Genomic DNA, 230686 nt, shown 5'->3' with positions numbered 1-230686 from the left:
GCCTCCAAGGCCTTGATCTCGGCGAACCGGCTGGCAGCCATCTCGATCGCCGGCAGCAGGTCGCGCTTGTGGAACGGCTTGACCAGGTAGGCCATCGCGCCGGCGTCGCGGGCCCGCTCGATCAGGTCACGCTGGCTGAAGGCGGTCAGGATGACCACGGGCGCGATCCGGGCGGCCGCGATCTGACCGGCCGCGGTGATCCCGTCCATCTTCGGCATCTTGACGTCGCAGATCACCACGTCCGGGCGCAGCTCGGTGGCCAGCTGCACCGCTTTCTCACCGTCGGCCGCCTCGCCGACGACCTCGAAGCCCTCTTCCTGCAGCATCTCGCGCAGGTCGAGCCGGATCAACGCCTCGTCCTCGGCGATCAGCACGCGCCGGGCGCCGGGCTGTTCGCGGGGTGCTGCCTGCTCGCTCACGCCAGAGACTTCCAACCTTGAGTCGGTTCGGTGCCGCTCAGCCGAGAACCGCCGCGGCTGCGCGGTGCTGAGCCTATCGGGCTAGACTTCCGTCCGGCTCAAGCCCCTGTGATGGAATGGCAGACATGGTGGACTCAAAATCCATTGCCGCAAGGCGTGTGGGTTCAAATCCCACCGGGGGCACCACGACGGCCGGCCGGTCCTAGGCCGGCGCGGTCGGTTCAACGCCGCAGCCCTGGCGGCTGGCGCCGCCAGGGCTGACAGCCAGGCGGCTGAGGCCACTAGCTCTGACAGCCAGGCGGCTGACGCCGCGGGTTACGGGCTCACGTGCCCAGTCGACTGAGCACGCCCGGAGTCTCCGCCGTGCGGCCCGCCTCGCTTACGATGGACACGCACCATTTAGTCCGATTAGGCCGCATATGCTGGTTGGAATCGCGCAGCTCATTCGGATTCAGATCGCTGTCAGCGCTGCCCGCCGCCGCCGGTCCAGAAGGGGATGACCGGATGACGGTTCGTGTCGTGGTCTGCGCCAAGCAGGCGATCACCCGCGAGGGCCTGCGCACCATGCTCGGCGAGGCGCCGGACGTCTCGGTCGTGAGCCTGGCAAGCGACGGCCGCGGCAGCCTCGCCGCCTGGCGTGCCACTCGGTCAGACCTGGTGGTCCTGGACCTTCCCGAGGCCAGGGACGAGCTCAGCGACGCGATCCGGTTGTTCCGCGCCGACGGGGCGGCCCGGTCGCCGGTCATCGCCGTCTGCCATGACCGGCGCCCAGCCACGACCAGCGCCCTGCTGGACTCCGGCGCCTGCGGGGTGCTCGCCGATGACGTCGAGGCCACGGAGATGGCGCTGGCCGTGCGGACCGCCGCCCAGGGCGAGCTCTACCTGACCCCGCGCCTGGTGAGCGGCCTGATCGACTGGCTGCGGGCCGGCGCCGCCAGCGTGGAGCACGACCTCAAGCCGCGGACGGCGAGCCTGACCCCGCGAGAGCGTGAGGTGCTGGTGACCCTGGCCGGCGGCAAGTCGCTGGAGGACACCGCCAAGGCGCTGTTCATCAGCAACGCCACCGTGCGCACCCACGTCTACCGGATCCGGCACAAGCTGCGCGCGCGCGATCGCGCCGAACTGGTCTCACTGGCCTTCCGGGCCGGCATGGTGCGCTCGGCTGAGCTCGTCTGAACCGGCCCGCAGGCCGAGCAGCGCGGCCAGCAGGGCGCCCAGCCCCCCGGCCAGCGTGACGGTGTAGCCGGCGTTGCCGCCCAGCCAGTCCACCACGTGGCCGGTCAGCAGCTGCCCGGCCGCGGTTCCGGTCACCAGCGCCGAGCCGGTCCAGGCCAGCGCCTCGGTCAACCGCTGCGGCTCCGCCCGCGCCTCGGCCAGGCTGATGGCCAGGATGATCGTCGGCGCCACGCCGAGGCCGGCGGTGAAGCCGAGCGCCAGCAACGGCGCCGGGCTGTGCGCGAACAGCATCGGCCACACGGCCGCCGACAACAGCCCGAGCACCAGGTAGAGCTGGCGGAGCATGGACCCCGAGGTGGCCCGGCCGATCAGCGCGCCGCCGATGGTCGAGCCCAAGGCGTAAGCCGCCAGCACCCACCCGCCGAGCTGGGTGCGGCCGGACTCCAGCGCGACCGCGATGGTGGCCACGTCGAAGGCGCCCAGGTAGACCCCGACGAAGACCAGCACGGCCAGGACCGCCGGCACTCCCGGCGGAACCAGGCTGACGCCGGGCGCCCGGCCGCCCGTCCGCGGCGCCACCGGCGGCTCGGTCCGGCGCTGCAGGGCAAGCACCACCGCGGCCACCGCGCCGGCCGCCGAGGCGACCAGCAGCGGCGCGGCGGGAACCAGCCACACCGCCAGGAAGGTGGCCAGTGGCGCGCCCACGGCGATGACGGCGGCGTCGATCATGGACTCCATCGCGAACGCGGTGCGCAGGGTCGGGCTGCCGCGATAGATCGCCGACCACCGCGCCCGGACCATCGAGGACACCAGCGGATTCGACGCTCCGGCCAGCACGGCGAGGCTGACCTGCAGCTCGACCGGGGCCTCGGCCAGCACCGACGCGACCAGGCCGAGCACGGCGGGCAGGTAGACCAGGGCCTGGGCGAGCAGCATCAGATGCTGGCCCCGCCGGTCGGTCTGCCTGGACAGCAGCGGCGCGAAGACCGCGGTGGCAAGGGCGTTGGCGCCGGTCAGCACGGTGGCCAAGGTGTAAGAGCCGCCCTGCCCCACGACCAGCAAGATCACGCCGAGTGAGCTCATCGCCAGGTCGAAGCGGGCGAGCACTCCGGTCGCGGCGAACCTCGCCGCACCCGGATGACGCAGGATGGTGGAGTAGGGGCCTAGCAAGACGCCTCCTCTCCGCGAACCGGTCGAATACCGGGCAACCCTAGAAGCTCGTTCCCGAATAAGGCAGGCGGCTGACGCCGAAGAGCTCATCGGCGTCGGCCAGCGAGCCCGGCAGCAGCTCGACGGCCCGGCCGGCGCGAGCGAGCTGCCACCACTTGGTCCCACCCAGGTAGGCAGCGGCCAGCGCCGCCACCCCGACCGCGATCCCGGCCGGCTCGGCGGTGCGCGCCGCGCCCGAACCGCTGATCCGGTACCGGCCGGTGTTGGCGGGAAGGACCGGGTCCTCGACCTCGATCACCACCGACCCGCCGGGGCGGTAGCCGCGCGCGCCCAGGGCCGCGGCCACGTCCACCAGCCGCAGCCAGGCCTCGTCCCGCAACTGGACCTCGCGCAGCGCCCGGGCGTCGGTGAGCAGCATCGGCAACGGGTCGTCGGCCGGCAACGTCGCGAACTCCAGGACGTCCACCAGGTCCAGGCTGAGCAGATGCCGCATCAGCCCCAGGTAGGCCGCGGCCGAGTGCGCGACGAAGTCCTCCACGACCACGGTCCGCTGATGACTGCCCAGCCACCGCTCGGGCTCGGTCGGCCGGTACAGGACGAAGCCGTCCTCGTGGCCGGGATCACCGTGCACCGCCCGGTAGGGCTTGATCGGCTCGGCCTGCTGGGCGAGGTGATGCAGCAACCACCAGCCCTCCGGCCGGCAGATCGAGCCGTTCCAGGCGGCGGGCTCGTAGATGCCGGCCAGCAGCCGGCTGGCATCGGGCTGATCGGCCAGCCGGATCAGCCCGCTGGGCGCCGCGCCCTCCCGCAGCCGGGCCTGGTCGCGGATCAGCCGGCCGCTGGCGGCGGTGGTGGCGATGGCGTAGCCGAACCGCTCGTAGATCCCCGCCTCGGACGCGCAGAGCGAGGCTGTGATCTCACCCCGGCGTCGGCAGTCGGTCAACTGGCCCACCAGGAGCTCGGTCATGATCCCGCGCCGGGTGTGGGTGGGAAGCACTCCCACGTGGGTGACCGCCGCGTGCGGCACCCGCGCTCCGCCCGGAACGGTCAGCCAGCTGGTGTAGGAGTCCGCGCAGCCGACCAGCTCGCCGCCGTCGAAGGCCCCGAGGAAACGCCCGGGCTCCAGTCCGGGCACGGGGTCGATACTCCCCAGCGGCGGCAGGCCGACCATCGAGCGCCAGAACACCCGGCAGGCGGCGGTGAGCTCGTCCCGCTCGGTGAGCGTCCGGAACTCGACGCTCACGAGCGGTGTCCCCCGGCGCCGGCGGCCCAGCTCACCTGAGCTGACCGGTCTCGGCGGGGACGAGGCGGATCATCGTCCAGGACACCGGTGGCAACTGGGCGCTCAGCTGCCGGTCGGCCAGCTGGTGGGCGGTGCTGACCTGCGGGACGACCCGGTCCGGGCAGCTCTCGGTGTTGGTCTCACCCAGCGCGCCGCCGCCCAGCTCGACGTGCTCCACCACCCGCATGGGCGGCAGCGCCGCCAGCGCGACCTGCAGCGTCATCGGCTCGTCGCTGTGCCGGTTCACCGCGAAGAGGCAGATGCTGCCGTCCTCAGGGTCACGGGTGGCCAGCACGTCGGCTGCCGGCACGCCGCCGTAGGTGCTCGAGTCCAGGGTCTCGGTGCGCGGCTCCACCCGTAGCACCTCGCCGCGGGCATGCCGGGCGATGAGCGCGAACGGATGAAAGATGGTCTGGCGCCAGGCCGCCGAGCCGGGCTCGGCGCGGATCGGCGCCACGACGTTGACCAGTTCGGACAGGCACGCCATGCTCACCCGGTCGCTGTGGCGCAGCAGGCTCATCAGCAGGCTGGCCAGCACCACGGCGTCCTCGACGGTGTAGGTGTCCTCGAGCAGCCGTGGCGCGATCGCCCAGTCCAGGTCCTTCTCGACGAACCGGCTCTCGTACCAGAGGTTCCACTCGTCGAAGGACACGTTCAACTTCTTCTTCGACCGCTGCTTGGCGCCGACGTAGTCAGAGGTGGCCACCGCCGCGTCGATCAGCTGCTCGAGCACCAGCCCGGAGGCGAGGTAACCGGTGCGGTCGTTCTCGATCGGCTCGAAGTAGGCGTGCAGCGAGACGTGATCGACGTACTCATAGGCGTGTTCGAGAACGGTGGCCTGCCAGCTGCCCATCGTCGGCAGGTGCCGCCAAGCGCTCGCGCAGGAGACCAGCTCGATGCTCGGGTCGATCTTGCGCATCGCCTTGGCGGTCTCGGCAGCGGCCAGGCCGTACTCGACGGCGGACTTCTGCGCGATCTGCCAGGGGCCGTCCTGCTCGTTGCCCAGGCCCCAGAGCTTGACGCCGTACGGCTGGCGGACACCGTGGGAGATGCGTAGGTCGGAGTACTTCGTGCCCGAGTCGAAGTTGGTGTACTCCAGCAGGTTGCAGGCGTCGGCTACCCCCCGGGTGCCCAGGTTGACCACCATCATCGGCTCGACGTCGGCGACGCGCGTCCAGCTCATAAACTCGTTGAGGCCGAAGGTGTTGGGCTCCAGCTGCCGCCAGGCCAGCTCCAGCCGGGTGGGCCGCTGCGACACCGGGCCGACGCTGTCCTCCCACTCGAAGCTGGAGACGAAGTTTCCGCCCGGATAGCGCGCCAGCGTGACACCGAGCTCGCGGACGAGCTCGGTGACGTCTTGGCGCAGGCCGGCGTCGTCGGCCTTGGGATGACCCGGCTCGTAGATCCCGCCGTAGACGCAGCGGCCCATGTGCTCCACCAGCACGCCGAACATCCGTGCCGGCACCGGCGCGATGGTGAAGTGCGGGTCCAGGGTGACGTCGCAGATCGTCATACTTCCTCAATTCCTTGTCGATGTGCCGTGCTGGCGCTGACTGCCCAGCCCGGAGAACGCGCTTCGGCCTGATCGGCGACCCACCGCTTGGCAAGGTCGCGGCCGATCTCGCAGACGACCTCGACCAGCTTCACCAGGTCGGCGGAGCCGGTGTCGTAATGCAGGACGCAGGCGCGTAGCACCACGCCCTCACGCAGCCGGGTGCTGGTGAGAAAAACCCGGCCGTCGGTTTGCACCGCGGCCTCGATCGCGCGGTTGAGGCGGCTCATCCCGTCCTGCTCGCCGACGCCCGGCGCGAGGAAGCGGAAGGTGACGACCGACAGGCTGAGCGGCGCCATCAGCTCCAGCTCCGGCGAGTCCTCGATGAGCTGGGCCAGTTCGCGGGCGAGCTCGAGATGCCTGCCGATCAGCTCGCGCAGGCCGCGGCGTCCCAGCTGCCGCAGCACCATCCAGAGCTTGAGCGCCCGGAAGCCACGGGTCTGCTGGAATCCGAACTGGGCGAAGTCCAGCCCACCGACCCCCACGCCCGGCTCCGTGTGCAGGTAGGCCGGCACGTAGGCGAACGTCCGGCGCAACAGCTCGCCGTCGCGGACCAGCGCGCAACCGCACTCGATCGGAACCGAGAGCCACTTGTGCGGGTCGATGGTCAGCGAGTCCGCCCGCGACAGGCCGTCAAAGGCCGCAGCGACCTGCGGATGCACGCTGGCCAGCGCGCCGTAGGCGCCGTCGACGTGCAGCCAGAGCCCATAGCGCTGGCAGACATCGGCGATCTGCGCCAACGGGTCGATCGCGCCGGAGTTCACCGTTCCGGCGCTGGCCACCACGCAGAACGGCCTCGCGCCCCGGCTCAGGTCCTGCTCGATGGCCCGGGTCAACGCGCCGACATCCAAACGGTAATCGTGATCGACCTCGACCTTGCGCAGCGACGAGCTGCCCAGTCCCAGCAGCTCGACGGCCTTGCGGACCGAGCTGTGCGCCTGGTCACTGGCGTAGGTCATCAGTCGCCGGCCGTCGGGCGGGCGCGTTCCGTCGCGGCGGACGTCCCAGCCGTCGCGCTCGGCGACCCACTGGCGCGCCGCGGCCAACCCGGTCAGGGTCGCCATGCTGCCGCCGCTGACCAGGACGCCGGCCGCCGCGGCCGGATAGCCCATCAGCTGTTTGAGCCACTCCAGCACGGCGGTCTCCACGTGCAGGGCGGCGATGTCTCCGACGTCGCAGCTGGGATCCTGAGCCGCGGCCAGCAGCTCGGCGAGGATGCCGGCCGGCGCGGGTGCGGAGTTCACCCAGCCGAAGAACCTCGGGTGCCCGTTTCCCATCGGATAAGGCAACACGCTCTCGCGGACTTCGGCGAGCAGCCGCTCGACGGGCACCGGCTCCTCACCGAGTGGCTGGCCGCTTAGTTTCGCGCGCACCGCGTCAGGCATCACCCGGAACACCGGGTCCTCGCGGATGCCGGCCAGGTAGTCGGCCACCACGTCGACCGTCTGATGCGCCAACAGCCGGAACTGCGCGTCGGGCATGGCCGGGCCGATGCCGCCGGTCATGACGCCGGCCTCAGCCGCAGGGCATGCAACCGTTGAAAGGCAGGCAGGTGGTGCTCGAGGTAGCCGGCCAGGGTTTCATCGGCCCTCACATCGACAGCGTCCTCAGCCGGCGGCGCCTGAAACCCGGTCGTCGAGCTGGTCGCGGCATGCCACTCAGAGGTCTGTCGCCAGTCCGCGCGCATGCCTGCTGACCAGCGCAGCGCCTCAGGTCGGAACTCGATGCCCACCTGCTCGCAGTAAGACCGCACGAGCGCCTCGGGCGCCACCAGCAACTCGTTGGCGTCGATCACCGCCGGCGGCCGGTCGCTCAGGCCGGCCACCGCGTCGAACAGCTCAGCCAGCCTGGTGAATCCGACGTCGTCACAACGCAGATCGGGATTGAGCCGAAAGTGCGAGGCGATCGCCTCGGCCGGCTCGCGGATGATGAACGAGTGCCGGACCTCGGCCAGAAAGTCCCGGTCGGCCAGCACCTGCGGATAACGGAAGTCCGTCGTGTCCTTGAAGAACACCGGTTGCCGGCTGGCGACATCGCGCAGCGCGGCGATCACGCCCGCCTCGCTGCGTACCTCCCGCTCACCGATCCGGACCTGGCCGAAGTCGGCCAGCCGCGAGAAGGGCTCGTGGATCACGAGGTAGTCGCCACGCTCGGCGACCATTCTGGAGAACGCCGTCGAGCGGCATCTCGGCGCGCTCCACAGCGCGAGGATGCGCGGAGGTTGCTGCATAGGTGCTCCTGGTGGTCGGTGTGCTCAGCGATCTCAGGTGGCTCGATGGCCTGATGTCGATCCTGACCGGCGCCGGCTCCCCGGTCGTCCCCCCTGCCGCTTAGCTGCCGGCCGTCGCGGTAGCTCCTGCGTTTCACCGGCCGCGAACCGAGCGCTGCGCGGCTGTCGCAGCCGTCAGCGAACAGGCCGACGCCAGTTGGCCGGACCCGGCTCTAGGTTCGAGTTCTCCCCGTGTTCGACAACAGATCGGAACCGCCTGTGACGCTCTCGCCGCAGCCCAGGACCCAGTCGGAACTGGCCGCTTTCGGCGGCAAGGCCGCCGTCACGCAACCGCCGGAAGCCGTGCAGTGGCCGGTGGTGACCGATGCCGATCGGGCCGCCGTGACGCAGGCGCTGGACGGCCGGATGGTCTCGGACTCGGCCGGCCACACGCCGGTCAGCCGGCTGGAGCAGGAGTGGGCGCTGCGCTGCGACAGCGCTGCCTGCGTCGCGACCTCCAACGGCACCACCGCGCTCAGCCTGATCCTGGCCGGCCTGGGGGTAGGCCCCGGCGACGAGGTCATCGTGCCCGCGTTGAGCTTCATCGCCAGCGCCCTGGCCCCGTTGCACCAGCTGGCGGTGCCGGTGTTCGCCGACGTCGACCCGGTGACCTTCTGCCTGGACCCGCAGGCGGTGCGGGCCGCGCTGTCACCACGCACCGCCGCGATCCTGCCCGTCCACCTGCACGGTCAGCCCGCGGACATGACCGCTCTCGGTGAGATCGCGCGACAGCACCAGCTGGCCGTCGTGGAGGACGCGGCACAGGCGCACGGGGCCAGGTATCAGGGCCGGCCGGTGGGCAGCCTAGCAACGGCGGCCGCGTTCAGCCTGCAGGTCACCAAGAACCTGCCGACCTGCGGGGAAGGCGGGCTGATCACCACCGACGACCGGCAGCTGGCGGACCGGATCCGGATGGCCCGCCAGTTCGGCGAGGTGATCGACCCCGCCCAACAGCGCGAGTACGTGTCTCACATTCTGGGCTGGAACAGCAAGATGAGCTCGGTGCAGGCGGCCTTCACGCTCTCCCAGCTCGACCGGTTCGACGACTACGAGCGGGCTCGCCAGCACAACGTGCAGGCCTTTTTGGGCCGGCTGGAGAAGTTGCCCGGGATCGTGGTCCCCCGGGCGGCGCCCGGAACCACCCACGCCTGGCACATCCTCCGGCTCCGCTTCGACCCGGAGGCAGCCGGCTTGGACGGGGTCCGGCCGGCGTCGTTCCGAAGCGTGCTCAGGCGCCTGCTGCGCGCCGAGGGCGTGCCGGTCTCGCGCTACCAATTGATGCCCTTGCCCGAACAGCAGGTGTTCGTCGATCGAATCGGCTTCGGCAAGGGTTATCCCTGGCGGCTGGGATCGCCGCCGCCCAGCGGCGACTATCCGGTCACCCGGGCCGTGATCGAGGACTCGCTGACCATCCAGAAACGGCATCTGAACCCTTCGGCCGGGCCCTCGTTGAGCCAGTACGCCGACGCCTTCGACAAGATCTGGGCCAATCTGGGCGCCGTCGCGGCGATGGCGAGCGGAACGCGCTCATGACCAGCACCGCCCAGCATGCCGACAACATCCGCAGAGCGGTCGTGGAGATGTGCTCCGGGCCGGACGGCGGGCACCTCGGCGGCTCCCTGTCACTGGTCGACATCCTGAGCTGCCTGTACTTCGACGTGCTCGACATCGATCCGCAGCGCCCGGCCGAAGCCACCCGCGACATCTTCCTGCTCAGCAAGGGACACGGCGCGATAGCGCTCTACGCCACCCTCGCCGAGCGCGGCTACTTTCCGGCCGCCGAGCTCGAGGAGTACTGCCGCTCCGGCGGGCGTCTGATGAGCCATCCGGTGGCGGCGGTGCCTGGTGTGGAGCTGCCGACCGGATCACTGGGTCACGGCCTGGCGCTGGGTCTTGGCTTCGCCCTGGCAGCGCGGCTGTTCGGCCCACCACGACGGGTCTTCGTGGTGCTCGGCGACGGCGAGCTGCAAGAAGGCTCCTGCTGGGAGGCCGCCGGCGTGGCCGCCGCGCACGGCGCCGACCAGCTGACAGCGGTGATCGATCGCAATGGCCTGCAACTGGGCGGCAACACCGAGAGCATCGTGACTCTCGAGCCGCTGGCCGAGCGCTGGCGCAGCTTCGGCTGGTCAGTGCGCGAGGTCGACGGCCACGACCAGCAGGCGCTGAGCGCCCACCTCGGCGCCGCGCCGTGGACCCCCGGCCGCCCCAGCGTGCTGATCGCCCACACCGACAAGGGCCATGGGGTGCCCCAGCTGTCAGGCCTGAGGCAGAGCCACTACGTCGTGCTCTCGGCCACCCAGCAGGCCCGAGTCCGGTCCTCGCTGGAATCCTTCCTCAGTGAGGGCGGTGCGTTGCTGTGAGCCCGCGACTGGCCTATCGCGACGCCCTGCTGGCGCTGCTGGCCAGCGACGCCCGCACCGTGTGCCTGGACTCTGACACCGGGCTGTTCACCGGCGCCGACTTCGGCGCCGCCGCCGGGCGCTACCTCGACCTGGGCATCGCCGAGCAGTGCCTGATGGGCGCCGCCGCCGGTCTGGCGGCCGGCGGCGCCAGGCCGTTCGTGCACACCATGGCCACCTTCGCGGCCAGCCGGGCGCTGGAGTTCGTCAAGATCGACATCGCCTACAACGGCCTGCCGGTGCGGATCGCCGCGACCCATGCCGGGGTGTCGGCCGGCCGGCTCGGGCCGACCCATCACGCCCTGGAGGACCTGGCCGTGATGCGGGCGCTGCCGAACATGACGGTGGTGGTGCCCGGCGACGCCGAGCAGGTCGTGGCGCTGCTGGAGCAGGTCGTCGACCTGCCCGGCCCGGTGTACCTGCGGCTGGACCGGGGCGCGGCCGAGCCGCTGCCGCACCCGATGCCCGCGCCGGTGCTCGGCCGGATCCAGGTTCTGTCGCCAGGTGGCGAGGTGGTGCTGGCGGCCATCGGCCCGCAGCCGCTGGCCGCCACGCTGGCCGCGGCCGCGCTGCTGCGCGAGGACGGCGTGGGAGTCACCGTGCTGCACGTCCACACGCTGGCGCCCTTTGACACCGAGGCCTTTCTGCACGCCGTCGCCCCGGCCTCGCTGGTGGTCAGCGTCGAAGCGCACTGGATCATCGGCGGCCTCGGCTCGACGCTGGCTGAGGCGCTGTGCGCCGCCGCTCCGCGCCGCCTGCTGCGCGTGGGCATCCCCCGCGCCTTCGTGTCGCTGGTCGGCAGCGAGCGCGAGATCCTCGCCCATTACGGCGTCAGCGGCGAGGCGATCCACCAGCAGGTGCTGGGCGAGCTCGGGCTGGGCCCGCCAGTCATCACGCCATCCGGACCCCCTCACCGCCAACCCCACCCCACCTTCTGAGGAGCACTTCGTGACCACGCCCTGCCCTGAATGCCAGAGCCCGTTGACGTTGCCGGCCGAGCCGACGCTCAACGAGATCGTCGAATGCCTGGACTGCCGCGCCGAACTCGAAGTGGTCGCCACCAGCCCCCTGCTGCTCGCGCTCGCCCCGGAGATCGAGGAGGACTGGGGCGAATGAGGACTGCCTCGGCGCAAGCGCCGGTAGCCGTCCTGGCCTCGCGGGTCCGCTCCGATGAGAAACGCCTCTTCGCGGCCCTGACACGCCGCGGCGTGCCCTACGTCCAGCTCGACACCCGCGAGCTGCGGATGCCCGACACCCCGGTGGGCGCCCCTGTCTATCGGGCGGTGCTCAACCGCGAGATCAGCCTGAGCCGCGCGGTGTACGCGGCCCGCTCGCTGGAGATTCAGGAGCTACCCATGGTCAATTCGGCACACGCGATCGAGATCTGCGGCGACAAGTGGCGGACCAGCCTCCAACTGCGCCGGCACGGCGTCGCCACGCCGGACAGCTGCCTGGCGCTCAGCCCGCAGGCGGCGCTTGCGGCGATGCTGGAGCTGGGCTTTCCGTTGGTCGTCAAGCCGCTCACCGGCTCATGGGGGCGGCTCGTCACGCCGGTTCGGGACCTGGCGACTGCCGAGATCGTGCTCGACTACATCGCCGCGCTGCCGGGGCCCCAAGCGCACCTGGTCTACCTGCAACGCCTGGTGGCCAAGCCCGACCGGGACCTGCGGGTGATAGTCATCGGCGATCAGGCCGTCGGAGCGATCTACCGGCGCAGCGATCAGTGGCGCACCAACGTCGCGCTCGGCGGCCAGCCGATGGCCTGCCCGTTGACCGAGGAGATGGCGCAGCTGGCCCGCGCGGCAGCCCGCGCGGTGGGCGCGGCGGTCGCGGGGGTCGACCTGATCGAAGGCGCCGACGGCCAGCTCACCGTGCTGGAGGTCAACGCCGGCGTGGAGTTCGGCGGCTTCCAACAGGCGCACGGGGACTCCCTGGAGCTGGCCGAGCTGATCGTCGACCACCTGCTGGCGATCTCGGACGAACCCGTCCTCGCCGGAGCCCGGTCATGATCAGGGCGGCGATCGTCGGAGGCTCTGGCTACATCGGCGGCGAGCTGCTGCGGCTGCTGTCGTCTCATCCGCACGTGGAGGTCGTGGCCTGCACCTCGCGACGGCTGGCCGGGCGCCGGGTGGACGGGGCGCATCCGAACCTGCGCGGCAGCACCGAGCTGAGCTTTGTCGACGACCGTGAGCTGGACAGCTACGACGTCGTGCTGCTGGCCACGCCGCATGGCGTGAGCGTCGAGCGGCGAGCGGAGTTCGAGGCGCTGGCGCCGGTGACCGTGAACCTCTCGGCGGACTTCCGGCTGGCCGACCCAGCCGCCTACCGGCGGCATTACGGCAAAGCCCATGCCGATCCGGACGCGCTGGGCAGCTACGTCGTCGGGCTCGCCGAGCTGCACCGGGACGCCCTCGCCGGCGCCGACCGGATCAGCATCCCCGGCTGCATGGCGACCGCGGCCATCCTGGCGCTGCACCCGCTGGTCCAGGCGGGGCTGATAACCGGGTCCGTCCAGGTGGATGCCCGCACCGGTTCCAGCGGTTCCGGCGCCTCGACCGCCGCCGGCAACAGCCATCCCGAACGCAGCGGCTCGATGCGGGTGTTCGCCCCGACCGAGCACCGCCACCAGGCCGAGGTCGAACAGGCCATCGGCCTGCCGGTGCGGATGAGCGCGACCGGCGTCAACGCGGTGCGCGGCGTACAGGTGCTGTGCCACTGCGTTCTGGCCGACGGCGTCACCGAGGCCCAGGTCCGCCAGGCCTACCGCGCCAGCTACGCCGCAGAGCCGTTCATCCGGCTCGTCGCTCACCGCCGCGGCTGGTACCGCTATCCCGAACCCAAGCTGCTGAGCGGCTCCAACTACTGCGACGTCGGCTTCGCCCTCGACCGCGAGGGAGGCCGGCTGGTCGCCATCGCCGCGCTGGACAACCTCGTCAAGGGCGGCGCCGGCAACGCCGTCCAGTCACTCAATGTCCGCTACGGCTGGCCCGAGCAGGCCGGTCTCGGCTTCACCGGGCTGCACCCGAGCTAAGGAGAGCTGTCATCGACATCTTGGTCGCCAAATGCGGAGGCGCGGTAGCCCTTGAGCCGGACGCCCTCTGCCGTGACGTCGCGGCGCTGATCAGCGCCGGCGTCCCGGTGGTGCTCGTGCACGGCGGTTCGGCCGACATCGACCGGCTGGCCGAGCGGCTGGGGCAGCCCCACCGCAGGCTGGTCGCTCCGGACGGCCTCAGCACCCGCCACACCGATTCAGAGGCGTTGCAGACGCTGATCCTGGGCCTGTGCGGGATCACCAAACCCCGCCTGCTGAGCGCCTTGCAGGCCGCCGGCGTGCCGGCCGTCGGGCTGACCGGCATCGACGCCGGGCTGGTGCGGGCTCGGCGCAAGAGCGCCCACCGCGTGGTGCGCGACGGCCGGGTGGTGATCGTGCGGGACAACCACAGCGGCCGGATCGAGCGGGTCGACGCGCGAGTGCTGCGCAGCCTGCTCGCGGCCGGGCTGGTTCCGGTGATCTCACCGCCGGCCCTGGCCGAGGACGGCGCGGCGGTCAACGTCGACGCCGACCGGGTCGCCGCGGCGGTGGCCGCCGCGCTGGACGGCGCCACCTTGCTCCTGCTGACCGACACCCCCGGCGTGCTCGCCGATCCGGGCGACAGCGGCTCGACGATCAGCGAGCTGACCCTGGACCCAGACGCGCTGCCCGACTGCGCCGGTGGCGGCATGCGGATGAAGTTGAACGCCGCGGGCGAAGCGCTGCGCGCTGGCGTCGGCCGGGTGGTGATCGGCGACGGCAGGCCCGAGCGGCCGATCCGCCAGGCGCTGGACAACCAGGGCAGCACCAGGGTCACCCTGGCGCCGGCCGGCGGTCACGGGGGTCTGCGATGACCGAGCCCGCAGCGATGACCCAGTCCACAGCGATGACCCCGTCCGCAGCGATGACCGAGCCCACAGCGGCGCCTGACGATGCCACGGCGATCGAGCTGGTGCGGCAGATGGTGCAGATCGCCTCACCGTCCGGGCACGAAGGCGAGCTTGCCGCGTTCGTGTGCCAGGCGATGACCGATCTCGGATTCCGCGCCGGCGTCGATGCCACTGGCAACGTCTGCGGCAGCATCGAGCGCGGACCGGGGCCCACGGTGATGCTGCTCGGCCACCTCGACACCGCCGGTGACCCGCTGCCGACGAGCATTCGCGACGGGCGCCTGCACGGCCGGGGCTCAGTCGACGCGAAAGGACCGCTGGCGGCGATGATCTGCGCCGCTGCCAGGGCGGTGAAGGCCGCCGGCACGATCACCGTGGTCGGCGTCGTGGAAGAGGAGACCCCCGGCTCTCGAGGCGCGGTGGCCGTGCGGCAGAACTATCCGACGCCTGCGGCGCTCATCATCGGCGAGCCGAGCGGCTGGTCCTCGGTAGTGCTGGGGTACAAGGGGAAACTCGATCTCACCTACCGGGTTCAGCGACCGTCGACGCACCCCACCAACCCAGCCGCCAAGGCCTCTGAGCTGGCCGTCGAATGCTGGCACGCCGTGCTGGACCTGCTGGGCCCTGAGGCTTCCCACGCCCGCTTCGACCAGCCGGGGGCGACGCTGGTCTCGGTCAGCGGCGGGATGACCGAGGCTGAGATCGCGGTCAGCGTCCGGACGCCGCTCGGCTTCGACTCGGCCGGCCTGCTGGCTCAGCTGCGCGAGCGCTGCCCGCACGGCGAGCTCAGCGTCGTCAACGACGTCGCCGCCTGCCGGGCCGACCGGCGCAATCCCGTGGTGCTCAGCCTCTGCGGGCCGATCCGGGCCGCGCAGGCCGTGCCGGGACTCAAGCTGCGCTCCGGCACCTCGGACATGAACACCCTCGCACAGGATTGGAACATTCCGATGGCCACTTACGGGCCCGGTCACAACGTGCTGGACCACAGCGACGACGAGCACCTGGTTCTGGCCGACTACCTACGCTCCATCGAGGTGTTGAGCTCAGCTCTCACCCTGCTAAGCCCGGCCCTGGACCAGGCGGTGAGACCCCGATGAGCGCCGGCTCGGCTCGCGCCGGCGCCGGCCGGCCGGTCGCGCTGGCCACGGCGCTCAACAATGTGGCCAGCACGCCCGCCGGCGCCACCGGTCAGGGTGCCTTCAACGTCTGGGGAAACTCCTTCGCAGCCGAAGAGCTGCCGAGCGGGCCGACGGTGCTGGTGGACGGCATCGTCTTCGAGGTCCATCACCTCGGCGACGCCCACCCGGACAACGTGCGCTGCGACGGCCAGCTGCTGGACGTGCCCGCGGGACGTTACGACTGGCTCTACCTGATCGCCGCCGCCGAGCGCCGGGTCGAGGACGAGCTGTGCCTGTTCTTCCTTGACCAGACGGCTGATTTCGAGCCGGTGCGGGTCTCGGACTTCTGGGCGGCGCCCGCGGTGTTCGGTGAGACGGTCGCGCTCGGCAGCCAGGCCATGCACTACCCCCACCATGTGCAGTTCGGCGTCCGGGCCACGATGTGGTGCCAGCGGGTGCCGGTGACCCGCCGGGCCGACCTGGTAGGCCTGCGCCTGCCGCGCAACCCGGCGCTGCACATCTTCGCTATGACGCTGCTGCCCGCCGCGTCCGGGGCGTCCTCGTGAGCGCGGCCGGCGCCCGCGCCGGTGCGACCCGCTCGGCTCAGGCAGTCCGCCGGCCACCCAGCTGGTACCGCGACACGGCCGGGTGCCTGCAGGCGAGCCTGGGAAGCGCGCTGCTGGCCGGGGGCTGGGACCCCCTGGAGGTGCTCGGCGCGGGCTGGAGCTTCGCCCACCTTCCGGCCGACGACCCCCACGAGGAGTTCTACCTTCCGTTGCCGCCCGGCCTCGGACTGGGTCAGGCGCTCGCGCCCCACCACCGGTTGGAGCTTGGCTGGAGCAAGGCCCGGCACGCCGGCCGGGTGGCGCTGGACGAGCTGGTCGAGGTGCTGGCCCACGGCGGACTGCCCATCGCCGCGGTGGACAACTACCACCTGCCGTTCCGCCCCGCCTACTCCGACGTGCACGCGGCGCACCTGGTGATCGTCTACGCGGTCGACGGCTACCGGCGACTGGTCTGGGTGGCCGACCCGACGCCACCGGCTTTCAGCGGATCAATCCGGATCGATGACTTCCTCGCCGCCTGGCAGTCGAGCAACCCGGCCGACGAGCAGGACGCGTTCTTCAGCCAGACCGCGATCAACGGCCGCTACCTGACGCTCGGGCCGCTCGGGGCCGCTCAGCCGCTGTCACCGCGCCGGCTCGCCGACGCGATGCGGGCCGACCACCTGCGGTTCCAGCACCCGGGCGGGCCGGCTGACGGACCTGCCTGGCTCGGACTGGCCGGTGTGCGGCGCTACCTGAGTGCCCTCGACGACGCCGCGGCGGCCGGGGACCGGGAGGCCCTGCGCCGGGTCTACCCGGGCACCTGGAGCGTCCAGTCGTCGGCGAGCCTGCACGGTGAGCTGCTGCGAGCCCGCGGTGCGAGGTGGCGGCTGCCGGAGCTGATCGAGTTCGGGCGCGCGGTCGAGCAGGTCGCCCACGCGTGGACGCCGGTGCGGGTGACCGCGGCTCATCACTGGCAGGACGCCAAGCCGGTCGCCGAACTCCTGCACGCCCAGGGCCGCCGGCTCCAGGCGCGCTACCAGAGCGCCCTGGCACTGGCGCCCGCGGCCTGGCGCCGGCTGGCGGAGTTCGCCGAGGCGGCCGGTGAGCCGGCGTCACCGGAGTGCCCAGCCGAGGCCGCCGCCGGAACGGATGGCGCGCGGCATGGACGCTGACCTGATCGTCGTCGGCGCCGGCCTGTTCGGCCTGACGCTGGCCGAACGGTGCAGCACGCAGCTGGGAATGCGGGTGCTGATCGTCGATTCCCGATCACACCTGGGCGGCAACGCCTACAGCGAGATCGAGCCCGTCACCGGCATCGAGATCCACCGCTATGGCGCGCACCTGTTCCACACGTCCAACGAGACGGTCTGGGCTTACGCCAACAGGTTCACCGCGTTCACCGACTACGTCCACCGCGTCTATGCCAACTACCGCGGCGAGGTGTACCCCCTGCCGATCAACCTCGGCACCATCAACCAGTTCTTCCGGGCCTCGATGTCACCTGCGCAGGCGCAGGCCCGGGTGGCGGCGCAGGCAGCCGAGGCCGGCGTCGGTCAGCCTGACAATCTCGAGCAGAAGGCGATCTCGCTGATCGGCCGGGAGCTGTACGAAGCCTTCATCCGGGGCTACACCCGCAAGCAGTGGGCCACCGACCCGACCACGCTGCCGGCGGCGGTGATCTCGCGGCTGCCGATCCGCTACACCTATGACAATCGATATTTCAGCGACACCCATGAGGGATTGCCGGTTCACGGCTACACCGCGTGGTTCGAGCGGATGATCGACGACAGCCGGATAGAGGTGCTGCTCGACAACGACTTCCTGGACCCGCGATCACAGGTCAACCGGCACAACACCGCGGGTCGGGTCACTGTCGTCTACACCGGCCCCTTGGACCGGTACTTCGACCACAGCGAGGGAAGGCTCGGCTGGCGCACGGTCGACTTCGAGCGCCAGCTGCTCGACGTCGGCGACTTCCAGGGCACCTCGGTGATGAACTACTCCGACGAGACGGTGCCCTTCACCCGCATCATCGAGTTCCGCCACTTCCATCCCGAACGCGATTACCCCGACGACCGCACGGTCATCTTCCGCGAGTACTCACGTTTCGCCGAGGCGGCCGACGAGCCGTTCTACCCGGTGAACTCGATCGCGGACCGCGCCAAGCTGCTCAGCTACCGCGAGCTGGCCCGGCAGGAGCCGGGCGTGCTCTTCGGAGGGCGGCTGGGCACCTACCAGTACCTGGACATGCACATGGCGATCTCCTCGGCGCTGTCGATGTATCGGCGCCTGGCCGACTCGCGCCGGCAGGCGCGCACCGGCCGATTCCCACCCAGCGACTCGCGTTGATCCGCACGCCGCCAACCCGACTTCCCCACCCCGGTAACGCTCTTAAGGAGAACCCCATGACCGTGGCCGCTCTTGTCGTGTCCTACAACCGGCGCGAACTGCTCCGGCAATGCCTGTCGGCGCTCCTGCAGCAGACCCATCCACTCGATGAGATCCTGGTGCTCGACAACGGCTCCACCGACGGCAGCGTCGAGATGGTCCGGGGCGAGTTTCCCTCGGTGTCGCTGGCGCAAAGCCCTTCCAACATCGGCGGCGCGGGCGGCTTCTCGGCCGGCCTGGACATCCTGCTCAGTCGCGGCCACGACTTCGCCTGGCTGATGGATGACGACGCGGTGCCCCGGCACGACGCGCTGGCTCCGCTGCTGGCCGCGATGGAGGCGGCCGGCGACACCAAGCCGGGCTTCGTCGCCTCCACCGTGCTGTCACCGGAGGGAAAGAAGCTGCCGAGCCACGTCCCGATGCCGATCCCGGAGGGTGAGAACCGGTTGAGCCGCACGCCGCCGGACACCTACCCGGCCGCTCACGCGACTTTCGTCGGAGTGCTCATCAATCTTCAGACCGCCCGGCAGACCTTTCTGCCGATCGCCGACTTTTTCATCTGGTGGGACGACAGCGAGTACACGTCCCGGCTGCAGGTGATGGCCGGTGGCCTGGCCAGCACCACGAGCATCGTCGTCCACCCCGACAAGCCGGAGTGGAAGGACCTCGGGCCGCGGCTGCGCTACGACGTCAGGAACCGGCTGTGGATCCTGAGGCGCCGGGACCTGGCCTCCAGCCGGGGCCGCGAGCGCGCCGCGCACCGGTTCTGGCGGGGAACCTGGGAACAGGCCCGCAACGCCAAGCGCAAGGACCGCTTCGCCTGGCACCTGGCGCGGGGCCTGACCGAAGGCATGCTGCGCCGGCCACGGCTCACCCGACCGGGAACCGCGCCCCAACTGGCGGTGCTGCCGCGCAGCGAGCCCAAGCTGGGGGCATGAGGCCTGACCCCCGACCGGCGCCGGCAAGGACTTACCAGGGCGAGCCAGGGCCGACCATGTCGTCGGCCGTCGGTCGTCGGTCGTCGGTCGGCACTGAGCTAGATTCAGTCAGATGAGCGCTCACATGAGCCCGGAGGAGTTCCGCCGGCATGGCCGCGAGGTCATCGACTGGATCGCTGATTACTACGAGCGGCTGGAGTCCCTGCCGGTGCTCTCGCAGGTGACGCCGGGCCAGGTGCGGGCCGGCCTGCCCGCCGAGCCGCCAGCGACCGGTCAGGGCTTTGACGGGGTGCTGGCCGACCTGGACCAGGTGATCCTGCCTGGTCTGACCCACTGGCAGCACCCGTCCTTCTTCGCGTTCTTCCCAGCCAGCGCCACCGGCCCCTCGATCCTGGGCGACCTGCTGGCCTCGGGCCTGGGCGTGCAGGGCATGTTGTGGGCGACCTCGCCGGCCGCCACCGAGCTCGAGACCCAGATGCTGGACTGGCTGGCCCAGTTGCTGGAGCTGCCGGCCTGCTTCCGTTCCGGCTCCGCCGGCGGCGGGGTGATCCAGCACTCCGCCTCAGACGCCACCCTGGTCGCGCTGGTGGCCGCCCTGCACCGGGCCAGCGGCGGCGCCACCGAGACCGCCGGCGTGGCGGCCGGGCGGTTCAGCGTCTACACCTCCGGTCAGAGCCACTCCTCGGTCGAGAAGGCCTGCCGGATCGCCGGCATCGGCACCGCGGCCCTGCGCAAGCTCGACGTCGACCCGGTCACGCTGGCGGCCCGGCCTGAGCACTTGGCCGAGTTGCTGGCCGCCGACGTCGCAGCCGGCTGGACGCCGGCCCTGGTGGTGGCCTCGGTGGGCGCCACCGGCACCGGGGCGCTGGACCCGGTGGCCGAGCTGGCCGAACTCGCCCACCGCCACGGCGCCTGGCTGCACGTCGACGCCGCCTGGGCCGGGGTGGCAGCGGTCTGCGACGAGCTGCGCTGGATCAACGCCGGCGTCGAACAGGCCGATTCGTACTGCACGAACCCGCACAAGTGGCTGCTGACCAACTTCGACTGCAGCGCGTTCTGGATCGCCGACCGGGCCGCGCTGACCGCGGCGCTGTCGATCCTGCCGGAGTACCTGCGCAACTCCGCCAGCGAGTCCGGCGAGGTGTTCGACTACCGCGACTGGCAGGTTCCGCTGGGCCGGCGGTTCCGGGCGCTCAAGCTCTGGACGGTGCTGCGCTGGTACGGCGCCGACGGCCTGCGCGCGCACATCCGCGGCCACGTCGGCCTGGCTCAGGAGTTCGCCTCCTGGGTCGCGGCCGATCCGCGCTTCGAGCTGCTGGCGCCGCACCCGCTGGCTCTGGTGACGTTCGCGCTCCGGGCCGGCGACGACGCCGGCCGCCGGCTGCTGGCTGCGGTGAACGACTCCGGCCAGGCCTACCTGACGCACACCGAGGTCAACGGCCGGTTCGCGATCCGGATGGCGATCGGCTCGGTGCTGACCGAGCGCCGGCATGTCCAGGCCGCCTGGCAGGCGATCTGCGACCAGCTGCCCGACAGCTGAGACGCCTCGGATTCGGAAGAGGCGTGCCGTCGATGAGTGGTCGAGCTGGCGTCACCGCGCGGCGTGGCGCGGCGGTGCTTGTGGTCCTGGTCCTGGCCCTGGGCCTGAGCGCTGCCGCATGCGGCAGCCCCGCTCAGAACGCCCGGCAGGAAGCGGTCAGCGCCGTGCGCGCCAAGGCGTTCTCGCTTCGCGAGGACCTCGCGGCAGCGGCTCGTGGAAGTTCGGGGAAGGCCCAGCTCGAGGCCGTTGCCAAGGCGCTGCCCGACCTTGCGCTGGTAGCGAGGGCCGAGGGTGAGGCGGTGATCGTCTCAGGCGCCATCACGGCCGGTGGGGAGTCGGGAGGCGGGCTGAGCTATGAGCAGTTCGTGGCCCGCCTGTGCCTGACTTACCGCATCCAAGCGATGTCCGGGCACACCGAGGTCAGCGACGCGGCATGCCCATCAGGGGTCGGCGCCCTGGCGCCAGCGGACCGCGACGTCCGGCTGGGCGATTGATGTCCCTGACAAGGGATTCGCGCGCCGGGGCGCATCCGCTCGGTCGACCCGGCGCCGACTCTCTGGGGCGTCGGTGCAACTGCTGATCGCGTATGCGCTCACTGTCGGCGCGGTCACGCTCGCCGTCGTGATCGCGACCTGGCCACCCCGACCGTGGCCGGCCCTCCTGCTCAGCGCCGGTCCCGTGGTCAGTGTCCTCGCCGTAGCCGAGGTGTGGCCGTTCGACCTCATCGGATGGATCGCCGTGCTGGGCGTGGCGTACCTGTACCTCGTGGCGCCCCCGCTGATCCCCTGGCGTCGCAGGTGGGCGCGCTATCTCGTCCCGGCCACCTGCCTGTTCGTCTGCGCCGGACTCGTGATCTTCGGCGGGGGCCTGGTGATGGCCGTCTACTTGGCCCTTCCCATCCTGTGCGCGGCTGGAGCCATCATCGTCGCCGTCCTCGACAGACCTCAGCGCGTCTGACTCGACTCCCGCGGCCTCAGGCGTTCGGCAACCGGATCATGCCCTCTTGCGTCACGCTGGCCACCAACCGGCCGTCCCGGGAGTAGAACTGGCCGGTGGCCAGCCCGCGCCCGCCGGAGGCCGAGGACGAGGACGAGACGTAGAGCAGCCAGTCATCGGCGCGGAACTGGCGGTGGAACCACATCGCGTGATCCAGCGACGCCATGCTGATCGGGTCCAGCCGGGCGGCCAGGCCATGGTGGATGAGCACCGAGTCCAGCAGGTTCATGTCCGAGGCGAAGGTGATGACGCAGACGTGCAGCAGCGGGTTGTCGGGCAGCGTCCCGTCGGCCTTGAGCCAGATCCGGTGCGGCTGGTTCTCCCGTGGCCCCTGGCCCCGCTGGACCCACGGCGGGTCGTCGACGTAGCGGACGTCGAAGGGCTGCGGGATCTGGCGCATCACCGACCACAGCTCGTCGAAGCCCTCATAGCGCTCGGCCAGCGTCGGCAATGACTCCGGCGCGGGCGCCGGCGGCATCTGGGCCTGGTGGTCGATGCCGCCCTGGGGCAGCTGGAAGGAGGCCGACAGGGTGAAGATCGGCTCGCCGTGCTGGATGGCCACCACCCGGCGCACCGAGAACGACCGGCCGTCGCGGACCCGGTCGACGGTGTAGATGATCGGGATCGACGGGTCGCCGGGCCGGATGAAGTAGGAGTGCAACGAGTGCACCAGCCGCTCGGGCGCCACGGTGCGCCCGGCGGCCACCAGCGCCTGGCCGGCGACCTGGCCGCCGAAGACCCGCTGCATCGCGACCTGCGGGCTGAGGCCTCGGAAGATGTCGGTCTCGATGGCCTCGAGGTCGAGCAGGCTGACCAGCGCGTCCACGATGGGCTGGCCGCCCGGGTGGTCGGCGCCGTCGGCGGCGAGCTTGAGATCGGGCTCAGCGGTCACGTTGCAGGATGCCTCCGATGTGATGGACCCGGATGGTGTTGGTGGTGCCCGGCGTCGAGGGCGGCGTGCCGGCCACGATCACGACCAGGTCGTCGGGACGGCAGACCCGCTGCGCCAGCAGGGCCGAGTCCACCTGGCGGACCATCTCATCGGTGGTCTGCACCGTCCAGACCCGGTGCGCCGACACTCCCCAGGACAGCGCCAGCTGACGCTGCACGTTCTCTTCGGGGGTGAAGGCCAGCACCGCGCACCGCGCGTGCAGCCGGGCCAGCCGGCGGGCGGTGTCACCGCTCTGGGTGAAGGCCACCAGGGCGGTGGCGCCGAGCGACTCGCCGATCTCCTTGGCGGCCTTGGCGATCACGCCGCCGGGAGTGCGCGGATCGTGCAGCAGCGCGGCGACGTCGACGGTGGACTGCTCGACGGAGGTGATGATGCGCGACATGGTGGCCACCGCCTGCACCGGGTAGCTGCCGACGCTGGTCTCCCCCGACAGCATCACCGCGTCGGCGCCGTCGAGCACGGCGTTGGCCACGTCCGAGGCCTCGGCCCGGGTGGGACGTGAGTGGCTGATCATCGACTCCAGCATCTGGGTCGCCACGATCACCGGCTTGGCGTTGTCGCGGCAGATCGCGATGGCGCGCTTCTGCACCATCGGCACCTGCTCCAGCGGCATCTCGACCCCGAGGTCGCCGCGAGCCACCATCACGCCGTCGAAGGCCAGCGCGATCTCGACCAGCCGCTCGACGCCCTCGGGCTTCTCGATCTTGGCGATCACCGGACGGCGCACGCCCACCCGGTCCATCACCTCGTGCACCAGCTTGATGTCATCGGGGGACCGGACGAAGGACAGCGCGACCCAGTCCACCCCCAGCTCCAGCGCGAACTCCAGGTCGTCGATGTCCTTCTCGCTCAGCGCCGGCACGCTGACCAGCACCCCCGGCAACGACAGGCCCTTGTTGTTGCTGACCATGCCGCCTTCGGTGACGTCGCACACCACGTCAGTGCCGTTCTCGACGGCGACCGCGACCAGCGCGACGTTGCCGTCGTCGACCAGCAGCCGGTCACCGGGCCGGACGTCTTCGGCCAGCTGCTTGTACGTGGTCGACACCCGGTCGTGGTCGCCCTCGACGTCCTCGACGGTGATCCGGACCCGCTCTCCGGTGGCCCACATCACCGGGCCGTCGACGAACTTGCCGAGCCGGATCTTGGGGCCCTGCAGGTCGGCCAGGGTGGCGACGTTGCGCCCGGCGGCCTTGGCCGCCTCGCGGACGCCGCGGAACCTGCCGGCGTGCTCGCGGTGCTCGCCGTGGCTGAAGTTCAACCGGGCCACGTCCATGCCGGCCTCGACCAGCGCTCGCAGCCGTTCCGGCGGGTCGGTGGCGGGACCAAGGGTGCAGACGATTTTCGCGCGGCGGATCACTCCTACCACCTTAACCGGTGTCAGCCGGTCGCGATAAGGCAGCGTTGCCCGGCGATCGGCTCATCCGCGGGCGGCGGCCATCACGGCCTCGTCGACATCGGCTCCGGTCGCCTGGGCACGGCGGGTGGCCAGCAGCACCCGCTTGTAGTCACGCGGCATGATCACCGAGAACCTGCCCAGGCCGGCGCCGGCGCCGGAGTCGGCCAGCAGCTCACCGGCCACCGCCGACCCGGTCAGCCGCAGGTGGTCGGCCAGGATCGCGCGCAGCGCCCGGGAGTGCTCGGCCGTCATCGGCTCGACGTCCACCAGCTCGGAGTTCACCCTGGTCGGGTCCAGGTCGAGCACGTAGCCGACGCCGCCGGACATCCCCGCGCCGAGGTTGCGCCCGGTCGGGCCGAGGATCACCGCGATGCCGCCGGTCATGTACTCCAGCGCGTGATCGCCGACTCCCTCGGCCACCGCGGTGGCGCCGGAGTTGCGGACGCAGAACCGCTCGCCGACCACCCCGCGCAGCAGTAGCTGACCCGAGGTGGCCCCATAGCCGATGACGTTGCCGGCGATCACGTTGCGCTCGGCGACCAGCGGCGCCCGCTGGTCCGGGCGCACGGCGATCACACCGCCGGACAGGCCCTTGCCGACGTAGTCGTTGGCGTCGCCGTGCAGCGTGATCTGCACCCCGGCAGGCAGGAACGCCCCCAGTGACTGCCCGGCCGAGCCGTGCAGGGTGATGTCGATGGTGCCCGCAGGCAGGCCCTCGGCGCCGTAGCGGCGGGTCACCAGCGAGCCGAGCATGGTGCCGACCGTCCGGTTGACGTTGCGCACCGGCAGCTCCAGCCGGACCGGGCGGCCGTCGAGCAGCGCGCCCTCGCAGAGCTGGATCAGGGTGTTGTCCAGGGCGGCGTCCAGCCCGTGCTCCTGCTCGACCCGCTTGGTCAACGCGGTTCCGGCGAACGGCGCGGGCGTGGCCAGCAGCGGCGACAGGTCCAGGCCGTCGGCCTTCCAGTGCTCGATCGCCGCGCGGGTGTCCAGCAGCTCGGCGTGGCCGATGACCTCCTGCAGTGTCCGGAAGCCCAGTTCGGCCAGCAGCTCGCGGACCTGCTCGGCGATGTACTCGAAGAACGTGACCACGAACTCAGGTCTCCCAGTGAACCGGGCACGCAGCTCCGGGTTCTGGGTGGCGACCCCCACCGGGCAGGTGTCCAGGTGGCAGACCCGCATCATGACGCAGCCCGAGACGACCAGCGGCGCGGTCGCGAAACCGTACTCCTCCGCGCCCAGCAGCGCCGCGATCAGCACGTCGCGCCCGGTCTTCATCGCCCCGTCCACCTGCACGGTGATCCGGTCCCGCAGGCCGTTGAGCAGCAGGGTCTGCTGGGTCTCGGCCAGCCCGAGCTCCCAGGGCATGCCGGCGTGCTTGAGCGAGGTGAGCGGGGCCGCGCCGGTGCCGCCGTCGTGACCGGAGATCAGCACCACGTCGGCGTGCGCCTTGGCGACCCCGGCCGCCACCGTGCCCACCCCGGCCTCGGCCACCAGCTTGACGTGCACCCGGGCCGAGGAGTTGGCGTTCTTCAGGTCGTGGATCAGCTGCGCGAGGTCCTCGATGGAGTAGATGTCATGGTGTGGGGGCGGCGAGATCAGCCCCACGCCCGGGGTGGAGTGCCGGGTCCGGGCGATCCACGGATAGACCTTGTACCCGGGCAGCTGACCGCCCTCGCCGGGCTTGGCGCCCTGGGCGATCTTGATCTGCAGGTCGTCGGCGTTGACCAGGTAGTGCGAGGTCACCCCGAACCGGCCGGAGGCCACCTGCTTGACCGCCGAGCGGCGCAGGTCGCCGTTGGCGTCGGGCAGGTAGCGGTCGGCGTCCTCGCCCCCCTCGCCGGAGTTGGACCGGCCGCCGATCCGGTTCATCGCGATCGCCAGCGTCTGGTGCGCCTCGGCCGAGATCGAGCCGTAGGACATCGCCCCGGTGGCGAACCGCTTGACTATCTGCCAGACCGGCTCGACCTCATCCAGGGGCACCGGCGGGCGCTGGCCGGTGCGCAGCTCGAACAGCCCGCGCAGGGTGGCGCCCTGCCGGCTCAGCCGGTCGACCTCGTCGGTGTACTCGGCGAAGCGGTCATAGCGCCGGGCCCGGGTGGCGTGCTGCAGCTTGAACACCGTCTCGGGGTTGAACAGGTGGATCTCGCCCTCGCGCCGCCAGGCGTACTCCCCGCCGACCTCCAGCCGTCGGTGCGCCCGGGTGACCGGGTTCTGGCCGAACGCCTGGGCGTGCCGGGCGGCGACCTCGTCTGCCAGGACGTCCAGGCCGATCCCGCCGAGGCTGCTGCGGGTGCCGGTGAAGTAACTGTCGATCAGCTCATCCGACAGCCCGAACGCCTGGAAGACCTGGGCGCCGGTGTAGGAGGCGACGGTCGAGATGCCCATCTTCGACATCACCTTGAGCACGCCCTTGGACAGCGACTTGATGTAGCGGCCGATCGCGGTCTTGGAGTCGACCCCGGTGAGCGCTCCGGCGCCGATCAGGTCATCGATCGTCTCGAATGCCAGGTAGGGGTTCACCGCGGCGGCGCCGTAGCCGATCAGCAGCGCCACGTGATGCACCTCGCGGGCCTCGCCGGTCTCGACCACCAGGCCGACCTTGGTGCGCTGGCCGGTGCGCACCAGGTGCCCGTGCACGGCCGAGGTCAGCAGCAGGGACGGGATCGGCGCGTGGTCGGGGCCGCAGTCCCGGTCGGACAGGATGAGGATCCGGGCGCCGGCCTCGATCGCCGCCGAGCACTCATCGCGCACCCGCAGCAGCGCGGCGTTCAGCGCCGGGCCGCCGCCGTGCACCCGGTACCGGCCGTCGATCAGGGCGCACTGGAAGCCCGGCAGGTCGCCGTCGGCGTTGACGTGCCAGATCTTGGCCAGGTCGTCGTTGTCGATCACCGGCCGGGGCAGCACGATCTGGCGGCACGAGGCCGCGCTCGGGTCGAGCAGGTTCTGCTCGGGGCCGATGGTGGCCGACAGCGAGGTCACCATCTCCTCGCGGATCGCGTCCAGGGGCGGGTTGGTGACCTGGGCGAACAGCTCGGAGAAGTAGTCGAACAGCAGCCGAGGCCGCTGGCTCAGCACCGCCAGCGGGGTGTCGGTGCCCATCGAGCCCAGCGGCTCGCCGCCGGTGCCGGCCATCGGCGCCAGGATGACCCGCAGCTCCTCCTCGGTGTAGCCGAACAGCTGCTGGCGCAGGGTCACCGACTCGTGGGTGTGGGTGACATGCTCGCGCTCGGGCAGGGTGTCCAGGTGCAGCAGCCCGGTGTGCAACCAGTCGCCGTAGGGGTGCTCGGCGGCCAGTGCGGACTTGATCTCGTCGTCGTCGCGGATCTCGCCGGCCGCGGTGTCGACCAGGAACATCCGGCCCGGCTGCAACCGGCCCTTGGCGACCACCGTGGCCGGGTCCAGGTCGATCACGCCCGCCTCGCTGGCCAGGATCACCAGGTCCTCGCTGGTGCGCCACCAGCGCCCGGGACGCAGGCCGTTGCGGTCGAGCACCGCGCCGATCACCGTGCCGTCGGTGAAGCTCACGCAGGCCGGGCCGTCCCAGGGCTCCATCAGCGTCGAGTGGAAGGCGTAGAAGTCGCGGCGGGCCGGGTCCATGTAGGCGCCGGCGTTCTCCCACGCCTCCGGGATCATCATCAGCACCGCGTGCGGCAGGCTGCGCCCGCCCAGGTGCAGCAGCTCCAGCACCTCGTCGAAGGAGGCGGAGTCCGAGCCGTCCGGGGTGCAGATCGGAAACAGCCGCGACAGGCCGCGGTCGGGGTCGCTCGGATCAGCCAGCAGCTCCGAGGCCAGCAGCGCCTGCCGGGCCGCCATCCAGTTGCGGTTGCCGCCGACGGTGTTGATCTCGCCGTTGTGGGCGATCAGCCGGAACGGCTGGGCCAGCGGCCAGGACGGGAAGGTGTTGGTCGAGAAGCGGCTGTGCACCAGCGCGATGGCGGAGCTGAACCGCTCGTCCCGCAGGTCGGGGTAGAAGGTAGCCAGCTGCGCGGTGGTCAGCATCCCCTTGTAGATCAGGGTCCGTCCCGACAGCGAGGGAAAGTACAGCTGGTCACCGGACTCCGCGACCCTGCGCTCGGCGACCTTGCGCAGGCCGAAGGCCATCCGCTCCAGCTCCAGGCCGTCGGCCGTCGCCTCGGCGGCGCAGACGAACAGCTGCTCGAAGGCCGGCATCACCTCGAGCGCGCTCGGGCCCAGGCCCTCGGCGGAGATCGGCACCGGCCGCCAGCCGAGCACTCGCAGGCCCTCGGCGGCGGCGGTCCGGGCCACCACGGCCTTCACCCGCTCGCGGGCGGGCAGCTCGGTCGGCAGGAAGGCGATGCCGGTGGCGTAGCTGCCTGCCGCCGGCAGCTCGACGTCGAGTTCGGCGCCGGCCACCGCCCGCAGGAAGGCGTCCGGGATGGCGACGGTGATGCCCGAGCCGTCGCCGCTCTCGGGCTCGGCGCCGGCGGCGCCGCGGTGGTCCATGTTGTGCAGCGCGGTCAGGGCGGTGCGGATCAGCGAGTGGCTCGGCCGCCCGCGCAGATCGGCCAGGCAGGCCACCCCGCAGGAGTCGGTCTCGTTACGCGGGTCGTACAGGCCCTGCGCGGCGGGCACTGCGGAGAATTGCACGCCTGCTCCCCTCGATCGGGGCGCCCGGCACGCCGGGGCCCTCAGCTGTCCGGTTCGGCGAAATCGCATCCGATCCGTTGGTCACTCGCGGGACAGCGTCGGCCCAGGTGGCTCTTGTGGTGCGTTGGAGAGATTACCGGCAGACCGGCTGGGAACGCGAATGGCGCGGAGGGTGAGCTTCTCGCGGCCCGGCCGCGGTGGCACAGTGGTGTCATGGCGCCCCTCAGCGAGTTCTTCGCCGCGATCGCGGTCGGTGACGTCGACCAGGTGCGCCGGCAGCTCGACGACGATCCGTCGCTGCTGGCCACCCTCGGCCCGGACGGCGCGTCGCCCTCGCTGACCGCTCTGTACAACGGGCACGGCCCGCTGGCCGACGAGCTGGCCGCCCGCACCGGTGAGCTGTCGGTGTTCGAGGCGGCCGCCTTCGACGACACCGCCCGGCTGGGCGAGCTGATCGCCGCCGACCGGTCGGTGATCGACTCCTGGAGCGCCGACGGCTGGCAGGCCCTGCACCTGGCCGCCTACTTCGGCCGCGCCGAGGCGGCCAGGATGCTGCTCGACGCCGACGCCGAGGTGGCCGAGCCGTCACGCAACGAGCTGGCGGTGCAGCCGCTGCACGCCGCCGCCGCCGGCCGGCACTCGGAGCTGGTGTGGATCCTGATCGCCTCCGACGCCCCGGTGCACGCCCGCCAGCGCGGCGGCTGGACCCCGCTGCACTCGGCGGCTGCCAACGGCGACCTGGACTCGGTGTTGGCGCTGCTGTCGGCGGGCGCAGACTCCGCGGCAGCCAACGACGACGGCCGGACGCCGATCGAGTTGGCCTCCGAGGACACGGTGCGCGCGGCGTTGCTGGGCGGCACCGTTGGCTGAGGCCGCCCGATCCTCCCGCCTGATCGACCGGGCCCGCCGGCAACCATCGGCGATCCTGCTGGCGACCCAGCTGCTCGGGGTGCTGATCTACCCCTACCTCGGCGAGTCCCGCGCCGGCACGAGCGCGGTGTCGCTGTTCGGCCTGCTGGTGCTGGCGCTGGCTGTCTGGTCGGTCGAGAAGACCTCCTGGACGGTCTGGGTGTCGATCGCGCTGGGGGCGCCCTCGGTGGTCTTCACCCTCTGCCAGCTGATGTCAGAAGCCGCGGTGTGGCGCGCCTGGGGGTCCGGCTTCGAGGCGGTGTTCTACTTCTACGCCGCCTTCAGCCTGATCGCCTACATGCTCGCCGACCGCGACATCACCCGTGACGAGTTGTTCGCCGTCGGCACGACCTTCACCCTGCTGGCCTGGGCCTTCGCCCACCTGTACGTGGTCACCCAGGTGATCTGGCCGGGCTCGTTCACCGCAGCGGTCAACGCCGACGAGCCGCGGACCTGGATGGAGCTGCTGTTCCTGAGCTTCACCACCCTGTCCAGCACCGGCCTGTCCGACGTGGTGCCGGTGCTGCCGCATGCCCGCAGCTTCGTGATGATCGAGCAGGTGGCGGGGCTGGCCTACGTGGCCATGATCGTGTCGTGGATGGTCGGGCTGACCGTGGCGCGCGCCCGGGCGCGTGAGGGATCGGTCGACAAGCTGAACTGAGCCGTTCTCCGGCGCGCGCCTTCTCCGACCAGGCACCTTCTCCGGCGCGCGCCTTCTCCGGCGCGTCATGCCGACAGGTGGCTAGCACGACCGCAGAGCATGACGCGCGGGTGGAATCAGGTGACGTTGGCGCCGATCAGGTGCCCGATCCCATAGGTCACCGCGAAGGTGACCGCGCCCAGCAGCAGCTGCCGCCCGCCGGCGTAGTACCAGAGCCGGGTGGTGAACCGGGCGGTGATGGCGCCGGTCACGAACAGCCCGGTCAGCGTCAGGAAGGCGGCCAACCACAGCACGTCAGCGCCGAACAGGAACGGCAGCAGCGGCAGCAGCGCGCCGAGGGAGAAGGACAGGAACGACGAGCCCGAGGCCAGCCACGGGTTGGGCAGGTCGTGGATGTCGACCCCCAGCTCCTCCTGGGCGTGGATCTGCAGGGCCTGCCCCGGATCGACCGACAGCTGCTCGGCCACCAGTTGGGCAAGCTCGGGGTCGACCCCCTTGTCGATGTAGATCTGGGTCAGCTCGGCCAGCTCGGCCTCCGGGTTGTCCTCAAGCTCGCGGCGCTCGACCTCGACCTCGGCCCGCATCGACTCGTTCTGGCTGCGCACCGAGACGTACTCGCCGCTGCCCATCGAGAACGCCCCGGCCAGCAGCCCCGCCACGCCGGCGACCATCACCGGGCGGGCGCCGGCGCTGGCCGCTGCCACGCCGGCTACCAGGCCGAAGTTCGACACCAGCCCGTCGACCATGCCGAACACGGTCGGGCGCAGCCAGCCGCCGGAGACCTCCCGGTGCTCGTGGCCGACCGTCAGCTCGGGGTCATCGATCCGGTGGTGCGTCGCCGTCAGCGGCGCCGGGCGCTGGGGATCGACTCTGGGCATGCTGCTGGACATGGTTCGAGTCTAGGTCGGCGCCGGTCGGGCGGTTGGAGCCCGCTCCGGCCGGCCTGTCTCCCGCTGCCATGGCCTGGCCCGCCGGCCCGGCTGGCTTGGCCAGGTCGACGGCAGGCACCAGGTCCTCGGCGGGCCGGGACGGGGCATCGGAGGACTGCGCCGGGCCCTCTCCGGCGGACCGGCTGGGGTCCTTTCCGGCGGACCGGCTGGGGTCCTCTCCGGCGGACCGGCCCAGGCCCGCCACGCTGCGCGGACCGCCCCGCAGTCGCAGGAACCACGCCAACGCGAGGAGGAAGACCAGCATGGACACCCAGCTGTTCACCCGCAGGCCCAGGATCCGGTTGGCCGCGTCGTCGCGCAGCAGCTCCACCCAGAACCGGCCGAAGGTGTAGCCCACCAGGTAGAGCGCCAGGACCTGGCCGCGGGCCAGCAACCGGCGGTGGTCGGCCCACAGCAGCACGGCCACCACGGCCAGGCTCCACAACATCTCGTACAGGAAGGTCGGGTGGAAGTAACCCAGCACGACGGCGTTGCCCTCGGCGTCCCGGCTGACCTTGCCCGCCCCGACCTCCAGCTCGTGGATCTGCAGCTTCCACGGCAGTGTCGTGGCCCGGCCGTACAGCTCGTTGTTGAACCAGTTGCCCCACCTGCCGATCGCCTGGGCGAGCAGGATGGCGGGCGCGGCGCAGTCGGCGAAGGCCGGAAAGTTCATCTTGTGGCGACGGCAGCCTATCCAGGCGCCCAGCGCCCCCAGCGCGATCGCGCCCCAGATCCCGAGGCCGCCGTCCCAGATCCTGAGGGCGTCCACCGGGTTCTTGCCGCTGCCGAAATACAGCTGCGGGTCGGTGATCACGTGGTACAGCCGGCCGCCGAGGATGCCGAACAGCACCGCCCAACCGGCCACGTCGCCCACTTGGTGCTCGGCGCCGCCGCGAGCGCGCCAGCGGCGGTCGGTGAGCCAGATGGCCACCAGGATGCCGGCCACGATGCACAGCGCGTACAGGTGCACCGTGAACGGGCCCAGCCGGATGGCGCTCACCGTTGGACTGGGAATCGCCGCTTGGATCGTCTGCACGTGCCCACGGTAGATGAGGGGGCGAACACCGCCCGTTATTGGCTACCTTGAAGCCATGTCCACACAGACGGCCGACGCCTTGGTAGTGACCGAGCACGGCGGCAACGAGGTCCTGCAGATCCAGTCCCGCGAGATCGAGCGGCCCGGCCCGGGCCAGCTGCTGGTGCAGGTCGCCGCCGCCGGGGTGAACTTCATCGACACCTACCAGCGGGCAGGGGTCTACCCGGTGCCGACCCCGTTCGTGCTCGGCAGTGAGGGCGCGGGGATCGTGCTGGCCGCCGGCGAGGGCGTCAGGGTCGCCGGGGAAGGCGACCGGGTCGCCTGGTGCCAGACTCTGGGCAGCGCGGCCGGCCTGGTGTTGGTGCCCGAGAGCGACGCCGTGCCGGTGCCCGAGCCGGTGGAGCTGGAGCAGGCCGCCGCGGTGATGTTGCAGGGCATGACCGCCCACTACCTGCTCAACTCCACCTACGCGGTGCAGGCCGGTGACACCATCCTGGTGCATGCCGCGGCCGGCGGGGTCGGCCAGTTGCTGGTGCAGCTGGCCAAAGCCAAGGGCGCCACCGTGATCGGCACCGTCTCCACCGAGGCCAAGGCGGACAAGGCGCGCGCGCTGGGCGCCGATCACATCGTGAACTACACCGAGGTGAGCGACGTCGCCGCCGCGGTCCGGGAGCTGACCGGCGGGGTCGGGGTCGAGGTGGTCTACGACGGCGTCGGCAAGGCCACCTTCGACGCCTCCCTGGGATCACTGCGCCGGCGCGGCACGCTGGCGGTGTTCGGCGCGGCCAGCGGCCAGGTGCCGCCGTTCGACCTGCAGCGGCTGAACTCCGGCGGCTCGCTGTTCCTGACCCGGCCGACTCTGGCGCACTACGTCCAGACCCGGGAGGAGCTGCTGACGCGGGCCGGCGCGGTGCTCAACGGCCTGGCCTTCGGTGGCCTGCAGGTCGAGATCGGCGGGCGGTACCCGCTGGCCGAGGCGACGCGGGCCTACGCCGACCTGGAAAGCCGCCGCAGCACCGGAAAGCTGCTGCTCATCCCCTGACCTGTCCCCGACCGCCGGTCAACGTCACCGCGTGGTGCGCGGCGTCGCCGGATGCGCGCCGGCGGTCACCAGGTCCGCGACCGCCTGGCGCGGGTTGCCCGACGTCACCAGGCCCTCACCGACCAGCACCGCGTCCGCCCCGGCCGAGGCGTAGGTGATCAGGTCGTGAGCATCGCGCACGCCGGACTCGGCGACCTTGACGATCTCGCTGGGCAGTCCCGGCGCGATCCGCTCGAACACCGACCGGTCCACCTCCAGCGTCTTGAGGTTGCGGGCGTTCACGCCGATCACCCGGGCGCCGGCGTCCAGGGCGCGCGAGGCCTCTTGCTCGTCGTGCACCTCGACCAGCGCCGTCATACCCAGTGACTCGATCCGCTCACGCAGCCCGATCAGGGCGTTCTGCTCCAGCGCCGCGACGACCAGCAGCACCAGGTCAGCGCCGTGCGCCCTGGCCTCGTGCACCTGGTAGGAGCTGACCACGAAGTCCTTGCGCAGCACCGGGATGGAGACCGCGGCCCGCACCTGGTCCAGGTCGGCGAGCGAGCCGCCGAACCGGCGTTCCTCGGTCAACACGCTGATCACCCGGGCGCCGCCGGCCTGGTACTGCCCGGCCAGCTCCGCCGGCGAGGCGATCTCGGCCAGCATGCCCCTGGACGGGCTGCGGCGCTTGACCTCGGCGATCACCGCCACGCCGGGCGCGCGCAGCGCGCGGTAGCCGTCCAACGGCGCCTGGGCGGCCTTGGCGGCCGCTCGGACCTCGTCCATGCTGATCTTGGCCTGGCGGGCCGCTACATCTGCCCGGACACCGCAGAGGATGTCCTCGAGGGCGTTCACAGCTGCCTCCTGGTCTCAACCTGCCGCCAAGCGCCTGCGCCACGCTGACTCGTCACCATTGACTGGCCTTTCTCCGATGTTAGCGATCGGGCAGCGTCGGATCTTCACCGCGGTCCAGGCGGCGCCACGGATCGGCCGATTCGGCGACCGCGGCCGGGGCCGCGTACTTGGCCGACATGCCCAGTCGCCACCGGCCGGCCCGGATCACCTGTAGCAGGCCGCAGAGCACCAGCAGCACCGCCGCCGCCAGTGTCACGCCGGCCCAGACGGGATGCCAGTGCAGCTGCTGCAGCCCGCCGTCCCCGATGAACCGGGCGCCATCCGGCTGCGACGACTGCCCCGGGATGGTGTTGGCCAATCCGTTGACGGCATACCAGCACGCCCAGCCGCCGAGCAGCGCCAGCAGCCCGCCCAGCAGCCGGCGCACCACGCCGCCGGTCACCAGCGTCAACGCCACGCTCAGCACAGCCACCACCGCCAGCCCGGTCAGCGCCGGATGCAGCTCACGCCCCGTCAGCTCAGCCTGCAGCGGCCCGAAGGGCGGGCGACGCTGGGACGTCGTCGACACCCAGGACTGGCCGGCGGCGAACAGGATGACCGCGCCGGCCAGCGCTGCCAGCCCCAGGACGCAGGCCATCTCACGGCGCTGAGCGGACCGGCTGAGGCCTTCTCCGGCCGCCGGAGAAGGCGTCATGCTCTCAGTGTCTCGGCCGTGGCGATCGCCTGGAGCACCGCTCGTGCCTTGTTGCGGGTCTCGGCCTCCTCGTTGGCCGGGATCGAGTCGGCCACCACGCCTGCGCCGGCCTGGACGTAGGCGGTGCCCTTGACCATCACCGCGGTGCGGATCGCGATCGCCAGGTCCATGTCACCGGCGGAGTCGAAGTAGCCGACCGCGCCGGCGTAGATGCCGCGCCGGACCGGCTCGATCGCTTCCAGCAACTGCATCGCGCGCACCTTCGGCGCTCCGGAGACGGTGCCGTGCGGAAACACCGCCGTGAACACGTCGAAGGCGTCCTTGCCCGGCGCGACCGTCCCGTTCACCGTCGAGACGATGTGCCAGACGTGGCTGTAGCGCTCGACCACCCCGAACTCGACCACCTGCACCGAGCCGGGCCGGCAGATCCGGCCCAGGTCGTTGCGGGCCAGGTCCACCAGCATCACGTGCTCGGCGCGCTCCTTGGGATCGGCCAGCAGCTCGGCCACCAGCGCGGCGTCGGCCACCGCGTCGGCGCCCCGCGGCCGGGTGCCGGCGATCGGGTGGATGGTGGCGCGGTCCTCGGACACCGTGACCAGCGCCTCGGGGCTGGAGCCGACGATGTCGAAGTCCTCAAAGTGCAGGTAGTACATGTAGGGCGAGGGGTTCAGGGTGCGCAACGCCCGGTAGACGTCGAAGGCGTCGGCGTCGGTCTCGGTGATGAAGCGCTGGCCCGGCAGGATCTGAAAGACCTCACCGGCGCGGATGGCCTCCAGGCACTGCTCCACCGCCGCCTCGAACTCTCCGGGCGCGGTGCGCGAGCGGGCCTGCTTCGGTGGCACCGTCACCATCGGGACCACCGTCGACTTGGTGGGCGCGGCCAGGTCGTGGGTCATCGCGTCCAGCCGGCGCTGGGCGTCGGCGTAGGCGGCGTCGAGCTCGTCGGCGGCCATCTCCGGATGCAGGACGGCGTTGGCGATCAGCGTCACGGTGCAGCTGTGGTGATCGACCGCCGCCAGGTCGGTGACCAGCAGCATCACCAGCTCGGGCAGGCCGAGCTCGTCGGGCGCGATCTCGGGCAACGTCTCGATCCGGCGCACCACGTCATAGCCGAGGTAGCCCACGAAGCCGCCGGTCAGCGGTGGCAGGCCGGGCAGCCGGGGCCCCCGGACGGCTCGCCAGGCGTCGGCCAGCAGCTCCAGCGGATCGCCCTCGACCGGCAGCCCCCGCGGCGCCTCGCCCTGCCAGCGCGCCTGACCGCCGTCGGCGCTCAGGGTCGCTATCGCGTTGACTCCCACGAAGGACCAACGAGAGAAGGAGGCGCCAGGCTCGGCTGATTCCAGCAGGAAGGTGCCGGGACGCCCGCCGCTGAGCTTGCGGTACACCCCGACCGGGGTCTCGGCGTCGGCGAACAGGGTGCGGGTCAGCGGGACCAGCCGATGGGTCTTGGCCAGCTCGGCGAGCTGCTCCCGTCCGATCTCGGTCATCGGGGGCCCCCTTCGGTCACTGCCAGCGGCGACCCGACGTCGAAGCAGCTGCGCTTGCCGGTGTGGCAGGCCGGGCCGAGCTGGTCCACCCGAACCAGCAGCGCGTCGCCGTCACAGTCCAGCGCGATCGACCGAACGTACTGCACATTGCCCGATGTGTCGCCCTTGACCCAGTACTGCTGCCGGGACCGGGACCAGTAGGTGGCCCGGCCGGTGGTCAGTGACCGGTGCAGCGCCTCGTCATCCATCCAGCCCAGCATCAGCACCTCGCCGGTGTCGTGCTGCTGCACCACCGCGGCCACCAGGCCGGCGGCGTCCCGCTTGAGCCGGTCCGCAATCTGTGGGTCCAGGCCGGAGGCAGGTGTGGCAGGCATCCTCTGATTCTGCCCGTGCGCCTTCCTCCGGCTAGCCGCGGGGCGAGGCGCGCTCGACGCTCAGAGCGGCGGTCGGTCGCCCGGGTACGGCGGGGGGCGCAGCGGCAGGGTGATCGTGACGGTGGTGCCGCCCTCGACGGAGGAGTCGAACTGGATGTGGCCACTGTGCGCCGCCACGATCTGGGCCACGATCGCCATTCCCAGGCCGCTGCCGCCCTTGGCCCGGCTGCGCGCCTTGTCAGCCCGCCAGAACCGCTCGAAGACGTGCGCCGCGTCCTCGGCCGCAAGCCCCGGGCCGGTGTCGATCACCCGCAAGGCCACCGCCTCGCCGGACGGCGTGCGGCCCGGGATCGCCTCCAGCCGGATCGGGCCTGCCGGGGTGTGGATCGCGGCGTTGGTGGCCAGGTTGATCAGCAGCCGCAGCAGCTGGTCGCGGTCACCGGTCACCACCGTGCCGCCGGACCCCAGGATGCTCAGCGGGCGCTCGGGATAGGTTGAGGCGACCGCGGAGGCAGCCTCGGCGAGCAGCTTGTCGATGTCCACCGGCTCATGCCGGATCGCCGTCGCCTGATCACCGCGTGCCAGCACCAGCAGGTCCTCGACCAGCCGCGACATCCGGGTGCCCTCGACCTCTATCCGGCGCATCGAGTCATCCGGGGAGTCGGTGGAGCGGCCCTGCAGCCGGGACAGCTCGGCGTAGCCGCGGATCGAGGTCAACGGGGTGCGCAGCTCGTGCGAGGCGTCGGCCAGGAACTGGCGCATCCGCTCCTCGCTGCGCAGCCGGGCCGCGAACTCGGTCTCGACTGCCTCCAGCAGGGTGTTCACCGACGCGGCCACCTGACCGACCTCGGTGCTCGGGTCGGCGTCGGGCACCCGGCGGTCCAGGCCCGAGCCGTCCGGCGCCAGCTCCGCGGTGACCTCCTGCGCCGTCCGGGTGACCCGCTTGAGCGGGCGCAGCCCCACCCGCACCCCCCAGCTGGTCAGCCCCGCGGCCAGCAGCACCGCCGTCGCTCCCACGACCAGCTCCAGGAGCAGCAGCCGCTGCAGGGTGTGGTCTACCTCTTCCATCGACAGCCCGGTGACCACCGTGATGGTGTCGCGGCCGATCTGGATCTGCCGGGCAGTCACCCGCAGCCGCAGGCCGTCGGGAGTGGCGATGGTGCGGATCTTGCCCGGGTCCCTCATCGTCTGCCCGCGCTGCCGGTCGGACAGGATCAGCTGCGACAGCGAGTCGATGTTGGCGGTGACGTTGATGACGACGCGGCCGGCTGAGTCATAGCCGACGATCCACTCCCGCTGGGTGGTGGCCAGCTGGGCGGCCCGGCCGCCACTGGGCACCCCGACCGAGCAGGCGCTGCCACCGGACAGGATGCACTGCCGGACGCTGCTGGCGTTGCCGGACGCCACGCTGCCCAGCTGCTGGTCCAGGCGCTGCAGCAGAAACGGCCGGAGCAGGAAGTAGGTCGTCGCGCCGGTGATCGTCACGACCACCAGCAGCAGCCCGACCACGCCGATCACCATCCGGGCGCCGAGCGTGCGCGGCAGCCACCGCGAGCGGTGACCGGCACGAGCCGGGGTCGGGGCGGGCGCCGGCGTCAGGACGGACGGCCCGGCCGGCGTCAGGACGGACGGCCCGCCCGGTGTCAGGACGGACGGCCCGCCCCAACCGGCCTGCTGACCCGGCGCCGCACCGGCCTGCTGACCAGCCGCTGGACCGGCCTGCTGACCAGCCGCCTGGCCGGTCTCTTGCCCGGGCTGCGCCCCGAGGCTGCCCAGACTCACCCTCGCGGCGCCTTGACCACGTAGCCGGCGCCCCGGACGGTGTGGATCAGCTTGGGCTCGACGTGGTCGATCTTCTTGCGCAGGTAGCCGATGTAGAGCTCGACGATGTTGGACTGGCCCTGGAAGTCGTACTTCCACACCCGGTCCAGGATCTGGGCCTTGGACAGCACCACCCGCTCGTTGCGCATCAGGTAGCGCAGCAGCTCGAACTCGGTGGCGGTCAGGTGCACCTCTTCGCCGGCCCTGGTCACCTCGTGGCTGTTCTCATCGAGTTCCAGGTCAGCGACCCGGAGCACCCCGTCGCGGTCCTGCTCGGCCTGGGTGCGGCGCAGCACGGCGTTGACCCGGGCCAGCAGCTCCTCGACGCTGAACGGCTTCACCACGTAGTCATCAGCGCCCGAGCGCAGTCCGGCCACCCGGTCGTTGGCGGCGTCGCGGGCGGTCAAGAAGATCACCGGGACGACCGATCCGGCTGACCTCAGGTGTTGCAGGACGGCGTGCCCGTCCAAGCCGGGCATCATCACATCCAGCACCACCAGGTCCGGGTCGTGCTCGGCCACCGCGGCCAGCGCGGAATGGCCGTTGTCGGCGGTCACCGCCTCGTAGCCGTCGAAGCGCAGTGCCGAGGCGACCAGGTGGACCACGTTCTCTTCGTCATCGACGACCAGCACCCGGCGCTTGAGGCGCCCAGCGGGCTGGCTTGCGGACTGACCTGCGACTGTGGAGACAGAACTGGACATCCGTTGAGGGTCCCGCGTCCGGGTAGGCACACCCTTAGCTTTCACTGTGAGGGGGCTGTGCGCTACCCCCGGCCGGCACCTCGCCGAGTGAGCCGGGCGCCTCGCCGGGTGACTAGCCGCTTGGCTGGCCGCTGACAGGCCCGCCCAACGCGGGCCCGCCCAACGTAGGCCCGCCCAACGCGGGCCCGCCCAACGCAGGCCCGCCCAACGCAGGCCCGCCCAGCGCCTGGGGGCCTTCAGGCGCCGCCGGATGCGCCGGCGTCCCCGCCACGGCGACCCGGTGGCCGCCTTCGGTGGCGACCCAGCGCCAGGACGGCGGCAGGCAGGCCAGTGTCAGCGCCAGGACCGCGGCGATCAGGACCACCGCGGGAACCTGCGGCTCGCCCGAGGCCGAGTCGAGCAGCAGGCTCAGCGCCACGCCGGCGGTCAGCAGCTGACCGGCCAGGAACACCCAGCGGTCCCAGCCGTTGATCAGCCGGCCCATCCCCCACAGGACGAAGATCAAGAAGGCGAACGCGACCAGGCCGGCGATCAGCTCGCCAGAACGGCTGCTGGTGATGTCGGGCTGGTCGACCTCGACGAAGCCGCCCCGGACGATGAACAGGAACGAGTACACGATCAGGAAGGGCACCACGGCGGTGCCGGCCGCCACCGCGGCGATCACGGTGGCCGGCGTGCGGGTCGGGTCCGGCTCGTTCATCGTCTGCTCACTCCTGTCCGCCTGCCGGGCCGGCGCCGGCCGGTGTGAACCTAGCGTGGGGCCAACCCTGTTCCGCCGCAACCGCGGCGCGCCGCGCGGCGACGGCGTCCAGCCGGCCCGAGAACAGCGCGATGGCCAGCCCGGCCAGCGCCAGCACGCCGCCGACCCGGCTGGGCCACTCGTAGCCCAAGCCCTGATCGAGCACCAGGCCGCCGATCCAGGCGCCCAGGGCGTTGGCCAGGTTCAACGTCGAGTGGTTCAACGCCGCCGCCAGGGACTGGCCCTCGCGTGCCACGTCCATCAACCGGGTCTGCAGGATCGGCACCAGCACCGAGCCGGCGACACCGAAGACGAACACGGCCAGCACGGCGCCGGGCTTGGTGCGCACCGCGTAGCCGAAGCCGAACAGCACCACGGCGGTGCCGATCAGCCCGCCGTACAGGCTGGGCATCAGCGACCGGTCGGCCAGCCGGCCGCCGAGCACCACCCCCACCGTCATGCCCAGGCCGTAGACGGCCAGCAGGCCGGTCACGGCGGTCGGGCTGACCTTGGCCAGGCTGGTCATGGTCGGCGTGATGTAGGAGTACGTGGCGAACATGCCGCCGAACCCGACGGTGCCGGTCAGCAGCGCCAGCCACACCTGGCGGTGCCGCAGCGCGCTGAGCTCGGTGCGCATCGTCAGGCCTTGCTCGGCCGGCCGCGACGGGATCCAGAGCAGCACCGCGGCCAGCGTGAGCATGCCCAGCACTCCGACCAGCCCATAGGGCCAGCGCCAACCCCATCGCTGGCCGACCAGGGTCGTCAGCGGAACGCCGACGACGTTGGCCACGGTCAGGCCGGTGAGCATCATCGACACCGCCCAGGCGCGCCGGTTGGGGGGCACCAGGGACGCCCCGACAAGCGCGCCGATCCCGAAGAACGCCCCGTGCGGCAGGCCGGAGAGGAACCGGGCGATCAGCAGGCTGGAGTAGCCCGGCGCCAGCGCCGAGGCCAGGTTGCCCAGGACGAACGCCGCCATCAGCCACCAGAGCAGCCGCTTGCGGGGCAGCCGGGCGCCGAAAGCCGCGATCAGCGGCGCGCCGATCATCACGCCGAGGGCGTAGGCGGAGATGACGTGGCCGCCCTGCGGAATCGAGATTCCCACGCCGTCGGCGATGTTGGGCAGCAGCCCCATCGAGACGAACTCGCCGGTGCCGATCGCGAAGCCGCCGATGGCCAGGGCGAAGATCGCCAGCGTGGCACGCCTGCTGGCGCCGGAGGTGGCTGCCGGTGAATCGGTTGACGCTTCAATCACCCTTCGTCCAGCACCTGAGCGCCACGAGTTGTTCCCCTGCCCGGCCACGGGGAGTCCGGCGCAGCCGTGAGGCCGCGGCTCAGCAGTCGGACAGCCCGCCGAAGTAGCCCTGGGTGAAGCGCTGGATGCGCTGCAGCGCGGTGGTCTCGTGCGCGCCGTAGGCCTTCGGCGAGGGCACCAGCTTGATCACCGCCGAGGTGGCCTCGTCCATGTCCGGCGGTGAGAGCTGAAAGCCCTGCTCTCCGTCGTTGACCGAGGCGGTGAAGGCGCCGCTGTAGCAGCTGGCGTCCAGCAGGGCGTCCCGGTCCTCGATCGGCTCGCCGAACAGCTGATCGCGCACCCCCATGCTCCAGCCGTAGACGAACAGCATGCCCAGCGAGTAGTCCGCCGGCGCGTCGTCGATCAGCGTCAGCTCGCCGGTGGAGCGGTCCACCCGCTTGTCCGGCAGGCTGTTGTAGGCCTGCCTGGCGAACTCGTCGGTGAAGTAGACGTAGTCCCCGGACGGGCAGTAGTCGAACTCGCTGGCCTGCTCGACACCCGGGCAGTCCGGATCACCGCTCTGGCGTATCGCCACGTCCTTCCAGGGCTTGTCCACCGATTCCGCCGCCTGGGCCCAGAAGGCGTTCAGCTCGTTCTGCAGGGTCGACTCCTCGGCAGAGTCCGGCGTCGGGTCGATGATGTCGGCGTAGGGCAGGTTGCCGCGCTGGGCGTAGTCGATGTCGGAGGTGAACGGGCGCTCGGTGAACTCCCGCTGCTGGAACTCCTCGCCGAAGCAGTACCTCACCCCGTTGGCGATCCCGTCGGCCATCGCCGAGAGCCGGTCGAAGCCGTTGCCGTGCGAGATCTGCCGGTAGCTCACCGGGGGCGGGTCACGCACCTGCAGGTAGCCCAGCAGGGTCTCCTCCAGCTCCTGCTCGGTGACCGAGACGTGCTCGGTCTGACCGTCCCGGGCGGCGCGGATGAACGCCCCGGCGGCGCAGTCGGCCTGGGTCTCGGTGAAGATGGTGGGCGGGCGCTCGCCGGTGGCCGAGGCGTCGAAGATCCCCAGCCGCTGCTGCATGGCGTGCCCCCACTCGTGCGCGACCACCGCGGTGATCATGAACCGGCCGTACTTCTCAGCCAGCTGGCCCACCAGGTGCTCGGGGTCGCGGTCATAGACCACCGAGTCGTCAGCGGTGCAGTAGAAGGCGTTGTTCTCGGCGCCTTTCGGGTCCTGGCGCAGGCAGGCGTTGCGCCTGGCCGCGGCGGGGACTTCAGTCCCGTTGACCGAGTAGATCCCGCCGCGCAGCTCCGGGTAGGGCCGGCCGCCGGAGACCTTGGAGTAATTGGCGCGCCAGAACTCCTGCAGGTCTGCGATGGCGTTCTTGACCTGCTGGTCGAACTCGGTGCGCCCGTCGTTGACGACCCGGACGGAGGCGTCGGCCTGCGAGTCCGACCGCGAGCCGCTGGAGGTCGAGCCGGTGTTGTCGGGCCTGGGCAGCGACGGTTCGCAGGCCGGCAACAGCATGGCCAGCGGTGATAGCGCCGCTACGAGCGCCAGGCGGGCTGTGATCCTCACGGGCGGTTCCCGGCTCGACGACCGCTGGGCTGGGCTGGCCGGCGGCGCCCGACGACGCGGGCAAGAAGCCACGTTACCGCCGCCGACCAGCTCAGGGGGCGACTGGGGGCAGCCGGACCGGGACGCCGGCCGCGGCCAGGCAGCTCTTGACCTCGCCGATGCTGACCTGCTGGTAGTGGAACACGCTGGCCGCCAGCACCGCGTCGGCGCCGGCCGCCACCGCCGGGGGGAAGTGCCGCGCCGCGCCGGCGCCGCCGCTGGCGATCACCGGCACCGACACCACCGCCCGGACCGCTGCGATCAGCTCCAGGTCGAAGCCGTTCTGGGTGCCGTCGGCGTCCATCGAGTTCAGCAGGATCTCCCCCGCGCCGAGCTCAGCGGCTCGGGCCGCCCACCACAGCGCGTCGACGCCGGCGCCGCGCCGGCCGCCGTGAGTGGTCACCTCGAAGCCGGACTCGGTCGCCGCCGCGCCGGCCGGCGTCCGGCGCGCGTCCACCGACAGCACCAGCACCTGCCGGCCGAACCGGTCGGCGATCTCGGCAAGCAGCTCGGGGCGGGCGATCGCGGCGGTGTTGACCCCGACCTTGTCCGCGCCCGCGCGCAGCAGCGCGTCCACGTCGGCTACCGAGCGCACCCCGCCGCCCACGGTGAGGGGGATGAAGACCTGCTCGGCGGTCCGCGACACCACCTCCAGGGTGGTCTGCCTGCCCGCGGAGGACGCCGTGATGTCGAGAAAGGTCAGCTCGTCGGCGCCCTCGGCGTCATAGCGGCGGGCCAGCTCCACCGGATCGCCGGCGTCGCGCAGGCCGGTGAAGTTGACGCCCTTGACCACCCGGCCGTCCGCGACGTCCAGGCAGGGGATCACCCGCACCGCGACAGCCATGCTCAGCCCTCGGCCGCCGCGGCCACCGCGGCCAGCGCCTCGCGCAGGGTGAAGGCGCCGGCGTAGAGCGCCTTGCCGATGATCGCGCCCTCGACGCCGATCTCGCGCAACCCGGCCAGGCTGCGCAGGTCCGCCAGCGAGGACACCCCGCCGGAGGCCACCACCGGCCGGTCGGTGACGGCGCACACCGAGCGCAGCAGCTCCAGGTTCGGCCCGGTCAGGGTGCCGTCGCGGTGCACGTCGGTCAGCACGTAACGGGCGCAGCCGTCGCGGTCCAGCCGCTCGATCGTCTCGTAGAGGTCACCGCCCTCCGAGGTCCAGCCCCGGGCCGCCAGGGTCGTGCCGCGGACGTCGAGGCCGACGGCGATCCGGTCGCCGTGCCGGGCGATCGCCGAGCGCACCCAGTCCGGGGACTCCAGGGCCGCGGTGCCCAGGTTAACCCGCGCGCAGCCGGTGGCCAGCGCCGCGGCGAGTGAGTCGTCATCGCGGATCCCGCCGGACAGCTCCACGGCGATGTCGAGCCGCCCGGTCACCTCGGCCAGCAGCTCGCGGTTGTCGCCGCGGCCGAACGCGGCGTCCAGGTCCACCAGGTGCACCCACTGGGCGCCGTCGGCCTGCCAGTCCAGCGCGGCCTGCAGCGGGCTGCCGTAGGAGGTCTCGGTGCCGGCCGCGCCCTGCACCAGCCGGACCGCGACGCCGTCGGCGACGTCGACGGCCGGCAGCAGCGTCAGCGGCCGATGCTGGGCGGTCATCTCCTGCTCCGATCTCCGAAGGCCAGGGCCAGCGCCGGCACGGCGATCGCCGCGACCAGCAGCACGCCGATCACCATGACGACCGATCGGCTCATCAGGTAGGTCAGCACCACCACGACCAGCAGCGCCGAGGCGATGACGGCGCGCTGCTCCTTGCGGCGGACGCTGAGCCTGCCGGCCTGCGGCTGGCGGCGCCGGCCGGCCAGGGCGCGCCAGGATGCCTGCCAGCGAGCTCGCCGGCGGCGGCGCTCGGCCTCGGCGGCCTGCCGCTGGCGGTGCAGCTCCTGCCGTTGCGCGGTGGCGGCCAGGCGTTCGGCGCGCAGGCGGGCCCGTTGCTTGCTCATGCTCGTCCGGCCGCTGCGGGGACGGTGAGAGCAGCCGCCGTCACAGGCTGCCCAGCCAGTTGGCCAGCAGTCGCGCCCCGGCGTCTCCGGACTTCTCCGGGTGGAACTGGGTAGCTGACACCGGTCCGGCCTCCACCGCCGCGACGAACTCCTCGCCGTGCTCGGCCAGGGTGACCGCGAAGCCGATGTGGTCAGAGCTGGTCTGCGCAGCGCCGGCCTGCTCGGCCTGCTCAGCGCCCGAGCCGGCCTGCTCGGCCTGATCAGCGCTCGGGTGCACCGCGTAGGAGTGCACGAAGTAGAACCGGGCGTCCTCGACGCCGTCGAACAGCGTGGAGCCGGCCGGTGGGCGCACCGTGTTCCATCCCATGTGCGGGATCACCGGGGCGTTGAGCCGCTCGACCCGGCCTGGCAGCAGGCCCAGGCCCGGCGTTTCGACGCCGTGCTCGATGCCGGCCGAGAACAGCACCTGCATGCCCACGCAGATGCCGAGCACCGGCCGGCCGGCTTGCGCCCGCTCGGTCAAAATCTGCTGCGCCTGCACCCGGCGCAGGCCCGCCATGCACGCGGCGAACGCTCCGACGCCCGGCACCACCAGTCCATCGGCCTCCACCGCGGCCCGCGGGTCGGCGCTCAGCTCGACGTCGGCGCCGACCCGTTCCAGCGCCCGCACCGCCGAGCGGATGTTGCCCGAGCCGTAATCGAGCACGACCACCCTGCTCATCTGCCACCGCGCTTCATCTGCCACCGCTTCATCTGCCACCGCGCTTCAACTGGGGCCGGCCCACCGCTACAGCACGCCCTTGGTCGAGGGCACGCCGGACTGCCGCGGATCCAGCTCCACCGCCGCCCGCAGCGCCCGGGCCACCGCCTTGTACTGCGCCTCGGTGATGTGGTGCCAGTCCCGGCCGCCGTGCACGGTGACGTGCATCGCCACCCGGGCGTGGTAGGTGAAGGACTCGAAGACGTGCCGGGTCAGGGTGGTGGCGTAGGCGGTGTCGCGGCCGATCAGGTACGGCGGCGCGCCCTCTGGCTCGTTGTGCACCAGGTAGGGCCGGCCGGACAGGTCGACCGCCGCCGACACCAGCGCCTCGTCCATCGGGATCATCGCGTCGCCGAACCGCCGGGTGCCGGCCTTGTCGCCGGCCGCCTCGGCGAAGGCCTGGCCGAGCGCGATGGCGGCGTCCTCGACGCTGTGATGGGAGTCGATGTGCAGGTCGCCCTCGACGTGGGCGGTCAGGTCGAACAGGCCGTGCTTGGCGAACGAGCCCAGCATGTGGTCGAAGAACCCGACCCCGGTGCTGATGTCAGCGCTGCCCGCGCCGTCGAGGTCGATCTCGACCAGCACCTTGGTCTCGGCGGTGGTGCGCTCGATGCGTCCCATGCGTCCCATGCGGCTCACGCGCGGTCCTCCTCTGTAGATCCGGTTCCGGTGGACCCGGTCACCTGCCGCGCCGCCGGGTCGCCGCTCAGCTGCCCCATCGCGGCCAACTCTGACAGGGCGCCCCTGAAGGCCCGCATCTCTTCGGCGGCGCCGATCGAGACCCGCAGCCAGCCGTCCGGGCCGGTCTTGCGGATCAGCACGCCCCGATCGAGCAGACCCTGCCACACCGCGTGCCGATCGGCGAAGGCGCCGAACAGCACGAAGTTGGCGTCGGAGTCGGCCGCGCGCAGGCCCAGGCCGCGCAGCCAGCTCACGGTCGCGTCCCGTTCGGCCCGCAGCTCGCTGACCCGGCCCAGCAGCTCGTCGCTGTTGGCCAGCGCGGCCAGCGCGGTCGCCTGGCTCACCGCGGACAGGTGGTAGGGCAGCCGGACGATCCGGACGGCGTCCACCACCTCCGACGAGGCGGCCAGGTAGCCCAACCGGCCGCCGGCCAGCGCGAACGCCTTGCTCATCGTCCGGGTGACGATCAACTGCGGGTAGTCGGCGAGCAGGCTCATCGCGCTGGGCACCCCGGCCCGGCGGAACTCGGCGTAGGCCTCGTCGACGATCACCACCCCGGGCGCGGTGTCCAGGACGGCCCGCAGCTGCTCCTGCGGCAGGGCCGTCCCGGTCGGGTTGTTCGGCGAGGCCAGCAGCACCACCGACGGCTGCAGCTTGCTGATCATGCCGATCGCGGAGTCCAGGTCCAGGCCGAAGTCGGCGGCCCGCCGCCCGGTCGCCCACTCCGTGGAGGTGTTGCGGGCGTACTCGGGGTACATCGCGTACGTCGGGGCGAAGGACAGCGCGGTGCGGCCCGGCCCGCCGAAGGCCTGCAGCAGCTGCTGCATGACCTCGTTCGAGCCGTTGGCCGGCCAGAGCTGCTCCGGGCCCAGCCGCACACCGGCCTCGCCGACGAGGTAGCCGGCCAGCGCGGCGCGCAGCTCGGCGCACTCCCGGTCGGGGTAGCGGTTGAGCCCGGCCGCGGCGGCGCTCACCGCGGCGGCGATGTCGGCCACCACCTTGGCCGAGGGCGGGTAGGGGTTCTCGTTGGTGTTCAGCCGCACCGCCACGTCCAGCTGCGGGGCGCCGTAGGGCGCCTGACCGCGCAGCTCCGGACGCAGCGGCAACTCCCACGCGGGGCTTCTCGGAACCGCAGGGCTTCTCGGAACCCCGGAGCTTGTCGGAACAGCGGAGCTTGTCGGAACAGCAGGGCTTGTCGGAACCCCGGGGCTCGCCGGAACAGCGGAGCTTGTCGGAACAGCGGGGTTCGCCGGAACGCTGGAGGGGGCGCCGGTCATGGACGCGGCATCCGGGCGCTGACCGCCGCGCCGTGCGCCGGCAGGTCCTCTGCCTCGGCCAGGGCCAGGACGTGCGGGGCCACCTCGAGCAGCGCCTCGCGGGTGTACTCGACCAGGTGGACGCCGCGCAGGAAGGACTGCACGCTCAGCCCGGAGGCGTGCCGGGCGGTGCAGCCAGTGGGCAGCACGTGGTTGGAGCCGGCGCAGTAGTCGCCGAGCGAGACCGGCGAGTGGGCGCCGACGAACACGCACCCGGCGTGCCGGACCCGCTCGGCCCACATGCGCGCCTCGACGGTGATCACCTCCAGGTGCTCGGCGGCGTAGGCGTTGACCACCTCCAGGCCCTGCTCCAGATCGGCCACCAGCACGATCGCCGACTGCGGCCCGGACAGCGCGGTGCGGACCCGCTCGACATGGCGGGTGCGGGCCACCTGCTCATGCAGCTGCGCCGTCACGGCGTCGGCGAGCTCGCCGGAGTCGGTCACCAGCACCGAGGCGGCCGCCGGGTCGTGCTCGGCCTGGCTGATCAGGTCCGCGGCGACGTGGGCCGGATCGGCGGTGCGGTCGGCCAGGATGGCGATCTCGGTCGGGCCCGCCTCGGCGTCGATCCCGATCACCCCGCGCAGCAGGCGCTTGGCCGCCGCGACGTAGACGTTGCCCGGCCCGGTCACCAGGTCCACCGGCTCGATGCCGAACTCAGGGTCGCCGTAGGCCATCAGCGCGATCGCCTGCGCGCCGCCGACGGCGTAGACCTCCTCCACCCCGAGCAGCGCGCAGGCCGCCAGGATCGTCGGGTGCGGCAGCCCGCCGAACTCCTTCTGCGGCGGTGAGCAGACCGCCAGCGACGGCACCCCGGCCACCTGGGCCGGAACCACGTTCATCACCACCGAGGACGGGTAGACCGCGATGCCGCCCGGGACGTAGAGCCCGACCCGGTCCACCGGGACCCACTTCTCGGTCACCATGGCGCCCGGCGCCACCTCGACGTCGGTGACGCCTCGGCGCTGCTCGGCGTGCGTGATCTGGACCCGCCGGATGGATTCCTCCAGGGCGGCCCGCACCGAGCCGTCCAGGCCGGCCAGCGCCTTGGCCAACGCCTCGGCCGGCACCCGGGGCTCGGGCACGTCCACCCCGTCGAAGCGGGCGGTGGCCGCCCGGGCGCCGGCGTAGCCCTGCTCGCGGACCGCCCGGACCAGCGGGGTGACCGCGTCGAGGGCCGAGCTGACGTCCATCGCGGCCCGCGGCAGCATCCGGCGGAGCTGCCCGGGGCTGGCGGCGGTGGCGGACAGGTCGACACGGCGAAGCACAAAGCCAGTCTAGTTAGCTCCAGCGCCTGCCACTCCGGTCGCTGTCGCTGCCGCCAGGCGAACCGTGGCTTTTGCCATAGTTCTGCAGTGGCTCTGCGGTGGCTCTGCGGGACCTCTGCGCCGGCTCTGCAATGGCTCTAGGGTGGCTGCGCGGGCCTGAAGCGGCGCGCGGCCGGGCCCTAACCGTCGTACGGTGAGCGGGTGCCTCATCCGACGTCCGGCAAGACCGAGGTGCTGCCGCTGTTCCCGCTGGGAACGGTGCTGACGCCTGGTATGCGGCTGTCGTTGCACGTCTTCGAACCCCGTTACCGCCAGCTCGTCGCCGACCTGCTCAACGCCAAAGGCGCCGGCGCCCCGGAGTTCGGAGTGGTCGCGCTGCGCCAGGGCTGGGAGGTCGGTGACCTCGGCGACGTCTACGACGTCGGCACGTCGGCCCGGGTGACCGATGTGGTGCCGCACGCCGACGGCCGCTGCGATCTGGCCGCGATCGGCGAGCGCCGGTTCGTCATCGAGTCACTGGACACCGGCGCCAAGCCCTACCTGATCGCCTCCGTCCACTGGCTGGCCGAGCCGCCGGGCGCGGTCGGCGCCGGCCTGACCACCTCGGTGCGGCGCGCGCTGGCGCTCCACCTGCGCACCCTGGCAGCGCTCAACCCCGACCTCGGGGACTCCCTCGGCCCGCCGGCGCCCACGATCGACTCCTGGGCGTTGTCCTACGCGGTGGCCCAGCTGCCCTCGCTGCCGCTGCTGGACCGCCAGACGCTGCTGGGCATCGCTGACACCGCGGCCCGGCTGCGGGCCGGCCGGTCGGTGCTGCGCCGGGAGACCGAGCTGATGCGCCAGCTCCGCGCCGTGCCGGTCACCGCGGCGACCTTCCGGCGCGACGCTGGGAACAGTTGAGGGCGGCTTTCGGGGACCAGCTGAGGGCGGCTTTCAGGACCGGCTGAGGGCGGCTCCCGGGACCGACTAAGGGCGGCTCCGGCTGACTTCAGCCACTCTGTAAGTCGGGGTCTCCACTGAGCCCGGCCAGCGCGGTGTAGACCAGCACTGCGAAGAAGGCCTGGACCGCCAGCGCCGGCCAGGAGTGCAGGCTCAGCTCTGGGGCGAACGCGGCATTGAGCTTGCGGGCGGGGCCGGACCCGGACAGCGCCTCGCCGACAGCACAGGCCAGCACCGAGCTCAGCACCCCGGCTCCGGCCAGGGCTGCGAGCACTGCTGGCCCCCGGTGGGCCCGCAGCCGCCAGGCCAACAGCCCGAACACCAGGCCGAGCAGCACCGACAGCAGCACGAACCGGCCGTCGCCGGCGATCTGGGACTCGCTCTCCTGCGGCACCACGAAGGCCGGCTTGCCGTCGGCGCCGGCCACGAGATAGGAGAGGGTCGGCGGCGCCCAGGCGTGCCAGACCAGGCCTACCAGGGCGCCGGCCAGCAGTTGCCCGGCCACCAGCAACGCCAACGGCCGCCAGGACCGGCGGGCGCGGCGGGCGTTGCTGGCGTCGGGCGCGGGCAGGTCGGTGTCGGTGACGGCGTCGGTCATCGGCTCCCCTGATCAGCGGCGGCGCCGCGCTGGCCAGCAGCGGGCAGGTTGGGCGGTCGGCCGGTCAGCGGTGCTTCCGCCGGCCGGACGGCCCGGTGGCCGGGCGCGTCAGGGTTAACGGTAAGCCGACCGTCGGCGAACACCGCACCCGGCGTCGCCAGACCGCCCGCGCGCTGTTGGCTGCGGCCCTCCAAGGCAGTCATGCGAGCGCTGGACGAGCCCGGTCAAGCCAGTCACCGAGAAGCGGGGCGAGCAGCTCCGGCCGCTCGTGGATGAGCGCGTGACCGGCGCCTTCGATCACTGCGAGGGTGGCGTGCGGATAGCGCTCCAGCAGTCCGGTCGCGTCGGCGTACCCGACGGTCGAATCGTGTCGTCCTGCCGCGATCAGCGCCGGCGCAGAGAAGGCGCCTGCGCCGACGTCGACCGTCCATCCCGTGAAGATGCGCCCCAGCGCAGCCTCGTCAACCAGCCCCATGCCCGGCAGGACGTGGTCACGGTAGCGGCGGGCGGTGGTCGGCGTGCGTATGACGAAGTACTCATCGAAGCTCTGGCGTTGCCCAGGTTCGAGTTCGTCGTAGGCGCGGGGCTCGCAACGGACGACCTGGTGGTCGGGAACCGGTCCTGTGCGGTCGGCGACGGGGCATAGCAACGCCAGGCCCAGCACGACGTCCGGCCGCTGGGCCGCCACTCCACGCGCCAGGTAGGCGCCGTAGGAATGCCCAAGCAGCAGCACCGGTCCTGCGCCGAGGTCATCGATGAACGCACCGAGCAGAGTCACGACATCGTCGTTGCAGGTCAGGCCGCTGGCGGTCGAGCGACCCATCCCGGGCAGATCCGGGTAGATCCGCCGGTGTCCCTCGCAGGCAGGGATGGCCTCGATCGCCGCCTCGATCTCGCGGTGATCGACACCGGCGCCGTGGAGTGCGACAAGCGGCACGCCGTCGCCGTGCTCGATGTAATTGATCAGGACCTCGCCGATCCGTCGTTCCATGTCGACACCGTAATGATTGGCCCGACCGCTGGGCTGCGGCGAAGATGCGGGCAACGCCGAAGGAGAACGCCATGCAGACCTATGACATCAAGAAGGAGCGTAAGGACCTCTACGCGCCGAAGCGGGTCGACTTCGAGATTGTCGACGTGCCCGAAATGTGGTTCCTCATGATCGACGGGCACGGCGACCCGAACACCTCAGTGGCCTACCGCGAAGCGGTGGAGGCGCTGTACACGGCCTCCTACGCAGTGCGAGCCGCCGCAAAGACAAGGTGGGGAAGGGTCCACACGGTGGCGCCCCTGGAAGGACTGTGGTCAGCGAAGGATTGGACCGCCTTCCGTGCCCGCGACAAGGACGCCTGGGACTGGACGATGATGATCGCCCAACCCGACTGGATCACCCACGAGCTGTGCGACAAGGCCATCAGCGCCGCCGCGCAGAGGAGACAGTTGCCAGCGCTCGGCTTGATCCGCTTCGAGCGCTGGGCCGAAGGCCGCAGCGCGCAGATCTTGCACGTCGGCTCCTACGACGATGAGGGCGCGACACTAGAGCGCCTGCATGCCGAGTTTCTCCCCGCCCACGGACTAGCGCCACGAGGCCGCCACCACGAGATTTACCTCTCGGATGCCCGCAAAACCGAACCTGCCAAGCTGAAGACGATCCTGCGCCAACCGGTCGTAGAAGGCGGGGCTTGATAGAGGCCTGGACACCTCTCTGACTTGATTGAGCCACTCAGAAAATCGGGGCCTCGCGCATGGGTAAGCAGCGTCAGGCTGGCCTTTCGTCTCAGAACCGTCCGGGCGGCATCTGGCGCAGCAGGATCTGCAGCTCGTCCACCTGGCTGGGCGGCACCACCTTGGTCAGGTCGATCCGGCTCAGCGCGGCCATGGTTCGCACCCGACGCACCGGGCGCAGCAGCCGCCAGGCGATCAGCAGCGGCCCCCAAGGCACGCCGGGCAGGCCGACCCGGCGCAGCTCGCGGCGCAGCCCCTTGCGCGTCCTGGTGACCAGCGCGGCCACCCGGGGCTCCAGCGGCCCTAGCCTGCTCGCGCCGGACAGCCGTCGCGCGAGGGCGTTGAGCAGGCCCCGCACCGCGAAGATCAGCAGGGCGGCCAGGCCCACCAGCACCGCCAGCAACCTCAGATGCCCGAGCCAGCACAGCACGGCGACCAGCAGCACCAGCACGCCGGTCCACTGCACGGCGTTGACGACCGAGCTGCCCAGCGCCCGGGTCAGCAGGTAGCGACGCAGCACCGCCTGGCTGGCCGCCGAGCCAGGCCCGATGTTGCCCACCTCGATGACCGGCCGCTCATCGAACACCGGCCTCTCTTTGGTGACCGGACGCTTCACGAACACCGGACGCTCAGGGTTGCCGCCGGAGGGCGCTAACGGCCGCCCGGGCCGGATCTGCTCGCTCATACCTACTCCAACGATCTCCGGCCCCGGGGAGTTTCCACATGAACCACCCCGCCACGTCCTGCCTCAGCGGCCCGGCGAGCTGCTCACCTGCTGGTCGCTGATCGCGTTGGGCCCCAGCAGCGCCTTGATGTCGCCCATCAAACCCTGCGACGGCGTCACCCGGTAGTCGGGCAATTCGGTCCGCAACCGCTGACCGAACGTCAGCTGGATCTCGACCGGGGTCATGCCCGGGTGCGAGCGCAGGATCTCCTTGAGGTTCTCCACGACCGCCTGCCTGCACTGCTGCTGGTTCATCACCAGCCGCAGCGGGCCGTCCATCCCCTTGGTCAGGTCGGGCAACGTCAGGTTCGAGCCGATGATCCGGATGGTGTCCTCGCGGGCGTCCACCCGGCCGTTGATCACCACGATCGCGTCCTCGGCGATCTGCAGACCGACCTGGGCGTAGGACGCCGGGAAGAACAGCACCTCGACCGAGCCTTCGAGGTCTTCGAGCACCACCTGGGCCCACGCCTTGCCGTCCTTGGTCATCCGCCGGGTGACGCTGGACAGGATGCCGGCCACCGTGACCTTCTCGCCGTCCTTGACGGCCTCGGTCTGCAGCTCGGCGATGCTGACCTCCGCCTCAGACTTGAGGATGTGCTCCACCCCCAGCAGCGGGTGGTCGCTGACGTAGAGGCCGAGCATCTCGCGCTCGAAGTTGAGCAGCACCGACTTGTCCCACTCGCCCTCGGGCACCCGGACTGCGAACATGTCCCCCAGGCCACCGGAGTCGGAGTCGTCGCCGAAGCCGAACAGGTCGAACTGGCCGATCGCCTCGGCGCGCTTGGTGCTCAGCACCGCGTCGATCGAGGCCTCGTACACCTGGATCAGGCCCTTGCGGTGGTGGCCGAGGGAGTCGAAGGCGCCGGCCTTGATCAGCGCCTCGATGGTGCGCTTGTTGCAGGCCACCGCGTCGACCTTGCGCAGGTAGTCGGCGAAGTCGGTGAAGGCGGAGTTGGACTTGCGGCAGGCGGTGATCGAGGTGACCACGTTGCCGCCGACGTTGCGCACCGCCGTCAGGCCGAAGCGGATGTCGGTGCCGGTGGGGGTGAAGTTGGCGTCGGAGGAGTTCACGCACGGCGGCAGCACCTTGATGCCCATCCGGCGGCACTCGGCCAGGTAGACGGCCATCTTGTCCTTGTCGTCCTTGACCGAGGTCAACAGCGCGGCCATGTACTCGGCCGGGTAGTTGGCCTTGAGGTAGGCGGTCCAGTACGACAGCATCCCGTAGGCGGCCGAGTGCGCCTTGTTGAAGGCGTAGTCGGAGAACGGCACCAGGATGTCCCACAGCGTCTTGACCGCGGCCGCGGAGTAGCCGTTGGCCGCCATGCCGGCCGAGAACTTCTCGTACTGGGCGTCCAGCTCGGACTTCTTCTTCTTGCCCATCGCCCGGCGCAGCAGGTCAGCGCCGCCGAGGGTGTAGCCGGCCAGCGACTGGGCGATCGAGATGACCTGCTCCTGGTAGACGATCAGGCCGTAGGTGTCGCTCAGGACCTCGGCCAGCGGCGCCTCCAGCTCGGGGTGGATCGGCACCACCGGCTCACGGCCGTTCTTGCGGTTGGCGTACTTGTTGTGCGAGTCCGCGCCCATCGGCCCCGGCCGGTACAGCGCGATGACCGCCGAGATGTCCTCGAAGTTGTCCGGGCGCATCGAGCGCAGCAGGGCCCGCAGCGGCCCGCCGTCGAGCTGGAAGACCCCCAGCGTGTCGCCCCGGCTGAGCAGCTCGTAGGTCGGCCGGTCATCCAGCGGCAGGTCCTCCAGGACGAAGTCGATGCCCCGGTTGGCCTTGATGTTGTCGACCGCGTCATCGAGGATCGTCAGGTTTCGCAACCCGAGGAAGTCCATCTTGATCAGGCCGAGGCTCTCGCACGACGGGTAGTCGAACTGGGTGATGATGGCGCCGTCGGCCTCGCGGCGCATGATCGGGATGACGTCGATCAGCGGGTCGCTGGACATGATGACGCCGGCGGCGTGCACCCCCCACTGCCGCTTGAGGCCCTCCAGGCCCTTGGCGGTGTCGACCACCCGCTTGACCTCGGGGTCGGCCTCGTACAGCGCTCGGAACTCCCCGCCCTCGCCGTAGCGGTTGTGCGTGGTGTCGAAGATCTTGCCGAGCGGGACGTCCTTGCCCATCACCGGCGGCGGCATCACCTTGGTGATCCGGTCGCCCATGGCGAACGGGTAGCCCAGCACCCGGGCGGCGTCCTTGACTGCCTGCTTGGCCTTGATGGTGCCGTAGGTGACGATCTGGGCGACCCGCTCGTCGCCGTACTTGTCGCTGACGTAGCGGATCACCTCACCGCGCCGGCGCTCGTCGAAGTCCACGTCGAAGTCGGGCATCGAGACCCGGTCGGGGTTGAGGAACCGCTCGAAGATCAGCCCGTGCTGCAGCGGGTCGAGGTCGGTGATGCGCATCGCGTAGGCGACCATGCTGCCGGCGCCCGAGCCGCGGCCGGGGCCCACCCGGATGCCGTTCTCCTTGGCCCAGTTGATGAAGTCGGCGACGACCAGGAAGTAACCCGGAAAACCCATCTGGGTGATGACGCCGACCTCGAAGTCGGCCCGGGCCCGGACGTCGGCCGGGATGCCGTTCGGGTAGCGGACGTGCAGGCCCCGCTCGGTCTCCTTGACGAACCAGGACGTCTCGTCCTCGCCCTCGGGGACCGGGAACCGGGGCATGTAGCTCTTGGACTCGTCGAAGGCGACCTCGCACCGCTCGGCGATCAGCAGGGTGTTGTCGCAGGCCTCGCGCAGCTCGTACTTGTCGGCCCACAGCGAGCGCATCTCGGCCGGCGACTTGAGGTAGAAGTCCTTGGCGTCGAACTTGAACCGGTTCTGGTCCTGCATGGTCTTGCCGGACTGCACGCACAGCAGCACCTCGTGCGCGTCGGCGTCCTCGGCGCGGGTGTAGTGCAGGTCGTTGGTCGCCACCATCGGCAGGCCCAGGTCCTTGCCGAGCCGGAGCAGGCCGTCGCGCACCCGGGTCTCGATGCCCAGGCCGTGGTCCATCAGCTCCAGGAAGAAGTTGTCCTTGCCGAAGATGTCTCTGAACTCGGCGGCGCTGCGCCTGGCGTTGTCGTAGTTGCCGATCCGCAGCCAGGTCTGGATCTCACCCGACGGGCAGCCGGTGGTGGCGATCAGGCCCTGGGCGTAGTCGTTGAGCAGCTCGCGGTCTGCCCGCGGCTTGTAGAAGAAGCCCTCCAGGCTCGACCGGCTGGAGAGCCGGAACAGGTTGTGCATGCCGGTGGTGTTCTCGGCCAGCAGCGTCATGTGGGTGAACGCGCCGGCGCCGGAGACGTCGTCCTCGCCGCCGGCGTTCCAGCGCACCCGGGTGCGGTCGCCGCGATGGGTGTTCGGGGTGAGGTAGGCCTCCATGCCGATGATCGGCTTGACGCCGTGCGCCTTGGCCTTCTTGTAGAAGTCATAGGCGCCGAAGACGTTGCCGTGATCGGTCATGGCCAGCGCCGGCATGCCCATCCGGGCGGTCTCGGCGAACAGGTCGTCGAGCCGGGCGGCGCCGTCGAGCATCGAGTACTCGGTGTGCACGTGCAGGTGGACGAAGGAGTCGGGCTCTCGGGTAACGGTCACAGCGGTGCCCACGTCCTTCGTTCGGGTGGCGCCCATCGATCAGGCTGGCCAGCGGATTCCGATTCTGCACCTCCCGTCCGACAACCCGAAGAACCAGCCACCTGATCGGCGCGCCTTTCAACCTGTTATTGAGAGTCGCTACCGCCAGCCGTCGGAGGCCCGGAAAGTGAGTGGGCGTCAGACGGCTGTGACAGCATGAGGCCCATGTCCATCATCAAGATCAACGCCATCACGGTCGCCGCCGACAGCGGCGACGAACTGGCCAAGCGGTTCGCGGCCCGGGCCGGTGCGGTCGACAATCAGGACGGCTTCGAGGGCTTCGAGCTGCTGCAGCCGACCGACGGCCGGACCACCTGGCTGGTGGTCACCCGCTGGCGCGACGAGGAGGCCTTCAACGCCTGGGCCAGCTCGCCGGCCTTCGGCCAGGGCCACCGCTCCGAGGGCCCGCACGCCCAAGGCGGCGGCGAGTCGGCTGCGGGCGGCGAGTCGGCCGAGCAGCCCAAGAAGCCGGTCGGGGTCAGCAGCGAGCTGTGGTCCTACCAGGTCGCCGGCGGCTCCGCGGGCGGCTCGGACGCCTGACGCGGCCCCCAGCTAAAGCCCGGCAGGCGCGCGGGGCAGCCGATCCGGCCGCCCCGCCGCTTAGGGCGCTCAGCCGCTTTAGGCACTCAGCCGCTTTAGGCGCTCAGCCGCTCAGCCGCTCAGCCGCTTTAGGCGCTCAGCCGCTTTGGGCGCTCAAGCCGCTCAGGGCCGAGCTCAGGACTCGGCGTCCAGGACGTCCAGGGCGTGCTGCAGGTCTGCCGGAAACGGCGACACGACGGTCAGCCGCTCTCCGGTGCCCGGATGCTCGAAGGACAGCGAGCGGGCGTGCAGCCACTGCCTGCTCAGGCCGAGGCGCCGGCTCAGCACCGGGTCGGCGCCGTAGACCATGTCGCCGCAGCACGGGTGGCGCAGCGCGGCCATGTGCACCCGGATCTGGTGGGTGCGCCCGGTCTCCAGGCGCACGTCGAGCAGCGAGGCGGCCCGGTAGGCCTGCACCGTCTCGTAGTGGGTGACGCTGGGCCGGCCGCTGGCCACCACCGCGAACTTCCAGTCCGAGGACGGGTGCCGATCGATCGGGGCGTCCACCGTGCCGCTGCTCGGGTCGGGATGGCCCTGCACCAGAGCGGCGTACAGCTTCTCCACGGTGCGCTCCTTGAACGCCCGCTTGAGCCCGGTGTAGGCCCGCTCGCTCTTGGCGACCGCCATCACCCCGGTGGTGCCGGCGTCCAACCGGTGCACGACGCCCTGCCGCTCGGCCGCGCCCGAGGTCGACAACCGGACCCCCATGGCCGCCAGCCCCTGAGTGACCGTCGGGCCGTCCCAGCCGATGCTCGGATGCGCCGCGACGCCGACCGGCTTGTCGATCACCACCAGGTCGTCGTCGTCATACAGGATGCTCAACCCGTCCACCGCCCGCGGCGGCGCGGCGGCCAGGTCCACCGGCTCGGGAATGCTGATCTCCAGCAAGGACCCGCCGCGGACCTTCTCCGAGCGGGCCGGGCTGCCGCCGTCCAGGGTGACCGCCCCGTCGTCGATCAGGCCGGCAGCCGCCGACCGGGACAACCCGAACAGCCGGGACAGCGCGACGTCCAGGCGCAGGCCGTCCAGGCCGTCGGGGACCGCCAGCATCCGGACGTCAGTCATGCGGCCGGCTCTCGGCGGCCCGGTCCTGCGGCGCCGCCACAGGCTCGTCGGCGGGCTTGTCCACCGGTCGCGCCCGCGGCAGCGTCACCGGCTCGTCGGCGGGCTCGTCCTGCGGTGGCGTCACCGGCTCGTCCTCAGCTCGCCGGCCCCGGCCGGAGCTGAACTCCACACCTCGCAGCGACAGCAGCACGGCCAGCGCGCCACCGGTCATGATCGCCGAGTCGGCCAGGTTGAAGATGGGCCAGACATGACCGTCGTTGGCCAGCACCGAGATCCAGTCCACCACGTGGCCCTTGCCCGGTGACGGCGCCCGGAACAGCCGGTCCGCCAGGTTGCCCATCGCGCCACCCAGCACCAGCCCGAGCGCCAGCGCCCAGCCGGTCGAGGTGAGCCGGCGAGCCGCCCGGATCACCACCGCGATGACGATGAGCGAGATCGCGGTCAGCACCACGGTGGCTCCGGCGGCCAGCGAGAAGGCGGCTCCGCTGTTGCGGGCGTGCACCAGGTAGACCGCGCCCCCGAGCAGCCGCACCCCCGGATCGGTCGGCTCGATAGTGGCCACCACCACGATCTTGCTCACCAGGTCAGCGGACAGCGCGACCAGCGCGGTGAGGAAGAACAGCCAGGTCTTGCGCACCGGGGACCGGCCGGCGAGGTGCGCCGAATCAGCCGATCGAGGGTTGCTCACCTGGCCATTCTCGCGCATCGGGCAGGCAGCGGCGCACCTGGCAGGCTGGCCGGCGCCGCAGCGCCGGGCCGGCAGCCGCTCGCGCAGGTCAGCGCCGCTCGGCCCGCGCCTTGCACTGGGCGTCCAAGGTCGCCATCGGAAGCGCCTTGAGCCGAGCTTTGGGGATGGGCCGGCCGCAGTCCTCGCAGAGGCCGTAGACGCCGGAGTCGATCCGCTCGATGGCGTGCTCGATCTGGGTCAGCAGCAGGCGCCGGTTGGCCGCGATCGACTCCTCCTGCTCGCGTTCGAAGGTCTTGTTGCCGGCGTCTGCCTGGTCGTCTCCGGACCCGTCGGCCTGGTGCTGGCGCAGCTCGTTGAGTTGGATGAGCGACCGGTCGTACTCCAGCCGCAGCTCGGTCAGCTCGTCCTGTAGCCGAGCCCGGATCTCGGCCAGATCCGCGGCGGTCAAGCCCGCGACATCCAGATCGGAGGCCTCCGACGCCGCCTCGCCGCCAGAGTGGGGGACGGCAGGCTCAGCGGCAGCCTTCTTGACCGCCTTCTGGGCGGGCGCCTTCTTGACCGGCGCCTTCTTGACCGGCGACTTCTTGGCGGCAGCCTTCTTGACCGGCGCCTTCTCGGCGGCAGCCGGAATCTCAGCGGCTCGCCGCGGCGCAGCTTTGGCCTCTCCTCGCACGCCTGCCATAGCGGAGCTCCTCTCGCGCGGCGCCGCAGCCGGCGACCGCACCGGTTCCAGCCCGCCAGAATAGGAGCAAGCCGTCAGAGGCGGTAGCGGGCACGCGTGGCATTGCCGACTGAATCCGCGAAACGCCAGCTAGGGCACTGCGGCGCTGCGGCGAGCGGCCGCCATGGCCGCGAGCGCCGGGGAGAATCCGGTTACCCACACCACGTAGACTCAGGTGCAGGCGTTGACGAGGACAAGTAGCGCCGGTGGCAAAGCATGAGCGAGCTGGGGACGGTGCGAGCCCAGTGCCGAGCGCCGGTTGAGTGAAATCACCTCTGAGCTTCGGAAGAGAGCGGGTTCGCCCGCAGGTAGAACCGAGCGGCAGTGCAAGAGCGGGCGTTCCGGCCGGCACCGGGCGTCAAGAGGGGTGGTACCGCGGCAGCCTGCTGTCGTCCCTTCACCGAGTGGCCGGCCTGATCCCAGACCGGCCGGCGTACGGCGAAGGAGAGTTCCGCGATGGTCTATCAGGCCCTGCCCGCTCATGTGGATCTGGCGGCGAACGACCACGAGATGATCGCGCTCTGGCGTGAGCGCAAGACCTTTCAGGCCAGCCTGGAGCAGACCGCCGGCGGGCCGTCCTACGTCTTCTACGAGGGCCCGCCGACCGCCAACGGCACCCCGGGCACCCACCACATCGAGGCTCGCGCCTTCAAAGACCTGTTTCCGCGGTTCAAGACCATGAAGGGCTACTCCGTCCCCCGGATGGGCGGCTGGGACTGTCACGGCCTGCCGGTCGAGCTGGCGGTGGAGAAGGAGCTCGGCTTCACCGGCAAGCCCGACATCGAGCGGTACGGAATCGCCGAGTTCAACGCCCGCTGCCGGGAGTCGGTGCAGCGCAACGTCGACCAGTTCACCGCCATGAGCGAGCGGATGGGCTTCTGGAGCGACTACGACAACGCCTACTGGACGATGAACGCCGACTACATCGAGTCGGTCTGGTGGGCGCTGAAGCGGATCTTCGACCAGGGACTGCTCGTCGAGGATCACCGGGTGGCGCCCTACTGCCCGCGGTGCGGAACCGGCCTGTCCGACCATGAGGTGGCTCAGGGGTATGAGACCGTCACCGACCCGTCGGTCTACGTCCGGTTCCCGCTGACCTCCGGGCCGCTGGCCGGCCAGGCCGACCTGCTGGTCTGGACGACCACGCCCTGGACGCTGGTCTCCAACACCGCCGTGGCGGTCAACCCCGAGGTCACCTACTCCGTCGTGCGCACGCCGGAGGGTCAGACGCTGGTCACCTTCCTCGGCGGCGCGGCCAGCGCGCAGCTGCCGCCGGGCGTCGAGACGATCGCCAGCTACCAGGGCCGGGAGCTGGAGCGCTGGACCTACCGCCGCCCCTTTGACTACGTCCCGATCGGCGAACCGGACAACCCGGCGCACTACGTGGTGCTGGCCGACTACGTCACCACCGACGACGGCTCGGGCCTGGTGCACCAGTCGCCAGCCTTCGGCGCCGAGGACCTCGCGGTCAGCCGCGCGTACGGGCTGCCGGTGGTCAACCCGATCGGCAAGGACGGGCACTTCCTGGCCGAGGTGCCCGAGGTCGGCGGGTTGTTCTTCAAGGACGCCGACGACCAACTGGTCAGGGACCTGGCCCGGCGCGGGCTGCTGTTCAAGCACCTGGCCTTCGAGCACGCCTACCCGCACTGCTGGCGATGCCACACCCCGTTGATGTATTACGCGCTGCCCTCGTTCTACATCCGGACCACCGAGCGCAAGGCCGAGCTGATCGCGCAGAACGAGGCCACCAACTGGTACCCCGACACCATCAAGCACGGCCGCTACGGCGACTGGCTGGAGAACAACATCGACTGGGCGCTCTCGCGCGACCGGTACTGGGGCACTCCGCTGCCGATCTGGCGCAACGACGTCGACCCCGCCCGGCTGGTCTGCGTCGGCTCGCTGGCCGAGCTGTCAGAGCTCACCGGCCAGGATCTGAGCGGGCTGGACCCGCACCGGCCCTTCGTCGACGCCCCGACCTTCACCCTGCCCGGCGTGCCGGGCGTGTTCTCCCGGGTGCCGCAGGTGATCGACGGCTGGTTCGACTCGGGCTCGATGCCGTTCGCGCAGTTCGGCGCGCCGCACCGCAACGCCGAGCTGGCCAAGCGCAATTACCCGGCTGACTTCATCTCCGAGGCGATCGACCAGACCCGGGGCTGGTTCTACACGCTGATGGTGATCGGCACCCTGGTCTTCAACGAGTCCAGCTACCGCAACGTGGTGTGCCTGGGCCACATCCTGGCCGAGGACGGCCGCAAGATGAGCAAGCACCTGGGCAACATCCTCGAGCCCATCCCGCTGATGGACCGGCACGGCGCCGATGCGGTGCGCTGGTTCATGCTGGCTGGCGGCTCACCCTGGGCTGCGCGCCGGGTCGGGCACAAGAACCTGGAGGAGATCGCCTCCAAGGTGCTGCGCACCTACTGGTCGATCGCCTCGTTCCAGTCGCTCTACGCCCGCGCCAACGGGTGGACGCCGGGCCAAGACCTGCCCGCCGGCTCCAGCGAGTCGAATCTGCTGGACAGCTGGGCCCGCAACGAGACCAACCGGGTCGCCGCCGAGGTGGACGCCGCCCTGGAGGCCTATGACCCGGCCCGGGCCGGGCGGGCGTTGGCCGGTCTGATCGACGACCTGTCCAACTGGTACGTCCGGCGCTCGCGCCGGCGGTTCTGGGACGGTGACCCGGCGGCGCTGCAGACCCTGCACGACTGCCTGAACGTGCTGACCCGGCTGCTGGCGCCGTTCGTGCCGTTCGTCACCGAGCGGGTCTGGCAGGCCTTGTTCGCCGAGGTCACCGGCGTCGACTCGGTGCACCTGGCAACCTGGCCGGACACCGACGCCGCGACCGACCCGGCGCTGTCGGCCCAGGTGGCGCTGGTGCGCCGGGTGGTCGAACTCGGCCGCGCCGCGCGGGCCGGGTCGGGGGTCAAGACCCGGCAACCGCTGGCCCGGGCGCTGATCTCGGCCCCCGGCTGGGCCAGCCTGCCCGAGCAGCTGCGCCGAGAGGTCGCAGACGAGCTGAACGTGGTCGAGCTCGCCGAGCTGGCCAGCGCCGAGGACCTGGTCCATGTCACGGTCAAGCCGAACTTCCGCGCGCTGGGCAAGCGGTTCGGCTCGCGGACGAAGGAAGTGGCCGCGGCGATCACCTCGATGGACCCGGCCGAGCTGGTCGGCGCGATCAGGTCGACGGGGTCGGCGCGGCTGCCCTCACTGGACTCCGACGTCACCGCCGAAGAGGTGCTGATCAGCGAGGCGCCGGTCTCGGGCTGGGCGGTGGAGAGCTCGGGCCCGGAGACGGTCGCCCTGGACCTGGAACTCACCGGCGAGCTGCGGCGGCTCGGGCTGCTGCGTGAGGTGATCCGGATCGTGCAGGACGCGCGCAAGAACGCCGGCTTCGACGTCACCGACCGGATCGCGCTGCACTGGACGGTCGGGGGCTCACCTGAGCCGGCCCAGGCCATCCGAGAGCATCTGAGCGAGCTGTCTGGCGAGGTGCTGGCCAGCACAGTGACCGAGGGCGCCCCGGCGCAGCCGGACGGCTCCTTCCAGGCCCGCGACGATGAGCTCGGCCTGCGGCTCTGGCTCCTCAGGGCGTGAGGAGCTTCTGAGGGGGTGAGGGCTCTGGCGCTTGGGAGCGGACCCCGGTCCGCGCCCTGGCGATCAGCCTCAGCCGGCGGCCAGCCCGGAGTCGGGGTCGCACAGCGCGCAGGGACTGAAGCCGTCCTCGAAGGCCTGGCGCAGCGGCACCGGCTCTGACTGGCGGCCGAGCAGGAAGCCGCAGTGAGGCAGGTGGTAACGCGGCCGGCCGTCGATCACCCAGACCGGCTCATCGCCTCGGCTGCGCAGCGGCGGGTCGGTCTCGGCCGCCGCTGGATCGGGTATGGCCAGGTCATCGGCATCACCGGCCTCGGTCGGCGCGGTCGGGATCGCCTCGGCCGGCGCGGTGACAACGGTCGGCGCGGTCGGGATCGCCGCGGTCGGCGCGGTGACAACGGTCGGCGCGGTCGGGATCGCCTCGGTCGGCGCGGTTGGCTTAGTGACAACGGTCGGATCAGCTTTGGCGGGCTCAGCCTCGGCGGGCTCGACCCTGGCCGGCTCGGCCCGAATCGGCTCATCCGCGGCCGGCTCGGGTGCGACCGGCTCGACCCTGGCCGGCTCGGGTGCGGCCGGCTCGAGTGCGACTCGCTCATCCGCGACCGACTCGGGTGCGACTCGCTCAGCTGTGGCCGGCACGCGTGCGGCGTGGGCCGGCTTTTCAGGCGCCGAGGCTGACCCCGAGGGCGTCGCGACCGCAGGCGCGGCGGCGCCGACCCGCGCGTTCTCGAGGGTTTTGCGCTGTCCGCCGGCTGCCGCGGCCGCTCCAGCCGCTCCAGCCGCTTTGGACGCTCCGGACGCTTTGGCCGCTCCAGCCGCTCCAGCCGCTCCGGCCTGTTGCTCGCGGCGCACCCGGACTATCACGTAGACCGCCAGCAGGCTGGCCCCGGTCGAGGCCAGCACCAGCGGTGTGCTGCCGGTGGTCAACCCCAGCACCAGAAAGGCCAGTCCGGCGACGAGCAGCGACAACACCCCTACCTGCACGTCGCGGCCTCCCGCCTTCTAGGCCGCGGCGCCCGGCGGCCGGCCCTGTCGGGCCGTCGCCAAGCGCCGCTCCTCGATCCGATCGCGCCGGCTGGGTCAGCCGGACTGCTTGTCCGAGCCGGCCGGCTGAGTGGCCGGCTCCGCGCGGGTGCTGGTGTCCAAATCCCGCAGCTGGGACTCCAGGTAGCTCTTGAGCCGCGAGCGGTACTCGTGCTCGAAGGTGCGCAACTCCTCCAGCCGCTTCTCCAGCGCCGCCTTGCGCTGCTCGAGCTGGCTGGTGATCTGGTTGGCCCGCTGCTCGGCCTCCTGCACGGTGCCCGAGGCCTTCGCGCGCGAGTCCCGCTCCAGCTGCTCGGCGCGCGACTGGGCCTCGGCGACGGTCTTCTCGTGGAAGGCGCGGGCCTCTGCCTGCACCCGCTCCTGGTGCGCCTTGGCCTCGGCGAAGGTCTTGTCCGAGTGCGCCTTGGCGGCTGCGGTCTGCTCGTCGGCAGCCTGCTGCGCCAGGGCCAGCACCCGCTCGGCCATGCCGAGCTGATTGCCGCCGGTCGTGCCGCTGGCCGCCGGGCTGGCAGCCTTGGCGGCGGCAGCTTCCTGCTGGGCCTGCAGGACGGCCTGGCGCGCCTGGTTGACGGCTGCTTCGAGCTCGCCGATCCGGGTCGTCAGCTTGCGGTTCTCCTCGTGCGCGGCGGCGATCGCGGCCGGCTCGTTTTGGTCTCCGGCCGCGGGCTTGCGGGCCTGGGTCAGCGCCGCTTCCAGCTCGCCGATCCGGGCGGTGAGCTTGCGGTTCTCCTCACGCGCCGCGGCCAGCGCTGAACCGTCCGGCGAGGCCGCGCCGGCCGGCGAGCGGTCCTTGAGGTCTGCGTTCTCCTCGATCAGACGGGCGAGTTCGACTTCGATGATGTCGAGAAAGGCGTCGACCTCTTCTTCGTCGTACCCGCGCTTGCCAATCGGGGGCTTCTTGAAGACCACGTTGTGGACTTCAGCGGGCGTCAAAGGCATCGAGTCACCTCATGTGGAGTGGTGGAAAGCCCGGGAACGGGCTGTCCTGGCGTGCGACGGACAGGCTTGATGCATACGGCAGCCACGAAGTCGCGGCGCCGCTCGCCCCGACTGCATAAATCGGTGCAGTAGGCAGGATAGCGACCCGGGGCGCAGGCGTAGCGCGCGAGTGCCGAAAAAGAGGGCTGAAGTCAGCCTGAGCCGGCCTGGCGGGCAGGCTGAGCGAGGTCAGCCGGTAGCCAGTGACGTGACGATCGCGCGCAATATCCAGATGACGAGCAACAGCACGATCACGCTCATGTCGAAATTGATCCCACCGAGCCGCAACGGCGGAATCAGCCGTCGCAGCAGCTTCATCGGCGGGTCGGTGACGGTGTACACCGCCTCCAGGCCGATAGCCGCTGCGCCGGCCGGACGCCATCCTCTGGCGAAGCTGCGCGTCGTCTCCACGATCAACCGGGCGATCACCAGCAGATAGAACACCAGCAGCGCGAGGCCGATCGCGGCCCAGAACGTCGTCATGGACCCATTCTCTCACCCGCACGGTGAGACCGCCGACGCCTCAACTCTGGTTGTAGAAACCGCCCTCGACGATCCGCTGCTTGTCCGCCGCGGTCACCGAGACGTTGTGCGGGCTGAGCAGGAACACCTTGGGGGTGACCCGCTCGATGCTGCCGTGCAGGCCGAAGGTCAACCCGGCCGCGAAGTCGACCAGCCGCTTGGCGTCGGAGTCGTCCATCTCGGAGAGGTTCATGATCACCGGCGTTCCGGCGCGGAACTGCAGGCCGATCGTCTTGGCCTCGTTGTAGGTCCGCGGGTGCAGGGTGGTGATGCGCTGCGGGGGCTGCTCGTAGGTGACGTCGTAGTCGTCATAGATCTCGGTCTCGGCGCTGGGGGCCTCGTAGCCGCCACGTGCCGGCGCCGGCTCGACTTCGCGGCGCTGGTACTGCGGATCACGCGCGAGCGAGCCGTAGGACTCCGTGCCGCCGCCGTCGGCGTAGTCGTCATCCTCGACTAGGCCGAGGTAGACGCCCATCTTCCGAAAGGCTGTAGCCATTTCGTCCTCCTGTGTAGGTACTTCCCGCTGCTGCGGGCCGACGCTATCTGAATTGTTGGGGGCGGCGGCCGAGCAACGCCGTACCGATCCGCACGTGTGTCGCGCCATGTCGCAGCGCTGCTTCCAGGTCATCGCTCATGCCGGCCGAGACGACATCGGCCGCCGGGTGGTTCTCGCGCAACCGCTGGAGGACCTCGGCCAACCGGCTGAACGCCTGATCGGGATCACCCTTGAGCGGAGCGATCGCCATCACGCCGGCCAGCCGCAATACCTCCGAGCCGGCGACCCGATCAGCCAGCCGCATCAGCTCGTCCGCCGCGCCACCGCCCCGGCCGGTCGGGGCCTTGGCGTCGGCGTCGTCGTCCAGGCTCAGCTGGACGAGGACGTCCAGCGCGGGCCGTTCGGCTCGCCGAGCGCCGTCTTCAAGCGCCTCGGCCAGCGATTGCCGGTCGACGCTGTGCACCAGGTCGGCGTACCGGGCCACCGACCGGGCCTTGTTCCTTTGCAGCCGCCCGATGAAATGCCACCGGACCGCGACGCTGGTGTGCTCGGCCAACTCGGCCGCCTTGACCGAAGCGTCCTGGTCCCGGCTCTCCCCCAGGTCGGTCACGCCCAACTCGGCCAGCAGCGCGGCGTCGGTCACCGGAAAGAATTTGGTGACCGCGATCAGGGTGATCTCCTGGCTGGACCGGCCGGCGGCGAGGCACCCCTGGTCGATCCGGGACCGGACCGCGGCCAGGTTGTCGCGCAACTCGGCCAGCCGGTCCTCCGGCGGGGAGCTCATCGAAGCTGTCCGGCCTACTTCAGGAAGTCAGGGACGTCCAGTTCCTCGTCGGGCTCGACCGGCTTGCGCGTGGTGGTCGGCGACCAGCTGTTGCCCGCGGCCGGCGCGCTGGAGTTGAAGGCGCTGGAACTGGGCTGGAACGTCTGCGCCGGCCGGGCTGTCCCGGCGGAGGCTCCGTTCATCACCGGCGCGGCCGAGACGGTGGCCAGGTGGGCTTCAGGCTCACGCCGCGCGGGGATCTCGACCTTCTTGTAGGGCAGCTGGCCCGAGTCGAAGCCGGCGGCGATGACGGTCACCTTGACCTCGTCGCCGAGGGTGTCGTCGATCACCGCGCCGAAGATGATGTTGGCGTCCGGGTGCGCGGACTCGGCGACTAGGGTGGCGGCGTCGTTGATCTCGAACAGGCCCAGGTCAGAGCCGCCGTAGATCGACAGCAGCACGCCGTGGGCGCCGTCCATGCTCGCCTCCAGCAGCGGGCTCGCGATCGCCATCTCGGCAGCCGCCCGGGCCCGGCCTTCGCCACGCGCCGAGCCGATGCCCATCAGGGCCGAGCCGGCGCCGCTCATGACGCTCTTGACGTCGGCGAAGTCCAGGTTGATCAGGCCCGGGGTGGTGATCAGGTCGGTGATGCCCTGCACGCCGGACAGCAACACCTGGTCGGCGCTGCGGAAGGCGTCCATCACCGAGACGTTGGGGTCAGAGATCTGCAGCAACCGGTCGTTGGGAATGACGATCAGCGTGTCGCACTCGGCGCGCAGCTGCTCGATGCCGATCTCGGCCTGGGTGGCGCGCTTCTTCCCCTCGAAGGAGAACGGCCGGGTGACCACGCCGATGGTCAACGCGCCAAGCTTGCGGGCCATGCTGGCGATCACCGGAGCGCCGCCGGTGCCGGTGCCGCCGCCCTCACCGGCCGTGACGAAGACCATGTCGGCGCCCTTGAGCACCTCTTCGATCTCGTCGCGGTGGTCTTCGGCGGCCTTTCGGCCGACCTCAGGCTGCGCGCCGGCGCCGAGGCCGCGGGTCAGCTCGCGGCCGACGTCGAGCTTGACGTCAGCGTCAGACATCAGCAGGGCCTGCGCATCGGTGTTCACCGCGATGAACTCGACGCCCTTGAGGCCCTGCTCGATCATCCGGTTGACCGCGTTCACGCCGCCGCCGCCGACACCGACGACCTTGATCACAGCGAGGTAGTTGTGGGGTGAGGTCATGAGGCCTGTCCTTCGCTAGCTTTCGATCTTCGGTGGTGGTGGTCGATCTTCGGTAGTGCTCGGGTACCTGGTTTGAACCCTCACCCTCAAGTAGACCGTTAATGTTATGTCAACCTGAGCGATATCAGGAAAAGTAGTTCGCCGAGCCGCCGGCGCGTGAAGGCGCGCCGCGACACACCGAAAGTCACGGATCATTGACGCTCGGCGGAGGCGCGCGAGCAGGCAGCCGGACTTGTGGCCGGGCTAGGCGATCGGAGGCGCGAGCAGGCAGTGAGCTAGTTGCCGGGGCCGGCGCGGCTGATCACCGTGCTGGGATCGCTCAGGTCGAAGTAGCGCCCCGGCTGGCCCAGCAGCACCGACAGCAGCCGCGCCTTCTCCACGCTGCGGTCCACCCCACCCCACAGCACCGTGCGGCCGTCTCGCAGGGTCAGCGTGACCGACTCCTCGCTCGGCGCCGAGATCGAGCCGAGGGACTTGCTGATCTTGGGCGGCAGCGTTCCGGCGACCAGCGCCGCGGCGGCCGAGGGCGCGCCCGAGCTCGAGGCCAGCAGCCGCGGCAAGCCGGCCGGGGTGCTCTTGACGGAGCGGAAGACCACGTTGTCGCGGTCGACGAGCAGCACCTGTCCCCCGTCGACCGGGCGGTAGCCGACCGCGGTCCGCTCGGTGACCCGGATGGTGACGGTGCCCGGGTAGGACCTGCTCACCGTGACGGCGCGGATGGGCGCCACCGCGCTCAGCCGGGAGCTGACGGCGTCGAGGTCGAGCCTGGCCAGCGGCGCGCCGGTCCGGATGCCGGCGGCGGCGCGCACCTGCTCGGCGGTCAGCGTCCGGGCGCCGACCACCTTCACCGAGCGCACCCCCAGCACACTGGAGAAGGCGATCAGCCAGAGCAGCAGGGCCAGCACCAGGGCGGCCGCGCACCAGGGCTGCCAGCGGGCCGTCCGCAACCACCCCAGCCGGCCGGCAGTCGGGATGCCGGTCATCGGGTTGCCGCCCGTCGGGCCAGCTCGGCGAGGATGTCGGCGCACAGCAGGTGGACGTCGCCGATCCCCATGGTCAGCAGCACGTCGCCGGGCTCGGCCAGGGCGGCCACCCGGGCGGCGACCGCGTGCCAGTCCGGTTCGTAGAGCACCTGGGCGGGAGGCGACGGGACCCGCCCGGCGATCAGCTCGCCGGTCACTCCCGGAATCGGCTTCTCCCGAGCCGGGAAGATGTCCATCACCACGGCGACGTCGGCCAGCGCCAGGGCCTGGCCGAACTCCGAGGCGAACGTCTGGGTCCGGCTGTAGGTGCCCGGCTGGAAGATCGCGATGAGCCTGCCGGGCCCGCTCAGCACGCCGCGAGCGGCGCCGAGCTGCGCGCGCACCTCGGTCGGGTGGTGGGCGTAGTCGTCATACACCCGGACGCCGCCGGCCTCGCCGCGGAACTCGAAGCGGCGCTGCACGCCGGGGAAGTCTCGCCAGCTGCCGGCGACCAGCCCGGCCGGCATGCCCAGCTCCACCGCGACCGCCAGCGCGGCCGTGGCGTTGAGTGCCATGTGCCGGCCGATCAGCGACCCGAGCCGGACGTCGATGGCGGCTTCGCCCACGCCGTGCACGGTGAACTCCACCGCGTCGGGCAGCTCGACGATGTCGCCGACCCGGACCTCAGCCCCCGCGCCGGCGCCGTAGCCGCGCACCCGGATGTCGCGCTCGCGGGCGTAGCCGGCCAGCCGGCTGGCGCCGGCGTCATCGGCGCAGTACAGCAGCAGGCCACCGGGTGCGATCCGGTCCACGAACTGCTCGAAGGCCCTGAAGATCCCTTCGAGGTCACCGTGGTTCTCCAGATGGTCGGCCTCGACGTTGGTCACCACCGCGATCTCCGGCCACAGCAGCAGGAACGAGCCGTCGCTCTCGTCGGCCTCGACGATGAACAGCTCACCGGCGCCGGCCTGCCCGTTCACCCCGACGCCAGCCAGGTTCGCCCCGATCGCGAAAGAGGGATCCAGGCCGGCTGCCAGCGCGGCGGTGGCCAGCAGCGAGGTGGTGGTGGTCTTTCCGTGGGTGCCGGCGATGGCGACGCAGCGGCTGCCGGTGACCATCGAGGCCAGCGCGGTCGCCCGGCGCAGCACCCGCAGCCCGCGTTCGCGACCGGCGGTCAGCTCGAAGTTCGCGGGATCGATAGCGGTCGTGTAGACCAGGGTGTCGCAGCCGTCCAGGTGCTCCAACGCATGCCCGATCCAGATCTCGGCGCCGAGCTCGCGCAGTTGCCGCACGGTCTCGGACTCGCGGCTCTCGCAGCCGGTCACCGCAACGCCCCGGGCCAGCATGATCCGAGCCAGGCTGCTCATCCCCGAACCGGCGATGCCCATGATGTGCACCCGGCCGAGCTCGCCGGCCGGCGGAACCACCTCGGTGGCCGCTGTCGACACCAGCGCCGCGCCGGGCGCGGTCCAGCCGGCCGGCCGGTCATAGCCGGCCTGCGAGCGCGCCGCCGGGCCCGGCTCAGCCCCGAAGACCGGCTCAGGCGTCGTGGTCACGGGCCACCTCCAGAATGCGGCGGGCCAGCACCGCGCCCGCGTCCCGGGCGCCGGCGCGGCGGGCGGCCGCTGACATCGCCGCCAGCCGAGTCTGATCGCTGAGCACCGCGGTCACATTCTCGGCCACCCACGCCGAGTCACACTCGGAGTCGGCCACCAGCAGGCCCCCGCCCGCGGAGACGATGGGCTCGGCGTTCAGGCGCTGCTCGCCACCGCGCAGCGGCAGCGGCACGTAACCGGCCGGCAGGCCCACCGCGGTCAGCTCGGCGCAGGTCATCGCTCCGGAGCGGCACAGCACGAAATCGGCGGCGGCGTACCCGTCGGCCATCGCGTCGAGGTAGGGCAGCACCAGGTACGGCGGTTCGTCAGCGGTTCTGTCCGGGGCGACCAGCGGGTTCTTCGCCCCGGCGATGTGCAGCACCTGGATGCCCGCCGCCGCCAGCGACCGCTGCGCTCCGAGCACCGCCTCGTTCAGCCGCCGAGCGCCCTGGGACCCGCCGGTGACCAGCAGCGTGGGCCGGTCGGCGGCCAGCCCCAGCCTGGCCCGGGCGCCCGGCCGGTCGCGGTCGCGGTCCAGTTCGAGGATGGCCGGGCGCAGCGGAATGCCGATCGGGCGGCCGTGGGCCAGGCCGGCCGAGGCCTGCGCGGTGTAGACGTGCCTGGTCAGCCGGGCCGCCAGCCGGTTGGCCACCCCGGGCCGGGCGTTGGCCTCGTGCACCACGATGGGGATTCCCCGCCGCCGAGCGGCCAGGTAGGCGGGCGCGGCCACGTAGCCGCCGAAGCCGACCACCACGTCGGCCTGCACCCGGTCCAGCACCGCTCCGGCCGCCCGGACCGCCGCGGCCACCCGGCCGGGAGTCTTGAGCAGCGCCAGGTTCAGCTGCCTGGGCAACGGCACCGGCGGAATCAGCTCCAGGGGATACCCGCGCGCCGGGATCAGCGTGGTGTCCAGGCCGCGGACGGTGCCCAGCGCGGTGATCAGCACGGTCGGATCGAGGTCTCTGATCGCGTCCGCGACGTTCATCGCGGGCTCGATATGCCCGGCGGAGTGGCCGCCGGCGATCACGACGCTCAGTGTCTTGGGCGCCTTGGGCGCCCCAGCCAGCTCGGCCACCTCAGGCGCCCTTGCGGCGAGCCGTCGGCTGGCCCGCCGTCCGGTGCGGGCCAGGCTGCTGCCGGCTCGCCGGCGCCGGCCGGGTGGCAGCGGCCGCCTTGACGCCGGTCGACGCCGTCCGGTCGCCACGGCGCCCCGTCGAGGCGCCCCGCCCTCCAGCGGCACTGGCAGGGGTGGCGGCGGCCCGCTCCCCCGCCGGCGTCCGCGAGGTCGAGGACGCTCGCGGGGTCGAAGCCGAGGACGCTCGCGGGGTCGAGGCCGACGCCGAGGACGAGCGCGACGCCGAGGACGCACGCGCAGTCGAGGACGCACGGGCCGTCCGGGGCGCCGCCGGCGCGGGCAGCCGCAGCATCCGAACCCACCGGGCGGTGCTGCCGCTCTCCGCCGCCAGCTGAGCGGCCCGGGCCGCGGCCGGCTCGTGCCGGGCGAAGGACACCAGCATGCCCAGCACGGCGCAGGTCAGCACCAGTGAGGTGCCGCCGTTGGAGATGAAGGGCAGCGGAATGCCGGTGACCGGCAACAACGCGGTCACGTATCCGATGTTGATCAATGCCTGGCCGGCGATCCAGATGGCGGCGCCGCTGCCGGCCAGCCGGACGAACGGGTCCTGGCTGCGATGGGCGATCCGCATCGCGGCGTAGGTGAACAGCGCGAACAGCCCCAGCACCACGACGCAGCCCAGCAGGCCGAGCTCCTCACCGACGACGGCGAAGACGTAGTCGGTGTTGGCGTTGGGCACCCAGCCGTACTTCGAGGTTCCCTGGCCGAGGCCGACGCCGAAGATGCCACCGCTGGACAGCGCGTACAGGCCCTGGATGGTGTGATAGCCGGCGCCTCCCGGGTCGAGGTCGGGATGCATGAAGGTGGTCAGTCGCTCCAGCCGGTAGGCCTCGGTGACCGCCAGGGCCGTCACCGCGCCGGCCACCACCACCACCAGGCTGGCGAAGTAGCGGTAGGGCAGGCCGACCATCCACAGCAAACCCAGCAGCAGCAGCATGAAGCACAACGAGGTGCCCAGGTCCGGCTCCAGCATCACCAGGCCGATCACCACCACGAAGCCCGGCAGCAGTGGGATCAGCACATGCCTGGTCGTGGTCAGCGTCTTCAAGGACTCCTTGCGGGCAAGCAGGTCGGCCCCCCACACCAAGATGGCGAACTTGGCGAACTCCGAGGGCTGCACGGTCAGCGGGCCCAGCTGCAGCCAGCGGTGCGCTCCGTTGACCGTGACGCCGATGCCGGGAACCAGCACGCCGACCAGGGCGATCAGCGCCAGGCCGAGCGCCGGATAGGCCAGCCGGCGATAGGCGGCCGGTGGCATCCGGACCGCCAGCCAGAACACCGGCACGCTCAGCAGGATGAACTGCACCTCGCGGATCAGCTGCGCCCACGGCGCGTCGCCGGTGGTGTGCACCGAAGCCGCCAGGGTGGTCGAGGCCGACATCAACAGGCCGAAGAACAGCAACCCGCCACCGGCGGCCAGCATCAGTTGGGTCGAGGCGTACGGGCCGTCCAGGTACTGGCCCGAGGCCTTGACCACCCGGGCGCCGCTGACCCGGGTGCGCAACCGGCTGATCATGACCACGCCCACGCGCCGTCGGGCAGTGCCACGGCACCGGCGCCGGCCAGTGACGTCGCGGCGGCGGCGACCTCGTGCATGGCCCTATCGTCGGTCCTGGGCAGGGTGTTCCCCGGGAGGCGTGTCGCGTGTCGTGCCACCGTGCTCTCGATCTCACCCGGTCGGCCCGGCCGTGACCGCGACGCCCGGGCTTGGCTCACCGCCGGACTACCCGTGCGAGATGAACTCTGCATAGAACAGGCCCATTCCGAAGGCGACCGCCAAGCCGCTGACGATCCAGAAGCGGACGATGGTGGTCGTCTCCTCCCAGCCTCCGAGCTCGAAATGGTGATGGAACGGCGCCATCCGAAAGACCCGCTTGCCGGTGCCGGTCCTGAGCCGGGTGTACTTGAACCAACCGGTTTGGATGACGCTGGACAGGGTCACCACGGCGAACAGGCCACCCAGCACCACCAGCAGCAGCTCGGTGCGCGACAGGATCGCCAGGCCGGCCATCAGGCCGCCGAGCGCCATCGAGCCGGTGTCGCCCATGAAGATCTGGGCGGGTTTGGCGTTCCACCAGAGGAATCCGAAGCACGCGCCCATCGCCGCGGCGGCGATCAACGCCAGGTCCTGCGGGTCCCGGATCGCGTAGCAGCCCGACAGCGCCGGGGGCGGATGGCAACTGCTGCGAAACTGGATGAAGGTCAGCAGGGTGTAGGCGCCCATCACCATGGCGGCGCTGCCGGCCACCAGCCCGTCCAGGCCGTCGGTCAGGTTCACCGCGTTGGTGGTGGCGGTGATGATCAGATAGGCCAGCAGCAGAAAGCCGACCACCCCGATCGACAGGGCCCCGATGTCACGGACGTAGGAGATGCGCTTGGACGCCGGCGTCAGCCCCTGCTCGTCCTTGAACATCATCGCCCCGATGCCGAACAACAGCGCGACCAGCAGCTGACCGCCGAATTTCGCCCGAGCGCGCAGGCCCAAACTGCGCCGGTGCCGCAACTTGATGAAGTCGTCGAGAAAGCCGACTCCGCCCGCGCCCAGCATCAGGAACAGCAGCAGCATGCCCGAGGCGGTCGGACCCGAGTCGTGGCGCAACGAGCCGATCAGGTGCGCCATCAGGTAACCGACGATCGTGGAGACCATGATGGCCACGCCGCCCATGGTCGGGGTGCCTCGCTTGACCAGATGGCTCTTGGGACCGTCGTCGCGGATCTCCTGCCCGAATCCCTTCCTGCGGAAGTACTTCACCACCAGGGGGGTGAACAGGATCGAGGTCATCAGCCCGAACAGCGCTGAGATCAGGATGGTCTTCATGCCGGGCCGGCTTGGGCCGAAGGAGTGTCGGGAAGGCTGCCGAACCGTTCGATGAGCGCCTGCGCCACAACCTCCATCGCCGCCGACCGGGATCCTTTCACCAGAACCACATCACCTGGCCGCAACAGGTCACCGAGTCTGGCGACAGCCGCCGTCGCGTCCGGCACCCACTCTGACTCACCGTCGTAGGAGCCTTCGAGCGCCGCGCCGGTGGCGATGGCACGGGCCTGCTCGCCCACCGCGATCAGCGCCGCGATGTCCAGGCGCACGGCGTGCCGGCCCAGCGCGTCGTGTTGGGCGATCGCGTCGGGCCCCAGCTCGGCCATGTGGCCCAGCACCGCGACCGACCGGCGCCCTTCGGACATGATCGCCAGCGCCTTCAACGCTGCCCGCATCGACTCCGGATTGGCGTTGTAGGCGTCATTGATCACCGTTATGCCTGCCGCGGTCTCGCTGACCTGCATGCGCCAGGCCGAGAGCGCGCTCGCCTGGGAGAGCGCGTGAGCGACCATCGGCAGCTCCAGCCCGCACGCCAGGGCCAGCGCCGCCACGATCACGGCGTTGGAGACCTGGTGTTCGCCGCGCACCTTCAAGCTGACCGCGGCGCTGCCGGCGGCTGTGATCAGCTCGAAGCGGGCCCGGCCCGAGGAGTCCACCACGACGCCGGCGGCCCGCACGTCGGCGTCCGGGTGCTCACCGGCGGTCACGATCCGGGCAGTGGTGCGCGCGGCCATCTCCATGACCAGCCGGTCATCGGCGTTGAGCACCGCGACCCCGCCGTCGGCGGCGCCGGGTAGCGCCTCGACCAGCTCGCCCTTGGCCAGGGCGATCGTCTGGACGCTGCCGAACTCGGACAGGTGGGCGCTGCCGACGTTGAGCACCGCGGCCAGCCGCGGCGCCGCGATACCGGTCAGGTGCCGGATGTGGCCCACCCCGCGGGAGGACGTCTCGAGCACCAGGTACTGGGTTCTCTCATCCGCCAGCAGCACCGTGTAGGGGTAGCCCAGCTCGTTGTTGAACGATGCTGGAGTGGCGACGGTGGGCCCGGCGGCGGCCAGCACCTGCCCGAGCAGGTCCTTCGTCGAGGTCTTGCCGGAGGAGCCTGTGATGCCGATGACGGTTGCGTTGAGCCGCGGCGCCACCGCCCGCGCCAACGAGGTGATCGCCTCGATGGGGTCCGCCACCAGAATCGTCGGAGCAGCCACCTCGCGGCTGGCCAGCACAGCAACCGCTCCCGCCCTGACGGCTGCCTCGGCGTAGTCGTGACCGTCCACCCGTTCGCCGGCGATCGCCAGGAACAGGTCGCCGGCGACGACCTTTCGGCTGTCGAACTCGACCTTGCCCGACACCGTCTGCTCAGGGTCGGCGGCTACCAGCCGGCCGCCGACGATTGCGGCGATCTCGGCCAGACTCAGCTTGATCACAGCCGGCTCACGCCGCATTCCGCCTGCCGGCCGTCGCGTTCGTCCTTGTGGTAGCCCTGCCCGGCCAGGGCCTCAGAGGCCACCGTGACGTCGTCGAAGGCGAGCAGGACGCCCTCGACCTCCTGCCCGGTCTCGTGACCCTTGCCCGCTATTAGGACGGTGTCACCGGCCTGGGCCAGTCCGATGGCCCGCTTGATGGCACTGCGCCGGTCGCCTTCTTCGATGACCTGGGCGCGCTGCCCGGCCGGCACGCTGTGGGCGCCGGAGATCATCGCGGCACGGATCTGAGCCGGTGGCTCGGAGCGGGGGTTGTCATCGGTCACGATCAGCACGTCGGCCTCGGAGGCGGCGACCTCGCCCATCACCGCGCGCTTGCCGCGGTCGCGGTCACCGCCGCAGCCCAGCACGATGATCAGCCGACCGGCCGTCAGCGGCCGCAGCGCCTGCAACGCCCCCGACACCCCGGCCGGCTTGTGGCTGTAGTCGACCACCACCAGAAACGGCTGGTCGCCGTCCACCCGCTCCATCCGCCCACGCACCTGCGCGGCGGCCACCGCGGGCGCCACCTCGGCGACCTCGACACCGGCCTCGGCGAGGATCGCCAACGCCAGCAGGGTATTGGCGATGTTGTACTCCCCCGGGATGCGGCAGCCGGCCGGAAAGCTCCCGCCCGGTCCGTGGGCGGTGAACCGGGTGCTTCCATCGGCCAGCACCCGCACGTCAGCGGCGTGCCAGTCCGCCGCGTCGTGCACGGCGCTGACCGTGACCGTCGACGGCTTCACCAGCTGCCGTCCCCAGTCGTCGTCGACCACCACGATCTCGCGCCGGGCCCGGCCGTCGAACAGCAGGGACTTGGCGGCGAAGTAGTCCTGCATGTCGGCGTGAAAATCGAGATGGTCCTGGGAGAGGTTGGTGAAAGCCGCTATCGCGAACTCGGCGCCGTCCACCCGTCCCAGCCGCAGCGCGTGCGATGACACCTCCATCGAGGCGCTGTCCAGCCCGCGCTCGCGCATCACCGCCAGCAGCGCCTGCAACTGCGGCGCCTCAGGCGTGGTGAACGGCGTCTTCACGGTCTCGGAGTCGAGGAACACACCGACGGTTCCGATCAGCCCCGACCGGCGTCCGGCCGCGGCCAGTCCGGCCCGCATCAGAAAGGTGGTGGTGGTCTTGCCGCTGGTTCCGGTGACGCCGAACACCGGCAGCGCGCGGGACGGATTCCCGTACACCTCAGCAGACAACGGGCCCAGCGCCGCCCTCGGGTCCACAGTGACCAGCGCCGGCGACTCCGGGCTCAGCCTGGCCGCTTCTGCGGCGCCGGTCGGGTCGGTGAACACCGCCACCGCACCCGCCGCCAGCGCCTGGTCGAGATAGGCGATCCCGTGCCGGCTCGCGCCGGGCAGCGCGGCGAACAGGTCACCCGGGCGCACCTGGGCCGAGCTGACGCTCACCCCGGAGACCGCCAGCTCCCACACGCGCCGGTCCTGGCCGGCCACCGTGGCGCCCGTCAGCGTCGCCAGCTCGCCGAGCCGCCGGGGCACTACCTTGCTCGGGCGGAGCCCGGCCCCGTCCGGCTGCTGACCCTGCTGCAGTGGCGCCACGCCTGCCCACGTTACCGATGCGCTCACGGGCTCCCTCCGGCGCTCACCTTGCCTGTCATCGCGCTGGCTGACCACGGTCAGTTCAGGGTCAGCGGAACGAGCACGGACTGCGATCCGCTGGGCGCGATCTTGGCCGCGGACAGCTGGTAGGAGGCGATCTGGCGGAACAGCGGCGCCGCGACGTCCCCGCCCTCCAGGCCCGCCCTCGGGTCATCGACCATGATGGCGATCGTGAACCGCGGGTTGTCCGCCGGCGCCATGCCTGCGAAGGTCAGCCAGTAGTTGGAGTCGGAGTACCGGCCGGTCGCCGGATCGGGCTGCTGGGCCGTGCCGGTCTTGCCTGCCACCCGATACCCGGGAATGGCCGCCTTCACGCCGGTGCCGCCCTTGAGCGTCACCGACTCCAGCATCGTGCGCAGCGTCCGGGCGTTCGGCGCCGACATCACCCGGATGCCGGCCGGTCGCGCGGTCGCAGTCACCGAGCCGTCGGCGTCGGTCACCGAGCTGACGATCCGCGGTGGGATCCGGACGCCGTCGTTGGCCACCGTCTGGTACATCGAGGCCAGCTGCAGCGAGGTCAGGGCCACCCCCTGCCCGATCGGCAGGTTGGCGAAGGTCGAGTCAGACCAGCTGCCGATGTCGGGCAGCAACCCGGCGCTCTCACCGGGCAGCTCCACGCCGGTCTTCTGGCCCAGGCCGAACCGTTGCAGGTACTCGTAGAAGCTCTGCTTGCCGACCCGGTCGGCGATCGCCAGGGTGCCGACATTGGAGGACTCGGCCAGCACACCGGTGGCGGTGAACTTCTGCTCCGGGTGCCACCAGGCGTCATGCACGGTGATCCCGCCGGTCTGGACGGTCTGCGGAACGGTGAGCACCGTGCGGGGGGTGATCAGCCCCTTCTCCAGCGCTGCGGCCATGGTGACGATCTTGTTCACCGAGCCCGGCTCGAAGACCTGCTGGACATTGGGGTTGAGCGACTGGCCGGCCTTGATGCTGGCCGGGTTCTGCGGATCGAAGGAGCCGTTGGAGGCCAGCGCCAGGATCTGCCCGGTCCGGGAGTCCAGGACCGTCACCTGACCGCCCTTGGCCTTGGTCCGCTTGATGGCGTGCTCGAGGTAGGACTGGCTGATGTACTGCAGGTCCTGGTCGATCGTGAGCCGGACGGTGCCGCCGTCGATCGCGGCCTTGCGCTTGATCGGGCCGGCGGGATTGACGTTGCCGACCGAGTCCTTCTGGTAGCTGACCGAGCCGTCGGCGCCCTTGAGCAGCGAGTCGTGGCTGTACTCCACGCCGGCCGCCCCGACGCCGTCGGACTTGACCAGGCCGATCACGTTCGCGCCGGTGCTCTTGCCGGGATAGAGCCGCTGCGAGGTGGCCTGGGCGAAGATGCCCGGCAACGGCTTGCCGTCCAGCCGCAGGTCCTCGATCTGCTTGGCCGCCGCCGGTGAGAGGGCGGTGGCCAGCAGCGCGTAGTGCGAGGTGGAGGTGAGCTGGTCGGCGATCGCTATCACCGACTTGCCCACCAGCGGCGAAAGCAGCGTCGCGTACTCCAGCCGGTCGCCCACCGGCACCATCGTCGGATCGGCGACGATGTCCTTGGCGTCGGCGGTGTAGGCCAGCGGCACGCCGTTGCGGTCCACGATCGAGCCGCGGGCCGCGTGCAGGGTCATGGACCCGTGCTTCTCGTCAGAGGAGGCCAGCGCGTAACCGGCGGTGTCCATGCCCTGCAACCACACCAGCCGGACGAACACCACCGACAGCAGCAGGGTCACCGCCGCCACGCTGGCCCAGAGCCGCCGCAGGGATCCGCCCAGGCGCAGCGCGCGGGACCGCGGCGCCGAGCGGACGCCGGCGGGCCGGCGCGACGTGGCCGGACGCCGTGCCGGGCGTTGCCGCTGAGCCGGCGGCTGCCTGCGGCTCGCGTCCCGCTGTGAGGCCGGCGCCGGACGCGGGCCCGGCGCGTGAGCGGAGCCGGGCGCCTGGCGGAAACCAGCGTGACCGGAGCCGGGCGCATGGCGGGAACCGGGCGCCTGCGGCTGGTGAGGAGTCGGACGCGGCCGCGGCGCCTGGCCGGACACCTGGCGGGAGCCCGGCGCCTGCGGCTGACGAGGCGTCGGGCGCTGCCCTGGCGCCTGGCCCGGGCCGGGCGCCTGACGGGAGGGGGGCGTCTGACGCGCCGTCTCTGGCGGGCCGGACGCCTTACGCGCCGCCTGGCGCTGCCCCGGCGCTGCGGTGGCGCCGGCTCGGTGCGGCTCCCGCGCGCCGGCGGACTGCCGACCCGGCGATCGGGGCCGATCGGAGACCGGTTGGACCGGCTGCCGGCCGAGACGAGGGGCGCCGGGCCGCGGTGGTGTGACCGGCGGCTGCTGTGGTGGTCGGGTCATCACGGCCCTCCGGGCGCGGTCGAGTTCGTCGTGCGGGCAGTGGCAGAGGGGGTCGGCGCCGCGGCGGGCCGGGTCACCGTCACAGTCACCACCGGCGCCGAAGTCCGGCTGCTGCTGCCGGCCGGCCGGCTGGCGGGCCTGCTGGAGGCCGGCGCCGGTCCGGTGGACGTGCTGGGCGCCGTCCTGGCCGGCGTCGCGCCGGCAGCGGCGGAGGTGGCGGAGGTGGCGGGGGCTGGCGGCGCGGGCTGCGGTGGCGGTGGCGCCGCCGGCGGGGTGGTGGTGGCAGCTGCCGGTGAGCCCAGCACCGTGACCGAGCCGTCGGCGTTGAGCCGGAGGAAGGCCGGGTTCGGATTGGGCACCAGACCCTGCGCGGCCGCGGCCGCGGCCAGGGAGGCGGGCGCCTGCTTGGCCGCCAGGTCGCGCATCAGCTGCTGCTCCAGGTCTGACAGCGCGGTGTTGCTGTCGTTCAGCGAGCGCTGCTTGAGTTCCTGGGCGGCCGAAGCGGTGTTCAACGCCAGCAACGCGCACAGGCCCGCGACCAGCATGATCGTCAGCAGCACCGGCAGCGGCAGCCGGCTCAGCCGGACGTGCAGCGCGACGCCGGGCTGAGCGGGTGGACGGGCGGTCATGCTGCCTCCCGGATGCGCTCGGCGGCTCTGAGCCGCACCGAGGCGGCTCGCGGGTTGGCCGCGATCTCGGCCTCGGTGGCAGGCTCGGATCCCCTGCTCAGCAACCTGATCTGCGGGCCGGCCGCCGCGAGAGCCACCGGAAGGTCCGGCGGAGTCTGGTCAAGGGCGAGTTCGGCGAAGCTGCGCTTGACGATCCGGTCCTCCAGGGAGTGATAGGCCAGCACGACGATGCGCCCCCCTACGGTCAGCGCCTGCAACGCGGCGGGAATCGCGGCCTGGACCGCGGCGAGTTCTGAGTTGACCTCGATCCGCAGCGCCTGGAAGGTGCGCTTGGCGGGATGGCCACCGGTGCGGCGGGTCGCGGCGGGGATCGCCTGACGCACCAGCTCGGCCAGCTCGGCGGTGGAGGTGAGCCGGTGCTCGGCGCGGCGGCGCCCGATCGCCTGGGCGATCCGCAGCGCGAACCGCTCCTCGCCGAATTCGCGCAGCACCCGCGCCAATCGCGGCACCGGGTAGCTGTTGACGATCTCCTCGGCGGTCAACGGGTCCTGCTCGTCCATCCGCATGTCCAGCGGCGCGTCCTGGGCGTAGGAGAAGCCACGCTCGACCAGGTCCAGTTGCATGGAGGAGACCCCCAGGTCGAACAGCGCCCCGTCGATCCCGGTGAGCTCGAGGTCATCGAGCACCTCGGGAAGCTGGTCGTAGACGGCGTGCACCAGGTGGGTGCGCCCGGCGAAGGGGGCCAGCCGTTGGGCGGCCAGCCGCAGCGCCTGCCGGTCGCGGTCCAGGCCGACGAGCCTCAGCTCGGGATGAGCCCGCAGCAGAGCCTCGCTGTGGCCGCCGAGGCCCAGGGTGGCGTCGACGAGCACCGCGCCAGGCCGGGTCAGGGCCGGGGCAAGCAGCTCCAGCACCCGGTCCAGCAGCACCGGGACGTGCCCAGCCGGGGCCGGTGGCTCCGGTTCGCCCATGCGGTGACTCCTGAACATCTCGGTGGTGCGCTGTAGCTGTCGAGCCGGCGGTGTCTGTCGCGGCTGGTCCGGGTCATCCCCTTCTGTGCTGCCGGTGTTGCCGGGGCTGGCGCCCGTCTCATGCCGACTGGTCCCCGCCCGCCTGCCGGGGCCGATCCGCCTGGCGCCGGGGAAGTGCGTCAGGTGGGCTCGGAGGTGGCGGGAGGAGGCCGATCCGCATGCGCCGGGGGCCGGCGCGCCGCAACGATGTCGATGGAGCTGGCCCTAGAGCAGGCCGGGCAGCACCTCCTCGGCGTCGGCGAAGGACTGCTCGGTGTCGGCGAGGTAGCTCTGCCACGCCGCCGAGTCCCAGACCTCGACCCGGCTGTTCGCGCCGATCACGACGCAGTCCTTGGACAACCCGGCGTACTCGCGCAGTTGACTGGGGACGGTGATCCTGCCCTGGCCGTCGGGCACCTCGTGCGAGGCGCTGGCGAAGAACACCCGGCTGTAGTCCCGGACGCTGCGCTGGGTGACCGGCGCCGAGCGCAGCAGTTCGGTGATCCGGCTGAACTCGGCCATCGGAAACACGAAGAGGCAGCGCTCCTGGCCCTTGGTGATCACCAGTCCTCCTTCCAGCTCGGTGCGGAACTTCGCGGGCAGAGCGAGCCGGCCCTTGTCGTCGAGCCGAGGGGTGTGCGTGCCGAGAAACATCGCCCACCTCCATGACTCGAACTTAACACTACCCCCACTATGACCCACCCTACCCCACTGTTCACCACTGTTCTGGAAAAACATCGGCCATATCGCCGACAACGTGCCCCTGAAGGGAATGAAGAGGACAAACACCGGACGCCGCCCGCGAGCGGATTCCCCACTCGACGGTTCCGGGGTTGACCGCCGCACCGCCAGTCGCGCCCTCTTACCTGGCCGCTGGCTGTGGTTTTGATGAGGAGGGAGCCGGATGAGCCGAGAGGCTCACCGCTCGTCGCGCGAGCAACTACCCTGGAACGAACGGGCCAACGGCTGACGTCGGCTCTCGACTTGTACCCGCTTCTCGACAACCCTGAGGGTGTCGCCAGGCAGTTGACGCTGTGCGGCGGTCTTTCAGAGCAACAGAACGGATTCGCAGTGACACATGCAGCAGCTCAGGCCGCTCAGCCGGCGGCCGGTCCCGCGCGGCAGAACGGTCACGGCTCGCCCTCGGGCGCCAACGGCGCGGTGGACCCCTCGGCCTCCGCGCCCGCGCCCTCGATCGCCGACGTGGGCCCGGCAGCCCAGCGCATCATCGCCAACATCGAGAAGGTCATCGCCGGCAAGTACGAGGTGATCCGGCTCGGCGTCACAGTCTTGCTGGCCGAAGGCCACCTGTTGATCGAGGACGTGCCCGGCGTGGGCAAGACCACCTTCGCCAAGGCGCTGGCCCGCTCCATCGACTGCTCGGTGCGGCGGATCCAGTTCACCCCCGACCTGCTGCCCAGCGACGTCACGGGTGTTTCCATCTTCAACGCCGAGACCAGCGACTTCGAGTTCAAGCCCGGCCCGGTCTTCGCCAACATCCTGCTGGGCGACGAGATCAACCGCGCCTCTCCCAAGACCCAGGCGGCGCTGCTGGAGTGCATGGCCGAGCGGCAGGTGACCGTCGACGGCATGCGCTACGAGCTGCAGGCGCCGTTCCTGGTGCTGGCCACCCAGAACCCGGTGGAGATGGAGGGCACCTACGCCCTGCCCGAAGCCCAGCGTGACCGGTTCACCGCCAAGATCTCACTGGGCTACCCCGACCGCACCGCCGAGATCGCCATGCTCAGCGACCAGACCACCGTCGACCCGCTGTCCACGCTGCGGTCGGTCTCTGACGCCGCCCACATCCGCGGCCTGATCGAGACCGTCCGGACCGTGCACGTCGTGGAGTCGGTGAAGGACTACGTCGTCACGCTGGCCGAGACCACCCGCAACCATCCCGAGATCCGGCTCGGCGCCTCGCCGCGCGCCTCGCTGCACCTGCTGCGCACCGCCAAGGCCGCGGCCGCGCTGGCCGGCCGGGACTACGTGCTGCCCGACGACGTGCAGAGACTGGCCGTGCCGGTGCTGGCCCACCGGTTGATTCCGGCGGCCACCGCCACTGTGGCCGGCCGCTCACCTGAAGATCTGCTGGCAGAGATCGTGGCCAAGGTCCCGATTCCGGTAGCCAGCCCTCGCGGATAGGGCAGCACTCGTGGCGACGAACCGAACCCGTGGTGGTTCCTCGGCGGCACCGCCGGTGATCGACACCACCACCTCGATCGGAACCCAGCGGGTGGCGCTGTCCAGCCGCGGCCGCACCTTCATCACGGTGGGGCTGATCTCGCTGGCGACCGGGATGATGCTCGGCGTGCTGGACCTGCAGCGCCTGGGCGTGCTGCTGCTGGTGCTGCCCGTGCCGGCCTGGCTCGCCGTCCGGCAAGCCCGCTCGGGCCTGCGAATCGGGCACGCCGTGACGCCGGCGCGGATCGTGGTCGGCGAGCAGGCGCGGGTCCGGCTGGTGCTCAGCAACCCGCACAGCTTCGGCACCGGGCCGCTGCGCGTCACCGAGACGGTGCCGGGCGGGCGTCCACTGCGATTCAGCGTGGCCGGAGTCCGCGGCCGACAGCGCCGCACGGTGGCTTACCCGTTGCCGGCGCTGCGTCGTGGCCGGTACACCGTCGGACCGACCACCGTGATGGCCAGCGATCCCTTCGGCCTGGTCACCGCCGACACCCGATCCACCGACGTCGGCGAGCTGATCGTGCGACCGGCGACCACCCCGCTGGCACGCCTGAGCCTGCCGATCGCCTGGCGAGACGGCGCGGCCACCCTCAGCCACTCGGTCGGCGTCGGAGGCTCGGATGACGCCTCGGTGCGCGAGTACCGCCACGGCGATGACCTGCGCAAGATCCACTGGCGCAGCACCGCCCGCTCGGGAGCGTTCATGGTCCGGCAGGAGGAACGGCCCTGGCACGGTGAGTCCCTGGTGCTGCTGGACCACCGGGCGATGGCCTACCCGACGTCACCGGCTCAGCCGGACTCCGAGGCGCTGGAATGGGCAGTCTCGGCAGCCGCCAGCATCGGCTGCCACCTGGCCGAGCAGGGCCGGCGGGTCGCGTTGGTGACCGGCGACGGGCAGGTCGCGCATGACACCCCCTCGGCGATCCTGGACCTGCTCGCCGAGGTGAAGCCCGCTCTGCGCGCCGACCTCGATCCGCTGGCGGCCGCGCTGAGCGGGTTGGGCCGTGACGCCGCGGTGTTCGCCGTGCTGGCGGCCACCCCCAAGAGCTCCATCGGCGGGCTGCTGAGCCGGCCCCAGTCCCCCGGTTCGGCGGTGGCGCTGCTGCTGCGGCCCTGGACCTGGAACGGCGCTGCCAATGACCAGCTCGCCGAGGCAGCCTGGCAGTCCAGCGCAGACGCCCTGCGCGCCGCCGGGTGGCGGGTGGTGCCGGCCGAGGCCGGCGACGACGTCGGCGACCTCTGGCCCAGCCTGCTCTCGGCACGCGTTGCGAGCCTCCGATGAACGCCGCTGCCAAGTCCAAGGCCACTGCCCGGCACGGCGCCGGGCCCGACCCGGTCGTCGCGGCCGCCACCGGCACTGTGGCGGCCGGCGTCCTGCTGACCACCCTGCCGCTGCGCTCGGTCTTCACCGACTGGTCCTGGCTGATAGTCAGCGTGGGTTGCGTGCTGCCCTATCTGGCGGTCGTCACCCTGTTCCGGTTGCGCTCGGCGCCACGCTGGTGGCACAGCCTGGTGGGTCTGGCGGCCTCGGTGCTGATGCTGCTGTGGGTATTCGTTCCGCAGCACCTGCTGCTGGGTGTGTTGCCGACGCCGTCGTCGCTGTCAGACATCGGCGACCTGGTCGCCGCGGCGAACACCCTGATCAAGCAGGAGCAAGCCCCGCTGGCCTCCACCGGCGCGCTGCGGCTGCTGGTCGCCGCGGCTCTGGTGGGGCTGGTGGCCCTGACCGACGTCCTCGGTGTGCTGCTGCGCCGGCCGCTGCTGGCAGCGGCTCCCCTGCTGGAGGTGCTGGCGATCGCGTCGGCGACCTCGTCGAACGCCGCTCACCCGGTGTGGTTCGCCGCTGCCGCCGGCGGCTTCCTGCTGATCCTGTTGTCGGGGACCAGGCTGCAGGACCGAGCCTGGGGGCCCTCGGTGGACGGCTCGGCAGGCCGGCTCGGTGGTGCCCGGCGGATGGCCGTGACCGGGGTGGTGGCGGCCCTGCTGGTTCCGCTACTGCTGCCGTCGGTGTCGGTGAACGTGCTCGCCCGGGCAACCCACCACGGCGGCGACGGCCCTGGCACGGGTAACGGCCAGATCGTGCTGAGCAGCCTGGCCTCGCTGCGCGGTCAACTGCAGCGGTCCAAGCAGATCCCGCTGTTCCAGGTGAAGGTCGATAGCGGGCGCCCGTTCTACGTCCGTCAGGAGGTCCTGGACCGGTTCTCCGACGACGGCTGGAAGCGCTGGGAAGGACCATCCAGGCTGAGTGGGCTGAGGGGCCCGTTCACCATCAGCCCCGACGATGACAGCAGCGACGACGACCTGTCGAGCCCGTTCGAGTTCGAGGCCACCTTCACGCTCCTGGCGCTCGGCGGCTCGACACTGCCGATCCTGTCGAACCCGCGGAGCCTGCGGACTCCTGGCGGCGGCTCCTGGAACGCGGCCACCGCCAGCGTGGTGAACGCCAAGCTGACCCGCGGCATGACCTACACCCAACGGGTCGCCCAGCCGAACCCGTCGACGGACGTCCTGAAAAAGGCGTCGGCGTGGACGCCTCCGGACGAGCCCACGCGCGCGCGGCTGCTCGACGTCCCGGAATTCCCCTCCTCGGTCAAAGCGCTCAGCGACCAGTTGACCGCCGGCAAGGACAGCCCCTATGAGAAGGCGAAGGCGATCTCGGAGTACTTCACCACCCCCGCGAACAACTTCGTCTACACCTTGAGCACCGGCGCCGATGACGGCCGCGACGCGCTGGTGTCCTTCCTGGCGAACAGGAAGGGCTTCTGCCAGCAGTACGCCGCCGCCGCCGCGGTGCTGATGCGCCAGGCCGGCTTGCCCAGTCGCGTCGTGATCGGCTACACCCATCGCGACCCGAACACCGACGGCGTCTTCACCGTCATGACCTCTGACGCGCACTCCTGGGTAGAGGTGTTCTTCCCGCAGGTCGGTTGGGTTCCGTTCGACCCCACCCCGCTGGTCGGCGCCGAAGCGAGCCGGGCGGTGGCGCTGCCGTGGGCGCCTCATCCCGAGGACGCCGCCGCCGAGGAGACCGCGGAGCCGACCGCGAGACGGACCCAGCTCTCCTCCAGCGCCCCGGCGGATGGGCAGGCGAGCCAGAACGCCGCGTCCGAGGACGGTTTCGGGCCTTCCAGCGCTGCGCTGGGGATCGCGCTGCTGGTGCTGCTGGTGCTGCTGGTGCTCGCCGCGGTGGTCTTCGGCCCGCAGTGGCTACGGCAACGGCAACGCCGGCGACGGCTGGAGCGCGCCCGGACGACCGGCAACCCCGAACCGCTCTGGTTGGAGCTGGCGGCGACGGCCACCGACCGGGACGCCTTGTGGCCCAGCACCGTCACCGTTGGCCAGGTCGCCGGCTGGTTGTCACGGCACGGCGTCGATGAGCGCGGCCGCGCCGCGGTCTCCGCGGTGGCCGACCGGGTCGAGCGTGACCGGTTCAGCGCGCAGCTGGTCGATGAGGTGCCCGCCGAGTCCATTGCCGCCCTTGACCAGGCGTTGACCCGATGGGCGCGACGGACCGACCGGCGGCTCAGCCTGATGCACCGGTGGATCCCCCGGTCGCTGATGGGCCAGCCACGCTGGCGGCGCTGAGCCTGCGGCGCCTCTCACCATCCTTGCTAGCCCCCGGACGGGTAGCCCCCTGAGGCGGAGCTGGCGGGTTTGCCGCCCCTGGGGTGCGGCCTGCCTGGCTGAAGAGCGGGCGAACCCCCGCCTCTGTGACTGCCAAGCCCTGGCGTCCAGAAACTGGTTGACTGCCTGGCTGGGCGTCCAGCGCCCTTGGTTGACTGCCGGCTGGGCGGCCAGGGCCTGCGATCGCGCTGCTTGGCTGGGCGTCCAGCGCCCTTGGTTGACTGCCGGCTGGGCGCCTGCCTGGGTCGGGCCTGGCCTGCTGTGACTACCGGCCCTGCTGTGGCTACCGAACCTGTGACTACCGGACCTGCGGCTTGCCGGCCCTGCTGGGGCTCACCGGCCCTGCTGGGGGCTTACCGGCACAGACAGCGACCCCGGTCCACTGGCTGGGTTGTAGGCGCAGTCAGCGAGCCGGGGCCGTTGAGCGGTGAATCAGCTTTCGTCGAACCGCTTGCGCATCCGGTCTTCCATCTTGGTGCGCAAAGTGTTCGACTTCGCGTTGCGTGGCTGACTGGCCTGAGCGGCCAGCGATGTCGTTCCGTTCTGCCGCGGACCTCGCAGGGCACTGGCGGCAGCCACACACGATCCGACTATCAACACAAAACCGAGCACACCCAGCAGAATCAGGTTGGCTGTCAGACCGACCAACACCACCGCAAGCCCGAGTAGGACACCGACCACGGACAACGCGAGCATTGTGCGCGCACGGTTCCTAGGACGGGCCGACCTGACAGAGGACGCGAACTTCGGGTCCTCCGCGTACAGGGCCTGTTCAATCTCATCGAGCAGTCTCTGCTCATGCTCGGAGAGCGGCATGATGCCCTCCAATCCCTGTCGCTATGTAGTGAACCATTACCAGAGCTTGTCCATCAACGCCAGAAGTGCAGTGCGGCGGGTGAAGGGACACACCACCGAGCATACGAGCCGAAATGTGAGTGCGAAAGTTGTCTGCGGTGATTGCTGGCCTGCCGGGGATCATTCGTTATCTCCACCGGGGTCCAACCGCCCCGATCGGTCCGCAGAGCGGTTGAAACCGGCCGCCGACCGGTCTGCTGACTGCCGGCCGAGCAAGGACGCCGGCCCCACGACAGGCTTGCCGAAACGAGCTGCCAGCGCGTCGATCACCCGATCCGTAGGCGTGGCGGCCGACTGCTGATCGCCGAACAGGTCCAGCGCGAGCTGGGTCGCCTCACCGACCGGGCGCAGGTTCTCGGCCTTGACGCCGACCAATCTGATCCGCGGCTGATCCAACTTCAGCGACCGGTACAGCTTCACCGTCTGCGTGTACACCACCGTCGCCACGTCAGTCGGCTCGGCCAGAGTGTGCACGCGGGTGACGGTGGTGAAGTCTGCGAACCGGATCTTGATCCCGACGGTGCGGGCCACCCAGCCGCCCCGGCGCAACCGCTCCGCCACCTCGCCCGAGGCGCGCAGCAACTCACGGCAGACCTCGGCCTCGGTGAGCAGGTCGGCAGCCAGCGTCCGGTCAGTGGAGATCGACTTCTCCACCTGAGCCGGGTTGACCGCACGCTCGTCGTGCCCGTTTGCCAGCGCGTGCAGGTGATCAGCCGAGGCGGCCCCCACCGTTCGCCGCAGGGTGTCCAGCGGGGTCACCGCCAGGTCTTCGACGGTGCGGATGCCCAGCCTGCGCAGCAGCTCGGCGGTGCGCTGCCCCACCCCCCACAGGGCGGTCACCGGCAGCGGGTGCAGAAAGTCCAACACGCCGGCCTTGCTGACCACCCGCAAGCCGTCCGGCTTGCAACTGCCCGAGGCCAGCTTTGCCACCGACTTGATCGGGGCGATCCCGACCGAGCAGGTCAGCTGATGCTCGGAAAAAACCCGGCGCCGGATCTGGCGGGCGATGTCAGCCGGCCGGCCGAACAGCCCGACCGCCCCCGACACGTCGAGGAATGCCTCGTCCAGCGACAACGGCTCGACCAGCGGCGTGACGTCGGCGAGGATTCGCATGACCGCGCTCGACGCCTCGGTGTAGGCGGTGCGGTTGGGCGTGACCACGACCAGCTGCGGGCATAGCCGCAACGCCTGTGCCATGGACATCGCGCTGCGGACTCCGAACACCCGGGCCGGGTAGGAAGCCGCCATCACCACTCCTCGGCCTTCGGCGCCTCCGACCGCCACCGGAAGGCCGCGCAGCTCCGGCCGTGCCCTGATCTCGACACTGGCGAAGAAGGCGTCCATGTCGACATGCAGCACATGACAGCCGGTGTCGTCGCCGTCGATCTCTCCCGATGATCGGGGCAGGTCCGCGCTTCGCCCCATGCAGCCCGGTGCCCCGTCCTAGCCGGCGCTCGGGCGGCTGGCCTGCACGTGCAGTCGGGAGGCGATGTCGCGGTAGGGCGGTTGACCGGCCACCGCCGACTCCAGCTCCGACAGCGCGGCGATCGCACCCGGACGGTCGAGCTCGATGCCGGGAACCAGGTCGGTGAACACACCCAGCCCCTCGACCGACTGGACCTGGAGGCCAGCCGCCAGGCACAGGCCGGCCAGTGACTGGCCGTCATAGGCCTGAGCGACCGGCTGGCGGTAGACGGCCAGGGCGCCGGCCACGTCCCCTGCCAGCACCCGGGCGAGCACGCCGGCCACCGGATTGGCGACCACCACGCTCAGCACTCCACCGGGGCGGAGCACGCCGGCGATCTGGCCCAGCACCAGAGCGGGATCCTGCACGTCCTCGAGCACGTCATGGGCGAGCACCAGATCAAAGGTGTCGGCCGTCGCGAGTTGGGCGAGGGACTCGGCCTCGCCCTGGACAGCAGTCACCCGGTCAGAGACGCCGGCCTCAGCGGCCCGGCGCGTCAGCGTTGCCAGCGCGTCGATGCTGACGTCGACCACGGTCACCACCGCGCCAAGGACCGCCAGCGGCACGGCCAAGCTGCCCGAGCCGCCACCGCAGTCGAGCACTCGCGGCGCGGCGACGCTCTGGTCGTCCTGCCTGTCTTGCAGGATGTGCCGCAAGCTGGCCCACAGCAGCGGTGAGCGGCCGCCCGGTGACTGGTCGCCGGCGAGCGAGGCGGGCAGGCGGACACCCTCGGCTGTCTGGTCGGGCGCATCACTAGCCACGAGAACAGACATTAGCGCTGCGCACCGTTCAACTGGCGACCTCGAGCATCAACTGGCGACCTCGAGCACGAGCCCTCCGACCATCCGCTCGACTATTGCGATGAACTCGCCGGCCGCCCGCAGCAGGTCATCAGCGTCTCGCTCGGAAACGACTGTCATCACACCCGCCTCAATAGCCGCCCGGCGGTGTGCGCTGTCGGCGAAGTAGACCGCCCAATCGGCCAGTTCGGGCGTCACCGTCTCAAGCAACACCCACGCGCTGGTCGGCCGACGGCGACTGGCCGCGACTGGCCGCGCCCGCAACGCCAGCACTGCGGCAGCAGCCCGCAGGGCGGCGACGTGAGCCGAGCGGTACTTCTCGGTCGCCCGGGGTTCCAGGACCGCTTCGGCCCAGGTGGTCTTGGCCTGGGACAGTAACGACCCGACACTGAACGGCAGCGGACTCGTCATGAGGTTCTCCTCGCCGGTGCACTGAATCGAAAGTGTGTTCGAACACTAGCACGATCTGACTGCATGTCCAGCAAGAATTGCTTGCGCAGCAAGGCTTGAGGTGGGCGGCGGCGCTGATCTGCGGGCATGGACTGAAGGCTAAACACACCCTCTGACAAAACCGCTCAGTCGAAGCCGAGGGCTGCCACCGCCCCGATCACCACCACCGACGGAGCCCCCACCTCCGCGCGCTGGACCTCGGCTGCCAGGCCCGCCAGCGTTGAGCGCACCACCCGCTGGTCGGGCAGGGTGGCCCGGTGAATGGCGGCCGCCGGGGTGTCAGCAGGCCGGCCGTGCTCGATCAGCTCCGCGGTGATGCTGCCCAGGCTCTCCATACCCATCAGCACCACCAGGGTCGCCGGCCCTACCGCAAGCTCGGGCCAATTCCAGCCGGCCTCGGCCCGGCCGGGGTCGCGGTGGCCCGAGACCACGGCGAAGTCGGCGGCCAAGCCGCGGTGCGTCACCGGTATGCCGGCCGCGGCAGGCGCGGCGATCGCCGAGGTGACGCCGGGCACCACCTGAACGGCGATGGACGAGGCCACGCAGGCCGCCACCTCCTCGCCGCCCCGGCCGAAGACGAACGGGTCCCCGCCTTTGAGCCGGACGACCCGCTTGCCCTGCTGGGCCCGTTCGACGATCACGGCGTTGATCTCGTCCTGGGTGAGGTTGTGACGGTGCGCGGACTTGCCGCAGTCGATGATCTCGACGTCGGGATCGAGGGCCTCCAGCAGCGATCGGGGCGCCAACCGGTCGGTCACCACCACGTCGGCTTCCAGCAGCAGCCGCCGGCCGCGGACGGTGATCAGCTCAGGGTCACCCGGCCCGCCGCCGACCAGGGCGACGCTGCCGGCGCTAGCCGGGCGCACCGGGCGGCTCACCAGCTGCCCCGTCTGCAGCGCCGCGGCGATCAGGTTGCGCAGCTCGGCTGCCCGGCGCGGGTCGTCACCGGCGTTCACCGACACGGTCAGCTCTCCGCTGTGCAGGATCGCCGGGACCCGGGCGCTGCCGGCCGCGGCGGTGTCGGCCCGGACGCAGAAGATCTGGCTGGCGGCAGCCTCGTCGGCGACCGCGGAGTTGATCGACTGGTCATCGGTGGCCGTGACCGCCAGCCACGCCTGAGACAGGTCACCGGACTGATAGCGCCGCAGCAGCAGCCGCGCCCCGGAGTCGGCCAACTCGGGCGCCACTGTGGGGGCGATCACCACCACCTCGGCGCCGGCCTCGATGAAGGTCTTGGCCCGCCGGGCCGCCACCGTGCCGCCGCCGACGATCACCACCCGGCGCCCGAGCAGGTCTAGGAGAATCGGCACACCGGTCACCGGAGCAGTCTCCCCTGTCGCCCGGCAGACGCGAAACCGCGTCGGTCAGGCGACCATTCCGGCGGCGACGGTCGCGCCGCTGACCTCGTCCACCAGCAGGAACGCCCCGGTGGAGCGGTTCACCGAGTAAGGGTCAGCAGCCACCGGCTCGGCCAGCCGGATCCGCACCGCGCCGATGTCATTGAGGCAGAGCTCGGTGGCCGGCATTTCCAGGACGCTTCCGATGTCGAGCTTGGAGCGGACCTCCTCCACGACGGCGCGGACGTCCCTGGTGGTGTGGCGCACCTGATACCGGTCCCCGGGGCGCAGCGGCTGGTCGGTCAACCAGCACACGGTGGCCAGCAGCTCCCGGGTGATGATCGACTGCGGGTCGCCCTCGGCGACGATCAGGTCCCCGCGCGAGACGTCCAGGTCATCACGCAACCGGAGTGTCACCGAGCGCCCGCAGGTCGCCTCCTCCAACTCGCCGTCGGGGGTGTCGATGGCCTCGACGGAGGAGGTCAGCCCCGAGGGCAGCACCCGGACCCGATCGCCCCGCCGCAGGACGCCGGCCTCCACCCGTCCGGCGTAGCCGCGGTAGTCCGGATGATCGGCCGACCGCGGCCGGATCACCACCTGCACCGGGAACCGGGCCGGCAGCGCCACCGGGATCTCGGGCTCGACCTGCTCCAGAAACCCCAGCAGCGGCAGGCCGCCGTACCAGGGCATGTTCACCGAGCTCCGCACCACGTTGTCACCGCTCAGGGCGGTCATCGGAATGGGCGTGAAGTGATCCACGCCCAGCTTGCCGGCGGCTCCGGCGAAGTCGGCGACGATGGCGTCGAACGCCGACTCGTCATAGCCGACCAGATCCATCTTGTTGACCGCCAGAACCACCTCGCGCACCCGCAGCAACGAGGTGACCGCCAGATGACGCTTGGTCTGGGAGACCACCCCGGACCGGGCGTCGACCAGGATGACCGCCACGTCAGCGGTCGAAGCGCCTGTCACGGTGTTACGGGTGTACTGCACGTGCCCGGGGGTGTCGGCCAGGATGAAGGTGCGCCGCGCGGTCGCGAAATAGCGGTAAGCGACGTCAATCGTGATGCCCTGCTCACGTTCGGCCCGCAGGCCGTCCACCAGCAGCGCCAGGTCCGCGACCTCGTAACCACGACGCTGGGAGGCAAGCTCCACGGCGCTCAGCTGATCGGCCAGCACCGCCTTGGCGTCATGCAGCAATCTGCCCACCAGCGTGGACTTGCCGTCGTCGACGGAGCCCGCCGTGACCACCCGCAGGAGTCCACCCGGCATCAGAAATACCCCTGTCGCTTGCGGTCTTCCATGGCCGCCTCACTGGCCCGGTCATCGGCCCGGGTCGCGCCCCGTTCGGAGACCGTGCTTGCCGCGGTCTCGGCGACCACCGCCGCCACGTCGTAGGCCTGGGACGCGACTGCTCCGGTGCAGGTGGCGTCACCGACGGTGCGGTAGCGCACCGACTCGACCCTGACGATCTCGCCCTCGGCCGGCTGGGTGAACTCGGTGACGGCCAGCAGCATCCCGTCCCGGCGGAACACCTGACGCTCATGCGCGAAGTAGATGCCGGGCACCTCGATGCCCTCACGTTGGATATAGGACCAGATGTCGAGCTCGGTCCAGTTCGACAGCGGAAACACCCGGACGTGCTCACCGGCGCGGTGCCGGCCGTTGTACAGGTCCCACAACTCCGGGCGCTGGTTGCGCGGGTCCCATTGACCGAAGTCGTCGCGGACCGAGAACACCCTCTCCTTGGCGCGGGCCTTCTCCTCGTCCCGGCGGGCGCCGCCGAGCACCGCGTCGAACTTGTTCGCGGTGATGGCGTCGAGCAACGGAACCGTCTGCAACGGGTTCCGGATGCCGCCAGGGGTCTCGGTGACCCGGCCGGAGTCGATGGCCTGCTGGACGCTGGCAACGATCAACTGGGCGCCGGTCTCAGCCACCATGCGGTCGCGATAGGCGATCACTTCGTCGAAGTTGTGCCCGGTGTCGACGTGCATCAGCGGAAAGGGCAGCCGGGACGGCCAGAACGCCTTCATCGCCAGGTGCGTCATGACGATCGAGTCCTTGCCGCCCGAGAACAGCAGCACCGGGCGCTCGAACTGGCCGAACACCTCGCGGATGATGTGGATCGACTCATCTTCCAAGTCGGTCAGCCACGCCCGCTCCAACGAGTCGACTGGCATCGCGGTCATAACAGGCTCTCTTTCTGCATAAGGGAGATCAGCTCGTCCACCGAGTCCTCCACCGACCGGTCGGTGGTGTCGATCCGCAGGTGTGGATCGCGCGGCGGCTCGTACTCGCCGTCGATTCCGGTGAGGCCGTCCAGCGCCCCGGACCGCTGCTTGGCGTACAAACCCTTGACGTCACGATCGGCGCAGACCTCGACCGGGGTGGCGACATGGATCTCCAGAAAGGCAGTGGTGTCAGCCTGATGCCGGTCGCGGACGCTGTCACGCGCCTCGGCGAACGGTGACACCACCGAGGCGAGGACCAACACGCCGTGCCGGGCGAGTAACCCGGCCACCCAACCAATCCTCCTCACGTTGGCGTCCCGATCGGCTCGGGAGTAGCCGAGTTCGGTTGAGAGCACCGGGCGGACAGCGTCGCCGTCGAGGATCTCGACCGGGTGTCCGGCAGCGCGCAGCCGGCTCGCCAGGGCGGTGGCCAAGGTGGTCTTTCCGGCGCTGGGCAGGCCGGTGAACCACAGAGTAGCGCCGGTGCGAAGGCGGATGTCAGCTGTCATCGGGTGGCCTTTGAGAAGTCGCGGGCAAGGCTGAGCAGACGAGGGCCGTGCCGCGCGCTCAACGCCTTGGAGAGGCGGCTGCGCCGGCAGGGATCGGTGTTCGAAGCAGTCGCTCGGGCGACTACGGCGAAACGGCGTCGATCCTAAGACACGCCGCGCTGGTGACACGTTGAAGATCAACGTGCAGGCGGACTACCAGCGCGACTGCGGGCATGCACAAAGTGTGGCACAGCTCGGCAGTCAAACCCAACGAGTGCGCCGACCTTCCTCCAGAAGTGGCCGATGAGACACCGCAGCCGCCCGACGCCCCCGCGAGAGGGTTCCTCCCCTGGCGTCGTGGTTGAAGGCAGCGCCGTTCTGCTTAGGCAGCGAGCGATACGTTCAAGATTTTTTCGCGGTGCGAGGAGAAATGTGGAACCATGTACTGGTGCGCCCAGCCCTGCTCCTGCTGACCTCGCGCCGTCACATCGATCTGCTTCGGGTGGCCGGCGCGACCTGTTGAGCACCCTTTCACCGACTTTCCGCCCGCGAGGGGCAATCGTGAAGGGATGCGGCTGTAATGGCAGCTGGCAAGGGACAAGGGCAGTGGGCGCTGGGCTACCGGGAGCCACTGAACCCCAATGAGCGCAGCAAGCGCGACAACGACGGCCTGCTGGTCAAGCAGCGGATCATCGACGTCTACCAACACACCGGATTCGACGGCATCGACCCTGGTGACCTGCGCGGCCGGTTCCGCTGGTACGGCCTCTACACCCAGCGCGCCCAGGGCATTCCGGGCGGGCGGACGGCGATCCTGGAGCCTGAAGAGCTTGAGGACAAGTACTTCATGCTCCGGATCCGCATCGACGGCGGTCGGCTGAGCTCTGAGCAACTGCGGGTCATCGGCGAGATCTCCACCCGCTACGGCCGCGACCTCGCCGACATCACCGACCGGCAGAACATCCAACTGCACTGGATCCGGATCGAGGACGTGCCGACGATCTGGGAGCGGCTGGAGGCAGTCGGCCTCAGCACCACCGAAGCCTGCGGGGACACCCCGCGGGTGATGCTCAGTTGCCCGCTGGAAGGCGTCGCCGCCGACGCGCTGGCCGACGCTTCGACCGCGCTGGCCGAGACCATCGAGCGGTATCTGGGTGACCCGGCGTTCTCCAACCTGCCCCGCAAGTTCAAGACCTCGATCTCAGGCTGTGCCCAGCACTGCGTCAACCACGAGATCAACGACGTCGCCTTCGTGGGGGTGCGTGACGCCGACGGCGAGCCCGGCTTCGACGTGTGGGTCGGTGGCGGGCTGTCCACCAATCCGATGTTCGCGCAGCGGCTCGGCGTCTTCGTCCGCTCCGACGAGGTGGCCGAGGTGTGGGCCGGCGTGTGCGGCATCTTCCGCGACTACGGCTACCGGCGCTCACGCAACCACGCGCGGTTGAAGTTCCTGCTGGCTGATTGGGGCACGGAGAAGTTTCGCGAGGTTCTTCAAGAGGAATACCTGAAGCGAAAGTTACCCGACGGCCCGGAGCCGGATAGCTCGCCGGCGCACCGTGACCACATCGGCGTGATAGCCCAGCGCGACGGCGCCTTCGCCGTCGGAGCCACCACCGCCTCCGGGCGCACCAGCGGCACCGCGCTGAGCAAGCTCGCGGCGCTGGCCGACTCGCTCGCCGACGGGCGCATCCGCACCACCGCCCAGCAGGGCCTGGTGCTGCTGGATGTGCCCGCCGAAGCCACCGAGACGGCAGTGCGACAGCTGCAGGCGCTGGGCTTGTCGGCCCGGCCCAGCACGTTTCACCGAGGCACCATCGCCTGCACCGGTATCGAGTTCTGCAAGCTGGCCCTGGTCGAGACCAAGGGCCGGGCCGAGACCATCCGGCAGGAACTCGACCGTAGATTGCCTGACTTTGACACGGCAATCACGGTTAACGTCAACGGCTGCCCCAACTCCTGCGCCCGGTTCCAGGTCGCCGACATCGGGTTCAAGGGAATCGTGCAGAAGGTCAAGGCCGAGGACGGCTCCTTCGTCGACGCCGAGGCCTTCCAGGTCCATCTCGGTGGGCAGCTTGGCAGCCAAGCCTCATTCGGCCGGAAGTTCCGGGGCCTGAAGGTGACTGCCGAGCAAGCTCCTGATTACGCCGAACGAGTGCTGACCGGTTACCTCGCCCGGCGAACAGCCGGTGAGTCCTTCGCCAGCTATGTCAGTCGGGCCGAAGAAGATTGGTTGTTGTGAGAGCGGCCGGGCTGTGTCGGAGTGCTTGGAATGACTGAACGCGCCGCGCCGTTGCACTGTCCGTACTGCGCAGATGAGGATCTCAGACCGTTCGGTGAGACTCACGGCCAGTGGCGTTGCGGCGCGTGCCAACGGGTTTTTGCCCTTAAATACATTGGGATTGCCGCTGACTGGACGACGCAGCCTAGTAGAGCAGAGCATCCGCAAGGAGAGTGACCATGAGCCAAGCTTCGCCGCGCTCGCACGATGAGTCAGCAATCATAAGCATTTCCTCAAGCACGGCCAGCCTCAGGGCGCTGGCTGAGCGCGCCGGCGACGAGCTCGACGCAGCGCCGGCGACCGAGATCCTGAACTGGGCCGTCCGGCATTTCGGCGCCGACTGGTGCGTCACGTCGTCCATGGCCGACGCGGTGCTCGCCCACTTGGCATCCCAGGTGCTACCCGGAGTCGACGTGGTCTTTCTCGACACCGGTTACCACTTCGCCGAGACCATCGGCATGCGCGACGCCGTCGGCGCAGTCTTGCCGATCTCAGTGCGCACCGCCGTGCCGCTGCGCACCGTCAGGGAGCAGGACGCCGAATTCGGCCCACGGCTGCACGAGCGCGATCCCAGCGCCTGCTGCGCGATGCGCAAGGTCGAACCGCTGCGCCGGGCGCTGGCCCCGTACCGGGCCTGGGCGTCCGGGCTCCGCCGGGCCGACACAGCCGGCCGCGCCGGCGTCCGGGCCGTCGAGTGGGACGCCAAGCACGACATGGTGAAGCTGAACCCGATCGCGGCGTGGTCGGACGAGGACGTCGATGCCTATGTCGCCGACAACGGCCTGCTGGTCAACCCCCTCCTGAGCGAAGGCTACGGCTCGATCGGCTGCGCGCCGTGCACCCGCCGGCTGCTGCCCGGCGAGGATCTCCGGGCCGGTCGATGGGCGGGCACCCTCAAGACCGAGTGCGGCCTGCACACCTGAGCCCAGCGGCTGGTCCAGGCGAGGAACAAGCCGCTGAGCGGGCCACGGACCAGCCGGCTCTCCCGCTGGGTCGCGACACGGGCGTTGACGTGCTCGCCTGTGCGATCCACCCACACCACGCCCACGTAATGTCCAGGGGGTGGCCGACCTGCACCCCAACTGCGTCCTGATCAACTCGATCCTGCAGTCGGCCGGCCTGCCCGGCCGCGTCCGGATCCTGGCCGAAGCGGCCCCCACTGCCGTCGCGGCCGCCGAGCAGCTCGGCGTCGAGGTGGCGGCGATCGTGAACTCCTTGGTCTTCACGACCGCTGAGCGCTCCCCGCTGCTAGTGCTGACCAGCGGCGCGCACCGGGTCGACACTGCCAGGGTGGCAACGCTGGTAGGCACCGCGAAGCTGTCACGGGCCACCGCCGAGTTCGTCCGCGAGGTCACCGGACAGCCCATCGGAGGCGTCGCGCCGATCGGCCATCCGGCGCCGATCCGCACGCTGCTGGACACCGCGTTGTTGGAATTTCCCGAGATCTGGGCGGCCGGCGGCATCCCGCACGCTGTCTTCGGGATCAGTTATCCCGATCTTCTGGCCCTGACGTCGGCCCAGCCGGCCATTGTCGCCTAATCTGCTGGTCATGGCAGAGCCAACCCGCGCCGGCGGCGGCGCGTCGACGATCGCGATCGTCGACGTGCCCCGCTCGGACCTGCCGGCCCGGCTGAGCGAGGCGATGGCGATCTACGTCGCCGCGATGGGATACCCCTCCTCCAGCGGGCCACAGCGCGGCACCCACCTGATGCGGCACGCCAGCTTCGACTCGTTCCGCTTCCGGGCGGCGCTGAACGCCGAGGGAAAGATGCTCGGCTTCGGTTACGGCTACACCAGCCTGCCCGGCCAGTGGTGGCATGACCTGGTCACGCGCGCCATCTCCGGCGACACCGAGCACTGGTTGGGCCACGCCTTCGAGCTCTCGGAGCTGCACGTCACACCGCCCGCGCAGGGGACCGGCCTCGGCGAGCGGCTGCTGCGATCGCTGGCCGACGGCCTGCCGCACCGGACGATGGTGCTCTCGACACCCGAGGGCGAGAACCGGGCCTGGCGGCTGTACCGCCGGATGGGCTTCTACGACCTGGCCCGCAACCACCTGTTTCCCGGCGACCACCGCCCCTTCGGCGTGCTCGGCGCCCTGCTGCCGTTCCCACCGCCGACCGGCGCCGGGTCCGAGGAACCCACCGCGCTCAGTCGCTGACCGCCCCGGACATCAGGTTGGCCCACACCTCCCGAGTCGCCCGCGACCGGTTCAGGGTGTAGAAGTGAATTCCCGGAACGCCCTCCTCGATCAACCGCTGCGCCAGCTTGGAGGTCTCGGAGATGCCCAGCTCGCGCACCGCCTTCGGATCATCGGCGATCTTGGCGAACCGGGCGCCCAGGTCCGCCGGAAACGGCGCGCCGGTGAACTGCTCGGAGCGGTCGATGGTGCCCATGTTCGTGACCGGCATCAGCCCGGCGATGATCGGCACATCGCAGCCGGCGGCCGCCACCCGGTCGCGCAGCCGCAGGTAGGGCTCGGGCTCGAAGAACATCTGGGTGATCGCGTAGTCGGCGCCGCGACGGCACTTCTCCACGAAGCGCAGGGTGTCCTGCTCGATCGACTCCGACCGCGGGTGCTTGTAGGGAAAGGCAGCCACCCCGACGGTGAAGTCGCCGTGCGAGCGCAGCAAGCCCACCAGGTCACCGGCGTAGCTGAGGCCCTCAGGGTGTGAGACCCACTCGCCCAGCGGGTTGCCCGGCGGATCACCGCGCAGTGCCAGGACATTGGAGATGCCGGCGTCAGCCAGCCGCCCCACGATGGCGCGGATCTCGGCTACGGAATGGCCTACCGCGGTCAGGTGCGCCACCGGCAGCAGGGTGGTGTCGCTGGCGATCCGCTCGGTGATCTCGATGGTGCGGTCACGAGTGGCGCCGCCGGCCCCATAAGTGACCGAGACGAAGTCCGGGCGCAATGACTCCAGCTCGCGGATCGTGGTCCACAGCAGCCGGTGATCCTCCGGGGTCTTGGGCGGGAAGAACTCGAAGGAGAACGTCGGCCTGCCGGTGTTGAAGCAGTCCCGAACCGTGCGTGTCATGCCATGAGGGTAATGTCCGCGGCTGTGGCTGAGCGTGTGGACCCGAGCCCCACCGGCACGCTGACCGAACGGATCACTGCCGAGCTGTCCTCTTTTCTCACCGAGCGGATCGGGCTGCTGACCCAGGTCTCGGCCGACCTCGACGTGCTGGCCCAGGCCGTCCGAGCCGCGGTGCTGACCGGCGGCAAGCGGATACGTCCGACTTTCGCCTATTGGGGGTGGCGCTGCGTCCAGCCGGAGGCGGCAGCCGGTGAGCCCGAGCTGGTGCGGGCCGCTGCCAGCCTGGAGCTCCTGCACGCCTGCGCGCTGGTGCACGACGACGTGATGGACAGCTCCGACACCCGCCGCGGTCAGCCGGCGGCCCACATCCGGTTCGGCCAGTTCCATCGCGAGCAAGGCTGGTCCGGCTCAGGGCAGGCCTTCGGCGCGGCCAGCGCGATCCTGCTGGGAGACCTGCTGCTGTCCTGGTCGGAGGAGTTGTTCACCGCCGCCATCGGCGGCCTGCCCCACGACCGCGCCAGGGTCGCCACCGACCAGTTCGACCTGATGCGCACCGAGGTCGTCGCCGGGCAGTTCCTGGACATGCTGGCCCAGGCTCGTGGCGCCTTCGACCCGGACGAGGCGTTGCGGGTGGTCGAGTTCAAGACCAGCAAGTACACCGTGCAACGGCCGTTGCTGCTCGGCGCCGGCGCGGCCGGCGGGTCAGCCGAGCTGGTCGGCGTGCTGTCGGCCTACGGGCTGTTGATCGGCGAGGCCTTCCAGCTGCGCGATGACCTGCTCGGGGTGTTCGGCGACCCGTCCCAGACCGGCAAGCCCGCCGGCGATGACCTGCGGGAGGGTAAGCGGACCCTGCTGATGGCGCTGGCCTTCCAGGCGGCGGACCGGTTCCAACGGGCGCTGCTGCAGGCCGGTGTCGGTGATCCGGGGCTGACCCCGGCCGGCGTGGCGCAGTTGCGCGAGGTGCTGCGGCAGACCGGCGCCCAGCAGCAGGTGGAGCAGCGGATCAGCGAACGGGCCGGTGAGGCGGCTCGCTGCCTGGCCGCCGGTCCACTGCAGCCGGCCGCGGCGCAAGCGCTGCTGCGACTCGCCCAAGCCGCCGCGCACCGAACGTCGTAGCGTCCTGGCCTGATCTGCCACGATGTGAGGGTGACTGCCAGCGCCCAGCGAGAGCTACCGGCGCCGCCGCCAGCGCCGGTGAGCCTGCGCTGGTTCTCCCGGGCAGTCGAGGGCTGGGGTCTGCGCGAGATCGGGCGGGCCGGCCTGCTGGGCACCGTGATGATCGCGTTGGGCAGCTTCGGCGCCGGCGCGCTGCCCGCCAACGACCCCACCCGCTTGATACCGGTGCTGGGCCTGCTGCGGCACGGCCAGCCCGGCCTGCACGCCGCTCTTGCCCTGCACTACCTCGGCCTGGTCCTGGTGGTGATCGCCTGGCTGCTGCTGGGCCGGTTACTGTTGACCGGCTCGACCCGCGGCGAGCGGGCCAGCACCGCTCAGCTGGTTCCGACGTCTGCACTGCGCCGCATGCTGATCGGCTGGAGCGTGCCGCTGGTGTGCGGGATGCCGCTGGCCAGTTCCGATCTCTACAGCTACGCCGCCCAGGCCCAGCTGGCCCAGGCCGGATTGGACCCCTACACCACCACCCCGGCCGACCTGCCGGCCGTGGATCTGGGCAAGTTCCTGGACAACGTCGCCTGGAAGTGGGTCGACACGCCCTCGCCATACGGCCCGCTGTGGGTGGCGGTCTCCAAGTGGGTCGCCGCGCTGACCGGTGACCACGCGCTGATCAGCGTGTTGCTGCTGCGGTTGCTGCCCTTCGCCGCGATCGTGCTCACCGCCCGGTTGCTGCCGGTGCTGGCCAACCGCTACGGCAAGCGCGCCGACCTGGCCTTGTGGCTGGCGATCGGCAACCCGCTGATCCTGGTGCACGCGGTCGGCGGCGGGCACAACGACGCCGTGATGGTGGCGCTGATCGTGGCCGGGCTGGTGCTGGTGTCGCGGTCTGAAGCCGGCTTGCGTGACCTGGTCGCCGGGGTGGCGCTGATGACGTTGGCGGCGGCGGTGAAGTCACCCGGACTGGTGGCGGTGGCCTTCGCGGTGCCGATCTACCTCAGCGGCCGCACGGGCGCGGGCCGGTCCGCGCTGCGCCCACGGGACTGGGTCAGGCACTGCCTTATCGCCGCGGCGGTCGCGGTGCCGGTGTTCGCGGCGGTGTCGCTGGTCGCCGGTGTCGGCCTGGGCTGGGCACGGCAGGTCAGCTCCGGGGTGCCGGTGATCAACTTCATGTCGATCCCGACGATGCTGGCCGTGGGCTACCGGGCCACGATCGGCGCCGCGCACGCCGGCACGCTGGTGGACGGCACGGTGCGCGACTTCCGCAATGTCGGCCTGATCGTCAGCGGGCTGTTGCTGGTGGCGCTGTGGTGCCGGGCGGTGCGCGGGCCGGCCCTCAAGCTGCTGGCGCTCGCCCTGGCCAGCGTGGTGGTGCTGGGTCCGGCCGTCCAGCCCTGGTACTTCAGCTGGTCGCTGACCATCGCGGCGGTGTTCCTGCTCGCTCCCCGGCAGCTGGGCTGGATCGCCACCGCCTCGATCGCGCTGACCCTGCTCACCCGTCCGATGGGCTCGAGCCTGGAGATGGCGGTCTACGTCCTGGCCGTGCTGGCCACCGTGCTGGCGACCCGGGCCCTGCTCGGCCCGGTCGTGCGGCGCTTGCCCGAGCGCCCATCCTCGCCGCACGCCGTCCCAGCGCCACCCAGCACGACAGGGTGAGCAGGATCAGCGCGAAACCGAAGCCGAGATCCTCCACCGGGGCGTAGGCCAGCCTCGGGCCGAGGATGGTGTCCGGGTCGTACTGGACGATGCGCAGGCCGGTCAGCAGCCCGTTCACCAGCAGCTGGAAGCTCACCATGATGGCGTAGGCGACCCAGAACGACTTGCGGCCCAGCAGCCTCGTCCTGAGCAGGACGAGGTCGCAGGCAGCCGCTGCGAGCAGGGCTAAGCCGACCAGCCAGGTGTAGGTCATCGCGCTGGGTCGTCCGGGAGGACCGGCTCAGCCGGCTCGTCGCCGATCAGCCAGCCGGGCCGGCGGCGGGCGACCGCCTCCAGGGTGAGGATCGCGCAGGTCGGGATCACCAGGAAGAACAGCACCTCTTCCACCGGCAGGCCCGCCAGGTTCACGCCGATCACCGAGCGCGGGTCGAAGTGCCAGTGCCCGTTGCGGACCGCGTACTGATCCCAGGTCACCCCCAGCACCAGGCCTGGGATGAGGGCTGCCAGCAGCCTGCGCCACCGGGCGTAGACCCGGACCCGCAGCACCAGTTCCAGCGGCAGGGTGCCGAGCAGACAGCCTGCCAGCACCGCCAGGTAGCTCAGCTGGCGCACGGCGTCGCCAGGCAGCTCAGCTGGCGCACCGCCAGCTCTTTCATCAGAACGCCGCCGCCTGGGCCCGCCGCTTGATCTCGGTGCCCCGGTTCTCGGCCAGCGCCTGCGCCGGCGTGCCGGGCAGCGAGTCGTCGGGCCGCAGCATCCAGTCGATGATCTCGGCGTCGGAGTACCCGCCGTCGCGCAGCAGGGTGATCACCGACGGCAGGCTCTTGAGGACGGCGCCGCCGGCCACGAACACCCGGGGCAGCACCCGGCGGCCCTGGTCGTCGGTCGTCACCACCAGCTGGCCGTCCTTGATCAGCTGGTGCACTTTCAGGATCGGGATCCCGAGCAGCTCGGCAACGTCGGGCAGCGGTATGAGTTCGGTCGCCTCTGGCATGTCACCAAGCCTGCCATGCCGCCGTCAGCGAATCCGCCAGCCGTCCCGGGCGGGCTCCGGCGACACCGAGGAGTCCGCGTCGGTCCAGGGCCGGGCGGCGCCGTGGCGAACGGCCAGCTGCGCGTCGTCGCGGACGCCGGCCGGAAACGGCTGCCGGGCGATCTGGCGGCGCAGCTCGTCCACGTCCAGCGGCGTGGACGAGGCGGCCAGCACCACGTTGCCGAACCGCCGGCCCTTGAGGACGTCGTTGGAGCTGACCAGGGCAAGCTCGCCGAACACCGCGCGCAGGCCGGCCAGCACCCGCCCCAGGTAGCGCAGGCCCGGCTCGTCGACCAGGTTCGCCAGGAACAGCCCGTCGGCCTTGAGCACCCGGGAGACGTCTGTGAAGAACTCCAGCGTGGTGAGGGCAGCCGGCACCCGGCCGTCGGCGTAGGCGTCGAGCACCACCACGTCGGCGCTGGCGTCGGCCAGCGCGCTGACGCCGGCGCGGCCGTCCTGCGGCCTGATCCGGATCCGGTGATCACGCGGCAACGGCAGCCTGCGGCGGACCAGCTCGGTCAGCTCGGTGTCGGGCTCCAGAACGATCTGCGGCGAGCCGGGCCGGCAGGCCTGCAGGTAGCGCGCCATGGTCAGGGCGCCGCCGCCGATGTGGGTGACCGCCAGCGGGCCGTCCGGCAGGGTCGCCAGCACGCTGGCGAAGTACTGGATGTACTCGAAGTCCAGATAGGTGGGGTCGTCGATGTCGACGTAGGACTGCCGGACGTCGTCCATCACCAGCATGGCGCCGCCGGGATGGTCGGTGTCGGCGATCAGCTCGATCCGCGGCCGGGACGGCGGCGCGACGGGATCGGAATCGCCGCCCCGGGCGCTGTCGCGTCGCCGCGATCGGCCCTGCGCTGGCATGCCCCCAACCCTACTGCCGCCATCGCGGGCGCCGCCCGCCGCGCGGCGATGCCCTGCCGCTATCGGCCGCCACCTAGAATCGCGGTGTGCAGACGGCTGGAGATCGGATCGTCGGCCGGGTGCTGGAAGGTCGCTACCGGATACTCCACCAGCTCGCCCGGGGCGGCATGTCGACCGTGTACAGCGCACTGGACGAGCGCCTTGACCGCCCGGTGGCGGTCAAGGTGATGTCGGCTGCCCTGTCCACCGACCCGGCGTTCGCCGACCGGTTCGCCCGTGAGGCACGCGTGGCGGCCAGGCTGTCGCACCTCAACGCCGTCGCCGTCTATGACCAGGGTTCTGACGACGGGCATGTCTTCCTGGTGATGGAGCTGGTGCGCGGGCGGACCTTGCGCGACCTGCTGCGCGAACGTGGCGCGCTGCCGCCGGCGCTGGCGGTGTCGATCATGGAGCCGGTGCTGGGCGCGCTGGCCGCGGCGCACCGGGCCGGCCTGGTGCACCGCGACGTCAAGCCCGAGAACATCCTGCTGTCCGACGACGGCGCGGTGAAGGTCGCGGACTTCGGCCTGGCCCGGGCGATCGAGGCCGACCCCAGCAGCACCCGAACCGGGTTGATGATGGGCACCGTCGCCTACTGCCCGCCGGAGCAGATCTCGCGCGGGTCAGCCGATGCCCGCTCCGACGTCTACTCGGCCGGGGTGGTGCTGTTCGAACTGCTGACCGGCGCGCCGCCCTACACCGGCGACAGCGCGATGGCGGTGGCCTACCAGCACGTGAACTCCGACGTGCCCGCGCCGTCCACCCGCCGGCCGGGCATCCCCCCGCAGCTGGACGAGATCGTGCTGCGGGCCGCCAACCGCGAACCGGGCGGTCGACCGCTGGACGCAGGCGCCCTGCTCGCCGAACTGCACGACGCCCGGATCGACCTGGGCCTGCCGGTGCTCGGCGTGCCGCCCCGGCCGGACACCGCAGGCGCGGCCGCTGTCAGCACCGACACCCAGCGGATCACTCGGCTGCCCGAAGGCGGTGCGGCCACCGCGAGCTCGGCCACCGCTCCGACCCCGGCCCGGCCTGGCGCCACCGATCTGCAGCACACCACCGTGCACCAGCTCGACCGGTCCCAGCGTGCCGGCGGCGCCACCGCAGGCGCCGACCGGCCGCCCGGGGCCGGCCCCGCGTCGAGCCGGCGCCGGCGCAACCGGCGGCGGACCGCCGTCGTGGTCACGATCGTGCTGCTGCTGGGGCTGCTCACCGGCTACGGCGCGTGGTACCTGGCGGTCGGGCGGTATCACGAGGTGCCCACGGTGGCGGGCGCCAGCCGGGCGACGGCGGTGCAACAGCTGCGCGACGCCGGCTTCACCGTCGACCCGACGGTCGACCAGGCGTTCTCCGAGACCGCCGCCGCGGGCGCTGTGCTGGGCACCCACCCCGACGCGGGCACCCACCTGCTGGGTGGACGCAGCGTGCGACTGGTGATCTCTTCCGGCGCCGAGCGGTTCACCGTCCCGCAGGTCGCAGGCCGCGACTACGCCGAGGCCCAGCAGTCCTTCGCCGAGATACCGGTGCGGCTGGTCCGCCGCAACGCCGCCGACGGCACTGGCAAGCTCGCCCCCGGCAAGGTGATCCGGACCGAGCCCCAGCCGACCAGCAAGGTCAAGCGGGACTCGGTGGTCACCGTCTACGTCTCGACCGGGCCGCCGATCGTGCCAGTGCCCGACGTCCGCGACCAGAGCCAGGACCAGGCCAGCGCGACGCTCACCAAGGCCGGCTTCAAGCTCGCTCTCGGGCAGGAGCACTCCGACACTGTCCCGGCCGGCTCGGTGATCCGCCAGGACCCCTCGGCCAAGTCCTCGGTGGCGAAGTTCAGCACCGTCAACCTGGTCATCTCCCAGGGCCCGCGACTGGTCACGCTCCCCCAGATCCGCAACGGCACGCCGATCGCCGAGGCCCGCGGCCGGCTTGAGGCGCTGGGCCTGAAAGTGCGGGTCAAGCGGGCCTTCGGCGGGTTCCTCGGCACCGTGGTGGGCATGGACCCAGGCGCTGGAACCCAGGTGCGGCCCGGCGCCGAAGTGCTGCTGACGGTGGTCTGACCGCGATCTGACGAGCTCGGCAGGTGGCGAGGGCGCCGGCTCCCGCTGGCTGCGATTAGCCTCGAACGCATGGTGATAGTGATGACTGCTGCCGCGACGCAGGCCGACATCGAGGCCGTGGTCGCCCATATCGAGGTCCACGGCGGCCAGGCCTTCGTCAGCCGGGGGGTCACTCGCACGATCATCGGGGTGATCGGCGCCGAGGCGGTGCTGGAGACCATCGACGCGATGGGCCTGCCCGGGGTGGTCGACACCAAGCGGATCACCGCGCCCTACAAGCTGGTGGCGGCTGAGAACCACACCAAACGCAGCACCGTCCGGGTCGGCGGGGTGCCGATCGGGCCGGACACCTTCACCCTGATCGCCGGGCCCTGCGCGGTGGAGTCGGCCGAGCAGGCGATGGAGTCGGCTCTGCTGGCCAAGCGCGCCGGCGCCAGCCTGCTGCGCGGCGGCGCCTACAAACCGCGCAGCTCTCCCTACGCCTTCCAGGGCCTGGCCGGCGCCGGGCTCAAGATCCTGGCCGAAGTGCGGCAGGAGACCGGCCTGCCGTTCGTGACCGAAGTGCTGGACGTCAAGGATGTCGACCTGGTCGCCGAGTACGCCGACATGCTGCAGATCGGCACCCGCAACATGCAGAACTTCGGGCTGTTGCAGGCGGTGGGCAGCGTGGGCAAGCCGATCATGATCAAGCGCGGGCTGTCGGCCACCTATGAGGAGTGGCTGATGGCCGCCGAGTACGTCGCCCAGCGCGGCAACCTCGACATCGTGCTCTGCGAGCGGGGCATCCGATCCTTCGAGCCGACCATCCGCAACCTGCTCGACGTCTCCGCGGTGCCGATGATGCAACAGCTGTCGCACCTGCCGATCATCGTCGACCCCTCGCATGCAGCCGGCCGGCGAGACCTGGTGGTGCCGCTGGCCCGGGCCGGCATCGCGGCCGGCGCCGACGGCGTGATGGTCGACGTCCACCCGCACCCGGAGGTGGCGCTGGTGGACGGGCCGCAGGCGTTGCAGGGCGCGTCGCTGGACGAGCTGGCCCAGATCGTGCTGACCCTGCCCGCGCTGCTCGGCCGGACCTCGGCGGCCTACCAGGCCGGTTAGCCACCCGCGCTAGAGTCGAACCAGGCCCGAGCCAGCGGCCAGCTGCCGATCGCGAGGATCGGCCCTGCGTCTGGAGGCACCATGACCAACCCGCTCGAAGACCAGGTGTACGGCGACCCGCGCGTCGACGACGAGAACGCCGCGAAGAACGGCAACCCCGGCAAACCGCAGTCGGACTACCAGTTCGACGACGCCGAGCCGGAGATCGACCCGAGCGACTTCGAGGGCTCTGACCAGCCGGTCGTCCCCGGCACTGTGGTGTCGACCGACTCCGAGGGCAAGTCCGACTAAGCCCGCCGGACCGGGCTCAGCTGCTCGGGGTTCGGCTGCGCCGGATCGAGCCGGGCGCCGGCAGGCTGCCAGCCGGGCGGGCCGAACATGTGGCCGAGCTTGGCCTTCACCCCATGCGCGCGCCGGACGTCGCGGCCCATGTTCACGAACTCGCCGAACGCGACCTTGATCGGGTTGTAGGTGTCGATGTTCTTGGTCAGGCCGTAGGTCGGGCGGTGGGTCTCGGGCACGAAGCTGCCGAACATCCGGTCCCAGATGATCAGGATGCCGGCGTAGTTGACGTCGAGGTAGTCGGCGTCGCTGCCGTGGTGCACCCGGTGGTGCGACGGGGTGTTGAACACCGCCTCGAACCAGGCCGGCATCTTGCCGATCTTCTCGGTGTGCAGGAAGAACTGATAGGTCAGGCTCCAGGCCATCGCGGTGAAGATCATCCACGGCGCAAAGCCGAGCAGCGCCAGCGGCATCCAGAACGGCAGCAGGAGCATCGGCGTCCACTTCTGCCGCAGCGCGGTCGAGAAGTTGTAGTGCGTCGAGGAGTGGTGCACGATGTGGCCGGCCCAGAAGAACCGGATTCGGTGCGAGGCCCGGTGGAAGCCGTAGTAGACCAGGTCGTCGGCGAAGAACAGCAGCACCCAGGTCCACCAGTAGTGCGGGCTCAGCCGCAGCGGGGTCCACTCGTACAGGGCGGCGTAGACGACCAGCGCCACCAGCCGCCAGAACATGTTGACCACCGCGTAGCCGACGCCCATCGTCAGGCTGGTGCGGGTGTCGGCCGGGTCATAGCCGCGCACGACCTCGCCCGCTGCGCTCCGGCCGACGTCGAACTGGTCGTGGTGCAGGACGTGGATGGCGACGATCTCCAGGGCCAGGAACACCAGGAAAACCGGGATCGCGAACATCACCGGGTCGTGAATCTCCGTCAACGACATCGCGCCACTCCCCTCGCTCTCCGGTGCCGGCCCGCAGATCACGCTGGCCGCAGATCATCATGGCCTGCGAGTAAGCCGGCCTGAAACATCCCTGGCCTGAAAATAACCTAGAACGGCGGTTTATGCCCCGCCGAGGGTCTGCTTGAGCCTCAGGAGGCCGGCTTCGGTCAACTGGTCGTCGTGGATGCTGAGCGCCCAGTCCCAGCCATCGGCGGACCACCGGTGCTGAACCTCGGACCAGCCCAGGGGCCAGTCGTCCTCCGAACTGGGCCGGCGAGCCAGCGAACCTAGGTGGCTCTCGCCGATGCTGGCCTCGAACGAGCCGTCGGACTCGTGGACGTGGACGTGCACGCCCAGGTCCAGCTCCAGCCGGAGCGGCAGCGGCGCGACGTTGGCGCGGAACCACTCGGCCCGCTCGGCCTGCTCGGCCTGCCACTCCTGCTCCAGTTCGGCACGCTCGTCGGCCTCCGGGCGGACCGGCCCGTCCCAGGAGAACAACCGGTCATCGGCCTGCTCGCCGACGACGATCTCGGTCCACTCGTCCACCGCGCCGAACCCGTCGTTGCGCTGCTGCAGCACCAGGCCGGTCTCGGCGTCGACGACCAGCTGGATCGGGTACGGCTTGTGGGCCGGCGGCGCCAGCTCGACGGTGTAGGCCGGACGTCCCAGGAAGGTGGTCTCACCGATCGGCCCGGTCGGCCGGGTGAAGTCCTCGCCGGTGAACCCGTCGGCCTCCCGCCGGTGCAGCAAACCGGTGCCGTTGCCCTGGTAGACCACGACGCGGCTGGGCGACTCCACCGGCACCGGATCGTCACCGCGGAACCGCCAGCACAGCTCGTCGCCGACGATCAGGGTGGGCCGGCCGTCCGGATGCTCCAGCCGCACTCGTCGGCCCGAACGCCAGACTCGGGTCAGCACGGGCTCCTCGGGGATGTGCTCCTCCGGCGGTTCGACGCCGGCCTCGACGTCCACAGCCGCGGCGAACCCGGCGAACACCGGCACCGGATCGCCGGCGAACGCCGTCCATCCGAAGTAGTGCTGGGACTCATCGTCACCTTCCCGGCTGCTGATCATCCCGCGCACCGGAAGGTCGGGCCCGTCGACCATCAGCGTGAGCAGTCCCACCCATGAGATGGCGCCTGGTGTCGTCATGCCGGTGACCTTAACCGGCGAGCGGCCTCAGCTCGGCTCAGCTCAGCTCAGCAGGGTCAGATAACCCGCCGGGACGTGGCCGGTGAGCCACACGCCGTTGTCCGAGACGCTGAACAGGTGGCCGTCGCGATGCATGGCGCCGGCGGCGACCACCAGCACAGCGCACCGGCCGCGGCGGGCGCCGACCCGGCGGGCGGTCTCGACGTCGGGTGAGAGGTGCACGTCGTGCCTGCCACCGCGGTTGATCCCCTCAGCCAGGATCGACTCGACGTTGCGGCACGGCGTGCCGTGATAGAGCCGGTCCGGGGGCACCGCCGGCGGCAGGCCGAGATCCACGGCGACGGAATGACCCTGGTTGGCTCTGATCCGATCGGTGGCCGGATCCAGTGCGAAGCGCTGCTTGTCGCTTGCGGCCACCAACTGCCGCAATTGCTCGCGCGACAACCGGTAGCCGTGCTCCCGCAATGCCGTGAGCAGCGTGTCGACCTCGACCCAGCCGGCGGGATCGAGGGTGATGCCTACCGATGCGGGATCGTGCCGCAAGACGCGCGAGAGCAGCTTGGACGCCCGTACCGGATGCACCGTTACAGTCTGCTCCGGTCCGGTGCGACCGGAACCGTCACGCCGACGCCTCGGCCCGCTTGCCCTCCTGCACCGTCCAGGTGTTGCCGTCGGGGTCGCTGAAGAAGACGAACGAGCCGAACTCCCGACGCTCGGGGTCCAAGCCCGGCTTGAGGCCGCCCTCGTCGAAATGCGAGATCTCGCTGGCCTCGACGCCCCGAGCCGTCAGCTGCGCGTGCGCGGCCTCGATGTCAGAGACGACCAGTTGCAGGCCGCGCACCGAGCCCGGCGCCGCGTCACCGAGGCCGGTGCCGATCGTGACCGAGCAGGCTGATCCGGGCGGGGTCATCTGCACGACCCGGAAGTTCTCACCTGCCCGGTGGTCGACATCGAGGTTGAAGCCCAGCTTCTCGGTGTAGAACTCCTTGGCGCGGTCCACGTCTGACACCGGCACCACCACCACTTCAAGCTTCCAGTCCATCGTGCTGCTTCCCTTCTGTCGCGGGTCGGGGCTCATAGAAGCCGCCGTCCCCGTTCTCCTGCGCCTACCACCGGGGTGAACGCCGAAGGACGCGCAGCCTCATCGGCGCGGCGATGAACCCGTCCAGTCGTCTGGATGAGAACCCGGGATCAGCCTGCCAGCAGCGGGCCCAGCACCTCGATCGCCCGGTCGAGGCCGTCGTCGTCGATGTCAAGGTGGGTCACCAGGCGCAGCAAGCTCGGCCCGATCACCGAGACCACCACCCCCTGCTCCAGCGCGGCCCGTCCCACCGCCGGGGCGTCGGGCACCCGCAGGACCACGATGTTGGTCTCGGTCAGCTCCGGCTTCTGGCCCAGCGCCGCGGCCAACCGGGCCGCCCGGTCGTGATCCTCAGCAAGCCGTTCGATGTTGTGCCGCAGGGCGAAGAGGCCTCCGGCGGCCAGGATGCCGACCTGCCGCATGCCGCCGCCGTAACGCTTGCGCCAGGTGCGAGCCTCGGCGATCCGTTCGGCCGAAGCGACCAACACCGATCCCACCGGGGCGCCGAGCCCCTTGGACAGGCAGACCGACACGGTGTCGAAGCCGGCCGCCAGTTCCAGCAGCGGCACGCCCGAGGCGACGTGGGCGTTCCAGAGCCTGGCGCCGTCGAGGTGCAGACCCAGGCCGTGCGCCCGGCCGAGCTCCTGCACCGCCCGGACGGCCTCGATCGGCTGCACCGTGCCGCCGCCGAAGTTATGGGTGTTCTCCACCGCGATCGCAGTGGTCGAGACCTGGTGCCAGCCGGCGTTCGGGGTGATCACCGCGGCCACCGTGTCCGGGTCCAGCCGGCCGGCGGCAGCCTCCCAGGTGCGGGTGGTGATGCCGGAGAAGGCCGCCGCCGCCCCCATCTCGGCCCGGACCACGTGCGCGATCCGGTCACAGACCAGCTCTTCGCCCGGCTTGACGAGCAACCGCAGGGCCAGCTGATTGGCCAGCGAGCCGGTCGCCGTGAACAGGCCGGCCTCGTAGCCCAGCATGCGGGCCACCTCGGCCTCCAGGGCGTTGACCGTCGGGTCATCGCCGTAGACGTCGTCTCCGACCTCGGCCTCAGCCATCGCCCGCCGCATTCCCGCCGACGGCTTGGTGACCGTGTCACTGCGCAGATCCACCACGGCCGGCAGCGCGTTCACGCCGTTCCTCCTTCGGCGCCCTGGCGCTGCTGGCGATTGCGCCGGTCTGCGACCAGCCGCTCGGCGACCCGGAAGGCCAACTCCAGCGACTGCTCGATGTTGAGCCGGGGGTCACACGCCGTCTCATAGCGCCGGCCCAGATCCGCGGCGGTCAGCTCGGCGGTGCCGCCTATGCATTCGGTCACGTCATCGCCGGTCAGCTCGACGTGCAGGCCGCCGGGATGGGTCCCCAGCTGCTCGTGCACGTCGAAGAAGCCGTCGACCTCGTCGATGATCCGGTCCAGGTGCCGGGTCTTGACCCCTTCGGCGGTCTCCTCGGTGTTGCCGTGCATCGGGTCGCACTGCCAGACCACCAGGTGGCCGGTGGACTGGACCTTCTCGATGATCGGGGGCAGCGTGTCGCGCACGCGCTGGTTTCCCATCCGGCTGATCAGGGTCAACCGGCCGGGGACTCCATGGGGATCCAGCCGCTCCACCAGCTCCACGGCTGACTCGGGCGTCGTGCTCGGGCCCAACTTGACGCCGATCGGATTGGCGATCCGGGAGACGAAGTCCAGGTGCGCGCCGTCCATCTGGCGGGTGCGCTCGCCGACCCAGACGAAGTGGGCCGACAGGTCATAGGCGCGGTGGTTCTCGACCTTGGTCAGCGCGCGCTCGTACTCCAGGATCAGCGCCTCGTGGCTGGCGTAGAGCTCCACGCCCTCGAGCACCGCGTCGTGCACCCCGCAGGCCCGCATGAACCGGACGGCCCGGTCGATCTCGGCGGCCAGCTGCTCGTACCGGATGCCGGTCTCGGTGTTGCGGGCGAAGGCGGTGTTCCAGGCGTGCACCTTCTCCAGCGAGGCCAGCCCGCCGCCGGCGTAGGCCCGCAGCAGGTTCAGCGTCGAGGCGGCCGTCGAGTAGGCCCGCAGGATCCGGCGCGGATCGGGCGTACGGGCTGCCAGGTCGCCGCTCATCTCATTCACCATGTCGCCGCGGTAGGACGGCAGCCCGAAGGCGTCCAGGTCGGTCGAGCGCGGCTTGGCGTACTGGCCGGCCATCCGGCCCACCTTCACCACCGGCATCGAGGCGCCGTAGGTGAGCACCACCGCCATCTGCAGCAGCACCCGGACCTTGCCGGCGATGTCGGCCTGCGACGAGGTCGCAAACGTCTCGGCGCAGTCACCGCCCTGCAGCAGGAACGCCTCACCTCGCGCGACCTGCGCCAGCCGGGAGGTCAGCGCGTCGATCTCGTCTGCCACCACCAGCGGCGGCAGTTGGGACAGGTGGTCGGCCACCTCGCGAAGCGCTGCCTGATCGGGCCAGTTCGGCTGCTGCGCGGCGGTCAGCTCGCGCCAGGCGTCTAATCCCAGGTCGGCGTCGGCGGACTCGACGGTTGAGGTCACGGTCAAACACTACCTAGTTCGCAGGGGTGGCAAGACGCCTCGGTTGGTGAGGCCGGCCTCGACCGGGTCAGCCGAAGAACACTTCTGCTTCGGAGTAAAACTCATTCGGGACCGTTTTCAGGGTCTTCGTGGCCTCTGCCAAGGGCACCCGGACGATCTCGGTGCCGCTGAGCGCCACCATCTTGCCCCAGTCACCGGCGTGCGCCGCGTCGATGGCGTGCAGGCCGAACCGGGTGGCCAGCACCCGGTCGAAGGCGGTCGGGGTGCCGCCGCGCTGGATGTGGCCCAGCACCGTGGTCCGGGCCTCCTTGCCGGTGCGGCGCTCGATCTCCGAGGCCAGCCAGTCGCCGATGCCGCCGAGCCGGGCGTGGCCGAAGGCGTCGACCTCCTTCTCCAGGGTGCGCATCTCACCCTCCAAGGGCATCGCGCCCTCGGCGATCACGACGATCGGGGCGTAGTGAGACTCGAATCGGCTTTCCACATAAGCGCACACCCGCTCGATCGAGAAGCGCTGCTCGGGGATCAGGATCACGTTGGCGCCCCCGGCAATGCCTGCGTGCAGGGCGATCCAGCCGGCGTGCCGGCCCATCACCTCCACGATGAGTGCCCGGTGATGTGACTCAGCGGTGGTGTGCAGCCGGTCGATGGCCTCCATCGCGATGTTCACCGCGGTGTCGAAGCCGAAGGTGTAGTCGGTGGCGTTGAGGTCGTTGTCGATGGTCTTGGGCACGCCGATGACGTTCACGCCGTGCTCGTGCAGCTGGGTGGCCACTCCCAAGGTGTCCTCGCCGCCGATCGCGATCAGGGCGTCGACGCCGAAGCTGTGCAGGTTCTCGCGGATCTTCTCCACCCCGCCGTCGATCTTGAACGGGTTGGTCCGCGAGGACCCCAGGATGGTGCCGCCACGCGGCAGGATGCCGCGGACCTCAGTGATGCCCAACGGCATGGTCAGGCCCTCCAGCGGGCCCTTCCAGCCGTCGCGGAACCCGACGAACTCGTAGCCGAACACCCCGGCCCCTTTGCGCACCACGGCCCGGATCACGGCGTTCAGGCCGGGGCAGTCTCCCCCGCCGGTCAATACACCGATGCGCATCTGTGCGGTCCTTTCCTGGCGGCTGACAAGCGACTGCGGAGCGACTTCGTGGAGTCGGCTGGCGGGCGGGCGGATCGACGGCGCTGTCGGGATTTCGAGCTTAGCGACCGCCGGCGGCGCCCGGCGCGACGGCGCCGGTGATCAGCTTCCAGCGGGCCAGGTTGTGCCGGGCGTCAGCCAGCGCGTCGTGGACGTCGGCGCCGGCGCCGGGCAACGGCGGTGACCCCGCCGCCTCCCAGAGCTGGCGCAGCTCGTGGGTGAACCGGGGGATCTGGCGGGGCAGCGCGCGCATGTCGCCCCATAGCTGGGCAAGCGCGACGTGGTCGTAGCTGGCCATCCACGCCCACAGCTCGATCGGCTCGCCCGGCTCGGTCAGGTAGGCCAGCAGGTCATCGCGGATGCGCGTCCGGGACCGCCAGGCCGGGTCAGCGGGCGAGGGCAGCTGGTTGAGCACGTGCTTGCGCACCCAGTCGATCGCCCGGTCGGGGTCGAACTCGGTCGAGACGGCGTAGAACTCCCGGCCATTCTCGTCGACGAATCCGATCGACACCAGCGAGATCGTCCGGCCGTCCTCGATGAACTCGCAGTCGTAGAAGTAGCGCACGTGGTCGCCGGCTCGCCTCAGCCGGCTCGCTCGACCGGCAACCGGTCATCGGAGGTGCTGCCGACCGCGTCGGGGTGGGCTAGGCCCTTCTTGGCGCCGAATCCGAGGTTGGCGCCTGTCTGCAGCTTCACCTTGCTCGCGTAGGTGTCGACGTACTCCTGGCCCGACAGCTGCATCAGCTCATAGAGGATCTCGTCGGTCATCGACCGTTCGACGAACCGGTCACCGGCCAGCCCCTCATAACGTGAGAAGTCCAGCGGCTTGCCGAACCGGACCCCGGGCCGCGGGCGCAGGTGCGGCAGCTTGCGTCCGGTCGGCATCATCTTCTCGGTGTCGATCATGGCCACCGGGATCACCGGCACGCCCGCTTCCAGGGCCATCCGGGCGACCCCGGTCTTGCCCTTGTACAGCCGGCCGTCCGGTGACCGGGTGCCCTCGGGGTAGATGCCGAGCAGCTCGCCTCTGCGCAGGATCCGGACGCCGGCGGTCAGCGCCCCCCTGGCGGCGTCGGCGTCGTCCCGGTCGATGGGCACCTGGCCGGCGGCGGCGAAGAACATCGCGGTCAGCCGGCCCTTGAGCCCGGGGGTGGTGAAGTACTCCGCCTTGGCCAGAAAGGTGACCCGCCGCTTGACTACCAGCGGCATGAAGAACGAGTCGCAGAACGACAGGTGGTTGCTGGCCAGGATCGCGCCGCCGGTCTCCGGCACGTTCTCAGCGCCCTCGACGTAGGGTCGCCAGATCGTCCGCAGCCATGGACCGAGCGCGACGTTCTTCAGAAACCAGTACAGCACTCAGCACCTCCAGCGCAGATCACCGAACCGATCGGGTGTTCTGACCTTAGTCCGGCCGACAGGCGGGCGACAATCAAGCGCCAGCGCGTCGGGAGGAGCAGGCGAGGACTCGCCAGGACGGACCCGTCACGGCATGATGAGAGCCAGCTATCGCGCAGAAGGAGATCACGCGTGCCGATCCTCGCAGGAGCCGAGCCGTTCGCAGTCGACGGCGACGGCGCCGCCGGCCGGACCGGAGTGCTGATCAGCCACGGTTTCACGGGCACGCCCCAGAGCATGCGGCCCTGGGCCGAGCATCTGGCAGCGCAGGGCTATTCGGTGCGTTTGCCGCGCCTGCCGGGGCACGGCACCACCTGGCAGGAGCTGAACGCCACCCCCTGGACCGACTGGTACGCCGAGATCCGACGCGGCTACGACGAGCTCGCCGCCCGCTGCGACACCGTGTTCGCCTGCGGGCTGTCGATGGGCGGCAGCCTGGTCACCCGGCTCGCCGAGGACCTCGCCGGCCAGCCGTCGAGCAAGCTGGGCGGGCTGGTGCTGGTCAACGTGGCCTACGGCACCATGCGCAAGGACGCGGCTCTGGCCAAGTACGTGGCCCGGGCGCTCCCCTCGCGCCCGGGCATCGGCAGCGACATCAAGAAGGCCGGTGTCACCGAGCTCGCCTATGACCGCACGCCGCTGCGGGCTTTCGTCTCGATGCAGGCGATGTGGCGGCTGGTGATCGCCGACCTGGCAAAGATCACCGTGCCGATCCTGTACTTCCACTCCGCCGAGGACCACGTGGTCGACGCGCTGTCGGGCAAGTTGCTGCACGACGGCGCCACCTCCACCACCGTGCGCGAGGTCAGCCTGCCCGACAGCTACCACGTGGCGACCCTCGACAACGACGCCGAGCTGATCTTCACCGGCAGCGTCGACTTCATCTCCCAGCACACCCGCACCGGCGTCGGTGACTAGTGAGCTCACCCGCCTCGCACCGGGGCCGCCGAGACAACGGCCTGGACTCGGACAAGTTCTCCCCGGTGGCCGACGTCGACCCGCGACTGGCCGACCACCTGCTCGACGTGCTCGGCCTGCGCGACGTGCCCGCCTACGTCGAGCCGACGCCGACCAGTGACCCGGTGACCGCCGACCGGCTGTACGTGGCCGCCGACCAGACGTCCGAGGCCCGCCAGGTGCTGACCGAGATCGCCTCCGAACTGGGAATCGAGGTGGCCCAGCACCGCTATCGCGACCGCGAGGAGCCGCCGCCGGACCCGCTGGCCGGCATCGACACCGACGCCGAGTTCGCCAAGATCATCGCCGAGCTGCAGGAGATGGACCGGCCCTCCGCCGGCCCGCCGAGCCCGCCGCCGGTCCGGCGGCTGGAGACCGCTCGACGCGACCCGCTGGACGAGGTGGAGCACTTCGTGCCGCCACCGGCGCCGCCGCTGCCCCGGCCCGCGCTGCCCACCGCCATGGCGGTGCTGATCGTCCTGCTGGGCATCCTGGTCCTGGGCTTCGGCTACTCGCTGGGGCTGCCGGCGGACCTGCCGTTGCCGCTCGGAGTGGTGCTGGTGCTGTTCGGCTCGGGGTTGCTGGTGCTGCGGCTGCGCCCGGAGCCGCGAGATGACTCCGACGGCGACGGAGCGGTCATCTGAAGCTGCCGGCCGGTGTTCTCCTGCCCGTCACCTCACGGTGGCAGGCAGGACATCGTGATCGAGCAGGGTGGCGCCTGGAGGTAGTCGAACATGAGAACTGGACAAGAAGTGGTGTTCGGGTTGTGGTGCAAGCTCACCTGCAACGACCCGCTTGAGTTCGGGGTCGACGAGCGCGAGGCGTTCCTGGCACGGCCCCAGGTCGATGAGCTGTCCCGCACTCCGTACGCGGTGTTGTTGAACGCCGGCCTCACCACGGTCAAGCGCGACTCGTTGCCACTGGAACGCTGGCTCGTCGCCGCCCGCGCCGCCCGCCGGCTGAGCGCGTAGCCGCGGCTGCTCGGGCCCTAGGCTGCTGGTATGAGCAGCCGGTCGCAGCCAGCTGCCAGCGCTGCCCTGGCGCGCCTGGTCCAGCGCATCGAGGCTGCCGAACCCAGATGCGGCCGGGTCCGGGTGGTGGCCGTGGACGGCGGCGCCGCGGCCGGCAAGTCCAGCCTGGCCACCGCCCTGGCCGACCGGCTGCCCGGCAGCGCGGTGCTGTCCACCGACGCGCTGCTTGACGGCTGGGCCGGGCAGTTCGGTTTCTGGCCCCGGCTGCGCGAAAACGTCCTGGCGCCGCTGGCAGCCGGCCGGCCGGGCAGTTACCGGCGTTATGACTGGCACGCCCGGCGCTTCGCCGAGGCGGTCGAGGTGCCCGTTCCCCGGGTTCTGCTGGTGGAAGGGGTGTCGGCCATCACCGCGTGCGCGGACCGGCTCTCGGTGGCGATCTTCCTCGACGTCGCCCGCGACGAGCGCGAACGCCGGTGGGTCGAGCGGGACGGCCCGATGCAGGCCCCCTGGCGGGACTGGCTGGACAACGAGGACCGGTACTTCAGCGAGCACCCGCCACCACCGGGCGCCGTGCTGCTGCCGGCCGAGGCGCTGCTGCTAGGCGAGGCGCTGCCGCGAGGCGAGGTGCTGCCGCCGGGCGACGCGCTCCCCGGCGTGGGCTGAGCGGCGCCGGGCAGTAGCCTCGGACAGATGTCTGACCAGCCTCAGCGCCCCACCCCGCCCGTCGCAGCGATCAAGCCGATCGAGCGGGTGCACCACGGTGATGCCTTCCTCGACGAGTACGAGTGGCTGCGGGACAAGGCCGACCCTGAGGTGATTGGCTACCTCGAGGCCGAGAACGCCTACACCGAGGCCAGCACCGCGCGGTTGGAGCCGTTGCGGCAACGGATCTTCGACGAGATCTCGACCCGCACGAGGCAGACCGACCTCTCGGTCCCGGCCCGGCGGGGCGGCTACTGGTACTACAGCCGGACTGTCGAGGGCCAGCAGTACCCGATCCACTGCCGGCTGCCCGCGGTCGGCGACGCGCCGCCGGTCATCGACGGCGGCGACGCGGACAGCGGCCAGCCCTCGGCCGAGCCGGTGGCGGCCGACGGCGAGCAGGTGTTGCTGGACGGCAACGAGATCGCTGCCGGCTCGGGGTTCTTCGCGCTGGGCACCGTCGACGTCTCTCCGGACGGCAACCTGCTGGCCTACTCCGTGGATCTGACCGGCGACGAGCGTTTCACCCTGCGCATCAAGGACCTGCGCACCGGTGAGGACCTGCCCGACACCGTCACCGGAGCCTTCTACTCCTCGGCCTGGGCCGCTGACGGCAGCGCCGTCTTCTACCTCACCGTCGATGACTCCTGGCGCCCGAACCAGGTCTGGCGGCACACCGTGGGCGCGGACTCGACCGAGGACGTGGTCGTTCACACCGAGGACGACGAGCGGTTCTGGGTCAGCGTCGACCTCACCCGCAACCAGCGGGCCATCCAGATCTCGATCGGCAGCAAACTCACCACCGAGGTGTGGCTGCTGGACGCGCACGCCCCGCAGTCGGCGCCGGTGCTCGTCGCGCCGCGCGTGGAGGGCGTGGAGTACCAGGTCGAGCACGCCGGTGATCAGCTGCTGATCACGCACAACACCAACGAGCCGAACTTCGAGCTGAGCGTGGTCGCAGCCCAGGACCCGGGCGCGAAGAATTGGCAGACGCTGGTCCCGGGCTCAGCCGAGCGCCGGCTGCTCTCAGTGGACGCCTTCGCCGGGCACGCGGTGCTGTACCTGCGCAGCGACGGCCTGACCAATCTCGCCGTGCTGCCCCGGCGGGGCGACAGCTTCGGCCAGCCCGAGCCGATCGAGTTCGAGGAGCCGCTCTACAGCGTGGTCCCGGGGTCCAACCGGGACTGGAACGCCACCAGCTACCGGCTGACCTACCGCTCGATGGTCACCCCCGACACCGTCTATGACTACGACCTGCCCTCGCGCGAGCTGCTGCTGCGCAAACGCCAATCGGTGCTGGGCGGCATCGATGTGAGCGACTACCGGCAGAGCCGGGAGTGGGCCCGGGCAGCCGACGGCACGATGGTGCCGCTGTCGGTGGTGCGCCGGGCCGACGTCGCGCTGGACGGCGACGCCCCGGTGGTGCTCTACGGCTACGGCGCCTACGAGGTCTCGATCGACCCGACCTTCTCGATCCCTCGGCTGTCGTTGCTGGACCGGGGCGTGGTCTTCGTCATCGCGCACGTGCGCGGCGGCGGGGAGCTGGGCCGGCACTGGTATGACCAGGGCAAGATGCTGGCCAAGCGCAACACCTTCACCGACTTCGTGGCCGCCGCCGAGCACCTGGTGGGCGCCGGGTGGACCCGTCCCGAGCGCATCGTGGCCCAGGGCGGCAGCGCCGGCGGCCTGCTGATGGGCGCGGTCGCCAACCTGGCGCCGCGGGCCTTCGGCGGCATCGTGGCGCAGGTGCCCTTCGTCGACGCGCTGACCACGATCCTGGACCCGTCGCTGCCTCTGACGGTGATCGAGTGGGAGGAGTGGGGCAACCCGCTGGCCGATCCAGAGGCCTATGCCTACATGAAGTCCTACACGCCGTATGAGAACGTCGAAGCCAAGGACTACCCGGCGATCCTCGCGGTGTGCGGCCTCAACGACGCCAGGGTGCTCTACGTCGAGCCGGCCAAGTGGGTCGCCAAGCTACGGGCCACCGCCACCGGCTCGGCGCGGTTCCTGCTCAAGACCGAGATGGAGGCAGGTCACGGCGGCCGCAGCGGCCGCTACGACGCCTGGCAGGAGATCGCGTTCACGTTGGCCTGGACGCTGGACACCCTCGGCGTCGCCTGGGAGTCAGAGGGCGCCGACGCCGACGCCGTTCCCAGTCTCGGTGTCAACGTCGGGGAGTAGGTACTCGACCACCAGCGGCCGGTGATCGGAGGCGATCCGGATGTCGGCGGAGTCGAGGACCTCGGCCTTGACCGGGCGCAGCCGCGGGTCTGCGAAGACCCCGTCGATCCGGCGGACCGGGTCGGCGGTGGAGTAGGTGAAGCCGTCGCCGGAGCCGACCGCCGCGAAGGCGTCGGCTCCGAAGCGCAGCATCCGCTGCCAGGTGGCTGAGCCAGGCGCCGCGTTGAGGTCTCCCCCGACGATCAGCGGCGCGTTGTCGGCAAGGTTGCGTTCGGCGAACTCGGCCAGCTCGTCCAGATGCCGCAGCCGGGGCGCCTCGATCAGGTCCAGGTGGGTGCCGGCGATCGCGAACGGTGAGCCGGCCAGCTTCAGAACGGCCAGGGCGCAGCCGCGGTGGTGCAGGCGCCGGTCGGTGGTGAAGCCGAGCTCGTGGCGGCTGGTGACTTCGACCGCGAGCGAGGACAGCACCAGGTTCGCGCCGCTCGCCCGGCCGCCGGTGACCCCGACCATGCCGGCCCGGCGGGCCAGCGCGGCGCACTTGGACCGCCAGCGAAGGAACCGCGGGGCTTCCTGGATGATCGCCACGTCGGGGGCGATCTCACGCATCACCCGGCCGAGTGCGTCGACGTCATCGCGCATGGAACGGACGTTGTAGGACAGGACTCGCAGCACAGTCACGCCGCCCATCCTGGCAGGTCCTGCCATCGCCGTCCCCATCCCCTCAGCCACCGGGGGACAGCCGCGCATCTGATATTTAACTTGACGGCTAATTATTAGAAGAATACCGTCCGGATGGTTCTTACACTCGCCTTATGCCCTCCCTGACCTGAGATCACGTCAGATCTTCCAGGACCGCTCTGGGCGTCGGTCGAACGTCGATTTCGCTACCGGCCTGTTCAGCGCTGCATTGGAGTGATCTTGTGACCTTTTCACCGTTACCGCTCGGGCATGTGAAGTTGGCTCTGACGGTGCTGCTTGCCACCTCTGGCCTCTCCGTGGTCCAGCTGGAGAGGTCAACCCCCGCCCTGGGCGCCCCGGTTGTGAGCGGGCCCCGCGCGGATGCCCCCAGTGCCGCCAGCCAGGACGTGGCTCTGCAGATCGCGCAGATGTACGGGCACGACGTGCAGGTGTCGTCACAGACCACAGAAGTGACCGAGGTAGTGGCACAACCGGACGGGTCATTGCGGTCGAAGACCTTCGCCGAGCCGGTGCGGGTGGCTCGCGGCACGGGCTGGACGCCGGTTGACGACACGGTGTCCTTCACCGCCGACGGGACGGTCCAACCGGCGGCGACCGAGGTTCGCATGAAGTTCTCCGGCGGTGGGACGGGGCCGTTGGCGTCGGTGCAGGCAGCCTCGGGGCAATGGCTGTCGGTGTACTGGCCCGAGGGCCCGCTGCCGGTGCCGACGCTGCAAGGTGACGCGGCGGTGTACGCCGATGTCCTGCCAGGGGTAGACCTTCGGGTAGCGGCAGGCACCTCGGGATTCTCTGAGGTGCTGGTGATCAAGACTGCCGCCGCGGCGGCCCAGCCGGAACTGCGCAGCGTCAGGTTCTCGGTCGATGACGGCTCGTTGACCTCGACCCCCGACGGTGACGGCGGGTTGCAGAGCACCTCCTCAGACGGAACGGTCCAACTCCGAGAAGGGCAGCCCACTTGGTGGGATTCGGCCGGCACAGGCGCTGACGCGACCGGTCCGGCCGACAACGGGGTGCCGCGACCGTTGCTGACAGCGACCTCAACGGCGAACTCGGTGACTATCGACGCCAGCGCGGTGGCTGACACCGAGGCGGCGGTGTACCCGGTGTTCGTCGATCCTTCCTGGTCCGGCGGAACCCGGCATGCCTGGACGTTCACCGACAACGCTTACCCGACGACGAATTACCTCAACGGCGCCGGAGCCAGCGACGCCTACGCTCATTCCGGCTTTGTGGACGCGGCATGGTCCGACGACGGTCGTAGCCATCTGACTCGCGCCTACTTCGGAATGAACATCGGTGGGATGGCCGGCAAGCACATCATCTCGGCGCAGTTCAATGCCAAGCTGAGGTACTCCTCGTCCTGCACCGCAACCGATGTCGCATTGCGCACCGCGAACTCCCTGATCAGCTCCAGCACGACCTGGAACTCCCAACCGGTGCTGGGCACCCTGCAGGACACCAAGGCCGGCGCCTGGCAGCCGGGGTGTCAAAACGGTGGCTCGACCGGCTTGGCGATGGGCTTCAACGCCACCCAGGTCGCGACGAATGCCGCTGCCGCGGGCTTCGCGGTGGTCACGTTGGCCCTGGTCTCGACGAATGAGTCCAACCGCCTGACCTGGAAGAAGTTTTACAACAACCCGTTTCTGGCGGTGACGTACAACTCGATCCCGACCGCGCCGGCGTACCGTTCGGTCAGGCCCTGCTACGCGCAGTGCGGCTTGCCGACCACGACGTCGGTCATCACTCCGACGCTCACGGCCCAGTCTCGCGACTCCGACGGCGGAAACCTTCGCTACTCCTTCGAGGTCTGGGCGTCCTGGTCAGACACCCCAGCCGTCCGGGTCCAGGCTTACCAGACGCCGGCGATCGCACAGAACACCCTGAGCCACTGGATCGTGTCGAACACACCGCCGGCCGGGCAATCCAAGCTTGTGGACGGCCATTACGAGTACCGGGTCCGGGCCTTCGACGGCACGGACTACAGCGCGTGGTCCGGCGGTTGGATCCAGTTCGCGGTCGACACAAGCAAGCCTGGCCCGCCGACCGTGACGATCAGCGGAGCGACCAGCGATCCGAACACCGAGCCGGCGAGCGTCGTGGGCACGGTCGGAGCTCCGATCACCGTGGGATTCGGGACGAGCGAGGATGCGTCCCTGACGCAGATCGCGTACTCCCTCTACGACAAGATCCCGGTTTACTCCACCCCGCCGGCATGTGGCAGCGAGGTCGACGCGGTGATCGTGCTGTGTCGCAGTGGTGGTGTCTTCCCTGCCCAGACGATCGCGGCTCCGGACACCTCCTCCACCTTGTACCTGATGGGTTGGGACTCCGCGGGTAATCGGAGCGCGACCGGCAGCCAGGCAATCCTGGTCAATGAAGATGTGAGCGGGGCGCAGGCGGCTCACACCTGGCGGATCGACTCGGCGGTGATCGGGTCCATCCCTGACCTGGCCTCATCGGGTCCCTCCTTGTCCGAAGGGGCCGGAGTCACCCGAGGCGCCGACGCGCCAAACCCATCGGTCACCAGCGTCGATGACGACACCGGCGAGACGATCGCGCAGCCGCAGGATGTCTCGGTCTTCACCGGCGCCGGCGCGCTGAAGACCACTGCCACGGGTGCGGCCAGCGTGCTGGGAACCGCAGGCATGGCCAGCAGTTTCACCTTCACCGCGTGGGTGAAACCGACCGCGGCTGCCGCGACGAGTCCGACAGCCACGGCCGGCTATGCCGTGGCAGCCGTCGAGGGATCCTCGGTCAGCGGGTTCTTCATCGACGTGTATCGCAATCAATGGCGTTTCTGCATGCCGAGTACTCAGAACTCCACGTTCGACGGCGTGTGCGCCGTGGTGACCGGTGTGGTGCTGGATTGGAACTTCGTCGCCGCCCAGTGGGATGCGGTGAACAAGCAATTGCGGTTCAGCGTCGGCACGCCGAGCGGGTCGAGCGCGATAGTGAAGTCGCATCCGGTCACCGCCGCCGCGAGCGGGGTTTTCGATGTCGGCGTGCGCAATCAGCCGGGACAGCTGTACCCCTGGGTGGGAAGGGTCTTCGCGCCAACGCTCATGCAGGCGATCGCATCGAGCAACCAGCTCACCGCTCTATGGCAGTACGCCACACCCGCTCAGCTGTGACCGGCCTGCTGTCACTCATCACCGTTTGGAGTATCGGAATGCCTTTCCGCTTCGCTGGCTCTCACCGTGGCGCGCACGGCTCGATAGCGCTTGTCGCGGCAACGGTGTTGACAGCTGCCACCTTGATGCCGCCGGCGACCGTGGCCGCGGCTCCGGGGCAGGGCTCGAGCCCGGTTGCCGGCTCTGCCGCCGCGCGCGCCCTGTCGCCGGTCACAGCCGCTGTGGCAGCTCCGCTCAACGATCCGACGCCAGCCTCGTCACGCTCGGTCAACGCACCCGCGGTGGTGCTCACCGGCTCGCGTTCGGTCAGCCTGGCCCACGCGGGCATCGGTCAGTGGATACCGACCGGGCTCGCGGGTGTGACGGTGGCCCGGCGTACGGCCTCATCGGCTGCCAGCGCGAGGGTGGCGGTGCTGAGCGCGGCAGAGCGGCGGGCTCGGGGCTTCGCCGGCCCGGCGTTCCGGCTCACCCGCACCGACGGCAGGGCAGGCGCTCCCGCTCTTGACGTCAAGGTCGATGAGCTGACCTTGAACGCGCAGTTCGGCGCCAACTACGCCAGCCGTGTGCACTGGGTCCAGCGGCCCGACACCGCAAGCGCCACCCGGCCGGGGCGGCCAACGTCGGCTGCGGTGTCCCAACCCTCGGCGCTCATGGTCGCCGCCTCCACACCGGCGGCAGCCAACGGCACCGGCACCTTCGGGGCCACCTCGCTGTCACCGTCAGCTTCCTGGCAGGTCTCGGCCCAGACCGGCTCCTTCGCCTGGAACTATCCGTTGCGGACTCCGCCCGCCGCCGGCGGCCTGCAACCAGGTCTGGCTCTGTCCTATGACTCCGGAAAGGTGGACGGCGCGACCGGCGTCACGAACAACCAGCCCTCAGCCGTGGGAGAGGGGTGGAACCTGTCCGGGGCGGGCTTCATCGAGCGCTCCTACCAGCCCTGCGCCATCGACGGCGTGGCAGCCTCGGCAGACCTGTGCTGGAAGTCCGACAACGCCTCCATCTCATTCGGCGGGCACTCCGGTCGCCTGGTCAAGGACAGCTCGAACGTGTGGCACATCGACGGCGACGACGGTTCCAGGATCCAGAAGGTGACCGGCGCCGTCAACGGCGACGCGGGCACCGCCGGAACTGAGGGCAGCGCGGGTGAGCACTGGAAGCTGACGACCACCGACGGCACCCAGTACTTCTTCGGGCTCAATCGCCTCCCGGGCTGGGTCAGCGGCAATGCTCAGACCCAGTCGGCCTGGACGGTCCCGGTGTTCGGCAACAACTCAGGTGAGCCCTGCTACAACGCCACATTCGCCAGCGCCTCCTGCCTGCAGGCATGGCGATGGAATTTGGACTACGTCGTCACTGCGCACGGCGCCTCGAAGGCGTACTACTACGCACCCGAAGCCAATCAATACCTGCGCAACAACACCACCGCCGTCAGCTACACCCGCGGCGGGCAGCTGAGCCGCGTCGACTACGGCACCACCGGCGGCAGCGGGCTGAGCACGCCGGCCCCGGCCCGGCTGCTGCTGGACAACGTCGACCGCTGCAGCGACACCGCCGTGGCCTGTGACGCCGCCCATGCCTCCAACGCCCCCGACGTGCCGTGGGACCAAGCCTGCACCAGCGCCGCGACCTGCGTCGGCCACCCGTCGCCGACCTTCTTCACCCAGAAGATGATCAGCAAGATCCACGCTCAGACCGCCGTCGGGTCCGTCTACTCCGACGTCGACCTGTGGACGCTGACTCATAGCTTCCCGTCACCCGGCGACAACACCTCACCCGCGCTGTGGCTGACCCAGATCGGCCACTCCGGCGCCGCCACGACCACTGCGGTGCCCCCCGTCGTCTTCACCGGCACGTCGATGCAGAACCGGGTGTTAGCGGTGGATGGATCGGCGCTGCAGTGGAAGCACCGGATCTCCTCCCTCAAGATCGAGACCGGAGCCAGCATCGCGGTCGGCTACTCGGCCCAGTCATGCAATCCAGCCGCTTTGCCGACGCCGGAATCAAACACCCAGCGGTGCTTTCCGCAATGGTGGGCGCCGGCCGGGCAGAACCCGAAGCTGGACTGGTTCAACAAGTACGTCGTGACCCAGGTGTCCAGCGATTCCCGCACCGGTGGCACTCAAGCCACCGACGACACCTACTACGACTATGTCGGCGCCCCGGCATGGCGATATGACAAGTCCCCCTTCATCGAGGCTGCCAAGCGAACCTGGTCCCAGTACGCCGGCTACTCAAAGATTCGCATCCGCCATGGCACTGACAGCTCACCGTCATCCCAGGAGACCAGCACCTACACCTACTACCAGGGCATGAACGGTGACCGGCTCAACTCCGCAGGCGGCGCCAAGGCCGTCACCGTCACCGCCTCCGACGGCTCGGCGGTAGCCGACTCGCTGTGGTTGGCAGGCCGAGTCCGCGAGGCCGTGGTCAGCAACGGCAACACCGGCCCGCGCTCGGCGCCGGCGCCAGGCCCACGGGTGTCCAACACCATCACCACGCCGTGGGCCCTTCAAACCGCGACCGACGGCACCTACACCGCCTACCTCAGCGCTGGCGCCGACACGGTCACCAGGACGGCGCTGTCCGCGGGCGGGGACCGCACCACCCAGACCGTCATCACGCGTGACAGCCACGGCCGGGCCACCGCCGTCAACGACAGGGGCGACACCGCCACCACGGCCGACGACCGGTGCACCACCACCAGCTACGCCGACAACACCGCCAGCTGGATGCTCAACTTTCCCAGCGAGGTCAACGTCATCGGCAAGGCGTGCGGCGCGGCCCTGACCTACCCGGCCGACGCGATCAGCGCCACCCGCAGTTACTACGACGGCAGCAGCACCCTCGGCGCGGCGCCGACGGTCGGCAACGGCACCCGGGTCGATGTGGTCAAGGGCTACACCTCCACCACCGCCGCCAGCGCCCAGTGGCAGACGACGCTCACCAGCACCTTCGACAGCCTCGGCCGAACCCTGACCTCGACCGACCCTCGGCTCAGCCCGGCCCGGACCACCACGGCCGCCTACCTGCCCACCGGCACCGGCCTGAGCACCCAGGTCACCACCACGAACCCACTCGGCTGGAGCGTCGTCACCGTCCTGGACCCGCGATGGGGCGTGCCCACCAAGGTCACCGACCAGAACAACCACGTCACCGAGGCGACCTATGACCCGTTCGGCCGGCGGCTTCAGATCTGGTCGCCGCAACGGCCGCGGGCCACCAACCCGACGCCCTCGCAGTCCTACGCCTACACCGTCTCCGCGACGGCGCCCACGACCGTGGCGACGACCAGCCTCACCCCCTCCGGCGGGGTCATCACCGGCTACGCCCTCTACGACGGGCTGCTGCGGCCTCGCCAAACCCAGGCGCCGGCCAACGGCGGCGGCATCGTGGTCAGCGACACCCTCTACGACGGCGCCGGGCGCATCGTGACCACCAACTCGCCCTACTACACCCCCGGCGCCCCCGGCGCGGGGCTGATCACGCCGGTCACGTCCGTTCCCGGGCAGACGGTCACCGGCTACGACGGCGCCGGACGCACCAGCCACACCGCCCAGTGGATCAACAACAGTGAGGCGTGGCGCACCAGCTACAGCTACGGCGGTGACCGCGTCGACGTCACCCCGCCCGACGGCGCGACCGCGACCACCACCACCGTCGACGCCCGCGGCAACACGACGTCGCTGGCTCAGTACCACGCAGCCACCCCCACCGGCACCGCCGACGTCACCCACTACAGCCACTACCCGGCCGGTCAGCTGAAATCGATGACCGATCCCGCCGGCAATGCCTGGACGTGGAAGTACGACGTGCTCGGGCAGCTGACCAGCGCCCACGACCCGGACAAGGGCGACAGCGTCACCAGCTATGACGCCGGGGGCAACCTCAGCAGCTCCACCGACGCCAACGGCGACACCCTCGCCTACACCTATGACACGCTCAACCGAAAGACCGGCGAGTACGCCGGCTCGACCGCCGGCGCCCAGTTGGCCGGCTGGACCTATGACACCCTGGCCAGCAGCGTCAGCAAGGGCCAGCCCGTCAGCGCCACTCGCTACCTGGGCGGGATCGCGTTCGCGACCGCCACCGTCAACAATTACGACGCCGCCGACCGGGTGACCTCCCAGAAGATGGTCATCAGCAGCGGTGTCATGGCCGGCAGCTACTTCACCACCATGGGATACACCGCCGACGGCCAGCTCGCCTCCATCGGCCACAACGCCTACGCCGGCCTCAGCGGTGACGGGGTGAGCTACTCCTACGACAACCTCGGCAATCCCAGTGGCGCGATCGGCACCGGCGTCGTCAACTATGTCGGCTCCACCACGTACTCGGCCATCGGCGAGGTGACCGAGTACCAAGCCGCGATCGGCGCCAAGTCCTACGCGCGCGCCTTCACCCACCAGGACGGCACCGGCCGGCTGCTCACCGACACCACGACCACCAACATCCCCGGCAACCCGGCCGCCGCCGTGCACAGCTACAGCTACAGCGACGCGGGCCTGGTGACCCGAGACCAGAACGCGGTCACCGCTATCGGCGCCGACACCCAGTGCTTCGGCTATGACCACCGGCAACAGCTGACCGCGGCCTGGACGCCCAGCTCTGCCGACTGCGCCGCGCCGGCCAGCAGCGCCGGCCTCGCCGGGCCCGCGCCGTACTGGGCTTCCTACACCTACGACAGCACCGGAAATCGGACCAGCGCCACCCAGCACGCCACCACCGCCACCGGCGCCGACACCACTGACAACTACGCCTACCCGGCCCCTGGGCCGGCAGCGGTCCGACCGCACGCCGTCACGTCGGTGACGGCCGCCGGGACGCCGCCCAGCGGGGCCACCAGCTTCGGCTATGACAGTGCCGGCAACACCGTCAGCCGCCCCGGCGGGCAGACACTGGACTACGACATCCAGGGCCGCCTGGCCACCGCCACCGTCAACGCCCAGACCCAGTCCAACATCTACGACGCCGACGGCGCCCTGCTCCAGCAAACCGATTCCAGTGGCACCACCCTCTTCGTGGGTGACACCGAGGTGCACGCCGACAGCGGCAGCACCACGTTGAGCCTGACCCGCACCTACAGCTACCTCGGCCACCCGGTCGCTGAACGCGTCACCAAGCCCGGTGTCACCGGCAGCACCGTGAACTGGCTGATCACCGACAGCCACGACACCGCCGAAGTCGCCATCAACACCGTCACCGGCGCCCTGACCCGGCGTCACCTCGACCCGTTCGGCGCACCCCGCGACCCGAGCGCCGTCGCCTGGAGTGCCAACCACGGCTTCCTCAACGCGCCGCTGAACAACCTCACCGCGACCACCCGGCTCGGCGCCCGCGACTATGACCCCGCCCTGGGCCGGTTTCTCACCGTCGACCCGCTCCTGGACCCCGGCAACCCGCTACAAGCCAACGGCTACAGCTACGCCTCCAACAACCCGATCAGCAACAGTGACCCGACCGGGCTCATCCAGCAGCAGGAGTCCGGCAGCCTGGACTGCAGCCGCCGGCAATGCATCGAGGCCGAGATCAACGGCTCCTATTCCAGGGGGCTGTCCAACGGCGACCCGATGCCGAGCTATGACCAGTACGTGGCCAAGCAGACCCCGGGAATCGGGTCCTTCACCGACTTCGTCGGCGGCGCCGTCCATGCCGCCGGCGCGATGTCAGACTCCTTGCCCGCGTCGAGCTGCGGCATCTCCGGCGGCCGCTTCTGCACCGGCGGGTGGGTGTCGAATCAGTACAACACGACCTTCGACGTCAACAGCGGCTCCCTCGCCTATGACGGCGGCCAAGCCCTGGTCATCGCTGCCACCCTCTTCGGCCCCGGAGCCGCCGCGGACGGCATCGGGATCGCGCTCACCGCCGGCCGCGCAGCACGCGCAGCACGAGCAGCCGGCAAGGCCAAGGCCCCAACCGCCGCAGGGGCCAGTGACGACCTCACGACCCTGTACCGGGCTGTGGGCAAGGACGAACTGAAGGACATCCAGGGCACCGGTGTATACCGCGCGGCGCCGGGTGGCACGGAAGGGAAGTACTTCTTCCCAACGAGGGGTCAGGCTGAGCACTTCTCGAACTTGATGGAGAAGGCTGGTCAGGGCTCGACGTGCATCACATCGGGGTGCATCCCGACGGCGATGCTGCGCGGCGTCCAGACGATCCATCCGGCCGGTGAGGGGCCGGCGTACTTCATCCCGAGCGATCTGCTGCCCTATTTCAGTAACATCGCCCATGGCTGACGTGAGGTCCGGCCGCCGAGTCCCGACGCATGCCCGGCTGGATCCGGGCGGCCAAATAGAGATCCGCGCTGCAAGCGTCGAACGGCAATCACGTCACGCTCAGCTGGCTGTCTGCTCGCCGGTGACGGTCGGCCCTGGCAGACTAAGGGCCGTGAACCACGAGTGGTCAGAGAAGGGCGTCAGGCGCGTCGCGTCGCCTGCTTGCGCTGGTGTCGGATTCGCCGTGCTGGGACTTGCGGTCAGCGTCGCTCCCCCTGACAGCGACATCCTTGCCGATGGCTGACGTGATGGCCGGCCACCGTGTCCCGACCTTGGTCCGGCTTGAAGAAGCCCAGAAGGCTCGGCTTCTTCAAGGGGTCTTCAGCGCTGGTTCGCGAAGCGTGATGTTCCGCTTTCCGGAGGCCGGCCAGCATGAGGACGGCGACATGTTCGGAGCGATTATCGAGGATGTCAATGAGCAGCCGGATGGCCTTCTTCGCGTGCGTCTCTGGTTCTGGAATGACCTGGCGGCGATCTACGCGACCCCCGGTGCGCGATTCGAGGTCTGGCACGCCCGGACCGCCGGTGAGGGGGTCGTGCTGTCTCGCTCAGCTGACGCTGGCAGTGGGGGCGCGGAGTTTGGCCAGCAACAATCCCACGTTGACACCGAATAGGACCGCCGAACAAGGTGATCCACATTCACGGCTCCGCCAGGGTCGGCGTCCGCTACTCGGTCAGTGGCGACTTCATGGGACTGCTGGAGCCGTAGAGGTGGACGAATCCATAGGTGACCTACTACTGGGGCCATCCCCACTCACCCACTCGGATCGGCCCGTGAGCGCCTTCCCTGCCGGCGAGTCGTACGTCATACACGTGGGCGCGACGGACAGCCTTCTGGCGCGGCTCGAGGATGGCGCTCGAACCGCTGAGATGAGCGTCATTCGGCTCGATCTCGCCGGCCTGACCGACGACGTGGCCCTGAGCGACTACTTGGCCACTGCCTTCATGTTCCCGCACGAGACTCGCGGACTCGACGCGGCGATCGATCTGATCTCTGATCTGGAATGGTTCGCGAACCCGAATGGGTACTTGGTGCTGGTTGACGGTCTAGATCGCGCCCCGAACGTCGTTCAGTCGTTTGCCGGCGTCTTGCCGAACATCGTCGATCGCCGGCGGAGTCAAGCTGTGCCGTTCATCCTTGTGATCCTGATGAATAGCGAGCGGTTGACTACTGCCTTGGCAGCGGAGAACCGTCTGATGGACGAGGCTGGCCGGCTTCCGTGGGCGCAGCCCGGAACGGGCGGCGTGGACGTGGTCGTCCACAACGGGCCCGCATGACGCAGGCGCGTCGCGCGGCCCGGTTTTCCGCGCGTTCATAGTGCGATTCGCTAGTGCCCGGTGAGCTTGGCCAGCCCGTCGAGCAGCCGGTCGACGTCGGAGTCGTCGTTGTACGGGGCCAGCCCGATCCGCAGCCCGCCGTCCTCGTCGGGCAGGCCGAGCCGTCGGGCCGGCTCGTAGGCGTAGAACGTGCTGGCCGGGGCGTTGACGTCGAGTTCGGCGAGGAACCGGTAGGCCTCCCCCGCCGGGCGATCGGCGAAGGTGTACAGCAGCGTCGGGGTGCGGCGGCCGGCGCGGGAGTGCAGCGTCATGCTGTCGAACTCGGCGAGGGTGGACTCGATGCGCCTGCGAAGGGCTTCTTCGTGCTCGTGCACGGCGTCCATCGAGGCGAGCACGCGCTGACGCCGATCCCCACCGGTCGAGTCACTGCCGGCGATTCGGCCCAGGTCGGCGATGAAGTCGACCACCGCGGTGGTGCCGGCCATCAGCTCATACGGCAGGGTGCCCAGCTCGAAGCGCTCCGGGACGTCCTCGGTGGCGGGCAGCAGCTTGTCCGGGTGCAGCGTCTGGAGCAAGGCGGGACTGGCGGCCAGCACACCGCAATGCGGGCCGAAGAACTTGTAGGGCGAACAGACGAAGAAGTCCGCTCCGAGCGCGGCGACGTCGATGCCGGCGTGCGCGGCCAGGTGCACCCCGTCGACGTAGAGCAACGCGCCGACGCCGTGCACCAGCTCAGCGATCGCCGGCAGGTCAGGGCGGGTGCCGATCAGGTTCGAGGCGCCGGTCACCGCGACCAGCCGGGTGCGCTCGCTCAGCTGCTCGGCGACGTGCTCGGGCCTGAGCTCGGTGGTCTCGGGGTCGAAGTCGATCCAGCGCACGGTCGCGCCGGCGTTCTCGGCTGTGATCACCCATGGCCGGACGTTGGCGTCGTGGTCCAGCCGGCTGACCACCACCTCGTCACCGGGCGACCAGGTCTTGGCCAGCGCCCGCCCGATGTCGAAGGTCAGCTGGGTCATGCTGCGCCCGAACACGATGCCGCCCGGATCGGCGCCGAGCAGGTCGGCCATCGCCGCCCTGAACCCGCGCACGACCTCATCGGCGTTGCGCTCGGCGCGGGTCATCACGCCCCGGTTGGCGATCGAGGAGACCAGCGTGTCGGAGATGGCGCGGGCGACGACTTCTGGCGTCTGCGAGCCGCCCGGGCCGTCGAAGTACGCCGCGCCGGCGGCCAGGGACGGAAACTGGGCGCGGACAGCGGCGACATCGAAGCTCATGACGCACACTCTCTCATCGCCGCGCTCGCCAGGGAACAGCCACGCTCGCCAGGGACAGTTCCCGCTTGCCAGGGGACAGTCCCGCCCGGCAGTGACGTGCCGCCGCAAAGGAACAGTCTTGGCCGCCCGGTAGCGTCGCGAGCATGAGGACCTGCACCCTGGTGACCGGATCAAGCCGCGGCATCGGCGCGGCCATCGCGCACAAGCTCGCCGAGGCCGGGCATCGGGTGGCGGTGCACGCCGGGCGCGACACCGCCTCGGCCGAGCGGGTCCGCGATGCGCTGCCCGGCAGGGGGCACCTCGTCGTGACCGGTGACCTCACCTCGCCCGACACCTGCCCGCGGCTCATCGCCGAGGTGATCGAGGGGCTGGGCGACCTTGACGTGCTGGTCAACAACGCCGCCGTCTACGCCGGGCACCCCATCGACGGCACGAGCTACTCCGAGTGGCAGCAGACCTGGCGCGCCACGTTGGAGCTCAATCTGGTGGCGCCGGCGAACTTGGCCTGGCTGACCGTCGACCACCTGCTGCGCCGCCAGGCCGGCCCGGCGGGCGGCCGGCTGATCAGCGTCGGCTCTCGCGGGGCGTACCGCGGTGAGCCGGTCACCCCGGCCTACGGCGCGAGCAAGGCCGCGCTGCATGCCATGACCCAGTCGCTGGCGGTCGCCCTGGCGCCGCACGGCATTCTCGCCGCTGCCGTCGCGCCCGGCTTCGTCGACACCGAGATGGCCCGCGCCATCCTCGACGGCCCGGACGGCGACGCGGTGCGGGCCCAGAGCCCGTTCGGACGGGTCGCCACCCCCGCCGAGGTGGCCGCGACCGTCGCCTGGCTGGCCACCGACGCGCCGGAGTGGATCAGCGGCAGCGTTCTGGACGTCAACGGAGCCTCGCACCTGCGCTGAGCGGGCGGCCTGCACACAGAACCGGCCGCCCGCGCGATGCGCGAGCGGCCGGCCTGGTCTTGCCTGGTCTTGCCTTGTGGAGGGGAAAGCGGTTGGTGCGGTGGTTCTCAGAGCTCAGTGATTTTTAGTAGACCGACACGCCGTACACGGACAGCGCCTCGGTGACCGGCTGGAAGTACGTGATGCCGCCGGAGCTGCAGTTGCCACTGCCACCTGAGGTCAGGCCGAGCGCCTTGGAGCCGTCGAACAGCGAGCCACCCGAGTCGCCACCCTCAGCGCAGACGTTGGTCTTGATCAGACCGTAGACCGAGCCCTGGGCGTAGTTCACCGTGGCGTTGAGCGCCTGGACGCTGCCGCTGCGAAGACCGGTGGTGCTGCCACTGCGCTTGACTGCCTCACCGACGAAGGCGTTGGCGGCCGAGGTGATGTCCTGGGTGCTGCCGTTGTACAGGTTGACAGTGCCCTCGTGAGCGATGGTGCTGGTGTAACGCACGATCCCGTAGTCGTTGCCCGGGAAGCTGGTGCCCGTCCGGCTGCCCAGCACGGTGGTGTTCGCCGAGTTGGCGTACCAGGTCGTGGCGAGGTTGGTGCAGTGACCGGCGGTCAGGAAGTAGTAGGTGCCGGCGCTGTCGCGGACGTTGAAGCCGAGCGAGCAGCGCGAGCCGCCGCCGTAGATGGCGTCGCCACCCTTGATGGTCGTGGTGAAGGTGCCGGCCACGCGCTCGGTGCGAACCAGGCTACCGAGCTTGGCGACCGCGGCGTTGACCTTGGCCAGCTTGGCGCCGGTCACGCTCTGGTCCAGTGACACGACGACCTGGGCGGTCTTGGCGTCGACGGCCCATGCGGTTCCGGCGACGCGGGCGACCTTGTCGAGCGTGGTGATGGCGCCGTTGAGGGCGGCCGAGCCGTGCTTGACGAGCTGCGCCGTCGCTCCGGCGTTGCGGACCTGGGCAGCGGCCGCGGCGTCGGTGACGGTGACGACCATCTGGCCGGCGGCGTTCTGGTAGGCGCCTGCGGAACGGGCGCCGAGCTGGGTGGCCAGTGCGGTCGCAGCGGTGGGACTGACCGCGGGAGCAGCCGGAGCCGGAGCGGCCTGGGTGGAAGGAGCGATCAGCAGGGTTCCTGCGGCGAGCGCGGTGACCGCGACGGCAATGGCGCCGGTGCGGGCCGAGATGCGGGTGGGTCTCAAGACGAGCCTCCTCATAGGGGGTGAGCGGGCCGGGGTAGCACGCTCCAAGAGCGGGCAGGGGAGCACGCTCAGGGTGCTCGGCAGGCTAGGTCACCTATCCGTTCGATCTGGTAAAAGACCGTGCGAGATCAGCGAAACAGACAAATCCGAGGTGAGTTAGGTTTAGCACGTACGTACTTATTCGGACAAGTAAAACAAACAGAATGACTGCGTTCATCTAGTTATGGCATACGCGAACTTAACGTTGCGCACTTAGTTGGCCCTTATGGAGGCCTTAGCTCAGGCTTAAGGCGCTTCACTCGAGCCGGTCGGCGAGCAAGGGCCGACAACAGAGCGGCCGCCCGCACGATGCGCGGGCGGCCGTCCTGCTGGCAGGAAACCTTTGGGCTGGTGCTGCTCTGTAGTGGCTCTGTTGTGGCTCTGTAGTGGCCTAGTAAACGGAGACCTTGTACACCGAGAGCGCCTCGGTGACCGGCTGGAAGAAGGTGATTCCACCGCTCCTGCAGTTACCGCTGCCGCCGGAGGTCAGGCCGAGCGCCTTGGCGCCGTCGAACAGCGCGCCGCCTGAGTCGCCGCCCTCAGCGCAGACGTTGGTCTTGATCAGGCCCCTGACGGTGCCTTCGGCGTAGTTCACCGTTGCGTTGGTGGCCGTCACGGTGCCGCTGTGGACGCCCGTGGTGCTGCCGCTGCGCTTGACCGACTCACCGACGAAGGCATTCGCCGCCGAGGTGATGTCCTGGGAGCCGCCGTTGTACAGGTTGACGTCGCCGGGCGGGACGCTGCCGTTGGTGTACTTCACGATCGCGTAGTCATTGCCCGGGAAGCTGCTGCCGGTGACATTGCCGAGCAACGCCGTCTTGGCGGAGTTGGAATACCAGGTCGAGGCGATATTGCCGCAGTGGCCGGCGGTCAGGAAGAAGTACGCGCCGGAACTGTTGCGCACGTTGAAGCCCAGCGAGCAGCGGTAGGCGCCGCCGTAGATGGCGTCGCCACCGGAGATGTACTTGCGGAAGGCGCCGGCGACCCGCTCGGTGCGCACCGCGCTACCGAACTGGGAGACCACCGCGGTGACCCTGGCCAGCTTGGCGCCGGTCACGGTCTCATCCAGAGACACGACGACCTGGGCGGTTTTCGGGTCCACCGCCCACGCGGTGCCGGGGATGCGGGCGTGGGTGTCCAGCGCGCGGGTGACATTGGCCAGCGCGGCTGAGCTGTGGGTGGCTGCCGAAGCGGGGCCGGGGGCCGGAGCGGCCTGAGTGGAAGGAGCGATGAGCAGGGTTCCTGCTGCGAGCGCGGTGATCGCGACGCCGATGGCGCCGGTTCTGACAGAGGTGCGGGTGGGTCTCACTACGAGCCTCCTCATGAGATGAGCGGGCAGGGGTAGCCGCTCGGCTGGTTCGGCAGGCTCTTCCCCTGATACGTGCGGTTTCGGGGAGAACCGCATGAGACAAGCGAAAGAGACAAATCCGAGATGCAGCTGTTTAGCATGAAGAAGTTATGTAGACAAGACATTCGGGGATGACTACATCTCTTCACTCAGACGGTGTCTGACCCGAATCTCTTACAGCGTCTGTGCTGTGAGGACTAGTAGCTGTGAGGACTAGTAGCCGTGAGGACTAGTAGCTGTGAGGACTAGTAGACGGTGACGCCGTAGGCCGCCAGCGCCTCGGTCACCGGCTGGAAGTACGTCGTGCCGCCGGTGGTGCAGTTGCCGCTGCCGCCGGACAGCAGGCCGAGAGCCTTGGCGCCGTCGAACAGCGGGCCGCCCGAGTCGCCGCCCTCAGCGCAGATGTTGGTCTTGATCAGGCCGTAGACCGTGCCCTGCGCGTAGTTCACCGTGGCGTTGACCGCCGTGACGACGCCGCTGCGCACGAAGCCGGTGCGGCAGCTGGCGTACTTGACCGGTTCACCGACGTAAGCGTTGCCCGCCGAGGTGATGTCCTGGCTGCTGCCGTTGCACAGGTTGACCGCGCCGGGATGGGCGATGGCGGCGTTGGTGTACTTCACGAGCGCGTAGTCGTTGCCCGGAAAGCTGCTGCCGGCGGTGGGGCCCAGCACGGTGGTGTACGAGGAGTTGGCGTACCAGGTTCCGGCGACATTGCCGCAGTGCCCGGCAGTCAGGAAGTAATACACATTGCTGCTGTCGCGCACGTTGAAGCCGAGCGTGCAGCCCGACCCCCCGCCGTAGATGGGGTCGCCGCCCGCGATCTTCGGACTCAGGCTGCCGGCCACCCGCTCCAGACGCACCGCGTCGCCGAACCGGGACGCCACCGCGGTGACCTTGGCCAGCTTCGCGCCGGTGACGGTCTGGTCCACCGACACGACGACCTGGCCGGTCCGCGGCTCGATGGCCCAGGCAGTGCCAGGGATGCGCGCCGACTTGTCCAGCGCGCCGGTGACGGCGGCCGCCGAGTCGACGACCGGGACCACCGTCTGGCCGGCGGTGTTCTGGTAGTCGCCGGCCGAGCGGCCGCCCAGCTGGGCGGCCAGCGCGGCCGAAGCGGGTGTGGCTGCGGAAGGAACGGCCTGGGTGGCCGCGGCGATGAGCAGGGTCGCGGTCACCAGGGCGCTGACGGCGACCGCGCCGGTGCGGACTGAAGTGCGGGTAAGTCTCACCACGAGCCTCCTCACTCATCAGGGATGAGCGGCGGGTGGCGCTCATGGGCTCGGCAGGCCCCTTCACCTAGCACCAGGAGGTTGGACGGGCAGGCGGAGAGGCAGTCGGCGGAACCTGGACGTAGCATATGCCCACTTATAGGGACGAGCTAGACATCACCCTCGAACCACGAGCTCCACAGATTTGTGGCGGGACCCGTCGCCGACGGCTGAGGCGGCCCCGCGGCCGGCACGTCGGCCTGTCCGCCGGGCCACTGGACCCGAACGGTCCCGCCGGCGGCTGGACCGTCCCACGCCGCCCACCCGACCTGTGAGGTCGCCGACTCGCCAGGTCCGAGTTCGACGTAGCCGGGAAGCCTCAGCTCCAAGGTCATTATCGACACGGTCTCGAGCGGGTTTCCCTCGGCGTCCAACGGGGTGAGTTGAGGTTTGCCGGACAGCCGCACCCGGTGCTCGCTGACGTTGCGGGCCTCCAGCGAGCCCCTGAGAGCACCGTCCTCGGCGAGCCAGCTGAGTGAGAACGCGACGTCGTCAGGCCCGGCCTCAGGAGCATCGGTATCGGTCACGCCTTGCAGCATTCACGCTCGGCCCGAGCACGGCAACATGACCGATGACCGCAGGGCGGCTCTCAGGCGGCGCCGCGGCCGATGTCGAAACCGAGCAGGGTCGCCGACTCCGGCGCCAGCTCGTCCCAACCTCCGGTCAGCTCGAAGATGGCGACGCCGCTGGTGGGGTAGCCGACCCGCAGCCGTTGCCGGGCCTGCTGATCGCCCTGCCCGTCGTCCAGGGTGATGGCCAATTCCGCGAAGGACGGGTTGTGGCCCACCAGCACCAGGCAACCGACGACGGCATCGACGTTCACCTCGACATCGGCGATGACCTGGAGCAGCGCGGCCACGTGGTTGTCATAGACGCGCTCGTCGATGACTGCCTCCACCGGCTCGGCGAGGCCGGCCTGCACGCCGTCCCAGGTCTGGCGTGCTCGCCTAGCCGGTGACAGCACCGCGCGGTCAGGCACGACGCCGGCCCGCGCCAGCAGCAGTCCGGCGGCCGCGGCGTCGGACACTCCACGAGAGGTCAGCGGGCGTTCGAGGTCGACCGCGCCGGCCTCGGCCTTCGCATGCCTGATCAGGATGAGTCGCCGTCGGGTCACCTTCTGGAGTCTGGCAGATCGAGCAGCGCGACGAGCGCGTCGACGCACGCGCGAGCGGACCCTCGACTTGCGCCATCGCGGCGATAGGCTTGCGGCGTCGTCGCGCGACGAGGTTGCTCAGAAGCGACAGCGCTCAGAAGCAATGACGCGCACCAGCAACAGCGTTCACAAGCAATGACGCTCCTGCGACGAGCCGTCAGCTGCCTGAGGAGTCACCCATGCCCCTACCCGCCCCGCGCTCCCGAACCTTTGGCGCCAGCATCGCCAGCATGGCCCTGGTCGCGGCTGCTCTGGTCGCGACGTTCGTCTCCGGCTCCGCACCGGCTGCCGCGGCCGGGACGCCGCCGCGCGGCGACGTGATCGCCAACCTCTTCGAGTGGAACTGGAGCTCGGTCGCCAACGAGTGCGCCACCGTGCTCGGCCCCAACGGCTATGGCGGGGTGCAGGTCGCGCCACCGCAGGAATCGGTGACCCTGGGCAGCGCGGGCCACCCCTGGTGGGAGATCTACCAGCCGGTCAGCTACCAGATCAGCGGCCGGCTGGGTAACCGCGCGGCGTTCGCGGCCATGGTCACCGCCTGCCACAACGCCGGAGTCAAGGTCTACGCCGACGCGGTGCTCAACCACATGACCGGTCAGGGCAACACCGGCTACGCCGGCACCACGTTTCCCGACAAGTACACCTACCCCGGTCTGTACGGCAGCCAGGACTTTCACCACTCCCCCGGTGACTGCCCGACCTCAGACGGCCAGATTCAGGACTACAACAACCAGACCCAGGTGCACAAGTGCGAGCTGGTGCAGCTCTCGGACCTGCGCACCGAGAGCTCCTACGTGCGCGGCAAGCTCGCCGCCTACCTCAACGACCTGCTCAGCCTGGGCGTCGACGGGTTCCGACTGGACGCCGCCAAGCACATCAACGCCGCCGACATCGCCGCGATCAAGGCGCAACTGACCCGCCCCAACTTCCTCTACCAGGAGGTCATCCCCGGCGGAGCGGTCGACTGGCCCGCCTACCACGCCAACGGCAGCGTGCTGGAGTTCACCTACGGCCGCAAGCTCAAGGAGCAGTTCGGAGGCAGCATCGCCAACCTGGCGACCTTCGGCCAGAGCTGGGGCATGGAGCCCAGCGACAAGTCCGTCACCTTCGTCGACAACCACGACACCGCGCGCGACGGCTCGACGCTCAGCTACAAGAACGGCTCGACCTATCAGCTGGCGAACATCTTCTCCCTGGCCTGGGGCTACGGCGCGCCGCAGGTCTACTCCAGCTTCACCTACTCGGCCAACGACCAATCACCGCCGGCGGCCGCCAGCGGCATGGTCACGGCCGCCGACTGCGGCAGCGCCGGCGCCTGGCTGTGCCAGCACCGCCAGCAGGCGACGCTGGGCATGGTGGGCTGGCACAACGCGGTGGCCGGCAAGCCGGTGGCCAACTGGTGGAGCGACGGCGCCAACGTCATCTCCTTCAGCCGCGGCTCGGCCGGCTTCGTGACGATCAACAACACCCATGCCGCGGTGACCCGTGCCTTCACCACCGGAATGGCCGCCGGCACGTACTGCGACGTGATCCACGGCAGCGCCTCCGGCACCACCTGCAGCGGCCCGCTGGTCACCGTCAACGGCTCCGGCGCCGCCACCATCACGGTGCCGGCCCAGAGCGCGGTCGCCTTCCACAGCTACTCCACCGCCAGCACCAGCAGCGCGGTCGCGGTGACCTTCAACGAGAACGCGAGCACCGCCTACGGCCAGAACGTGTTCGTGGTGGGCGACCACCCGCTGCTGGGCGTCTGGAACGCCAACCTGGCCACTGCGCTGTCCTCTGGCGGCTACCCGGTCTGGTCCACCACAGTGTGGCTGCCCAAGAACACCGCGATCCAGTACAAGTACATCAAGAAGAATCCGGACGGCGCCATCACCTGGGAGGGTTCGACCAACCGCACGGTGAACACCGGCGCCGGCTCGACGCTGACTCTCAATGACAGCTGGAGATAGCCGGAGGAGCCTGGCCTGGCGCCTCGTGACAGGGCTGAGACCTCAGCGATCAGCTTCCAGGCGAGCCAGGTCGGCGGCGCCCACCAGCCCCGCCTGCGGGCCCAACTCGGCCAGCAGGATGTCGGCCGCCGGCCGGAAGCCGCGCCCGGTGAGGCTCTCGCCGAAGGCCTGCCGGGCCGGGCCGAGCAGCAGGTCGCCGGCCTCGGACACCCCACCGCCGATCACGAACACCGTCGGATCGAGCACCGCCGCCAGGTTGGCCAGGCCTCGGCCCAGCCAGCGTCCCATCGCGGTGTAGATCTCGACCGCCGCCGGATCGCCCTCCCGGGCCGCCTGGGTGACCAGGGGGCCGGTCAGCTGATTCAGGTCACCGCCGGCCAGCCGCATCAGGTGCTCAGCGCCGACGGGTGAGACGTCGGCGAGCTCGCGGGCGTCGCGGGCCAGTGCCCTGCCCGAGGCGTACATCTCCCAGCAACCCCGGTTGCCGCAGGCGCACCGGCGCCCGTCCGGCACCACGCTCATGTGCCCGTACTCGCAGCCCACCCCGTTGGCGCCGCGGTAGAGCACCCCGCCCATCACCAGCCCGCCGCCGATCCCGGTGCCCATGGTGACCATCACCGCCACCTGGGCCCCGCGGGCCGCGCCGTAGCGGTACTCGGCCCAGGCCGCGGCGTTGGCGTCGTTCTCCACCACCACCGGCACCCCGATGGCCTCGGCCAACGCGTCGCGCAACGGCTCGTCGCGCCAGGCCAGATGCGGGGAGAACAGCACGGTGGCCCGGTCGTTGGCGATCCACCCGGCAGCGCCGATGCCGACCGCGGACACCTCGTGCCGCGCCGACAGCTCGTTGACCACCTCCGCGATGACCGCCTCGGTCTTGGCGACGTCGCTTCCCGGGGTTGGGCGCCGGGTGCTGTCGATCACCCGGCCCTCATCGTCCACCACGCCGGCGGCGACCTTGGTGCCGCCGATGTCGACGCCGATAGCCAGCGGCATCAGCGACCGCCGCCGCAGAGAAGCTCAGGCGCGGTGATCGCAGGGGCGCCGCGCCGGTGAGTCGACACCACGTCAGCCGGTCTCAACGCGCTTCTTCAGCTCCTTGAGCGCGGTGTCCATCACGACCTTCTCGGCCTTGCGCTTGAGCATGCCCAGCATCGGCATCGCAAGGTCGACAGCGAGGTTGTAGGTCACCTCGGTCGCGCCGTCGCCGGCCGGGCGCAGGGTGTACGAGCCGCGCTGGGACTTCTGCATCTGGCCCGTGACCAGCGTCCAGGAGACCTTCAGGTCGTCCTGCCACTCGTAGGCGAGCTCGTAGTCGTCCCGGATCACCCCGGCATCGAGCTTGAAGGCGACCTGCCGCGCCCGGCCGTCCGGTCCCGGCACGGTGACCTCGGCGGACTTCACCGACTTGGCCCACTGCGGGTAAGCGTCGAAATCGGCGATCACCGCCATCACCGCGGGCGGAGCTGCGTTGATGGTGATCGACTGGGTTGACTCATCGGCCATGGGGCGAAGGTTACCGCCGAGTTCGCCGCGGGGCGCGAGGCCGCCCCCGCGGTGTCGGGCGCCGGCTCAGTCGCCGGCTTCGAGCTCGTCCTTGAGCCGCCAGAACACCTGTTTGGCGTGCCAGCCGACACGCCGGCTCAACCGCCGGGACGCCCGGGCCGGCAGCGGCTGCCCGCTGGCCGGCGCCAGCCGCAGGAAGTGATGCACGATCACGCCGCTCTTGAACGGCTCGAGCCAGATCTCCACCGTTCCGGCCAACGCCGGCCAGCCACCGCCCGGCGCCGGCGCCGCCGCGAACTGGACGCCCTTCAGGCCCCGGTCGCGGGTCACCGTGAGCCTGAGATAAGGCCACCACTGCCGCCAGTTCGCCGGATCGGACACCACGGCAGCCACCGCCGCCGCCGGAGCGTCGATCCAGGCCTCGTCGATCAGGTGAACTTGCGGCTGCATTCGGGCAGGATGACATGCCAGTCAGGCGAAATGTTCGCTACCCTGCGGCCCAAGCTAGGTTTGCACGAAACACATCTGCGAGAGGCGATCGAGTGCGTGAGCTGACCATCCCCAGTGCGGGAACGCCGCCACAGAACAGCGCGGCGCAGTACGTCTTCGACAATGCCCGAACCCGGCCGGACATGGTCTCGCTCAAGGTCCGCAGCGGCGACACCTGGAACGATGTGACGGCCGGGGAGTTCGCCGAGCAGGTGCTCGGAGTCGCGCGGGGCCTGATCGCGTCCGGCATCGAGCCGGGTGACCGGGTCGCCCTGATGAGCAAGAACCGTTACGAGTGGACGCTGTTCGACTTCGCGGTGCTGGCCGTCGGCGGCGTCGTCGTGCCGATCTATGAGACGTCCTCGGCCGAGCAGGTCGAGTGGATCCTGTCCGACTCCGACGCCGAGTCCGTGGTGGTCGAGTCCGCCGCGCACGCCGCGATCGTCGAGGAGGTGCGCGGCCAGACGCCGCAGCTGCGCCACGTCTGGCAGATCGAGGACGGCGCGGTCGCCGAGTTGACCGCCGCCGGCGTCGACGTCGACGCCGAGCAGGTGCACGCCCGGCTGGCGGCCATCAAGCCCAGCGACCTGGCGTCGCTGCTCTACACCTCCGGCACCACCGGCCGGCCCAAGGGCTGCGAGATGACCCACCTCAACTTCCTGGCCGAGGTCTCAGAGGTGGCCAGCGGGCTGAGCAAGCTGTTCAACCCCGACACCTCCACGCTGCTGTTCCTGCCCCTGGCCCACGTGTTCGGGCGGGCCATCGAGATGGGCGCGATCGCCACCGGTTGCTCGCTGGGCCACACCGCCGACATCAAGAACCTGGTCGCCGACTTCGCGATCTTCAAACCCAGCTTCGTGCTGAGCGTTCCGCGGGTCTTCGAGAAGGTGTACAACACCGCCAAGCAGCGCGCCCACGCCGACGGCAAGGGAAAGATCTTCGATCGGTCCGAGGCGGTGGCGATCGCGTACTCCGAGGCGATGGACACCGGCGGCGCGGGCTTGGGCCTACGGCTGCAGCACAAGGTGTTCGACAAGCTGGTCTACTCCAAGCTGCGGGCCGCGCTCGGCGGCCGGTGCAGCGCCGCCATCTCCGGCGGGGCGCCGCTGGGAGCCCGACTCGGGCACTTCTTCCGCGGCATCGGCGTGACGATCTATGAAGGCTACGGCCTGACCGAGACCACCGCCGGGGCCTGCCTCAACGTCGAGGACAAGATCAAGGTCGGCTCGGTCGGCCGCCCGGTCGCCGGCATGAGCGTCAAGATCGCCGACGACGGCGAGATCCTGCTGGCCGGCCCCGTGGTCTTCGACGGGTACTGGAAGAACCCCACAGCCACCGCCGAGGCGTTGGAGGAGGAGGGTGGCAAGACCTGGTTCCACACCGGTGACATCGGCGAGCTCGACGACGACGGTTTTGTCACGATCACCGGACGCAAGAAGGAGCTGATCGTCACCTCCAGCGGCAAGAACGTGGCGCCGGCGGTGCTGGAGGACCGGGTCCGGGCGCACTGGCTGATCAGCCAGTGCCTGGTGGTCGGCGACCAGCAGCCGTTCATCGCCGCCCTGATCACCCTGGACGTCGACTCGCTGCCGACGTGGGCCCAGAAGACCGGCAAGCCAGCCGACACCGACGTCAACGAGCTGCTGCAGGACCCGCAGCTGCGCGCCGAGGTTCAGCAGGCCGTCGATGACGCCAACAAGGCGGTCTCCCAGGCCGAGGCGATCAAGAAGTTCACCATCCTGGCCGAGGACTGGACCGAGGCCGGCGGCCAGCTCACCCCGTCGCTCAAGCTCAAGCGCAACCTGGTGCTGACCGAGCGCGCGGGAGACATCGCGGCTCTGTACTCGGGGGGCAAAGACTAAGCCCGCTATCGCCGCTGCGGTTCGGGGTCACAGCCGTTGCGGTTCGGGGTCACAGCCGTAGCGGTTCGGGGTCACAGCCGTAGCGGTTTGGTCACAGCCGCAGCAGCTCGGCCAGTCGATCGGCCATGGCGTTCCACTGCCAGGACTGCTCGGTCCACTGCCGGCCGGCCGCGCCCATCGCCGCGGCTCGCCGCGGATCGGCGAGCAGTCCGCTGACCTGATCGGCGACCGCCGCGACGTCGGCGCCGTCCACCACCAGTCCGGTCACCCCCTGGCGAACCGTCTCCGGCGCGCCGCCGGAGTTCCCGGCGACGACCGGCAGACCGCTGGCTGAGGCTTCCAGGAACACGATGCCCAGCCCTTCGACGTCCATTCCCAGCCGCCTGGTCCGGCACGGCATGGCGAAGACGTCACCGGCGGCGAAGTGCTCGGGCAACTCGCCAGCCGGCACCGGACCGGTGAACACCACCTGCTCGGCAACGCCGGTCCGCTGGGCCAAGGCGCGCAGCCGCTGCTCATAGCGCCCGCCGCCGACGATCAGCAGCCTCGCCTGCTCGACCTTGGCCAGGATGGCCGGCATGGCCTGGATCAGGACGTCCTGGCCTTTGCGAGGCACCAGTCTGGACACGCACACCACCACCGGGTGGCCGGTCAAGCCGTGTCGCTGCCGAACAGCGGCGCCGGAGACTGCCGGGCTGAAGGTGTCGAGGTCCACCCCCGGGGTCAGCTGCGCCAGAGTGGCCTTCGGGCCGAACGCGCCGGCCAACCGCTGACGGGTGTACTCGGCGAGGTAGGTCACCACATCGACCTCGGCGCCGATCCGGCGCAGCGCCTGGCGCCCCACCGGCAGCATCGCCCAGCCGGCCTCATGCCCGTGCGTGCTGGCCACCAGTCGCCGGACGCCGGCCCGGCGCAGCGGCGCGGCCAGCAGCCCGAGAGGCGCGGACGCACCGAACCAGACCGAGGTGCTGCCGAAGTCCTGGCGGGCCTGCAGCACCCGCCGCCGGGCGCCGGGCGTGGGGAGCAGCATGCCGCTGGGGTGACGGCGTACCGGAAAGTCCTGCTCGGCGTCGAACGCCGCGGCGCCCGGGTGATCGGAGGCGTAGACGGCGACCTGACCGGCCGGCAGCCGCCGGGCCAGCTCGTGGACGAAGGACTGGATGCCGCCTTGCCGGGGCGGAAAGTCATTGGTGACGATCAGCAGCGCGCGGGCGCTCATCGCAGCTGGTCGATCAGGTAGGACCGCCAGGCCGCGGTGAAGGCCGTCAGGTCGGTCCGCAGCACCTGCCGCAGCCCGACCGCCACCGCAGTGGCCGGATCGGCGCGGGCGGCCTCGGCCACCGCCCGGTAGAACCGCACCAGGCCGGCCTCGCCGGCGCGGGCGGCGATCAGCCGGCAGGCCAGCCAGGACTGCTCGTAGAACTGGGGCAGGCGGTCGCCGCCGGTGAAGTCGGCATCGGCCGGCAACGCCGCCGGCACCTTGCCGGCCCGCACCTCGGCGGCCAGCTCGGTGGCGGTGCGGCTCACCGGCAGCCCGGCGCCGAGGTTGCCGACGTACTCGGCCAGCCCCTCGATCAGCCAGGTCGGCATCTGATCGGAGGTGGCCGCCCGAGACGCGATGTGGGTCAGCTCGTGGCCGATCAGCAGCCGGCGCCCAGCGGTGTCCAACCGAGCGAGGGCGGCCGGGTTGAGCACGATCCGGGCGCCGAGCACGACGCCATCCGGGCGCACCTGATCAGCGACCGTCACCGCTGCCAGATCGTGGCTGTCGGCGTCATCGCCGGTGACCGCCGCGAACTCCTGCGCGGTGTCGGGGATCAGCACCGCGACCTGGTCGTTGAAGTCGCGGCCCCAGACCCCGGTCACGACCGGCAGCGACTTCTCGATCAGGTCGGCGAACACCGGCCCATCCTGCCGGTGCGCCGGGTGGGTCAGCACCAGGGTGTGCGGGCCACGCCGGACCAGCAGCTGCCCGAAGTCCCACGGGCCTCGCCAGGACGCGCCCCCGACGGCTGCCGCGTCGTCATCGGCCGCCAGCTTCCAGACGCTGCCGCGGCGTACCCCGGTCAGCCACAGCTGCTTGCCGGTAGGCGCCGGGTCGACGGCTGCCAGGGCGTACTGCAGCTCGACATGCACGATCACCACGTCCCCACCCAGCCGGGTCGCTGCCGGCGCCAGCACGGTCGGATCGGTGACCGGCGCGACCAGGACGTAACGCCAGGTGGTCAGCGGCGCCTGCGCCAGGTTGGCGAACACCTGTCGCTGACGTCCGGTGTAGCCGGACGCGGCTGCCGATTGATCCAGGTCTGACTCCCAGGCCCGCGCGTCCCGGTCCATCAGGGCTCGGGCATGCCGGTTCAGCGCGGTCAGCACGGCGGTGACCTCAGCTGAGTCGGCGGCGCCGGGCGAAGCCGCGCCGGTCGGCGCCGGCGCCCGGTCGTGCTGGACCAGCAGGACCGCCAGCCCCGCGAGCAGGGCCAGGGTCACAGCCGTCACCAGGCCGAACAGCCCTCGGCGGCCCAAGCGTCGGGACAGCCGAACGGGCGGGACCGTCACCGGTTCCCGCCCGTTCAATTCAGCTGGCTGGCTCACCCGACCCGGACGGCCCCTGAGTATTCGCTCATGTAGGACAGCGAGGACATCTTGACGACGTCACCGGTCGTCGGAGCGTGGATCATCATGCCGTCACCGACGTAGAGCCCCACGTGGTAGGCCGGAGATCCGAAGAACACCAGGTCACCGGGCTGGAGGTCGCTGCGACCCACCGGCGTGCCGCTGCCCTGCTGCGCCGCGGCGTTGTGCGGCAGGCTGACGCCCCCGGCGCGCCAGGCCCAGGCGGTCAGGCCAGAGCAGTCGAAGCTGCCCGGTCCACTGCCGCCCCACTGGTAAGGCTTGCCGAGCTGGGCGCGAGCCTCGGAGATGGCCGCGCCGGCGCCACGAGAGGCCGAACGAGCCGGCGCGGGCGCCGTCTGAGGAGCAGGAGCAGCAGCGGCCAACGGTGCTGCCTGGGTGACCGCTCGGGTCACCACCTGCGCGACGACTGCCGCCGACGGCTGCGGAACCGGGTTGTAGTACTTCGCCCGCTCGGCAGCGGTCAAGGTGGCCAGCAGGCTCTTGTACTTGCGCACCTGCTGGTTGAGCTCGGCCTGCCGCTTGGCGATCAGGGCCCGCTTCTCGACGGCTGTGGCAACCGCGGCCTTGGCCCGCGCCGCGGCCGCGTTCGAGGTCGCGATCGCCTTGGTCGCGGTGAGGGAGACCGCGCTCTGGTGCTGGGTCAACAGGTTCATCGACTGGATCGTCTGCAGGTAGCCGTCGGTGGAGCTGCTGGCCAGCAGAGCGGCCGTGCGGCTGAACGAGGCCGCCTTGTACTGCGAGGCCAGCGAGGTGGCCAGCAGTCGCTGAGCGGTGCGTGCCTGGGCCTGGGCGGCGGCCGCGGTCCGGGTCGCCTGGGCAGCTGCTCGCTGGGCGGTCCGGACGTCGATGTGGGCCTGGTTCAGTTGCTCGGCCAACTTCTCGCTGGACTTGGCCAGATCATGCAGCTTGGCATTGACCTGCGCGGTGGTCTTCGGCGCCGGAGCTTGCGGATGCGGTACGGCTTGGGCGGCCAGCGGCGCGGTCAAGAGGGCGCCGGTAACGACTAGAGAAGCAAGAATTGTGCGGCTGAGCCGCGTCACACGAGTTAACGCCACAGTTGGCGGAACTCCTCTTCCACTCGACCGCCTACCGAGTTAGCTGTCGGGTTCGGGCTTGGAAGTTGCCCTACGGAGCACTGCCGTGCAGAGCGCAGAGCGCTTTGCACTACCCCGATTCACCCCAGAAAACCTGGGTCCCCGGTTCGGCTCACAGCGCAGGCGAAGGCTAGCGGTTGAGCTGCCTACTACTGATCAGCGCCGACTCGGCGGTGCTTCCGGCGCCTCCCGTCGGGAGGCGGAAACCGGAAGATCTCAGAAAGGTTACGTGACGCTGTCGCCCGGAAGCAATCGAGGTCGACCGTGTCGCGGTGCAATTTTCACAGCAGAATTCGACAAATCAGGCAATTGCGGTGTGAGGGCCAGGTAAATCCTCGGGCGGGCGGGTAGGCACCAGCCTCAGCGGCGGCAGGAGGCCGCCGCTGGCGAACGCGCCCAGGGCATCCTGCTCGGCGCTGTCGAGTTCGACCGCTCCACGGCGGGGACCCAGCAGGACGGCTACCACGCAGTCTCCGCAGCTGATGTCGCGAGCCGCGCAGCTGTCACAGTCAATGAGCATTCTCTTCCACCTTTCGTGGCCGGCGGCTGTAGTCCGGCGGATGACTACACCGTAGGAAGGGGCACTGACAGTTTTGAGCCGGAACCGGGGGTCCGACCCGGCGCCGCCCTGATCACAGCGCGCTAAACGGCCCGCTCCGGCAGCAGCCAGTGGCGCCGCGGCAGCCGGTTCGCCGCCTGGCTGCCGCGTGCTCGGCCCTGCTTCGCGCTTTCGTCAGAGCCTATCGCTAACGTGTTCGATTGTGACCGCGATTACCCGAGGACAACCGATCACCCGAGGGCAGCTAAGCCTTGACTGCCTCGACGACCCGCTACTGGCGACGACCTTCGTGGTGGTCGACCTCGAGACCACGGGCGGCGCCTCGATGACGGACTCCATCACCGAGATCGGCGCGGTCAAGGTGCGGGCCGGAGAGGTGCTCGGCGAATTCGCCACCCTGGTCGATCCGGGTATGCCCATCACCCCGTTCGTCAGCGTGCTCACCGGCATCACCGACCGAATGGTGGCCAGCGCCCCCTCCATCGACTCGGTGCTCCCCTCGTTCCTGGAATTCGCCGCCGGCGCGGTGCTGGTGGCCCACAACGCGCCCTTCGACATCGGTTTCCTCAAGGCGGCCTGCGCTCGGCAGGAGCGGAGCTGGCCCAATCCGGCAGTGCTCGACACCGCGCTGCTGGCCCGGCGGGTGCTGACCCGGGACGAGGTGCCCAACTGCAAGCTGAGCACGCTGGCCGGCTTCTTCAAGTCGACCACCACTCCCAACCACCGAGCCCTGTCCGACGCCCGGGCCACCGTGGATGTGCTGCACGCCCTGATCGGCCGGCTGGGCACGCTGGGCGTGCACTCGCTGACCGAGCTGCGCGCCTTCACCTCCCAGGTCACCGACGCCCAGCGACGCAAACGCCACCTCGCCGACGACCTGCCGCACGCCCCCGGGGTCTACCTGTTCCATGACGGCGCCGGTCGCCCGCTCTACGTGGGCACCAGCAAAGACCTGCGCAGCCGGGTGCGGCAGTACTTCGTGGCCTCAGAGACCCGCAGCCGGATGGGTGAGATGGTCGGGTTGGCCGAGTCTGTCGAGTCGATCGTCTGCGCGCACCCGCTCGAGGCGCAGGTGCGCGAGTTGCGCCTGATCACCTCGCTCAAGCCTCGCTACAACAGGCGGTCCAAGCACAGTGACCGGACTGTCTGGCTCAAGCTGACCCAGGAGCCCTTTCCGCGGTTGTCGATCGTGCACCAGGCTCGCGCCGACGGAGCGCAGTACTTCGGCCCGCTGCGCTCCACCAGGCAGGCCGAGCAATTGCGCGACGCCATCCACGACGCGGTGCCGCTGCGGCAGTGCACCGATCGGCTGACGCCCGGTCGGGTGGTCCGCCGCGCGTGCGCGCTCGCCGGGATCGGCAAGTGCGCCGCGCCCTGCGAGGACGAGCTCTCCCCTGAGGCCTACGCGCGCCTGGTCGATACGGTCGTGCAGGCCTGGCATGCCGACGTCGCGATGCTGATCGAGCCGCTCAAGCGCCGGCTGGGCTCGCTGGCCGCCGCCCAGCGCTACGAGGAGGCGGCCGTGGTGCGAGACCGAATCGCCACCCTGGTGCGCAGCTGCGCCCGCATGCAGGCTCTGGTCTCCTTGACCCGGGTGGCCGAGCTGGTAGCCGCCCGCTCGGACGGCCTGGGCGGCTGGGAGTTGGTGGTGATCCGGCACGGCCGCATGGTGGGCGCCGAAGTCGCCGCTCGCGGGGTGCCGCCGATGCCCATGGTGGAGACCCTGCTCAGCACCGCCGAGGTCGTCACGCAGACCTCTGCCTCGGCGACCCTGGCCACAGTCGCCACGGTCGAAGAGACCGAGTTGCTCCTGCGATGGCTCAATCAGCCCGGCGTCCGGCTGGTCTCGGCCAGCCAGCCATGGAGTTCCCCGGCGGCCGGCGCGGCCCGGTTGCGTAGCTGGCTGGTCTCGGCTGACGGCGCGCGACGTAGCGCCGAGCCGTTCACCGACCGCCGCCGGCTGCCCGTTCTGCACCAGCCCAACCGGTCCAGTCCTGGTTCTAGGATCAGTGCATGATCACCACCATTGTCATGGTCAGCGTCGCGGCGAACATGATCCCCGAGGTAGCCCAGGCCATCGCTGACATCGACGGCGTCAGCGAGGTGTACAGCGTCGCCGGCGACGTCGACCTGATCGCGATCGTCCGGGTCCGGGAGTTCGACCAGATCGCCGACGTCATCGCCGGCCGGCTGAGTCGGATCGAGGGCGTGCTGAGCACCGACACCCACGTCGCCTTCCGGGCCTACTCCCGGCACGACCTGGAGTCGGCGTTCTCGATCGGGTACTCAGCCCCGGAGTAGACCCACCGAGGCCGACAAGCCGGCCCAGCCTGACCGAGCCGGCCCAGCCCTGACCGAGCCGGCCCAGCCCTGACCGAGCCGGACGATCGACCAGGTCAGCGCTTCTGGTCGGCGCGCAGCTTCTGGCTCAACTCGATCCAAGCCTGCAGCAGCGTCGCGGCGCCACCGCCGTCGATGGCGGCGGCCGCGATCGGCAGGCCGTGTCGCACAGCGGCTTGCGCGGAATCCAGCACACCGTCGAACGCGGCGATCGCCGCGGCCGCGTTGAGCAGCACGGCATCGCGCACCGGTCCCTGCTCCCCGCTCAGCAGCCGCCGGACCACCTCGGCGTTGAACGAGGCCGGGCCGCCCTTGAGCGCCTGCGGGTCGGCCGCCGCGATCCCCACCGACATCGGGTCGAGCACGTCGGGGCGCACCGTGCCATCGGACACCAGCCAGACCTGCGACGTCGTGGTGGTGGTCAGCTCGTCAAGGCCGTCGTCACCGCGGAACACCATGCCCCGGTCGCCGCGGTCAGCCAGCACCTGGGCCATCACCGGCGCCATCTGCCGGTCATAGACCCCGATCGCGACCGCCGCCGGCCGAGCCGGGTTGGTCAGCGGGCCGAGGTAGTTGAAGGCGGTCGGCACGCCGAGCTCGCGACGGGGGCCGCTGGCGTGCCGCATGCCCGCGTGAAACACCGGCGCGAAGCAGAACCCGATGCCGACCCCGGCCACCGTGGCCAGCACCCCGGAGGCCTGCAGGTCGATGGCCACGCCGAGCTCTTCGAGCACGTCGGCGGTGCCGCAGGCCGAAGACGCCGCCCGGTTGCCGTGCTTGACCACGGCCCGGCCGGACCCGGCCGTCACCAGCGCCGCCATCGTCGAGATGTTCACGGTCTGGGCCCGGTCTCCCCCGGTGCCCACCACGTCCACCGCCGGCTGGGTCAGGGCCACGGGCGCGGCGTGAGCCAGCATGGCGCGCACCAGGCCCGCCAGCTCGGCCGGGGTCTCGCCCTTGGCGCGCAGCAGCACCGCGAACGCCGCCAGCTGGGCCGCGGTCGCCTCGCCGGCCATGATCTCGTCCATCGCCCACTGGGTCGCCTCACCGGTCAGCGAGTCACCGCGCATCAGGCTGGTGAACAGGTCCGGCCAGCTCTGCTGGCGAGCGGGACCCGGGCTCGGCGCGCTCATGGGCGACTGCGGAACTCTGGCTCGCTCAACGCACCACGGGAATGGCCGCGGCGCGAGCCCGCAGGACCTCACCGACGGTGCTGGCCGCCAGCACCGGATCAAGCGGCCGCACGATGGTGGCGTCGGCCTGGGACCAGGCGGCCAGCCAGCGGTCCTGCGTGCGCGCCAGCAGGATGATGATCGGAGGGCAGTCGGTGATCTCGTTCTTGAACTGCCGGCACAGGCCGATCCCGCCGCTGGGCTGGGCGTCACCGTCGAGGATCACCAGGTCGATGTCGCCGGAGTCGAGCTGGTTCTTGAGCTGGCTGTAGTTGGCGCACTCGACCCAGTCGATCCGCCCCAGGTCAGAGGCTGCCCGACGTCCGACCGCGGTGCGCACGCTGGTCCGCAACTCGGCGCGCTGGCTGTAGACCACAACGGTGAGGGTGTGAGGCGAGGTCATCAGCTGTGAACTTCTTTCTTCGCGGAAGCGGCCGGCCGGGTGTCGTGGACTGCCATCGTATCCAGCGGCACAGGGGCGGGCGCACCGGCCGCCTCTCGCGCCGCCGCCGCGGCCTCGGCGGCCTCAAGCCGGTCGAGCCGGCGATCCTCACGGACCGCCTCGCGCTCAGAGGCCCTGATCCACTGCGCGGTCACCACGCCCAGCATGATCAACCCGACCAGCTCGCCGGAGGACCACAGCAGCCCGCCGCCGACCCGCTGGTCTGAGAGTGGGTCCAGCCAACTGAGCTTGAGCGCCTCGTAGTGGGACGCGGCGATCACCGTCGCCTGGGTGTAGATCGAGAGTCCCAGGATCGCGTGGAACGGCAGGGTCGAGATCAGGATCAGGAAGCGGAAGGGGTGGGACTGCCGGCCCGGGATCGGGTCTATGCCGATCATCGGCCAGAAGAACAGCGTGCCGACCAGGATGAAGTGCAGGTGCAGCAGCTCGTGCAGCACCTGGTTGTCCAGCGTCGCCGGGTACCAGCCGGTGAAGTACAGCGCGAACGGGCTGGCCACGTACACCGCCCAGCCGATCAGCGGGAAGGTCAGCAGCTTGGCCAGCCGGCTGTGCAGCACCGCCAGGATGACCGAGCGCACCCCGCGCGGCACGGTGCGCAGGGCCAGGGTGATGGGCGCGCCCAGGGCCAGGAAGATCGGCGCGACCATGGCCAGCAGCATGTGCTGGATCATGTGCAGCGAGAACATCGTGGTGTCATAGGCGCCCAGCCCGCTCATTCCGGCGAAGGCGATGACGCCTACCCCGCCGACCATGAAGGCGGTCGTCCGGCCGGCCGGCCAGTCATCGCCACGCAGCCTCAGCCGCCACACGCCCCACAGGTAAAGACCGGTCACGACCAGCAGCGGGACCAGCAGCCACCAGTTGAGCTCAAGCTCGGTGAACAGCCGCGCAGGCGTGAAACGGGGCAGCGTCGAGGGGCCCGGCCCACCGTCGGAATCGCCGTCGTGAGCAAGCACTGGAGCGAGGACGAGCGCGGCGCGGAGCACTGTTCAAGCGTAGTTACCGAGAACACGTCCCGCACCACGTACCCCGTGCCTAACACTCTGCTGTCGATGGGGCAATAATGCAGAGGTGACCTCGACTGCACAGGCTCCTCCGGCCGGGCGCTTTCCCTCATCCCAGGTTCATTCGCTAACCCGGCCCAACCTGGTCAGCGTCGGGACTGTCGTGTGGCTGTCCAGTGAGCTGATGTTCTTCGCCGGCCTGTTCGCGATGTACTTCACGGTCCGCGCCAACAACCTCGAGAACTGGCCGGGCGTGCCGGCGCTCGACGGCAACCCGGCCTACGACATCCATCTGGCGGTGCCCTACGCCACCGTGTTCACGGTGATCCTGGTCGCATCCTCGGTGACCTGCCAGTGGGGCGTCTTCGCAGCCGAGCGCGGCGATGTGTACGGGCTGCGGCGCTGGTTCTTCATCACCTTCGTGATGGGCCTGATCTTCGTCCTCGGGCAGGCGAACGAGTACCGCGAGCAGGTGACCGAGTACCGCCACCTGGTCGACGGCTTCCACGAGGCCGGCATGACGCTCTCGTCCTCGGGCTACGGCTCGGTCTTCTACATCACCACCGGGTTCCACGGGCTGCACGTGATCGGCGGCCTCATCGCCTTCCTGTTCTTCCTCGCCCGCACCGCGCTGGGCCGGTTCACTCCAGCCCAGGCGACCGCGGCAATCGTGGTGTCCTATTACTGGCACTTCGTCGACGTCGTGTGGATCGGGCTGTTCGCCACGATCTACCTGATCCATTGAGCCATGCGAGATCTACCCGCTCGGCGCTTCGGCCGAACAGCGAAAGGACGTCCATGACCGACGAGGAGAACCTCGACGCGGACGGCGACCTCGGTTTCACCCCGGCCGTCGTGGACAACGCCGGCCGGGCCGCAGCCTCGCCCGCGACGCGGCGCCGCCGTGCCGGGTTCCGCCGCCGCGCCGCCAGCCTGGCGGTGCTGGTGGGCGCCCTGACGGCGGTAGGCGGCGGCTACGCCATGCTCGCGCCGTCCTCCGGCGCCGACGACAGCACCATGACCAGCGCGGACATCGAGGCCGGCCGCCAGCTCTACAACAACAGCTGCATCACCTGCCACGGCGCCAACCTCGAGGGGATCGCCGGACGCGGCCCGACCATCGTCGGGACCGGCTCGGCCGACGTGTACTTCCAGGTCAGCACCGGCCGGATGCCCGCGCCAGTGCAGGGCGCCTGGGAGCTTCGCAAGGTGCCCAAGTTCAACGAGAAGGAGACGCTGCAGCTCGGCGCGTTCGTCCAGTCCAAGGGCGGCGGGCCTGAGGTGCCGGCCGCCGACGCCAACCTGCGGGGCGGCCCGGAGGAGCTGGGCGAGGGTGGGGAGTTGTTCCGGTTGAACTGCGCCTCCTGCCACGGCGCGACCGGGCACGGCGCGCCGTTGTCGGCCGGCAAGATCGCACCGGACCTCTACCGCTCCACCGACCGCCAGCTCTACACGGCCATGCAGGTGGGCCCGGAGAACATGCCGGTCTTCGCCAACAACCAGATCACCCCTGAGCAGAAGCGCGCGATCATCGGTTACGTGCAGGCCATGAAGGAGTCCAAGGACCCGGGCGGCGCCGGCCTCGGCAGAATCGGCCCGGTGGCCGAGGGCCTGGTCATCTGGACCGCTGGTCTGGGCGTGCTGATGGTCTCGATCCTGTGGATCGGAGCCAGGCTGTGAGTGTCACCCACGGGGCTCATCCAGGAGAGAGCCTTTCGGCCGAGGAAGCCGCGCAGCTGAGCCCGGAAGAGGCGATGATCGCCGGCGCCGAGGCCGACGGCATCTACATCGTCCACCGCCGTGAGCGCTTTCCGATCGCCGGCACCAAGGCCGAGAAGCGCGCTGAGCGCACCATCGCCGCCGTGTTCATGGTGGGCTTCCTGGCGGCTGTCGCCTTCATCGTGGTGTTCTGCGGCGCGGTGCCCTTCGAGTGGCAGTTACCCGGCGTCGGCAACCAGAACTACCGGTTCTTCACGCCGCTGATCGGCGGCCTGCTAGGGCTCTCGCTGGCCTGTGTGGGCATCGGGGTGATCCTGTGGGCCAAGTGGCTGCTTCCCGAAGAGGAGGCCGTCCAGGATCGGCACGACGGCGCCTCTGACCTGACCGAGCAGATCCTCGTCGCCGGCACCCTGGTCTCGGGTTACCAGGACCTGGGCCTGGCCCGCCGCTCGATGCTCAAGACCACTCTGGGCCTGGCCGGCGGCGCGCTGGGCCTGGTACCGCTGGTCGCCCTCGTCGGCGCCATGATCAAGAAGCCCAACCGCGGCGAGGGCCAGAGCCTGTTCCACACCCCGTTCGAGCCGGGCATGCCGATCGTGTACGCCGACGGCCGGCGGGTCGGTCCCGGCGACCTGCTGCCCGGCGGCATAGCCACGGTGTTCCCCGGCATCCCCGGCGGTGTCAAGGACCCCGACGCGCCCACCCTGCTGATCCGGTTGAAGCCGGGCGAGACCGTCAAGGCGCGCAAGGGCCAGGAGAACTATCACTGGGGCGACTACGTCGCCTTCTCCAAGATCTGCACGCACGCCGGCTGCCCGGCGTCGCTGTACGAGCAGAAGACCGGACGCCTGCTCTGCCCCTGCCACCAGTCGCAGTTCGACGTGCTGCAGGACGCCAAGCCGGTGTTCGGCCCGGCCACCCGCAGCTTGCCGAAGTTACCGCTGGACGTCGAAATGGTCGACGGCAGGCAGTACTTCGTCGCCAAAGGTGATTACCCTGAAGCGATAGGCCCGTCATTTTGGGAGCGGCCATGAGCATTGATCCTGACAACCTGAGTCAGGCGCCCACCGTCAAGGGGCCCAAGCGCTTCGACAAGCCGCGGACCCCGCTGGGCAAGACCGGTCGCTGGGCCGAGGACCGGCTCGGCGTGGCCGGCGGCATGCGCAAGCAGCTGAACAAGGTCTTCCCCGACCACTGGTCGTTCCTGATGGGCGAGATCACGCTCTACTCGTTCATCGTGCTTCTGCTGTCGGGCACCTTCCTGACGTTCTTCTTCGACGCCTCGATGGCCGAGGTGCGCTACGACGGCGCCTACGTGCCGCTCAACGGCGTGCAGATGTCGCAGGCCTACGCCTCGACGCTGGACATCTCTTTCGAGGTCCGCGGCGGGCTGGTGATGCGCCAGATCCACCACTGGTCGGCGCTGCTGTTCATGGCCGCGATGCTGATCCACATGTTCCGGGTGTTCTTCACCGGCGCGTTCCGCAAGCCCCGTGAGCTCAACTGGCTGATCGGACTGGGCCTGGTGACGCTGGGGCTGGTCGAGGGTTTCGCCGGGTACTCGCTGCCCGATGACCTGCTGTCGGGCACCGGCCTGCGGATCGCCGCGGCGATCATGCAGTCCATCCCGGTCATCGGCAGCTGGGCGGAATTCCTGGTCTTCGGCGGCAAGTTCCCGGGCACCGTGATCATCGGCCGGCTTTATATCGTGCACGTCCTGATAGTCCCGGGCCTGTTGGCCGCCTTGATCGGCGCTCACCTGGCCCTGATCGTCAAGCAGAAGCACACCGAGTTCCCCGGCCCCGGCAAGACCGAGCACACCGTCAGCGGCGAGCGGGTCTACCCCGTCTACGGCATGAAGGCCGGCGGCTTCTTCTTCATCGTCTTCGCCGTCTGCGCCGCGCTCGGCGGACTGGCCCAGATCAACCCGGTCTGGCTATTCGGCCCTTACAACCCGGCTCAGGTGTCCTCGGGCTCCCAGCCTGACTGGTACATCGGTTTCCTCGACGGCTCGACCCGGTTGTTCCCGTCCTGGGAGATCAGGTTGTTCGACCACACGATCCCGCCGCTGTTCTGGCCGACGCTGGTGTTGCCAGGGATCATGTTCACCCTGGCCGGCGCCTATCCGTTCCTGGAAGCGAAGTTCACCAAGGACAAGTCCTCGCACAACTTGCTGCAGCGTCCACGTGACGTGCCGACGCGGACCGGGCTCGGCGCGATGGCCATCACGTTCTATGGGGTGCTGCTGGTCTCGGGCGGGAACGACCTGATCGCCAAGGCCTTCGACATCTCGCTCAACGCGATGACCTGGGCGGGGCGGATCGGTGTGCTGGTGCTACCCCCGCTGGCCTACGCGGTGGCCTACAAGATCTGCCTCGGGCTGCAACGGCATGACCGTGAGGTGCTCGAGCACGGTATCGAGACGGGCATCATCAAGCTGCTGCCCAACGGCGAGTTCATCGAGATTCACCAGCCACTCGGCCCAGTGGACGACCACGGCCACGGTCAGCTCGGCTACGCCGGCATCCCGGTTCCCAAGCGGATGAACCAGCTCGGCAACCCGCGCGGAAACAAGATCCGGGGCTTCTTCTACCCGGTTCGCGAGGAGACCGACATCCAGGCAGAGCTCGACGCCCTCGCCGCGGCCGAGGAACGCGACCCGCACCGCGAGCGCGAGTTGACCGACTGACCCAGCATAAAACCGGCCGTCCGTTTCGGACCGGCTGAGCGTTTGACAGCGGCGCCCCTGCTCAGGCAGGGGCGCCGCTGCCGTTTATCTCGGGGCAGCCTCCTTGCGAGCGTGAGGTTCAGCTGGCAGCTTCGCCCGGCCGCGCGGGGTCCCGAGTTCAGGCTGTGTGCTGGCGCAGCGCCGTGATGACGGATCGGCTTGATCGCCATCCCTTGACCGCGACGGCGGCGACGACAGTCCGGTCGCGCAGCACCAGGACGGTCCACGGTTTGATGTTCGCCAGCCGTAAGACGATGCCGACCGCGGCGAGGCCCAGGGTCAGCACGATCTCGATCGCGATGAGCCCCAGCGGCGCCGCGATCACGACGACGACGAGAAGCGCGATGACGGCGAGGATGATGAGCCCGAATTCATCCGGCCCGTCCAACCAATCACCACCGCCACGGCCGCCGCCACCATGGCCACCGCCGCTGCCACCATGGTCACCGCCGCTGCCACGGCCGCCACGGCCACCGCCACCGCCGTTTACACGGCTGGTCGCGCCGACGGTCGCGTCGGTGGCAGTGGCGGCGTCGATGGCGGCGTCGGTGGCAGTGGCGGCGTCGATGGCGGCGTCGGTGGCGGTGGCGGCGTCGATGGCGTCGTCGATGGTGTCGGAACGCCTGCGGGCCCGTCGGGGTGTGGTCGAGGCCAAGCCGATCGGCCGGTGGGCGAAGTCTCCGGTCTCGGCGGCCAACGCCTTGACCCACCTGTCGGCATCGGCGCTTGAACCGTTGTAGGTGTAGGCCTCGGGCAGCCGTCCGCGGGTGTCGGCAGATCTGCGAAGTTTGCGGACCACCCATGGAGTGCGGAAAGCGCCCCAATGCCGTCGAATAGTGACAGCGGGGCCAGAATCCTTCATAGCAGTTGATTATGCAACGACAACCCGGGCCGTGAGGGGCGAACGGGCCCTCAGCACCCCGTGTTCGATGGCCTACGCCGGCATCTCGGTTCCGAAGCGGATGAACCAGCTCGGCAACCCGAGCGGAAACAAGATCCGGGGTCTTTTCTGAGCAGTCGGCAGGCTCCATCCCACGAGCTGCTCTAGCGCGACATAGCTATGCATACTGACAGGCATAAGTCGGCATGACCATGGGAGCACAAGGTGGATAAGCCAGAGCAGGCGTCACAGGCAGCTCTGACCCTGTTCATAGGGGCTGGCGCGTCCAGTGAGAGTGGCCTGCCGACATTCCCCCAGCTTCGCGATGCCCTGATTGACGCAGCGGGACTCGATGAGCTCATTTCAGCTGATCGACTCGAGACGCTCGTGGCACGTGCTCGGTTACTCGCGCCAGAAGTCTTTCTGAGCTGTCTAGGCGGCACTGAGGCTCAGCGCAGTCGGTGGCTGACCAGCGTTCTCATCGAAGGGTCGCCGACAACCCCTCACCGCATGATCGCGGCCAGCCTTGCGGCCGGAGCAACCGTATGGACGGCCAACGCGGACGGCTTGATTGAAAAGGCCTACCAGGAGCTTGGGTCTGATCTATCCGTTGTGTCATGGCCCGATGATCCCCACGTGGAGGATCGGCTGTTGAAGCTACACGGCTCGGTGACCACCTCTCGGTACCTCTTCACCTCCGAACAAGTCGTGCGGCCACTTGCTCCGGCGTGGGCCAGACGGCTGCAGGATGACATCGACGGCCGCGATCTGATCATGTTCGGTTACGCCGGCGCTGATCTTGATGTGCGTCCGGTGCTGGCGAAGGTCATGGATCGTGCTCGTTCGATTTCCTGGGTGTGCCCGGACTGGGAGCGTGAACAACTACTCGACCGCTACCCGGTTCTGGCAGCGCCAGGCAACGAGTTGGTGGGCGGCCCTAGCTACGACGATCTACTGCCCGCCTTTCGCCGTCTGCTCGCCGAGCGAGGGCTCACGTGGGACGACGCGCGTCATGCCACTGAGCCCACGCGACAACGCAAGCCGGAACTGCGTTATCCGCGCCCACCGTGCCGGGAGTGGTTTCGAGCTCGCTTGCTGCTGCGGTTGGGAGAGCACGACCAGGCTTGGACTCAGCTGCGGCGCGCCTTGACCCGGACGAACCCCCGTTTGGCGCCGGACATCGCGAGGGCCATGCTGAGCGAGGGCTTGTATTCACGCAGATCGCCGTTGGCTGCGCGTGGTTTGGACGCCTTGACCCAAGCGCATCGGCTAGGCCGACCAGCTCGTACGGTGACCCGTCACGCCGTTCGGGTGGCTACGACACTCCATGCCTTCTATGAGTACGACTACGAATGGGTACGCGACCATCTTGACGGCGACTTGAGCGAACCGGGCGCACTCAACGCCAGAGCGGTAGCACGGCGCTACTTGGGTAACGCCCGTGACGGAATTCGCGATGCGCAGGCCGCCTTCGAGATCTCCCGCGGCTCCGGCGAGCCTGACGTGGCTGCCAACGCGGCTTTCCAGCTCTGCTACCTCACCAGCTGGGCAGGACAGGATGACCAATTCTTGAGGTGGCTTGCCGAACTGCGTGGGCAAATAGATGCTCTAGCATCCGTCCGCTGGCTTGGTTGGGCGCATTTCCAACAAGCCAGAGCGGCAGTCCAGGAGCTTGACGTGGCGCAGGCCGTCCAGGAGCTGAACCTCGCCGAGGATCTTCTGACCGCCGACAACACACCAGGCGGCGCGCTGTCTTGTCAGATCTTGCGTCTGACTGCGCATCGCCTCGATGGCGACCCAGATGCCCATCAACGGTTAACCCACGCGCTGGAGAACGGCGAGCAGGAACTCGCGCCGACCCAGGCGATGTCAGTGCAGCTCGAAATCGCCGAACGATTGCGCCGCTGGCCCGAGTCGAGCTCCATGACAGCGGCTGATCTTTTCGGGCAGGTAAGCCGGCGCCGCCCAGCCAGGCCCTTCTTCCAAGCTTGGGCTCTGGCTGGCCTTGCTGCGACCGCAGACTCTCTCCGGTTGCGTGCCGAGCATCGCCACGCCGCCTCGCAGATCGCCCACCGCGCGGGCTTGGACGGCGTCGCCCGGCAGGCGGACCTCGTAAGCGACCAGAGTAGTGACGCTCAGTGGCTTCTAACGCCCTGAGCTGCCCGTCCCTGAGCTGCCGTCGCCATCAGCTCATCATGAGCCTCGGCTGAGCTTCTCTCAGCGCAGCGGCGCGCGCTCGCCCACGTAGTACTCGAACAGCAACCCGCCGGTGGTGTACAGGATGGTCACCACGCCCAGGCCCACCAGCCAGTACTGCGTCGTCGCGAACCCGACGGCCGTCAGCATGGCGCCGAAGGCGATGGCCACCGGCCAGTAGCTACCGGGTGAGAAGAAGCCGAGCTCACCGGCGCCTTCGGCGATTTCGGCGTCGTTACGGTCCTCGGGACGGGCGTCGATGCGTCGTGAGACGAACCAGAAGAACGAGCCGCTGATGCCGAGCAGGCCACCAGACAGCGCCAATGCCACCGTGCCGGCGACCTCGACGCCGCCGCCGTTCCAGTTCGTCCAGCCGGCGTAGATCCCGGTGACCACGAAGCAGAACAACGCGATCCAGAGAAAGATCCGGGCTTCGAGTTTCATGGCTACGCCCTCTGCTAACTGGCTCCGACGCGGCAGGCCTGTGCGCCGGGGTCCTCAGACGCCGACCGGTGCAGCCGGTCGGTCTCGAACGGGTAGGTGGTGGTGGCACAGGGGTCTTCGCCGATGGACTGCAGCGCCTTGCTCTGGCGAGCCGGGTCACCCGAGGGGATGGCGGCCAGGTTCGTGAGGTACTTGGCGAAGTTCTCGGCGGTGACCACCCGCACCTCGAAGTTCATCTGCGAGTGGTAGGTGCCGCACAGCTCGGCGCAGCGGCCGACGTAGTGCCCGGTCTGGGTGGCGGTGAACTCGAACTCGTTGGGCTTGGGCATCGGGATGACGTCGCGCTTGAACAGGAAGTCCGGCACCCAGAAGGAGTGGATGACGTCCTTGCTGACCTCGATCACCCGGACCCGCTTGGCGACCGGCACCACCAGCACCGGGATCTCGTCCGCGCTGCCGACCGTCGAGATCGACGTGCCGGCGGCCGGGTCGCCCTCGGGGTAGTTCGTCTCCTGCGAGACGCCGTTGACCGTGTTCGACTTGTAGTCGAACTGCCAGTTCCACTTGAACGCGTTGACTTGCACGACGGTGTCCGGATTCGGCGTCAACGTGTCGACGTAGTCCTCGGTGATCGCGGTGAAGTAGAACAGCACGGCGATGATCACGAAGGGCGCGATCGAGTAGGCGATCTCGATCGGCAGGTGGTACTTGGTCTGGGTGGGCAGCAGGTCGTCGGTCTTGCGGTAACGCCAGCAGCACCAGAAGATCAGGGCCCAGACGATCGCGCCGACCACCAGCGCCGCGACCGAGGACCAGGTCCACAGGGTGCGCATCCGGTCGGCCTGATTGGTGACACCGCTGGGCCAGCCGAACCGAAGCTTGTCCTCAACGTCTTGGACGGTGCAACCGGTCAGCATCACGGCAGATCCCGCGAGCAGACCGAGCCGAGAGATCCGGGACCGGAGACTGCGCTGCACTGGCGAAACCGCCCTTCCTCGTCCGGCTGGGTCGAGGCCATTTCCGCCTCGAGCAATCCCGCCGCTTGGAGCCTATCCGAGAACACAGCACAACAGCGGTGAGGGGTGCGCCAGAGGCCGGCACGGCGAGGCGGTACTAGCGTTGCACAGCATGAACCAGCCGGGCTCGGGCTACCTCGACGCCGCCGCCGGCCTGCCCCTGCACCCGGTGGCTGCCGAGGCGATGCAGGCGGCCTGGCAGGACGGCTGGGCCGATCCGTCCCGGCTGACCGGCGCGGGACGCCGTAGCGCGGTCCTGCTCGACGCCGCCCGGCAGGCCGCTGCCGCCGAGCTCGGGGTGCGGCCGGACGAGTTGAGTTTTCTGCCCTCGGGCGTGCACGCCCTGCAGCACGGCGTGCTGGGCAGCCTGACCGGTCGGCGGCGGGCCGGTGACGTGCTGCTGCATTCGGCGGTCGAGCACTCAGCGGTTTTCCGGGCCGCGGACTGGCACCGCCAGCACGGCGGCGAGGTGCGGGTGGCCGGCGTCGACGCGACCGGCCGGGTGAGGCTTGCCGAGTTCCTGGAGCTGGCCGGCCAGCCGCGGGTGGCCACCGCGGTGCTGCAGGCCGCCAACCACGAGGTCGGCACCCGGCAGCCGGTCGCCGAGGCCGCCCAGCGGCTGGCCGAGCTCGGCGTGCCGCTGGTGGTCGACGCCGGCCACGAGCTGGTCTACGGCCAGCCGCCGGCCGCCGCGCCGGTCTTCACCGCCGACGCCCGGCTGTGGGGCGGCCCGGCCGGCGTGGGGCTGCTGGTCGTCCGCCAAGGCGCCCGGTGGCGCCCGCCCTTCCCGGTGGACGAGGCCGAGTCCGGCCGGGCCGCCGGAGCGCCGAACGTGCCGGCGATCGTGGCCGCGGTGGCCAGCCTGCGCGCGACCCGGGCCGACCGGGCGGCGCAGGGCCGCCGGCTGGGCGAGCTGACCGAGCGGATCCGGCGGCAGGTGCCGCTGAGCGTCGCCGACGCGCTCGTGCTGGGCGATGAGGACCCGGCCGGCCGGCTGCCGCACCTGGTCACCTTCTCGTGCCTGTACCTCGACGGTGAGGCCCTGCTCACCGAGCTGGACCGGCGCGGTTTCGCGGTGTCGTCGGGGTCATCGTGCACCTCGGACACGCTGACGCCGTCCCATGTGCTGGTCGCCATGGGCGCGCTGACCTCGGGCAACATCAGGATCTCGCTGCACCCGGGAGTTCAGCAGGCAGACGTCGAGCGGTTCCTGGCGGTGCTGCCCGAGGCGGTGGCCGCCGTCCGCGCGCAGGCGCCCGGCTCACCGGGCGTGCGGCCGGGCCCGCAGCCGGGCGCCACGGGTCCGAACGCCGCCGGCTCGGAGGAAGCGACCGCCGCAGCGGCTGGCGGATCGGTCGTCGCCGCAGCGGCTGGCGGATCGACTTCGGACGGCCCCGCGGGCGGCGTTCTGGACAGCCGCGGCCGGCGCTGCCCGCTGCCGGTCCTGGACCTGGCCCGGGCGCTGCCCGGCATCGGGATCGGCTCGGAGGTGACCGTGCTGGCCGATGACCCGGCTGCGGCCAGTGACCTCGCGGCCTGGTGCCGGATGCGCGGCCAGCAGCTTGTCGAGGAGACTTCGATGGCCGACGGAGCGACTGCCTACCGGGTGCGCCGACTGCGATGAGCGCGGCGACCATGCGAGGATCGACGCCATGAGCATGCAGATCACCGACATGCAGAGCAGCCAGACGAGCATCGAGGGTCTGCAGATCATCACCCTCAAGCAGGTCAGCGACGAGCGCGGCACGGTCCGTGAGTTCTTCCGGGCCTCGGCGTTGGGCGACTTCGGGGCCCTGCGCCAGATCAACGTCACCCAGTCCGGCTACGGCGCGGTCCGGGGCCTGCACGGCGAGTCCACCACCAAGCTGGTGGGCTGCGTCGCGGGCGCGGCGTTCGGGGCCTACCTCGACGCCCGTCCGGACTCGGCCAGCTACGGCAAGCTGGTGACCCTCGAGCTGACCGCCGGCACCCAGGTGCTGGTGCCTCCCGGCGTCTGCAACGGGTTCCAGTCGGTGAGCCGCGAGGGCAGCCAGTACCTGTACTGCTTCACCGACGAGTGGTACCCGGGAATGCCCGGAACCGCCTTCTCGCCGCTGGATGAAGGCCTGGGGCTCGACTGGCCGATCCCGGTGCAGGCCGGCGACCCGGCCCAGATCTCGGCCAAGGACGTGGCCGCGGCCAAGTTCAGCGAGCAGACAGGAAGCGAGTAGAGATGTGCGGGTTGATCGGTTACCTGGCCGCGCCGGCCGGGCCTGACCAACTGGAGCAGACCCGGGAGGCGATCGAGGCCTCGCTGGTCCAGATGCGCCACCGGGGTCCGGACGACGCCGGCACCTGGTTCGACGACGAGGCGGTGATCGGCTTTCGCCGGCTGTCGCTGATCGACTGGGAGCACAGCCACCAGCCGCTGCCCTACCTGGCCGAGCGCTACCACCTGATCTTCAACGGCGAGATCTACAACTACCTCGAGCTGCGTGAGCGCCTGAGCACCGAGTTCGGCGCGCAGTTCCAGACCGAGGGCGACGGCGAGGCGATCGTCGCCGGCTATCACTACCTGGGCGAGCAGATCGTCTCCGAGCTGCGCGGGATGTTCTCCTTCCTGATCTGGGACAGCCACGAGCGGGTGGTGTTCGGCGCCCGCGACTGGTTCGGCATCAAGCCGCTCTACACCTACACCGACGAGCGGGGCTCGTTCTTCGCCTCCGAGAAGAAGGCGCTGCTGTCGGTCGCCCCCGACGAGGTGGCCGAGCAGGTCGACACCGAGGCGCTGCAGCACTACCTGACGCTGCAGTACGTCCCCGAGCCCGCCTCCATGCACCGCCGGATCACCCGGATCGACTCGGGCACCAGCTTCACGCTGCGTCCCGGCGGGACGATCGAGACCAAGCGGTACTTCACGCCGGACTTCCCCATCCGCCCGGTTCCCGAGCCGGACAAGCTCTACCGCGAGATCGCCGACGCGCTGCGTGACTCGGTCGCCAAGCACCTGCGCTCGGACTTCACGGTGGGCTCGTTCCTGTCCGGCGGCATCGACTCCACCGCGATCGCCGCGCTGGCCCGCGAGCACAACCCCAAGCTGCTCACCTTCACCACCGGCTTCGAGCGGTCCGGCTTCTCCGAGATCGACGTGGCCGCTGAGTCGGCCGCCGCGATCGGGGTCGAGCACATCACCAAGGTGGTCACCGCCCAGGAGATGATGGACACCCTGCCGCTGATCGTCTGGTACCTCGACGACCCGGTGGCCGATCCGGCGCTGGTGCCGCTGTACTTCATCGCCCGCGAGGCCCGCAAGCACGTCAAGGTGGTGCTGTCCGGCGAGGGCGCCGACGAGCTGTTCGGCGGCTACACCATCTACCGCGAGCCGATCTCGCTGCGGCGCCTCACCGCCGCCCCCGACCCCGTTAAGCGGCTGCTCGGCCTGCTGTCGACCCGGCTGCCGGAGGGGATGCGCGGCAAGGACCTGCTGCGCCGGGCCTCGATCGGCATCGAGGAGCGCTACTACGGCAACGCCCGGATCTTCCGGCCCGATGAGATGCAGGACCTGCTGCGGACCTACTCCCCCCAGGTCAACTACACCGACGTCACCGCGCCCCACTACGCGGCCACCACGCACCTGGACGACTCCACCCGGATGCAGTACATCGACCTGTTCACCTGGCTGCGCGGTGACATCCTGGTCAAGGCCGACAAGATGACGATGGCCAACTCCCTGGAGCTGCGGGTGCCGTTCCTGGACACCGAGGTGTTCCGGGTGGCCTCGGCGATTCCGGTGGAGCAGAAGATCACCCCCGAGACCACCAAGTACGCGCTGCGGCGGGCGCTGGCCGACATCGTCCCGGCGCACGTGCTGAACCGGCCCAAGCTGGGGTTTCCGGTGCCGACCCGGCCGTGGCTGCGCAATGAGATGTATGACTGGGCCCGCGAGATCATCAGCTCGGCCGGCACCGGCCACCTGATCGACACCCAGGCGGCGCTGAAGCTGTTGGAGGCCCACCGCGACGGCCCGCACGACTACTCCCGCAAGATCTGGACGCTGCTGGTCTTCATGATCTGGCACGGCATCTTCGTCGAGGGCCGGATCCGCCCGGAGATCCCGCAGCCGGTGTACCCGGTGGCGATCTGATGGTCTTTCGCTGGCTGCGGCGTAGCCGGCAGGAAGATCAGCGGCTGGCTGCCAGCGGGGCGGCGCTGGGCCGGGCCGGCCTGGGTGGCTATCCCGGTGACTTTCCCGGCGCGGTGACACCGAGCTATGACCCGCATCCGGACGGCCTGGCCGATCCGGGTGAGGTGGTGTGGGCCTGGGTGCCCTACGAGGAGGACCACAACCGGGGCAAGGACCGCCCGGTGCTGATCATCGGCAGGGATTCTGGCTATCTCCTCGGCCTGATGCTCACCAGCAAGGACCACGATCGCGATCACGCGGCCGAGGCCCGGCACGGCAGGCACTGGCTCGACGTCGGCGCGGGTGGCTGGGACTCCCAGAACCGGCCCAGCGAGGTGCGCCTGGACCGGGTGCTGCGGCTGCGGCCCGAGTCCGTGCGGCGCGAGGGCGCGGCCTTGAGCCGACCGGTGTTCGAGCAGGTCAGCCGGGCCTTCACCGCGCTGGGACGCGACTAGCGCTCAAGCACGCTTGAGTGATCATCGGCGCGCAACGTCGCCGTGCCCTATCGCCGATTCCGCGTGCAGGTCAGCCGCGTTGACGCGGCGTTCCTCTGCTGACACGCGCGTCCCGCCGTTCAAACCCGTTCGCGCCGCAACACGGGGCAGCTTGAACGGCGCTAGTATGGCTTTGCACCGTCCCTGAAGAGGGACGCTGCTCGGTTCGCGATGACCTCCTTCCAGGGTTGTCGGGCCCGCCCGTAAACCGGCGGGTCAGGGCGCCCGCAGGGGTGGCCCGTCCGGTCCCGCGATGTCGATCTCGCGGAATCCGGTGAGGCAGCGGCGTCTCGGAGCAGCCATCCGGCTCTCCTGGCGCAGACATCATCGTCCGACCGCGGGGAGTACGGGCGGACCACTCGCCCGGCCACCGTGCCGGGCGTTTAGAGGAGGAGTCTGTGGCTCGACAGGGCCGGCGTCAGGCGGGCGGCGCCACCGCCGACACGACAAACGCCCAGGGCGGTCGCCGGACCGCTTCGCGCAAGCAGCGACGCGCCCCCGCCTCCGCCCCTGAGGACGTCATCTCGGTGCTGGCCCGCGCCGTCCGTGAGGTGGAAGCGACTGTCGAGCGTCGGCGCGTGACGCCCCAGGTCCGCACGAAGTTCCAGGTCGTGGCACTGCTTCTGCGCGAGGAGAACGCCCGGGTCCGGCAGGACCGCACCAGCAGCCAAGCTCACCGGGCCGAGCAGCTCAAGCGCCTGGACGGGATCGCCACGATCCTGGCGAAGACTGCCGTACGCGATCCCGGGCTGCTCGCGCTCCTGGCGGAGGATGCCGTCGTCTCCGACGCGGCCAGGTCGCTCAAGCGGGACATGCTGCGGGCGGTGGGCCTGGAACCGGCGCCCGAGCAGGCCCCGCCGACAGAGTCCGTGGCCGCTCCGGCCGGCGCCGAGCGCCGGGTCGTGCCCCAGTCGGTCGTCTCTCGGCAGTTGGCCAACCCGTTCCTGGCCCCCGACTTCTCCTCCGCCCGGCCGAGCACTGTCGGTTCACGCCGCTTGGCCGGCTGGGAGCTGCTCAACCCGCTCCTCAACGCCTTTGAACGCGCTGACGGCGGAGCCCCGGCGTGCATGGCCCTGCCGGAGCCGCGCCCGCTGCGCGTGCCGCGCGACCGGAAGCTGATGCCCCACCAGGCGCAGCTGGTCGCCGCCGCCGCCGCCGGCCACCGGACCTTCCTGCTGGCCGACGAGCCAGGCCTGGGCAAGACGGCTCAGGCGCTGCTCGCCGCGGAGGCGGCGAACGCCTACCCGCTGCTGGTGGTCGTGCCGAGCGTCGTCAAGACCAACTGGGTGCGCGAGGTCGGCCTGTGGACACCGAAACGCTCGGCCACCGTGGTGCACGGCAACGGTGACACCGTCGACGGCTTCGCCCACATCGTCGTAGTCAACTACGAGGTGCTCGACCGTCACGTGGGATGGTTCGGCGAGTTCGGGTTCCGCGGCATGGTCGTCGATGAGGCGCACTTCATCAAGAACAAGACCTCACAACGCTCGAAACACGTCCTGGACCTCTCCAAGCGCATCCAGTCCCGCACGCCGCGTCCCTTGCTGATGGCCCTCACCGGCACCCCGCTGATCAACGACATCGAGGACTTCCGAGCCATCTGGCAGTTCCTCGGCTGGATCGACGAGGCCGAGCCGCGCGCCGAGCTGATGGACGCTCTCGAGAAGACCGGCCTGACCCCCGCGGACCCCGGGTTTCACACCGCCGCCCGCAAGTGCGTGATCGACCTCGGCATCGTCCGTCGCCGCAAAGTCGATGTGGCTGCCGACATCCCCGCCCGGCGCACCGCTGACCTGCCCGTCGAGCTCGACGAGAAGGCCGGCCGTTCGATCCGGGCGGCCGAGCGCGAGCTCGCTCGCCGCATGGTGGCGCGGTACGAGACCGCGCTGGCCAACCGCCGGTCCGGTCTCGACACCGGTGGCATCGACCACGACCTCGTGCGCAAGGTGGCGACGTGGGAGCAGAAGGACGCGAGCACGACCAAGACCGGCGAGAACGTGTTCAGCATGATGCGACGCATCGGCCAGGCCAAGGCCGGCCTCGCCGCCGACTACGCCGCGCAGCTCGCGCGCAGCGCCGGCAAAGTGGTCTTCTTCGCCAAGCACATAGACGTCATGGACGTCGCGGAGGAGGTCTTCGCCAGGCAGGGCATCCGCTACGCCTCGATCCGAGGCGACCAGACGCCGGTGTCACGGCAGAAGAACATCGACGCCTTCGTCAACGACCCGGAGGTCGCCATCGCGGTGTGCTCCCTGACGGCGGCCGGGGTGGGCCTCAATCTGCAGGTCGCCTCCAACATCGTGCTGGCCGAGCTGTCCTGGACCGACGCCGAGCAGACTCAGGCCATCGACCGCAGCCACCGGATCGGTCAGACCGAACCCGTCACCGCCTGGCGCATCATCGCCGCGCAGACGATCGACAGCAGGATCGCTGAGTTGATCGACAGCAAGGCGGGACTCGCCGCCAGAGCGCTGGACGGCTCCGATGAGCAGGTGTGGTCATCGGCCGACGTGCAGCACGAGGCGCTGGTCGCATTGTTGACAGACGCGTTGTCTGCGACGTCGCTGGATCGGGCAGTCTCACAGGGCAGCCACTGACCCAGGCGCTGCCAGGGCCGGGGAGCCCTCAGCGGGTGAGCAGCGGCAGCACTTCGGCGGCCGCGTCGTCGCCGTAGGACTCGGCGAGCCGCTCGGCGAACTCGTGCGCCTTGACCACGTACTCCTGGGTGCCGACGGTCTCCAGCACCAGGGTTGCGAGCAGGCTGCCCACCTGAGCCGAACGCTCCCACGACAGACCCCAGGTGCGCCCGGTCAGCAAGCCGGCCCGGAAGCCGTCGCCGACGCCGGTCGGGTCGATCTTGGCCCGCTCCTTGGCGACCGGGACGTGCACCCGCTCCAGGTCGCGGCCGTAGATGTCGGCGCCGTTCTTGCCGTGAGTGGTCACCTGGACGCCGACCTGGGCCAGCACCTCGGCCTCGCTCCAGCCGGTCTTGGACTCCAGCAGGCTCTTCTCGTAGTCGTTGGTGAACAGCAACTCCGCGCCCTCGACCAGCGAGCGAAGGTCCTCGCCGCTCATCCTGGCGATCTGCTGGGACGGGTCGGCGGCGAAGCGGTAGCCCCGCTCGCGGGCCTCGACCGAGTGCCGGACCATCCCCTGCGGGTCATCGGCGCTGATCACGATCAACTCGGCCCCGGTGCGCTCGACCGCCGGACGCAGTTCGATGTTGCGCGCCTCGCTCATCGCCCCGGCGTAGAACGAGGCGATCTGGCACATGTCCTCATCGGTGGTGCAGACGAACCGGGCGGTGTGGTGCGCCTCGGAGACGTACACCGAGTCACAGTCCACCCCGTTGCGCTCAAGCCAGGACCGGTAGTCAGTGAAGTCCTGGCCGACCGCCCCGACCAGCACCGGCCGCTCCCCGAGCTGCCCCATGCCGTAGGCGATGTTGGCGGCCACGCCACCACGCCGGACCACCAGGTCATCGACCAGGAAGCTCAGCGACACCTGGTGCAGCTGGTCGGCCAGCAACTGCTCGGCGAACCGACCCGGAAAGTGCATCAGATGATCGGTCGCGATGGAGCCGGAGAGGAGAACGGGCACGGATTCAGCCACCTGTCAGCGAAGAACGGGCGTCCCGGGCACTTGCTGGGTGCAGCGAGTGCGAAGGACGCCCGTCCGGAGTTGTTGTGGAGTGAAGACTAGCCGCAGAAGGAGTTACCGCAGGCGCAACCGCCGCCGGCGTTCGGGTTGTCGATCTCGAAACCCTGCTTCTCGATGGTGTCGGTGTAGGTGATGGTGGCGCCGGCGAGCAGCGGCACGCTCGCCCGGTCGACCACCAGCGGAACCGTGCCCGCGCCCTGGATGGGCTGGTCGATGGCGACGTCGCCGTCGAGGGAGCGCTCGTCGAAGAAGAGCTGGTACTGCATGCCGGCGCAACCGCCGGGCTGCACGGCGACGCGCAGGCGCAGGTCGTCGCGGCCTTCGCCGTCCAGCAATTCGCGGACCTTCAGAGCCGCAGCCTCCGACAGCACGACGGGAGCCCCGACGGCGGTGTCCGCAGTGGTGATAGAAATCTCAGTGGCAGTCATGTGGTCCCCAAACAGTTGCTGTGAGCGCGAGGCTCAGCAGTCGTCTCAGCAGTACGTGCTGCCCAGGCCAAGCTCACGCGCAGGCAGCTAGTGCGATAGTACGGCGCGGTCCGCCGGATATCTCATGATACCGCGAGCCGGCCGGCGTGGCGAAGCTAGCGATCGGTCTGACCGGGAGTCTCGGCGTCGCGTCGGGGCTGGTCCGCACCGCGCCGGCCCTCGGTCCACAAGGAGTCGGGCTCGGGGTCGTCGCGGTACTCCTCGTCCTGCCCTCCGGCGCGGTAGCCGGCCTCGCCGCGATCCGCCGGGCGGTAGCCGGCGCCGCCGCGGTCCTCGGGGCGGTAGCTGCTCGCGCCGCGATCGGGGTGGTCCCGCTCCCGGTCCGAGCGCTCCCGGTCCGAGCGCTCCCGGTCCGAGCGCTCGCGCTCCAGGCGCTCACGCTCGCGATCGGGGTGGTCGTGGTCGTCGCGATCGGCGCCGCCACGGTAGGCGCCGCCGGCCACCGGCAGCTGCGCGGTGGCGCCCGCCGCGTCGTGAGCCGGCGCCGGCTCGCCCTGCAGCCGGCGACGGGACTCATCGAGGTCGGAATCCCGGAAACCCGGCTCGTCGTCGTCGCGGGCCCGTTGCCGCTCGCGGGCTCGGATGAACAGGTTGTCCAGGGCCAGGGGCCCCGGGCCGCCCAGCAGGAAGATCGACAGCGCGGCTGCGACCGCCAGGTCGACGGCGGTGAACCAGCCGCTGGAGCCGGTGTACTCCTTGACGCCGTTCCAGTCGATGCTCAGCAGGATCAGGGTCGTCAGGATCATGCCGCCCAACGCCGCGAACCGGGTCAACAGGCCGACCAGCAGACCCAGCCCGATGGCGATCTCGGCATAGGCGGTGATATGGCCGAACAGCGACGGATGGTCGACCAACGGGCCGAGCATGCCGGCCAGCGGGGAGTCGCCCTCGCTGGCCGCGTCCACCGTGGACTTGAAGCCGTTGCGCGAGTCCGGCTCGAAGAAGTCGGGATAGGTGAGCTTGGCGTAGCCGGCGAAGCAGAACAGGGCGGCCAGAAAGAGCCGTAACGGCAGCACCGGCCAACCGTTGGCCCTGATTCGGCGGGGGTCGCGGACAGCTGGTTCGGGGCGGGCGGCCGGCTCGTCGGCCAGCCGCGTTCGAGCTTTGCGCATCTCGTCCCTGCCTTCGGGTTGGCGGCCTGGCGCGGCCGGCGACAGGTTCGACGCCGTTGCCCGAGCCCGGCCGGACCAGCTGCCACGCCCCGCCTGTGCTGATCCTCATGCCGACGGATCGGCGCTCAGCAGGCAGACTGTCAGCTGTGACCAGCGTTGATGGGTACAAGAATGCATACGCAGCAGTCGGTGCGGGCGGTTCAACACACGTTACCGACGTTCTCACTGGCCCGGCCGGCTCCTCGGCGCGGGCCCTGCTGCTGCTCGGCCAGGGCAGCGATCCCGACTCCGAGCGCGGGGTGGACTGCCCGGGTGAGCTGCCCGCGGCCTCAGATCCGACTCTCGTCGAACGGGCCAGGGCAGCCAAGGCGGCGCTGGGCGAGAAGGTCTTCGTCCTGGGCCACCACTACCAGCGCGACGAGGTCATCCAGTTCGCCGATGTGACAGGTGACTCCTTCAAGCTCGCTCGGGACGCCGCAGCCCGGCCCGAGGCCGACTACATCGTGTTCTGCGGAGTGCACTTCATGGCCGAGTCGGCCGACATCCTCACGGGCCAGAACCAGCGGGTGCTGCTGCCCGACCTGGCCGCCGGCTGCTCGATGGCCGACATGGCGCGCGACTTCCAGGTGCTCGACTGCTGGGACGCCCTGAGCGACGCCGGCATCGCCGAGCAGACCGTCCCGGTCACCTACATGAACTCCTCGGCCGCGATCAAAGCCTTCACCGGCGAGCACGGCGGCCTGGTCTGCACCTCCTCCAACGCCCGGCGGGCGTTGCGCTGGGCCTTCGACCAGCATCAGGACGGCCAAGGAAAGGTGCTCTTCCTGCCCGACCAGCACCTGGGACGCAACACCGCGGTGCGCGAGCTGGGGCTGAGCCTGGATGACTGCGTGGTCTACAACCCCTTCAAGCCCAACGGCGGGCTCACCGTCGAGGAGCTGCGCCAGGCCCGGATGATCCTGTGGCGCGGGCACTGCTCGGTGCACGGCCGGTTCACCGCCGAGCAGGTCGCCAACGTGCGTGAGCGGGTGCCCGGCGTGCGGGTGCTGGTGCATCCCGAGTGCACCTACGAGGTGGTCAGCGCAGCCGACCTGGTCGGTTCGACCGAGTACATCATCAAGACCATCGAGGCGGCGCCGGCCGGTTCGGCATGGGCCATCGGCACCGAGCTGAACCTGGTGCGCCGGCTGGCCGAGGCGCATCCGGACAAGGTGATCACCTTCCTGGAGTCCACCGTCTGTTACTGCGCCACCATGAACCGGATCGACCTGCCGCACCTGGTGCGCACCCTGGAGTCGCTGGTGCGCGGCGAGGTGGTCAACCAGATCACCGTCGAGCCGACGGTGGCCGCCAAAGCCCGGCTCGCGCTGGACCGGATGCTGGCACTGCCCGAGCTGCCACCAGCCACCGCGCCTGACCCCGCCACAATCTGACCCGCCACCACCTGACCCATCGGATCCCCACCACGTCCGAACCAGCCCCGACAGAGAGCTCGCCGTGAACCTGATCCGCCGCAAAGCCGCCGCCGAGACCGCGGTCGAAACTTCGACCACGCCAGAGCCCGAACCCGGTCCCGCCTCGGCGCGCGCGCCCAAGGGACGCCCGACCCCCAAGCGCCGGACGAACTCCATCCCGCCGCCACCGGCGCCCAAGACCCGCAAGGAAGCCGCCGCCTGGCAGAAGCAGCAGGGCAGCAAGGCCAAGGTCGCCGGCCAGAAGAAGCTGACCCCCGGCGAGTACCGCGAGGCGGTCAAGGCCGGCGACCCGCGGGTGCTGCCCCGCCGCGACCAGGGCCCGGTCCGCGCCCTGGCCCGGGACTACGTCGACTCTCACCGGATGGCCTCGAACTACCTACTGCTGCTGTTCCCGCTGATGCTGGTCGGCTACGCGATCCCCTCGCTGCAGATCATGACCCTGGGGCTGTTCGGCCTGCTGCTGGCCGAGTGGATCTACACCGGCTCCAAGATCCGCAAGCTGGCCGTGGCCCGCGGCCTGCAGAGCAGGGAGTCGGCGGTCTCGCTGGGCTTCTACGCCGGCAGCCGCGCCTACTTCCGGCGTAGCTGGCGACGCCCGCTGCCCCGGGTCGAGCTGGGCGACGAGATCTGAGCCGCCGAGCTTCGGTACCCAGCCAGGACCGAGCTAAGGAGCTGAGCACGCGACTGGCCGGGGGTGCCTCGCCCGGCCCGTCGCGGCGCCTCAGCTGGGCCGGCGGGCCGGGGCGTTCTCAGCGGTCTTGGCCGGGTCACGCACGACCACGTCGCCCAGTGCCTGGTCAATGCGCTTCATCGCCTCGTCAGCGATCCTGACTCCGGCGGCCTTGACGTTCTCCTGCACCTGTTCCGGTCGGGAGGCGCCCACCAGGGCAGCCGAGACGTTGTCGTTCTGCAGCACCCAGGCCACCGCCAGCTGAGCCATCGTCAGCTCCAACTCCTCGGCGATCGGCTTGAGCGCCTGCACCCGGCTCAGCACGTCGTCGTTGAGGAACCGCTGGACCATGTCCGCGCCGCCCTTGGCGTCGGTGGCCCGTGAGCCAGCCGGCGGCTGCTGTCCCGGCAGGTACTTGCCGCTCAGCACGCCCTGGGCGATCGGGGACCAGACGATCTGGCCGACACCCAGCTCCCGGGAGGCCGGGATCACCTCGTCCTCGATCACCCGCCACAGCATCGAGTACTGCGGCTGGCTGGAGATCAAGCCGATGCCGAGCTCGCGGGCCAGCGCGTGACCGGCCCGCAGCTGCTCGGCCGTCCACTCACTGACGCCGATGTAGAGCGCCTTGCCCGCCCGGACCACGTCGGCGAAGGCCTGCATGGTCTCTTCCAGCGGGGTGTCGGGGTCATAGCGGTGCGCCTGGTACAGGTCGACATAGTCGGTCTGCAGCCGGCTCAACGAGCCGTCGATGGACTCCATGATGTGCTTGCGGGACAGGCCGCAGTCATTCGGCCCGGCGGGTCCGGTCGGCCAGTACACCTTGGTGAAGATTTCCAGTGACTGGCGGCGTTCGCCCTTGAGCGCCTCTCCCAGCACCGTCTCGGCCTTGGTGTTGGCGTAGACGTCGGCGGTGTCGAAGGTGGTGATTCCGCAGTCCAGAGCGGCCTGGACGCACTGCTTCGCCACGTCGTTCTCGACTTGGGAGCCGTGGGTCAGCCAGTTGCCGTAGGTGACGGTCGAGATCTTGAGTCCGCTGCTTCCGAGGTATCGAAATTCCATGCATTCGAGCCTAAGCCGAAAATCCTGGGGTTGTTCAAGCGGATGGCAACGAGGCTGCCTCGCTGAGCCCTGCCTCGCTGAGCCCTGCCTCGCTGGACCCTGCCTCGCTGAGCCCTGCCTCGCTGAGCCCTGCCTCGCCAGCCAGGAGGCGTCACCGACGCCGCGCGGCGCGTCGGAGCCGTCGCCAGCCTTACTCCTCCAGCGGCATCGGGCCGTAGACGTGCTTGCCGTCATGCTCCAGGCTCACACCCGCCACCCCAGCCTCGGCCAGCATCCTCCAGGCTTCACCCAGCCAGCTCTCGGCGTCGGACTGGCTGGGAAAGTCGCCCGGGTTCTCGGCCTCAGGGCTCTCGGGCTCGTACTTCCAGGTCCATGACATCTGCGCGCCGCCTTCGTGTCGAGGTCGTTGAGGATCTCTGCCAGCAGGCGCCGGTCGGCGACCTGCTGATGTCGCGCTCACGCTAGCGTCCCGGCTGAGCCCGGTCGCGGCGGCTGCCTTAGGCTGCGATCGGCACTGGCTGGTTTCTCACCGGCGGGCCGCGCTGGCGAGCCGCTGGGCTTCCGCATGGGGCTCGCTCGGCGAAAGGGGTCCTGGATTGGCGGCGCGACGGCGCACTCTGGTGCTCGGCGGCGTGCGGTCGGGCAAGTCGAGGTGGGCCGAGCGGCAACTGGCCGAGCACGACCGGGTCGACTACCTCGCGACCGCGGCCGAACGCGACGACGCCGACTGGGCCCGCCGGATCGCCGAGCACCGCCAGCGCCGGCCCGCGCACTGGCGAACCGTGCAGACCCTGGAGCTGGCCGCCGCGCTGGCCGCGCCCGCGGCGCCGCTGCTGGTGGAGGATCTGGGCAACTGGCTGGCCCGCACCATAGATCGCACCGGCGGCTGGGACGGTGAGCTCTCCGGCTTCCGGGCCGCGGCGGCCGAGCTGGTGAGCGCCTGGCAGAAAAGTCCCGGCCGGGTGGTGCTGGTGAGCAACGAGGTGGGCAGCGGCATCCATCCGGAGTCCAGGTCCGGCCGGATCTTCGCCGACGAGCTGGGCCGGCTGAACACCGCGCTGGCCGCCGACGCCGACGAGGTCGTCCTGGTGGTGGCAGGCCTGCCGTTGTGGCTGCGCACGCCGCCGCCCGAGCGCCCGGGCGCCTCGCCCGGGCAGTCAGGAGAGCAGCAATGACCTCATCCGAGCCGGCGGCGAGCCCGCTGCACGCCACCCTGGCCGGCATCGGCCACCCCGACGCCGACGCCGCGCACGCCGCCAAGCTCCGGCAGGAGGAGCTCACCAAGCCGACCGGCGCGCTGGGGATGCTCGAAGAGCTGTCGATCTGGGCCTGCAGCGCGCAAGGGCAGTGCCCGCCGCACGCCTTCGAGCGGACCCGGGTGGTGGTCTTCGCCGGCGACCACGGCATCACCGCCGCCGGGGTGTCGGCCTACCCGGCCGAGGTGACCGCGCAGATGCTGGCCAACATCGCAGCCGGCGGCGCCGCCGTCAACGTGCTGGCCGCCGCGGCCGGCGCCGGCGTCCGGGCGTTGGACCTTGCGGTGGACTCCGACACAGACCCGGCGCTGTCCAAGCACAAGATCCGCCGCTCCAGCGGGCGGATCGACCGCGAGGACGCCCTCAGCCAGGACGAGGCCGAGCGGGCGCTGGCTGCCGGCATCGCGATCGCCGACGAGGAAATCGACAGCGGCGCGCAACTGCTGATCGCCGGTGACATGGGGATCGGCAACACCACCCCGGCCTCGGTGCTGATCTCGGTGCTCACCGGCGCCGAGCCGATCAAGGTGGTGGGCCGCGGCACCGGCGTCGACGACGCCGGTTGGGCCCGAAAGTGCGCCGCCATCCGCGACGCCAGGCGCCGGGCCTGGCCGCATCGAGAGGACCTGACCCGGCTGCTGGCGGTGGCCGGCGGCGCCGATCTGGCGGCGATGACGGGGTTCCTGCTGCAGGCCGCCAACCGCCGCACGCCGGTCCTGCTGGACGGGCTGGTGGTCAGCGCCGCGGCGCTCGTCGCCCAGCTGGGCAACCCCCGGGTGGTGCACTGGCTGCAGGCCGCGCACCTGTCCGCCGAGCCGGCCCACGAGCTGGCCCTGCACCGGCTGGGGCTGACGCCGATCCTGCGGCTGGAGATGCGGCTGGGTGAGGGCACCGGGGCGCTGGTGGCGTTACCGGTGCTGCGGGCCGCCGTGTTGAGCTTGGCGCAGATGGCCACCTTCGCCGAAGCCCAGGTGGCCACCCGGCAGTCGAGCGACGGGGGATGAGTGCCGGAGCCGACCGCTGGCCGGTGGGCGCCGGGTTGCGGTTGTCGCTGACCACGCTGACGGTGCTGCCGCTGCGGGCCGGCCGGGTGGACCGGCGCACCGCGGCGCTGGCGATGGCCTGGGCGCCGGCCGTCGGGCTGGCGCTCGGGGCGGTGCTGGCCGCCACGGCCTGGGGGCTGACCGAACTGGGACTCGCTCCCCTGCCGAGCGCGGCCGTGCTGGTGGCCCTGGCCGCGTCGCTGACCCGCGGCCTGCACCTGGACGGTCTTGCCGACACCTTCGACGCGCTCGGCTCCTACACCACCGCCGACCGGGCGCTGGCCATCATGAAGTCTCCGGAGGCCGGGCCGCTCGGGGTGAGCGCGATCGCGGCGGTGCTGCTGGTGGACGCGGCGGCGCTGTCGGCGCTGGTGGCCAGGCACGACTGGTTGGTGATCGCCGCCGGATACGCGGTGGGCCGGCTCGGCATCACGCTGTGCTGCGCGCGCCGGATACCGGCCGCCCGGCCCGACGGGCTGGGCGCGCTGGTGTCGGGCAGCGTGCCGGCGGCGGCGTGCGCGGCCTGGGCACTCGCGCTGGTCGGCCTCGGCGCGGTCGCCAGCCAGCTCTCAGGCGCCGCGGGCCCGGACTGGCCGGGAGCGCACTGGGTCAGGGCGGGGTCGGCGGTGCTGCTGGGCTGCGCCGTGGCGCTGCTGCTGGTCCGGCACTGCGTGCGCCGGTTCGGCGGCGTGACCGGCGACGTGCTCGGCGCCGGCTGTGAACTGGCGACAGCGGTGGCGCTGCTGGCGTTGAGCGCCGCCTGAGGCGCTGGGTGGCGCTGCTGGCGTTGAGCGCCGCCTGAGGCGCTGGGTAGCGCTGGGTGGCGTTGAGCGGGCCGCTAGCGGACGTGGGAGGGCACGAACGGCGGCTTGACCACCGTGGCGGCCAGCCGGCGGCCGCGGACGTCGACCCAGACCTCGGCGGACTCGCCGATGTCGGCAGCGGTGTCGATCAGGGCCAGCGCGATCCCCTTGCCCAGGGTCGGCGAGAACGTCCCCGAGGTGGTCTGGCCGATCACCGTGCCGTCGACGTCCAGGACGTTCATGTGCCCTCGTGGAACGCCCCGGTCGGTCACCAGCAGCCCGCGCAGCCGGCGGGACGGACCAGCCGCCTTCTCTGCCAGCAGCGCCTCCCGGCCCCAGAACTGCGGCTTCTGCCAGCCGACCGCCCATGACGAGCCGGCCTGCACGGGGCTGATCTGGCGGGTCAGGTCCTGTCCGTGCAGCGGATAGCCCATCTCGGTGCGCAGGGTGTCCCGGGCGCCGAGGCCGGCCGGCATGCCGCCCAGGGGGCGGCCGGCCTCGACCAGCGCGTCCCACAGCGCCGGCGCGTCGTTCCAGGCCGGGATCAGCTCGTAGCCGTGCTCGCCGGTGTAGCCGGTCCGGCAGACCCGCACCGGCCGGCCGTCGAGCTCGGCGTCGACGAAGCTGACGTAGTCCAGCTCGACGGGCAGGCCCAGGGACTGCAGCAACTCCGGAGACTTGGGACCCTGCACGGCGAGCACGGCGAAGTCCTCGTGCTGGTTGGTCACCGTGACCCCGGCCGGGGCGGCGGCGGCCAGCAGGCCGACCACCTCGTCGGCGTTGGCCGCGTTCGGCATCAGGAACACCTGCTCGTCACTGACCAGGTAGCTGAAGACGTCGTCGATGACGCCCCCGTCCTCGGCGCAGCACAAGGTGTACTGCGCCTGGCCGGGTCCGATCTTGCCCAGGTCAGCCGTCAGGCAGGAGTTCACGAAGTCCCGGGCGCCGGGGCCCGCGACCGTCGCCTTGCCCAGGTGCGAGACGTCGAAGACGCCCACGGCCGACCGGACCGCGGTGTGCTCGGCGATCACGCCGCCGCCGGACGCGCCGTATTCGATGGGCATCTGCCAACCGCCGAAGTCGGCGAGCTTGGCTCCGAGACCGACGTGACGGTCGTGCAACGGTGAACGGCGCAGCTCAGTCATGGCGCAACGGTACCGACCCGGCTCGGCGCGTCGGCAGCCGTGTCATGAACCGGTTCAGGCCAGCCTGCGACGGGCAAACCGGCTGCCGAGCGCACGTCACATACAGTTGCCGCATGACTTCGGTTTCCTTGATCGACAGCACGGCCCCGCTCACCGCTGACGCGATCGTGATCGCCACGGTCTGCACTGCTGACGGGGTGGCGCTGGCCGACGGCGCGGCCGGCGTCGACGCGGCTCTCGGCGGCGTCCTGCTGGCGGCGCTGCGAGCCATGGACGCCACCGGCAAGGCCGACGAGGCGATCAAGATCCCGACGCTGGGCAAGAGCGCCGCGCCGCTGGTCGTGGCGGCGGGTCTGGGCGTGGCCGAGCCGAGCACCCTCGACCCGGAATCGGTGCGACGCGCCGTAGGAACCGCGCTGCGCGGGTTGGAGTCGGCCCAGCGGGTGGCGGTGGCGATCGGTTCGGGCACCGATCCGGAGCTGGTGCAGGCCATCTCCGACGGCGCGCTGCTGGGTGGCTACCGGTTCACCCGGTACAAGCCGAGCGCCAAGCCGGCCGCGCTGCGGCGGGTCGACATCGCGGTCACCGAGCCTGCCCATGCCGGCGCCAAGGCCGCGATCCGGCGGTCGAAGATCATCACCGAGGCGGTCAACAACACCCGCGACCTCGTCAACACCCCGGCCAACCACCTCAATCCGGTGACTTTCGCCGCCTATGCCCGCGAGCACGGCGAGGCCGCCGGCCTGGCCGTCGAGGTGCTCGACGAGCGCGCCCTCAAGCGCGGCCGCTACGGGGCCATCCTCGCGGTCGGCGGGGGCGCCGCGACGCCGCCGCGGCTGGTGCGGCTGAGCTACCAGCCGGCCAGAGCCCGGACCAGTGTCGCGCTGGTGGGCAAGGGCATCACCTTCGACACCGGCGGCCTGAACCTCAAGGTGGCCAACATGGCCGAGATGAAGTCCGACATGGCCGGCGCCGCCGCAGTCATCGAGTCGATCATCGCGGCGGCCCGGCTGAAGCTGCCGATCGCGATCACCGCGACTGTCCCGATGGCCGAAAACGCGGTGTCAGGCTCGTCCTACCGGCCCTCCGACATCCTGGAGCTGCGGGACGGGCGCACCGTCGAGATCGACAACACCGACGCCGAGGGCCGGCTGATCCTGGCCGACGCGATCCTGCGGGCGTGCGAGGACTCCCCCGACTACCTGATCGAGACGGCCACCCTGACCGGCGGCCAGGTGGTCGCGCTGGGCAACGGGACCTCCGGGGTGATGGGCAGCGAGGCGTTCCGCGACCGGGTGGTGGCCCTGGGCGCCGCCGCCGGCGAGTCGCTGTGGCCGATGCCGATACCGCCCCGGCTGCGCAAGGCGCTGGACTCGCCGGTGGCCGACCTGGTCAACGTGCCCAAGGACCGCACCGCCTCGATGCTCATCGCCGCCGCCTTCCTCAGCGACTTCGTGCCCGAGGGCCTGGAGTGGGTGCACATGGACATCGCCGGCCCAGCCTTCCTGCACTCTGCTTCGGGTTACAACGCCCAGGGCGGCACCGGCGTCATCGTCCGGACGATCCTGGCAAGCCTGGCCGATCTGGCGGCGAGCTGAGCGTCCGCAGAGCCGGCGGGGCCGGGCGTTGAGCAGAACCCGCCCGGCTGCCCGCGTATGAACACGAAGTGACAAGATGGAACCGGCTCGGCAGTGCGTCGAGCCAGCTGGACTCATTGGTGACGATCGGGGCGGCGAAGCCCCGAAGCTTGGAGACATCTCGTGGCAGCCGAAGGGGCCGAGAACAACGTAGACATCGTGATCCTCGGTGGTGGCAGCGGCGGTTATGCCGCGGCACTGCGCGCCGCCGAGCTGGGCAAGTCCGTCGTGCTGATCGAGAAGGACAAGGTCGGCGGGACCTGCCTGCATCGGGGGTGCATCCCGACCAAGGCGCTGTTGCATGCCGGTGAGGTCGCCGACTCCGCCCGCGAGAGCGCGCAGTTCGGGGTCAACGCCAGCTTTGAAGGCATCGACATGGCCGGCGTCCACAAGTACAAGGACGGGGTCATCTCCAAGAACTGGAAGGGCCTGCAGGGCCTGATCCGCAGCCGCGGCATCACCATCGTCGAGGGCGAGGGCCGCCTCACCGGCCCCAAGCAGGTCACGGTCGGGGACCAGACCTACACCGGCGCCAACGTCATCCTGGCCACCGGCTCGTACGCCAAGACGCTGCCCGGCCTGGAGATCGACGGCCAGCGAGTCATCACCAGTGACCACGCGTTGGGGCTGGACCGCGTTCCGGCCAGCGCCATCGTCCTCGGCGGCGGCGTGATCGGCTGCGAGTTCGCCAGCGCCTGGAAGTCCTTCGGCGTCGACGTCACCATCGTCGAGGCGCTGCCGCACCTGGTGCCGCTGGAGGACGAGTCCAACTCCAAGCTGCTCGAGCGCGCCTTCCGCCGCCGCGGCATCGGCTTCAAGCTGGGCGCCCGCTACGACCGTGTCGAGCACACCGACAACGGCGTGAAGGTCCACCTGCAGGACGGCCAGACGCTCGAGGCCGAGGTGCTGCTCGTCGCCGTCGGGCGCGGCCCGACCTCGGCAAACCTCGGCTACGAGGAGGCCGGTGTGAGCATGGACCGGGGCTTCGTGCTCGTCGATGAGTACTGCCGCACCAACGTCGACGGTGTCTACGCCGTCGGCGACCTGATCCCCACCCTGCAGCTGGCCCACGTGGGCTTCGCCGAGGGCATCCTGGTGGCCGAGCACATCGCCGGTGAGCCGGTGGTGCCGATCGACTACGCCGGCGTCCCGCGGATCACCTACTCCAGCCCCGAGGTGGCCTCGGTCGGGCTCACCGAGGTGCAGGCAGCCGAGAAGTTCGGCGCCGACAAGATCAAGACCGTGACCTATGACCTGTCCGGCAACGGTCGCAGCGCCATCCTCAACACCAAGGGCGCGGTGAAGCTGATCGCCGAGAACACCGACGGCGCCGTAGGCAGGGTGCTGGGCGTGCACATCGTGGGCGACCGGGTCGGCGAGCTGATCGCCGAGGCGCAGCTGATCTACAACTGGGAGGCCCTGCCCAGCGAGGTCGCCCAGCTGATCCACCCGCACCCGACGCAGTCCGAGGCCATCGGCGAGGCGCACCTGCTGCTCGCCGGCAAGCCGCTGCACGTGCACGACTGACCTGACCTGACCCGAGCCGCGGGCCGCGCCAGGCCCGCGGCTCGGCGTGTCACGCCTTGATCCCACGATAGGAGCCAGAAGACATGCCGGTCTCAGTGACCATGCCGCGCCTCGGTGAGAGCGTGACCGAAGGAACCGTTACCCGCTGGCTCAAGCAGGAGGGTGATCAGGTCACCGCGGACGAGCCGCTACTGGAGGTCTCGACGGACAAGGTCGACACCGAGGTGCCCTCGCCGGCGTCCGGCATCCTGACCTCGATCAAGGTCGCCGAGGACGAGACGGTCGAGATCGGCGTCGAGCTGGCGGTCATCAGCGACGCCAGCGAGGCCTCGGCCGGCTCTGAGCCGGCGGAGGAGAGCTCCGAGCCGGCGGCTGAGGAGCCCGAGGCTGACAGCTCCGCTGAGGAGCCGGCCGCTGAGGACGAGGCTGATGAGGACGAGGCTGATGAGCCGGCTGCCGAGGATGCTCCGGCTGCGCAGGCGACGCCTGCCGACGAGCAGTCCACCGACGAGCAAGCTCCGGACGAGCCGGTCAGCGAGGCCGCTCCGGAGGCAGGGTCGACCGGCTCGCCTGACCAGCAGCAGGGCTCGGCAGGCCAGTCGGACGCCGCGAGCCAGCCGCCCGCTCCGCCGGCCGCTCCGGCCCCAGCGGCCGCTCAAGCCCCGGCAGCCGCTCCGCCTCCCGCTGCTGCCGCTCCGGCTGCGTCAGCTCCGGCGGCGTCAGCTCCGGCGGCGTCAGCTCCGGCTGCGAAACCGGTCCCGGCCGCGGTCGATGACGACGAGGTCGCCGGCACCTACGTGACACCTCTGGTGCGCAAGCTGGCCAGCGAGCACGGCGTCGACCTGAACTCCCTGACCGGCACCGGCGTCGGTGGCCGGATCCGCAAGTCTGACGTGCTCTCAGCGGCCCAGGCCGCCGCTGAGCAGCGTGCCGAGGCCGAGGCGGCGGCGGCAGCTCCGCCGGCTGCGGCGGCTGCGGCGCCGGCGGCTGCGGCAGCTCCGGTCGCGGCCGCTCAGAGCACGGCGCCTGTCGTTGACAACGCCCTGCGTGGCCAGACGGTGAAGCTGTCCCGGCTGCGTCAGGTGATCGCTGCTCGGATGGTGGAGTCGCTGCAGACGTCGGCGCAGCTCACCACCGTGGTCGAGGTGGACATCACCAGGATCGCCCGGCTGCGCGAGGCTGCCAAGGTCGACTTCGAGAAGCGCGAAGGCGTCAAGCTGTCGTTCCTGCCGTTCTTCGCGGTGGCCGCTGTCGAAGCCCTCAAGGCGCACCCGAACGTGAACTGCTCGGTCGACACCGAAGCCGGCACGGTGACCTACCACGAGGCCGAGCACCTGGGAATCGCGGTGGACACCGAGCGGGGCCTGTTGGTGCCGGTCATCCACAACGCCGGTGACTTCAACCTCGCCGGCGTCGCCCGCAAGATCGCCGACCTGGCCGAGCGGACCCGGACCAACAAGGTGTCGCCGGACGAACTCGGCGGCGGCACCTTCACCCTGACCAACACCGGCAGCCGTGGCGCCCTGTTCGACACCCCGATCATCAACCAGCCGCAGGTCGCGATCCTGGGGACCGGGGCTGTGGTCAAGCGTCCGGTGGTGATCTCGGACGAGCGGCTGGGCGAGATCATCGCCATCCGTTCGATGGTCTACCTGGCGCTGTCCTATGACCACCGGATCGTCGACGGGGCAGACGCCGCGCGCTTCCTGACCACCATGAAGACCCGGCTCGAGGCCGGCGCCTTCGAACGCGCGCTCGGACTAAGCTGAGGTTGTGACGAGCCGGGCCCGGCGATGACCAGGCCGGTCAGCCGCGGCGACGGCGGACCGTGCCTGCGCCGGGGTGCGCTGTGAAGGTCGTCGTCGCCGGGGCGTCCGGCTTCATCGGCAAGGCACTGGTCATCGACCTGCGTGGCCACGGCCATGAGGTCAGCACCCTGGTACGCCGCAGCCCGGCGTCGGAGTCGGAATTCCAGTGGCATCCCGAACGGGGCGAGCTTGATCCGCTGGCGCTGGGCGACGCCGACGCGGTGATCAGCCTCTCCGGCGCGGGAGTCGGTGACAAGCGCTGGAACGAGGCTTACCGGCAGGTGCTGGTGCAGAGCCGGGTGCAGCCGACGACCACCATCGCCCGCGCCCTGGCCGAACTGCCGGCCGAGCTTCGGCCCCAGTCGTTCCTGTCGGCGTCGGCGATCGGTTACTACGGTGACCGCGGGGACGAGCCGCTGCCTGAGTCCGCGACCGGCGGCGCCGGGTTCATGGCCGACCTGGTGCGCCGCTGGGAAGCGGCCACCGAGGCTGCCAGCGCTGCCGGGGTGCGGGTGGTGACACTGCGCACCGGCCTGGTGCTCAGCCGCAGCGGCGGCTTGATGAAGCGCCTGATACCGATTTTCAAGATGGGTGCCGGTGGAAGGCTCGGCTCAGGCCGGCAGTACCAACCTTGGATCACGCTGGCCGACGAGATCGGCGCCATCCGGCACATCCTGCGGACTGAGCAGCTCCAGGGCCCGGTCAACCTGGTCGGTCCCGAGCCGGTGCGCAACGCCGAGTTCAGCGCCGAGTTGGCCAGAGCGCTGCACCGGCCGGCCCTGCTGCCGGCGCCGGCCTTCGGCCTTCGGCTGGTGCTGGGCGAGTTCGCCGACGAAGGGGTGCTGCTGAGCCAGCGGGTGCTGCCCGAGAAGCTGATCGGCAGCGGTTACCGGTTCGAGCACGCTGATCTGCGTAGCGCGCTGGCCTGGGCGGTCGCCCACTAGCCGTCAAGGTCGGCGCGAGACTGCCCACAAGGCGGCAGGATCACTGCCCACCCGGCCGTTGTGAGGCGATCCGGAACTCAGCTCCCACCCGAACCAGGCTCAACGCCAGGCGGACCGCACTCGCGGGCAGCGTTCGGCCGCGCACCTCTCCGGCGCAGATCAGCGACGCCGGCGGTTGGCTGGCAGTGACCTGCAACTCCAGGCGCCGCGGGCCGACGCTGGTGACCGCGACGTCCTGGTAGCGGGTGCGCAGCCCGGTCAACCCGCAGCCGGCTGGAATACGTGAGTGGAGCTGGCTGAGGTCTTGGGCGAGCAGGACCGGTGACTGGTAGACGCCGGCCAGCAACTCCGGACGCCCCAGCGCGAACGCCTCGGCGCGCCGTTCGGCCAGCCTTGTCAGCGCCGCTTCGGCCTTCGCCTTGTCGGCCTCAGCCGGGTCAGCGTCAGCCCGGTCAGCATCGGCCGGGCCAGCGTTGGCCCGATCAGCCTCGGCCGGATCAGCATCGGAATCTGCCTCGGCCCGGTCAGGTTTCCGGTCGCGTTCGGCAGCGGCGGTGGTTCGATCCTGGGGAGCGGAGGTCGCCGGCGCAGGGCGGGAGCGCTGCTCGGCGGCTAGGCCAGGCCAGCCCGGCCAGCCACCGCCACGGACGGCGGCCACCCCGGCGCCCAGGGCAGCGATGCTCAGGACCGCTATGGCCGCGACCACGCTCACCCTGGCCAGCCGGCGAGCCGGCCGGGCTGCCGGGCGCGGTTGGTCTGGCGCTGACCTGACCTGCAACCGCGCCACGTGAGTCAGATCGGCCGGCACGGCATCGGCGCCGGCCGGCTGATCCCGCTCAGCCGAGTGCCGGCCGACTCGGGGCGCGATCCGGCCGGCCGCGAGCACCACCGAAGCCGACGGCACGCTGGCGCCCAGGTCGAGCGCGAACTCCGCCGCAGAGCCTCTGCGGTGCGGCTCCGGGTCCAGCGCCCGGATCAGCACGGCGGCCATGGCCTCCGGACAGCCGGCGAGCTTGCCGGGAAGGTCCTCGATAACGCCGCTCGCCGCTCGCGCCAGCACGGCGCGCAGGTCGGCCCGGTCATCGGACTGCCAGGGTCCGGCGCCGGTCAGGCAGTGCAGCGCCACTGCGGCCAGGGAGAACAGGTCGCTGGCCGCCCCGGCGGCGCCCCCGGCCGCCACCACCGGGTCCACATAGGCGGGCGTGCCCAGCGACCGCTCGGGCTCGGCATGCCCGATCAGCATCCGAGCCACCCCCAGGTCGGCCAGCTTCGGTTGGCCAGCGCCGGTGAACAGGATGTTGGCGGCGCTCACGTCACCGTGCAGCACACCCTCGGCATGGGCGTAGGCAAGCGCGGCGGCGATCGGGCTGAGAGCGGCGGCGACCTCGGCCGGGCTGAGCCGGTCGCGCCGACGCAGCAACTGAGCCAGCGAGCCGCCCTGGGCCAATTCCATCACCAGCACCACCGCTGCCGGCGTCTGGACGTACTGGCGCAGCCGGATCAGGCTCGGGTGCTGCAGGGCCGTCAACAACGCGGCCTCGCCGCGCGCCGAGGCGACCAGCTCGGCCGTCCGGCGCGGATCGCCCTGTCCGGGCAGGATGATCCTCTTCAGCGCCACCGGCTCAGCGGTGTCAGCCGTGCGGGCCGACCACACCTCGGCATGGCTGCCATAGCCGATGAGCTGGTCGACGTGGTAACCGGAGACGGTGAATGCCATCGGGCCACGGTAGGAGAACCGGGCACGTCGCTGCTGAAGTTGTCCACAGCCCGGGTGAGATCCACAGCCTCGATCGAGCCCCAAGCCTGAGGCCCGGTCGATCAGTCCCCCTGGTCTCGATCAGTCCCCCGGTCCCGATCAGTCCCTGGTCCCGATCAGGCCCACAGTCCCGATCAGGCCGTCACTCGGCTCAATCCTGGGCGTGGGCCAGCTTCGAGGGCCACCAGATCTTCTTGCCGATGTCAGCCGACAGCGCCGGCACCAGCACGCTGCGCACCAGGATGGTGTCCATCAGCACGCCCACCGCGACGGCGAATCCGAGTTCGGCCAGGAACACGATGGGCAGCACGCCCAGCACCGCGAACGTGGCAGCCAGCACGATGCCCGCCGACGTGATGACGCCCCCGGTGACCGTCAGCCCGCGGGAGATCCCCGCTCGGGTGCCATGCCGAAGGCTCTCCTCCCTGATCCGGGTCATCAGGAAGATGTTGTAGTCGATCCCCAACGCGACCAGGAACACGAAGGTGAACAGCGGGAAGGACGGGTCCGCGCCCGCGAAGTGGAACAGGTGGTTGAACGCCAGCGCCGAGATGCCCAGCGCAGCCCCGAAGGAGAGCACCACCGTCAGGATGAGCAGCACCGGAGCCACGATCGACCGCAGCAACAGCGCCAGCACCACGAAGATGACCACCAGCACGATCGGGATGATCAGGTTGCGGTCATGCACTGAGGCGTTCTGGACGTCCAAGGTCGCCGCGGAAGCGCCTCCGACCATGGCCTCGGCGCCCGCGACACCGTGAACGGCGTCCCGTAGACGGTCCACCGTGGCATAGGCGGCGCGTGAGTCGAAGGGGTCGGCCAGCGTCGCGTTCACAACCGTCCGGCCGTCGATCGGCTGGAGCTGCAGCGACGCCGGAGCGCAGCCGTCGCTGGGCCGGGCGGCGCCGGACTTCGCCGCGGCAGCCAATTTCGGGTAGTCGACCTGGACGCACACCGCGCCCGGCTTGGTGTCCACCCCGCGCACCTTCGAGACCGCGGCGATGACGGCGTCCACGGAGCTGGCGTTGGTGGTGATCACCGCCGGCGTGCTGGCGTCCTGGCCGAACTTGGTGACGTAGAGATCCTGGCCGATGACCGCGTCGGGGGTGTCGGTGAAACCCTGCGCTGTGTTGAGGCCGCGCGCGTTCAACGACCCCAGGCCGATCACGCAGATGCCCAGCACCAGCACGACGCCGATCCAGGCGGGTCGGCGGTTGCTGTCGACCTTGCTCGCGACCCGGGCCCAGAAGCCGTGGCTGGCCAGGTCGATCCTCTGGTCGACTTTGGGTTTGCGGGGCCAGAACACCCAGCGGCCGGCCAGCGCCAGCGCCACCGGCAGGAAGCTCATGGACAGGATGAGGGTGCAGGCGATGCTGATCGCGCCCACCGGCCCCAGGCTCTTGTCGGACTCCAGGCTTGAGAAGCTCAGGCACAGCAGGCCGAGGATGACCGTGACGGCCGAGGCCACGATCGCCGGCGCAGATCCGCGCCAGGCTTTGATCATGGCGTCGAAGCGGTTGGGGTAGACGTGCAATTCCTCGCGGTAGCGGGCGGTCAGCAGCAGCGCGTAGTCGGTGCCCGCGCCGAGCACCAGCACCGGCATGATGCCCGCGCTCTGCCCGTTCAAAGTCACGACCTCGTGCTTGGCCAGGAAGTAGATGACGATCGAGGACAACCCCAGGGCCAGCACCGCCGACAGGGTCGGGAAGACCCACAACACCGGCGAGCGGTAGACGAACAGCAGGATGATGATGACCACTCCCAGCGCGGCGAGCAGCAGCGTGCTGTCGATCCCCGCGAAGGCGTCCGAGAACGCCAGGAGAAGCCCGGACTGCCCCGCCGGATAGGCTTCCAGGCCCTCCGGCAGTCCGGCTGTGGCGTCATCGACGATCTGCTGCTCCAACTTGGCGATCTTGTCGAACTGGACGTCCTTGCCGTCCTGCTTCTGCACCAGCGGCGTGAACAGCGCGAGGGTCGTGCCGTCACTGGAAGCCTGCGGCGGGGTGAGCGCGTCGGTGTCGATGCCGGGAGTGCGGGAGATCGTCTGTGCCGCCCTGCCGGCGGCGGCCCGGTCCTCGGCGGTCAGCCCGCTCGGTCGGTGAAAGACCATGAAGCCGGGCACGTTCTCGATCTTGTTGAACTTGGCCGACTCGGCCAGGACCTTGGTCGACTCCGCCGAACCAGGCAGGTAGGAGGCGTTGTCGTTCTTCTGGACCTCGGCCAGCTTGCCCTGGTACGAGCCACCTGTCCCACCGGCCAGGAACGCCAGGATGGCCACCGCGATCACAGCGAAGACCGGAAGCCCCCGAGGCAGCTGTCGCTGCTTGCGCTCAGGCCCACCGGCCGCCTGCGTGTCCTGGACCTCAGCCATCGAACCTCCAACGCATTCGGAAAACGGAAGGGCTGGACTGCGGCGACGCACCGGGCGAGCTGGATGGCACTTGCTGCCGGTTGCTCGACTCGATGCCCTTATTCATACCTCAGCGCTCTGACAGATTCTCACCTCAGCGCGTCGACGTCAGGCGTGCGGCAATCAGGCGCTCCGGCAGTCACCAGCGGCCTGATCGGCGGGTGTGAGCGCGCGCACCAGCGCCCTTTCTCACGCCGTGGCCCATTAGGCTGGCGGCAAGGAGATGATCAGGTGGCTGAGTTGAAGACTGTTCGGGCAGGCCTGCTTGACTACCAGCAAGCCTGGCAGTGGCAGCGTCAGCTGCACGCCCAGCGGGTCGCCGGCGAGATCGACGACACCGTGCTGCTGCTGGAGCATCCGTCGGTCTACACCGCCGGCCGGCGCACCGAGCCCTGGGAGCGCCCGGCCGACGGCACGCCCGTGATCGACGTGGACCGCGGCGGCAAGATCACCTGGCACGGCCCCGGTCAGCTGGTGGGCTACCCGATCGTCGAGTTGCCCGATCCGTTCGACGTGGTGGCCTACGTCCGGCGGATGGAGGAGGTGCTGCTCGAGGTGTGCGCCGAACTGGGGCTCAGCGGCGCCTGCCAGGTCGAAGGCCGCAGCGGCGTGTGGCTGCGGGCCGATGACCGAGGACCCGAACGCAAGGTGGCGGCCATCGGCGTCCGGGTCGCGCAGGGCGTTACGCTGCACGGCTTCTCGCTCAACTGCAACCCCGACCTCAGCGGGTTCGGCCAGATCGTGCCGTGCGGCATCACCGACGCCGGAGTCACCTCGCTGACCGCCGAGCTGGGCCGCGAGGTGACCGTCGCCCAAGCACTGCCGGTGGTGGAGTCGTCACTGCCCGGTCTGGTCGCCGCGTACGCTCGATCCCGTGACTGAGATCAGCGCCAACCCCGCCGAGTCGAGCCCGGCGCCGGGGCCCGCCCGCAAGCTGCTGCGCATCGAGGCCCGCAACGCCCAGACGCCGATCGAGCGTAAGCCGGAGTGGATCAAGACCCGGGCGGTGATGGGACCGCAGTACACCGAGCTGCGCCAGCTGGTGAAGAGCGAGGGCTTGCACACGGTCTGCCAGGCGGCAGGCTGCCCCAACATCTACGAATGCTGGGAAGACCGCGAAGCCACCTTCCTCATCGGCGGCGACCAGTGCACCCGGCGCTGTGACTTCTGCCAGATCGACACCGGCAAGCCGGCTGTCCTGGACACCGACGAGCCGCGCCGGGTCGCCGAGAGCGTGCAGAAGATGGGGCTGCGCTACGCCACCGTCACCGGCGTGGCCCGCGACGACCTGCCCGACGGCGGCGCCTGGCTGTACGCCGAGACGGTCCGCCAGATCCACAGCCTCAACGCCGGGACGGGCGTAGAGCTGCTGATCCCGGACTTCAACGCCGTCCCCGAGCAGCTGGCCGAGGTGTTCGGCTCGCGCCCGGAGGTGCTGGCGCACAACGTCGAGACGGTGCCGCGGGTCTTCAAGCGGATCAGGCCGGCCTTCACCTACGAGCGCTCGCTGGCAGTGATCAGCGCCGCTCGGGCGGCCGGCCTGGTGACCAAGTCCAACCTGATCCTGGGGATGGGCGAGGAGCGGGCCGAGATCTCGCAGGCGCTGCAGGACCTGCACGACGCCGGCTGTGAGCTGATCACCATCACCCAGTACCTGCGTCCCTCGCTGCGGCACCACCCGGTCGCACGGTGGGCCAAGCCCGAGGAGTTCGTCGAGCTGCGCGAAGAGGCCGAGGAGATCGGCTTCGCCGGAGTGCTGAGCGGTCCGTTGGTGCGGTCGTCCTACCGGGCCGGCCGGCTCTACCAGCAGGCCCTCGACGCCCGCACCCTCACTCCGTCGGCCTCGAACTGAGCCGACCGGCTCCTCGTCAGGGCCGGCTCTAGTAAAGGCTGGCGTCCCGTCAAGGCCGGCGTCCGTCAAGGCCGGCGTCCCGTCAGGGCTGGCGTCCGTCAAGGCCGGCGTCCCGTCAGGGCTGGCGTTCACCAGCTCCGCCTCAGCGACGGCGGGCGTTGACCACGGTCATGCCGACCAGAGCCGCCATCGCCGCGGCGAAGACGAGCACCACCAGGGCGACCTCTCTCTGAAACACCGGCAGGCCGTTGTAGTCCGACCTCGGCTCGACCAACCGGATGATGGTGGAGTCCGCGCTCGACGTCGGGCTGGGGGACGCCGTGCCGGCCGGCGCCGAACTGGGCGGCTGGATCCGAGACGGCGTGGCCGACGGTTGGGCCGCGCTGCCGCTGGGGCGGGGCGTCGGCGCCGGGCGGCTGGCGGAGTCGCCGTTCGACGGGCCACCGGCGGAGCCCGCGGCTGAGGATGAGGCAGCCGGCGGGCGCTGCGCCGGTGCGCTGGTGGCTGGTGCCCTGGTCGGGGGCGCACTGGTCGCAGGCCCAGCCGGCGCTGAGCTCGCCGGGGTGCGCGACGGCGCTGAGCTGGTGGGCGCCGGCGAGGCGGGCGGGCGTGACACCGTCGCGGTCGGTGGCCGCGCTGGCGTGCTGGGAGCCGGGCGCGAGGAGTTCGGAGGCGTCGAGCCCGGCCTGCTCACCGACACGCTCGGACTCGGCCGCGCTGAAGTCGAGGGCGCGGGCACGGGGCCGGTGCTGGCGCAGCTGAGCCGGATGCTGCGGGAGGTGGTCACCGAGCCGTCCAGGCCGATCACCCGGACCTGGTACCGGGCTGGCTTGGACACCACCTGGCTGAGAGTGATGCTCGAGGCACTGGGCTCGTCGAAGCTGACCAGGGTTCCGACCGGCTCGGCGCCGGCCAACTGACCGTCATCACGCACCAGCAGCACCGTGTAGTCGATCTGCTCGATGCCGATCCTCTGCAGCCGCCGGTCCACCTCGTTGGGGTTCTGCAGGGTGACCCTGAGGTTGGCCTGGGAGCCCGGCGTGCAGCTCTTGGTGGTGACGCTGACGTCCGGCTCGTCCAAACCGAAGTTGGTCGGCTTTATCCGGTGGCAGGTCGCAGGCAGCGGCAGCTTGATGATCTCGGGCCGGTCGAGCTGGCGGAGGAACACGTGGTCGCCCGGGTGCGGCGGGCTGGCGAGCCGCACCTTGAGGGGGCTCTCGCCGAGGGTCACCAAGCTGGGGCCGCCCTCGGTGTAGACGCCGTAGCCGTCGGACCCCGGACTAGCCAGGCCGACCTGTAGTACCAGCTCGCGATCGGCGAAGTCTTCCTGCTCGACGGCGCTGAGACCTACCTCGACGAAGTCATCCTCGCCCTTGTCCTGTGCGCAGCCGAACCGGACGCTGGCCCGAATGTCGTAACTGTCGACAGAGGCGGCGGCGCTGGGCTGTGCCAGCAGCGCGAGCGAGCCGCCCAGGGCTGTGAGCAGCACCGCTGCCACCATCCGCTCAGGACGCCGAATTCGCACTGTCAACTCACCCCCGCACGACAAAGAACTAACGCTGAGGTAACTGTAGCGGGTAAACCTTGACGCGGGTGAAACATCTTTCGCCGACGCCTTATCCTGTTGTCATGGCGCAATCGACCGGGGCGAAGCGAACTGGCAAGGTCAAGCTGAGCAGGGCGGAGAAAAAAGCAGCCCGCTTGGTGCGTAAGCAGCGGCGGCGCGACTCGTTCAAGCAGATGCGGCAGGCATTCACGCTGACCCGCAAGAACGATGCCCGACTTGTGCCCTATCTGGTCCTGGCCTTCGTGCTGACCGCGGTGCCGCTCTACCTGCTGGTCGTCTTCATCACCGACAGCGTCTGGCTGCCCATCCTGCCGGCGCTCATGCTCGGACTGCTCGCCGCGATGTTCCTGTTCTCCCGGCGTGCCCAGAGCTCGGCCTACAGCCAGGCCGAGGGGCAGGCAGGCGCCGCGGCCTACGTGCTGGGGCAACTGCGTGGCGACTGGCGCAAGACCGACGCCGTCGCCGGAACCCCTCAGCTCGACGCGGTGCACCGCCTGCTCGGCCGGCCCGGCGTGGTTTTGATCGGCGAGGGCGCTCCGCAACGGGTCAAGCCGCTGCTGGCCCAGGAGAAGAAGCGGGTCGCCCGGCTGGCCGGCGACGCGCCGATCTATGACGTGGTGGTGGGTCGCGGTGAGGGCGAGGTGCCACTGGCCAAGCTCAACACGCACCTGATGAAGCTGCCCCGCAACCTGTCCAAGGAGCAGGTCGTCGCCCTGGACCGGCGGCTGTCCGCCCTCGGCGCTCAGCGCGCCCCGCTCCCCCAGGGTCCGATGCCCGGCGGCGTCAAGATGCGCAGCGTCCAGCGCGCGGCCCGCCGCCGCGGCTGAGTCGCTGCCTCACCGTGCCCGACGGACCGGCTCAGCCGGGTGGACCGGCTCAGCCCGGCCGCTCGACTCAGCCCTATCGCGGCCAGCTGATCGGCCTGCCGCCGTCCGGGCCGGGATCACTGGCGCCGACCGGCCGCCGGATCTGGGCCTTCGTGCTCGACATGCTGGCCGCCGGGCTGGTGGCGAGCCTGTTCGCACCGCCCCGGGACCTGCCGGGCCTGGCCGCGCACCTGCCCGGCCAGTGGAGCCTGATCCCGCTGGCTCTGGACTACCTCATCGGGCTGCTGCTGTTCGGCCGGTCGCTGGGCATGTACCTGACCGGCCTGCGGGTGATCCGGGTGGACGCCACCCTGCCCATCGGACCGCTTCGGGCGCTGGTGCGCACGACGCTGCTGCTGACGCTGGTTCCGGCGCTGGTGGCCGACCAGGACTTCCGCGGCCTGCACGACCGGTTGACCGACACCGCCGTGATCGTGCACTGACCGGCGTCCGTTCACCGTCGCGCCAGTCTGCTAACCCGGGCCGGTGGGCGTAACGTCGCCGAAACACTCGGGACACCAGGCAGCAATCGGCCGCCCTTAGGTTGGCAGCACCTTATGTGATCTCCCACCCCACCCAAGGCAGACGACAAGGACCCGGTAGATGTTCAGCAGCCCCGATGAGATTCTCAGCTTTATCAAGAACGAGGGCGTCGAGTTCGTCGACGTGCGGTTCACGGACCTGCCCGGCACGCAGCAGCATTTCAATGTGCCCGCGTCCGGCTTCACCTCTGACGCCTTCACCGACGGCCTGATGTTCGACGGCTCGTCGATCCGCGGCTTCGCCGCCATCCACAAGTCCGACCTGAAGCTGCTGCCGGACCCGGCCACCGCCTACGTCGACCCGTTCCGGACGGCCAAGACGCTCAACCTGAACTTCTCGATCGTCGAGCCGCGCACCGGCGAGCCCTATGACCGCGACCCGCGGCAGGTGGCGTCCAAGGCCGAGGAGTACCTGAGCTCCACCGGCATCGCCGACACCGTCTACTTCGGCCCCGAAGCCGAGTTCTACATCTTCGACGACGTCCGGTACGAGTCCAAGATCAACGGCTCGTCCTACTCGGTCGACTCGATCGAGGGCGCCTGGAACAGCAACCGGGTCGAGGAGGGCGGCAACCTCGGCTACAAGACCCGGGTCAAGGGCGGCTACTTCCCGGTCTCACCCTATGACCACTACGCCGACCTGCGCGATGAGATGAGCCTGGAGCTCATGAAGGCCGGCCTGGAACTCGAGCGGGCTCACCATGAGGTCGGCACCGCCGGCCAGGCCGAGATCAACTACAAGTTCGACACCCTGACCCACGCCGCCGACCAGGTTCTGATGTTCAAGTACATCATCAAGAACGTCGCCTGGCGCAACGGCAAGACCGCGACCTTCATGCCCAAGCCGCTGTTCGGCGACAACGGCTCGGGCATGCACTGCCACCAGTCGTTGTGGAAGGACGGCGAGCCGCTGTTCTACGACGAGACCGGCTACGCCGGCCTGTCCGACACCGCCCGTTACTACATCGGCGGCCTGCTGCACCACGCCCCGTCGCTGCTGGCCTTCACCAACCCGACCGTGAACTCCTACCACCGGCTGGTGCCCGGCTACGAGGCGCCGGTGAACCTGGTCTACTCGGCCGGCAACCGCTCGGCCTGCATCCGGGTGCCGATCACCGGCACCAGCCCCAAGGCCAAGCGCATCGAGTTCCGGGTGCCCGACCCCTCGGCCAACCCCTACCTCGCCTTCTCGGCGATGCTGATGGCCGGCATCGACGGCATCCGCAACAAGATCGAGCCGGCCGACCCGATCGACAAGGACCTCTACGAGCTGCCGCCGGACGAGGCCGCCTCGATCGCCCAGGTGCCCGGCTCGCTCGACGCGGTGCTCAACCACCTCGAGGCCGACAACGAGTACCTGCAGGAAGGCGGGGTGTTCACCGCCGACCTGATCGAGACCTGGATCGACTACAAGCGCGTCAACGAGATCGACCCGGTTCGGCTGCGGCCGCACCCGTACGAGTTCGAGCTCTACTACGACATCTAATAGCGTGCCTTGAGCGCTCCCCGCGCTTTGGGCCTCAGACCCTTCCATCCCCCGTCATTGCTGGCCTCCACGCTTGTCGTTGGTAGTCGTTGATGGCGGGGGCTGGTCGTTGTCGTGTGCCCCATCGGAGCCCGGCGAAAGGCTCAGGCTTGAACCTACGACCCTCGCGGATGAAGCCGTGAGTTCGCAGTCGGGCAGAGTATTGATGGCTCGATCGTCAGCGGGTCCTAGCTGTTTACTTGATGACCAGTAGTTGCCTCGGACAACGTTTTGACAGTCGATCAGGAGCTACGAGGCCGTGTCTCAACAGTCGCCGAGTGCCAGTGCTGCGCCGTGGTGTTGACGAGCGTCAAGGATGATCGCCTCAGGAGCAACTTCTGTCTGAACTGCTACAAGTCTTGGATGCGCTGGAAGCCAAGCCAGGCTGATCGGAGCGCCCGCAACGTCTTCATCACGTGGCGTCGTCAGAAGCTCGCCGAATCGGCCGGGGCGGTTTAACCGAACGCACGTGGCCCCCGGTACCGTCCGGCGCATGGCTCGGGACTATGACAAGGCAGCTAGTCGGTTCCTGAATGCGCTGCGACGCTTCACCCACGGCCTGGAGACTCAGCGCCAACGAATCATCGACCGAGCTGCCAACGCACCCAAGCTGTTCGAAGGATCTGACTTCGAAGTAACCAACCATGGCGCTAATCCGGGCACTGACTTGGACTACTACATCTACGAACTCGGCCGCATCCGAGCAGCGGGCATCTCCATCATCAAAGTGTTTCGCCGGCCGGATGAGCTCGTCGCGGCGCAAGCTGCATTCGAAGCAGGCATTCCGAAGCTGAAGGACATCCGCGACCCACTGACGCACGTCAACGACAACGATGAGCTCGACGAGGTGGCCTGGTTTAGCAACGTCGTGAACCTCAAGCCTGGTGGCCGAGTAGAGGGACTTGTCGACCCGCGCCACCAGCACCATGACTACGCAATGGCCTATAGCGCCGCGCTCATGACGTATCTCAGCAAGCACATCCAGGCCGCCATCGCCGCAAGGGACGCGCCTGAACCGCCTCCGTCGAGCACGCCGTAGGGAGCCAAACAGATAGGGCTCAGCGTCCCACGCCTCCATGTCGTAATCGCAGGTCGTTGCAGTTGCTTGACACATCGACTTAATTGATCAGCTAATGCCTGGGGAGTCCGCTTCGGCACAAGCACTTGAGCCAGAGGGGAATACCTCACGCCGGATCGGGACTCCGGAGACCATGGCCCTCATTCTTCTCTCCCCGTAGACATTCCAGGCCTATAGGTGACTCGTGTGGCCTCGGTGGACGCGCATTCTCGCGTTCACGCGGCGTGCCACTACGATGCAATCACGTCCTGAAGGTCCGAAAAGGGGGTAGCGCTGTGACGCTGGAGACCATCGTGGACGCGGCTGCCTGGGTCGTAAGCGCCGGACTCGGCGCTGGCACTGTCCTCCTGGTTGAAGGGGTCAGACACCGTCACCGTATCCGTGCCTCAGGTGCCGATTCAATCGCCGCCGTTGCTATGGGCGAGATAACTTTCGTGAATAGTCATCTCGCAGCGAGTGCCGTCCTCCTGAGCGAAGCAGACACCGCTCGAATAATGGCTTACTTAGAGGACAAACTGGGTGAAGAGGACAGAGAAGCGGCGGCCTCACCTCACCAAAAAGACGCCGAACGATTGATGAGGGCACAGTTAGAGGCCAGTAGCCGAGCCGAACGCCCCCCGCTGCGTCCCCGCCCAGCTAGAGCGGAAAGGCCCCTTGCATATCGGTTTGAGCGAGCACGGTCCAGGTTGCGCAGTAGAGCGACGCGGGAGGGCTTGTCCATCGTGCGCGTGGCATCTGAGCCGATGACGGCTGCCCAACCCTTCATTGACGGCGTCGGCCATGCTTTCTCGTTCGGGCTGATACCGCTCAACTCGTCACCGATCCGCTCTATCGAGGAAGTCTTCTCGGATGCTCGTGCTGACTTGGAAGCGGCCGTGCTCCGGGCCCGGCGATCGGGAATCATTCCTCCACACGTGAGTGGGTCTAACTGATGGCGCTCTCAGAGGAACTCGAGGTCTACCAGCAGGCTGATGAGGCGACCCGCAAGCAGCTCCGCTTGATCATGAAACGACAGTATCGGCGCGAGCGAGAGCCGTATCGGCTCAACGTTATGGGCTTCTGGTCGGGCTGGAGCATCTCACTCGCGTTTCTTGGTGTCTCGGGCTGGCTGATCAATGGCGATCACGCCCTCAGCGGTACGGTGCTCGGAACCGTCGACATCGTGTCCCTGGCCACGGTGTTCGTCTACGCCCACACGAAGCGCGCAAAACCCTAGTAGCGAGTGGCGCTGCCGAACTCCTTACGCTGGCGTCTCCAGACATCTCCACCTGGGGACGCCCGTACGCAGCTAACCTCGCGAGCACTATGGCTATGAGGCAAACGTCATTATCTACCAAGGTGATGATGTTCGCATCGTGCTGCCGTGTCCCGAAGTCCAATCGGACGACATCCCAAGCGCCCAAATGTGCCGCTGAGGAGGGCGGCGGCCCGCGTTGGCCAAGTTCATATGCACGTGGGGCGCTGGCGATCATCGGTGCCTATCGCAACCAACGTCAGCCGGGCGGCGGTGTGACCTCGTTCGCGACGATGACGTCCACCTGAACACCTACGCGCTGCCAGCGTGAGTGGGCTCTCCCACATGAGCCTCCTGATCGTTGAAGACGTACGAGAGATAGCCCCGCTGTTCGAGCTGCTGCTCAAAGGAGCTGGTCACACTGTTGAGACCTGGACATCGGCGTTCGCGTCAACAGCCGACCTCGCACCTTGGCCCATGATCGACGTTGTCATCTGTGACCAGGACATCGACGGGTATGACGGCAAGGCCCTACTTCGCTGGCTGGCCGAAGTCCACCCAACGGTTCGGCGCGTGATGATCACGGGAGGCTCAATCACTACCGAGGTCGAAGCGTCAGCTGACCTGGTGCTCATCAAGCTCGTTAGCTCAACCGCGGTCCTCCAAAGCACTTAGGAACAGCCCCATGGGCAATGAGGGCCAAGATCGTCGGCAACCGAATCTAGGGACAGCGCGCCGCATCGATCAGCTCGACGCCAAGATCGATCGCGTCGGTGACCAGGTGGAGCGGGTCGGGTCGGAGACGCGGTCGGCCATCGAAATGCTGATGAACCAGCAGGCGGAGCGCTGGAAGTGGTTCGAAGAGCGATCCAACATGGAATCACGCAACCAACATCAAGCTTCTGACGTCGTCGATGGTCAAGGTCCAGCTGGTCCTCGCCTAGTTCGGTACTACGACATCCAAGTTCCGTCAGACGCTCTGATAAAGGTTTACCCAGCCCGTGCCCGACCAGAGTTGCTGCAGCCACCAAGCCTTGCTGGAGTTCGAGCTGTACTACGACATCTGAGAGACGATCGGTCGAGGCCTTGTCAGCGGACAGGGCCTCGTTCAGATGCGCTCGATCGCGAAGGACAGGATGAAGCCCAGGGTCGCGATGAACCCCGCGTAGAGGTGGGTGCTCTCGAACGCTTCGGGGATCATCGTGTCGGCCACCATGGCCAGGATCGCGCCGGCGGCAACCGCGGTGATCACCGCGATCACCTGAGGCGAGGCCCCTTCCAGGGTCAGAGCTCCGATGAGTCCTGCCGCGCCGCTGGCCAGGGCGATGCCGCCCCACACGCCGAAGACGTAGCGGGCGCCGCGCCCGGCTTTCTTCATCCCTGCGGCGCTGGACAGCCCCTCGGGCAGGTTCGAGATGAAGATCGCTGCGAGGACCGGAACTCCGACGCCACCGCCGCCGAACAACGTCAGGCCCAGGACGATGGACTCCGGTATGCCGTCCAACAGCGCGCCGATCGCGATTGCCCCGCCGCTGCCTGGGCTTTCGCTTTCGGACGGCTGTTCCTGCGACCGTTTGCGGTGTCGGCCGCCGCGCCGGGCCAGCGCGGCGTTTGCCGCCACGTACACGGCCGCGCCACCGAGGAAGCCGATTGTCGTAGCCGCCAAACCACCCGTGGTCTCAGCCTCGTCAACGAGGTCGAAGGAGAGAGCCGCGATGAGCACCCCGGCGCCGAACGCCATCACGCTGGCGACGACCTTCTGCGGCACTGGCAATACCCACGCCACCGCGGCGCCGATGACCAGAGCGGCCCCTGCGAGCAACCCCCACAACCCTGCTTCGGCCCACACCGGCATGCCGTCCCCTTACGTGCGAAGGCAACCGTAGCGCGCATGTGTCGCCGCGCTGCCGGCGCAGGCTCCAGCGATCGCCGAACACCTCGATGGCGGCGCTTTATCGGGCACCCGACCGCGGTTCATGCGCTCGCCCAGACTGCCTGCAATCCATTACCGCCAGGTACTACCGTCTAGACAAGCGGTTGCACACCACAGGCGGAAGGAGTCCCGTGCTGCGCCAGGTCGCCGACGGTGTGCTGGTCCACCAGAGCGAATTCCTCCAGAGCAACGCCGTTGTCGTGCAAGGCCGGGCCGGCGTGTTGCTCATCGACCCCGGGGTGCAAGACCACGAGATGGCCTGCCTCGCGAACGACCTGTCCGATGTGAGCCAGACCGTTGTGGCCGGCTTCTCGACGCATCCTCATTGGGATCACCTGCTCTGGCACGCCCGGCTCGGCGCGGCGCCTCGTTACGGCACGGCCCGCTGCGCGGCCACTGTCCGAGCTCGGCTGTCGGACGCGGGTGCGAAGGCCCGCGTCGCCGAGCTGATACCGCCGGACATCGTCGAGCAGGTGCCGCTGGACCTGCTCGGCCTCATCACCGGCCTGCCCGCCGACACCGCGCGGATTCCTTGGGATGGCCCTGAAGTCCGGATTGTCGAGCATCACGCGCATGCCCCGGGCCATGCGGCGCTGTTGATCAAGGAGCGCGGCGTGCTCGTCGCCGGCGACATGCTCTCTGATGTCCTGATCCCGATGCTCGACTTGAGCGGCGCCGCGGGCCCGATTGAGGACTACCTCGCCGCGCTGCGGCTGCTCGAGGGCACCGTGGGCGACGTCGCTGTCGTCGTCCCGGGTCACGGGTCCATCGGCGGAGCTGATCAGTTGCGCGCCCGGATCGAACAGGATCGCGTGTACGTGCTCGCCCTGCATGAAGCCCATGACCCCAGCGACCCACGGCTGGGTCCATCAGCGTATGGAAAGGATTTCCTACCTAACGTGCATGAACGGCAGCTTCAGCACCTCGCTCGGCGCGGGTAGCGACACCACGGCATCAGGTCAACGGGGGTTCGTCAGGTCAACGGGGTCAGCCTGCCGCGACTAGGAGGAGAGTGGTGGGTGGAAGGAGCTGATCTTCCGTGACCAACGTTCTCCGTTGGGCCGTGACCGCTGTGCTCGGAGGCCACGGGCTCATCCATCTACTCGGCGCCGCCAAGGGCTTCGGGTGGGCAGACGTTGCCCAGCTCGAGCAACCGATCGGAGCCGGAGGCGGCGTCCTGTGGCTGCTTGCGGCGCTCCTCGTCCTCGCTTGCGCTGTGCTCATCGCTGTAGGAGCGCCCACCGGGTGGTGGTTGATCGCCGCCTGCGGCGCGATCGTCTCCCAGGCCGCCATCGTGACCTCGTGGAGCGACGCGAAGGCCGGCACGCTGCTCAACGTCCTTCTGCTGCTCGTCGCGGCGTGGTGGTATCTCTCTTCGGGCCCGACCAGCTTCCACGCCCGGTGGCAGGAGCAGGCGACCCAGGCGCTCACCGATGTCGACCCCACGCCTGCTGTCCTGACCGAGTCGGACCTTGCCGTCCTGCCCGGCCCTCTCGCGGCCTACATCCGGCGATCCGGGGCCGTCGGTCAACCGCGAGTGACCAGCTTCTACGCCGACTTTCACGGCCGTATCCGCAGCAGCGCGGACGCTGCGTGGATGTCGTTCACCGGCAAGCAGGTCAACACCTTCGGTCCGCGTCCGCAACGCGTGTTCATCATGGACGCGAGAAGATCCGGACTGCCGGTCACCGTGCTGCACGTGTACGGCGACGCCACCGCCACCATGCGGGCGAAGGTGCTCTCGCTGGTCACCGTCGTCGACGCCTCCGGTCCCGAGATGGACCGCGGAGAGACCGTCACGGTATTCAACGACCTCGTCGTCCTCGCCCCCGGCGCGATCGTCGACGCCCCCATTCGATGGACCGCCGTGGACTCCCGGCACGTCCGGGGTGTCTTCACCAACGGAGACCAGACGGTCGCAGCGGAGCTGACCTTCAACGACGATCACGACCTGATCGACTTCGTGTCCGACGACCGGCTCCGTGCCTCGGCTGACGGGAAGTCCTTCACCCGGCAGAGATGGTCGACGCCGCTGTCGGGCCACCGCGAGGAGCACGGACATCGAGTTCTCACCTCGGGCGAGGGACGGTGGCACGCCCCCAGCCCGGAAGGCTGGTTCACCTACGTCGAGCTCCACTTCGATGACATCGTCTACAACCCACGCAGCGCCGACGGGGCGCCTGCGCCACTGCCCGTCCCCCAACCCTGAGCGCTGGTCTGCGACAGTCGATGGCGCATGCCGCTGCACCGGAGCGGTCCCCGTTCCCCTTGCGGCGCGATCCCAGCGTCAGGTGCGGGCATTCCACAGGTCCGAGGCTTGTCGGGCCGTCACGCAGTCTCTCTGAGCTACCTGGTGGGCGGTCTCCAGCGTCAGGTCGTGAAGAGCCTGCGCCGTGGCGACGGCCTCCCGCTCCAGGGAAAGGTCGAACGCAGCCACCATTACCGCGAGGTGTGCCGCAGCGTCTGTGACTGCTTGAGCGACGCGTGCCGCGGCCAGAGCGCTGTCGGCCGTAGCTAGGTCAGCGGCAGCCTGCACCGTTGCGGCCATGCGTGCCGCGACGAGTGAGGTATGAGCCTTGGTGCCTGAGGAGCTGACGAGCCGCTCGGCTTGAGCCGCCGCCTCGGCCAGGCGTGCCGCTTGCGCTGTGGCCAGCGACCGCATCGCGGCTGCGGCCAGGGCCGCCTCGCCGGCAATCACCTGCGCAGCCTCAGCAGCGGCCAATGCCCTTGCGCGACGCGCCTTCACCGCTGCCGATGCCGCCCGCTCTGCAGCTACCGCGACCGATGCAGCCGTCTCCAGCACGGCTTCTGCGGCTGCCTGGGCCTGTGTCTCCAGCACGATGGCGACCGCCTCGGCCAGCACGGCCTCAGCGGTGGCATCAGCTGCGACGTAGCCGGTGTCGCGCGTGGCAGGCGTGACCCGAGGCTCCTCGACGCCATTGGCACGAGGCCGCCCTTGAGGCCTCAGGTGGTTCGTGCCCTTATTGATCAGTGGGCTGATGGCTTCGGCCCGGAGGAGGCCCTCACTCAGAACCTCGAACATGAGCGCTTGAACGTCGGAGCTGCGGAATCGCCGATGACCACCCGGGGTGCGCGTGGAGGCGATCTTGCCTTTGCTGGCCCAGCGGCTGACTGTCTTCGGGTCGACGAAGACCAGGGCTGCCACGTCGGCAGGAGTGAGGAGATGCTCTGTCGGCGCCTTCTGTGCGGCCATAGGACTCCCCCAGTGGTAGCGACCGCCCTCGCTCCGCATGCGGAAAGCCATGGGCAGACTTGTCGCCACTGTGGTCGAGAGTAGCCCCACATTCACCGTTGCCCTCCAGCCACGGTGACTCGGTGCGGGAATCCGAGGAGGTGGTCCCTTTCGGGATCGAGCGGTCCGGTTCAGGCGTTCCGCCGACCCCGCACTGCTCGTAGCGTCGACAGCGGGCACCCTGCCTCGCCGCCCACGGCCAGCCCCAGTGTGCTCCCCCCTAGGAGTTCCTCATGGAGCGCTTCGCCCACCTCGTCATGCATCACCGCCGGATCGTCAGCGGCATCTGGTTGGCGCTCTTCATCGGCGGCATGGTCTCGGTCAGCCCGTTGGGTGAGCGGTGGTCGCTGGACTTCTCACTGCCCGGGCAGCCGGGTGACAACGCCGAACAGCAGCTCATCGACACCTACGGCGTTTCCACGTACGACTCCTACCTCGCTGTCGTGACGGTGCCCCAAGGTGAGACGGTCGAGGGGAACAGGGCCGCTGTGGCCGGTGTGATCAGTGCCGGCGTCGCGGCTGTCACAGACGTGAAGCTTCGCGTGGTGGACTTGGCCAGCACCAACGATCCGGGCTTCGTGACCGACGACGGCCGCGCGACGTACGCCTTGATCCAGGCTCCGGTCCCGGTGACGGCCGGTCCTCAGATCGAGACCCAGCTCGACCCCGCACTGACCGAGGCAGCCCGGGCCGCCGGCTTCGAGAGCGGCCTGACCTCCTACGTGCTGATGTCTGCAGGCGGTGACCAGGAAGGCTCGAGCGTCCTGGTCGAGACCCTGCTCGCCGGTGCGGCTGCGCTGCTGGTGCTGCTCTTCGTCTACGCGTCGTTCCTGGCGCTGCTGCCGCTGCTCATCGCCGGGGTGTCGATCCTGGTCACGTTCATGCTCGTGCTCGGGCTCACGACGTTCACCGATGTCAGCATCATCGTCAAGTTCCTCGTCGCGCTGATCGGGCTTGGGGTCGCCATCGACTACTCGCTGATCCTGGTGTCACGGTGGCGGGAGGAACGCGCTCACGGCCGCAGCAACGAGGAGGCGGTCGTCGTCGCGATGAAGACGGCCGGACACGCCGTCATGGCCTCGGGCGTCACCGTGGCGATCAGCCTGCTGGCACTGCTGATCCTACCGGTGCCGGCCCTGCGCAGCATGGGCGTGGCGGGGATGCTGATCCCACTGGTCAGCGTGGCTGTGGTGCTCACCCTGCTCCCGGCGCTGCTCTCCAGCGTCGGCCCGCGCATCGACTACCCCCGCATCCGCAAGGAAGGCACCGCCTCACGTGGTTGGTCGGCATGGGCGCGGCTCATCGTCAGGCACCGCGTCATCGCCACCGCGACGGCTCTGATCGTGCTCGGCCTGCTCGTCGCGCCCGTGTTCAGCCTCAAGATCGGGCCGGGCTCCAGCTTGGAGTCCCTCGCGCACAACGGCCCCCGCTTCGACACGCTGCAGACGCTGACTGACGGCGGCGTCGGCGCCGGGGTCATCACCCCCATCGCGGTGCTCGTCCCCGCCCGTGATGCCAACGCAGCCGCTCAGGCAGCCCGGGGCGTCGACGGCGTCCAGTTGGCCGTCGTGGGCACCACCAGCGGCGACAGCGCCGTCGTCGACGTGTTCCCGAGCCGGCCGACGCTCGACAGCGACGCCTCGACGGTCGTCACCGACGTCCGGGCAGCCGTCGAGTCTGAGGTGAGCGGCCAGGTCGGCATCACCGGCCTCGGTCCCACCATCGAGGACTACTTCAGCGCGGTCTACGACAAGTTCCCCTACGTGCTGGTGATGATCGCCCTGATCACCTACCTGCTGCTGGTCCGCACCTTCCGGTCAATACTGCTGCCACTCAAGGCTGTGCTGCTCAACCTGGTCTCCCTGGCCGCCGTCTTCGGATCGATCGTGTTCTTCTGGCAGCTCGGCCACGGCTCCGACGTTGTCTTCGACGTCGCCCCCACCGGAGCGATCAACTTCTGGCTGCCCGTCGTGATCTTCGCGTTCCTGTTCGGGTTGTCGATGGACTACGAGGTCTTCATCCTGACTCGGATGCGGGAGGAGTACGACCGCACTGGCGACACCGGCATGGCCGTCATCACCGGGATCGGCCGCACCGGCCGGCTCGTCACCTCCGCGGCCCTGATCCTGTTCTTCTCCTTCTCGGCCATCGCCACCTCGCCCGGGACCGACACCAAGGTCCTCGGAACCGCCCTGGGGGTCGGCATCCTCATCGACGCCACCATCGTGCGCGCCCTGCTGGTGCCCGCCCTGGTCAGCCTGTTCGGCCGGTGGAACTGGTGGCTGCCCGGCTGGCTCGCGCGCGCCTTGTTCGTCGAGCCTTCGCCGCTGCACCCGGTCCGCATCGTGCCGCCCGAAGCGCTGCCGGAGCCGGGCAAAGTGCCGGCCGGCATCAATTGATAGCCATTAGGCCCGACCCCGACAGGAAGCGCTCATGATCACCATCGAAGGACTGACCAAGCGGTACGGCACGACACTCGCCGTCGATGACGTTAGCTTCACCGCCGAGGAAGGACGGGTGACGGGCTTCCTGGGACCGAACGGCGCCGGGAAGTCGACCACACTGCGGATGATGGTCGGGCTCACCCGTCCCGACGCCGGGAGCGCCATGGTCTCTGGGCGCCACTACGTGGACCTGCCCAACCCGGGCCTCGAGGTCGGCGTGCTCCTGGACGCCTCCGCCCAGCACGCCGGACGCACCGGCCGGGAGATCCTCACCCTGGCCCAGCGATTCATGGGTGTCCAGCGAACCCGCGTCGAGGAGATGCTCGAGACCGTCAGCCTGACCCCGGCTGAAGCGTCGCGTCGGGTGGGTGACTACTCACTCGGGATGCGTCAACGGCTCGGGATCGCGAACGCGCTGATGGGGGACCCCGAGGTGCTGATCCTCGACGAACCCGCCAACGGGCTCGACCCGGCCGGGATCCGATGGATGCGGGACCTGCTCCGCGGCTACGCCGACCGCGGCGGCACCGTCCTGCTGTCCTCGCACCTGCTTCACGAGATCGAGGTCATCGCCGACGACATCGTGATGATCGGACTCGGCCGGGTCGTCTCCAGGGGAACCAAGACCGCGCTGCTGCACGAAGCCGGCACCGTGGTCCGAGCCGTGGACCTCCTGGCGCTCGAGCTCGCGTTGACCGCGAGCGGGCTGACTGCGATCCCCTCTGACGGCGGCGCCCTACGCACCGACGCCGGCGCCACCCGGGTCGGGCAGATCGCCTTGGAGGCCGGCATCGCGCTCACCGAACTGCGGGCCGCCACGGGCGCCGGCCTGGAGGAGATGTTCCTCGAGCTGACCGCAGCCACCCAACGTGAAGGAGTGCCGGCATGAGCATCATCGCACCAATCCCCGTCCGCGCCCTCCGCGCGACCACCGGCAGCCCGATACCCCTGACCCGCATCACGGGGGTCGAGCTCCGCAAGATGTTCGACACCCGGTCCGGGTTCTGGCTGATCGCCAGCATCGCGATCACCTCGTTACTGGCCGCCGGCGGCGTCATCCTCTGGGCCCCGGACGGCGACCTCACCTACTCCACCTTCGCGACCGCCATCCGCTTTCCGGTCGTCATCATCCTGCCGTTGATCGCGATCCTCGCGGTGACCAGCGAATGGAGCCAGCGCACCGGACTCACCACCTTCACCCTGGTCCCGCACCGGAGCCGGATCATCACCGCGAAGGCGGCCTCCTCGGTTGCGATCGCCATCGCCGCGATGGTGCTGGCCTTCGCGGTCGGGGCGGTCGGCAACCTGCTCGGCGCCGCCATAACCGGCAGCGCCTTGGTGTGGGACGTGACGCTGACCCAGTGCCTGTATTACGTCCTCGGCATGGTGCTGAGCCTGCTGATCGGCTTCATGCTCGGGGTGCTCATCCGCTCCTCGACCGGAGCCATCGTGGCCTACTTCATCCTGACGTTCCTTGTGCCCACGGTGTTCGGCCTGCTGGCTGAGAGCCAGCAGTGGTTCTCCGACCTGCAGCCCTGGGTGGACATCCAGTTCGCTCAAGCGGGACTGTTCGTCTTCGACCAGCCCCTCACCGGTGCCGAGTGGGCCCACATCACTGTCACCGGCGTCACCTGGCTGCTCGTCCCTCTGCTCGTCGGCCTTCGCCTGGTGATGAGGTCGGAAGTCAAGTAGCGATCGGGTCGGTGTGGCGGCGGCCCGTGATACGGGACCAGCCATGAACCGATCAATGAGAGGAAAGCGCCATGTACCGAACACGTTCCAAGGACGGTGACGGCCAGCGCGTGCGCCCGCGCGCCACGTCGGTACCCCAACGACTAGCACGCTCAGCAGCGGTACACCCGTGGCGAGTCGTAGTCGTGTGGGCGCTGGTCTTGATCGCGTCCGTCGTAGCCATCGGGGCCCTGATCGGGTCGGCGTTCACCTCTGACGGCAGCATCACCACCAACCCCGACTCGATGAAGGCCCAGCAGGTGCTCGCCGACAACTTCTCCCAGGCTGACCGGACCGACGACGCCATCGTCATCCACTCCGCCCAGTTGACCAGCGAGGACCCAGAGTTCCGCGGCTTCGTCGCCGACCTCCGGTCGGCGATCGAAGCCACCGGCGCTGCGCAGACGGTTCGGGACCCCTACGCGGCAAACGGGTCCGGCATCTCCGAGAACGGGCACGCGGCAGTGGTCACCCTCGTCCTCGGGCACGACCCCGAAGCCGGCATCGTGAGAGTCATCGACCAGGTTCGCGCCGCCGACGCCGACGCCGCGTTCGTCGTTGACATCACCGGCGCCAACACCTTGGACCACGATTTCACCGTGCTCTCGGAGTCCGACCTCACCAACGGGGAGTTGAAGTTCGGCCTGCCGGCCGCGCTCATCGTGCTGGTGCTGGTCTTCGGAGCGCTGGTGGCCGCGTTCCTGCCCATGAGCATCGCGATCATCTCCATCGTCGTCACCGTGGCCATTTCCTCGGTGCTCGGACAGGTCACGTCCCTGTCGTTCTTCATCGTCAACATGATCACCGCGATGGGGCTCGCCCTCGGCATCGACTACAGCTTGTTCGTGCTGTCCCGGTACCGGGAGGAGCGGCAGGCCGGTCGCGACAAGATCGACGCTATCGTCGCCACCGGCGGCACCAGCAGCAAAGCGGTGCTCTTCTCCGGCACCTCCTTCGTCGTGGCCCTTCTCGGGCTGCTCCTGGTCCCGGACACGATTTTGCGCAGCCTCGCACTCGGCGCGATCATCGTCGGCGTCGTCACCATGACCGCTGCCCTCACCCTGCTGCCGGCCCTGCTGTCCCTGCTCGGCGACCGGGTCAACGCCCTGCGGCTGCCCCTCGTCGGGCGTGACCACCCCGCCGAGAGCCCGTTCTGGACGCGAGCCGTGGGCGCCGTCGTCCGTCGCCCGGCAACCTTCCTCGCCGCCGGCGTGATCATCCTCCTCGCGGCCGCCTTTCCCGTGCTGGGCCTCTCCACGGGCACGTCCGGGGTCAACTCGCTACCCGACAACTCCTACGCCAAGGCCGGCGCCCTCGCACTCGAGCGCAGCTTCCCAGGCACGTCGACGACCGATCCGGCGCAGGTGGTCATCTCCGGGAACGTCACCTCTGCTGAGGTCACCGCAGCGATCGAACGGTTCAAGGCCTCGGTCACCGACGACCCGGACTTCGGACCCTGGGAGCAGCAGGTGGCCAAGAACGGCCGGGCCGCGGTGATCAGTGTGGCGCTGATCGGCGACCCCGACAACGCTCAGGCACGCCGGGGACTCGAACGGCTGCGCACAGACCTGGTTCCCGCCGCGTTCGAGGGCACCGACAGCAGCGTCCTGGTCGGCGGCGCCACCGCCGAAAACGTCGACTACTCCGACGTCATCAACAAGTGGCTGCCCCTCGTCCTCGCCTTCGTCCTCGGGCTGAGCTTCCTGCTGCTGATCCTGGTGTTCCGTTCCTTGGTCCTCTCCGCGACCGCCGTGGTCCTGAACCTGCTCTCGGTCGGCGCGGCGTACGGCCTGCTCGTCCTGGTGTTCCAGCACGGGATCGGGGCCGGACTGCTCGGCCTGCAGCGGGTCGAACGCGTCGAAGCCTGGGTGCCGATCTTCCTGTTCTCGGTGCTGTTCGCGCTCTCGATGGACTACCACGTCTTCCTGCTCAGCAGGATTCGAGAACGCTACGCAGAGACCGGGGACACCAACCAGGCCGTCGTGCACGGCATCGCAGCCACCGGACGGATCATCACCGGCGCCGCGCTGATCATCGTGGTCGTCTTCGCCGGCTTCGCTGCCGGCCAGCTGGTCATGTTCCAGCAGATGGGGTTCGGTGTAGGCGTCGCCCTGCTTGTCGACGCCACCCTCATCCGGATGGTCGTCGTCCCCGCCGCGATGGCGCTCCTCGGACGCTGGAACTGGTACCTGCCCACGTGGCTGAGCTGGCTGCCCGAACTGCACGTCGAGGGCGATCCCGCCCTCCGGCCCACTGCCGGCGGCAGCCACGGACAGCCCCGACCGGTCCGGCCGGCGACCGCCGTCCTGAGGAGCTGAGCATCACGATCGACATGACCACCCGGCACACCGTCACACGCACCTGGCTGCTCTGGCTCGTCGGCGCGTTCGCCTTGCCCATCGCCGGGCTGGCCGGCGCCGCCGTCGTCGGCCGCGTGGACTACGCAGCGCCGACGGGGCGATGGAGCCACTGCCCGTCCCCCAACCCTGAGCGCTGATCTGCCCCAGTCTTCGTGCTCGCCGCAACCCTGGTGCTGTTGAATCCCCCTGGTGCCGTCGAAGCTCGCTGGTGCCGTCGAAGCTCGAACACCAGATCGCCAAGTGCGCTCTGAAGTGGGTGCGCTCCGGCGAACACCGCTGCTTGCCCCACGGCTGACCACGACACCCACCACAGAACGGAGCGTCACCATGTGCCGAGCAGTCCGCTGCAAGACCTGCGGCAAGACCACGTGGGCCGGCTGCGGCCAGCACGTTGATCAGGTCATGGCCAGCGTCCCTCGCGAGGACCGCTGCCCCGGGCACCCGAAGGCCGAACGCGCCGGGGGCGGCGTGCTCAGCAGGCTGTTCGGGCGCCGCTGACCTGACGGTCGGTGGAACGCGCCGGCGCCCGGGACTGGAAGTCCCAGGGCGCCGGTGAATGCGTCGCGATCAGAAGGGATCAGCCTCGCGTCCTGAGCCACACGTCCTTGCCTGCCGTCCCGAAGGCGGCCGTGTCGACGGTGTCGGTGTGCAGGGCGCCCCAGCTGCCGCTGGAGAAGTAACCCAGCGAGACGATGCCCGGGTAGCTGCGCGCCTGGCTCGGAATGGCCTTGAGCCAGTCCGCGCGGCGGGGGTCGTCGATGCAGCCGTACTCACCCAGGCCGAAAGGCAGCTTCTTGGCGGTCACGTCGACCGGGTCAAGCAGGCCGCCCCGGATGGAGTTGTAGAAGGGCGCGACCATCTGGCCGAAGCTGCGCCAGCTGGTCGGCTTGTGGTTGTAGGGGTCCCACATGATGATGTTGACGTAGCCGGGGCCGGGCCAGAGTTGCTGCAGGGACCAGGCCTTGCTGGGGTCCGAGGCGGTCCAGCCCGAGACCGTCCAGGCCCACACCACGTTCGTGACGCCGCGGGCGCGGAATCGGTCGACGATGTGGCGGTAGGCCGCGGCGTACTCGGCCCGGGTGCCGGCGGCCGCCCGGATCTTGGCGGTGCCGCCGATGTCGGGGCGGTCGTCCATCTCGGGGTCGAGGTCGACGATGAACTTGTACGGGGTGGCCTTGGCCTTGGCCGCCACCGCGTCGAGATAGCGGTCGAGCGAGCCGTTGATGACCTGCCGATAGGTCCAGGTCTTCTGACTGGCGCCGCTGCGGTCGGTCGAGGACGCCCCCGGCGCCGGTTGCAGGGCCGAGTCATAGCCGCCGTCGTAGGAGACGAACTCCCAGCCGATATGGATGGTCCGTCCCTCGGAAGCCTGGGACAGCATCGCCGACGACGGCCACATGTTGTTGGTGGCGTCGAAGTCCTTGAAGTGGTGGATCAGGTCGAACTTGCGCCCGATCTTGCTCTCCATCGTGCGGGGGTGCGCGCCGCCTGCCTCGTAGTAGCCGAACAGCGCGCCCGTGCCCTGCGCCGGCAGCACCCCGAGGTTCGTGGTGCTAGCAGGAGGAGTGGTGCTGGGAGGAGGGACCGTCGTCGCGAGCGGCGCGACGCTGACGTCGTCGACGAGGAAGGACTTGCCGGCGCCAAGGTCCCAGGCGAGGGCGTTGACGTCGATGCTGTCCCCCGAACGGGCGACCGCCAGGTCCACCGTGACCTGGTGCCAGAGCGTGTCGGTGGCCCAGTAGTAGCTCTGCTTGGTCGCCTTCAGCGCGTTGGCCGCGTCGAACTGGAGCAGGCGCAGCACCAGGGAGGTGTTGGCCTGGGACGCGCGCAGCCAGGCCGTCGCCCGGTAGGTCTGACCCGCGACCGTGCTGGCGACGCTGTTGGGCGCGTCGTTGAGGACCGTGGTGGCCGTGGCGGTTGAGGTGTTGGACACCCGGGCGGAGTAGCTGCCGGTGTGCCCGCCCGCGACCCGGGCCAGCGCCACGGGAGCGGTGCCGTCGTCCTTCGGGGTGGCGAGCCAGCCGCTGGTGCTTGTCTCGAACGTCCCGTTCGACACCTCTTCGGCTGCCGAGGCAGACGATGACAGGACGGCGCTGGTGGCGATCACGGCGGTCAGGGAGGTCAACATGGCCAGGCTCACGCGAAGGCGGTGGCCTCTGCTTGCCGCCGAAGACGAGGGCCGGGCGGCGGCGCGGTGGGCGCCTTGATCGGCCCGGTGCGCGGGCCTGGGCATTGCTGCCGTGGGGGCATGACGGAGCAAAGGGGGTCCTCTCCTCACGCCTACGAGGTGAGCTGTCGGGTTCGGGCGGGAGATGCCCGGCCGCGTGATGCGGCTTCACCCCTAGGTCGCGCTAGCGACCGTCATCTTGGTTCCCCCGCTCCTGCCGAGCGTTTTCGAGAGTGGGCCCGAGCGGGGCAGGATTCGGCGAGCCGCACGGAGCGCACGCCTTCTTGGGCGCGAGCGCTGTGAACACTAAGGTCCTCCCCCGCGGTACAGCAAGGTCGCAGGGACAATTTGACCATATGTTGAGGCCCGACTTGACCGGATTTTGAGGTAACGACACGCCGAGCTAACTCGCGGGGCGCTGAGGCGCGTGGGGCATGTGGGGCGCCAGCCGTCATCTTCGCGATGACGCGAGGCGGTGGCGGCGGTACAGGACGCCCAGCAGGCACACCGCCAGCCCGCCGAGGATCGAGGCCAGCGGCAGGGTCGCGATCAGGACGAGGCAGCCGAGCGCGCCGGTCGCCTGCCACGCCCTCGGATACCGCCGGTCGCCGGCGGTCTGCGTCCAGGCCGCGAGGTTGGCGACCAGGTAGTAGAGCAGGACTCCGAACGAGGAGAAGCCGATGGCGCCTCTCAGGTCGGCCACCGCGACGACGAGGCTCACCACCACGCCCAGGGCTGCCTCGGCGTGGTGCGGAACCCGGTGGCGGGGATGGACGGCTGCCAGCCATCGCGGCAGGTCGCCGTTGCGGGCCATCGCCAGGCTGGTCCGCCCGATGCCGGCGAGCAGGGCGAGCAATGCCCCCAGCGAGGCAGCCGCGCCGCCCACCCGCACGAGGGGTCCGGCCCAGCTCCAGGTACCGGCGTCCACGGCGGCCGCCAGCGGAGCGGCGGTCGCGGCGACGCCGTCGGCGCCGAGCACGGCCAGGATCGAGGCGGCGACCACGGCGTAGACGACCAGGGAGATGCCCAGGGCCGAGGCGATGGCACGCGGGATGGCGCGCCGGGGGTCCCTGACCTCCTCGCCCATCGTGGCGATGCGGGCGTAGCCGGCGAAGGCGAAGAACAGCAGCCCGGCCGACTGCAGGAGTCCATAGAGGCCGCCTTCACCGAGGACCTCGCCCCAGCCGCCGAGCCGGTCGGCCCGCGCCTGCCCACCCGCCAGGCTCGCCGCCACCACCACGGCCAGGGCCGCGAGCACCACCGTCACGATGACCCTGGCCAGCCTGGCCGTCGGGGTGACGCCCCGGTAGTTGACCGCCGCCAGCGCGAGCACCGCCGCCACCGCGACCGGACGCGCCCACCCGTCCGGCGCGGCGTAGGAGGCGAACGTCAGCGCCATCGCCGCGCAGCTGGCGGTCTTGCCGATCACGAAGCCCCAGCCGGCGAGAAAGCCGGGCCAGTCGCCCAGGCGCTCCCGGCCGTAGACATAGGTCCCGCCGGACGTGGGGTACCGCGCCGCCAGTTGCGCCGAGGAGGTGGCGTTGCAGAAGGCGACGAGCGCCGCGATCGCCAGCCCGACCAGCAGCCCGCCGCCGGCCGCCTGCGCGGCAGGGGTGAACGCGGCGAACACACCGGCGCCGATCATCGACCCCAGGCCGATCACCACGGCGTCGAACGTGCCGAGCCGCCGGGCCAGCTCGCCGCCTGCCGGAACGCCGCTCACGACAGGATGGGCCGGAGCGGGCAGCTCGGGCGCTCACACCAGACGGCCAGCACGGACTCCTCCTACCAGCTCACCTGCCGTGGCCAGCAGATCAAAGCGACGCGGGTAGAGCTCAGTGAAGTCTGACGCACACCTCGGCACCGGCGCCGCAGGTGATGGGATGGGGCCGTGACTGTTCCCCGGATGCATGCCGACGAGATCGAGGTCGATGATGGCCTCGTCCGCAGCCTGCTGGCCGAGCAGGCGCCTGGCTGGGCAGGGCTGCCGCTCATCCGGGTGCCCACGTGGGGAACCGATCACGTGATCTACCGGCTGGGTGAGCACCTGTCCGTGCGGCTGCCCAAGATCGGCTGGGCAGCCGCCCAGGGCGAGAAGGAGCAGCGGTGGCTGCCCGTGATCGCGGCTCAGGTGAGCGTCGAGGTCCCGGCGCCGCTGTTCCTCGGCCAACCGCAAGGCGGCTACCCCTACCGCTGGTACGTCTCGCCCTGGCTCGCGGGCGAGAACCCTCGGCCAGGCGACGACCTGATCTTGCTTGCCGGTGACCTGGCCGCCTTCGTGCTCGACCTGCAACGCCTCGACGTCACCGGCGCGCCTCGACCGACTGGCTCGGACCGAGGAGGGCCGCTGGCAGACGCCGACACCGCGACCCGGGAGCCTGCCGAGCGGCTGCGCGGCCAGACCGACGTCGACGCCCTGCTCGCCGCCTGGCAGGCAGGTGTGCAAGCGCCGGGCTGGGACGGCCCGCCCCGCTGGGTGCACGGCGACCTGATGGACGGAAACCTGCTGGTGCGGCATGGCCGGCTGGCCGCGGTCATCGACTGGGGCAGTTGCAAGGCGGGCGACCCGGCGATCGACCTGATCGCGGCGTGGAGCCTGTTCGACGAGGCGAGCCGGGCGGTCTTTCGCCAGCGACTCGGCTTCGTGGACCAGCCGATGTGGCTCCGCGGCAGGGCGTGGGCAGTCTCGGCCGCCGTCCAGGCGCTGCCGTACTACCGCGACACCAATCCCGACATCGTCGCCCGGTCCTGGCGCGTGGTGAACGCCGTGCTCGCCGACCTTCGATAGCGGCGAGGTGGCATGAGCGTGTGCCCGAACCTAGTAAAGGCAGAAGGGGTGGCCGGCGAGATCTGCATAGACCTGGTAAGCCCTGCACCTTGCCGTCCGTTGAGGAGCATTAGCGCCCCGTCGCTAGTTTGAATCGTCTAGTGGCTGCGACGATATAGACGGTCACGGGTTCTGCGCAGGGTCGCCTCTCATTACAGGAGGTCCCTAAGAAGTCCGTCAAAGGCCCAGGCGCGAAGGCGCCCTATCTGGATGAGGCAGAAGACCTAGACATTATGTCTATATACGGTCAGCTACCGCACAAGAGGCACCGGCCAGTAAGCGGGCCACGCATAGACAGATTACCTACAATGCACGCCTGTTGATAGACGGTCCTTGTTTACCGACTGTATTCCTGTGGGTGATGAGTTTCACTCAAATAGCAATGCCGCGTTCAAAGAACGCAACCCTTGGCATACTCCGACGGGCGCTCGCGCTGCTACCAACCCCGACCGTGTCTTGACCCTGAAGACCGGTCGGTTAGTTAACGGTCACAGGTAGGCGCAGTCGGACAACCGACGCGTTCGCCCTATGCCGTAAGGCGAAACCTGCTGGTGCACCATCCGAGCGAAGCGCTTGTAAGCGCCAGATAGAAGGTATGGGTGTGCTGCCACGCTTCAGTGTCAACTGATGGTGACAGATCCGAACTTGACGGGTACGGTCGGTGACGGTCGATACGAGAGGATTGCGATGAGAAGTGGCTTTATCAGTGGCAAGACGCGGCTTGTCCAGCCGCGCCTTGGCCCTGAGGATCCCATGCCCGTGTTTACCATTCCCAGCTGCGAAGCATCAAAAACACCTCCCCGGCAGTTGGCGTGCGCGTCCGCGTTCCCTCGGATTGCCGCCGGGCAACCCACCGTTTTGCGGTGCGCTTAGGCGACCGGCCAGTTCCAGTTGGACATAGTGAAGCACCCCCTCTGATTTGACAGGCGCAGATGACCGTTTATGAGATCGAGAGCTTCGCGCTCTTGGCGTTTCTAAGTCTGACCTATTCAGCGTCTCTTATGCGGATAGAGAAGCTCCGGCGAGTCGTCTCACTGGACCGAGTACCGGACATGCTGGGCGTTTGGACGTTTGCAGCCACCGTCACGCTGCCGCCAGCCTTGGTCGCTGCCTTTGTAGTGGTTGCCAACCTCGGGGAGTGGCCTTCTCGGAAGGCGTACAAGCATGGACGGCCAGCGAAGTATGCGGTGAGCACGGTGGCAACGGCGACCTGGTGTGTCACGGCCAGCGAAGTGGTGCACCGCTTACCAATGGCGATTGGCGTTCCACTTGGTGTGTTGACTTTTTGCGCTTTGAGCATTGGGTTCATCGCATTCGTGGTCTACGCGTCCGGTCAGGGCCACATCCTCGGATCGATGATGAGCGATCCAAAGGCGCACCTCATCGAGATCGGAACGCAGGGGATCGGCGCTGCACTAGGTGTGGGCATGCTCTACCTGCATCCCACCATCGCGGTCGGCGCTTTGGTACTGCTGTACGGCTTGCACCTCGCTTCGCTTCGTCACGTCGTCGAGGTCGAGGACGCTTTTGACCCGGTCACCGGGTTGTGGTCCGAAGAGGCGTGGATGGTGCAGGCGCAGCAGAGGCTGCATGACGTGTACGGTTCCGTCGCCCTGTTCATGATCGATCCGGATGAGGCGGGTCAGGAGGTGCGCATTCTGCAGACCATCGAGTCGGGCCTGCAACCCACAGACCTGCTGGGCCGTTACGGCTCCCGGCAGATTCTGGTGCTGATCCCGGTCGGCCTGCCTGAGGGCGGGCCGTTCTTGGCCACCGGATTCCGCAAGGACCTGGCCGCCGCCGGGGTGCGCGCGGCATTGGGCTGCGCGACCACAGCCGACGCCGAGCTAGAAGGCCTGCTGATCGAGGCGATGTCTGACCTGATGGGCCGGCGCGACGCGGCCGGCATCACCCGAAACTGGTAGCCCCAGGGCAGGGCTAGCTGCCTTCTAATCCTTGAACTGCCGATGCCAGCGTGCTTTGCAGTAACGCCAGGACCGCCGCGACGCCGGTGAGCCCCTCGGCCTGCGCCGCCTGGGTCCGGTCTCCCAGCTCGGAGACCAGGCCGGTGACTTGGCGCCGCTCGGCGGTGCTGAACGTGGAGATGTCGATCACCGACGTCGGCGCCGGTGAGGCCCCGACGGCAGACGTGGTGAACGCCCGGATCAGCTCGGCCACCGCTTGCGCCTGCTCGATCGTCAGCGTCCCGGTGGAGGCCGGCAGCATCGAGGCCAGCAACGACCGGTCCTCCGAGACGTCGATCTGAAACTGGGTGGCGTAGCTCAACACCACCTCCCGGGCGTCGACACCCAGGGCGTGCGCGGTGCCCTCGATGACCTCGCGCGACTTCGGCCAGCCCTTGACCTCGCCCTTGCTGATCTTGCCGAACGTCTGATACGGCACCGAACCGCCGGAGCGCTCCTGGAGCTGGCGCAGAGTCAAACCGGTGGCAAGCTTCTGCCGCACAAGCTCGGCGATGGGCACATGTCCCGAGGCTGAGTCAACCACTGCGTTATCGGCCCCTCTCGATGGGAAACGGCAGCGTGACCGCAGCCTCGCCAAGCCGCGCCTGGCGTCTACCGAAACGTAGAGGTAGCCGAACCCTCAAATGTCCCAATTCTCGGAAATACAACGCCGTAATTGTGATCATGACTGTCTGTCGACAGCCAAGACTTAGGAGTGTCAAGGAGCGCGAAGCACTCCACCGCTGAGCGCGAAGCACTCCACCGCTGAGGCGGTCATGGCGTGCCTGTCATCGAGTCAAAGGGGTCCATCATGACCAGTTGGCACTGGCCAGCCGCCTAAGACGGAGGTGATCCCGTCATGCGATGTCGCAGCCGCAACCCGCTGATCGCCGCATCAGCCCGGACTGAGCTCCCCGCATCAACCTGGCGGAGTCAGCCCCAGCAGAGGCAGAACGGGTGGCCGGCGGGATCTGCATAGACCTGGAATCCCTCGGCAGCGTCGAGGTTCTCAGCCGGCTTCAGCAGCCGGGCACCCAGCGAGAGGGCTTCCTCGTGCGCGGGGACAAGATCCTCCACCCACAGGTCGAGATGGATCTGCTGCGGCGTTCCGTCGGGCCACTCGGGCGCGACATGGTTCGGCGCGAACTGGACGGCGAGCCGGTAGTCGCCGTCCACCGACACGCGGTGCCACTCGTCGTCCTTGTCGACGGTCCCGCCCAGCAGCCCAGCCCAAAAGGAGCTGACAGCGTCTAGGTCGGCCGCGTCCAGGACGACGATCGTTCGAGAGATCTTCATGGAGCCATCCTCACGGAGTAGGCGTGACTGCAGCAAGCGGCTGCCCACGAGCCGATGTGACTGCGTGCAGGATGTGGGCAGTCTCGGCCGCCATCCAGGCGCTGCCGTCCTGCCGTGACGCGAACCCCGGTATCGTCGCCCAGTCCTGGCGCGTGGTGGGAGCCGACCTCGTAGACCTCGGGTGATGAATCTAGAGGTCTAGGACGCGCCGCAGACCCCGATCGATCTCGCGCAGCAGGGCCAAGGGCACAGTCCCGGCTGATTCGATGAGGTCCGTCTTGTTCAGGGTCACCACAGCAGTGACAACACGACGGAGTCGCGCGGCAGCCCGGTCGCCTTTGCGGGCAGGAATACGTTGCCGGGCATCGTCGCCAAGTCAGTGTTGGACGTGATCACCACAGCCAGCACCGTCGCCAGCCGGCTCGCGTTATAGGTGTCCGCCGAGATCACCAGCACGGGCCGGCGCTTGGCAGGACGGGATCCGACCGGCGCTCCCAGGTCTGCCCAGTAGACGTTCCCGCGCTTGATCACCACTCAGGGGTCGCAGCCAAAACCCGCCGGCCGGCGGCGACAGCCTGTTCGCCGGAGTCGTCGCGTCCGGCCAGTGCGGCGACGGCCTCGTCGATCTGATGGGTCAGCGATTCGGCGTCAAGTTCATCCAAGTAGCGGGCCGCCGCGCGGGTGAAAAACTCCGAACGACTCATACCTAGGTCGTGTGCTCGTCTGGACGCTCTCTCGAAGGTGTCATCGGGTATGGAGATCGCGGTCTTCATGAGCCGAGTATAACCGGGTATGACCACCGGCTCCCGTTACTCGCCGGCGTCGGAAGTGATGTGGAAGACGCCTATGGCCGCGAGCACGGCCGCCTCGACCGGACCTTTCTCGATGCCGAGCTCCGTCAACGGGCCCGAGCCGGCTTCGTGCTCCAGCAGGGCGAGCAGGACGTGCTCGGTTCCGACGTAGTTGTGCCCCAGTCGCAGCGCCTCGCGAAAGGTCAGCTCCAGTGCCTTGCGCGCGTCCGTGCCGTACGGGATGAGGTCGGGCACCGTGGCGGCCGGCGGCGGCAGCGTCGCCGTGCCCGCGGCTCGCACCGCCTCCAGGGTGACGCCCTGGGCGCGAAGGACCGATCCCGCGATCGCCTCGGGCTCGCTAAGCAGCCCCAGGACCAGGTGCTCGGTCAGGATCGTGTCGTTGCCGGCGGCTCGCGCCTCGTTCTGCGCGGCCATCACGACGTTGCGGGCCCGCTGGGTGAACCGGCTGAACCCCTGGCTGGCGTCGAGGTCCGGGGCCGTGGCCTTGGGCACGAACCGCTTCTGCGCCGCCTGCTTGGTGACTCCCATGCTCCGGCCGATGTCAGTCCAGGACGCGCCCGAACGCCGTGCCTGGTCGACGAAATGGCCGATCAGGTGGTCGGCCACCTCGTCGATGTGCTGCGCGGCGAGCACGGCGTCGGCGAGCTGGTCCAGTGGCTCCGATCGCGCCTTCTTGATGGCGGCGATCAGGTCGTCCAGCCGCACCGGGCTGCTCATCTGCGTCGGCTCTGCCCTGGAATCGCCCGTGGAATCGCCCGTGGAATCTGCCATTCGACAACCATAGGTTGACGTTTGATCGCCGTCAACCCTGGGTTGTCGTCATGCTTTCCCCGCGTCCGGCGAGGCGGGCTCAGCGTTGCTACGTCTGCCAGACGCCCCGATTATGAGCCAGCGTCATGCCCAACGGGCGCTATGACGACGGGTGAGCATGACGCGCGGACGTGGCTGCGTGCCTCGCGGCTGCGTGCCCCGCGGCTGCGTGCACCGCGACATGCGTGCCTCGCGGCTGCGTGCACCGCGTCATGCTCAACGGGCGCTATGACGACGCATGAGCATGACGCGCGGACGCCATGACGCGCGGGTGCGCAGCTGCGTGCACGGCACGAACTGATCGGCCGCTGGTGACTGGGCCTTAGGTCCCGCAGAACGTCGTGTAGGCGCCGAAGTCCTTCGGCGCGGGCGCGGCGTAGCGCTCCAGGCCCGGACGCTCGTCGAAGGGCGCGGTGACCGCCTCGAGCAGGCGTCCCAGCGGGTCGAGATCGCCCTGCACCCCGGCGGTGAGAGCCTCTTCGACCAGGTGATTGCGCGGGATGTAGGCGGGGTTCACCCGGTCCATGGCCGCCGCGTCTGGGGCGAGGGCAAGCCAGCGCCGCAGCCAGCCGTCCAGCGAGGCGAGGTCCAGGACCAGGCCGCGCACCGCCTCGGCATCGCCCCGAGCCGCCGAGCCCAGGCCGCGGAAGAACAGCGTGTAGTCGACGCGGTTGGCCTGCAGCAGGGCCAGCAGGTCATCGATCAGCGACGTCGCCTCGGCGTCCTCGACGCCGGCCGGCAGGCCGAGCTTGGCGCGCATGCCGGCCGACCACGCGGCGGAGTACCGCCCCCGGAACCGTTCGAGCGCCGGCACCGCGAGGGCGACCGCCTGCTCCTCGTCCTCAGCGAGCAGCGGCAGCAGCGCCTCGGCCAGCCGGGCAAGGTTCCACTCCGCGGCCAGGGGCTGATTGCGGTAGGCGTAGCGCCCGCCGAGGTCGATCGAGCTGAAGACGGTGGCCGGGTCGAAGGCGTCCAGAAAGGCGCACGGGCCGTAGTCGATGGTCTCACCCGAGATCGTCATGTTGTCGGTGTTCATGACGCCGTGGACAAATCCCAGCAGCATCCACTGGGCCACGAGCGAGGCCTGAACCGCGACCACCGCCTCGAACAGTTCCAGGTAACGGTCAGGGCCCTCGAGGGAGTCAGCGGCGTCGCCGTGGTGCCGGCTGATCGCATGGTCGGCCAGCCGGCGCAGCAGGTCGAGGTCCCCGGTCGCCGCGGCGTACTGGAAGCTGCCCACCCGCAGGTGGCTGCTGGCGACCCGGGCGAGCACCGCTCCCGGCAGCATGGTCTCGCGCTGCACCGCCCGGCCCGTCGCCACCACGGCAAGCGACCGGGTCGTCGGGACGCCGAGGGCGTGCATCGCCTCACTGACCAGGTACTCGCGCAGCATCGGCCCCACCGCGGCCAGGCCGTCGCCGCCACGGGCGAACGGAGTGCGTCCGGATCCCTTCAGGTGCAGGTCACGACGCCGGCCGCCGGGCGTGACGACCTCGCCCAGCAACAGGGCACGCCCGTCACCCAGGCGCGGCACGAACCCCCCGAACTGGTGCCCGGCGTACGCCTGAGCCACCGGGTTCGCTCCGTCGGGCACCAGGTTGCCCACCAGGAACCGCAAGCCGTCGGGGTCGCGCAACCAGCCGGGGTCCAGGCCCAGCTCGGCGGCCAGCGGCTCGTTGAGCACCAGCAGCCGCGGGTCCGGCGCCGGGTCGGCCTGCCACGGCAGGGCCAGCTCGCTCAGCTCGCGGGCGAAACGGTTCTCGATGTCGACTGTCGACACGGGTGCGACGCTCATCTGTCCCAGGTTACCTGCGGTGCGGGTGGTCCGCTCCGCACGCGCAGCGGCCTTACTCTCCGCTGGCGCGCCATGCGGAAGCGGACGCGGAGGGACCGGGCCGCGGGCAAGATGGGCCTCATGACCGGCGATCTCGGGAAACCAGTCTCCGTCGGGGAGGCGAAGGTGGTGGCCATCGAACGCGCTCCCGAGGACTTCCAGCAGCCGGTGGCGCCGAGCGTCCTGCTCGCCATCTGCCGGCGCGCTCTGGGCGACGGCGTGAGAGTCCGGCAGGTCGTCGAGATAGGCATCGGCACGTACAACAGCACCTACCGGGTCGACCTCGCCGACGGTGAGCCGGTGATCCTGCGGGTCGCTCCGGAGCCCTCGCGTCAGCCGCCTGGCGCGCGGGAGGCGATGCGCAACGAGTACGCGGCGCTGCCATTTCTGGCGCCTCTGGGCAGCCTGGTCCCCCGCACCCTGGCGGTTGACTTCACCCACCAACTGGTGAACCGCGACTACCTCGTCCAGACCAAGCTGGCGGGCGTGCCGGCGTCGCATCAGCTCGCTGCTCTCTCCCCGAGCGCGCTGCGGCGGCTTTACCGCGAGCTCGGTTCGGTCACCAGGACGATTCACGACGTCACCGGTCGCGCCTTCGGTCCGGTCGCCGGGCCGTCGCACGACACCTGGAGCTCGGCGCTCATCGCCGCATTCGAGCAGCTGGCCGAAGCGTTCACAGCTGCCGGCCTCGATCCCGATCCGGCTCACCGGATGATCGGCGCCTCGCGGCGCCATCGCGCCGAACTGGACGAGGTCACCGTCCCGGCGCTGCTGCACGGCGACCTGTGGACGCTCAACCTCCTCGTGGACAACGACCCCGACCGGCCCACGATCACCGGCGTGCTGGACTGCGACGCGGCCTCCTGGGGCGATCCGATGTCGGACTGGACGATCAACCGGGTGCTGTCGCGGCCGGGCGCCGAGGTGGACGCCTTCTGGCAGACCTATGGCCGCCCTGCCAGCGGCGAGACGGCATCAATCCGCGCCCTGCTCTACCGCGCTCGCAACGTCCTCGGCGCCAGGCTCGACATCCACCGGCGAGGCTTGAGCCTGACAGACATCCCACCGGTCCATTGGGACGTCACCGACGTCCTCACCGCCCTGGCGTAGTGAGCCGGTCAGCCGTCACCGCCAGCCGAGGGAGCCAGGCCACCGGTGGTGACAACGGTTTCACCGGCAGGCCCGAGCGTGACCGGGCCCACTCCCGAGCTCCCGTGCGCGGCGGGCATTCGCCTCCAGCGATTTCCCAGCCTGCGAATGAGAGAATGACGTGGTGACAGTCGATGCGACCGCTGAGGCCCGCGCGGTCGAACCGCCCAGGGCGGGCCGCCGGTTCAACGGCCTGTTCCCGGACAGCTTGTTGCGCCACCGCCAGCCCAAGTGGTGGCAAGAGGTCGCGCTCATCGGTTTCTGCTACTGGATCTACGGCCAGGTCCGCAACCTGGTGCCCGAGCAGGAGAGCATCGCCAACCGGCACGGCCGGGGCATCCAGCACCTGCAGGACGCCCTGCACCTGAACTTCGAGCTCTCGCTGAACCGTTTCGTGGCCGAGCACGAGCCGCTGGCTCAGGTGATGAACTACTACTACGCGACCCTGCACTTCGTGGTGACCATCGGCTGCCTGGTGTGGCTGTACGTGGCGTATCCGCGCATCTACCGCGGCGCCCGGACCGTGCTGTTCGCCACCTCGCTCATCGCGCTGGCCGGTTTCTACCTCTATCCGCTGACGCCGCCCCGGCTGCTGCCGCAGTACGGCTACATCGACACCGTGCTGAAGTTCAAGACCTGGGGCTCGCTGGCCGACCCCAAGATCGCAGAGCACTCCAACCAGTTCGCGGCGATGCCCAGCCTGCACTTCGGCTGGGCGCTGTGGTGCGGCGTGGTGATCTACCTGTGCGCCCGCCGGCCGTGGGTTCGCTGGCTCGGACTGGCCTACCCGTTGTGCACCCTGCTGGTCATCGTGGGCACCGCCAACCACTTCATCCTCGACGCCGTGGCGGGACTGGGGGTCTTCCTGCTCGGCGCCCTGGTGCAGTACCTGATCTCAGGTCGCAGCGCCTTCGCCGAAGCCCCGATCCCCCGGCACGCGGGCGCCGAACCCGAGCCGTCCGGCTCCCAGCCAGATCCTCAGTCCGGCGCCGAGCCGGCCTTGCGCGGCTCTCCGCCGGCGGGGTCGTAGAACACCGACTCGACCACCCGCCGGGCGCGGCGGGCGACCCGCCGGTAGTCATCGATCAACCGACCGGCCTCGACGCCGGGTTGATAGCCCAGCACCCGGCCGACCGCCTCCAGGACCCGGCCCGGCTTGGGCAGCTGATCGTCGGCCTTGTCCCGCACCAGCATGACCGCGTTGCGGATGCGGCCGGCCAGCCGCCAGGCCGCCTCGAGCGCGGCCGCGTCCTCGGCCCCCAGCTTGCCGGCGTCCACGGCGGCCTGCATGGCGGCCAGCGTCCCGGTGGTGCGCAGCCCCGCCACCTGGTCGCCCAGGCGCAACTGCAGCAGCTGCACCGTCCACTCGACGTCGGCCAACCCGCCCCGGCCGAGCTTGGTGTGGGTGTGCGGGTCGGCGCCCCGGGGCAGCCGCTCGGCGTCCACCCTGCCCTTGATCCGGCGGATCTCGGTCACCGCGGGGCCGGCCAGCCCGCCGGCGGGATAGCGGATCGGGTCGATCAGCGCGATGAACCGCTCCCCGAGCTCACGGTCACCGGCGCAGAACCGGGCCCGCAGCAACGCCTGCGCCTCCCACACCGAGGCCCAGCGCTGGTAGTACTCGGCATAGGAGTCCAGCGAGCGCACCAGGGCGCCGTTGCGGCCCTCCGGCCGCAGGTCGGCGTCCAACCGCAGCGGCGGGTCAGTCGACGGAGCGGCCAGCATCGCCCGCAGCCGCTCGGCGACCAGATGCGCCCGACGGCCGGCATCGGCGCCGGCGCTGAGATCGGAGAAGACGAACAGCACGTCGGCGTCGGAGCCGTAACCGAGTTCCCGGCCGCCCAGCCGGCCCATCGCTATCACCGTGAACCGCACGCCCACGTCAGCCAGCCCCTGCTCGGCGGCCACGCTCTGGTGGACCGAGCTGAGCGCCGCGGCCAGGGTGGCGTCAGCGAGTTCGCTGAGCGCGATGGCCACCTCGGTGTCGCTGAGCTGACCGAGCAGGTCGGCGAAGGCGATCCGCAGCAACTCGACCCGGCGCAACGAGCGGATCGCGTGCGCGGCCTGCGTCGAGTCGTTCTGACGGCGAGCGGCGGTGCCCATCAGCACCTCGAGTTCGGCCTGCCGGCGTGGCCGCAGCTGGTCATCGGCGGACAGCATCTGCAGCGCCTCCGGCGAGCGCACCAGCAGGTTGGCCACGTACCGGGAAGTGCCCAGCAGGGTCGCCAGCCGGGACGCCACCGCGCCCTCGTCGCGCAGCAGCCGCAGGAACCAGGAGGTGCCGCCCAAGGCGTCGGAGACCTGCCGGTAGGCCAGCAACCCGGCGTCCGGGTCGGGAGCGTCGGCAAGCTCGGACAGGATCACCGGCAGCAGCGCCCGCTGCAGCACCGCCCGCCGGGACAGCCCCGCGGTCAGCGCCTCGATGTGGCGCAGCGCGCCCTGGGGGTCGGTGTAGCCCAGCGCCTCCAGCCGTCGCCGGGCCTCGCCGGCGGTCAGCCGCAGCGCGTCGGCGGGAACCCGGGCGACCGCCTCCAGCAGCGGCCGGTAGAACAGTTTCTCGTGCAGCCGCCTGACCTCCCGGGCGTGCAGCGCCCATTCCGCGCGCCACACCGCCACCGCGTCCCCGCGGTTGTCGGGCCGAAAGCCGAGCGAGCGCGCCAGCCGCAGCACCGCCTCGGCGTCTTCGGGCACCAGATGGGTCCGGCGTAGCTTGACCAGCTGCAACCGGTGCTCGGTCGCTCGCAGGAACTGGTAGGCGTCGGCCAGGCTGACCGCGTCGTCCCGGCCGACGAAGCCGCCGTCGCGCAACGCCGCCAGCGCCGGCAGGGTCGCCCTGACCTGCAACGAGGGATCTGCCCGGCCGTGCACCAGCTGCAACAACTGCACGGCGAACTCGACGTCGCGCAGGCCGCCGCGGCCCAACTTGATCTCGCGTTCGACGAGGTCGGCGGGCAGGTGCTCGACGACCCGGCGGCGCATGGCCTGCACGTCGGTGACGAAGTCCGGGCGCTGGGAGGCCGTCCAGATCAGCGGTGACAGGGCCTGGACGTAGCGCTCGCCCAGCTCCAGGTCGCCGGCGATCGGCCTGGCCTTGAGCAGCGCCTGGAATTCCCAGGTCGAGGCCCAGCGCTTGTAGTAGGCCTCGTGGCTGGCAAGGGTGCGAACCAACGCCCCTGACTTGCCCTCCGGACGCAGCGCGGCGTCGACCTCCCAGGCCGCCTGCCCGCAGATCCGGATGGTGTCGGCGGCCAGCCTGGTGGCGGTGACCAGCGCCGCGTTCTCCTGATCTGCGCCGCCTGCGGCCCGGGTGGCCGCCGCTGCCTCGGGCTCGAACACGAAGACCACGTCGACGTCGGAGATGTAGTTCAGCTCGCGGCCGCCGGCCTTGCCCATCCCGATGACGGCCAGCCGGCAGCCGGCGGCGTCGGCGGGCAGGCCCGCTCGCGCGACGGCCAGCCCGGCGCTCAGGACGAAGCCGGCCAGGTCGGCCAGCGCCTCGGTGACCTCCTGCAGGCTCAGCTCGCTGGCCAGGTCGCGGGCGGCGACCAGCAGCAGCTCGCGCCGGTAGGCCGCCCGCAACGCGCGCACCGCGGCTGGACCGGTCACCGTGGCGGGCGTGCCGGCGGTGCCGGTCACTGGATCAGCCGCGCAGGCGCCGACGGCGTCGGCCAGCCGGCCAGCGGCTGACTCGACGCTGGGCAGTTCGGCCGCGGCGCCGCGCAGGATCAGCGCGTCCTGAGGATGGGCGCACAGGTGCTCAGCCAGCGCCAGCGAGGCGCCCAGCACCCCCAGCAGCCTGGTCCTGAACTCCGCCGAATCGCGCAGCTCGGCCATGATCTGCGGGCCGGCGTCGGTGGCGGCCAGCTCGGCCAGCATCGCCAGCGCCTGGTCGGGCGCTGCCGCACGCCCCAGCGCCGAGAGCACCGCCGCCGCGGCCGGATCGCTGGCCTCGTTGCGCTCGGTGTCCCACAACCGCAGGGCCGGCGTGGTCAGCAGCCCGCCTGCCCGCACCGGATCAGCGAAGCCGGCCCTTGCCAGCCGCGCGGTCAGCCGGCCGGTCGGCGGCGCCGCCGGGACGCCTTGCCTCGGGTGCGTCGGCCCGGGGCTGGTCGCCTGCGGATGCGTCTCAGTGCCCGGGGGGTGGCTCACGCGAGGCCCGCATCTCGGCCGCCAGCGCCGCCCGGATCGCGGCGGCGTCGGTGATCGGCCCGGCGGTCGTGGTCACCGGTCCGGCCCCTGCCATCGGCAGCAACCGCGGCCCGGCGGCGACAGCCGGTCCGGCCGCCGTCGGGTCAGCCGCCAATGCGACGAAGGCAGCGACCACCGGCTGCCAGGCCTCGATGATGTCCGGTTGCGCCCGGGCGCTGCGCTCGAGGATGGCGGGCACGTCATAGCCCTGCAACGCTTCGGCGTCCTGCCGGGCCCACAGCGCCACGATCTCGGGCGTGGTCTCGATATGGAACTGCAGGCCCCACGCCAACCGGCCCATCCGAAAGGCCTGGACCTCGCATACCGGCGAGGCCGCCAGCAGCACCGCGCCGGGTGGCAGGTCGCTGACCTCATCGACATGCCACTGCAGGACGTCCGGTGTGATCGGCAGCTCGCGGAACAACGGGTCATCAGCGGCGGCCTGCCGCTTGGCGACCAGCTGCGCGCCGTACTCAGGCGTCTCGGCGGCGCTCACCCGGCCTCCGGTGGCCGCCGCCAGCAGCTGGGCGCCCAGGCAGATACCCAGGGTGGGCAGCTCGGTCCGGACCGCCTCGGCCAGCAGCGCGCGCAGCTGCGGCAGCCACGGGGCTTGCTCATCGTCGTAGGCGCCCATGCCGCCGCCGAGCACCACCAGGGCCGAGTGACCGGCCAGCTCAGCCGGCAGCGGCTGGCCGGTGGCCGGTGAGCACATCACCAGCTCCGCGCCGGCCTCGCGCAGCCAGCCCTCGAGCAGCCCGATCGGCGCGCTCAGGTCGTTCTCGATCACCAGGATCGGGGCGAGCGCGGGACCCTCGGACGCGTCAGCTGCCATGCCTGCAGGTTACTGACCCGGTCCGGTCCCCCGCGCGGGCAGCGCCGCATCCGTTGCGGCAGCCTGCTGGCGCAGGTACTCCGCGCAGCTGGGCAGCCCGGAAATCGTGATGGCGTCATTGAAGGTGTACGCGTTCACGGCGCCACCGAGCCGCGCCGCCAGCCGGGTGATCGGCGTGTCGTACTTCTGCGCCAGGTAGCGGTAGTTTGCGCGCGCCTGGGCGAAGTTGTGGACCGAGCTCTTGGCGTGCGGGTAATGGACCGAGCTGGCCGACCGGTTGAGGGTGAACCGCACGCCGTCGCGGTGCAGCCGGTACCCGAGGTCGATGTCCTCCCCGCCCCAGCTGCGGAAGTTCTCGTCGAACCCTCCGACCGACCTCAGCCGGTCCGTGGGCGCTGAGACGTTGCAGGTCCAGTAGAGCACCCAGGGCGCGGGCAACCGGCTCAGGTCATCGCCGTGCCTGGCGTAGAAAGGCTCGCGGATGTCGGCCCACCGCCGGGTGCGGCGCATCGACTCGATGCAGGCGTCCGGGTCGGAGAAGTCCAAGGCCTGCAGCATCTCCTCGGCGTCGGAGCTGTCGTTGTCGAAGCCGTAGACGTAGCCGAGGACCGCGACCGGCCCGTCGGCTTGCCGGTGGCTGTCCAGATGCGCCCGCAGGCAGCCCGAACCCAGCACCACCCCCGAGTCCACGAAGACGCACACCTCGCCGCCGGCGTGGGCGATCCCGACATTGCGGGCCTGCGCCACCCGCCAACCCTCATCAGGCTGGAAGAAATACCGCACATCCAGGCGATCCCGATACCCCCGCGCCAGCTCAGCCGTCCCGTCGCTGGAGCCGTCATCGACCACCAGCACCTCGAAAGCGTCCCTGCCCAGG

At 70.1% G+C, this 230686-nt stretch carries 201 protein-coding genes, 1 tRNA gene and 2 riboswitches (1 of these 204 cut by a window edge); of the genes, 89 read left to right on the top strand and 113 right to left on the bottom strand.

Features of this window, described 5'->3' with window-relative positions; genetic code table 11:
• Positions 1-419 carry the 5' portion of a response regulator gene (locus VGB75_18900; protein ID HEY0169121.1) on the bottom strand. It extends 190 nt beyond the left edge of the window, so 419 of the gene's 609 nt are visible here — the first part of the coding sequence; the start codon lies at positions 417-419; the stop codon falls past the left edge of the window.
• Between the two features lie 102 nt (positions 420-521).
• On the opposite strand from VGB75_18900, the gene VGB75_18895 reads away from it, so the two are divergent.
• Both VGB75_18895 and VGB75_18890 read left to right on the top strand, forming a co-directional pair.
• Positions 522-605: transfer RNA gene (locus VGB75_18895), tRNA-Leu, on the top strand.
• A gap of 318 nt (positions 606-923) precedes the next feature.
• A complete protein-coding gene (locus tag VGB75_18890) occupies positions 924-1595 on the top strand; it encodes a response regulator transcription factor (protein HEY0169120.1) in 672 nt (223 codons plus the stop codon).
• Here the strand turns inward: VGB75_18890 and VGB75_18885 are convergent.
• Genes VGB75_18885 through VGB75_18865 form a run of 5 tightly spaced genes read right to left on the bottom strand, consistent with a single transcriptional unit; the run spans position 1548 to position 7829 of the window.
• Entirely contained in the window at positions 1548-2765 is a 1218-nt protein-coding gene (locus VGB75_18885; GenBank protein ID HEY0169119.1) for a hypothetical protein, read from the bottom strand. The two genes, VGB75_18890 and VGB75_18885, sit on opposite strands and share 48 nt — an antisense overlap.
• Positions 2766-2805: 40 nt before the next feature.
• Positions 2806-4008 carry a GNAT family N-acetyltransferase gene (locus VGB75_18880; GenBank protein ID HEY0169118.1) on the bottom strand — a complete coding sequence of 401 codons (1203 nt, stop codon included), beginning with the start codon at positions 4006-4008 and terminating at the stop codon, positions 2806-2808.
• Positions 4009-4039: 31 nt separating this feature from the next.
• Positions 4040-5560: an alpha-N-arabinofuranosidase gene (locus VGB75_18875; protein ID HEY0169117.1), complete on the bottom strand. Its 1521-nt coding sequence runs from the start codon at positions 5558-5560 to the stop codon at positions 4040-4042.
• A complete protein-coding gene (locus VGB75_18870) occupies positions 5557-7104 on the bottom strand; it encodes an aspartate aminotransferase family protein (GenBank protein ID HEY0169116.1) in 1548 nt (515 codons plus the stop codon). Before VGB75_18870 ends, VGB75_18875 begins: the two co-directional genes overlap by 4 nt.
• Positions 7101-7829, bottom strand: coding sequence for a hypothetical protein (locus tag VGB75_18865; GenBank protein HEY0169115.1), 729 nt, complete (start codon positions 7827-7829; stop codon positions 7101-7103). Before VGB75_18865 ends, VGB75_18870 begins: the two co-directional genes overlap by 4 nt.
• 258 nt (positions 7830-8087) lie before the next feature.
• Here VGB75_18865 and VGB75_18860 point away from each other — a divergent pair, with 258 nt between their 5' ends.
• From VGB75_18860 to VGB75_18790, 15 genes are all read left to right on the top strand, one after another.
• Complete coding sequence (locus VGB75_18860; protein ID HEY0169114.1) at positions 8088-9401, top strand: DegT/DnrJ/EryC1/StrS family aminotransferase; 1314 nt, start codon at positions 8088-8090, stop codon at positions 9399-9401.
• Complete coding sequence (locus tag VGB75_18855; GenBank protein ID HEY0169113.1) at positions 9398-10228, top strand: hypothetical protein; 831 nt, start codon at positions 9398-9400, stop codon at positions 10226-10228. Before VGB75_18860 ends, VGB75_18855 begins: the two co-directional genes overlap by 4 nt.
• The gene (locus VGB75_18850) at positions 10225-11205 is read left to right on the top strand and encodes a transketolase C-terminal domain-containing protein (GenBank protein ID HEY0169112.1); all 981 of its coding nucleotides are present in this window, start codon (positions 10225-10227) and stop codon (positions 11203-11205) included. Before VGB75_18855 ends, VGB75_18850 begins: the two co-directional genes overlap by 4 nt.
• 10 nt (positions 11206-11215) lie before the next feature.
• Positions 11216-11383, top strand: coding sequence for a lysine biosynthesis protein LysW (gene lysW / locus VGB75_18845; protein ID HEY0169111.1), 168 nt, complete (start codon positions 11216-11218; stop codon positions 11381-11383).
• Positions 11380-12276 carry a RimK family alpha-L-glutamate ligase gene (locus VGB75_18840; GenBank protein ID HEY0169110.1) on the top strand — a complete coding sequence of 299 codons (897 nt, stop codon included), beginning with the start codon at positions 11380-11382 and terminating at the stop codon, positions 12274-12276. Before lysW ends, VGB75_18840 begins: the two co-directional genes overlap by 4 nt.
• Complete coding sequence (gene argC / locus VGB75_18835; GenBank protein HEY0169109.1) at positions 12273-13298, top strand: N-acetyl-gamma-glutamyl-phosphate reductase; 1026 nt, start codon at positions 12273-12275, stop codon at positions 13296-13298. The genes VGB75_18840 and argC overlap by 4 nt, the downstream gene beginning before the upstream one ends.
• A 20-nt stretch (positions 13299-13318) precedes the next feature.
• Positions 13319-14152, top strand: a complete 834-nt coding sequence (locus tag VGB75_18830) for a [LysW]-aminoadipate kinase (protein HEY0169108.1) — start codon at positions 13319-13321, stop codon at positions 14150-14152.
• Positions 14149-15285 (top strand): M20/M25/M40 family metallo-hydrolase, encoded by a 1137-nt coding sequence (locus VGB75_18825; GenBank protein ID HEY0169107.1) that lies wholly within the window; start codon positions 14149-14151, stop codon positions 15283-15285. The genes VGB75_18830 and VGB75_18825 overlap by 4 nt, the downstream gene beginning before the upstream one ends.
• Positions 15282-15872, top strand: coding sequence for a hypothetical protein (locus tag VGB75_18820; GenBank protein ID HEY0169106.1), 591 nt, complete (start codon positions 15282-15284; stop codon positions 15870-15872). The genes VGB75_18825 and VGB75_18820 overlap by 4 nt, the downstream gene beginning before the upstream one ends.
• Positions 15869-17026 carry a BtrH N-terminal domain-containing protein gene (locus tag VGB75_18815; protein HEY0169105.1) on the top strand — a complete coding sequence of 386 codons (1158 nt, stop codon included), beginning with the start codon at positions 15869-15871 and terminating at the stop codon, positions 17024-17026. Before VGB75_18820 ends, VGB75_18815 begins: the two co-directional genes overlap by 4 nt.
• Entirely contained in the window at positions 17016-18203 is a 1188-nt protein-coding gene (gene glf / locus VGB75_18810; protein ID HEY0169104.1) for a UDP-galactopyranose mutase, read from the top strand. The genes VGB75_18815 and glf overlap by 11 nt, the downstream gene beginning before the upstream one ends.
• Positions 18204-18259: 56 nt before the next feature.
• Positions 18260-19180, top strand: a complete 921-nt coding sequence (locus VGB75_18805) for a glycosyltransferase family 2 protein (protein HEY0169103.1) — start codon at positions 18260-18262, stop codon at positions 19178-19180.
• Positions 19181-19292: 112 nt separating this feature from the next.
• Positions 19293-20720 (top strand): pyridoxal-dependent decarboxylase, encoded by a 1428-nt coding sequence (locus VGB75_18800; protein ID HEY0169102.1) that lies wholly within the window; start codon positions 19293-19295, stop codon positions 20718-20720.
• Positions 20721-20752: 32 nt separating this feature from the next.
• Entirely contained in the window at positions 20753-21214 is a 462-nt protein-coding gene (locus VGB75_18795) for a hypothetical protein (protein ID HEY0169101.1), read from the top strand.
• 73 nt (positions 21215-21287) lie between these two features.
• A complete protein-coding gene (locus VGB75_18790) occupies positions 21288-21677 on the top strand; it encodes a hypothetical protein (protein HEY0169100.1) in 390 nt (129 codons plus the stop codon).
• A gap of 16 nt (positions 21678-21693) precedes the next feature.
• On the opposite strand, the gene tesB is transcribed toward VGB75_18790, so the two are convergent.
• The 3 genes from tesB to gltB are packed head-to-tail and all read right to left on the bottom strand — an operon-like array spanning position 21694 to position 28675.
• Complete coding sequence (gene tesB / locus VGB75_18785) at positions 21694-22608, bottom strand: acyl-CoA thioesterase II (protein HEY0169099.1); 915 nt, start codon at positions 22606-22608, stop codon at positions 21694-21696.
• On the bottom strand, positions 22598-24028 hold the full coding sequence (pyk, locus tag VGB75_18780; protein HEY0169098.1) for a pyruvate kinase: 1431 nt from the start codon (positions 24026-24028) through the stop codon (positions 22598-22600). The genes tesB and pyk overlap by 11 nt, the downstream gene beginning before the upstream one ends.
• Positions 24029-24088: 60 nt before the next feature.
• Entirely contained in the window at positions 24089-28675 is a 4587-nt protein-coding gene (gene gltB / locus VGB75_18775) for a glutamate synthase large subunit (GenBank protein HEY0169097.1), read from the bottom strand.
• A gap of 213 nt (positions 28676-28888) precedes the next feature.
• Here gltB and VGB75_18770 point away from each other — a divergent pair, with 213 nt between their 5' ends.
• The gene (locus tag VGB75_18770; GenBank protein HEY0169096.1) at positions 28889-29545 is read left to right on the top strand and encodes an ankyrin repeat domain-containing protein; all 657 of its coding nucleotides are present in this window, start codon (positions 28889-28891) and stop codon (positions 29543-29545) included.
• Entirely contained in the window at positions 29538-30245 is a 708-nt protein-coding gene (locus VGB75_18765) for an ion channel (protein ID HEY0169095.1), read from the top strand. The genes VGB75_18770 and VGB75_18765 overlap by 8 nt, the downstream gene beginning before the upstream one ends.
• A 116-nt stretch (positions 30246-30361) precedes the next feature.
• Here the strand turns inward: VGB75_18765 and VGB75_18760 are convergent, their stop codons facing one another.
• Both VGB75_18760 and lgt read right to left on the bottom strand, forming a co-directional pair.
• A complete protein-coding gene (locus tag VGB75_18760) occupies positions 30362-31135 on the bottom strand; it encodes a VIT1/CCC1 transporter family protein (GenBank protein HEY0169094.1) in 774 nt (257 codons plus the stop codon).
• Positions 31062-32210, bottom strand: coding sequence for a prolipoprotein diacylglyceryl transferase (gene lgt, locus VGB75_18755; protein HEY0169093.1), 1149 nt, complete (start codon positions 32208-32210; stop codon positions 31062-31064). Before lgt ends, VGB75_18760 begins: the two co-directional genes overlap by 74 nt.
• 55 nt (positions 32211-32265) lie before the next feature.
• Between lgt and VGB75_18750 the strand changes: the two genes are divergently transcribed.
• Positions 32266-33252: a quinone oxidoreductase gene (locus VGB75_18750; GenBank protein HEY0169092.1), complete on the top strand. Its 987-nt coding sequence runs from the start codon at positions 32266-32268 to the stop codon at positions 33250-33252.
• A 24-nt stretch (positions 33253-33276) separates the two neighbouring features.
• On the opposite strand, the gene trpC is transcribed toward VGB75_18750, so the two are convergent.
• From trpC to hisD, 16 genes are all read right to left on the bottom strand, one after another.
• Complete coding sequence (trpC, locus tag VGB75_18745; GenBank protein HEY0169091.1) at positions 33277-34086, bottom strand: indole-3-glycerol phosphate synthase TrpC; 810 nt, start codon at positions 34084-34086, stop codon at positions 33277-33279.
• A 79-nt stretch (positions 34087-34165) separates the two neighbouring features.
• Positions 34166-34780, bottom strand: coding sequence for a Trp biosynthesis-associated membrane protein (locus VGB75_18740; protein ID HEY0169090.1), 615 nt, complete (start codon positions 34778-34780; stop codon positions 34166-34168).
• Positions 34777-36267 carry an anthranilate synthase component I gene (locus VGB75_18735; GenBank protein HEY0169089.1) on the bottom strand — a complete coding sequence of 497 codons (1491 nt, stop codon included), beginning with the start codon at positions 36265-36267 and terminating at the stop codon, positions 34777-34779. The genes VGB75_18740 and VGB75_18735 overlap by 4 nt, the downstream gene beginning before the upstream one ends.
• Positions 36264-36641, bottom strand: a complete 378-nt coding sequence (gene hisI / locus VGB75_18730) for a phosphoribosyl-AMP cyclohydrolase (GenBank protein HEY0169088.1) — start codon at positions 36639-36641, stop codon at positions 36264-36266. Before hisI ends, VGB75_18735 begins: the two co-directional genes overlap by 4 nt.
• A gap of 60 nt (positions 36642-36701) precedes the next feature.
• Positions 36702-38423 (bottom strand): HAMP domain-containing sensor histidine kinase, encoded by a 1722-nt coding sequence (locus tag VGB75_18725; protein ID HEY0169087.1) that lies wholly within the window; start codon positions 38421-38423, stop codon positions 36702-36704.
• Positions 38420-39163 carry a response regulator transcription factor gene (locus tag VGB75_18720; protein HEY0169086.1) on the bottom strand — a complete coding sequence of 248 codons (744 nt, stop codon included), beginning with the start codon at positions 39161-39163 and terminating at the stop codon, positions 38420-38422. The genes VGB75_18725 and VGB75_18720 overlap by 4 nt, the downstream gene beginning before the upstream one ends.
• Positions 39164-39275: 112 nt before the next feature.
• Positions 39276-39863: a hypothetical protein gene (locus tag VGB75_18715; protein ID HEY0169085.1), complete on the bottom strand. Its 588-nt coding sequence runs from the start codon at positions 39861-39863 to the stop codon at positions 39276-39278.
• A 7-nt stretch (positions 39864-39870) separates the two neighbouring features.
• Entirely contained in the window at positions 39871-41157 is a 1287-nt protein-coding gene (locus VGB75_18710; protein ID HEY0169084.1) for an MFS transporter, read from the bottom strand.
• Positions 41158-41236: 79 nt separating this feature from the next.
• Positions 41237-42715, bottom strand: coding sequence for a neutral zinc metallopeptidase (locus tag VGB75_18705; protein HEY0169083.1), 1479 nt, complete (start codon positions 42713-42715; stop codon positions 41237-41239).
• Between the two features lie 91 nt (positions 42716-42806).
• The gene (hisF, locus tag VGB75_18700; GenBank protein ID HEY0169082.1) at positions 42807-43598 is read right to left on the bottom strand and encodes an imidazole glycerol phosphate synthase subunit HisF; all 792 of its coding nucleotides are present in this window, start codon (positions 43596-43598) and stop codon (positions 42807-42809) included.
• A gap of 2 nt (positions 43599-43600) precedes the next feature.
• A complete protein-coding gene (gene priA / locus VGB75_18695) occupies positions 43601-44350 on the bottom strand; it encodes a bifunctional 1-(5-phosphoribosyl)-5-((5-phosphoribosylamino)methylideneamino)imidazole-4-carboxamide isomerase/phosphoribosylanthranilate isomerase PriA (GenBank protein ID HEY0169081.1) in 750 nt (249 codons plus the stop codon).
• Positions 44347-44694: a hypothetical protein gene (locus VGB75_18690; protein ID HEY0169080.1), complete on the bottom strand. Its 348-nt coding sequence runs from the start codon at positions 44692-44694 to the stop codon at positions 44347-44349. The genes priA and VGB75_18690 overlap by 4 nt, the downstream gene beginning before the upstream one ends.
• A 40-nt stretch (positions 44695-44734) precedes the next feature.
• A complete protein-coding gene (gene hisH / locus VGB75_18685) occupies positions 44735-45415 on the bottom strand; it encodes an imidazole glycerol phosphate synthase subunit HisH (GenBank protein HEY0169079.1) in 681 nt (226 codons plus the stop codon).
• Between the two features lie 66 nt (positions 45416-45481).
• Entirely contained in the window at positions 45482-46084 is a 603-nt protein-coding gene (gene hisB / locus VGB75_18680; protein ID HEY0169078.1) for an imidazoleglycerol-phosphate dehydratase HisB, read from the bottom strand.
• Between the two features lie 5 nt (positions 46085-46089).
• Positions 46090-47241, bottom strand: coding sequence for a histidinol-phosphate transaminase (locus VGB75_18675; protein HEY0169077.1), 1152 nt, complete (start codon positions 47239-47241; stop codon positions 46090-46092).
• A 167-nt stretch (positions 47242-47408) separates the two neighbouring features.
• Entirely contained in the window at positions 47409-48719 is a 1311-nt protein-coding gene (hisD, locus tag VGB75_18670; protein HEY0169076.1) for a histidinol dehydrogenase, read from the bottom strand.
• A gap of 201 nt (positions 48720-48920) precedes the next feature.
• Between hisD and VGB75_18665 the strand changes: the two genes are divergently transcribed.
• Positions 48921-49619, top strand: coding sequence for an LON peptidase substrate-binding domain-containing protein (locus VGB75_18665; GenBank protein HEY0169075.1), 699 nt, complete (start codon positions 48921-48923; stop codon positions 49617-49619).
• 88 nt (positions 49620-49707) lie between these two features.
• On the opposite strand, the gene VGB75_18660 is transcribed toward VGB75_18665, so the two are convergent.
• Together VGB75_18660 and VGB75_18655 are read right to left on the bottom strand one after the other, a co-directional pair.
• Positions 49708-50256: a DUF2567 domain-containing protein gene (locus tag VGB75_18660; GenBank protein HEY0169074.1), complete on the bottom strand. Its 549-nt coding sequence runs from the start codon at positions 50254-50256 to the stop codon at positions 49708-49710.
• Positions 50257-50455: 199 nt separating this feature from the next.
• Positions 50456-51247, bottom strand: coding sequence for an alpha/beta hydrolase (locus VGB75_18655; protein HEY0169073.1), 792 nt, complete (start codon positions 51245-51247; stop codon positions 50456-50458).
• Between the two features lie 71 nt (positions 51248-51318).
• Here VGB75_18655 and VGB75_18650 point away from each other — a divergent pair, with 71 nt between their 5' ends.
• Positions 51319-51942 (top strand): GyrI-like domain-containing protein, encoded by a 624-nt coding sequence (locus VGB75_18650; protein ID HEY0169072.1) that lies wholly within the window; start codon positions 51319-51321, stop codon positions 51940-51942.
• Positions 51943-52033: 91 nt separating this feature from the next.
• Here the strand turns inward: VGB75_18650 and VGB75_18645 are convergent, their stop codons facing one another.
• The gene (locus VGB75_18645) at positions 52034-52666 is read right to left on the bottom strand and encodes a hypothetical protein (GenBank protein ID HEY0169071.1); all 633 of its coding nucleotides are present in this window, start codon (positions 52664-52666) and stop codon (positions 52034-52036) included.
• 63 nt (positions 52667-52729) lie between these two features.
• The gene (gene dnaE / locus VGB75_18640) at positions 52730-56329 is read right to left on the bottom strand and encodes a DNA polymerase III subunit alpha (protein ID HEY0169070.1); all 3600 of its coding nucleotides are present in this window, start codon (positions 56327-56329) and stop codon (positions 52730-52732) included.
• A 168-nt stretch (positions 56330-56497) separates the two neighbouring features.
• Between dnaE and VGB75_18635 the strand changes: the two genes are divergently transcribed.
• Entirely contained in the window at positions 56498-56872 is a 375-nt protein-coding gene (locus VGB75_18635; GenBank protein ID HEY0169069.1) for an antibiotic biosynthesis monooxygenase, read from the top strand.
• Between the two features lie 174 nt (positions 56873-57046).
• On the opposite strand, the gene VGB75_18630 is transcribed toward VGB75_18635, so the two are convergent.
• The 3 genes from VGB75_18630 to VGB75_18620 all read right to left on the bottom strand — a co-directional run bounded on the left by VGB75_18630 (position 57047) and on the right by VGB75_18620 (position 59346).
• Entirely contained in the window at positions 57047-57976 is a 930-nt protein-coding gene (locus tag VGB75_18630; protein HEY0169068.1) for an RluA family pseudouridine synthase, read from the bottom strand.
• Positions 57969-58664 carry a signal peptidase II gene (lspA, locus tag VGB75_18625; GenBank protein ID HEY0169067.1) on the bottom strand — a complete coding sequence of 232 codons (696 nt, stop codon included), beginning with the start codon at positions 58662-58664 and terminating at the stop codon, positions 57969-57971. Before lspA ends, VGB75_18630 begins: the two co-directional genes overlap by 8 nt.
• An 88-nt stretch (positions 58665-58752) precedes the next feature.
• Positions 58753-59346, bottom strand: a complete 594-nt coding sequence (locus tag VGB75_18620; protein HEY0169066.1) for a TraR/DksA C4-type zinc finger protein — start codon at positions 59344-59346, stop codon at positions 58753-58755.
• 495 nt (positions 59347-59841) lie between these two features.
• On the opposite strand from VGB75_18620, the gene ileS reads away from it, so the two are divergent.
• On the top strand, positions 59842-62982 hold the full coding sequence (ileS, locus tag VGB75_18615) for an isoleucine--tRNA ligase (protein HEY0169065.1): 3141 nt from the start codon (positions 59842-59844) through the stop codon (positions 62980-62982).
• A 69-nt stretch (positions 62983-63051) separates the two neighbouring features.
• On the opposite strand, the gene VGB75_18610 is transcribed toward ileS, so the two are convergent.
• The 17 genes from VGB75_18610 to mraZ all read right to left on the bottom strand — a co-directional run bounded on the left by VGB75_18610 (position 63052) and on the right by mraZ (position 82217).
• The gene (locus VGB75_18610; protein ID HEY0169064.1) at positions 63052-63951 is read right to left on the bottom strand and encodes a hypothetical protein; all 900 of its coding nucleotides are present in this window, start codon (positions 63949-63951) and stop codon (positions 63052-63054) included.
• 108 nt (positions 63952-64059) lie between these two features.
• Entirely contained in the window at positions 64060-64962 is a 903-nt protein-coding gene (locus tag VGB75_18605; GenBank protein ID HEY0169063.1) for a DivIVA domain-containing protein, read from the bottom strand.
• A gap of 228 nt (positions 64963-65190) precedes the next feature.
• Positions 65191-65484, bottom strand: a complete 294-nt coding sequence (locus VGB75_18600) for a YggT family protein (protein HEY0169062.1) — start codon at positions 65482-65484, stop codon at positions 65191-65193.
• A gap of 40 nt (positions 65485-65524) precedes the next feature.
• A complete protein-coding gene (gene sepF, locus VGB75_18595) occupies positions 65525-66019 on the bottom strand; it encodes a cell division protein SepF (GenBank protein ID HEY0169061.1) in 495 nt (164 codons plus the stop codon).
• Between the two features lie 43 nt (positions 66020-66062).
• On the bottom strand, positions 66063-66803 hold the full coding sequence (locus tag VGB75_18590; GenBank protein ID HEY0169060.1) for a YggS family pyridoxal phosphate-dependent enzyme: 741 nt from the start codon (positions 66801-66803) through the stop codon (positions 66063-66065).
• Positions 66804-66817: 14 nt separating this feature from the next.
• Positions 66818-68011 (bottom strand): cell division protein FtsZ, encoded by a 1194-nt coding sequence (ftsZ, locus tag VGB75_18585; protein ID HEY0169059.1) that lies wholly within the window; start codon positions 68009-68011, stop codon positions 66818-66820.
• A 275-nt stretch (positions 68012-68286) separates the two neighbouring features.
• Positions 68287-68994 (bottom strand): FtsQ-type POTRA domain-containing protein, encoded by a 708-nt coding sequence (locus tag VGB75_18580; protein ID HEY0169058.1) that lies wholly within the window; start codon positions 68992-68994, stop codon positions 68287-68289.
• Positions 68991-70529, bottom strand: coding sequence for a UDP-N-acetylmuramate--L-alanine ligase (gene murC, locus VGB75_18575; protein ID HEY0169057.1), 1539 nt, complete (start codon positions 70527-70529; stop codon positions 68991-68993). Before murC ends, VGB75_18580 begins: the two co-directional genes overlap by 4 nt.
• Positions 70513-71643 (bottom strand): UDP-N-acetylglucosamine--N-acetylmuramyl-(pentapeptide) pyrophosphoryl-undecaprenol N-acetylglucosamine transferase, encoded by a 1131-nt coding sequence (locus VGB75_18570; protein HEY0169056.1) that lies wholly within the window; start codon positions 71641-71643, stop codon positions 70513-70515. Before VGB75_18570 ends, murC begins: the two co-directional genes overlap by 17 nt.
• A gap of 1 nt (position 71644) precedes the next feature.
• A complete protein-coding gene (ftsW, locus tag VGB75_18565; GenBank protein HEY0169055.1) occupies positions 71645-73219 on the bottom strand; it encodes a putative lipid II flippase FtsW in 1575 nt (524 codons plus the stop codon).
• A gap of 207 nt (positions 73220-73426) precedes the next feature.
• Positions 73427-74521 (bottom strand): phospho-N-acetylmuramoyl-pentapeptide-transferase, encoded by a 1095-nt coding sequence (mraY, locus tag VGB75_18560; GenBank protein HEY0169054.1) that lies wholly within the window; start codon positions 74519-74521, stop codon positions 73427-73429.
• On the bottom strand, positions 74518-75945 hold the full coding sequence (gene murF / locus VGB75_18555; GenBank protein HEY0169053.1) for a UDP-N-acetylmuramoyl-tripeptide--D-alanyl-D-alanine ligase: 1428 nt from the start codon (positions 75943-75945) through the stop codon (positions 74518-74520). Before murF ends, mraY begins: the two co-directional genes overlap by 4 nt.
• Positions 75942-77570, bottom strand: a complete 1629-nt coding sequence (locus tag VGB75_18550) for a UDP-N-acetylmuramoyl-L-alanyl-D-glutamate--2,6-diaminopimelate ligase (GenBank protein ID HEY0169052.1) — start codon at positions 77568-77570, stop codon at positions 75942-75944. Before VGB75_18550 ends, murF begins: the two co-directional genes overlap by 4 nt.
• A 50-nt stretch (positions 77571-77620) precedes the next feature.
• Positions 77621-79315 (bottom strand): penicillin-binding protein 2, encoded by a 1695-nt coding sequence (locus tag VGB75_18545; protein HEY0169051.1) that lies wholly within the window; start codon positions 79313-79315, stop codon positions 77621-77623.
• A 611-nt stretch (positions 79316-79926) separates the two neighbouring features.
• Entirely contained in the window at positions 79927-80556 is a 630-nt protein-coding gene (locus VGB75_18540) for a hypothetical protein (protein HEY0169050.1), read from the bottom strand.
• Complete coding sequence (rsmH, locus tag VGB75_18535) at positions 80553-81524, bottom strand: 16S rRNA (cytosine(1402)-N(4))-methyltransferase RsmH (GenBank protein HEY0169049.1); 972 nt, start codon at positions 81522-81524, stop codon at positions 80553-80555. Before rsmH ends, VGB75_18540 begins: the two co-directional genes overlap by 4 nt.
• Before the next feature lie 264 nt (positions 81525-81788).
• Positions 81789-82217 (bottom strand): division/cell wall cluster transcriptional repressor MraZ, encoded by a 429-nt coding sequence (gene mraZ / locus VGB75_18530; GenBank protein HEY0169048.1) that lies wholly within the window; start codon positions 82215-82217, stop codon positions 81789-81791.
• Positions 82218-82634: 417 nt separating this feature from the next.
• Here mraZ and VGB75_18525 point away from each other — a divergent pair, with 417 nt between their 5' ends.
• From VGB75_18525 to VGB75_18515, 3 genes are read left to right on the top strand one after another with little or no spacing between them, the layout of a single operon-like run.
• Complete coding sequence (locus VGB75_18525; GenBank protein ID HEY0169047.1) at positions 82635-83708, top strand: MoxR family ATPase; 1074 nt, start codon at positions 82635-82637, stop codon at positions 83706-83708.
• Between the two features lie 10 nt (positions 83709-83718).
• Positions 83719-85029, top strand: a complete 1311-nt coding sequence (locus tag VGB75_18520) for a DUF58 domain-containing protein (protein ID HEY0169046.1) — start codon at positions 83719-83721, stop codon at positions 85027-85029.
• Positions 85026-87332 (top strand): DUF3488 and transglutaminase-like domain-containing protein, encoded by a 2307-nt coding sequence (locus VGB75_18515; GenBank protein ID HEY0169045.1) that lies wholly within the window; start codon positions 85026-85028, stop codon positions 87330-87332. The genes VGB75_18520 and VGB75_18515 overlap by 4 nt, the downstream gene beginning before the upstream one ends.
• Positions 87333-87803: 471 nt before the next feature.
• Here the strand turns inward: VGB75_18515 and VGB75_18510 are convergent, their stop codons facing one another.
• The 8 genes from VGB75_18510 to cysC form a co-directional block, all read right to left on the bottom strand.
• Positions 87804-88187 (bottom strand): DUF3040 domain-containing protein, encoded by a 384-nt coding sequence (locus tag VGB75_18510; GenBank protein ID HEY0169044.1) that lies wholly within the window; start codon positions 88185-88187, stop codon positions 87804-87806.
• A 159-nt stretch (positions 88188-88346) separates the two neighbouring features.
• A complete protein-coding gene (dinB, locus tag VGB75_18505) occupies positions 88347-89651 on the bottom strand; it encodes a DNA polymerase IV (protein HEY0169043.1) in 1305 nt (434 codons plus the stop codon).
• A gap of 18 nt (positions 89652-89669) precedes the next feature.
• Positions 89670-90452, bottom strand: coding sequence for a methyltransferase domain-containing protein (locus VGB75_18500; GenBank protein HEY0169042.1), 783 nt, complete (start codon positions 90450-90452; stop codon positions 89670-89672).
• Between the two features lie 48 nt (positions 90453-90500).
• A complete protein-coding gene (locus VGB75_18495; GenBank protein ID HEY0169041.1) occupies positions 90501-90902 on the bottom strand; it encodes an SAV_6107 family HEPN domain-containing protein in 402 nt (133 codons plus the stop codon).
• Positions 90903-91066: 164 nt separating this feature from the next.
• On the bottom strand, positions 91067-92260 hold the full coding sequence (cobA, locus tag VGB75_18490) for a uroporphyrinogen-III C-methyltransferase (protein ID HEY0169040.1): 1194 nt from the start codon (positions 92258-92260) through the stop codon (positions 91067-91069).
• Positions 92261-92305: 45 nt separating this feature from the next.
• Positions 92306-93550: a GTP-binding protein gene (locus VGB75_18485; GenBank protein ID HEY0169039.1), complete on the bottom strand. Its 1245-nt coding sequence runs from the start codon at positions 93548-93550 to the stop codon at positions 92306-92308.
• Positions 93550-94467, bottom strand: coding sequence for a sulfate adenylyltransferase subunit CysD (gene cysD, locus VGB75_18480; GenBank protein ID HEY0169038.1), 918 nt, complete (start codon positions 94465-94467; stop codon positions 93550-93552). Before cysD ends, VGB75_18485 begins: the two co-directional genes overlap by 1 nt.
• Positions 94464-95018: an adenylyl-sulfate kinase gene (gene cysC / locus VGB75_18475; protein ID HEY0169037.1), complete on the bottom strand. Its 555-nt coding sequence runs from the start codon at positions 95016-95018 to the stop codon at positions 94464-94466. The genes cysD and cysC overlap by 4 nt, the downstream gene beginning before the upstream one ends.
• A 559-nt stretch (positions 95019-95577) precedes the next feature.
• Between cysC and VGB75_18470 the strand changes: the two genes are divergently transcribed.
• The 4 genes from VGB75_18470 to VGB75_18455 all read left to right on the top strand — a co-directional run bounded on the left by VGB75_18470 (position 95578) and on the right by VGB75_18455 (position 99436).
• Positions 95578-97236, top strand: a complete 1659-nt coding sequence (locus tag VGB75_18470) for a nitrite/sulfite reductase (GenBank protein HEY0169036.1) — start codon at positions 95578-95580, stop codon at positions 97234-97236.
• A gap of 218 nt (positions 97237-97454) precedes the next feature.
• Positions 97455-98198, top strand: coding sequence for a phosphoadenylyl-sulfate reductase (locus VGB75_18465; protein HEY0169035.1), 744 nt, complete (start codon positions 97455-97457; stop codon positions 98196-98198).
• Between the two features lie 139 nt (positions 98199-98337).
• Positions 98338-98814, top strand: a complete 477-nt coding sequence (locus tag VGB75_18460) for a YbaK/EbsC family protein (protein HEY0169034.1) — start codon at positions 98338-98340, stop codon at positions 98812-98814.
• 10 nt (positions 98815-98824) lie between these two features.
• The gene (locus VGB75_18455) at positions 98825-99436 is read left to right on the top strand and encodes a GNAT family N-acetyltransferase (protein HEY0169033.1); all 612 of its coding nucleotides are present in this window, start codon (positions 98825-98827) and stop codon (positions 99434-99436) included.
• On the opposite strand, the gene metF is transcribed toward VGB75_18455, so the two are convergent.
• Positions 99426-100313, bottom strand: coding sequence for a methylenetetrahydrofolate reductase [NAD(P)H] (metF, locus tag VGB75_18450; protein HEY0169032.1), 888 nt, complete (start codon positions 100311-100313; stop codon positions 99426-99428). The two genes, VGB75_18455 and metF, sit on opposite strands and share 11 nt — an antisense overlap.
• 24 nt (positions 100314-100337) lie before the next feature.
• On the opposite strand from metF, the gene VGB75_18445 reads away from it, so the two are divergent.
• Both VGB75_18445 and mptB read left to right on the top strand, forming a co-directional pair.
• The gene (locus tag VGB75_18445) at positions 100338-101429 is read left to right on the top strand and encodes a polyprenyl synthetase family protein (GenBank protein HEY0169031.1); all 1092 of its coding nucleotides are present in this window, start codon (positions 100338-100340) and stop codon (positions 101427-101429) included.
• A 30-nt stretch (positions 101430-101459) separates the two neighbouring features.
• Positions 101460-103079, top strand: coding sequence for a polyprenol phosphomannose-dependent alpha 1,6 mannosyltransferase MptB (gene mptB / locus VGB75_18440; protein HEY0169030.1), 1620 nt, complete (start codon positions 101460-101462; stop codon positions 103077-103079).
• 249 nt (positions 103080-103328) lie between these two features.
• On the opposite strand, the gene VGB75_18435 is transcribed toward mptB, so the two are convergent.
• From VGB75_18435 to VGB75_18425, 3 genes are read right to left on the bottom strand one after another with little or no spacing between them, the layout of a single operon-like run.
• Positions 103329-103691 carry a lycopene cyclase domain-containing protein gene (locus tag VGB75_18435; GenBank protein ID HEY0169029.1) on the bottom strand — a complete coding sequence of 121 codons (363 nt, stop codon included), beginning with the start codon at positions 103689-103691 and terminating at the stop codon, positions 103329-103331.
• Positions 103692-103734: 43 nt separating this feature from the next.
• Positions 103735-104073: an Rv2175c family DNA-binding protein gene (locus VGB75_18430; protein ID HEY0169028.1), complete on the bottom strand. Its 339-nt coding sequence runs from the start codon at positions 104071-104073 to the stop codon at positions 103735-103737.
• Positions 104074-104097: 24 nt separating this feature from the next.
• Complete coding sequence (locus tag VGB75_18425) at positions 104098-104976, bottom strand: fused MFS/spermidine synthase (GenBank protein HEY0169027.1); 879 nt, start codon at positions 104974-104976, stop codon at positions 104098-104100.
• A gap of 86 nt (positions 104977-105062) precedes the next feature.
• Here VGB75_18425 and pknB point away from each other — a divergent pair, with 86 nt between their 5' ends.
• From pknB to VGB75_18410, 3 genes are all read left to right on the top strand, one after another.
• Positions 105063-107066: a Stk1 family PASTA domain-containing Ser/Thr kinase gene (gene pknB / locus VGB75_18420; protein ID HEY0169026.1), complete on the top strand. Its 2004-nt coding sequence runs from the start codon at positions 105063-105065 to the stop codon at positions 107064-107066.
• 69 nt (positions 107067-107135) lie between these two features.
• Positions 107136-108167 (top strand): 3-deoxy-7-phosphoheptulonate synthase, encoded by a 1032-nt coding sequence (gene aroF, locus VGB75_18415; GenBank protein HEY0169025.1) that lies wholly within the window; start codon positions 107136-107138, stop codon positions 108165-108167.
• Positions 108168-108248: 81 nt separating this feature from the next.
• Positions 108249-108458 (top strand): hypothetical protein, encoded by a 210-nt coding sequence (locus tag VGB75_18410; GenBank protein ID HEY0169024.1) that lies wholly within the window; start codon positions 108249-108251, stop codon positions 108456-108458.
• Here the strand turns inward: VGB75_18410 and VGB75_18405 are convergent.
• From VGB75_18405 to VGB75_18365, 9 genes are all read right to left on the bottom strand, one after another.
• Positions 108455-109387 (bottom strand): sterol desaturase family protein, encoded by a 933-nt coding sequence (locus VGB75_18405; protein ID HEY0169023.1) that lies wholly within the window; start codon positions 109385-109387, stop codon positions 108455-108457. The genes VGB75_18410 and VGB75_18405 overlap by 4 nt on opposite strands.
• A gap of 120 nt (positions 109388-109507) precedes the next feature.
• The gene (locus tag VGB75_18400; protein HEY0169022.1) at positions 109508-110539 is read right to left on the bottom strand and encodes a hypothetical protein; all 1032 of its coding nucleotides are present in this window, start codon (positions 110537-110539) and stop codon (positions 109508-109510) included.
• A 42-nt stretch (positions 110540-110581) separates the two neighbouring features.
• A complete protein-coding gene (locus VGB75_18395; GenBank protein ID HEY0169021.1) occupies positions 110582-111121 on the bottom strand; it encodes an RNA 2'-phosphotransferase in 540 nt (179 codons plus the stop codon).
• Positions 111122-111158: 37 nt separating this feature from the next.
• A complete protein-coding gene (locus tag VGB75_18390; GenBank protein ID HEY0169020.1) occupies positions 111159-111617 on the bottom strand; it encodes a glyoxalase superfamily protein in 459 nt (152 codons plus the stop codon).
• A 113-nt stretch (positions 111618-111730) separates the two neighbouring features.
• Positions 111731-112750 (bottom strand): GntG family PLP-dependent aldolase, encoded by a 1020-nt coding sequence (locus VGB75_18385; protein ID HEY0169019.1) that lies wholly within the window; start codon positions 112748-112750, stop codon positions 111731-111733.
• Positions 112747-114135 (bottom strand): 3-deoxy-7-phosphoheptulonate synthase class II, encoded by a 1389-nt coding sequence (locus tag VGB75_18380; GenBank protein ID HEY0169018.1) that lies wholly within the window; start codon positions 114133-114135, stop codon positions 112747-112749. Before VGB75_18380 ends, VGB75_18385 begins: the two co-directional genes overlap by 4 nt.
• 67 nt (positions 114136-114202) lie before the next feature.
• Complete coding sequence (locus tag VGB75_18375; protein HEY0169017.1) at positions 114203-115228, bottom strand: 6-phosphofructokinase; 1026 nt, start codon at positions 115226-115228, stop codon at positions 114203-114205.
• 100 nt (positions 115229-115328) lie between these two features.
• Complete coding sequence (locus tag VGB75_18370; GenBank protein HEY0169016.1) at positions 115329-115832, bottom strand: polyadenylate-specific 3'-exoribonuclease AS; 504 nt, start codon at positions 115830-115832, stop codon at positions 115329-115331.
• Positions 115833-115849: 17 nt separating this feature from the next.
• Positions 115850-116623, bottom strand: coding sequence for a lysophospholipid acyltransferase family protein (locus VGB75_18365; GenBank protein HEY0169015.1), 774 nt, complete (start codon positions 116621-116623; stop codon positions 115850-115852).
• A 171-nt stretch (positions 116624-116794) separates the two neighbouring features.
• On the opposite strand from VGB75_18365, the gene VGB75_18360 reads away from it, so the two are divergent.
• From VGB75_18360 to VGB75_18340, 5 genes are all read left to right on the top strand, one after another.
• Positions 116795-117580, top strand: coding sequence for an alpha/beta fold hydrolase (locus tag VGB75_18360; GenBank protein HEY0169014.1), 786 nt, complete (start codon positions 116795-116797; stop codon positions 117578-117580).
• On the top strand, positions 117580-118263 hold the full coding sequence (locus VGB75_18355; GenBank protein ID HEY0169013.1) for a hypothetical protein: 684 nt from the start codon (positions 117580-117582) through the stop codon (positions 118261-118263). Before VGB75_18360 ends, VGB75_18355 begins: the two co-directional genes overlap by 1 nt.
• Positions 118264-118353: 90 nt before the next feature.
• Positions 118354-118590: a hypothetical protein gene (locus VGB75_18350; GenBank protein ID HEY0169012.1), complete on the top strand. Its 237-nt coding sequence runs from the start codon at positions 118354-118356 to the stop codon at positions 118588-118590.
• A gap of 30 nt (positions 118591-118620) precedes the next feature.
• Complete coding sequence (locus VGB75_18345; GenBank protein HEY0169011.1) at positions 118621-119253, top strand: hypothetical protein; 633 nt, start codon at positions 118621-118623, stop codon at positions 119251-119253.
• 27 nt (positions 119254-119280) lie between these two features.
• Positions 119281-121476, top strand: coding sequence for a S9 family peptidase (locus tag VGB75_18340; GenBank protein ID HEY0169010.1), 2196 nt, complete (start codon positions 119281-119283; stop codon positions 121474-121476).
• Here the strand turns inward: VGB75_18340 and VGB75_18335 are convergent.
• Positions 121420-122154 carry an endonuclease/exonuclease/phosphatase family protein gene (locus VGB75_18335; protein ID HEY0169009.1) on the bottom strand — a complete coding sequence of 245 codons (735 nt, stop codon included), beginning with the start codon at positions 122152-122154 and terminating at the stop codon, positions 121420-121422. The genes VGB75_18340 and VGB75_18335 overlap by 57 nt on opposite strands.
• Positions 122155-122426: 272 nt before the next feature.
• Here VGB75_18335 and VGB75_18330 point away from each other — a divergent pair, with 272 nt between their 5' ends.
• The 4 genes from VGB75_18330 to VGB75_18315 all read left to right on the top strand — a co-directional run bounded on the left by VGB75_18330 (position 122427) and on the right by VGB75_18315 (position 132859).
• The gene (locus VGB75_18330) at positions 122427-125306 is read left to right on the top strand and encodes a hypothetical protein (protein HEY0169008.1); all 2880 of its coding nucleotides are present in this window, start codon (positions 122427-122429) and stop codon (positions 125304-125306) included.
• Positions 125307-125431: 125 nt separating this feature from the next.
• A complete protein-coding gene (locus VGB75_18325) occupies positions 125432-131542 on the top strand; it encodes an RHS repeat-associated core domain-containing protein (protein HEY0169007.1) in 6111 nt (2036 codons plus the stop codon).
• 275 nt (positions 131543-131817) lie between these two features.
• Positions 131818-132195 (top strand): hypothetical protein, encoded by a 378-nt coding sequence (locus VGB75_18320; protein ID HEY0169006.1) that lies wholly within the window; start codon positions 131818-131820, stop codon positions 132193-132195.
• Between the two features lie 160 nt (positions 132196-132355).
• Positions 132356-132859, top strand: a complete 504-nt coding sequence (locus VGB75_18315) for a hypothetical protein (GenBank protein HEY0169005.1) — start codon at positions 132356-132358, stop codon at positions 132857-132859.
• Positions 132860-132909: 50 nt separating this feature from the next.
• Here VGB75_18315 and VGB75_18310 read toward each other — a convergent pair whose 3' ends face one another.
• Entirely contained in the window at positions 132910-134133 is a 1224-nt protein-coding gene (locus VGB75_18310) for a cysteine desulfurase-like protein (protein HEY0169004.1), read from the bottom strand.
• A gap of 143 nt (positions 134134-134276) precedes the next feature.
• On the opposite strand from VGB75_18310, the gene VGB75_18305 reads away from it, so the two are divergent.
• Positions 134277-135035: an SDR family oxidoreductase gene (locus tag VGB75_18305; GenBank protein ID HEY0169003.1), complete on the top strand. Its 759-nt coding sequence runs from the start codon at positions 134277-134279 to the stop codon at positions 135033-135035.
• A 124-nt stretch (positions 135036-135159) separates the two neighbouring features.
• Here VGB75_18305 and VGB75_18300 read toward each other — a convergent pair whose 3' ends face one another.
• The 5 genes from VGB75_18300 to VGB75_18280 form a co-directional block, all read right to left on the bottom strand.
• Complete coding sequence (locus tag VGB75_18300) at positions 135160-136224, bottom strand: S1 family peptidase (GenBank protein HEY0169002.1); 1065 nt, start codon at positions 136222-136224, stop codon at positions 135160-135162.
• Positions 136225-136654: 430 nt separating this feature from the next.
• Positions 136655-137572 carry a S1 family peptidase gene (locus VGB75_18295; GenBank protein HEY0169001.1) on the bottom strand — a complete coding sequence of 306 codons (918 nt, stop codon included), beginning with the start codon at positions 137570-137572 and terminating at the stop codon, positions 136655-136657.
• A 284-nt stretch (positions 137573-137856) separates the two neighbouring features.
• Positions 137857-138840, bottom strand: a complete 984-nt coding sequence (locus tag VGB75_18290) for a S1 family peptidase (protein HEY0169000.1) — start codon at positions 138838-138840, stop codon at positions 137857-137859.
• A gap of 149 nt (positions 138841-138989) precedes the next feature.
• Positions 138990-139406, bottom strand: coding sequence for a DUF4232 domain-containing protein (locus VGB75_18285; protein ID HEY0168999.1), 417 nt, complete (start codon positions 139404-139406; stop codon positions 138990-138992).
• Positions 139407-139468: 62 nt separating this feature from the next.
• Positions 139469-139993, bottom strand: coding sequence for a histidine phosphatase family protein (locus VGB75_18280; protein HEY0168998.1), 525 nt, complete (start codon positions 139991-139993; stop codon positions 139469-139471).
• A 218-nt stretch (positions 139994-140211) separates the two neighbouring features.
• On the opposite strand from VGB75_18280, the gene VGB75_18275 reads away from it, so the two are divergent.
• A complete protein-coding gene (locus tag VGB75_18275; GenBank protein ID HEY0168997.1) occupies positions 140212-141987 on the top strand; it encodes a carbohydrate-binding module family 20 domain-containing protein in 1776 nt (591 codons plus the stop codon).
• A 42-nt stretch (positions 141988-142029) separates the two neighbouring features.
• Here the strand turns inward: VGB75_18275 and VGB75_18270 are convergent, their stop codons facing one another.
• The 3 genes from VGB75_18270 to VGB75_18260 form a co-directional block, all read right to left on the bottom strand.
• On the bottom strand, positions 142030-142983 hold the full coding sequence (locus VGB75_18270; protein ID HEY0168996.1) for an ROK family glucokinase: 954 nt from the start codon (positions 142981-142983) through the stop codon (positions 142030-142032).
• 72 nt (positions 142984-143055) lie between these two features.
• Positions 143056-143493, bottom strand: coding sequence for an SRPBCC family protein (locus VGB75_18265; protein ID HEY0168995.1), 438 nt, complete (start codon positions 143491-143493; stop codon positions 143056-143058).
• 66 nt (positions 143494-143559) lie between these two features.
• The gene (locus VGB75_18260; GenBank protein ID HEY0168994.1) at positions 143560-143943 is read right to left on the bottom strand and encodes a polyketide cyclase / dehydrase and lipid transport; all 384 of its coding nucleotides are present in this window, start codon (positions 143941-143943) and stop codon (positions 143560-143562) included.
• Positions 143944-144035: 92 nt separating this feature from the next.
• Here VGB75_18260 and VGB75_18255 point away from each other — a divergent pair, with 92 nt between their 5' ends.
• Positions 144036-145844: a long-chain fatty acid--CoA ligase gene (locus tag VGB75_18255; protein ID HEY0168993.1), complete on the top strand. Its 1809-nt coding sequence runs from the start codon at positions 144036-144038 to the stop codon at positions 145842-145844.
• 91 nt (positions 145845-145935) lie between these two features.
• Here VGB75_18255 and VGB75_18250 read toward each other — a convergent pair whose 3' ends face one another.
• From VGB75_18250 to VGB75_18240, 3 genes are all read right to left on the bottom strand, one after another.
• Positions 145936-147063, bottom strand: a complete 1128-nt coding sequence (locus VGB75_18250; protein HEY0168992.1) for a glycosyltransferase family 4 protein — start codon at positions 147061-147063, stop codon at positions 145936-145938.
• On the bottom strand, positions 147060-148340 hold the full coding sequence (locus VGB75_18245; protein ID HEY0168991.1) for a hypothetical protein: 1281 nt from the start codon (positions 148338-148340) through the stop codon (positions 147060-147062). The genes VGB75_18250 and VGB75_18245 overlap by 4 nt, the downstream gene beginning before the upstream one ends.
• 92 nt (positions 148341-148432) lie before the next feature.
• Positions 148433-149464, bottom strand: coding sequence for an NlpC/P60 family protein (locus VGB75_18240; GenBank protein HEY0168990.1), 1032 nt, complete (start codon positions 149462-149464; stop codon positions 148433-148435).
• 84 nt (positions 149465-149548) lie between these two features.
• Positions 149549-149708, bottom strand: a riboswitch (cyclic di-AMP (ydaO/yuaA leader).
• A 625-nt stretch (positions 149709-150333) separates the two neighbouring features.
• On the opposite strand from VGB75_18240, the gene VGB75_18235 reads away from it, so the two are divergent.
• Together VGB75_18235 and VGB75_18230 are read left to right on the top strand one after the other, a co-directional pair.
• A complete protein-coding gene (locus VGB75_18235; protein HEY0168989.1) occupies positions 150334-152148 on the top strand; it encodes a DEDD exonuclease domain-containing protein in 1815 nt (604 codons plus the stop codon).
• Positions 152145-152432, top strand: a complete 288-nt coding sequence (locus VGB75_18230; protein HEY0168988.1) for an Lrp/AsnC ligand binding domain-containing protein — start codon at positions 152145-152147, stop codon at positions 152430-152432. The genes VGB75_18235 and VGB75_18230 overlap by 4 nt, the downstream gene beginning before the upstream one ends.
• 95 nt (positions 152433-152527) lie before the next feature.
• Here the strand turns inward: VGB75_18230 and trpD are convergent, their stop codons facing one another.
• Genes trpD through VGB75_18215 form a run of 3 tightly spaced genes read right to left on the bottom strand, consistent with a single transcriptional unit; the run spans position 152528 to position 155092 of the window.
• Positions 152528-153604 carry an anthranilate phosphoribosyltransferase gene (gene trpD / locus VGB75_18225; GenBank protein ID HEY0168987.1) on the bottom strand — a complete coding sequence of 359 codons (1077 nt, stop codon included), beginning with the start codon at positions 153602-153604 and terminating at the stop codon, positions 152528-152530.
• A gap of 25 nt (positions 153605-153629) precedes the next feature.
• Positions 153630-154046, bottom strand: a complete 417-nt coding sequence (locus tag VGB75_18220; protein ID HEY0168986.1) for a hypothetical protein — start codon at positions 154044-154046, stop codon at positions 153630-153632.
• On the bottom strand, positions 154046-155092 hold the full coding sequence (locus VGB75_18215; GenBank protein HEY0168985.1) for a cytochrome c oxidase assembly protein: 1047 nt from the start codon (positions 155090-155092) through the stop codon (positions 154046-154048). Before VGB75_18215 ends, VGB75_18220 begins: the two co-directional genes overlap by 1 nt.
• A gap of 85 nt (positions 155093-155177) precedes the next feature.
• Between VGB75_18215 and VGB75_18210 the strand changes: the two genes are divergently transcribed.
• The 4 genes from VGB75_18210 to VGB75_18195 are packed head-to-tail and all read left to right on the top strand — an operon-like array spanning position 155178 to position 159518.
• Positions 155178-155855: a heme-copper oxidase subunit III gene (locus tag VGB75_18210; protein HEY0168984.1), complete on the top strand. Its 678-nt coding sequence runs from the start codon at positions 155178-155180 to the stop codon at positions 155853-155855.
• A gap of 53 nt (positions 155856-155908) precedes the next feature.
• A complete protein-coding gene (locus VGB75_18205; protein HEY0168983.1) occupies positions 155909-156790 on the top strand; it encodes a cytochrome c in 882 nt (293 codons plus the stop codon).
• The gene (locus VGB75_18200; protein ID HEY0168982.1) at positions 156787-157863 is read left to right on the top strand and encodes a Rieske 2Fe-2S domain-containing protein; all 1077 of its coding nucleotides are present in this window, start codon (positions 156787-156789) and stop codon (positions 157861-157863) included. Before VGB75_18205 ends, VGB75_18200 begins: the two co-directional genes overlap by 4 nt.
• Positions 157860-159518, top strand: a complete 1659-nt coding sequence (locus VGB75_18195) for a ubiquinol-cytochrome c reductase cytochrome b subunit (protein ID HEY0168981.1) — start codon at positions 157860-157862, stop codon at positions 159516-159518. Before VGB75_18200 ends, VGB75_18195 begins: the two co-directional genes overlap by 4 nt.
• Positions 159519-159675: 157 nt before the next feature.
• Here the strand turns inward: VGB75_18195 and VGB75_18190 are convergent, their stop codons facing one another.
• Positions 159676-160356: a hypothetical protein gene (locus tag VGB75_18190; GenBank protein ID HEY0168980.1), complete on the bottom strand. Its 681-nt coding sequence runs from the start codon at positions 160354-160356 to the stop codon at positions 159676-159678.
• A 591-nt stretch (positions 160357-160947) separates the two neighbouring features.
• Between VGB75_18190 and VGB75_18185 the strand changes: the two genes are divergently transcribed.
• A complete protein-coding gene (locus VGB75_18185) occupies positions 160948-162594 on the top strand; it encodes an SIR2 family protein (GenBank protein HEY0168979.1) in 1647 nt (548 codons plus the stop codon).
• 60 nt (positions 162595-162654) lie between these two features.
• On the opposite strand, the gene VGB75_18180 is transcribed toward VGB75_18185, so the two are convergent.
• A complete protein-coding gene (locus VGB75_18180) occupies positions 162655-163077 on the bottom strand; it encodes a cytochrome c oxidase subunit 4 (protein HEY0168978.1) in 423 nt (140 codons plus the stop codon).
• Positions 163078-163091: 14 nt separating this feature from the next.
• Complete coding sequence (coxB, locus tag VGB75_18175; GenBank protein ID HEY0168977.1) at positions 163092-163994, bottom strand: cytochrome c oxidase subunit II; 903 nt, start codon at positions 163992-163994, stop codon at positions 163092-163094.
• A 211-nt stretch (positions 163995-164205) separates the two neighbouring features.
• Between coxB and VGB75_18170 the strand changes: the two genes are divergently transcribed.
• From VGB75_18170 to VGB75_18150, 5 genes are all read left to right on the top strand, one after another.
• Positions 164206-165717, top strand: a complete 1512-nt coding sequence (locus VGB75_18170; GenBank protein ID HEY0168976.1) for an aminotransferase class V-fold PLP-dependent enzyme — start codon at positions 164206-164208, stop codon at positions 165715-165717.
• Between the two features lie 28 nt (positions 165718-165745).
• Positions 165746-166303 (top strand): dTDP-4-dehydrorhamnose 3,5-epimerase, encoded by a 558-nt coding sequence (gene rfbC / locus VGB75_18165; GenBank protein ID HEY0168975.1) that lies wholly within the window; start codon positions 165746-165748, stop codon positions 166301-166303.
• A gap of 2 nt (positions 166304-166305) precedes the next feature.
• Positions 166306-168216: an asparagine synthase (glutamine-hydrolyzing) gene (gene asnB, locus VGB75_18160; GenBank protein ID HEY0168974.1), complete on the top strand. Its 1911-nt coding sequence runs from the start codon at positions 166306-166308 to the stop codon at positions 168214-168216.
• A complete protein-coding gene (locus VGB75_18155) occupies positions 168216-168710 on the top strand; it encodes a type II toxin-antitoxin system PemK/MazF family toxin (GenBank protein ID HEY0168973.1) in 495 nt (164 codons plus the stop codon). Before asnB ends, VGB75_18155 begins: the two co-directional genes overlap by 1 nt.
• Before the next feature lie 437 nt (positions 168711-169147).
• Positions 169148-171346: a DEAD/DEAH box helicase gene (locus VGB75_18150; protein ID HEY0168972.1), complete on the top strand. Its 2199-nt coding sequence runs from the start codon at positions 169148-169150 to the stop codon at positions 171344-171346.
• Positions 171347-171374: 28 nt separating this feature from the next.
• Here VGB75_18150 and VGB75_18145 read toward each other — a convergent pair whose 3' ends face one another.
• The 3 genes from VGB75_18145 to VGB75_18135 form a co-directional block, all read right to left on the bottom strand.
• Positions 171375-172349: a carbohydrate kinase family protein gene (locus VGB75_18145; protein HEY0168971.1), complete on the bottom strand. Its 975-nt coding sequence runs from the start codon at positions 172347-172349 to the stop codon at positions 171375-171377.
• Positions 172350-172447: 98 nt separating this feature from the next.
• Positions 172448-172837 (bottom strand): iron-sulfur cluster assembly accessory protein, encoded by a 390-nt coding sequence (locus VGB75_18140; GenBank protein ID HEY0168970.1) that lies wholly within the window; start codon positions 172835-172837, stop codon positions 172448-172450.
• A 155-nt stretch (positions 172838-172992) separates the two neighbouring features.
• Positions 172993-174009: a DoxX family membrane protein gene (locus VGB75_18135; GenBank protein ID HEY0168969.1), complete on the bottom strand. Its 1017-nt coding sequence runs from the start codon at positions 174007-174009 to the stop codon at positions 172993-172995.
• A 146-nt stretch (positions 174010-174155) separates the two neighbouring features.
• On the opposite strand from VGB75_18135, the gene nadA reads away from it, so the two are divergent.
• Together nadA and VGB75_18125 are read left to right on the top strand one after the other, a co-directional pair.
• Entirely contained in the window at positions 174156-175442 is a 1287-nt protein-coding gene (nadA, locus tag VGB75_18130) for a quinolinate synthase NadA (GenBank protein ID HEY0168968.1), read from the top strand.
• A 64-nt stretch (positions 175443-175506) separates the two neighbouring features.
• Positions 175507-176115, top strand: coding sequence for a DUF3043 domain-containing protein (locus VGB75_18125; protein ID HEY0168967.1), 609 nt, complete (start codon positions 175507-175509; stop codon positions 176113-176115).
• 90 nt (positions 176116-176205) lie between these two features.
• Here VGB75_18125 and VGB75_18120 read toward each other — a convergent pair whose 3' ends face one another.
• Both VGB75_18120 and VGB75_18115 read right to left on the bottom strand, forming a co-directional pair.
• Positions 176206-177216 (bottom strand): aldo/keto reductase family protein, encoded by a 1011-nt coding sequence (locus VGB75_18120; protein HEY0168966.1) that lies wholly within the window; start codon positions 177214-177216, stop codon positions 176206-176208.
• 190 nt (positions 177217-177406) lie between these two features.
• Entirely contained in the window at positions 177407-177595 is a 189-nt protein-coding gene (locus VGB75_18115; protein HEY0168965.1) for a hypothetical protein, read from the bottom strand.
• Positions 177596-177812: 217 nt separating this feature from the next.
• Here VGB75_18115 and cobU point away from each other — a divergent pair, with 217 nt between their 5' ends.
• From cobU to VGB75_18100, 3 genes are read left to right on the top strand one after another with little or no spacing between them, the layout of a single operon-like run.
• A complete protein-coding gene (gene cobU, locus VGB75_18110) occupies positions 177813-178391 on the top strand; it encodes a bifunctional adenosylcobinamide kinase/adenosylcobinamide-phosphate guanylyltransferase (protein ID HEY0168964.1) in 579 nt (192 codons plus the stop codon).
• Positions 178388-179476 (top strand): nicotinate-nucleotide--dimethylbenzimidazole phosphoribosyltransferase, encoded by a 1089-nt coding sequence (gene cobT, locus VGB75_18105; GenBank protein HEY0168963.1) that lies wholly within the window; start codon positions 178388-178390, stop codon positions 179474-179476. Before cobU ends, cobT begins: the two co-directional genes overlap by 4 nt.
• Positions 179473-180279, top strand: coding sequence for an adenosylcobinamide-GDP ribazoletransferase (locus tag VGB75_18100; GenBank protein HEY0168962.1), 807 nt, complete (start codon positions 179473-179475; stop codon positions 180277-180279). The genes cobT and VGB75_18100 overlap by 4 nt, the downstream gene beginning before the upstream one ends.
• Before the next feature lie 74 nt (positions 180280-180353).
• Here the strand turns inward: VGB75_18100 and gcvT are convergent, their stop codons facing one another.
• Positions 180354-181463 (bottom strand): glycine cleavage system aminomethyltransferase GcvT, encoded by a 1110-nt coding sequence (gcvT, locus tag VGB75_18095; GenBank protein HEY0168961.1) that lies wholly within the window; start codon positions 181461-181463, stop codon positions 180354-180356.
• A gap of 113 nt (positions 181464-181576) precedes the next feature.
• Here gcvT and VGB75_18090 point away from each other — a divergent pair, with 113 nt between their 5' ends.
• The 4 genes from VGB75_18090 to VGB75_18075 all read left to right on the top strand — a co-directional run bounded on the left by VGB75_18090 (position 181577) and on the right by VGB75_18075 (position 187379).
• Positions 181577-183061 carry a leucyl aminopeptidase gene (locus VGB75_18090; GenBank protein ID HEY0168960.1) on the top strand — a complete coding sequence of 495 codons (1485 nt, stop codon included), beginning with the start codon at positions 181577-181579 and terminating at the stop codon, positions 183059-183061.
• Between the two features lie 162 nt (positions 183062-183223).
• Positions 183224-184627 (top strand): dihydrolipoyl dehydrogenase, encoded by a 1404-nt coding sequence (gene lpdA / locus VGB75_18085; protein ID HEY0168959.1) that lies wholly within the window; start codon positions 183224-183226, stop codon positions 184625-184627.
• 83 nt (positions 184628-184710) lie between these two features.
• Entirely contained in the window at positions 184711-186396 is a 1686-nt protein-coding gene (gene sucB, locus VGB75_18080) for a 2-oxoglutarate dehydrogenase, E2 component, dihydrolipoamide succinyltransferase (GenBank protein ID HEY0168958.1), read from the top strand.
• Between the two features lie 80 nt (positions 186397-186476).
• Positions 186477-187379 carry a TIGR01777 family oxidoreductase gene (locus tag VGB75_18075; protein HEY0168957.1) on the top strand — a complete coding sequence of 301 codons (903 nt, stop codon included), beginning with the start codon at positions 186477-186479 and terminating at the stop codon, positions 187377-187379.
• A 40-nt stretch (positions 187380-187419) separates the two neighbouring features.
• Here the strand turns inward: VGB75_18075 and VGB75_18070 are convergent, their stop codons facing one another.
• Positions 187420-189096, bottom strand: a complete 1677-nt coding sequence (locus VGB75_18070) for a serine/threonine-protein kinase (protein ID HEY0168956.1) — start codon at positions 189094-189096, stop codon at positions 187420-187422.
• Between the two features lie 190 nt (positions 189097-189286).
• Positions 189287-191506: an MMPL family transporter gene (locus VGB75_18065; GenBank protein HEY0168955.1), complete on the bottom strand. Its 2220-nt coding sequence runs from the start codon at positions 191504-191506 to the stop codon at positions 189287-189289.
• 270 nt (positions 191507-191776) lie between these two features.
• Between VGB75_18065 and lipB the strand changes: the two genes are divergently transcribed.
• Positions 191777-192427, top strand: a complete 651-nt coding sequence (lipB, locus tag VGB75_18060; GenBank protein ID HEY0168954.1) for a lipoyl(octanoyl) transferase LipB — start codon at positions 191777-191779, stop codon at positions 192425-192427.
• Positions 192420-193397, top strand: a complete 978-nt coding sequence (lipA, locus tag VGB75_18055) for a lipoyl synthase (GenBank protein ID HEY0168953.1) — start codon at positions 192420-192422, stop codon at positions 193395-193397. The genes lipB and lipA overlap by 8 nt, the downstream gene beginning before the upstream one ends.
• A gap of 142 nt (positions 193398-193539) precedes the next feature.
• On the opposite strand, the gene VGB75_18050 is transcribed toward lipA, so the two are convergent.
• Positions 193540-194928: a hypothetical protein gene (locus tag VGB75_18050; protein ID HEY0168952.1), complete on the bottom strand. Its 1389-nt coding sequence runs from the start codon at positions 194926-194928 to the stop codon at positions 193540-193542.
• Between the two features lie 98 nt (positions 194929-195026).
• Between VGB75_18050 and VGB75_18045 the strand changes: the two genes are divergently transcribed.
• From VGB75_18045 to VGB75_18020, 6 genes are all read left to right on the top strand, one after another.
• Positions 195027-195791 (top strand): DUF4191 domain-containing protein, encoded by a 765-nt coding sequence (locus VGB75_18045; GenBank protein HEY0168951.1) that lies wholly within the window; start codon positions 195027-195029, stop codon positions 195789-195791.
• 14 nt (positions 195792-195805) lie between these two features.
• Positions 195806-196273 carry an RDD family protein gene (locus VGB75_18040; GenBank protein HEY0168950.1) on the top strand — a complete coding sequence of 156 codons (468 nt, stop codon included), beginning with the start codon at positions 195806-195808 and terminating at the stop codon, positions 196271-196273.
• Between the two features lie 160 nt (positions 196274-196433).
• A complete protein-coding gene (glnA, locus tag VGB75_18035) occupies positions 196434-197858 on the top strand; it encodes a type I glutamate--ammonia ligase (protein ID HEY0168949.1) in 1425 nt (474 codons plus the stop codon).
• 532 nt (positions 197859-198390) lie between these two features.
• Entirely contained in the window at positions 198391-198936 is a 546-nt protein-coding gene (locus tag VGB75_18030) for a hypothetical protein (protein HEY0168948.1), read from the top strand.
• Between the two features lie 970 nt (positions 198937-199906).
• Positions 199907-200191, top strand: coding sequence for a hypothetical protein (locus VGB75_18025; protein ID HEY0168947.1), 285 nt, complete (start codon positions 199907-199909; stop codon positions 200189-200191).
• 363 nt (positions 200192-200554) lie between these two features.
• Positions 200555-200884 (top strand): response regulator, encoded by a 330-nt coding sequence (locus VGB75_18020; protein ID HEY0168946.1) that lies wholly within the window; start codon positions 200555-200557, stop codon positions 200882-200884.
• A 433-nt stretch (positions 200885-201317) separates the two neighbouring features.
• Here VGB75_18020 and VGB75_18015 read toward each other — a convergent pair whose 3' ends face one another.
• Positions 201318-201953, bottom strand: a complete 636-nt coding sequence (locus VGB75_18015; protein ID HEY0168945.1) for a hypothetical protein — start codon at positions 201951-201953, stop codon at positions 201318-201320.
• 320 nt (positions 201954-202273) lie between these two features.
• On the opposite strand from VGB75_18015, the gene VGB75_18010 reads away from it, so the two are divergent.
• Positions 202274-203083 (top strand): MBL fold metallo-hydrolase, encoded by an 810-nt coding sequence (locus VGB75_18010; protein ID HEY0168944.1) that lies wholly within the window; start codon positions 202274-202276, stop codon positions 203081-203083.
• A 98-nt stretch (positions 203084-203181) separates the two neighbouring features.
• Positions 203182-204351 carry a DUF6544 family protein gene (locus VGB75_18005; GenBank protein ID HEY0168943.1) on the top strand — a complete coding sequence of 390 codons (1170 nt, stop codon included), beginning with the start codon at positions 203182-203184 and terminating at the stop codon, positions 204349-204351.
• A 78-nt stretch (positions 204352-204429) separates the two neighbouring features.
• Here VGB75_18005 and VGB75_18000 read toward each other — a convergent pair whose 3' ends face one another.
• Positions 204430-205356 carry a BldC family transcriptional regulator gene (locus tag VGB75_18000; protein HEY0168942.1) on the bottom strand — a complete coding sequence of 309 codons (927 nt, stop codon included), beginning with the start codon at positions 205354-205356 and terminating at the stop codon, positions 204430-204432.
• 272 nt (positions 205357-205628) lie between these two features.
• Between VGB75_18000 and VGB75_17995 the strand changes: the two genes are divergently transcribed.
• From VGB75_17995 to VGB75_17970, 6 genes are all read left to right on the top strand, one after another.
• The gene (locus VGB75_17995; protein HEY0168941.1) at positions 205629-207794 is read left to right on the top strand and encodes an MMPL family transporter; all 2166 of its coding nucleotides are present in this window, start codon (positions 205629-205631) and stop codon (positions 207792-207794) included.
• Positions 207795-207828: 34 nt separating this feature from the next.
• Positions 207829-208728, top strand: a complete 900-nt coding sequence (locus VGB75_17990) for an ATP-binding cassette domain-containing protein (GenBank protein HEY0168940.1) — start codon at positions 207829-207831, stop codon at positions 208726-208728.
• Positions 208725-209531: a hypothetical protein gene (locus tag VGB75_17985; protein ID HEY0168939.1), complete on the top strand. Its 807-nt coding sequence runs from the start codon at positions 208725-208727 to the stop codon at positions 209529-209531. Before VGB75_17990 ends, VGB75_17985 begins: the two co-directional genes overlap by 4 nt.
• Before the next feature lie 200 nt (positions 209532-209731).
• Positions 209732-211888, top strand: a complete 2157-nt coding sequence (locus VGB75_17980) for an MMPL family transporter (protein ID HEY0168938.1) — start codon at positions 209732-209734, stop codon at positions 211886-211888.
• Positions 211889-211902: 14 nt separating this feature from the next.
• On the top strand, positions 211903-212067 hold the full coding sequence (locus VGB75_17975) for a hypothetical protein (GenBank protein ID HEY0168937.1): 165 nt from the start codon (positions 211903-211905) through the stop codon (positions 212065-212067).
• A 190-nt stretch (positions 212068-212257) separates the two neighbouring features.
• Entirely contained in the window at positions 212258-212428 is a 171-nt protein-coding gene (locus tag VGB75_17970) for a hypothetical protein (protein ID HEY0168936.1), read from the top strand.
• A 79-nt stretch (positions 212429-212507) separates the two neighbouring features.
• On the opposite strand, the gene VGB75_17965 is transcribed toward VGB75_17970, so the two are convergent.
• Positions 212508-214058 (bottom strand): hypothetical protein, encoded by a 1551-nt coding sequence (locus VGB75_17965; protein HEY0168935.1) that lies wholly within the window; start codon positions 214056-214058, stop codon positions 212508-212510.
• A gap of 135 nt (positions 214059-214193) precedes the next feature.
• Positions 214194-214368, bottom strand: a riboswitch (cyclic di-AMP (ydaO/yuaA leader).
• Between the two features lie 180 nt (positions 214369-214548).
• A complete protein-coding gene (locus tag VGB75_17960; protein ID HEY0168934.1) occupies positions 214549-215820 on the bottom strand; it encodes an APC family permease in 1272 nt (423 codons plus the stop codon).
• A 168-nt stretch (positions 215821-215988) separates the two neighbouring features.
• Here VGB75_17960 and VGB75_17955 point away from each other — a divergent pair, with 168 nt between their 5' ends.
• Complete coding sequence (locus VGB75_17955; protein HEY0168933.1) at positions 215989-216885, top strand: aminoglycoside phosphotransferase family protein; 897 nt, start codon at positions 215989-215991, stop codon at positions 216883-216885.
• Positions 216886-217856: 971 nt separating this feature from the next.
• Complete coding sequence (locus tag VGB75_17950) at positions 217857-218849, top strand: hypothetical protein (GenBank protein ID HEY0168932.1); 993 nt, start codon at positions 217857-217859, stop codon at positions 218847-218849.
• A gap of 13 nt (positions 218850-218862) precedes the next feature.
• Here VGB75_17950 and VGB75_17945 read toward each other — a convergent pair whose 3' ends face one another.
• The 6 genes from VGB75_17945 to VGB75_17920 form a co-directional block, all read right to left on the bottom strand.
• Entirely contained in the window at positions 218863-219408 is a 546-nt protein-coding gene (locus tag VGB75_17945) for a hypothetical protein (GenBank protein ID HEY0168931.1), read from the bottom strand.
• A gap of 413 nt (positions 219409-219821) precedes the next feature.
• Complete coding sequence (locus VGB75_17940) at positions 219822-220184, bottom strand: VOC family protein (protein HEY0168930.1); 363 nt, start codon at positions 220182-220184, stop codon at positions 219822-219824.
• 288 nt (positions 220185-220472) lie between these two features.
• Positions 220473-220715, bottom strand: coding sequence for a type II toxin-antitoxin system PemK/MazF family toxin (locus VGB75_17935; GenBank protein HEY0168929.1), 243 nt, complete (start codon positions 220713-220715; stop codon positions 220473-220475).
• Complete coding sequence (locus tag VGB75_17930) at positions 220712-220957, bottom strand: hypothetical protein (GenBank protein HEY0168928.1); 246 nt, start codon at positions 220955-220957, stop codon at positions 220712-220714. The genes VGB75_17935 and VGB75_17930 overlap by 4 nt, the downstream gene beginning before the upstream one ends.
• 36 nt (positions 220958-220993) lie before the next feature.
• Complete coding sequence (locus VGB75_17925; protein HEY0168927.1) at positions 220994-221767, bottom strand: Clp protease N-terminal domain-containing protein; 774 nt, start codon at positions 221765-221767, stop codon at positions 220994-220996.
• A gap of 361 nt (positions 221768-222128) precedes the next feature.
• Complete coding sequence (locus VGB75_17920; protein ID HEY0168926.1) at positions 222129-223601, bottom strand: YdiU family protein; 1473 nt, start codon at positions 223599-223601, stop codon at positions 222129-222131.
• Positions 223602-223721: 120 nt separating this feature from the next.
• Here VGB75_17920 and VGB75_17915 point away from each other — a divergent pair, with 120 nt between their 5' ends.
• The gene (locus VGB75_17915; protein HEY0168925.1) at positions 223722-224750 is read left to right on the top strand and encodes an aminoglycoside phosphotransferase family protein; all 1029 of its coding nucleotides are present in this window, start codon (positions 223722-223724) and stop codon (positions 224748-224750) included.
• A 163-nt stretch (positions 224751-224913) separates the two neighbouring features.
• On the top strand, positions 224914-225819 hold the full coding sequence (locus tag VGB75_17910; protein HEY0168924.1) for a phosphatase PAP2 family protein: 906 nt from the start codon (positions 224914-224916) through the stop codon (positions 225817-225819).
• Here the strand turns inward: VGB75_17910 and VGB75_17905 are convergent.
• The 3 genes from VGB75_17905 to VGB75_17895 all read right to left on the bottom strand — a co-directional run.
• Positions 225768-228938: a bifunctional [glutamine synthetase] adenylyltransferase/[glutamine synthetase]-adenylyl-L-tyrosine phosphorylase gene (locus VGB75_17905; protein HEY0168923.1), complete on the bottom strand. Its 3171-nt coding sequence runs from the start codon at positions 228936-228938 to the stop codon at positions 225768-225770. The genes VGB75_17910 and VGB75_17905 overlap by 52 nt on opposite strands.
• Complete coding sequence (locus tag VGB75_17900; protein ID HEY0168922.1) at positions 228916-229809, bottom strand: type 1 glutamine amidotransferase; 894 nt, start codon at positions 229807-229809, stop codon at positions 228916-228918. Before VGB75_17900 ends, VGB75_17905 begins: the two co-directional genes overlap by 23 nt.
• A gap of 9 nt (positions 229810-229818) precedes the next feature.
• Positions 229819-230686, bottom strand: an 868-nt coding sequence (locus VGB75_17895) for a glycosyltransferase (protein ID HEY0168921.1), incomplete at its 5' end; no start/stop codon positions are given.

The organism is Jatrophihabitans sp., assembly GCA_036399055.1.
GTDB lineage: Bacteria > Actinomycetota > Actinomycetes > Mycobacteriales > Jatrophihabitantaceae > Jatrophihabitans_A.
The sequence above is the reverse complement of the archived record's forward strand: the minus strand, read 5'-3'. Positions and strand labels throughout refer to the sequence as shown.

Bases quoted from the DNA above. Each gene is read 5' to 3' on its own strand.
- VGB75_18600 (HEY0169062.1), bottom strand. From the start codon at position 65,484: ATGACGACGTTCTGGGCCGCGATCGGCCTCGCGCTGCTGGTGTTCTAT.
- VGB75_18650 (HEY0169072.1), top strand. From the start codon at position 51,319: ATGCAGACCTATGACATCAAGAAGGAGCGTAAGGACCTCTACGCGCCG.
- VGB75_18510 (HEY0169044.1), bottom strand. From the start codon at position 88,187: ATGCCGCTCTCCGAGCATGAGCAGAGACTGCTCGATGAGATTGAACAG.
- coxB (HEY0168977.1), bottom strand. From the start codon at position 163,994: ATGCTGACCGGTTGCACCGTCCAAGACGTTGAGGACAAGCTTCGGTTC.
- VGB75_18405 (HEY0169023.1), bottom strand. From the start codon at position 109,387: ATGTCGTTGACGGAGATTCACGACCCGGTGATGTTCGCGATCCCGGTT.
- cysC (HEY0169037.1), bottom strand. From the start codon at position 95,018: ATGACAGCTGACATCCGCCTTCGCACCGGCGCTACTCTGTGGTTCACC.
- VGB75_18605 (HEY0169063.1), bottom strand. From the start codon at position 64,962: ATGCCTTTGACGCCCGCTGAAGTCCACAACGTGGTCTTCAAGAAGCCC.
- VGB75_17985 (HEY0168939.1), top strand. From the start codon at position 208,725: ATGAGCATCATCGCACCAATCCCCGTCCGCGCCCTCCGCGCGACCACC.
- VGB75_18800 (HEY0169102.1), top strand. From the start codon at position 19,293: ATGAGCGCTCACATGAGCCCGGAGGAGTTCCGCCGGCATGGCCGCGAG.
- VGB75_18620 (HEY0169066.1), bottom strand. From the start codon at position 59,346: ATGGCAGGCGTGCGAGGAGAGGCCAAAGCTGCGCCGCGGCGAGCCGCT.
- VGB75_18740 (HEY0169090.1), bottom strand. From the start codon at position 34,780: ATGACGCCTTCTCCGGCGGCCGGAGAAGGCCTCAGCCGGTCCGCTCAG.
- VGB75_18770 (HEY0169096.1), top strand. From the start codon at position 28,889: ATGGCGCCCCTCAGCGAGTTCTTCGCCGCGATCGCGGTCGGTGACGTC.
- dinB (HEY0169043.1), bottom strand. From the start codon at position 89,651: ATGGGGCGAAGCGCGGACCTGCCCCGATCATCGGGAGAGATCGACGGC.
- VGB75_18795 (HEY0169101.1), top strand. From the start codon at position 20,753: ATGAGTGGTCGAGCTGGCGTCACCGCGCGGCGTGGCGCGGCGGTGCTT.
- VGB75_18340 (HEY0169010.1), top strand. From the start codon at position 119,281: ATGTCTGACCAGCCTCAGCGCCCCACCCCGCCCGTCGCAGCGATCAAG.
- VGB75_17970 (HEY0168936.1), top strand. From the start codon at position 212,258: ATGTGCCGAGCAGTCCGCTGCAAGACCTGCGGCAAGACCACGTGGGCC.
- VGB75_18090 (HEY0168960.1), top strand. From the start codon at position 181,577: ATGACTTCGGTTTCCTTGATCGACAGCACGGCCCCGCTCACCGCTGAC.
- VGB75_17900 (HEY0168922.1), bottom strand. From the start codon at position 229,809: ATGGCAGCTGACGCGTCCGAGGGTCCCGCGCTCGCCCCGATCCTGGTG.
- VGB75_18870 (HEY0169116.1), bottom strand. From the start codon at position 7,104: ATGACCGGCGGCATCGGCCCGGCCATGCCCGACGCGCAGTTCCGGCTG.
- VGB75_18100 (HEY0168962.1), top strand. From the start codon at position 179,473: ATGAGTGCCGGAGCCGACCGCTGGCCGGTGGGCGCCGGGTTGCGGTTG.
- ftsW (HEY0169055.1), bottom strand. From the start codon at position 73,219: ATGATCAGCCGGTTGCGCACCCGGGTCAGCGGCGCCCGGGTGGTCAAG.
- VGB75_18855 (HEY0169113.1), top strand. From the start codon at position 9,398: ATGACCAGCACCGCCCAGCATGCCGACAACATCCGCAGAGCGGTCGTG.
- VGB75_18455 (HEY0169033.1), top strand. From the start codon at position 98,825: ATGGCAGAGCCAACCCGCGCCGGCGGCGGCGCGTCGACGATCGCGATC.
- glnA (HEY0168949.1), top strand. From the start codon at position 196,434: ATGTTCAGCAGCCCCGATGAGATTCTCAGCTTTATCAAGAACGAGGGC.
- VGB75_18875 (HEY0169117.1), bottom strand. From the start codon at position 5,560: ATGACGATCTGCGACGTCACCCTGGACCCGCACTTCACCATCGCGCCG.
- hisF (HEY0169082.1), bottom strand. From the start codon at position 43,598: ATGGCTGTCGCGGTGCGGGTGATCCCCTGCCTGGACGTCGCGGACGGC.
- VGB75_18070 (HEY0168956.1), bottom strand. From the start codon at position 189,096: ATGGCATTCACCGTCTCCGGTTACCACGTCGACCAGCTCATCGGCTAT.
- VGB75_17995 (HEY0168941.1), top strand. From the start codon at position 205,629: ATGGAGCGCTTCGCCCACCTCGTCATGCATCACCGCCGGATCGTCAGC.
- VGB75_18410 (HEY0169024.1), top strand. From the start codon at position 108,249: ATGACCAACCCGCTCGAAGACCAGGTGTACGGCGACCCGCGCGTCGAC.
- VGB75_18465 (HEY0169035.1), top strand. From the start codon at position 97,455: ATGAGCCAAGCTTCGCCGCGCTCGCACGATGAGTCAGCAATCATAAGC.
- VGB75_18805 (HEY0169103.1), top strand. From the start codon at position 18,260: ATGACCGTGGCCGCTCTTGTCGTGTCCTACAACCGGCGCGAACTGCTC.
- VGB75_17920 (HEY0168926.1), bottom strand. From the start codon at position 223,601: ATGAGCGTCGCACCCGTGTCGACAGTCGACATCGAGAACCGTTTCGCC.
- VGB75_18660 (HEY0169074.1), bottom strand. From the start codon at position 50,256: ATGACCGACGCCGTCACCGACACCGACCTGCCCGCGCCCGACGCCAGC.
- hisI (HEY0169088.1), bottom strand. From the start codon at position 36,641: ATGCCTGCCACACCTGCCTCCGGCCTGGACCCACAGATTGCGGACCGG.
- VGB75_18720 (HEY0169086.1), bottom strand. From the start codon at position 39,163: ATGTCCAGTTCTGTCTCCACAGTCGCAGGTCAGTCCGCAAGCCAGCCC.
- VGB75_18515 (HEY0169045.1), top strand. From the start codon at position 85,026: ATGAACGCCGCTGCCAAGTCCAAGGCCACTGCCCGGCACGGCGCCGGG.
- VGB75_18065 (HEY0168955.1), bottom strand. From the start codon at position 191,506: ATGGCTGAGGTCCAGGACACGCAGGCGGCCGGTGGGCCTGAGCGCAAG.
- VGB75_18375 (HEY0169017.1), bottom strand. From the start codon at position 115,228: ATGCGCATCGGTGTATTGACCGGCGGGGGAGACTGCCCCGGCCTGAAC.
- VGB75_18485 (HEY0169039.1), bottom strand. From the start codon at position 93,550: ATGCCGGGTGGACTCCTGCGGGTGGTCACGGCGGGCTCCGTCGACGAC.
- VGB75_18825 (HEY0169107.1), top strand. From the start codon at position 14,149: ATGACCGAGCCCGCAGCGATGACCCAGTCCACAGCGATGACCCCGTCC.
- VGB75_18655 (HEY0169073.1), bottom strand. From the start codon at position 51,247: ATGGAACGACGGATCGGCGAGGTCCTGATCAATTACATCGAGCACGGC.
- VGB75_18430 (HEY0169028.1), bottom strand. From the start codon at position 104,073: ATGCCAGAGGCGACCGAACTCATACCGCTGCCCGACGTTGCCGAGCTG.
- mraY (HEY0169054.1), bottom strand. From the start codon at position 74,521: ATGAAGACCATCCTGATCTCAGCGCTGTTCGGGCTGATGACCTCGATC.
- VGB75_18735 (HEY0169089.1), bottom strand. From the start codon at position 36,267: ATGACCGAGATCGGACGGGAGCAGCTCGCCGAGCTGGCCAAGACCCAT.
- VGB75_18690 (HEY0169080.1), bottom strand. From the start codon at position 44,694: ATGAGCAAGCAACGGGCCCGCCTGCGCGCCGAACGCCTGGCCGCCACC.
- VGB75_17965 (HEY0168935.1), bottom strand. From the start codon at position 214,058: ATGTTGACCTCCCTGACCGCCGTGATCGCCACCAGCGCCGTCCTGTCA.
- VGB75_18630 (HEY0169068.1), bottom strand. From the start codon at position 57,976: ATGACTGACGTCCGGATGCTGGCGGTCCCCGACGGCCTGGACGGCCTG.
- hisB (HEY0169078.1), bottom strand. From the start codon at position 46,084: ATGGGACGCATGGGACGCATCGAGCGCACCACCGCCGAGACCAAGGTG.
- rsmH (HEY0169049.1), bottom strand. From the start codon at position 81,524: ATGGGCGAACCGGAGCCACCGGCCCCGGCTGGGCACGTCCCGGTGCTG.
- VGB75_18275 (HEY0168997.1), top strand. From the start codon at position 140,212: ATGCCCCTACCCGCCCCGCGCTCCCGAACCTTTGGCGCCAGCATCGCC.
- VGB75_18390 (HEY0169020.1), bottom strand. From the start codon at position 111,617: ATGAGCCCCGACCCGCGACAGAAGGGAAGCAGCACGATGGACTGGAAG.
- VGB75_18310 (HEY0169004.1), bottom strand. From the start codon at position 134,133: ATGAGCTTCGATGTCGCCGCTGTCCGCGCCCAGTTTCCGTCCCTGGCC.
- VGB75_18635 (HEY0169069.1), top strand. From the start codon at position 56,498: ATGTCCATCATCAAGATCAACGCCATCACGGTCGCCGCCGACAGCGGC.
- VGB75_18645 (HEY0169071.1), bottom strand. From the start codon at position 52,666: ATGAGCGAGCAGATCCGGCCCGGGCGGCCGTTAGCGCCCTCCGGCGGC.
- VGB75_17915 (HEY0168925.1), top strand. From the start codon at position 223,722: ATGACCGGCGATCTCGGGAAACCAGTCTCCGTCGGGGAGGCGAAGGTG.
- VGB75_18820 (HEY0169106.1), top strand. From the start codon at position 15,282: ATGAGCGCCGGCTCGGCTCGCGCCGGCGCCGGCCGGCCGGTCGCGCTG.
- aroF (HEY0169025.1), top strand. From the start codon at position 107,136: ATGGTGATAGTGATGACTGCTGCCGCGACGCAGGCCGACATCGAGGCC.
- VGB75_18840 (HEY0169110.1), top strand. From the start codon at position 11,380: ATGAGGACTGCCTCGGCGCAAGCGCCGGTAGCCGTCCTGGCCTCGCGG.
- VGB75_18230 (HEY0168988.1), top strand. From the start codon at position 152,145: ATGATCACCACCATTGTCATGGTCAGCGTCGCGGCGAACATGATCCCC.
- VGB75_18025 (HEY0168947.1), top strand. From the start codon at position 199,907: ATGGCGCTCTCAGAGGAACTCGAGGTCTACCAGCAGGCTGATGAGGCG.
- VGB75_17950 (HEY0168932.1), top strand. From the start codon at position 217,857: ATGACCGTTTATGAGATCGAGAGCTTCGCGCTCTTGGCGTTTCTAAGT.
- asnB (HEY0168974.1), top strand. From the start codon at position 166,306: ATGTGCGGGTTGATCGGTTACCTGGCCGCGCCGGCCGGGCCTGACCAA.
- argC (HEY0169109.1), top strand. From the start codon at position 12,273: ATGATCAGGGCGGCGATCGTCGGAGGCTCTGGCTACATCGGCGGCGAG.
- VGB75_18115 (HEY0168965.1), bottom strand. From the start codon at position 177,595: ATGTCATGGACCTGGAAGTACGAGCCCGAGAGCCCTGAGGCCGAGAAC.
- VGB75_18030 (HEY0168948.1), top strand. From the start codon at position 198,391: ATGGCTCGGGACTATGACAAGGCAGCTAGTCGGTTCCTGAATGCGCTG.
- VGB75_18260 (HEY0168994.1), bottom strand. From the start codon at position 143,943: ATGCAGCCGCAAGTTCACCTGATCGACGAGGCCTGGATCGACGCTCCG.
- sepF (HEY0169061.1), bottom strand. From the start codon at position 66,019: ATGGCTACAGCCTTTCGGAAGATGGGCGTCTACCTCGGCCTAGTCGAG.
- VGB75_18270 (HEY0168996.1), bottom strand. From the start codon at position 142,983: ATGCCGCTGGCTATCGGCGTCGACATCGGCGGCACCAAGGTCGCCGCC.
- VGB75_18345 (HEY0169011.1), top strand. From the start codon at position 118,621: ATGAGCAGCCGGTCGCAGCCAGCTGCCAGCGCTGCCCTGGCGCGCCTG.
- VGB75_18320 (HEY0169006.1), top strand. From the start codon at position 131,818: ATGGCTGACGTGATGGCCGGCCACCGTGTCCCGACCTTGGTCCGGCTT.
- cobT (HEY0168963.1), top strand. From the start codon at position 178,388: ATGACCTCATCCGAGCCGGCGGCGAGCCCGCTGCACGCCACCCTGGCC.
- ileS (HEY0169065.1), top strand. From the start codon at position 59,842: ATGGTCTATCAGGCCCTGCCCGCTCATGTGGATCTGGCGGCGAACGAC.
- VGB75_18470 (HEY0169036.1), top strand. From the start codon at position 95,578: ATGGCAGCTGGCAAGGGACAAGGGCAGTGGGCGCTGGGCTACCGGGAG.
- priA (HEY0169081.1), bottom strand. From the start codon at position 44,350: ATGACCGCCCAGCATCGGCCGCTGACGCTGCTGCCGGCCGTCGACGTC.
- VGB75_18170 (HEY0168976.1), top strand. From the start codon at position 164,206: ATGAACCAGCCGGGCTCGGGCTACCTCGACGCCGCCGCCGGCCTGCCC.
- VGB75_17940 (HEY0168930.1), bottom strand. From the start codon at position 220,184: ATGAAGATCTCTCGAACGATCGTCGTCCTGGACGCGGCCGACCTAGAC.
- VGB75_18400 (HEY0169022.1), bottom strand. From the start codon at position 110,539: ATGACGACACCAGGCGCCATCTCATGGGTGGGACTGCTCACGCTGATG.
- rfbC (HEY0168975.1), top strand. From the start codon at position 165,746: ATGAGCATGCAGATCACCGACATGCAGAGCAGCCAGACGAGCATCGAG.
- metF (HEY0169032.1), bottom strand. From the start codon at position 100,313: ATGACACGCACGGTTCGGGACTGCTTCAACACCGGCAGGCCGACGTTC.
- cysD (HEY0169038.1), bottom strand. From the start codon at position 94,467: ATGACCGCGATGCCAGTCGACTCGTTGGAGCGGGCGTGGCTGACCGAC.
- VGB75_18590 (HEY0169060.1), bottom strand. From the start codon at position 66,803: ATGAGCTCCCCGCCGGAGGACCGGCTGGCCGAGTTGCGCGACAACCTG.
- VGB75_18865 (HEY0169115.1), bottom strand. From the start codon at position 7,829: ATGCAGCAACCTCCGCGCATCCTCGCGCTGTGGAGCGCGCCGAGATGC.
- VGB75_18540 (HEY0169050.1), bottom strand. From the start codon at position 80,556: ATGACCGCCCGTCCACCCGCTCAGCCCGGCGTCGCGCTGCACGTCCGG.
- VGB75_18155 (HEY0168973.1), top strand. From the start codon at position 168,216: ATGGTCTTTCGCTGGCTGCGGCGTAGCCGGCAGGAAGATCAGCGGCTG.
- VGB75_18205 (HEY0168983.1), top strand. From the start codon at position 155,909: ATGACCGACGAGGAGAACCTCGACGCGGACGGCGACCTCGGTTTCACC.
- VGB75_18135 (HEY0168969.1), bottom strand. From the start codon at position 174,009: ATGCGCAAAGCTCGAACGCGGCTGGCCGACGAGCCGGCCGCCCGCCCC.
- VGB75_18265 (HEY0168995.1), bottom strand. From the start codon at position 143,493: ATGGCCGATGAGTCAACCCAGTCGATCACCATCAACGCAGCTCCGCCC.
- VGB75_18750 (HEY0169092.1), top strand. From the start codon at position 32,266: ATGTCCACACAGACGGCCGACGCCTTGGTAGTGACCGAGCACGGCGGC.
- VGB75_18140 (HEY0168970.1), bottom strand. From the start codon at position 172,837: ATGACTGCCACTGAGATTTCTATCACCACTGCGGACACCGCCGTCGGG.
- sucB (HEY0168958.1), top strand. From the start codon at position 184,711: ATGCCGGTCTCAGTGACCATGCCGCGCCTCGGTGAGAGCGTGACCGAA.
- VGB75_18305 (HEY0169003.1), top strand. From the start codon at position 134,277: ATGAGGACCTGCACCCTGGTGACCGGATCAAGCCGCGGCATCGGCGCG.
- VGB75_18890 (HEY0169120.1), top strand. From the start codon at position 924: ATGACGGTTCGTGTCGTGGTCTGCGCCAAGCAGGCGATCACCCGCGAG.
- gcvT (HEY0168961.1), bottom strand. From the start codon at position 181,463: ATGACTGAGCTGCGCCGTTCACCGTTGCACGACCGTCACGTCGGTCTC.
- VGB75_18250 (HEY0168992.1), bottom strand. From the start codon at position 147,063: ATGAGCGCCCGCGCGCTGCTGATCGTCACCAATGACTTTCCGCCCCGG.
- VGB75_18425 (HEY0169027.1), bottom strand. From the start codon at position 104,976: ATGCCAGCGCAGGGCCGATCGCGGCGACGCGACAGCGCCCGGGGCGGC.
- VGB75_17990 (HEY0168940.1), top strand. From the start codon at position 207,829: ATGATCACCATCGAAGGACTGACCAAGCGGTACGGCACGACACTCGCC.
- VGB75_18185 (HEY0168979.1), top strand. From the start codon at position 160,948: ATGATCGCGGCCAGCCTTGCGGCCGGAGCAACCGTATGGACGGCCAAC.
- VGB75_18000 (HEY0168942.1), bottom strand. From the start codon at position 205,356: ATGGCCGCACAGAAGGCGCCGACAGAGCATCTCCTCACTCCTGCCGAC.
- ftsZ (HEY0169059.1), bottom strand. From the start codon at position 68,011: ATGACCTCACCCCACAACTACCTCGCTGTGATCAAGGTCGTCGGTGTC.
- VGB75_17925 (HEY0168927.1), bottom strand. From the start codon at position 221,767: ATGGCAGATTCCACGGGCGATTCCACGGGCGATTCCAGGGCAGAGCCG.
- VGB75_17930 (HEY0168928.1), bottom strand. From the start codon at position 220,957: ATGAAGACCGCGATCTCCATACCCGATGACACCTTCGAGAGAGCGTCC.
- VGB75_18715 (HEY0169085.1), bottom strand. From the start codon at position 39,863: ATGAACGAGCCGGACCCGACCCGCACGCCGGCCACCGTGATCGCCGCG.
- VGB75_18195 (HEY0168981.1), top strand. From the start codon at position 157,860: ATGAGCATTGATCCTGACAACCTGAGTCAGGCGCCCACCGTCAAGGGG.
- hisH (HEY0169079.1), bottom strand. From the start codon at position 45,415: ATGAGCAGGGTGGTCGTGCTCGATTACGGCTCGGGCAACATCCGCTCG.
- VGB75_18580 (HEY0169058.1), bottom strand. From the start codon at position 68,994: ATGACCGGCATCCCGACTGCCGGCCGGCTGGGGTGGTTGCGGACGGCC.
- VGB75_17975 (HEY0168937.1), top strand. From the start codon at position 211,903: ATGACCACCCGGCACACCGTCACACGCACCTGGCTGCTCTGGCTCGTC.
- VGB75_18220 (HEY0168986.1), bottom strand. From the start codon at position 154,046: ATGACCTCGCCTCACACCCTCACCGTTGTGGTCTACAGCCAGCGCGCC.
- VGB75_18350 (HEY0169012.1), top strand. From the start codon at position 118,354: ATGAGAACTGGACAAGAAGTGGTGTTCGGGTTGTGGTGCAAGCTCACC.
- glf (HEY0169104.1), top strand. From the start codon at position 17,016: ATGGACGCTGACCTGATCGTCGTCGGCGCCGGCCTGTTCGGCCTGACG.
- VGB75_18325 (HEY0169007.1), top strand. From the start codon at position 125,432: ATGCCGCCGGCGACCGTGGCCGCGGCTCCGGGGCAGGGCTCGAGCCCG.
- VGB75_18760 (HEY0169094.1), bottom strand. From the start codon at position 31,135: ATGTCCAGCAGCATGCCCAGAGTCGATCCCCAGCGCCCGGCGCCGCTG.
- dnaE (HEY0169070.1), bottom strand. From the start codon at position 56,329: ATGGGCGCCACCCGAACGAAGGACGTGGGCACCGCTGTGACCGTTACC.
- VGB75_18045 (HEY0168951.1), top strand. From the start codon at position 195,027: ATGGCGCAATCGACCGGGGCGAAGCGAACTGGCAAGGTCAAGCTGAGC.
- mraZ (HEY0169048.1), bottom strand. From the start codon at position 82,217: ATGTTTCTCGGCACGCACACCCCTCGGCTCGACGACAAGGGCCGGCTC.
- trpD (HEY0168987.1), bottom strand. From the start codon at position 153,604: ATGAGCGCGCCGAGCCCGGGTCCCGCTCGCCAGCAGAGCTGGCCGGAC.
- VGB75_18180 (HEY0168978.1), bottom strand. From the start codon at position 163,077: ATGAAACTCGAAGCCCGGATCTTTCTCTGGATCGCGTTGTTCTGCTTC.
- VGB75_18495 (HEY0169041.1), bottom strand. From the start codon at position 90,902: ATGACGAGTCCGCTGCCGTTCAGTGTCGGGTCGTTACTGTCCCAGGCC.
- VGB75_18020 (HEY0168946.1), top strand. From the start codon at position 200,555: ATGAGCCTCCTGATCGTTGAAGACGTACGAGAGATAGCCCCGCTGTTC.
- VGB75_18120 (HEY0168966.1), bottom strand. From the start codon at position 177,216: ATGGAATTTCGATACCTCGGAAGCAGCGGACTCAAGATCTCGACCGTC.